We start from the raw sequence: 230,686 nt of genomic DNA on the forward strand, positions 1-230,686 counted from the left end.
GGCTACCGATATAAAAACGGAGGGAATTTCTTCTACGCTGAAATTGTTAAGCAATATGTTGATTTTGATGGGGGAACTAATCCTTCTGAAAATAAAGAACCATCAGAGTGGGCGAGAAGTGCATGGAAGTGGGGATTAGAAAAAGGAATTGTAGATGGGAATTCACATCCACATGGAACGGTAGTAGAAGAAATCTTGGTACACATGTTACAACGTGTATACAACAACAAAGTATTTTTAGGTACTGGAAGTGCAGTATCCTTCGCTATTGATACAAGTTACCGGAATGGAGAACCGTCAGAATGGGCGAGAGACGCATGGAAGTGGGGTCTAGAAAAAGGGATTGTAGATGGAAATTCACATCCACATGGAGAAGTGACAGAAGAAATTCTGGTACACATGTTGCAACGTGTATACAACAACAAAGTATTCTCAGGTACTGGAAGCTCAGGAGCATTTGTCACTAATGTAAGTTATCAAAATGGAGAGCCATCAGAATGGGCGAGAGATGCATGGAAATGGGGATTAGAAAAAGGAATTATAGATGGGAATTCACATCCACATGGAAAAGTAACAGAGGAAATTTTAGTACACATACTACAACGATGTACAAATAATGGGGTATTTAAGTAATTATAAGATTTTCATATTATAAAGATTCTTGTCAAATAAAAAAGTAAACGAAGGTACTCATTTAAGTACCTTGATTATACTGTGCAAAAAAGAAAGGAAGATTAGTATGGCAAAGTTTATTTATCCAACAGATACAACGAGAGTAACAAGTGGTTTTAGAGGCAGCAGACCAAATCACCATGGGATAGACCTTGCTGAAGCAGGGTATCATCCGATTTATGCAGCGGCTAATGGAAAAGTTAGTCGCTCGTATTTTTCATCTAGTTACGGTGAATGTATTATGATCGTGCATACTATTGATGGAGTTACATGGGAGACTGTATACGCTCATATGCGTAGTGGTTCTCGAACGGTGAACGTAGGAGATTATGTTACCCAAGGACAAACTATTGGAGTTATGGGGAACACTGGGGATTCTAGTGGCCAACACTTACATTTTGAACTGCATAAAGGCGGCTGGAATATTAATAAGAGTAATGCTGTGAACCCATTAGACCATTTAGGAAAAGGACCTGATCCTTCTGAAAATAAAGAGCCATCAGATTGGGCAAAAGATGCATGGAAATGGGGATTAGAAAAAGGAATTATAGATGGAAATTCTCATCCGCATGGAACAGTTTTAGAAGAAATTTTAGTACACATGTTACAGCGTGTATACAATAACAAAGTATTCTTAGGTACTGGAAGCGTAGTATCGGTTTCTATTGATACAAGTTATAGAAATGGGCAACCATCGGAATGGGCGAGAGATGCATGGAAATGGGGACTAGAAAAAGGAATTGTAGATGGAAATTCTCATCCACATGGAGAAGTGACGGAAGAAATCCTGGTACACATGCTGCAACGTATATACAATAACAAAGTATTCTCAGATACTAGAAGTACAGTGTCAATCGCCTCTAATGTGAGCTACCAAAATGGAGAGCCATTAGAATGGGCGAGAGATGCATGGAAATGGGGATTAGAAAGAGGAATTATTGATGAGAACTCACATCCACATGGAAAAGTGACAGAGGAAATTTTAGTGCACATTCTACAACGATGTGCGAATAATGGAGTATTTAATTAAATAAAAAGCCTGATTCTTATTCTGCTAATCCCTGTCTAATAGACAGGGATTAAAATTTATAATTAGAAGATTTAAATTCACAAATCGTTTGTTTTTAGTGTAGCTGAACTAAGTGTATACAATCTACGTTGTGTTTTAGAAATAGTATATGTTTACTAGAAACATATTTTTGATATTAGGTTACGACGTAAGTGATCCGAATTGGTAGTTTTTCTGTTAAATACTGCACTCATTAAATATCTGAATATTCTTTCGAGTCGGAGAGTAAATATTACTCCTTTAATTAAATTAAGATATTATTTTTCAAACTACATAGCAAAATTTACGTACTAAATGAGATTGTTAGAAAATCAATAAACAAAATTAAAACGGGAGAGGAAGATATGACAAATACACATCCAGAGGAAAATCAATTTCAGAACCAAATTCTAAATCAAATCATGCCAAGTGATGACAATCAATTTATGGAAATTGATGACGTTGTGGATAATTTAGTGAATGCTGGGATTATTACCGCTAGCAATTTTAACGTCAACGTGGAGCTGTTTAGAGGAAGTCCAATTACTGTTTCCATTGTAAAAACGGGAAACCCAGCAACAGAGGTTCCTACAAAAGTAGTTACCGAGGATAGTATTGAGGGACAAATTGAGGTGGACGTTAAACCAGAAGGGATTAAATAATGAGATAAAAAGACAAATATATGCATATTAAGATTTTTAATTTTTAATTAAATACGAAGTAGGAGAGAGGTGGAAATAATGGATGGTTTGCAAGAGATGAAAGGTGATGTTCAGGAAATAAGACAAGATATTAAAGATATACGATTAGAGATTAGAGGTCTAGAAATGAGGACAGCAGGTAATGAAAAAGACATTATTAATATTAATAAGCAATTAGATAAGATTAGTGCAAATACAACATGGATATTACGCCTTATTATTGGTGGAATAATTGGAGCAGCTCTGACCTTCCTCTTGAAAGGTGGCGGTATGTAATGATTGAAATTACGGCAATGATTGGGGCTGTTATAGGGTTATCGCAAATTGCTAAAACAAATGGATTGCAAACAAAATATATTCCGATATTTAATTTGACGCTTGGCATTATACTGGGTGTTTTATTTTTGTCTCAAGATATCAAAATGAATATATTTCAAGGAATGATTATCGGATTGTCAGCAAGTGGATTGTTTGACCATACGAAAATTATAAAAAAGGATGACAATAGGAAATGAAAAAGAAATCCAAATTAACCCATGGAATGATCGTATCATGGAAGAAGAACACAAGTGGTTATTAGAACCAAACGCGAAAATTTGGCCCGAAAAGGAATAGACGAAAATAAAAACGAGCACTCCTATTTATAGTGATGAAGTGACCCCTAAAAGTTAGACACGGTTATTTTATCAAGCTGCCTTAATCCGTTTTGTATTATAATAATCTATATATATTTCTAATTCTATTTTAAAATGCTCTACACTTTCAAATTCTTTTATGTAGAGGAACTCCGCCTTCATAATTCTGAAGAAATTCTCTATTACTGCGTTGTCGTAACAGTTACCTTTTCGAGACATGCTCTGTACAATAGCTCTTGATTCAAGTGTACGGACGTATTGTCTCATTTGATAATGTCATTCTTGATCAGAATCCATCAGTAGTTGGTGATTTTCAGGCAAATGTTCTAATGCATTCTCTAACATCTTTGAAACAAGTGAATACGTCGGTCTAGAACCAATTGTATAGGTAATAATTTCACCATTATACAAGTCTAATACAGGTGATACATACAGTTTCTCTCCAAACAATGTAAACTCTGTGATGTCCGTTACCTATTTTTGATTCGGTGCATCTGTATAAAAATTACGCTCTAAAATATTAGGTGCAATTCTACCGACTTTTCCTTTATAGGATTTATATTTCTTCATATGCACAACACACTTTAATCCAAGCTCTTTCATAATGCGTTGAACCTTTTTGTGATTCACTTTCTGACCACGATTCGTTAATTCATCACGAATGCGACGGTAACCATAACGACCTTCATTTTCCTCATAAATCGCTTTCATCTCAGCTTTCAAATCGGCATCTACATCTGGACGATTCATTTTCTTTACTAAATTATAATACGTGCTTCGTGGAATATTAGCTAGCTCCACGAGTGCCTTCACCGAATATTTATGCCTTAATTCATAGACTACTTGCGCTTTGTCTGGTCTCGTGATTTTTCCAAACAGAAATCGTTGAAGGGGCAGGAATGTTAAAAATAGCTGCCGTCTCAAATAAGGACATACCGTTTTCAATCATAAAGTTTAGTACGTCTAGTTTAAATTGTTGTGTGTAATTTGTACAACGTTTTAGAAAAGCTTCCACACCATTCTGTTTATACTGGTTTACCCAATTCAAAATAATTGTGTTACTTATACCGATCGCTCTACCCATTTTTCGATAACTTTCATTTCCGTTCAAATACCGTAGAACGATTTGTATTTTTTCATCAGCTGTAAATTTAGCCATAGAAAAACTGCACCTCCAATTGTTAGACTGTGTCTAACAATTGGAGGTGCAGTTCAGAATAAGATGCTCTTTTTGTATTAATCACATAGATTCATTTTCGGGTGAGGTAAAAAACTCGTTGATTTTGTTGGAAAGTAGAAATGGAATGGCTCCTTTTATAACAGAAATATCCCAATCCCACCATGCGAGATTTTCTAGCTTGTCAATCGTTTCTTGCGGGAAACGATATCGAACAAATTTTGCAGGATTACCAGCTACAATTGCATATGGAGGTACGTCTTTTGTAACAACACTCTTTGCCCCAATAATGGCTCCGTTACCAATTGTAACACCAGATAAAATGCAGGATTGATAACCAATCCATACATCGTTGCCGACTACGATGTCACCTTTTGAAGAAGGATGACCAGTAATATGTGCTCCTTCATTAAAAAATGCATTAAATGGGTATGTCGTTATCCAGTCTGCGCGATGTTCACCGCCAAGTATAAAAACGACTTCTTCTCCTAATGAACAAAACTTACCTATTTTTAATTTTGTTTCATCATTCCAAGAAAAAATGGTTGGACCTACTTTACTATAAGTATAATCACCAATATCATATTTATTATATTCAGGTTTTTGATTTAAAAATAACATAACAAATTTAGCATCCTCTCTAAAGCAAGTAATGGATATGGAACATTATATGCAACTTGGAATAAGTCGAACTGTGTTGTATGAATTGGTAATGCACAAAAATAGTAGTAGGCGTAATACATAAAAAAGGAGTGGAATGAATGATATACAAAATGGGATTATATAATAAACCTTTTCAATCAATTCAATTAGGAAAAAAAGTATATGAAGTACGTTTATACGATACAAAACGTCAACTTATAAAACAAGGCGATAATATTGTATTTACGAACCTTACGACAGCAGCAACGATGACTGTAAAAGTAACGGAAATAAAACGATACGCAAGCTTTAAAGCAATGTACGAACAAATTGATCACAAATTATTGGATTGTGAAAATGATAGTTTAGAGGAAATGCTAGAAAGTACATACAAAATATATACGAAAGAACAAGAAAAAAAGTGGGGAACAGTTGCGATTCGTATTGAGGTAATAAAATGATAAGAAATCGCGGCGGGGCTATCATTGTGCAGGAAGGGAAAATTGCTCTTATAAAACGTATTCGAGAAGGGGAAACATATTATGTTTTTCCAGGCGGAGGAATTGAAGAAGGAGAAACAGCTGAAGAAGCAACAAAGCGAGAAATTTATGAAGAATTAGGGGTACATATAAAAGTGGAGCATCTGATTGCAAAGGTGGAGTATAAAGGTACGGAGTATTATTTTAATGCCCATATTATAGATGGAGTTTTCGGAAGTGGTAAAGCTGAAGAATTCAAACTGAAAGATAGAGGGAGTTATATTCCGTTATGGTTACCGATACACGAGTTGGAAAAAGTGAGTATAAAACCGTATGAAGTGGTCGGAAGTATATGTAATCATTATAAAAAGTAAGGTCTGACAACATACAAAAAAACCCATTGACATAGTCTTCTGATTTAAGTATTGTATTCGAGTATGTTTATAATCAGGAGGTTTATATGAGCAATCAAACTACTACACATCATGTGAAAATGACAACAGCAGATCCATCTGGAATTGGTCTATTTGGATTAGCGATGGTAACACTTGTAGCATCATCTCAAAAGTTAGGCTTAACAGATGGCGTTTCACTTGTATTACCGTGGGCAATCTTTTTAGGAGGATTTGCACAAATCTTTGCGTGCATTCACGATGCAAAGCATAACAATACGTTCGGTACAACAGCATTCGGTGCCTACGGCCTATTTTGGTTAGGTGTTGGAATGACTTGGTTAATTCAACTTGGAGTATTTGGCGAAAAATTAGCACAAGCTGCAGATTCAAAACAGCTGGGTGTAGCCTTTATTGGATATTTGATTTTCACAATCTTTATGACAATTGGTGCAATGGAAACACATAAAGTATTATTTATGATTTTCGTCCTTATTGATTTCTTATTTATTGGTCTTTCATTAAGTACTTTAGGTGTTATGCCGCATGCAATGCATAATTTAGCAGCGTATTCTGAACTATGTATTTCATTATTATCTTTCTATGGTTCAGCAGCAGCAGTGTTAAATACACACTTCGGTAAAGTTGTATTACCAGTTGGAAAGCCGTTTGGTATTTTTAAAAAGTAATAAAAAAGCACAGGTGATTGTATAGTCATCTGTGCTTTTTTATATGGAATAAATAAAAATGAAAAATATAATTGAAATTGATTCTCATTATTAATATAATGAGAATGAGAATCATTTATTGTAAGAGGGGGATGCCGAAGTGGCAAAAATTTTAATAGCCTATGCAAGTATGTCAGGAAATACAGAGAGTATTGCTGATTTAATAAAAGTTAGTTTAGATGCTTTTGATCATGAAGTAGTATTGCAAGAAATGGAAGGCATGGATGTTGAAGAATTATTAGCCTATGATGGAATCATTTTAGGATCTTATACGTGGGGCGATGGTGAATTACCGTTTGAGGCGGAAGATTTCCATGAGGACTTAGAAAATATAGATTTATCAGGGAAGAAAGTAGCGGTATTCGGATCAGGTGATACGGCGTATGAACTATTTTGTGAAGCGGTAACGATATTTGAAGAAAGACTTGTAGAACGCGGTGCAGAGCTTGTACAAGAAGGATTGAAAATCGAACTAGCTCCAGAAGATGAAGAGGATGTTGAAAAATGCAGTAATTTTGCAATTGCATTTGCTGAGAAGTTCTAAGAATGGGAGTGTCAACGTGGAGACAATGTTAAGTGCGACCGCTATTACAAAGTTAAGAGATGGAAAACTTATGTTAGCTACTACATATAATGGCTTATTTATTGAACGAGACGGAGAATGGAAACAAATATTAAATGGTTTTCAAAAACGAATTAGGGATTTACATAGCGAAGATAATGTAGTGTATGGTGTAGGTGACGAAGGGATTTTTATTCGTAGTATGAATGGTGGGGAGAACTGGACGGTTCAGCGTTTTCCAACAAAAGCAACGAGTTGGAATGTGTGTAGTAATGTACAAGGAACAGTCATTGCTCATGGAGATAAAACGTTGTATCGTTCTAATGATTTTGGTTCGACATGGGAAACCATTCATCCATTTCTTGAGTATGGTGGCGGGGCACCATCTATTCGATCGTTATTTTTATATAAACATTACTTATTTATTGGTACGAAAATACATGCTAAATATGGTGGTGTTTGGCTCTTTAATTTGGAGACACGTAAATTAAAGAGGATTAAAATCGTGATGAATCAGATGATCTCAGCGTTGACTGTACACAATTCTTATATAGTAGCAGCGAGTGGATCGTGCAAGGGGATTAGCGGGAATATTTCTTTTTGTAAAATAGATGAAAGTATTGAGAGTGAAAAAACATATTGGCACACATGTCAAAGTGAGCAGAAAGCAAGTAGCTATTTAGCCTTGAGTGTAGATCAACATGTGCTATATACAACGTCAACGCAAAATAAGGCGGGGATTAGTACGGTTTGTCGTGTACTTCTAGAAGAAGGACTTGTTACAGTATGTGACTCAGTTAAAGGGCATGGCTGGCGCATTGTTAACCAAAAAGAGGGTTATGTTGTAGCTGGATCAGGTGAATCAAAAGCGATGCAATGGAAGAAAAAAATTATATAGCAAAAAAAACTTTACTTTTATTATATTGATATGATATAGTTACTTTAAACCATTTTACTTTTAATAATATAGAGATTTAAATGAGCTGTAACTTCCGAGGAGGATAGCAATGTTAAATCTCCTCTGGGGTTGCAGTTTTTTAATTTTTGAAGTATTATTGTAAAGTGGTTGAAAATGAATATGTACATATAGGTACATTGTAGGAGGATTTTTTAAATGCAAAACGGTAAAGTAAAATGGTTTAACGCAGAAAAAGGTTTCGGTTTCATCGAAGTTGAAGGCGGAGAAGACGTATTCGTTCATTTCTCAGCTATCCAAGGCGACGGCTTCAAATCATTAGAAGAAGGTCAAGAAGTTACTTTCGAAGTAGAACAAGGTAACCGTGGACCTCAAGCTACAAACGTTAACAAGAAGTAATTATGGAAAAAAGAAGGGCTTGCCCTTCTTTTTTTTGCATTTTTATTGAATAACCTCCTATGTACATATAATAATGAGATTAAATTTTCGTTTATTAGACGAAGTATTTCATGCATAAAGTGCATGAATAAATAAATACTGAAAATAGAGTATGTGTGTGAAAAGGAATTTAGAAAGAGGTAAATAAATTGGAAAACGCTACACATTTTATTGTGTTCGATATAGAGAGAAATTTCAGGCCGTATAAATCAGAAGATCCGTCAGAGATAGTTGATATCGGAGCTGTAAAAATAGAAGCAAGTACAATGAAGGTAATTGGAGAATTTTCGGAGTTAGTAAAGCCGAGTGCACGACTCACTCGTCATACGACAAAATTAACAGGAATTACAAAGAAAGATTTAATTGGTGTGGAGAAATTCCCGCAAATTATAGAGAAATTTATTCAATTTATCGGAGAAGACTCTGTATTTGTTTCATGGGGAAGAGAAGATTATCGTTTTCTATCTCATGATTGTACGTTACACGGTGTAGAATGCCCATGTATGGAAAAAGAGAGCAAATTTGATTTGCAGAAGTTTGTTTTCCAAGCGTATGAAGAGTTATTTGAGCATACACCAAGTTTACAATTTGCAGTAGAACAGCTCGGTTTAACGTGGGAAGGAAAGCAGCACCGAGCTTTAGCGGATGCTGAGAATACAGCGAATATACTTCTTAAAGTATATAGCGAGAGAGACATTCATAAACGGTACAAAAGACATGGTGAGCTTGAACTTGTAGAGAACGGAAAACTAACAGAAAAAGCGAAAAAAAAGATGCGAAAATGGGTATTTAAAGAAATGAGAAAAAATACAGAGCGTCCTTTCGTTTGGAGTGCATTTGAAAGTAGTGACACGTGGGAAAGTATAACAGAAAGATATTATATAAGTGAAGCTACAGTAGAACTTTTGAAAAAGCATTTTCGTACGGCGGTTAGAAAAGCGGAAAGACAGATTAGGTATTTGGCTGAGATGGAGGAGAATGTAGAGGTTAAATGACATTCTCCTCTATTTCTAGCTACATAAATTTAACGTCATTGTATTGATGGATGAATAAAGTATTCATATTAAATAGGAATTGATTTGTTGTGATTGGGCCATTATAATTGCTTTGAAAATTAAGGTGGGGTAAGAATTTTTAAATACATTCATAAAACTAGAGCCCATAGAAATGAAAGAGGGTAGAGTTAAATGGAAGCAATCTTTAACATTGTAACAGTTTTAGTTTTTGGGATAATATTTACCACGCTATTAGCAGTAATTACACTTCCTTTCATAGCAAAGAAGAAGAATTGGAAAAAGCTTAATATATCTTTAAAGCGTGGTGTATTAAAGATTAAAATCGAAGAGTAAATATGAGTTTTATACAAGGGAGGTGTGATAGTGATAGACTTGGATATTAAAGACGTCACCGTACAGATGGAATTAAACGGTGTCTTTTGGAATGAGGATGGGCTTGCTGAAATGACGGTGACTACAAAAGCTGAGCATTCTCTTATTCTTCGTCTAGTAGTTGACTTAGAAAGTAAAACTATTAGGGCGACGAGTGCCGAAATAGTGAATGGATTCTGCCCTCTGTGCAAACAGAAAAGGGACGAATGTAGTGAACTTAATGACTTGCAAAACAAAATGGATATTTTAGAAGAAGCCTATGATTGGGTAAGAGAGCATCCAGAATATCGTTTTCAATTATCTTTTTACGAGTACAATAAATTTGAGGTAGTGAAGTGAAATTTTCATTTTACCAACATACATAGTGACTACTCTAATGGAAATACGCTTGTACAACAAGGAAGGAATCTACTGGATTCTGCAACAATTGTTATCTTGGATTAAAAATAAACATATTTTGTTATAAAGCAGAAAAACCGATTCTACTAAGAATCGGTTTTTAATATAAAGGTCAACTAAGTTCAAAATAAAAGAGCGCTTATTAAAAGCGCTCAGTAAAAATAGATATATGGAAGGATTTATTCAATCCCGTTCGGATCATAAGAATACTGCTGCTTATTCTCAATCCGCTCAATCACATCTTGCAATTCATCTGGCTTCAGAAATTCAATCGGAGAGAAGCCTTTCTCAAACGTAAGTGTATCAGCTTCGATCATTAGTACGTATCGGTCATTTACTTTTGCGATATGTATTTGATCCCCGAAATCAGCAAGCAGGGCCTTCACAGAGATATGATCTGCTTTTAACTTTAATTCCACTTCAGGAGCATGCTCGACGATTTGAGCGGTAGCCTCCATTACTTCTTCAGTTGAAAATTGTTCCATAATTTCGCGTTTCGGACTGGCAGCCCATACTTCCATTGCTTGGTCGAATTGTTCGCGTTCTTCCGTACCTTCTTCAAATACATCTTCAATTTGGTCATATACCATGTCCATTACTTGTGTTTTCATAATTTCAGGCATAGAGCGTTCGTACTCGACGAATTTTAAGAAGTCTTCAAAGTAGCGGGCGTGTGATGCTTGGTGAATTTTTAGTTCGCCTACTTCGACCATACCTTCTTCAGGCATGTACGGATATTGGATAGATTTCATATTTTTTGTTGTGATGGCCATTTCAACGTTACGAATCAGTGTGGATTCATCTGAAATAGAAGCGACTTTCGGTTCGAAGTCACATTTCATAACGAAAACGAATGGATCATCAAAGTATTTGCGTAGTTTTGCTTGCGCAATTAAAAATACACCACCGCGTACAGCACTTGTGTCCAGATATGTATAAACGAGAGGTTCACTCATATCTTTGAAGTTTTCTTTTGTTTCCGCAAAGCGAATGCGATTAAAGAGGTTGTAATGAGGGTTTGAATCAAGTTCGTGCCCTTCTTCTACAATGAAGCGACCAATCTTTGTCGGAGCTTGTTCTGTTTTCGCATGACGTTCTACTTTTCGCTTTGAAATTTTTAATAATTCACCATTCAAAAATTCTTTTAAGGAGCTATCTTCATACTCTTCAGCGTCTAACGTTTGAAAATGTTTGTAGCGTTTATCAACAGCTTCACCTTTTCCTTCTACTTGTACAACATAAAAGGAAAGATAATTTATTTCAAAATCCATATTTATCACCTTGTTTCATTTCATTAACTCTTATCAGTATAGAGATGGAAAAAACTTTCGTCAATTTATATAAAGGAAGGGGGAGCCCCTTCCTTTATATATTTTTTACTTTCGAAATTAAAATCCGTCTTCTAATGCTGAAAATGGAATGTTTAGTCTGTTTTCTATTGTACGTAAACGCTGGTTTAAGCGGTTTAATCTACGTGTATGACGCTCAACCGTGTTTTCTAATTGACGTACTCTTTGTTCAAGCTCATTTACTCGTCTTTCTAGTTGACGGTTTCCAGTACCAGGAAAAGAGATTGGCAGTTGGAATTGTCGATTTTGATCATATGGATTAACTTGTTCTGTTGGATCTATATATTGTTGGTATTGTGCTTGTAAATCATATTGAGGTTGATAACCATTTTGGTTATATGGATCGTATGGATTGTAGGGGTACATAAAAATATCCTCCATTTCTTTAAAATAGGTTAATTCACCATAATGTATGTGTGAAAGCGGAGTGTGGCACGGCAAATACCTATTTATGTTCACAAGGTGTTTCTTTATAAATAAGAATATGGAGTTTTACATTTGTATTTCTTTCGTTTTATGGTATATACTGGATAAAAAGGTGAGGTTACATAAAGGTTACAATTCTATCGAACTCCAACTTTTATGTAAATATGTATAGACATTTAGAAAAGAAAAGAGTAATTTATATAGAGTGAAAAATAACTTGTAACATTTTATAAATATATTGTAAAATGATTGTAACAAAACATACATAAAAATGAAATAATACATAAAAGTAATATTGGGAAAAAGGGGAGAGTATATTGTTCCGTAAAGTAAAGGGTATATTAGTTGGGGTGTTATGTGTAGCTATAGTGAGTGGTTGTGGTGCAAAAGTAAGTGATGTTGCATTAGTAAGTGACATTGGTGGCCACACGGTAGAGGCTAAAGCAGAGGTGCAGGATTCTATTAGTTTAGTAGATGGTCGTACTGGTACGGAAGTGAAAAAACTAGATTTATCGAGTCTAGGTTATTTTGAAGATGAAGCAAAATTTAAAAAATCGGTAACGAAGGTTGCTAGTGAGGTTGGGAAAAGCGTTGATAAAAAGATGGTTCCTTCACGCGTAGCACCTGATGGAAGTTGGCAAGAAGGAAAACCTGCTTATGAGTTAATGGAAAAAGAATTAGTAGATAAATTATTAAACGTTGGTATGTGGGACTCTTCATATCAATTACCTATTGTTGAGAAAAAGCCTATCGCAACATTAAGTGATGCGCAAGGAAGTGGTACGGTAATTGGTAGATATGAAACGAATTTAGGTGGCTCAGCAGGTGGCCGTATTGAGAATATTCGCTTGTCAGCAGCGGGCATAAATGGAGTTGTATTAGCAAAAGGAGACAGTTTCTCTTTCAATGCATTAATTGGTGATACAACGCCAGATAAAGGATATCAACTAGGAAAAGAAATTGTAGATGGTAAATTAGTAGATGGATACGGCGGTGGTGTTTGTCAAACATCATCAACATTATACAATGCAGCAGATCAAGCTGGTTTGAAAATGGTAGAGAGAACGACACATTCTAAAACGGTAGGTTATGTTCCACAAGGAAGAGATGCTACAATTGCGTATCCATACTTAGACTTAGTGTTTGAAAACACGAATGATGCACCTGTGAAACTTTATATGGGCATTCAAGGTGGAAAGTTAGTTGCTGAAGTACATAAAATGAGATAAGAATAATAGTAGACTGTTTCGTAAAGTCACCTTTTCTGAAAGTTAGAAGAGGGGGCTTTTTTATTATGGAAATAAAAAAGATTATAAATTCTGACTTTTCTTATTTACATAGGGTGATTTTAGTTGTATCCTTCATAGTAACGGTTATATGTATTGGAAATATATAAGGATAAGGAGATGGAGTTATTCATGGTACAAATTCATCCGAAAACACGTATTGGTCATGTTGAATTTAAAGTGCAAAATTTAGAGCGCCAAATTGCTTTTTATGAGAATGTAGTAGGCTTAAAAGTAATTCAGCGTGAGGAGAATAAAGCATATTTATCAGGAAAAGGTGGAAAGAACACGTTACTTGTTCTTGAAAAATTAGAGGACGGGGTATTGCAAGAGCCGCGTACGACTGGTATATATCATGTAGCTTTTTTAGTTCCAACTCGTGAGGCTTTTGCTTCGGCATTATTTGGGGTGATTCGTAATAAGAATGTAATTGATAGTCCGGATGAGCAAGAAGGACGTTATACATATTCAAATGAAATTTTACCGATCTCAAGGTTTAATAGTGCAAGTGATCATACATATAGCGAAGCGTTTTATTTACAAGATTTAGAGGGGAATGGTATAGAAATTTATGCAGACCGCCCGCGTGATCAATGGGGAGAAGGACCAGGAGGAAGTACGCCGCTAGATTTAAAAGAACTGGCAACGCTCGTTGATTATGAGGTTGATGGATTGCCTGCTAATACTGTCGTTGGGCACGTACATTTACGAATAGCGGATGTAGAGAAGTCACACGAGTTTTATGTAGAGACAGTAGGATTTGAAGTGCAACAGCGTGAAGATGACTGCTTATTCATTTCTGCAGGAGGATATCATCACCATATAGGTGCAAATACGTGGAACGGAGTAAATAATCCACATCCACCAGCGTATGCAACTGGACTTAAGGTATATACAATTGTATTACCGCATAAAGAAGCGTTAGATGAAGTGAAAGAAAGATTAATAGAAAAACAACATAAAGTAAACGAAAGTACAAACGGATTTACAGTAGTAGATCCTAGTGGTATTACAGTGCAGTTTGAAATAGAGACAGCATAAAAGAAGTCGGAAGGTGTATAATCACTTTCCGACTTCTTTTTGATACGTAATCCAAGTAGCACAAGGATTGAAAGGAAAGGATTTTAATATCTCCATTGCATATATACTCGTTGAATCGAATTCACCTTGAATGAAAGAATAACCATGTTCACTTGCATACATAGATTGTTTGAAAACGAGAAGTTTCAGTAAGGATAAATTTTCTGTAGTGTGAGTCCCACACCATCCTAGTTCTACCGTATTATCTCTTTCTGATGTATGGAGGAAAGAGTACGCAATAATTTTATTTTCTTCATCTATCATTACAAAGCTCCCATCTAGTAACACATCATCAGTTAAGATCTGTTCTTTCCAAGTTTCGAGTGGGTATGAGGCAACGGGATTTGCTAAGTGAGTATCCTCATAATTCGTTTTTACTAAGTGAGCTAGATTTTCAAAGAAGCTATTATTAGACTCGATGTTTGATAAGGTTTGTACATGATAATTTGAATGACGCATTGTATCGATAGCTATGATTTTTCGTACGTCTAATATCGGCATATATGTTCTTCGGATTTCCGTAAAATTATGTTCTTCATAATAGGCTTTTAAATGAGCCGATGTTTCCCATATAGAGGTTTGTAATGGTAATTTGAAGTTTTCTCGTTTTAGAATCTCGGTTAAAAAAATTTGTTCTATGTGTAGCACTGAATAGAAAGGGTTCGTATATATTCGAAAGTATGTGCAGTATGGATGGAAGTTATTATTCCAGGTGAGAAAGGTGCCTACTACATCTTTTTTATAGTAGGCAACATATGCACATTTTGTTTTATTATCTCGTAATAAATTAAATAGATAAGAGTCTTCATTGTATAAATCAATAAGTTGTTTTACTTTTAGCTCATTACTTCTACTATATTTCTCTATAACAAGATTATTTTTATCGGATGACTTTTTCATAGCTTAATCCAAAATCTTCTTACTACATTTCCATCTTCCTCGATGAAATCATCATCACGAAGCCCGCCGTTATGTAAAATTGTTTTTTCTGATCCTGTATTCACTTCGTCACAAACGACAAGTACTTTCTCGATGTTTAATTCCTTCGTTTTTTCTAGCGATAATTCTAATAACTTCGTAGCATAACCTTTTCTTCTTTCAGAAGGGCGAATGCCATAACCGATATGACCTCCAGCGTTAAATAAATGCTCGGTTAAACTATGACGTATATTAACAGCTCCTACAATTTTATTTTCATCTGTAACGAGCCAATACGTAGAGTCTGGTACCCAAGATTCAGGGAGGTTTATTCCGTTATGCGCATCGTGAAGTTCTTGAATCATTGCCGTGAAATTAGAGGGGTCTTTTGAGATAACCCATGGAATCATTGTTTCACCGCTATCTTTCCATTCTTTATAAAAATCTAAGTATTCTTCTTGTAAATCGGTAGTAGGTGTAAGTAAAGAGACGTTCATTGTTAGTAAGCTCCTTTATTTATGTAGTATTTATAAAAAATTACGATACAAAATGAAAGCGTTTTCTAAACTTTCTCAACCTCATTTTATGCAATCCATATCCCGTTTTTAAATGGAAAGTAAAGTTTATGGTTTTTCGTATAAAAAGTGGGCTGAATTCTATTTATGTTAATATTGAAAATATTAACATAAATCACCTAGGATATTAAGTATATTTTAATAAAATGTTTTTATATCGATAAATGGATGTGTGTGATAATTTTTGTTTTATCTATCTATAATGAATGAAAGGGGGAAGGGCTCGTGAGTGTAAATTTTGATTTGATTATACGAATCGGTGTTGCGGGTTTGTTAGGAGCAATAATCGGTATTGAAAGGGAAATTCGATCAAAAGAGGCGGGATTAAAGACTCATTTCCTCGTAGCGGTAGGGAGTGCTTTAATAATGGTCGTTTCAAAATATGCCTTTTCAGATATTATGAATGAAGAACATACGGCTCTTGATCCGAGCCGTATTGCAGCGCAAGTGGTTAGTGGAGTAGGTTTTTTAGGTGCAGGTACAATTATTATTCAAAAACAGGCGGTGAAAGGGTTAACGACAGCGGCTGGTTTATGGGCTACAGCAGGAATTGGATTAGCAATTGGCGCTGGCATGTATGTAGTAGGCATTGGAGCGACGATTCTAGTTTTAATTGGTTTAGAGATTGTGAGCCGTATTTTTAAGGTGCAATTTTTATTTCCGCAAAATATAACAGTGCAAATGTGTATAAATAAACATGAGGCGGTACAGCAAATATTAGAAATACTTCATATGAAAGACATTCCAATACTTTCATATGAAGTGGAGACTTCACAGCAAGGCGCAGAAATAGTATATAAGGTAGGAATGCAGCTGAAAAATATATCGTCAGAAGAAAAGAATGAATTTATTCAGCATATGCAAACATTACCGGAAGTTACGTTTATAAAGTTAAAATCATAGCGTTGAAAACGAGGGTAGATATAGCAGACATTTCGCTATTATCTATCTTTTTTTGATATAAAATTCACATAAAGTCAAGTGTTAATTTTGCTAGGCATGGATACATGTGTGAACGTTCCCTTATTTTTTCTCAATACAGAATAAAAAGTAAGAATAGTAAAATAATGGTGCGGGACACTAAAAAATGTAAGGTAGGGGAGAGCATGAAAGGCTATTCAAAAAAAGTGTTAGTAGGGGTAAGTTTTGCTAGTTTAATGTTAGGGAGTTTTCAAGGGAGCACATTGGCAGAAAGTAAAAAGGGAGAGCAAGTTTCTTATCGGAATGTGCTAAAAATGGAACCAGTTGGTGTGCAACTGCCAGTGCAAGAATTAGCTCATTCATCAAAAGTGCTTGAAAATAAGTCTTTTGAGAAAAGGCTACAATTTGCTGATTTGTCGCAAAGACCACCTGAAGTAAAAAAAGAAAGTAAGCAATTAGCTGCAGCGAAAACTTATACAATTGCTGAACTAAATCAATTAAGCAATCAGCAGTTAGTAGATTTACTTGTAACAATTGATTGGGAGCAAATTACGGGTCTATTTCAATTTAATAAGGATAGTCTTGCATTCTATCAAAATGATAGTAGGATGCAGGCAATTATTGATAAATTGAAGCAGCAAGGACAAGTTTATACGAAAGATGACTCCAAAGGGATTGAGACTTTAGTAGAAGTATTACGTTCAGGGTTTTATTTAGGATTTTATCATACAGAATTAAGTAAACTAAATGAGCGGAGCTATCATGATAAATGCTTACCTGCATTAAAAACGATTGCGAATAACCCGAATTTCAAACTCGGTACGTTAGAACAAAATAGAGTTGTATCATCATACGGAAAATTAATAGGAAATGCTTCGAGTGATGTGGAAACGATAACATCAGCTGCAAAGATTTTTAAACAATATAACGATAATTTTTCTACATTGGTAGACAATCTTTCAGCTGGAAATGCGATTTACGATATTATGCAAGGTGTTGATTACGACATTCAATCGTATTTGTACGATACGAGAAAAGCACCGAAAGATACAGTATGGTACCAAAAAATTGATAGCTATATTAATGAATTAAGTCGTTTTGCTTTAATTGGAACGGTGACAGAGAAGAATGGTTGGTTAATTAATAATGGTATTTATTATACAGGTAGACTTGGTACGTTCCATAGTACAGGAACGAAAGGATTGCAAGTTGTAACAGACGCGATGAAAATGTATCCGTATTTAGGAGAGCAATATTTCGTAGCGGCTGAGCAAATCGCGACGAATTATGGCGGGAAAGATGCAAATGGAAATGTTGTTAATTTAGATCAAATACGAGAAGACGGGAAGAAAAAGTATTTGCCGAAAACGTATACGTTTGATGATGGGGCAATTGTTTTAAAGGCTGGAGATAAAGTGACAGAAGAAAAAGTAAAACGTCTATATTGGGCGGCAAAAGAAGTAAAGGCACAATTCCATCGTACAGTTGAAAGTGATCAACCTTTAGAAAAAGGAAATCCTGATGATGTATTAACGATGGTTATTTATAATAGTCCAGCTGAATATCAATTTAATCGTCAATTGTACGGATATGAAACGAATAACGGTGGCCTTTATATAGAAGGAACAGGTACGTTCTTTACTTATGAACGTACGCCAGAAGAAAGTATTTATAGTTTAGAAGAATTGTTCCGACATGAGTTTACTCATTACTTACAAGGTAGATATGAAGTACCAGGGCTTTGGGGACAAGGTAAGATGTATGAGAATGAGAGATTATCTTGGTTTGAAGAAGGGAATGCGGAGTTTTTTGCGGGGGCAACGAGAACGGATAATGTTGTACCGAGAAAGAGCATTATAGGAGGAATATCTTCAAATCCAGCAGAACGTTATACGGCAGAGCGAACGTTAAATGCAAAGTATGGAACGTGGGATTTCTATAATTATTCCTTCGCTTTACAATCGTATATGTACAATAAGAGATATGATATGTTTGACAAAGTTCATGATCTTATTAGAAAAAATGATGTAACAGCATATGATGCATACCGTTCTACTTTAAGTAAAGATGCGAATTTAAATAAAGAGTATCAAGATTATATGCAAATGTTAGTCGATAACCGTGAGAAATTTAATGTTCCATTAGTATCAGATGATTATTTAGCAACTCACGTACCAAAACCAGTTTCAGATATTGCGGCAGAAATTACAGCAGAAGCAAAATTAAGTAATGTATCAGTTAAGAAAAATAAATCACAGTTCTTTAATACATTTACACTGCAAGGAACGTATACAGGTACTACTGCAAAAGGGGAATATGAAGACTGGAAAACAATTACACAAAACGTAAATGATACGTTAAAACGTTTAAGTGCAAAAGAATGGACAGGCTACAAAACAGTAACAGCTTACTTTGTGAATTATCGTGTGAATGCATCAGGGCAATTTGAATATGATATTGTGTTCCATGGTATGAATACAGAAGAAGGTGCTGTGAATAAAGCACCAGTTGCGATTATAAATGGTCCATATAGCGGAAATGTAAATGCAGCAATATCGTTTAAAAGCGATGGATCAAAAGATGAAGATGGAAAAATTGTTGCTTATAAATGGGAGTTTGGTGATGGTACTGTAAGCAATGAACAAAATCCAACTCACGTGTATACAACAGAAGGAACGTACACGGCAAAATTGACAGTAACAGACGACAAAGGATTAACGAATACTGTTACAACGAATGTAACGGTTCAAAAGAAAGAAGATAACAGTGTAGAAAAAGAGCCGAATAATTCATTCCAAACAGCAAATAAACTGCAATTAAATCAAGTTTTACGTGCTAGTTTAGGAAATGGTGATACGAGTGATTACTTTGAAATTAATATCGAAACGGCGAAAAACCTACAAATTAATGTAACGAAGGAAAATAATATCGGAGTAAACTGGGTTCTTTATTCAGAAGCGGATTTAAATAATTATGTTACGTATGCCCAGCAAGAAGGAAATAAGTTAGTAGGAAGTTACTACACGTATCCAGGAAAATATTATTTACATGTGTATCAGTATGGCGGGGGAACAGGGAATTATACGGTAGAAGTGAAATAGTAAAAAGGTCGCCGTGAGTGGCGACCTTTTTGTTACGCATAATAAAAAAATTTAAATGAAATTTATAAAAGTTTGATAGGCAATACCAAGGGAAAGTATCGTAGCTACCATATGTGCAGTCCATTTAGGCATACTTAAATTCAGTACGACATTATACAAGATTCCATATAAGGGGTCCTGCCGCATCCCCATCAAGCTAACAGAACAGATTGCCCCCTAAACGAAAATTTTGTGGCTTTTTTAGCGCGGAAGTTCATTATTATCGTTTTTTATGTTTCTTAACTTGATAGAGGTGTGGTGGATCCCTTTTTTAGAAGTAAATACTTTTAAAACCTTGAAGTATTTGAAAATCAATTTTATCTGCTTTTGTCCTTTGAATTATAAAATCTAATCCATTTTGGGTATTGTCCGCATATTTAGGCATTGCTTCAAGAGTATCTGTCAATGGTTTGTTGAAATCGTCCCAATGTATTGGAATAACAAGCTTCGGTTGTACTTTTCGTACAGATTGCTCGTAATACGTATTTTGGAAAGTACTTTCCTGCTTTCCTAATACCCCTATTCCTAAAAACAAGACATCAGCTCGAATATCATCTAATGCTCCTTCTATATAGTTAGCACTTGGTTTAACAAGGAAAGTTTTATTATTATGTGTAATCAAGTAATCATAAGAAGAGTCTTCATGATAATCTAGTGCTTTAGCAGGTTGTTTAAGTGTCTTTTTTTATTTTTTCTCCTTCATCAAAGGTTGGTGAATGTTTCGATGGAAGGACAGTAACAGTAAAATCACCAAACTTCATAGTCTTATTTACTTCATATACAGACATCTGGTTCGTATTTATATTACCACCAATACCTATGTTAATTGCTGATTCTGAACCATATACATGTGTTCCAGTTCGTTTAGCTATATAAACTAAATCAAACGCATGATCATAATATGTATGTGCAATAAATAATCCCTTAAGTTTATTACTATCAACCCCTATTTGATTAAAAACTTTATCCACAGTATCTTCATCTGTTTTTATATTGATGAACAATATTTTTGGTAAGGATGGCCTAGAAATAAAACCATCAATCATTAATTGTGTATTTCAAAAAACATTCTCCTTTCTAAACAAAAGATATTATTGTTTGCCTGTGCTAAATCCTCCTACTTGAGGCTACCACAAAGTATCTATAAAATTTAAAAAACGCCATCCTTTCCTATGATTCTACAGAAAGAATAGCGTATTTTTTCATATTAAGGAAATTTAGTTTTGTTAGCTTGATAGTGATGAAGTAGTACCAACAAAATGCGAATTTTGTACTCTAAGAAAAATTTGAATCCAATAAAAACTTTCTGTAAGGTTCATTCCCTACAACTTCATTTAGAAACTTATAAATTTATTATTTTTATCTTTATTTACTCATAAAATATCCAATTGTATAGATAATCCATAAGTGGACCGGATAGAAAATATAAAACATATATTTTGTAAATGCATTATTCACACCACGTTCGCCGTTGTATAAAAAGAAGAATGGTAATGCGAATACCATCATCCATTGGTTGTTAAAACCAAATAAACCCATGTCTGTGAAAATCTCTCCCGCCATAAGTAACGTTGGGACTTCCATTAATGAAAGTAATACATATGTGATAATTAACCACATTTTCTTTTCTCTAAAGAAATAGAAGATTAATGTCATGATGACGCCCATGAAACTTGCTTCTGTAAACATTCCTAATGTACCCACAATAATTGCAGTTGGGATTCCGAGTAAATAGTTTTTTGTACGTTTCGTATAATCAATGGCACATAATAATACTATCCCAAGCCCAAGTGATAAGAAAATATTATTTAATAATCCAGCCTCTGTCGGGAAGATATATTGAATAATCGCTGAACCAGCAAACATAATCGCTGCCCACATAAATACACGTGTAGCATACTTTGTACGATTTCGTGTATAGAAAAATCCTTCCACTACAAAATAGAAGAAAATGGGTGCTACAATACGCCCTGGATGATGCATCCACATTGGCATACCTGGAATGTAAGTATATACATGATCAATGACCATAAGAATCATTGCAAAAATCTTTAATTGAAAAGCATTTAACTTCATAAAATATAAAACCTCCAATTTATATATTACTCAAATACTATTAGTCCTCTAGGAAAACTATATTGTTTCTTACATCAACGATATACTTATATAAAGTTTCTATAGTAAGAGCATCTCTTATTTATCCAAGGGGTTCTTTTTCATGAAAAGAACCCCTTGAAAAGTATAATTTCAGGTATAATTTCTATGTTATTTTTAGATCAAGCACCTATATTATTAAAAACATGCATTGTTAATTCATAAGTTTTTTCAAATAACTTCGTCGAATGATGAAAAAGCTTATAACAAATAGCAATAAAAATATTCCTACGCCTATTGCTGTGACTCCATAAAGTGCTGATGAAAAATGGTTACGCATTGCAAGCATTATTCCACATAGAAGAATAGATGCAAGTGTAAACGGTACAAAAATTAAAGTTGCCAACTCCTTAGTCACAACAGCAACTAATTCTTTCACAGAAAAGCCAAGTTTTCGGATTCCTGTATATTTTTCTTTTTCTTCTTCAAATGACGTTTGCAGATAGAAATAAAGAATACTCATTGCCGCGCTCAAGAAGATAAGGCTCAACATGAAACCGATAAAGAATAGAAGACTCACTGTAGTTTTTTCAATCTCGTAAAAATTAATTTTAGAAGAAATTAGGCGCTCATTTGGTATTGTTGAAATTTTGGAAAGAATCGTTTCGGATAAGTCGAGTTTTTCTGTCCAATTATCAATTTCATAAGTAAATACTTTAAATACAGGATAGTCAATAGTTTCATAAACAACATCTGGGACGATATAGTACATTTTTTGGAAACCTGAAGTTAAAATATTTCGTTTCTCAAGGCCCGCATATTTAAGTTTTCCAAACGGGTAGTCACGAATAAATTCTATATTTGGAAGAGCATAGTTATTTCCTGCTGCAACATAGTATTCATCATCCTTTAGTGAAATTGTCTTATGAAAACCAAGGGCATTATAATTTGAAACTGACATAAAGCCAATATTATGATTTTTATCTGTTTTAAATGCAGAATAATATGCATCGTATTCACCTTGTTTTGCTAATGCATTTTCAATAAATGAAATATCTTTCTTTTCAACTTCAGGTGTATTACCTGAGAGTGAGATATATTCAAAGCTGTACGGATCTATTGATTCTGCTCTCGTATTTATATTGTAATAGGAACTGTACAGTACATTTGTACATAAAAATACACCTAGCAACAAGACTGTTAATAAATAGATAAGTTGGGAATGTGAGCGACCTTTGGCCTTTATGTTCGAAACGTAAAGCATATTTGTTTTTTTGTAATACGACGGTCGTTTTTGTAATACATGAATTGATACAAACATTCCCTGCGTGATAATAAAATATATGGCTAATAGCGAACTAACAAATAGTAAAATGTAATGGATGGTTCCAGATGATTCAACCCAATTCATTTCTAATATGAGCGATAGTGCTAAGAATACGCTGGTAATTACTGATAGTAACAACTTCCATGGTGCAGGCACAATTAATTTTTCCTGTGTTACATCTGCTTTTAACAGATGTACAGCTTCTTCTTTGTTAATAAAACGTGTTATAAATTTAGAAACGATACAGAATAAAATTGCAAATAAAATAATAGTTAATGCGATAGCCTGTATTGGTATATACATACCAAAGCTATTCACTTGTAACACCCTTTTGGTGACCATTAAAAACAACGGGGCGATTACAAGCCCAAGCACAATCGCTTTTATAATTGCTACACTAGCAATAAGCATATTTTCTCTGAACACCATCCTACGCACTTGCTTCATAGATGCTCCAGTAATCATAAAAATGCCAAGACTTTTGGTTTTCTTTTTCAAAAATGAAAACATCGAATAAATGATGAAAACGAATGAAAAAATATACACAATAAAGCTCGTGAGTATCATTACAAGGCTAAGTGTGCTTCCTGTTTGAATGCTTGCTAACATAGGATGAAATGCTACAATCGAAAATAAGAAAAATATCAAAATGGAAAATACACTGCTTAAAAAATAAGAAATATATGTCCATTTATCGCGCAAAATGTTTTGAAGGACAATATGATTAAAACTCATGCTGTCCACCACCTAAAAATGTAAGTGTGTCCATAATTTCTTGATAAAACTTCTGTTTATTATTGCCTCGATGCACCTCATTATAAAGAATACCGTCTTTTATAAAGATTACGCGATGTGCAAAACTAGCAACATAGGCATCATGTGTCACCATTAAAATAGCTGTGTTAAAGGTCTTGTTAATTGACTCAAACAATGTCATAACATCATTTACCGCTTTAGAATCTAGGTTTCCAGTTGGTTCATCAGCTAATAATAACCCTGGTTCATGAATAACAGCTCGAGCAATTGCCACACGCTGTTTCTGTCCACCTGAAATTTCAAATGTACGTTTCTTTAAAATTTCTTTAATACCTAAAAAAATTGCAACTTTCTCTAAACGTTTGCTCATTTCCTTAGCTTCTACAGAATCAAGTACCAAAGGTAATAAAATATTTTCCTCTACTGTTAAGGTATGAACAAGGTTAAAGTCTTGAAAGACAAACCCTAATTCTTTGCGACGAAACTTCGCTAGTTCATTATCATTTAATTCATAAGGATTTTTTGAATTAATTGTTACTGAGCCATTAGTTGGGCTATCGATTGTTGAAATGCAGTTAAGAAAAGTTGTTTTTCCACTACCAGAAGGCCCCATTACCGCAACAAACTCATTCATGTTTAAATTAAAATCAATACCTTTCAATGCCTGATAGGAAATTTCTCCTGTATATACTTTTTGAAGCTCTTTTACATTTAAAATGGTGTTTGACATCAGTACCTCACTCCTTTGTATCTTTCAGTATTTGATTATAGATGGGCCTTTTACTTCTTAACATCTTTCAACATGACAGCAATATGACAAAATTGTCACATTCAAAACGGCTACCTTATTTGGTAGCCGTTTCTATACTTCTTGAGAGGTCTATTGTAAATATTGTTTCATTATCTTTAGAATATAGATGGTATGGATGATTTAATGTAGTAAGAATACTTTTTACTAAATAGAGACCGATACCAGTTGCTTCTCCTTTTGTACGTCCTTTCGTTCCCGTGTAAAATAATTCAAAAACACGTTTTATTTCACTTTCAGGTATCGTTTCTCCTTTATTTTTAATAAGTAACTGCCCATTTTCATAGTGGATTATAATGGATGAGTATTTTTCTCCATATTTAACAGCGTTACTTAATAACTGGTAAACCACAACCTTTAGCCATTTACGATCTGAATAGAGAAATATATGCTCCGGTATAGTGCTCTTAGGAAAGATTTCTTCCTCAATAAAATAATCCTTTAAATCATTAATAACTTCCTGCACAATATGTTTTAACGGAATTGGTTCTATTTTTAAATCTGCTAATAATTTAGTAGAGCGACTATACGTTAGTAACTGATTTAAAGAGAAGTTTAGTTTATCGCACTCAACTTTTACTTTTTGCCATTCTGCAAGGGAATTTGGTTCCTTAAACTGATTAGATTGTATAAGCAGTTGAATGACAGAAAGTGGCGTTTTCATTTGATGGACAGCATGAGAAATCATTAATTGCTGATTATGTAATGAACTCTTATATTCCTCTTCTTTTGATAGAAATAAGGATTGAATATATTGCAACTGAGCTGCGTATGCTTTTTCGTATGAAGCTATTGGCTGATAAATCATAAGACTGTCCGTATGGATGCTCTTGTTCTCAATATGTGCATACATTTTTTTACGGCGTAAATAACGACAAAAAAGTAGTATGATTAATAGAGAGAAGGCTAGAAATATAAAATAGGTATAATGATTTTCAAAACCATCTAATCGATGAATCATAATTGGTAAGCTAATAAATGTAATGATATACAAAATAATAAAGCTCATATGGTCTTTTAAAAATAACTTCATGTGAGTTTCTCCGTTAATTGATAGCCAATTCCTCGTATAGTTTTAATTTCTAAAGTAGAATGAATGGCTTCTAATTTCTTTCGTACTCTTGCAATATTTACTGTTAAGGTATTTTCCTCAACAAATTCTTCCTCATCCCAAATGGCTGTAAGTAGTTGCTGTCTTGTTACAACATTAGGATACGCTTCAAAGAACATTGTACATAGCTGGAGTTCTTTTATTGTTAATAGCTCCTCCTGATTAGGTGTGCATAATCGTACAGTGTCCAGGTTTAAAGCTGTATTTCCTATTTTTATAATTTTCCCCTGTACATTTCTTGCATATTCGCCATATATACGACGAATTTGTCCATTAATTTTTGCAAGTATCACTCCTAATAAAAATGGCTTAGTAATAAAATCATCAGCCCCATTTTCAATGCCATACACTTGATCTGCCTCACTCATACGAGCAGAGAGAATCACAATAGGACAATTTGATATTTGTCTTATTTTACGGGACCAATAATAACCATCAAAAGCAGGAAGGGTAACATCCATTATGACAAGGTGGGGTTGAAAGTCTTGAAAAATTTCTAATACCTTTTGAAAATCTTCTACAATGAGGCAATGATATCCATATTTTTTAAGATGTTTTTTTAGCGTATATGCTATATTCATTTCATCTTCAACAATCAATAATTTATACATTTCATCCTCCGATTTATTTATTAACTTTGTCTCATACCTTATTTTAAACCATTATTGCTTTTGCTCAAAATGAGGGCAGTCTTATACTATATGGGTTGGGACCAAATGTCCATCAAGCTTAAGATCTTGAAGGTACCCCATCGCCATCAAGCTAAAAAATTGTATCCATAAAAAGTAAAAAACGCTATTCTTTTTGTAGAAATATACAGAAAGGATGGCGTTTTTGTATGAATCTATCGATTCAAGATGAGTTTCATTTATTCGCTGAAGAACTACAGAGATTCCTATCTCCAAGTATCCTTCAACAGGTCGCACAGGAGACGGGTTTCGTAAAACGTAAAAGTAAGTATGGCGCACGAGATTTGGCCGCTTTATGTATTTGGATTAGTCAACACGTAGCAAGTGATTCTCTCACTCAATTATGTAGTCAGCTTTATGCAAATACAGCTACACTCATAAGTCCAGAAGGACTGAATCAACGCTTTAATCCAGCAGCTGTCGCATTTCTTCGAGAAGTTTTTACTTCTCTTCTCACACAAAAACTCTGTTCAAATCACTCACTTTCTGCACATATAATCTCTACTTTCAATCGTATCCGTATTCTAGATGCAACAGTGTTTCAACTGCCGGATCAATTCGCCACTGACTATCAAGGTTCAGGTGGGAGTAGTAATAAGGTAGGCGTGAAAATCCAATTGGAATATGATTTACTTAATGGTCAATTCCTTAACGTGCAGCTTGGACCAGGAAAAAATAATGATAAAACATATGGTACCATCTGTCTTAAAACCGTAGAAGCAGGCGATTTGTGTTTACGTGATCTTGGTTACTTCGATTTAGGAGACTTACAAGCCATTCATGATAAAGAGGCTTACTATATCTCGCGGTTGAAGTTGAATACACGCATTTATATCAAGAACCCTGAACCAGAATACTTCAACAATGGTACGTTAAAAAAGCAAACAGAATACATCCAGCTTGATATGACACAAATGCTGACTGGTCTAATCCCTGGTGAAACGATGGAAATCCCCAAGGCATACATTGGCCAAAATCAGAAACTTCCAGCACGTGTCATTATCCATCGTTTAACCGATGATCAAACACAAACACGTCTGAAAAACCAAGCGATACGTGAAAAGAAAAAAGGCATTGTCATGAAGGATAAAAGTAAACGTTTAATGGGTATGAATGTATATATCACGAACACGTCTCTAGAAGGAGTACCAACGAACTACGTGCACTCACTGTATTCACTTCGTTGGCAGATTGAAATTTTGTTTAAGACGTGGAAGTCATTCTTTGAAATTGATGAATGTCAAAATATAAAAAGAGAACGCCTAGAGTGCCATTTATATGGACAACTCATCGGCATTCTCCTCTGTTCTTCTACGATGTTTCAAATGCGTCAGTTTCTGTTTGAAAAGAAAAAGCAAGAGCTGAGTGAATATAAAGCAATTTATATGATTAAAGATTACTTTCCATTACTGTTTCAAGCGATAGCCGTTGGCACAGAAGAACTTTTAAAAATTCTGCATTCTCTTTATCAACTGCTCAAAAAGAACGGTCGTAAATGTCATCGGTATAAGAAGATGACCGTCTTTGATATTCTAGGGATTGTGTATAAAACGACAGTGAAGAATAGACAAGCTGCCTAGCGAAAAAATCGCGTTTTAATAGGCTTCTTTAGCATGCCTACTTTTTTATCACTTGCCAGTTTTGAAACAAGGATCAATTCGTACCTAGTAATTTATTTAGTTAGCTTGATGGGCATGGGGTCCTGCCGACAAAACGCGGAAATTATACGCTAAGCAACTTCTAGCAAAGAAAAAACCGATTTCCTGTACGCTAAGGAAATCGGTTTTTAGCTTAGTGATGAATTTATAGTTGTTTTCTTAACCTGGGGCCAAACAGCTACTTTGGTATAAATTGTGGTTTCAAAATATGGATGCCCTTATAGAGTATATAGCTAGTAGTAGAGCGAAATTATGCTATTATCTTTTTAGCCATTCGATAATTAGTTAATTTAATGCCCTTACGTTCTATAATTTGTGAACAGATTACTTGGTACCCTTTGTGTTTAAAGAATGGCTTGGCAGTAATACTGGCCTCTGTGATAATCTCTAAAAAGTTTAATCTTTTTGCCTCTAACTCAAGCATATCAACAAGAGCTGAAGCTATACCTTTCCCTTGATAATCTTTATGAACATAAAGCCTATCAGGGGTTCAGCCGAGATACGTGTAAAAACGGGTCATAAGATGTAATATATTTCCATTATTGGTTTTTTAGTTAAAAATATCTACCTCATGGTTAACAAAAAGCTGATTACCTATGCGCTATAAATGAACTGCCCCCAATTGTTAAACAAAACCTAGCAATTGGGGGCAGTTCATAGTTATCATTTGACTCTTCTAGTGACTTTCTCAAGTAAAGCACCCTTTGGCTGAATAAGATTTATGTATTCATTCCCATCTATCGCTTAATTGTTCTTATTTGTCCACGATGATTAATTTCGTCTTCCATAACGTGAAACCACAAGTATTAATTATTATAAGGCACACCATTATCCCACTTGTTTTCCTCGAATAACCAGCTATCTTGTTTTGATTTCAGATATGTTAGTGTATTTTCTCTAACTTGTGATAATTCATTCAAATAATAATCTAAAGATTGCTTTTTTATTCCTTCCCTTGCTTTGTCTCCAAGTTCTAAAGAAATTCGCCACTTTAGATATTCACTTTCAGTTAAATCTCTTTTTTCAAACGAGATAACTTGATGAACAAACTCCATCGCTGCAATATGTGATAAGAGAGAACCAATAGTGTTTGAACTACCGTTTGGTAAGAAATCTAAATCACTTTGGTTATTTCGCTCAATGTAACATCTCTTGTATGTTCAAGCATTGTTACAAGCTCTCCAATCTTATTTGAATAGTTTTCTCTTGAAAATATTCTATAATCTATCATATATATCCCTCCAATTTATGTAAAATAATGATATAATTTAATTGAATATAAAGAAAAAGGAAACCTGTTTTTATCAGTGTTACCTTATCCAAGACTAAATTTTACCCATACATCATTTTTTTGATGTAGCTCTTGAAGATAAAAACTATTTAATTTTCAAGGAACAGTTATTAACTTAAAACTTATTATACGAGGAGGGTGTATCATGAAAAAAATATGCTTTGTATTAATTGTCGACGCTGGTATAAATTATGGTTCAATATTTTCTCTACCATTTTTAAGGAAACAGGATGATTTGAAGGGATATTTTTCTGAGTATTATGATGTTTCAATTAATTACATTAGGGATAAAAACTCAGTTGACTATTTGGTAGTTCCCAAACCGTGTCCAGCTTTTGATAATGAAAATAATCTTCCAATAATTGAAGTACCAGCAATCTTATTTATGGAAAAGAATTTTGAAAAAATAAAGACTTATATAGACAATTATTTTTCTAATAACTCATAAAGGGGTCCCACCCCACACCCATCAAGCTAAGAAAAGCAAATATCCCAAAATAAAAAACGAACTGAATTCTCATAGACAACTAACTGTGGAGAGATAAAATTTTTGTTGTGGGGGTACTCAAAATATTAGCTTGATGGGCATGCGGCAGGACCCCTATAAGATAAAAATGATTAATATAAATGCAATGAATTGAAGAATTAGAAAAAAAGTGGTTGTTCTAAAGAATTAATATCATGTTGTTCCATTTATTCTCACTCCCTTTATTTATTATATTAATATAATAAATTTATAAGCGGAAGAGTCATTTCTATAAAGTACCAAAAATGTGATATGAAAGGGGTATTGGAAATTACAAGAACTAACGCGAACTATCATGTAACGTAACATATTATTATAAAATTAGTAAAAAAGGTTCGCCATGAATGGCGAACCTTTTTATGCGTTATAGCCGAATAATTTTAAATCTTCCCCTGAGTCTGAAATGATCTCTTCGAACTGCAATCCTACTTTTTCTAAAAGCTTTTCTGAATTGATGTTATCAATAGTAGTAATGGCTACAATTCGTTTCATACCTAGGTTCTGTACACCGTAGTCTATTACAGCAGAAGCGGATTCAAAACCATATCCCTTTGAACGGAATTTCTCTAAAAAGGCAAAGCCGATATCAACATCTTCTAATGAATCTCTTTTAATAAGTCCGCACATACCAAGTGGAGTGAAATCTTCTTTTCGCTCTACTAAGTAAAGACCAAAGCCCATTTTATTATACATATCAACTGGTCCGTTTAAGATGTATTTTTTTGCATCGTCTAAGTTTTTAATCCTTTTATCACCAATAAACTGAATCCATGCAGGATCGTTTACTAATTCTAGAATAAATGGGGCGTCTTTTATATCAAACCAGCGAAGAACGAGTCGTTCAGTTTCAAGAACTATCAATCCATTGCACCACCTTTAATAGTTATAACAATTAGTATGGGTTGCGAAATACAAAAGTGCAACATATTTTAATTATGCTCTACTTGTTCACATAAAGTTCGTTTGTTTTGTATAAAGGGATATTTTATAATTAGAATTGATTGTAAAGAGTGAGATACTTATACAATGACTCCTAGGTAACTAGGAGTTTTTACTATATAACTATCATTATTACTAAATATGACACACTACACATTCTACTCAAGGAGGTACATAATGAAGAAATTATATAATGCATCGTTTACGTATTTGATTATCGGTTTATTATCAGGGATTTTCGCTAGGGAGTATGGAAAGTATAAGGGGATTGTAGGCTCTACTTTGTTAAATCTTTTGCATACACATACACTTGTACTCGGCTTTTTCTTCTTTTTAATTGCTTTAGGATTAGCAAAAGTATTCGCGTTTCATGAAGCGAAAAGTTTTAATAAGTGGTTTGTTTTACATAATATTGCATTAATTTTAATGTTAGGTTCATTGGCAGCGAGAGGGCTGCTTCAGCTAAATGGAGCGGACTTTAAAGGGTTAACTTATATTGTAGGATTTTCCCATTCGTTAATGGCAGTTACTTTAGTTTGGTTTATGTTGTTAATAAAGAAGTCGTTTAAAATATAGTTTTATAGAAAAGAACTTGCAGCAATTGCTGCAAGTTCTTTTTGTTTATTCGAAAGTAAGAAATGAATTTTGTATATGTAAAACTTGAATTATTTAATTTTTCGGATTATTATGTATAAAACCCTTAACATATTTTGTAATTCTAATTTATAGAAAGTAGGAGTGTGTACGATGGAGATAACAGTAGAACGTTTAGTAAATGAACTAAAGGGTGTACTTCCCGAAGATCGAGTAGTTGTGAATACGACAGTAAGAGAGTTACATAGTAAAGATGAATCTTATCATACTAGTAGTTTACCTGATGTAGTTGTTTTTCCGAAAACGACCGAAGAGGTTAGTAGAATAATGAAAGTAGCGAGTGAGCATGGAAAACCTGTCGTTCCTTTTGGGGTAGGTTCTAGTTTAGAGGGACATGTTATTCCATATGAAAAAGGAATTACAATGGACTTTTCGCTTATGAATAAAATACTCGAAATAAGAGAGAAAGATTTCCTTGTAAGAGTACAGCCAGGAGTGACTCGCTCTCAGCTTAATAAAGAATTAAAAAAGTATGGATTGTTTTTTAGTGTAGACCCAGGTGCAGATGCAACGTTAGGTGGAATGGCTGCCACAAATGCGAGCGGAACGACAGCAGTTAAGTATGGGGTAATGCGTGATCAAGTTCGTGATTTAGAAGTCGTTCTTGCTGATGGGGAAGTAATACATACTGGAAATTTAGCAGCGAAGTCATCATCAGGTTATCATTTAAATGGTGTTTTCGTAGGATCAGAAGGTACGCTTGGATGCTTTACAGAGTTAACATTAAAAGTATACGGCATACCAGAACATGTTATGGCTGCGAGAGCATCGTTTCCAACTATAAATAATGCAGTAGAAGCTGTTATTAATATACTACAAGCGGGTATTCCAATTGCAAGAATTGAACTTGTAGATGAATTATCTATGAAACAAGTAAATCATTATAATGAAACAAGTTACAGAGAAGAGCCTACACTGTTTTTAGAGTTTCACGGTAATGAAGCAGGGCTAAAGCAAGATATTGAATTTACGAAGGAAATTGTTTTTGATCATACATGTAAAGAAGTTGCTTTTGAAACGGAAACTGCAGCGAGAAATAAATTATGGGATGCACGGCATAACCTAGCATACGCTTACGTTCATAGTTATCCTGGTAAAAAGCTTATGAGTACAGACGTATGTGTACCAATTTCAGAATTGGCTGGGGCAATTCAACATGCGAAAGAGACATTAGATAAGGTTGGCCTTGTTGGTGGTATTCTTGGTCATGTAGGAGATGGGAATTTCCACGTGCTCTTAATGGTTGATCCAAACGATAAAGAAGAAGTGGAAAAGGCGGACGAAATAAATGAAAGTATCGTTTTATATGCTCTTAAACGAGGGGGAACGTGTACGGGAGAACATGGCGTTGGAATCGGAAAACGGAAGTATCAAGAAGAAGAACATGGGGCGGCATTACTCGTAATGAAAAAAATAAAAAAAGCTCTCGATCCGCAAAATATTTTGAATCCGAATAAAGTTTTTCAGTTGAAGGATAGGGGATGATGGGGTGAAAGTACTAGAAGCGATAAGTAATATAGCTGGAAAGTATTTTGCATTTTGGGTTATTTGTATTGCAGCTATTGCATATTTCATTCCTGGACCATTTCTCGGGTTAACTAGTTACATAACGATTTTACTCGGAGTTGTCATGTTTGGGATGGGATTAACATTAAAGGCTGTTGATTTCAAAATCATAGCTACAAAACCATTGCCAGTTATTATCGGTGTATGTGCTCAGTTTATTATTATGCCACTTGTCGCATACGTACTAGCCTACGTTATGAATCTGCCAGCTGAATTAGCAGCTGGATTAGTGTTGCTCGGTTCAGTACCGGGTGGCACTGCATCAAATGTTATGGTTTATTTAGCAAAAGGGAACTTAGCGTTGTCTATTGCAATGACGTCATTATCAACGTTACTAGCACCAATTGCTACACCTCTTATTTTATTATTACTTGCGGGACAATGGATGCCAGTGAATGCTATTTCTATGTTTCTTTCTATCGTACAAGTCATTATCATACCTATTATTTTAGGATTAGTAGTGAAGAAGTTTTTCCCTACAACTGTTACGAAAGGAATGACTGTTATTCCTTTAATATCAGTTGTAGCAATTATCATTATAGTTTCAGCGGTGGTTTCAGCGAATGTAAGTAGCATTACTTCTTCAGGTCTTCTTATCTTTATCGCAGTTATGCTCCATAATGCATTTGGCTTTTTACTCGGATATATAACAGCGTTCGTACTTGGACTAGACGAAGGGACAAGAAGAGCTATTTCAATAGAAGTAGGAATGCAAAATTCAGGATTAGGTGTTGCGCTAGCAACAGCACATTTTGGACCAGCTGCCGCACTCCCAAGTGTATTAGCAGCAGTATGGCATAACATTGCAGGACCGATATTAGCAACCATCTGGTCAAAAAATGCAAAGAATACTTTCAGTGATGAAAATGTATCGGTAAATATAGAAAAATAGGAATGATAAAGAATGCAAAAACGTATTGTACATTTTGAAGGACTTGTTGTTTTCTTAGCTACGATTTATACGTATTCGATATATGAATTTAGTTGGATTATATTTTGGGTATTCCTTTTAGCACCGGATTTATCAATGTTAGCGTACGGTATAAATAATCGTGTTGGTGCTAACATTTATAATTTATGTCACACATATATTATATCTATATTAATAGCTATCATAGGTGTCTATTTTAAGATAGATACCGTTATAATGATTGGGTTAATATGGACAGCGCATATTGGAATGGATCGAATGTTTGGATATGGATTGAAATATGAGACGGATTTTAAGGATACTCATATTCAAAGGTTGTAAATTGTATTGGGAAGAGGGATATATTGAAACAGAGAATTACTATCGAAGAATATAACACCAAATGGGAAAGTGAATTTAATAAATTACAAACTATTATTAACGATGCAATGGAAGAACTTGTTTTATCCGTTGAACATGTGGGAAGTACAGCTGTTAAAGGACTTGTAGCAAAACCAATATTAGATATTGATATAGTAATAGAAGATTATGAAATTTTTCATGAAGTAGTAAAAGGGCTTGAAACTATAGGGTATTACCATCAAGCAGACTGGAGCTTCGAAGGAAGAGAGGTATTTGGCAGAAAGAACGCTTTCGTTCCATGGAACGGGGAAAGTACAGTTTGGATGGAACATCATTTGTATGTGTGTGACAAAAATAGCGAAGAGTTAAGAAGACATATAGCGTTTCGGGATTACCTTCGTGAACATGAAGATGTTGCTGCTGAATATGGACGCTTAAAGAAAGAGTTAGCAAGAGAATCGAAAAATAGAGCGAGCTATAGTGAAGGTAAGACGGCATTTATTACAAGTATACTGAAGGAAATAAACTAAGGTCGCATTGAGTACATGCGGCCTATTCTTTTTTTATTGAAAGCTGCCATTGTAAAACAAATACAAACTGGCCCTGTTGATTGCTGCAATTACTAAATATAATAGGAAATAAAATAGAAAATACCGGAAAAGAGGGAGCTTATGTACATACCAAAATATTTCGCAATAGAAGATGAAAAGATGAAGTATGAGATAATGGAACAAAATAGCTTTGCAACGTTATTTTCTCAACATAATGGAGAACCATATGCAACGCATTTGCCGTTGTTATTAAATAAGGAGACTCTAACTTTACATGGCCATTTCGCACGTCCAAATGAACAGTGGAAAGATAGTGGGAATCAACAAGTACTCGCTATATTCCAAGGGCCACACAGTTACATTTCGCCGTCATGGTATGAAACAAACAATGCAGTACCAACATGGAATTATGTTGCAGTGCATGTATATGGAGAATTGGAAATTGTTGAGGATGAACAGGAATTAATAGATTCTCTTCAAGATTTAGTACATACATATGAAAATCCAAAGAGTACCTATTCACTTGATGATGTAGATCCGAATTATATGGGAGGATTAAGTAAAGGGATAGTTGGTTTTAAAATTAAGATTAGTAAAATAGAAGGAAAAGCGAAGTTAAGTCAAAATCATTCTGTGGAGAGGCGGAAATTAGTTGTGGAGGAACTTGAGAAAGTGGGTAGTGAGGGGAGTAAAGGGATTGCGAAGTCGATGAGAAGTTTTTTATAATAAGTAAGAGGGGCGATGAAAGAATCTTTTAATTTTATCAAAAAAATATGGGTTTAATAATGAGGGAGTGAGTATATTAGTCAAAGCATTTAGAGTTGAATGATATTAAATGAATTCCCACTAAAAAGAAAGCTGTGTTTATATAAGCTTCTTTTTTAGTGGGAATTGCAAAAGTATTTCATAAAAGCTTATAAAAATCAACCACCACCGTCGCCTTCTGATAACATAACTCTTTTTATGTCAGAATTTTCAGATGAAGTGTCACTTACTACATTAGTTGTTAAAGTTAATAGAGTGATAATTCCCATCAGACTCAATAGTATTTTTTTCATTTTAAAGCTCCTTTCTCAAAAGATTTTTGTCTTGCTTGTAATGCTAAATAAAAATATTCACTTGCTTTAGAGTGTTGATTTTCTTCATGAAATTTAGTTGCTAGAGTTTCATAATACTCTTGAACATTATCATATAGCTCTTCGTTATTAAAATAAGAAATTCCTGCTAGAATTACTTTTTCTAACTCTTCAGCTGGTGAATTATTGTTCATTTCTCTTAAAATGAAATTACGATGTTGATATTCTTTTTGTTCTAATTTATTACAAATATTTATTCCTTTTTCAATTAGATCATGAGCGATATCAGGCTGATTTATTTTGTAATGTTCTTTTGCTTTAACATAGATAGCTTTATAGTGAGTTGGAGACTGTTCAACAACTTCCGAAAGATAACGAATAGCTAAAGCGGAGAGATTTTGTGTTGCATACATCCATCCTAAGTTGTGTCGAACCATTAAAATAAATCTTTTTTCGCTGATTTTTTGGAATTGATCCATTGCAGCTGTAAAGTGCTCTTCGGCTAGTTCCCATTCTTTTAAATATGTGCAGGCTAGGCCTAAAATGTTATCACAAAAAGCCGTATTCAGTTCATATCCAGATTGATTAGAAAACATATCTTTAGCTTTTGTTACTTCTTTGATAGCTTGAAGTGCTTGTTGATTATCGTAGTAAGAATACCCTAGTTTATAATAGAATTCCGCCTTTTCAAGTTCATCGGGAACATATTGAAGCGAAGCTTCGGCTTTATAATAATGCTCTTTTGCTAGTACATAGTTTCCGACTGCGTCAGAATGAATTGCTTTAAAGAAATGGTAGTAATATGATAAGAAATTATTTGTTGGGATTTCAAATGATTCAACTTGATTAAAACTAGCTTTAGATACACCTAAGTTATCAATTAAATAGTTATAACGAAAGTCTAATAAAGAATAATAAAGCAAAAGATTTTGATCTTGTCCAATCTCTTGAGAAGTAGTTTTTAATTCATTGATTTTAATATCTATTTGCTCTTTAAGGCGAGTTGCATTATTTATATGTCTAGATCGTATTTCTATGTACCATTCATTTAACAGTTGTGTGATTTGTTCACTTTTAGTGGATGTAAACATAAAAGTTCCTCCTTTTTTTGAATATTCTTATAAAATATAATAACAGAAATGATACTACTTAAAAGTGGAAATATTATTTCTCAACATTTGTTAAGTAAGTTTATTATTAGGGTAATCGGAATAATTGGTATTATGTTTTGTTTCATTTCATAAAGAAAAGAGGAAATAGTTATTCTAAAATAGAAAAAATATTTTGTTAGGGGTACAAATTATACGTTGGAGTATAATTCCTTCATTCGTGAATGGTGAATAAAATAAAAATGTGCCTTCAATAATTGAAAGCACATTAAAAGATATTACACAATCAAGTCCCACAAAAAGTACGATAAGGACGATTCGTCGGTACAGGTGGAACGCAGTATTCTTCTTGCTCCGTAGAATACGCGTAAGGATTTGATAGAGCTTCAAGAAGTTTCTCCATTACGCTATAGTCGCCATTTGTAACAGCAGCTTCTAGCGCTTCTTCTACACGGTGGTTCCTTGGGATAATTGATGGGTTATTATTTTTCATCATTTCATAGGCGTTTTCTTTCGATTCTTCTTGTCTTTCTAATCGAGATTGCCACAGTTTGTACCATTCTTTAAATTCTGGACTTTTAAATAGAGCTGTATTTTCGATCGTATCGAGAGTTAATGAACGGAATGTATTTGTGTAATCCGCTTTATATTTCTCCATCATTTTTAAAAGTTGCTCAATAAGAGAATGATCTTGTTCCTCGTTATTAAATAGTCCTAATTTCTTCTTCATTCCAATGAACCACTGGTTTTCATATTGTACGCTAAATTTTGAAATTTCGTCTTGAGCAATTTTTAATGCTTCTTCTTCAACTTCATGCAGAATTGGTATTAAAGATTCCGCTAATCGCGCCAGATCCCATGCGGCCATATATGGCTGATTTCCATATGCGTAGCGACCTTGTGTGTCAATAGAGCTAAATACGGTTCCTTGGTCGTAATTGTCCATAAATGCACAAGGGCCGTAATCAATCGTTTCACCACTAATTGTTATATTGTCAGTGTTCATTACGCCGTGAATAAATCCAACAAGTTGCCATTTTGCGATAAGACTTGCTTGTCCTTTAATGACTTCTTGTAGTAATGAAGTATATCTGTTTTCATGAGCTTCAATTTCTGGATAATGTCTTTTTATCGTATAGTCAGCTAGTGATTGAAGATCCTCGATAGAACCACGAGCTGCAGCATATTGGAATGTGCCAACACGTATATGACTGCTAGCGACTCTAGTTAAAATGGCTCCAGGTAACTTTGTTTCACGATATGTTGGCTCGCCTGTTGTGACAACTGCTAAACTGCGGGTAGTTGGAATATCAAGTGCATACATTGCTTCGCTAATAATATATTCACGTAGCATCGGACCGAGTGCAGCACGACCATCACCGCGGCGTGAATACGGAGTAGGGCCAGAACCTTTTAGCTGAATGTCAAAACGTTTACCTGAAGGAGTAATTTGTTCACCAATTAAAAGAGCACGACCGTCGCCTAACATATTAAAATGTCCGAATTGATGACCGGCATATGCTTGAGCTAATGGATGAGCGTCTTCTGGGAGAGCATTACCGGCGAAAATAGCGATTTCGGCTTCTTTCTTCAGTTCTTCAGGATTAAAGCCAAGAGATATTGCTAATGAATGGTTTAGTTTAACTAACTCCGGTGAACTTACGGGAGTAGGGGGGATGTCTGTATAAAATGATTGTGGTAAAGTAGCATAACTATTATCTAAATTCCAACCTACTTCATTATTTTTAGTCATTTTATCTCCTCCTTTTTGTATTTTAAATTATGTATTTGTACGTATGTATTCTTTGTAAAGTTAACTAAAAGTATAATATAATATTTCCCCTTGCAATCTATTGTAAGGACTTCATTGCACTATGTCTATTTAACAGCAAATATAAAAACTCCATTTTAAAAAAATGGAGTTTTTATTATTACTTAATCTTTACAATTATTTTTCCTTTTGCTCTTCCAGCCTCTGAATATTCCATTGCTTTTTGAGCATCTTCAAAAGGGAAAACTCGATCGATTACCGGTTTGATTTTTCCATCTTCAATATAATTTGCGATAGTACGTAATTGATCCCCACTTGGCTTCATAAATAAAAATGAATATTGTGCATTATGCTTTTTTTCAAGAGCAGTAATTTTTTTGCTTGCTAATGAAAATAAGAGTGTTTTAAAAAATCCTGAACCAAACTCTTTACCGAAACGAGCATTTGGCATTCCTGAAACGGAAACAATGTTGCCACCGCTTTTTATAATATTGAATGATTTTTCAAGTGTTGTACCGCCGATTGTATCAAATACTGCATCATAATCTTTTAGTATTTCTTCAAAATTCTCTGTTTTGTAATTAATAATTTCATCTGCGCCAAGAGACGTTACTAAATTCGCGCCAGCTTCACTAGCAGTCGTTGTAACAGTGGCACCCATTATTTTTGCTAACTGAATTGCGAAAGTACCAACACCACCAGATCCAGCGTGAATTAAAATCTTTTGTCCTTTTTGTAAGTGCATGATGTCATGTAGTGCTTGATATGACGTTAAGCCAACGAGAGGGATCGATGCTGCTTCTTCAAAACTTAAATTTTTAGGTTTTAAAGCTATATCATCCTCATGAATGGCTATATATTCCGCGAAAGTACCGATTTTATTTTTTCTTGGGCGTGCATATATTTCATCACCGACTTTAAAGTGAGTTACTTTTGATCCAACCTGCACGATGACACCGGAAAAGTCATTCCCAAGGATTAGGGGCATTTCATATTTAAGTAACATCTTCACTTTTCCATCGCGTATTTTAAAATCAATCGGGTTAATACTAGCTGCATGAATTTCTGCGAGCACTTCATACTCATTTATTTCAGGAGTAGGTACCTCTGCCATAAGCATTGGAAATTTCCCATATTTATCAATTATCATTGCTTTCATTTCTTATACCTCCAAATTTCAATAAAAGTTGTGCAATAGCTTTTCAATATCTAATACAAGATTTTTTAATACACCTAATTTTGTACGTATATCAATATAATAAAAGTTTTTTGTACCTTCTTTTCGCATTAAAATAATACCGGCTTCTCGTAAAATTCTAAGGTGATGTGATACTGCTGGTCGAGAAAGGTGTGTTTGTTTCGTAATTTCTCCTACACGTAATCCGGTTTGACATTCCGTTTCCATAAGAACTAACAAAATAGCTTGACGTGTTTCATCGCCAATTGCCAATAATACTTTTTGAGAATCAATAAAATCTTTTTTTATAACATTTAATTGTTCTTGTTTATTCATTTCAATCACTTTACCTCCTGGTAATTAGTCGAAAGGTTTAAGATGATGAACCATTACATCGATACGGTAATGCTACATGATTGTTGTATGAGCTGCAATATTGGGAAAGAAAATCGAGACGAATGAAATTTTATGTGTTGAAAATGGTAGGGGATAGAAAAGGATAGCATATTAAAATGGATGAAGTTTTAAAAATAAAAAATGATTTAATAATACGTTGTTTATAAATGATAGAGGGTAAGGATTTTTAAAAAATAAGCGGTCGTAACCCCTTATAACTTTACAGGGTTACGACCGCTTATAATGTTTTTATTATTTTGGTGTTTACTAAAGTGAGTTGTTTCGTTCCACTCTTTCATACATGCATAATGCAAGCAGATTATAGATATATGAAAAAGTAAAAGTAATTTGGGGCGTAATCTATCTATATGATAATTTAAAATGAAATATAAGTCTATATCTTTGTTGTTTTTTTGATTATATTTATGTCACTGAGCTCAGAACAATGATGTGGAGGGTAAATATATGAAATCGAATGATGTACCAGTTTTAATTGTTGGAGGAGGATTATCAGGATTAGCATCTGCGCTATTCCTTGCAAAACATAACATTAATTATTTACTGCTTGAAAGGCATCAGTCTACTGCAATTCACCCGAAAGCAGGTGGAATCACTTTTCGTACGATGGAGTTATTTCGAGAATTGGGTTTAGAACAAAGAATTAGATTGGCGGGTAAAGCGTTAGAAAATTGCCGAGGAAGAATAGCAGTTCATACAATAGCTGAGGCGAATAAGGAAGAATTGGCACAAATGAGGGCGAATCAGTATGGAAACGATGAAAAGTTACTTCAAAAAATAGAAGGGATTAGTCCATCAAAACAAACGGCTTGTTATCAAATTATTTTAGAAGAGATGATGTTACAAAAAGCGAGAACATTAGGCGGAGAATTATCTTTTTATCATGAATTAGTTTCTTATGAACAAAATGAGCACGGAGTAATAGCAACGATTCGGAATCGTGAAACGGAAGAAGAAAGTATTATTCATTGTGACTATGTAATTGCAGCAGATGGAGCGAATAGTAAAATACGTGAGCAACTAGGGATAAGTACTGAGGGACGAGGTACAATCGGTGGCTATTATATGAATATTTATTTTGAAGCGGATTTAAGTGTGTTTATACAAGGAGATGCATTTGGTTTTACTATGGTACTTCATCCGGAAGTACTTGGTGCGCTTATACCAGTTGATAACGAAAGAAAATGGATTTACCATGTATCCTACGATCCATTAAAAGGAGAGGGACCAGAGGATTTCACTATAGAACGCTGTAAACAAATTATTCAAACCGCAATTGGAAGCACAAATGTTGAGCCAGAAATAGTAAGTGTTTTACCGTGGGAAGCGACTGAAAGTACTGCTACAAAATTTCAAGATAATCGCATTTTTTTAGTTGGTGATTCTGCCCATATTATGCCGCCAACTGGAGGATTTGGTTCAAATATAGGCATACAAGATGCGCATAACTTAGCTTGGAAATTAGCGGCTGTTATAAAAGGGAAAGCAAATCCAAAATTGTTAGAAACATATCATAAAGAGAGATATCCTGTTGCAAAATTAACGACAGATTATGCGAGTAGTTTACTGTTTCATGCGGCGAATAGAGAAGAAGGTAGTTTAAATAATATGGACGGTTTAGCTGTTACAGTTGGATATCAGTATTGTTCAGAGGCGATTATAGATGACTCAGTCACTCCACATAGAATGGATAGCGTAGAGTTGAACGGGAGACCTGGAACGCGAGCGCCACACTTTTTTGGAACATATGATGGGAAAGAAATTTCAATACTTGATTTATTGGGTAACGATTTTGTATTACTTACTATAGCAGAAAATCGTACTTGGGCTGAGTGTGTACAGAATGTTTCATCTACATTAGGAATAAATATAAAATTTTATAGCGTTGGTTTAAGGGGAGACTTTATTGCTCAAGAAGATATTTTTAGTAAATTATATGGGATAGAGAATGGAGGAGCTGTATTAATTAGACCAGATGGCTTTATAGGATGGCGTTCGGAAAAAGAGGTAGTAAATCTAGATGTAGTGCTTGAAGAGGTAATGGTTAATTTATTATGTGATTTTTAAGTAACTAAGGAAGTATTGTCTTTTATAGGACGATACTTCTTTTTTTAGCTTAAAAAATAAAGATTGTGTAGTGAAGAGACATTATTATTATAAAAATATATGTAAATTAATTCTCTTTCTTTTTGTTGTTATTAGAATTTTTTTAGTTTTTAGATATAAGTGTTGGCAATTACTAGATTGAATCATTTTTTTATTGTATTATATTTCCTAGAGATTACATACTACATTACCTCTAGCCGAAGTAAAGCAAATAGACGATGTAAAAAGACATATTTTATCACCAAAAGAATTTCTTAAAGATTGATTAAAATTAAAAACAAGTGCTTTAGGCTATGCAGCAATTGGGGTTGGTACAACTGCTGTAAGTGCCTTTGCGGGAGCCAAAGCAGGTGCATTGGTTGGAACTTTTTTGGGAGGTCCAATCGGAACTGTTGCTGGAGCTTGTATTGGCTTTGGTGTTTCTATAGGAGCTAGTATAGTAACAGATGGAATTAAGTTTAACAAAGGTGATTGGAATCATGATGGTAAACAGGATTCGATAAAAGATAGAGTTAAATCTGGAATCGGAGCAGTTTTAGATAAAATTTTTTAGTTTTTGGGAGATTAATATGGAAAAATACCACGGAAAGAGCACGGAACAAATTATTCAGAAATTGATGCCTGGCAGTGTAAGATCGAGTGTCGTTATGGTATGGGTAGTTATTAATTTTATGATTTTAACCCCATTTTTATTTCCTCCAACCTTTACTATATACTTATATGTAATTTTACCTTTTCTTTTCATTGCTAATATATGGGGGGGATGGGTATTTTTTTGTAAACCAAATGAGCCAAGGTTGGTACACATTTTATATAATGGATTTATGGGAATAACTTTTTCTTTTGGAAGCTTTATAGTGATTCAAAAGATTGCATATACTTTTATTGAAATTGAAACACCTCTGTTTTTTATTGTTACTTTTGTGCTTTACATTTTTACAATTTATAAATTGATTTCTATTGGAGTGAAAAGTTTTTTAAAGCGATTAAACAATGAAGAAAATGACAATATAAAAATTTCTCCAATTGTTTATTTATCAGGATTGGGATATGTTATTGGACAAATATGTATAGGTACATTATCACAAAACGGTTTAGCGACGGTCTTAATTTTAGTCTTTTCTTTATTGGCTGTTGTGTGTAGTGTATATGGCGTATACATATGGGTATATGTTGATTTGAAGAGGAAGGAAATGGATGGGATGCATAATGGACAAATATAATGGCAACAACATAGTGAATTGTATACGAATATTAATACCATTTGATATAAGGAATGTAGTAGGGGCCTTTATGTGGGTTATCATGAATTTTATGCTACTTATCATTTTATTCATATTTCCACCGTTCAATATATACTCCTACGTAGCCTTACCATTTTATGTGATATGTAATCTATGGGGGATTTGGGTTTCCATTTATAAGCCCCGGCAGTCTCAGTTGCAACATTTACTATATTCTGGATTTGTTTCATTAAGTATTTCATTTTGTAGTTTTATAGCTGTGCAAAAGTTAGCTTACGAATTCGTAAAAATAGAGTCGCCTTTATTTTTTATTTTATCGCTTATTGCATATAGTTTAATTGTTTATAAATCTGAATTATTCTGGATTAAATATTTTACAGCCCGCTTAAGAGGGACAACGGATCAAGATGTAAAAATCCCTAAAATTGTATTTTTTTCAAGTTTAGGTTATATGATTGGTCAAATTAGTATTGGAATTTTGAGCCAAAAGGCTATGGCTATTTTATTAATCATTCTCTTCTCATTTTTTTCCGTTGTGTTCTTAGCTCTAAGTACACATGTATATTTTTACTTTGATTTTAGAAAACAAGGTATTACTTCGGGACATTTAAAAGAATTACATTCTCAAAAGAAACCTAAATTGTCAAGGAAGGAAAGGAGACAATCCGTGGCTGCTTCGGGACATGTAAATATACCACATTCTCAAAAGAAACCTAAACTTGCAAGAAAGGATATACGAAATTAAGAATTTGTAATTAAGTAAAACCTAGATTTACGTAAATATCACGTCAAATGACAATAGAATTTTATCTTGTATGAATGGAAATTAAAGAAGTTAGATAGGAATTAGGCTGTACAGAAAATTCGATGTGTTCAAATACTAATTAGTATAAGATAGATATATAACTTATACTGATTAAAGCTTTACCGTACTGAAAAAATAATATTCACAAATTTTAATAGGTTTGGTATGATTAATTTCGACAAGTTAATCGAGGCCGGAGATATTTGAGATAAGCCATAAATTTATTTAGGGGTACAGAAGTGTCCTCTAAATAAATTATGGCTTTTTTTATTGGATGAACCGTACACAATAGGGAAGTTACATGTGGAAAGGAGGGGTATAGAAAATAAATAGTTTTCTATATTAATAACATAAGGAAAGTATATTCGTAAGACTGAAATTTTAATATAAGCTTATAAAAATAATGAAAATATATCTTCTATTTCGTGTAAATCTCATTAACTTGTTGAAATTTACAACGTAGGAAGGGTTAGAAGGATGAGAAAAATTATTAGCGTGTTAGTTATTTTCTTTATGACGGGAAGTATCTTTGCTGGGGGAGCTGTTCATGCGAAAGCAGAAGGAAAGCATGAGTGGAATACGAATAAGTTTTTAAATATTGCACATCGCGGAGCAAGTGGACATGCACCTGAGCATACTTTTGCTTCTTATGATCTTGTGAAAAAAATGAAAGCGGATTATTTGGAGTTAGATATTCAATTAACTAAGGATGGCCAATTAATTGCAATGCATGATACAGCAGTTGATCGCACTACAAATGGAACAGGTGAAGTACGAGATAAAACATTAAGTGAAATAAAAAGCTTAGATGCAGGATCTTGGTTCAATAAAGCTTATCCAGAAAAGGCTAAGCAAGAGTACGTTGGTCAAAAGGTTCCGACTCTTGAAGAAATCTTCCAAAAGTACGGAAGAAGTATGAAGTATTACATTGAAACAAAATCACCAGATGTTTATCCAGGAATGGAAGAGAAATTGTTAGCGTTGTTAAATAAATATAATTTAGTAGGTCAAAACATGTCTTCTAGCCGTGTTATGATTCAATCATTTAGTAAAGACAGTTTAACAAAGATTCATAGTATGAATAAAAATATTCCGTTAGTTCAACTGCTTTGGTATTATCCAAATGAAAACAATGAGATTGTTGAATGGTCTGGTATTACACATGAACCGAAAAGTGTAACGAATGATGATTTTCAAGAAATTAAAAAATATGCAGTTGGTATTGGACCGAACTTACGTAATGATAACGGAGAACTAATTATTGATGAGTCATATATGAAAATGGCTAGGAAAAATGGACTGTTAATTCACCCGTATACAATTAACGAGAAACCAGATATGAGATTGTTAATTAAATGGGGTGCTACAGGAATGTTTACAAATTATCCTGATCGATTACATAGTGTGTTAAAAGAAAAATAAATAGGAGAAAAGGTATACCGATGTTTTGGTATACCTTTTTTTATTATGCTAGATTATAGTAGTAGGATACATATTCTTCTAAGCCTTGAACTTCTTTTTCAGGTGGCTCAATGCCGCCTTTTCTACCGTAGCAAATATTTCTCAAGTATTCTCCAAAAATCATAGAGCGACTCTTTTCATTTTCCATCCAATTATATCTATTAATTATAAACTAACCATCGAAACTTGTATCAAATGTAAATGGAATACAAGTAACAGTATTAGGTAGATGTTTTTTTAATACTCTATATTGTCGACCAGCTCCTAAACTTTTACATACAAAGAGTAATCGATTAATCTTTGTGAAATCAAAAATCTTTTTCGCTTCCATTACATTAGCGATAGAATGGAGGGAGTTTGTCTCGAATATAATAACGTCTTTTGGTACGCCATGTTCCATTAATTTATTTACAATTACTTCTGCTTCTGATAAATCCCCGTAATTCCAGATCGGATGTTTCATGCCATGCAAACTAGTACCGCCTGTAACGATAATTTGGTTTCCTAAGCCTTGTTGATAAGCTTTTAGAGGGGCTTGCCAATTGCCAGGATGAGAACCGCCGAAAACGAAAATGGCATCACATTTTTGTGGTGTGGTTTCTTTTAGAAAAGTGATTTCTGTAATTTGATCGATTTGTTTTTTCGTAAGAGTAGGGACATCAGGATATTTAGGGATTACCATTTGAAAACCTCCTATATAGTAAAATGATAAATTCATTATATAGCGATTTTATTAAGTAGAAAAAGAGAAGCTTTTTATTTGAAAGTTCCCCTTTTAAGATAACTCTCCAACAAACCAAATCTCTTTTTCATAGATTGCATCCTCATCATAAATGACTTCTTGAAAGTGTAACATTTGGACAGTAGGACAAATTGAAATTCTCCATGCTTCCCAAAAATCAGATTCATTTGAAAGAAGAATCCATTTTTGGAATTCACTATTTCTATTAAAGAAATTATGAAAGTAACCCTCATTTTTAAATACAATGATTTGTGAGTCCCATAAATTCTCTATAGAAATTAAAGTAACAACTCGATATGTATGTGTATCACTCGGCTTTATTTTTATTAAATGCTGTGCTTGATTTAATAAGGTTTGTATACATAATCGTTTTACTTTTCTAGGTGTTTTATGAGACTCGATAAAAGCTTGAGAAACTGGTAAGGGCATATACCAATATTCATCGTCACAGAAAGCAGAAGGGAACGTTTTTGTATTTTCTTCAATTCGCTTTATCATAGTGTTAATTTTACGCTTCATACCACGTATTTTCTTTTCACGCATTGTTAAATCATCTCCATAAATTTTTGTAATGCAGCTGAGTGATATATATCGTTTCTAGTAATAAAAGTAGTAGGAACTTTTTTGAATCTATTTGGTAAAGGATTGAATGATAGGTCATGTTCATGCTCCTTTAAAATTGATTTCATCATAATCGCTACGCCCATACCTGATTTTACACATGCAAGTATCGCTTCAATTGTTCCGAATTCTAATACTCGTTTAGGCGAGATGTCTTCTTCTTGAAGCCAGTCTTCTAATAAACTTCTATAATAGCACCCGTGACTAAAGGCAAGTAAATTCATGTCTCCTATGTCTTTAAAGGAGGATAAAGGTTTTTTACTAATGAGAACTAATTCTTCTTCCCGAAAGACACTTGTATGAAGTTCAGCGTGCTGAGTAGAGCCAGCTATAAACGCTCCGTCTAGTTTTCTTTCTAACACTAGCCTAATTAGTTGTTCGGTCGTATTTGTTTCTAAAATCAATTCGACTTTTGGGTGTTTCTCATAGTAGGCCGTTAATATAGAGGGAAGCCTTACCGCAGTTGTAGATTCTGTACATCCAATTTTCAACGTGCCCTTTGGCTCAGTTCCATTACTTTGAACCGCTTTTATAGATTGATCCATTAAGTGGATAATTTGTTTAGCGTATGTTAATAAAATCTCACCGTTAGAAGTTAAAGTTACACCTTTTCCGTTACGGTAAAATAAAGGCACATCTAATTCATTTTCTAGTTGTTTCATACGCATTGTTACGCCTGATTGTACATAGTTCAAATTTTTAGCTGCGTGAGAAATATTACTTTCCTTCGCAACTTCGTAAAATACAGTTAAATCTTTTATGTCCACGTATCATCCCTCCGAAAAGGTATCAATTTTTTTAATGGATTATATGATGAATCTTTATTTTATATGATATCAGAACTTTCATACAATGGAAGTGGATGGAGGGATTATTTTGTTAATCGAAGAAAGGGTGAATAGAAATTATAAGTGGATGATGTTAATTGCTGCGACGATTGCTCAAACAACAGCGACACTTATAACGTATGGTGTTGGAGTTTTGGCGTTATTTTGGAAAGAAGAATATGCGCTTACGAATACGGAGAGTGGATTGTTAGTAAGTGTTGTAAATGTTGGACCGCTATTTTGTATGCTGTTCGTCGGTCGGCTACTTGATCAATATAATGAAAAATTATTAATTTCTATCAGTTCATTTTTGCTAGGAGGTTCGCTTTTACTAACCAATATAGTAAGTGGATTTAATGGACTGTTATTTGTACTTTTATTAGTAGGAATGTTTTATAGTGTTTCCCAGCCAGGAGGAAGTAAAGTGATTTTAAAATGGTTCTCAAAAGAAAATCGTGGATTCGCGATGGGAATAAGGCAAGCTGGTATACCGATTGGTGGCGCGTTAGCGGGAGTTTTAATCCCGTTTCTTACAATACAATATAATGTGACTTACGCGATAAATAGTATGGCATGCATTTGTATAATTGGAGGTTTATTATTTTTTATGTTTTATAAAGAGCCATATGCTCAGGAGGAAGTAAGGAAAGAACATATTAAAATTTCTTTTTGGACGCAGCTAAAAGTAGTGATATGCAAAAAAGAGTTGTATCCAATTTATATAACGGGGATTTGCATGATTTCATTGCAAATGGTGTTAGTTGGGCACTTTATGAAATTTCTAGTAAGGGAACAATCCATTACATCTATTGTAGCCGGAACAGTATTTTCAGTTATGTTCTTTTCTGGAATGATTGGCCGTGTTGCATTAGCAGCTATTAGTGATTTGTTTTATAAGGGGAATCGGCACATACCTTTATTTATAGCTGTCTGCGCTTCTATCGGTTTGATTCTATTGTTAGTAATGTGCATACATACAGTAACGAGTGGAGTATTATATGGTATAAGTGCATTGTTAGGCTTCTTTTCAATTGGATGGTTTAGTCTTTTTATCATCGAAGTTGCTGAATTGGCAAGTGAAGAACGTGTTGGAATAACAGTTAGTTTGGCACTGACATTCAATCAAATTGCGATTATTGTTGCACCTGTTTTATTTGGTTATATTGTAGATGAAAAAGGCTATACGTATGCGTGGTTATGTATAGTGGTATTACTATGTATCTCGGCAGTGAGTTTATATAGTAAAAACCAAAAATAAAAGAAAGTTAGCAATGTAAATTTTTTATGAAGAAAGTCTAAAGAAATGCCGAATGAGCGACATTTCTTTTTTTATATGTTGTATAATCAAAATATAAATGATATTCGTTTTCAATGATGTTCATTGCCTCTTTTGAAATTTCCTGTCACTTTAGCCATAATGAGTTGTTTTTCTGTATGTTATGTGCATGATTTATTTTGTTTGAAAATTTTTCAGCATCATGTCCTTTTAATATTAAAATCTTTTTTACGTAATATTCAATTAAAACTATGTTGTTTTTTGTCACACGATAATGAAACATTATATCATCTAATCGATTGCGTCTATCAGCATTTTTCATGTTTACAACTCCGTTCTTTATGATATGTAACAAATGTTACATAAGATGTTGAAATTATAGTAGGGTGTATACGATTGTAAGGTGGAAATTTTGCAAGAAAGAAATACAATAGAGAGTAGCCAAAAATTGAATATGAGAAAAAGGAATCTAGTTTAATTAGGTGAATATAATAATATAAAGTATTTGAAAATTAACAGATATAGAATAGAATGGATGCGCGTTAAGTGAAACTAGATAAAAGAGGGTTCCTATTATGCTAAAGAAATGGTTAATTGTTTTCTTTATTTTTGCTATTTTTTGTGGGAGTGTCGTTGCACTAATACATGTAAATAAAGGTAAGAAATATGATATAAAGGCATTTTCTAATTTAAATAGTAAGCAAAAGGACGGTATGCAAGAAGTTGATGCAAATGAAAAAAAGCGCTATGAAGTTGTAGCTGGAAAACTAGATCAATATTTAAAAGAAAAAGGATTTAATGGGAGTGTTCTTGTAGCTAGTAAAGATCATGTGATTTTACGAAAAGGTTATGGGTATGCGAATGTGAAAGATAAAGTAGTCACGACGCCAAGAACGAAATATCGTATTGGTTCTATTACGAAAACAGTAGTTGCAATATCTATTATGCAACTAAAAGAAAAAGGGAAATTAAACATTGAAGACAATGTAAATAAGTATATTTCTTCATTTCCGGCAGATAAAAACATTACGTTACGAAATTTGTTAACACATACGTCTGGGTTGCCAGATCAGGGACAAGGTAGGGTTGATGCGGCGTCACGATTAAAGTTAGTAACGTGGATTGGTGCACAAAAATTGCAATTTCCTGCAGGGACTGGGTGGAAATATACAGATTATAATTATATGGTGCTTGCGTATATTGTAGAAAAGATATCGAATAAACCGCTCGCTGAATATGTGAAAGAAAATATTTTTACGCCTGTTGAAATGCATGAATCAGGAATGGGGGCTACCCTTCCTGAAGATATTTTCTTAGCAGAAGGTTATACGAAAAAAGATAATGAGTTAATAGCTGCACCCCGCTTAAAAATGAATTGGTTGTATGGGTGTGGTGAAATGTATACGACTGTTGAAGATATGAAAAGATTAGATGAGGCTATTATGGATGGAAAACTGCTGTCTAAACAAAGTGTATTAGATATGTTTACTGCATCACCTGTAAGAAAATATGGATTTAGTTTCTATACTAATCCAGATTATTATCATAATCATGGTGTATTAGCTGGTTGGAATACATTTAATAATTTTAACCGGGATAAACGAACGTTTGTAATATTATTCTCTAACGTACAAAATGATATGAATGATACGTTTAATCAGGAGTTTAGGAAAATGGCGAATGATTTAATAGAAGGAAAATAATAATTTGTAAATCGGTATTGATATGTAATTATCAATACCGATTTTTTATTTGGGAAATTTCAATGAAGAAGTAACTATGAAGAGGGATTATTAGAATAATTTTATATAGGAAGTTAAATGATATGTATGTTAAATATAGGAAAGTTGCTGCGTGAAGTTCATCTGTTCGTATTGAATTTATGCGTAAGATTAATTGTTAAATTTTACATCTACAAAAAAGCTTGAGCTTCACACTATGTGAAGCTTTACATTATTGGAGACAAGAACAGGAGGTTTACAAAATGAAAAAAATAGTAAAGTTTTGCTTAATGGCTACATTATCTACAACGATTATTAGTGGATGCTCTTTTGAGGGGAATAATGAAAATGCTAAAGGGAAAGAGAGTGAAAAAGTAGAGGTACAGAAAAATGCTGGGAAATATACGATGCCAGATGAAAAAGATAAACATGAAGGTACATGGCTACAATGGCCTCATGAATTTACATATGGTGAAGAGTATAAGCAGGAAGTGGAACCGATTTGGATTAAGATGGCAAGTGCATTAACTGAAGGTGAAAAAGTCCACATTGTTGCATACGATGAGGAGGAGAAAGAGCGCATTAATAAGCTTTTGATAGATAAAGGACTGAATATGGATAAAATTGATTTCTTTATCTCGCCTACTGATGATGTATGGGCAAGGGATAGTGGACCAATTTTTGTTTATGACAATAATAAAAATCTCAAAATATTAGATCCAGCATTTAATGGTTGGGGGAAGAAAACTCCTTATAAAAATGATGCTCGTATACGTGAGAATGTTAGTAAACAATCAGGGATTGAAAGAATTGATTGGGGAAAGTTTGTCCTTGAAGGTGGTGCAATTGAATTAGACAGTAATGGGACTGCTTTATTAACCCGGAGTGCTGTGACGAATAAAAATAGAAATCCTGATTTATCAGAAAAGGACATTGAAACATATATTAGTGATCTTGGGGTAACAAACTTTATTTGGTTAGACGGAGTGCCTAATTTAGATATTACTGACTTTCATATTGATGGATTTGCTAAATTCCATGGTAAATCTACGATTGTAACGATGAAAGAAGATGACCTAGCCGAATGGGGTTTGTCAAACAAGGATATGGATGCATTGTTAGATGCAAAAAATGCGTCAGGACAGAAATATAAGTATGAATACTTACCTCTTAGTAAAGATAAAGTTACTTTAGAAAATGGAAAAGTTCTCGATTATAAGGGGTCGTATATTAATTATTATATTGGGAATACAGTTGTATTGGTGCCTAATTATAATGATCCGAATGATAAAATCGCAAACGATACGATTCAGAAGTTATATCCAGATCGTAAAGTAGTTGGTATTGATGTGAGAGAGCTTTATAAAAATGGCGGCATGATTCATTGTGTTACACAGCAACAACCGATTCAATTGAAATAATCGATTGAAATTCAGCAACCTTCCGACAAAATAGGTACATTGTTACCTTTATCTATTTTGTCATGTTTTATTTTTTGTAAAAAGGAGCAAGGGCATTGAAAGGAATAATATTAACTAGTTTCCTAATGATAGGACTTATGATTCTATTATTAAATTTCATACTTTCATATAAATTTTTATTATTGTATTTTAAAAACCTGTCAAGAGTCAATTTTCCGCTCAACCACGGCTATATATTTTTATATAAATATATAATATTTCTCCGTGCTATAATCCATTCATGAAATGTGCACGTTTCGAAAATTGTTATGAAAAGGTAAATAGTTGACATAGTGAAATTAGTTATTCAACCATTATTAAAAAGCGAGGTAAATAGTATGGAACAAAAACATAATGGAATTATTTTTACTGCAATACCAGATAAATCAAATGCATATTATCGTCCATTTTATGAAGACCTGATTTATTTTAATGAATACTTAAATGAAAATAAAGCATTTACTGATCAACTTATATCTTTATCTGTTGAAGAGCAAGGCTTTCATACAAGCTCTTTTGAGTATGATGATATTTGGCTAAGAGATGTTGCGCCAGTTGTAACAAGTCATCTAGTTAAATTTAAATATCGCCCAAATTATTTACCGAAAGATCAAGGGCGATATTTAGATCAACAATTTAATAAATGGTTGAAAAAGAATGACTTTGAATATGTGAAATCTCCATTGATATTAGATGGTGGAAATCTGATTTGGAATAAAAAAGATACTGTTATATTAACGGAACGCATATTTGATGATAATTATGAGTGGACGGAAGAAGAAATTATAGAGCAACTGGAATGGGATTTAGATGTGAGTCGAGTTATTATTATTCCTGCTGAAGAAGGAGATGTACTTGCACACGCAGACGGAATGGTTAAATTTATTGATGAACATACAATGTTTATTAGTGATTTTTTAGGGGATCATGAATTTAGATATAATGTTCAAGAAATTATTCAAGAGCAAATGCCAGAAGCTGAATTTATAGTTGTTCCGTCATCATATACAGAAAAGGGGCAATATGATCAAGAAATAGCATCGGCAAAAGGTTTGTATATAAATATGTTAGAAACATGTGAAACGATTTACGTTCCTAAGTTTGGATTAGCTAAGGATAGGGAAGTTTTACGATATATTCAACAACATACGGAGAAACAAGCTATTCAAATTCATGTAGGAGAAATATCAACAATGGGAGGCGCAATAAATTGTTTAACGTGGTACTGTCCTCATCATTTGCTACCTTCAAAAATGAAGAGCTTGAAAAATCAGAATGGAGATTTTTCAGTAAGGAAGATTTTTGATTGGTTTTAAAATAAGCGTATAAGAAAATGTATTCAAGGGGTAAGTATATGTATACAATTACTGAGTTTTCACGGATTTGTAAAATGAGTACACGGATGCTAAGGCATTATGACAAAGAGGATATATTAAAACCAGCATATGTGAACCCGGAAAATGGGTATAGATATTATGAGCAAGGTCAGTTAGAAATAGCGTTGAAAATAAAAAAGTTAAGGGAGTATAAGTTCCCGCTACCAAAAATTAAAATCATTCTTCAGTCGTCAGATCAAGATTCGTTTGTGAAACATATGCAAGCACAAATTATAGAGTTATCTCATGAGGTGAAACAAAATTTACAGGTTATTTCAGAAATGAATGAAATGGTAAGTATGAATAATGGTTTAAATATCGCTCGCAATAGAAATTACGATATATTTATTGGAATGAGAAATGAAATAACAGTAATTGCTCAAAGACTGCAAATAAATATAGATGATATGGATGATTATTTTTATGACTTATATGAAAAAGTACAAAAGAGTAACTTTCAAATAGTCGGTTCGCCCTCTACAGTCTTTTATGATGAAGAGTATATTCCAAATCAGAGCGAAATTGAATTAAGAATTCCGGTCATGCATAGGAACAATAAAGATGTAGTACAAGAATATGAAATAAAAAAACTAAATCCGCATCAAATTGTTACTACTATGCATTATGGAAGTTATGACTATATAGGTTACGCATATATTGCGTTAGAAAAATGGATTGAAAGAAATGGTTATGTAATAGAGGATTCGCCATATGAGGTTTACGTAAAGGGTAACTAACTGTTACGATTTATTTAACCAATTATAAAGAAAGTTAATTAAATATATCAGTAAGCCCTGCTAGTCAAGTGATTGGCTAGTAGTGAGGGTTAACTGCGGGCAATCCCTAAAGCTGATTGAACTACAACGTGGCTAGAAATAGCGAGCGTGAATGTCGCGAAAGCAGAAAAAATCAATCAGATCGTGCAAGGTTAAATCCTAAACACTAGAACAATGGGTCTTCCGCCTCGAATCATCTAAGTCAAAATGGATAAGATGAACGTTCAACGACTATCTCGTATAACTGACGAGAGTACACCACAAGCCTATGGTGGTGGAAAAATCCTCTATCTCTAAAGAGATAAACATATAGTCTGCGCTCATGTGAAAACATGAGAAGTTCATAAGAGAACTGGCTAAGGAATTGCGCCCTTAGTTGAACGAGATACATTTAATTAAATCTATCAAACCTCATTGAATGTATCGAACGTATGTGCTACGTTAGGTTCAATGAGGTAAGAATAATAATGAAATTTTTACGAGTTAGTCAAGTATCAGAATTAACAGGTTTGCATCCGAGGGGTCTCAGGAGAATGCTGGTGGAACACGCTACGATTCAGAAGAACAAATCTTTCATTAAAGGAGTTACATTCTGATGATATTGGCGAAGAAAGTCAGACTAATTCCAACGCCTGAACAAGAAAAAGTGCTTAGAAACCATGCTGGTGCTGCAAGATTCGCTTATAACTATTGTAAAAGAATGAGTGATAGATATTATAAGCTATTTGGAAAATCTGTTTCACAGTTAGCTTTACAGAAACGATTTACAAAGATCAAGAAGCAAAAGAGATATGAGTGGTTAAATGACATCAACGCACAAGTTCCTAAACAGGCTTCAAAAGATTTTGATACGGCGAGGAAAAATTCGTTCAAAAAGTACAAAAATGGTTATCATACTTCTTATAAATCTAAAAAAGATTTAATCCAAGGATTTTATGCCAATTATGAAAGACTGATTATAGGAAAGAAAGTAGTTCATATTCAGTCTATTGGAGAAGTGAAAACAAGCCAACAACTACCAAGAAACAAAAAACCATCCAATCCAAGAGTTACATTTGACGGTCGTCACTGGTGGATGAGTGTAGGATTCCAAGAAGACTTTGAATTACAAGAACTAACCAATGAGTCGATCGGTGTGGATGTTGGTTTAAAAGAGCTGTTTGTAGCTTCTAATGGTATGAAAGAACGAAATATAAACAAAGATGCCAAGGTTAAAAAACTTTTGAAAAGGAAAAAGTCAACACAAAGAGATATGTCTAGGAGATTTAAAAAAGGTGTAAAAATTCAATCTGCCGGATATGAAAAAGCGAAAGCTGAGCACCTGCGGTTATCTAGGAAAATTACGAATATCCGAAATAACCATATCCATCAAGCAACAGCTAAATTGGTGAAAACCAAACCAATGAGGATTGTTGTGGAAGACTTATCTATCTCAAGCCTGTTAAAAAACAAAAAACTATCGAAAGCATTTTCCTTTCAAAAATTAAACTTCTTCTTTCAATGTTTATCATACAAGTGTGAGAAGTACGGCATTGAGTATGTAAAAGCTGATAAATGGTTCGCTTCAAGCAAGATTTGCTCATGTTGCGGAGGTAAATACGACCATTCAGTTCAACCAGAAGGACAGTGGAGTTTAAAGATTCGTGAATGGGACTGTGTTGGGTGCAATAGCCATCACGATAGGGATGTAAATGCTGCGATAAATTTATCAAGATGGGTAAAATAAATGCTTGATAATAGGAGGTAACGATACTGCCTCGTGTGGAGTGTTATACCCCTCGTCCCTTTGGGGCTGCGAGAACACGATGAAGCACTAACTTGTGTAAATTTGATTGAATTGTATAGATTTAGTTAAGTTTATCGTATCGGACCTGAATGTGATTGTTTAGTAGAGGAATATGTGACACAAATTTGTTTTTTAGTGATGAAAATAGACTGAAGATAAGGATTGACATTAACACTATGTCAATCCTTATTCTATTTATGTAAGCAATTCATCATAATAAAAAGGAGAAAAAATATGAAAAGAACAATTATGATTGTTTGTCTGATTCTAAGTGTGACATGGGTTTCAGCTTGTACTCCTGGAGTAGGAGAAGGTGAGAATGGTAGCTTTGTTCTACCTAATCAGTTGCCCAAAAATGTAGTGTTTAAAAATGGTACGATCTATACTTCAAATGGCAAGCAAGACATTGTAGAGGCTGTGGCCGTTAAAGAAGGGAAAATTACATTTGTTGGTTCAAACAAGGATGTAGAGGGATTTATAAATGAAGATACGAAAGTGGTGGATTTACAAGGGCGATTTATCCTCCCTGGTTTTGTGGACAATCATAATCACATATTTGAAGCGAAATCACCAGCAGCAGGGAATTGTAGTGTCTCATCAGATGCTTCCCTGCAAAAACAACGCTCGTATTTAAAGGCTTGTAAAAAAGATGTGAAAGATGGCGAATGGATCAGTGGAACGGGATTTAGTTTGGAAGAGCTATTAAAAGATATGGACGAAAAGTCAGAACAACAAACGCCATTACAAGTTCTTGATGAGTTATTTCCTAATAATCCCGTATTAATTATGGAAAGAACTTCTCATTCTGTATGGGTTAACTCAAAAGCATTGGAATTAGCGGGAATAAATAAAGATACGAAAGATCCGCAAGGCGGAAGAATTATTCGGGATCCAGAGACAGGAGAGCCGTTTGGAATTCTTTATGATACAGCTGGAGACATTGTGATGGAAAAAGCATGGAACTCCCAACCTAATCTGTTTGAAAAAAATTATGAAGGTTTGTTAGACGGTTTAGATGAGGTTGCGAAGAATGGTATTACTACAGTTGGCGATGGACGTCTCTATTGGAAACGAGGTTGGTTAGATGTTTGGAATAAAGTAAATGATGAGAAAAAGTTAACATCGCGAGTAGTACTTCGTCCGTGGGTATATCCGAACTTAAATGAAGCAGAACAAATGGAGTATTTCAAAAAAATTAAGCGCGATGATGTATCATCTCGAATGCTTATTAATCAAGTGAAAATGTATAGTGATGGAATTAGCATTAACAGCACAGCTAAAATACTAGAAAAATATAAATTTGAGTGGTTTAAAGGAACACCGTACGGTTTGAACTATATTCCAGAAGAAAAAATGAAGTGGTGGTTGAGTGAACTCAATAAAATTGGTTACGGTGCACTCATCCACACAATTGGAGATGGCGGGGTAAGAGAGAGTTTAAATGCAATTGAAGCAGCGAAAAAAGAAGGGGCGAATCAGCCTTATACACTTACGCATGTTGAGATGGTAGAAGATAGTGATATAAATCGTTTTGCTAAATTAGGTATTAGCGCTGATTTCCAAGTAGGTCATGATTTTGCGGAAGATCCAAAACAAAGCTGGGCAAGTACGTATTTCTCAGATCAACAGATGAAACGAATTATGCCGTTAGGACGCATTTGGAAAACAGGAGCAAACGTATCACTTAGTAGTGATTGGGATGTAAATGAACTAAATCCACTTGTGACGATTTCGAATGCACTAAGTATTGATGAAAAGGGCTTGTCTGATGTATACGCAGCTATTGATGCATATACAATTAAGCCCGCCAAAGCATTAGGTCTTGATACTATTACTGGTTCAATTGAAGTAGGTAAATCAGCCGATATGGTATTACTAAATGAAGATATTACTAAAATGAGTGCCGATAAGATTCCGAATGCGAAAGTTTTAGTGACGGTTTTACAAGGAGAAGTAGTGTATCACAAGGAGAAATAAAGAGACACCTTATAAAGTAGTTACAAGGAAATGAATATATTCCTGTTGACCTTAACACGATGTCAAAGTTTAGACTGAACTTACATTCGAAGAAGGGGTGAACATGTATGAGAAATATGGAAAATAGTTTGTTTTATATGCCAGCTGAGTGGGAAAAGCATGAGGGGACATGGCTCCAATGGCCTCATGATAAAGCTCATAGAGGTGAAGGTTACAGAGCTAAGCTAGATGATATTTGGGTAACGATGGCAAAGGAGCTTCATTACGGAGAAATTGTGCATATTGTTGTATATGATGAAGAAGAAAAAGTACATGTCCAATCGAAGTTAATGGAAGCGAAAGTGGATATGGATAAAATTGATTTCTTAGTTCAAGAGACGGATGATGTGTGGGTAAGAGATAATGGGCCGATTTTTGTAAAAGATAAGGAAGGCAATCTCTGCTTAACACACTGGATTTTTAATGGGTGGGGTGAGAAATATCCGTATGAAAATGATGCGGGTATTCCGGCGGAAATAAGTGAAATGTTTAGCATTCCAAAAGTTAAATCTAGTGTCTGTTTGGAGGGCGGGGGAATAGAGATAAACGGAAATGGCACCTTAATGGCGGCAAAAACTTCTATTATAAACGAAAATCGAAATCCTACACTAAGTCAGGAAGAGATTGAAATAGAGTTAACGAAGTATCTGGGAGTAACGAATTTTATATGGATAACTGGTATTCGCGGAGAGGATAATTATGATGAAGATACAGATTACCATATTGATGGGGCAGCGCGTTTTGTAAATGAAAATACAATTCTTTATGAATATGATCCTTTCGGGGAAAGTGAATCATACCTTTTGGAAGCATACGAAAAGCATTATCAAGAATTGCGACAAGCAAGAAATATAGATGGAAAACCATTTCAGCTCATACCAGTACCGGTGACAAGAAAAATGGTAAAAGAAGCAGACTGTAAGGGCTCATATTTGAATTTTTATATTGGAAATGAAGTTGTATTAGTTCCTATATATGGAGATGAGCATGACAAGTTAGGGCTTCAAATCATTGAAGGGCAGTTTCCGGGAAGAAGAATTGTCGGTATTTATGTAAATAAACTGTTTGCGTATGGTGGCATGATTCACTGTGTGACGCAGCAACATTTAGCATAAAGTAACCGAAATGAAAAAAGCATGCAGAGTATATACTCTGCATGCTTTTTTATAATGCTGAAAATTCTTCAACAAGTGAGCTAAAACGGTTTAATGCACTTTCAATCGGTTCTGGCGTAGTTAAATCAACACCAGCTTTTTTCAGTAAGTTTAATGGATAGTCAGAACTTCCGCCTTTAAGGAATTCAATATAATGTTTTTGAGCATTTGGGTCGCCGCTCAATAACTTATCAGCAATTTGGATTGCAGAAGCGAATCCAGTTGCATATTTGTACACGTAAAATGGACGATAGAAATGCGGTATTCTAGCCCAGCCGTATTTTACTTCTTCGTCAAATACGAGAGAGTCGCCATTATACTCTCTAAACAAGTTTTCATAAACTTCGCTAAAGACTTGGGCATTTAATGGTTTACCTTGCTGCACCATTTCATGTGTGATTTTTTCAAACTCAGCGAACATGATTTGTGTAAAGAAAGTGCCTTTAAATTTCTCGATGAAATGGTTTACTAAATGGTTACGTACATTAGCATCTTTGGCTTCTTTTAATAAATGATGAATTAATAGCACTTCATTTACTGTAGAAGCAACTTCTGCGACAAAAATAGTATAGTGTGCAGAAATTCTTGGTTGGTATCCGTGTGAGTAATGTGTATGCATGCCGTGTCCACATTCATGAGTAAGAGTGAAAAGGCTATTTAAATCATCGTGATGATTTAAAAGAATGAAAGGATGAACACCGTATACACCAAAGTTATAAGCGCCGGAACGTTTTCCAGGTGTTTCTCTTACGTCGATATAGCGTTTATCTTTAAAGCTTTTTAATGTTTCAATATATTCTTCACCTAATGGAGCTAGTGATTCGATCATCATGTCAAATGCTTTGTCATATGGAATGTCTTGTTTTACACCCGCTACTAAATCAACGCCCAAGTCGTATTGACGTAGTTCATCTACATTTAATTTTTCTTTTCGAAGTTCATTATAGGTATGTAGTGATTGAATATTTTTTTTCGTCGTCTCAATTAAATTTTCATATACTTCTTTCGGAACCATGTCGCCAAATAATGACTTTTCTAAAGCTGATGGATATTTTCTTAGCTTTGAAACAGTAACATTATTTTTAATAGCAGCAGATAAAGTAGAAGCGATAGAATTCTTTAATTGAACGTATGGCTTGTAATAAGCTTTATAGGCTTCTTTACGTTTCTCGCGATTCTCATCTTCTATTAACTTTGCATACATTCCGCGCGTTAAAGTAACTTTTTCTCCATCATCAGTAGTCACTTCACCAAATAGTATATCCGCATTATTTAACATGCCATATGTATGCTGCGGAGAGGAAAGTGCTTCACCCATTTGTGATAAAATCTCTTCTTGGTCTTTATTCAATACGTGTTTTTTATAACGGTATAATTCAAATAAATCTTCTTTATAATATTGTAAGCCTTCTGCTTCTTCTATGTAAGAATGTAATGTGTTTTCATCTACGCTAAGTAAGAATGGGGAAAAGAAAGATTTAGCCGCACTTACTTTCACGTGTAATTGTGATACTTTATCGACAAGAGATTGGGCGTCAGTATCGCGCGTATCAAGGTCAGATTGTAATCGCGCATAAGCGAACATTAAAGATATTATGCTAGAAATTTCTTCACTCTTTGTTAAATAAGCTAATAAGCTATTGCCGTCGTGAATAGTGCCATTAAACTCATGTAAGTCTTTCGTTAATACTTCAATTTTATGAAAATCGCTTTCCCAATCTTCAATGCTATGGTATATATCCGTTAAATCCCATTTCTCCTTATCAGCTACTTGTAGTCGATCTTTAAGTTCTGTCATAATCATTTCCTTTCTAAATATGTAGTTATATTCCTATATAACTATGAAATACAACAAATTGCAAAAAATCCCTGCTGAAAATTGAAAAGCCTTGCTAAAAATAGCAAGGCTTAAAAAATTATAATGTAATGCCGAATTTTGAATGTAAAAGCTTTTTATATTGCACATCTGTAACGTTTTCTTTCGTTTTTTTACCGTTTTTCGTTATTGTCAGACTATCCTTTGTTAAAGATGCATGCCCATCTTCAGTTAATTTTACAATAAGAGGTACTTTGTTGAATGGTGAGCCCTCATGTTCAACGATAATTTTTTGTGCTGCATTTGCTTTTTCTTCATCTACTTCTTCTATATAAAATGCATAGCCTAACGTCCAATCATCAGCAGAAGATTGATCCAAAAACTCATTATTTTTACGCATCTCTAACATGTAGTTTCCCTTTTCAGTCATTTCTTTACGAATACGATAATCTCCTGTAACGGAGTGAATGACTTCACTTGAGAAAGGGACAGGTGCAAGAGGTAAGTATGATCCGAATCCTACTTCAATTAAATAAAGTTCATTATGATGTGTTAAAACAGTTGCGATATGGCCAGAATCCACAGCCCATATAGAATTTGCAGCATTGTACACTGTTCCTGAAACGAGATGAACATCAAATCCAGCGTCTTTAAGGAAGTAATACATAGTAGGATTGAGTTCATAACAAAGACCGCCACGGTTGTTTACTAAAATTTTTTCTTTTAGATTTTCTTTTGATATTTGTGTAAAGCTGTTTTCGAGAATATTTAAGTTTTCAAAAGGGACAGTTTGTGCCATTGCGCACATAATGTTAGGTAAATCTTCAAATGAAACTTTGTGTTTTTCTTCTATATGTAATCTTGAAAAAAATTGTTTTTGAAAGTCCGTCATAGAAATCCCTCCGTTATGCGTTTATAGATAAATTGTAAACAATCTTGAATAATATGTGAAATAAAAACTACGGTGCAGTATTTGGTGAATATTTGATGTTAGATTAAAAAATAATGTGGGAGAGTGAGAGATTGCTACTTTACTAATTCTAGAACGAATATTATAATAATTCCGATAAACTATGCAAACGTTTTCTTAGAAGGGGATGTTGTAAATATGTTAAAAAAAATAACAGTAGTCGGCTTGTCGGTTGTTTTGTTTTTACCTAGTATACATGGGGGAAGTAAAGTGTATGCAGATACGGTTAACAATGGAACGTTAATGCAGTATTTTGAGTGGTATGCTCCGAATGATGGGAATCATTGGAATCGCTTGCATTCAGATGCTGAAAATTTAGCGCAAAAAGGAATTACATCTGTTTGGATACCACCTGCATATAAAGGAACTACGCAAAATGACGTAGGATATGGAGCATATGATCTATATGATTTAGGTGAATTCAATCAAAAGGGAACAGTGCGGACGAAATATGGGACGAAAGAACAATTGAAATCTGCAATTGACGCTTTACATAAGAAAAACATCGATGTATACGGTGATGTAGTTATGAATCATAAAGGTGGGGCTGATTATACGGAAACTGTCACAGCAGTTGAGGTAGATCCGAGCAATCGAAATGTTGAAGTATCAGGTGATTATGAAATTAGTGCGTGGACGGGATTTAACTTTCCGGGGCGCGGAGATTCTTATTCTAATTTCAAATGGAAATGGTATCATTTTGACGGAACGGATTGGGATGAAGGAAGGGAATTAAACCGAATTTATAAATTTAGGGGCATAGGTAAAGCGTGGGACTGGGAAGTGTCTAGCGAGAATGGAAATTATGATTATTTGATGTATGCGGATCTTGATTTTGATCATCCAGATGTTGCGAATGAAATGAAAAAATGGGGAACGTGGTATGCGAATGAATTAAATTTAGATGGATTTCGTTTAGATGCTGTTAAACATATTGATCATGAATATTTACGCGATTGGGTAAATCATGTTAGACAGCAAACGGGGAAAGAAATGTTTACAGTAGCTGAATATTGGCAAAATGATATCCAGACTTTAAATAATTATTTAGCGAAGGTCAATTATAATCAATCTGTGTTCGATGCACCACTTCATTATAATTTTCATTATGCTTCAAAAGGAAATGGGAATTATGATATGAGAAATATTTTAAAAGGAACAGTAGTTGCGAATCATCCTACACTTGCAGTTACGCTAGTTGAAAATCATGATTCACAGCCTGGTCAGTCATTGGAATCTGTAGTGAGCCCTTGGTTCAAACCGTTGGCATATGCATTTATTTTAACGCGTGCAGAGGGATATCCTTCTGTTTTCTATGGTGATTACTATGGTACAAAAGGAAATAGTAACTATGAAATTCCAGCGTTAAAGGACAAAATTGATCCGATTTTAACGGCACGAAAAAACTTTGCATATGGTACGCAGCGTGATTATTTGGATCATCCAGATGTGATTGGCTGGACAAGAGAAGGTGATAGTGTACATGCTAATTCTGGTTTAGCAACATTAATCTCTGATGGACCAGGAGGGGCAAAGTGGATGGATGTTGGAAAGAATAACGCAGGGGAAGTATGGTACGATATTACGGGTAATCAAACAAATACTGTAACAATTAATAAGGATGGATGGGGGCAATTCCATGTAAGTGGAGGCTCAGTTTCTATATATGTTCAGCAGTAAATTGGTGTTGAAAAAGAAGAGGTAGACTGAAATATAAGTTTCCTCTTCTTTTTATATTCTGTATAGTTATAAAAGTATGACACCTTTACTTCTCACAAAACATATAGTATGATGATTTCAGTAAATTAGATTTCAATGACTATAATATAAATTAATGAGAGGTGCTTTTTGTGAGTGCGGTAGGTACTAAATAGGAAAAATTTAATGAAATAAATCGGATAAGACCAGGGGATTTTTATGTATATCATACCCCTAATTTTGTCATGGATTTATTTCGATACCTATGAAGATACCTACAATACTTTATAAAGCGTGTAATAAGGGGATTGCCATCCGTTTTTATGGCTTATTTCCTCATATGTTATTACTCATGCCTTGTAAATGTAAAAGCTGCGGTATCCCCGCAGCTTTTTTGTATATATTTTAAATGTATAAAAATGGTAATTAAATAATGTAGGGCTCATTGGAATCTAATGAGTAGGTATCTTCATTTATGATAGAAATCAATCAAAGTGAGGAGAAACAAAATGAATACGATGACTTTTGAAAAGTTACAATATAACGAATTAAAGGATATAGTGAAATCTTATTGTGTAAGTGGATTAGGTAAAGAATTATTAAATAAATTAGAGCCGAGTACGAGTATAAAAGTAGTGAGGAATCGCTTGAATGAAACGACAGAAGCACGAGCTATAGTAGATGCAGAAGGGCATGTTCCTTTCTTCGGCATTTCAAATATTGCTAGTACAATTCAAAAATTAGAAAAAGGGATGATTTTAGATCCTGAAGAATTAGTAAGTGTTTCAGACTTTTTACGTGGTTGTAGAAAGATTAAAAATTTTATGTTAGATAAAGAATTTTTTGCGCCAGTATTAGCTTCTTATGCGAATTCAATGACTGAATATAAAAGTATTGAAGAGGAAATCAACTTTTCCATTAAAGGTAATAGTATTGATGCAGCTGCGAGTAAAGAGTTGAAACGAATTCGAAATAACATTGATTCTGTAGACGGAAAAATAAAAGAGCGCTTAACGAAGTTTTTAAATAGTAGTGCAAATAAGAAGTATATTCAAGAGTTCTTTATTAGTAAGAAGGATGATAGGTATACAATTCCAATTAAATCTTCTTATAAAAATCAAGTTGCGGGAAGTATAGTTGAAGCGTCCGCTAAAGGCTCTACTGTATTTATAGAACCACACACTGTTACAAAGTTAAATGCGGAACTCGCTAGTTTGAAAGCAGAAGAAGCGATGGAAGAGTATCAAATTTTAGCGACTTTATCAGGAATGGTAGTAGAAAATATTTATCATATAAAAATTAATATGGAATTAATTAGTCAGTATGATATGGTATTTGCAAAAGCGAAGTTTAGTAAATCGATCGATGGAATAGAGCCAAAGTTAAATGATCATGGCTACATTCATTTAGTAAATTGTAAGCATCCGCTTTTAAGCGGAAAAGTAGTACCGTTACACTTTGAAATCGGTCAAAACTATCGTAGTTTAATTATTACAGGACCAAATGCAGGCGGGAAAACAATTGTATTAAAAACAATCGGATTGTTAACTTTAGCGACAATGTCAGGATTGCATATCGCTGGAGATAAAGAAACAGAAATTGCTATTTTCGAAAATGTATTTGTAGATATTGGTGATAATCAAAGTATCGAAAATGCACTCAGTACATTTTCATCTCATATGAAAAATCTATCTGAAATTATGAGGATGTCAAATAATAATACGCTACTATTATTTGATGAAATAGGAAGCGGGACTGAACCGAATGAAGGGGCAGCACTTGCAATTTCTATTTTAGAGGAGTTTTATCTTGCGGGATGTATTACAGTTGCGAGTACGCATTATGGTGAAATTAAACGATTCTCAGAAATGCATGATGATTTTATGAATGCGGCGATGCAATTTAATAGTGAGACGCTAGAACCACTTTATAAATTAGTAATCGGTAAATCAGGTGAAAGTAATGCGCTTTGGATTGCGAATAAAATGAACGTAAGAGAGCGTGTACTGCAAAGAGCGAAAGAGTATATGGGAAATAAAGAGTACGCTCTAGAAAAAGTGAATGAAAGCAAAATTAGAAAACCGAAATTTGTGCAAGGAAAAAGAGAAAATCATTACGAGTACAAAATCGGCGATCGTGTAAATGTATTAGATTATGATGATTTTGGTATTATCTATAAGGAAATAGATAATTTCTATAACGTCGTTGTATATTATAACGGTGAATTTGTTGAAGTGAATGTAAAACGTATTACTTTAGAGGTAGCGGCGAAGGAATTATACCCAGAGGGATATGATTTAAATACACTATTTGTCGATTATAAAGAAAGAAAAATGCAACATGATATTGAGCGCGGATCGAAAAAAGCGCTTCGTAAAATCCAAAAAGAAATAAGGAAGAATAGAGGATAATATAGAATGGTAACGATTAGACAAGAACAAAAAAATGATTACAGAAAAACAGAAGAAGTTGTACAACAAGCATTTTTAAATGAAGAATTTAGTGATAAAAAGGAACATGAACTTGTAAAACGTATTAGAGAATGTGACGCATTTATTCCTGAATTATCAATCGTTGCAGTAGATGAGGAAATCGTTGGTCACATTATGTTATCGGAAATTACGATAGAACAGGATGGGATTTCTGAAGAATCATTAGCACTTGCACCAGTTTCAGTTGCTAGGGGCCATCAGAAAAAAGGAATTGGTGGAAAACTTATTGGAGCTGCGTTAGAAAAAGCGAAAGAACTTGGATACGGGTCAGTTGTAGTATTAGGACATCCAGAGTACTATCCGAAATTTGGCTTTAAGAAAGCAAGTAAGTGGAATATAAAAGCACCATTTGAAGTGCCTGAAGAGGTGTTTATGGTGATGGAATTAAGGGAGAATGCTCTTGAAGGTGTAGAAGGAGTTGTTCAGTATTCGAGTGCATTTGCTGAGTAGGAATATCAGTTAAGAAATGTAATCATAAAAGATGCTATCTTTTTGTAGAGATATACAGAAAGATAGCTTTTTTTATTAAGCAAATTCACTTACGTATATTTTGCTCAATGAATAATTAAGATGGTAAAATTGATATAGAAATGTAAAAGGAGAGAAAAGGATGAAGAATAGAGAAACAGATAGCAATGAGAATGTAGTTACGTTATATGTTACAAGACACGGAAAAACAATATTAAATACGAATCATCGCGCGCAAGGCTGGGCAGACTCCCCGTTAGTAGAAAAAGGTGTTGAAGTTGCCTCTAATTTAGGAACAGGATTAAAAGATGTTCATTTTACGAATGCGTATAGTAGTGATAGCGGCCGAGCGATTGAAACTGCTAATTTAGTATTAAAATATAGTGAGCAATCAAAGTTAAAACTTGAGAAAAGAAAAAAATTACGAGAATTAAATTTTGGTATTTTTGAAGGTGAAAAACTTGAAAATATGTGGGATGTGGTTGGAAAAGCTGCAGGCGTTGCATCACCAGAAGAACTTATGAAGTTTTCTATTCAAGAAGTGATTAATCTGATTAGAGCAGCAGACCCTACGAAACAGGCGGAAGATTGGGAATTATTTTCTACTCGTATAAAAGCAGAGATTGATAAAGTTAGTGAAGAAGCTGCTGCAAATGGAGGTGGCAACGTTTTAGTTGTCGTTCATGGGCTTTTGATTACTGCATTAATTGAAATGCTAGACAGTAGTAAAACAAAACTTGGAGTGGAAAATGCAAGTGTGACAAAGATTGTATATCAAGATGGAACATATACAGTCGAGTCTGTTGGGGATATGAGTTACGTTGCAAAAGGGAAAGAAAGTGTGGAAATATAAAAATAAGAAAAGGAAGATAGAGAAATCTAGCTTCCTTTTCATTTTGTGAATTACGGGATTAATAAAATCTTCCCTGTACTTTTTCTGCTCTCTAATAAATTATGTGCAAGAGCACCATCTTGTAAGGCGAATGTAGTAGGATTCGCAATGTTTAATTTTCCAGTAGTGATCCAATCAAATAATTGAGTAGAGCGCTGCTTACGTTCTTCAAAAGTAGTAAGCACATTCCAAAGGTCTCCGCCAGTTAAAGTTTTTGAAGTATCCATCAGCATACGCGGATCAACGGGCGCAGGATTACCGCCGGCCATTCCGTAAAATACGATAGTGCCACCAGTTTTAGTAGCGCTAAAACTTTCCTCTAATGTAGAACCTACTGATTCATATACAACATTTACTCCATTACTGTTTGTTATTTCAAGTACTTTCGCCGGCCATGCTTCCGTATATAAAAATACGTGGTCAGCACCAGCTAATGTAGCTATTTGTGCTTTTTCTTTTGATGACGTGAGGCCGATTACTGTTCCGCCTAGTAGTTTAATTATTTGGATAAGAAGTTGCCCAACACCACCAGCTGCGGCATGTACTAAAGCTATATCACCTTGTTTTATTTCATAGCTATCTTTCGTTAAATAATGTGCTGTTAATCCTTGTAATAAGACAGAAGCGGCTGTTTCAAAAGAAATAGAATTTGGAAGTGTAATTGCTTTTTCAGATGGAACGGCAACTAATTCTGCATTTGAGAATGGTACATCAGCAAATGCAATACGATCTCCAGGATTAATATTCGTAACGTCAGCTCCTACTTTTTCAACAATGCCAGCCCCTTCATAACCTAATATATACGGCGGGTTGCCAGCGAGATGATAATCACCGCGGCGTCTATAAATGTCGGCGAAATTTAAACCGATTGCTTTCGTACGGACAAGAACTTCATTTGGATTTATGATTGGATCATTTAGTTCTTTATATTGTAGTACATCCGGATTTCCGAACTGTTCGAAACAAAGTGCTTTCATATGGAATACCTCCATTTATATTGTTTGTCGATGCTCTTTATCATACAATACAAATATCGATAGACAAAGAGGATTATTTCGATGGAATCAATCGAAAATTACGATTGAAAAGAGGGATGAGAAATGGAGATAAAACAATTAGTTACATTTAAAATAGCCGCGGACACTTTGAATTTTACACAAACTGCGAAGAAATTAAACTTTGCTCAATCGAGCGTAACAGCGCAAATTAAAACGTTAGAAGCTGAGCTAGGTACGCCGTTATTTGAAAGATTAGGAAAACGCCTTTTCTTAACTGAAGCAGGTAGGAAGTTTCAACTATATGCCGACAAGATGATTGCACTCAGTAACGAAGCAAAAATGGCTGTGAAAGATGATGAGGGAATAGCAGGTACATTAATAATCGGTGCGCAGGAAAGTCAATGTACATATAGACTTCCTTCTATATTAAAGAGGTTTAAAGCACAATTCCCTCAAATAAAACTTATATTTAAACCAGCGCATTCCAATAAAGATGCGAAGGAACAATTGATGGAGGGAAAAGTCGATCTTGCCTTTATTTTGGACGAATGTAAAACAGAAGATGCTTTACATGTGGAGCCGCTTATGAAAGAAGAATTAAAAATAGTAGCTGCTTCAGGGCATCATTTACTCGAGAAAGCTTCCATTTCTACAAAAGATTTAGAAAGTGAGACGCTGTTGCTAACAGAGCTAGGGTGCTCGTACCGGACTTTATTTGAAGAGCTACTTCGTACAGAAGATGTGTATCCAGCAAATAAAATTGAGTTCGTTAGTGTAGAGGCAATTAAACAATGTGTTATTGCAGATTTAGGTATAGCCGTTTTACCCGCGATAGTAGTAGAAAAAGATATACGAGAGGGAACGATAAAAGAGTTACATGTAGAAAATGCAATTTCACCGATTTATACACAAATTGCTTGGCATAAAGATAAATGGATGACAGTGCCACTGCAGCAATTTATTGATGTAACGAGGGAGTTTCTTACAACGGATTAAGTGGAGAAATATTTATTTTATATAGTAGTAAAAATGGCAATTTTGTATAAAGAACCGATGCTTGCATGAAACGAGTATCGGTTCTTTTATGTTTTAAATAAAGGATGCTATAAAATGTGTATTTCTCAACTTTTTTTCTTAGATGGATACGTAAATTTCTTCGTATATTCCAATAATCATAAGGAAATTTACAACGTTTATTGGTTTCTGTAAGATGCCTCTAGGAAGTATGAAAGGAGGGGCGTACATAGGGGATAGATTGTCTTTATTATACGTACTTATTTTGAGGGGGAGATTTAAAATGTTTAAAAAGCTAATGAAAGTATGTGCGTTAAGTGTAGTGAGTGTCGGGGTATTATTTAGTTTTCAAGAAAGTACATTTGCAGCTACTGATTTAAGTAGTTATTATGACGGAAAAAATCCAGCAACAACAAAGGTATACGGGGGAAGTACAACGTGTGATGCTGATGGATTTAATGCAAAGTCTACAGCCGTGTACGAAGGTAGTAAAAAAGTAGGAACAGTGTATTTACGTTACAGTAATAAATGTCATGCAGCATGGTCTAAGCTTGTTTTAGATCAACCAGCACCAGCTGTTTCTGGAGGAGTGTATGCGTACGCTGTTGTGAATAAATACAAAAATGGTGTATTCCAAAAATCAGTCACTTCTAATCAGGGAAACGGCACAATAAAAACAGGTCAAACGAGCACTTATACAGGAATGGTATTTGATTTAACTGCTGATTTCGGATACACAGCAGATGCTGAAGCGGTTACGTTTAATAACGGTTATGGAAAAACAGGACGCTATTAAAAAGGAGTGGAATACTTTGAAACTTTTAAAAAAGCTAAGCGCATGTTTTTGTCTATCATTGCTCGTTTTAACTAGTGTGTTTAGTACGACGAATAGCGATAAAGCATATGCAGAAGATCATTCGTATGATGGGAAAAGTCCTTACTATAATAGCTGTGATCAATCCGCTGTAACGAAAGAAAAGAAATGGATTGATTCCAATTCTTATGTAGAATTAAAGTTTAGCACGACGTGTAAGACAGCATGGGCGAAAGTTACAGTAACTCGTGCAGCAGTATATAATAACGAAGCTGATGCAAGAATCGTAAGAAAAACAGATGGAAAGGCATATACTTGCGGGAGTGCTGGAGGAAATGGTGTTGTGAATAAAGGGCAAACATCATGCTATACGCCAATGGTATATGATTTAGATCCAAGAAAGGCACAAGCGCAAGGGAAACATGCTATTCCGAATAGTGATGCATATAATTATGCGGAGACAATTTGGTATTAATATAATACATGAGTTAAGAGTTGTTATTGGATATAAAAATGAAAGAGCCTTACTGCATTTTATTGTGGTAAGGTTCTTTCAAGTTGTTGATAGTTTAAGAACAGTTATTTACAATGATATATCTTTATAATCACTTTTAAGTATTGCCATAATAATTTCATCCGAGTATGTATCGTTATAAAATAAAGATTGACGTAAGGTTCCTTCTTTTACAAACCCAACTTTTTCATAAGCTCTAATTCCGCGTAAATTATGGCTAAACACTTCTAACTGTAAACGATTTAATGATAGTTGTTCAAAAACAAAACTTAAAACTATTTTAATAGCTTCAGTTCCATAGCCTTTTCCTGTTAATGACATAGAAAGCATCGATATTCGGAAGCCTGCTCTTTTGTTACCCTCATCGATATCTAAAATCGACAACTCTCCAATCATTTCGTCATTGCTTTGTAAACAAATAGCGAAATCGTAGCGACTCGAATCATTATTTATATGAGCTATATGTGTCTTTATTTGTTCCAATGAAAAAGTAGGTTTGGTTCCAGTCATATAACGTATCTCTGTATCCATCGTACTTTCTAATATAATTGGGGCATCTAGTTCGCAAAGAGGTCTTAAATAAATTCTTTCACTCTCTAATCTCATTATAAATTTCTCCTTAAGTTTGGTGATAGAGTATATAAATATTTTTGCTCTACATGGAAGAAGAGTTTTATTTTGTGTATTGTTTGAAAAGTATGTGTCTTACTTTGATGTTACATGAATTTTATAATGATATGGTATACCTAAAACAAATAATAAAAGTTTTATACATAACAAAATGCATCAACAAGTTTTTTAATAGTCGAATTAACTAAGATCTGTATCAGGAGGAGTATATCCAAGGTGACGAGTCATTGATACAATTTGTCCTTTATGGTGAAACTCATGAGTCTCTGTATGAGTTAAAAGCCATAGCGGAGTTGTGCTCCAAGGCTCTTTTTGCCATTTCACTTCATTTGCTATATTTTCGAGCCATCGGTCATTGTATTCATCTAAAAAACGTATTACAACCTCATCTACTAACTTAAATCTATCACGGACTTTCTCGATATCTGCATGCTCAATTTCATAATCACTAGCAAATGAAAAATCTGCCCGTTTTTGCTTGAATGCGAATGATCCAAGCCAGTATCGGTAGCAATCGGCTACATGAATATGCGTCTTTATAATGCTACCGCTTCCGAAATTTGGAACAGTGCTATGTAATTTTTCTAGTGGGATTTCTCCCAAAAATGTAAATAGAGTTTCTCTTGTAGAACTAATAAGATTATATTGTTGTTTTAAAATATGTAACATGTAATTGACACTCCTCTATTATTTACTAAACTAACTGTGTAGTAAGTAATTCTATATTTATTAGGGGTGAACCTTTTAAATATTATTACTAAGCATATTAGATGTTTTTCTTAATCGTTTCTGATAGATTAAACAAGGTGAAACTTTAATAAGTTGAACATTCTTAGTTCATAATAAATTGTGCATGAAGAAAGGGAACGATAAAATGAATAGAATAATTGGTTTAAAACAATTTGAAATAACGCGTGGGGCATTAGTTAAATTTATTGAAACGTTAGATGATAAAACTGCGGATACGCAGCCAGAGGGTTTTAACAATACAATTCGTTGGCATATCGGTCATGTGTTAACGGCAGCAGAAGTTTTCATGTTTGGAAAAGAATTCAAACAATTACCAACTGAATATCCAGGTATGTTTGGGTATGGATCAAGACCGTCTAAATGGAAAACAGAAGGACCATCGTTAGAAGTGTTAACGACTCAATTAAAAGAACAAGCAAAACGTATTAACGAAATTCCAGCAGAAGCATTTGAAAATAAACTGCCAGAGCCATTCCTAGGATTGGAAACAGTAGGGGAGCTTTACGGTATGATGCTTTATCATGAAGCTGATCATATTGGACAAATGAAGGCGATGGAACGTATTATTAAGGCTCTTTAGTTGTAATTGCATATAAAAAACGAAATTATATTGTGAAATATTATAATGACAAAAAGGATAGATAATTTATTATCTATCCTTTTTGTCGTTGAGCTTAAAGAATTATGAACGATTGCCATCGTGATACTGATAAAGTAGGTATAGTTATTATATTTGTTTTACATAATAGAAAAATATTGAAGGAAATACAGAATTAAGGTTGCAAAAGCCGTACGAAATATAAGTATAATAATAGAGAAGAACTAGAAATAGGGGTGAATACTATGATTACATTAGAACAAAAGTTGGAGCAATACACACATACGTATGGACAGTTAAAGGGAGAACTAAAATGGAAAACGAGTGATTCTCGAACAGGAATGATGATTGCTGCTATGTATGCAGGTAGTGATAAATTGTTTGATCTCGGACGTTTTTTAGAAATTAGTAGTTATATTAAGAATCAGGTAGGGATGTTTTCATACTTGAAGTCTTATCATCGCTTTGTGGTGGCCGCAACTTTAGATATTCACTTTACAGATTACAAGGAAGCTTTCCGGAAGTTTTTAGATTTATATGAACAATTGGTCGCTGGTGGTTTTAGCCGAAGTATATTTACTTATCTCGCAGCAGCTGTGCTTTTAACAGAAGAAAATGAACAGCATGGCACGCACATTCAGCGTTCGATGCAAGTATATAAACGTATGAAAGAGGATCATCTTTTTCTTACAGGTACAAATGATTATCCGCTCGCGGTTTTACTAGCAGGACAATCAGAGAATGTAGAAACACTTATGGACCGAGTAGAACGTCTGTATCAGAAACTAGCGAAAGCTGGTTTGCGTAAAGGGAATGATCTTCAATTTTTAAGTCATATCCTCTCACTAAAGAAGGATGTCCGTGAAGAAATGTTAGTTGCAACATGTACAAACATATGGAATTTGTTAAAACAAGAAAAGGTAAAAGTGAAACAGATGCATTATCCAGCTATCGGGCTACTAGCGTTACTTGAAGATGGAGAAAAAGAGATTCATTCTATTAAAGCATTGATTGAAAAATTGCAGGGGGAGAAATTGTTCCGTTGGCATACAGATACAAATATTCTTATTGCTATTCAGCTGTTCGTAAGTCAGAAAGGTGAGGAAAGTAAAGCTACCAACACAGGTTTACAAACTATGATAGAAGTCCTTATACAAGCACAACAAGCAGCTATGATGGCAACGATTGCCGCTTCATCTGCAGCAACATCTTCTGCTAGTAGTAGTTCATAATGTGCAACGAATGGCTTATGCTCTTGTAATTCATAACTCCTTTGATAAGGGCGGTTTAAAAAATATTATTAAAAAAGCCCATCACTCTCTAATGAGTGATGGGCTAACTGTTTTTACATAATCAGCATTATCTTTTCGATTCCTTCAAATATTTGAGTTGTGTAACAATCATAATGCTAATAACAACGAGTAAAAACCATGAGCTAATTTTGCTTAAGTGAACGAGATTCCATGCTTCCCGTTGATTTGGATATTGCCATGCTCCGAAAAATGTTGCGATGTTCTCTGCAATCCAAATGAAGAAACCGATAAGGAAGAAGGAGAGAACGAGTGGCATTTTATATGTAACGCCTTGTAATGAAAATTCTACAAATGTGCGAGAGAAAACAATGAATAGTAGTAAAGTTAATATCCATCTAAAGTCGTATGTAAAGTGGTGTGTGAAAAAATTGAAGTAAATCATTGCTCCTAGAGGTATTGCAAAAATAGCTTTCGGCCAATGATGCATTTGCAAATGCAATCTTCTCCACGCTTGGCATATGTAACTTGCAACACTTGCATACATAAAGCCGCTGTAAAATGGAACTCCAAAAACCTTTGAATATGCCTCTTCCGGATAACTCCATGAACCGAAATGTACTTTATATATTTCTAGTAAAAGGCCGATGAGGTGGAAGACGGTAATTACTTTTAATTCGTCTTTCGTCTCAAGTCCAGTTTTATACATAAACCACTGCATAAGAAGACATACGATGAGTATGAAATCGTAGCGGTATAACCCTGGGATAGAAATGATTTTTGAAAGGGCTAGTGTTAAGAAAATAACGACTGGGAATAAGCAAGATAATGCTTGCTCGTAAGTGAAGTATAGTAGTTGTTTTATATATAACATTGTGTCACCTTCAATATTTTTATTTGAAAACTCAAAATAATGACTAAGTATACTACAATTTTAAAAATAAGCTAGTAGTCTATTTGGCGTGTATTTGTAATTTTTGGAAGGAAGTTGTAATAGGTATTTTAATATTTAGCGAAGTGAAAAAATAGTTTGCTATTTAAAAAAAGTGGAGATATAATATCTAAATGAAATTGATAATTATTATCAATAATAATTACAAATAAAAAATATTTATAAAAAACAACTGAATATAAAGGATGAAATGAAACATGTTACATAAGCCTGCTGTATATGCTGGCAATAATCGCTGGCTACATATTAAGTTCATATGTTTCATGAGCTTAACAATTTTATGTTTAATCGGCTCTATATTTTTAGCTGTTGCATTTGGTGCAAAGGATATCCATTTGGAAACCGTATGGGCAGCGGTTTTTGATTATAATCCGAAATTAACGCAGCACCAAATTATTTATGAATTAAGACTCCCGAGGGTAATTGGTGCAGCAATTGTAGGAGCGGCTTTTGCGGTGGCTGGCGCTGTTATGCAGGGAGTAACACGAAATCCTTTAGCGGATGCAGGTGTGCTTGGCATAAATGCAGGTGCGATGTTTGTAGTAGCACTTAGTTTTGCCTTTTTCCCGCATATGCCGTATTCCTATTTAATGATTGTCTCCTTTATTGGAGCGGTTTTAAGTACAGTGCTCATTTTTATTATCGGATCAGCAACATCAGGCGGATTAACATCGATGAGATTAACGATTGCTGGAGCAGTTATGGCAGCGCTTTTGCATTCGTTAAGCTCAGGTGTTGCAATTTATTATGATTTAAGTCAAGATTTAGCATTTTGGTACGCTGGTGGTGTTGCAGGGGTTAAGTGGGAACACTTGAAATTTTTAGTTCCTATTATTCTCATAACGATTGTTTTTGCGACAGTGTTAGGGCGATCTATTTCACTCATATCAATGGGGGATGATGTTGCTACGAATTTAGGAGTAAAAACGAACCGAACGAGAATACTAGGGATGATTATAGTAGTCACCCTTGCAGGTGTATCTGTTTCAGCTGTTGGCTCTATTGGGTTTGTAGGACTTGTTATTCCGCATATTGCTAGAAAATTAGTCGGTGTTAATTATCGACTCATTATTCCTATGTCAGCGTTATTAGGAGCTATGTTAATAGTTTTAGCTGACTTAGGGGCAAGAACAGTAAACCCTCCTAAAGAACTTGCGATAGGAATTATGGTAGCTCTTGTTGGAGTTCCGTTCTTCCTCTATATAGCACGTAAAGTTGGGAGGGAGCTATAAGTGAAGGAGCTTATGAACACAGATAAAAAGAGAGCTATTACTGTAACTACAATTTTTGGTTGTATTAGTATCGCTGTCATTTTAATTAGTTTAAATACAGGGACACTGAGCATAGCGCCACTTAAAGTAATTCAAACACTTTTCGGTTATGGTGATTTTGAGAGTGCAACAGTGCTATACGATTATCGTATGCCAAGAATTATAATTACAATGTTAGCCGGTATTGGCCTTGGGATTTCCGGTGCGATTTTGCAAGGGCTATCACGTAATGCACTTGCAGACCCTGGTATTTTAGGATTACATTCAGGTGCATCTTTCGGGCTAATTATATTCGTTACTTTCTTTCATTCTATTAATGAGAATGCATCGATTTTAATACCGTTATTTACATTTGGCGGGGGAGTACTAGCTGCGTTTTTAATTATTATACTTGCGCATGATCGGTCAAAAGGTTTACTTCCTATTAGACTTATTCTCGTTGGTATTGCTGTTTCAGCTGGCTTTAGTGCGATTTCGTTATTTTTCTCCCTCAAGTTAAATGATGAGACATATACATTCGCTTCTAGATGGTTAGTTGGTAATGTGTGGGGAAGAGATTGGATTCATGTCCTAGCATTATTACCTTGGATTTTCATACTAACCCCGTATGCATGGCTAAAATCTAAAACGTTAAATGCATTGTCACTAGGTGATAGTGTGGCAGCAGGACTTGGTGTTTCTGTTCAAAAAGAACGCTTACTTCTTTTAGCTACAGCGGTTGGATTATCTTGCGCGAGTGTATCGATGGCAGGAGGGATTGGTTTTATCGGTTTAGTTGCTCCGCATATTGCAAGAAAGTTAGTAGGTAGTACCTATCAACATTTCCTTCCACTAGCTGGCATTATCGGAATGATTATTTTAGTACTAGCAGATACGATAGGTCGTTCTATATTCGAGCCAAATTCTATTCCAGCTGGTGTAGTAGTGGCAGCTTTAGGAGCACCGTATTTTCTTTATTTACTTACAAAAACAAAATAAATACTTCAAAGAGGAGAACATATGAAAAAGAAACTTACTATTTTATTTAGCATGATGTGTATTTTAGTATTAGCAGCATGTGGTCAAACGAAATCTAATGAAGAGGCAACGAAAAAAACTGAAAAAAGTAATAATCCGAAAATCGCTTCTATGTCCATTCACTTAACGAATAATTTACTGGCATTAGGAATTAAACCTGTAGGCTCTGTTATTGGTGGAGATTTAAAAGATTTCTTACCACATGCAAAAGAGCAGTTGAAAGATACGAAGAAACTTGGTGTTGTAACGGATCCGAATATGGAAGCATTACTTCAATTGAAGCCAACTGACATTTATGTGGATGAAAAATACGCGGGAAAAGATTTAGCGAAATACGAAAAAATTGCAAAAACACATTCTTTCAATTTAGATGAAGGTACGTGGAGAGATCAGTTAAAACAAGTTGGTAAACTTGTAAACCGTGAGAAAGAAGCTAATACATATATTCAAGATTACGAAGAGCAATCAAAACGAGTAAAAAGTTTAATAGATAAAGAATTAGGTAATAACGAAAAAGTAATGGCAATTCGTGTTACTGCAAAAGAATTACGAGTATTTAGTACGAAAAGACCGATGGGACCAATTTTATTCCAAGACTTAGGATTACAACCTGCAAATGGTGTAGAGAAAATTGATGGAAACCGTCCTTTCGAAGTCATTTCACAAGAAGTATTACCTGACTTTGATGCAGATGCTATTTTCGTTGTTGTAAATAGAGACGATAAGGCAAAAGCTGCATTTAAACAACTTCAAGATACACCAATTTGGAAAGACTTAAAAGCTGTTAAAGGAAAGCATGTATACATTATTAATGACCAGCCATGGCTTGACTATTCTGCTTTAGGTAACAAAATGGCAATGGATGAAGCAGAGAAAATGTTTACGAAATAATATCGATTCGTTGTTAGGAAGATCCTCTAAATTTTGAGGGTCTTTTTTTATTGTTAGAATAAATGAAAAATTATACAATGAATGTAATTTAATGTAGAGGAGATGTGCCAATGTCAGCGCTTATTGTAAGTATCCCGTTTAAGAAACAGTTTATGGAACAAGGGGATAAATAGGCTAAAATAAGTATCCCCGTTATTAAAAAAGGGGGAGTTTGAAATGATGATGAATCTTTTTCAAAATAAAACTGTTAAATTATCCGCTATTAGAGAATCAGATGCTGCAGTAATGGCTATGTGGCAAGAAGATAGTGAGTATTTAAGGAATGTCGATACAGATTTGGCATTCCCGCAATCGATACAAGAAATAGCAAGTGATGGGCTATTAAAAGGACGGAGATCCAACAGTGTTTCTTTCATGGTAAGGACAGTTCAAGAAGATCGCTTAATTGGTTTTGTAGCGATTCATGGCATAGAGTGGAATAACAGAACAGGTTTATTAGCTATTGGTATAGGAGATGCGAATGATAGAGGGAAGGGATATGGAAGAGAGGCAATTCATCTTATTTTAAAGTATGCATTTCATGAATTGAATTTGCACCGCATCGGTCTGGATGTGATTTCTTATAACAAAGCTGCTATTGAGTTGTATAAAAAGATGGGTTTTCAGATGGAAGGCTGTATGAGAGAAGCGGTTCAAAGAGATGGGAAGTGTTTTGATCGTATCATTATGGGGATATTGCGGGATGAATGGATAGAGATGCAAGATTAAAAATGCAGTCTTATATGTGTAATATGCAGGAGATAAAACGATAATTGGCGAATTTTTACAATGTACTGATTGAAATTATAAGGAGTTATGCAAAATGAATTTAGAAAAAGCAAAACCAGTAAATGAAGAGGTCGCTGAATTAAAGGAACTAATTAAAGAATTGCACGGAAGTGTACATCAACTTCAAAGCGAAGTGCAGCAACTAAGGCACGAAAGACCGGTTGTTGAAGTGCGAAAGGGTGTTCAACTATCACCAGCAATCATCGGACAAATTGGCGGTATGATTTTAGGTGGATTAGCAATTATCGGTATATTTTGGTGATGAAAAAGGTATGCAGTTTAACGCTGCATACCTCTTTTAGTGTCGTTATTTGTCGGTAAGTCGATATTTTCTGTCGAATCGTCGATATAATTAGAAAATCGTTGATATATTCGAAGAAACGATCGATATAATTTCACACACTACAACTTTTACATTAAATAACGTAAATAAATATAAGCGTGTGATAACAATAATGCAATAATAGTTAACGGTAACCCAATTTTTAAAAAGTCCATATATGAGAAAGCATGTCCTTCACGTTTTGCAATACCAGCAACGACTACGTTTGCTGATGCTCCGATTAACGTTCCGTTTCCTCCTAAGCAAGCTCCAAGTGATAATGCCCACCATAGTACTTCGATTTGCGGAGAATCGACAGATAGTCCGAGCCCTGTAGCTAAATCTTGAATAAGTGGGATCATCGTTGCGACAAATGGGATATTGTCAATTGTCGCAGATGCGATGCCTGATACCCATAAGATAAGTATAGCGGCAAAACCGATATCACCATTCGTTACGTCGAGTACTTCTTTTGCGAGTGAAGAAATAAGTCCGATATCAATTAACCCGCCAACGAGAACGAATAGTCCAGCGAAGAAGAAAATAGTTACCCATTCAACGTGGGCAAATACATCTTCAATATCATGTTCTTTCACGCCAATTAGCATAAGAAGTGTAGCGCCTGTCATCGCGATAACCGCAGCGTCTACATGAATAATCGAATGAAGTACAAAGCCTAAAATAGTTAGTCCTAAAATCGAAATGGATTTTAAAAGGAGGCTTTGATCTTTAATATAATCTTTTTCATTTAATGCCATTAATTTTTTGATTTGCTCAGGTGTTGTTTTTAGTTTGTTACGATACAGGAAGTAAATAATGCCAAGTGTCACGATAGAAATAATAATTACGATTGGAGCTAAGTTTAGTAAAAAGGCATTAAAATCTAAATGCTTATTTGCTGATCCAATCATAATGTTAGGTGGATCACCGATTAATGTTGCTGTTCCGCCTATATTTGAAAATAGTACTTCTGAAATTAAATAAGGAACAGGATTTACTTTTAAAATACGTGTAATAGATAGTGTAACAGGTACGATTAATAATACGGTTGTTACGTTGTCCAAAAATGCTGAACCGACAGCAGTTAATAGGGATAGCAATAATAAAATGCGGATTGGTTTTCCGCCAGCTGCCTTCGCTGCTTTAATGGCCACAAATTCAAAGACGCCTGATTGACTCGTAATATGTACGAGAATCATCATCCCAATTAAAAGGGTGATCGTTTCCCATTGAATATGTGATGTGAAAGCGGTATGTAAATCTACAATTCCAAAAATAATCATAATAGCAGCACCGAATAGTGCAATTACAGCACGATTCAATTTCTCAGAAATAATAAATCCGTACGTGACTAAAAATACGGCAATTGCAAAATAATATTGCCAATTTGCTACTTCATGTGCTGATTGTTCCAATCATGTCACCTTCTTTAAAGTATGTATTCAATTGTAAACATGCATCCTTCTGCATAATTTATATTGTAGCAAATTCAAAAAAGAAAGAAAACTATTTAACAAAGTGAAGGAAAAAATGTGTTTTTTACATATGATATAAAAAAATAAAGAAACACAGTGCAAATTATTAGGAAAAGTGGGCGTTGTCCTCTAATATAGAGATAGCAATTTACATTATTTTTGCGTAAAATGGTTTAAAGAGGTGAATTCCGATGGAAATAGTAAAAGATAGTTCTCTTATTCAAAATGAAATTGAACGTTTTGTAAATAAAGATGTATATATTCATTTAGAAACAACGAACGGAGCGTATGCGTCACACTTTAACGAAAAGATGATGACAGTTGGAGCATTCATTCGAAATGCAATTATTCGCTTTGAACGTGGGAAGATTACTGGAACAAATCCATACCGAGTTGGTTTAAAAATGGATCATGGCTGGGTATATGCAGAAGGTATTACGCACTGGGAAGTAGACGATAAAGAGCGTTTATTACTTGCAGGGCACGATAATCAAGGTCGCTTAGCAGTTGCACTTGAGTTAAGCTTAACGCCATTTAAGTAAGAAGGAGGGAAACTTATGGAGAGACATGTACTTGTTGTATTTCCGCATCCAGATGACGAAGCATTTGCGGCGGGAGGAACAATTCGCTTATTAACAGATCAAGGAGTACCTGTAACGTATGCATGTGGTACTTTAGGACAAATGGGACGTAATATGGGGAAAAACGTATTCGCTAACCGTGAAACGATTCCAAATATCCGTGAAAAAGAATTGAAAGATGCATGTGAAGCGATGGGAATTCAAGATTTAAGAATGCTTGGTTTCCATGATAAAACGTTAGAATTTGAAGATGTTGATTTCGTTGCAGATAAAATTGAAGCAATCATTCAAGAAGTAAATCCATCTCGAATTATTACATTTTATCCAGAGCACGGCGTACATCCAGATCATGATGCATTTGGCCGCGCTGTAGTTCGCGCTGTATCACGTATGTCAAAAGAAGAACGTCCAGTTATTCATGCGGTTGCGATTACGAAAAATCGTGAAGCAGTACTCGGTGAGCCGGATGTTGTAAATAATATTAGTGAAGTATTCGAGCATAAATTAGCTGCACTAGGTGCGCATCGTTCACAAACAGAAGCGATGTTAGAAGAAACACATGCAAAAATAAAAAATAAAGATGCAGCAACGTTAAAATGGCTGCAACTTGAACAATTTTGGACTTATAAATGGGAGTAGGCTAGAAGGGAACCTTCTAGTAGCTCTTACATAGAAAAAGCACCGTCATTTGTGACGGTGCTTTTTTAGTGAATAATTTTTATTCTCCGCTATTTGAGAGTAACCTTCACTTTATCGTGTACTCCATTCTTTTGTAAATTCATCATGATATGCTTCGCTCCAATGGTATGGCTGCAACTCTTTTAACGGTTTGAAAATGATATCTTGTTTAGAATTTGTAATGGCGCATAGTACTTCTGGTCCCCAATAAAATAACCGTTCTTGGCATACACCACAAGGTGATAATACTTTTAATTCAGAATGCTCATTTTCCCTTGCAAGACAAATAGAATGTGTAACTTTCTTATGAAATTTATGTGCTTCTAAAATTGCACCTGTTTCCATACAAAGTTCTGTTGAAGCGTTTATTACGTCAGGGGCCACACTTGTATAAATGGATCCATCTTCTACACGGATTGCTGCAGCTCCGCCCCAATTATGTGGATATCTTTGGTCAATTAAATTTTTCACTGCATCATATAATTGTTGTTCAATGCTCAATTGTATTTCCTCATTTCTGCTTAATTTTCGATTCAATGACTGTTATTTTTTTAGTAATACCGTTAAAAAAGAATAGACATTCAATTTCAAACTATAAATGCAAGAATTACTTTTCATCTGCATACTTTTCCTCTAAGGCAATTAATAGAGGAATTGATATAGTTACAAGAATGATTAAAGTGGTTATAAAGGATTTAGAAAGAGAAAAAGAACCTTCGATTAAAGGTGATAAAAACTTGAATGAAAGTATACTTGTTATTAAGGAAACTACTAAAAAGCTAAAAAGAGACACATTTTTATTTTTGATAGATGTTTCTATAAAATCTTTAAGACAGCTTATGACGACAAATATAGTTAATATAATAAGAGAAATAAAATAATGTGTTACATTTGTCATACTAATAGTAGGATCGTCTATTATGTAAGCAAGTAACTTAGATACTAACATACCTCCAAATAATAAAATAATAAAAGCAAGTAATCCTTCCGATGTATAAGTGCTGAAATTATCTTTCTTGTTAAAGAGTTTATAATTCAGAGTAGATTGGCTTATTTGAATTAGGAATAGGATAATAATCCACACATAATATACAATTGGTAATTCTCCTGAGAATAGAGCAACCAGGAAATTTATTACTGTCCTCAAAATTTCAATCATTACAAAAATCCTCCTGTGTGTAAGCTTTGCGACATTAAAATATGCTAGTCTATCGTGCAATAATTTGATCTATCAATTCAAACTATTCCTAATTATTCCATAAAAAGGTGGTGGCATCAAGTTATCTTTTTAACAAATACTCTAAGGCCTAGCACTAGAAAAAGAAACGCAATATGTAATATAATTGAAAAAGTATATATTAAAATCAATGTTAATATTACCCTCCTATAAGTATTAACATACGTAATTGAGGTGTTTTCTTTGTTGTTTTATGATCGAATTTCTATAATGGCCCCTCCTGTTCCGTAGCTTAGGAAAGTCTTTTTATTTCTGAGATTTTCAAAGTTATAGGAGGGTATGAAAAATGAAAAAAGTCTCAGTACCATCACTTTTGTTAATGATTATTCTTGTGGCATTTCCGCAAATTAGTGAAACGATTTATACACCGTCTTTACCTGACATTTCACAGGCGCTACATGTAAGTAATAATGAGGTACAGTTAACGCTTAGTGTGTATTTCGCTGGATTTGCTTTAGGTGTATTTTTTATTGGATGGTTATCAGATATAATTGGCCGTCGCCCGGCAATGTTATTTGGAATAGTCGTATATGGCGTTGGGAGTTTCTTATGCTTTATTGCAAATTCCATTGAAGTTTTATTGGTAAGTCGTTTTATTCAAGCGTTTGGAGCAAGTGCTGGCTCTGTTGTTACACAAACGATTCTTCGTGAAAGTGTAGAAGGGCATAAGAGGCATGTTATGTTTGCTCAAATCTCGGCAGTCATTGCTTTTACACCAGCGATAGGACCGTTAATTGGTGGCTTTCTTGATCAAATGTTTGGATTTAAAATCGTATTTTTAAGTTTAGTAGTTATGAGTGTCGGGATTTTTCTGTATACGTTTGTTTCTCTTCCGGAAACAAAAACGGACTCAATAACGAATAAAATAAATGTGCTTTCAGTCTTGAAGAGGTTAATTACAAATCCGAAAGTAGTAACATATGGGATATTAATTGGAGGAGCGAATGGTGTTTTATTTAGCTATTATGCAGAAGCGCCGTTTATCTTTATTGAATACTTTCAGTTATCGCCTAGTATGTATGGATTTTTAGGAATTGTTGTTGCTTCTGCTTCTATTATTGGAGCGAAAGTTTCAAAACGATTGCTTGCTACTTATAAACCAGAGAAAATTATATATATTGGTTGTCTTGTAATGACAGGGGGAGCAGTCGCTTTATCTATTATTACTTCGGTTGGATCAAATCCGAATATAATATATATGATTGTATTTTTAGTAGCGATGTTTATATTGCTATTAGGAATTGGGATAGCGCTACCTAACTGTTTAAGTTTAGCGTTAGTAGATTTTCAAGATGTCATTGGTACAGCCGGAGCTTTGTTTAGCTTAGGGTACTATGTCATTGTAACGATAACAATTTGGGGAATGAGTCAGCTGCATACGGGCTCTTTACTCGTGATGCCACTTTATTTTCTGGTTATTGTAGTTATCATGATGGTGTTTACTAAAGTGTTTATTTTAGGTAAAGAAACTTCAAAAATGAGTTAAATATGAAATGGTAAAAGGGTCTCATTTTTTAATGAGACTCTTTTATATTTTATCCCGCTGTTTTGAGGCAGCAAGATTCCTGCCTCAAAATTGGGCTGGATTAAAGAAGTTAGTAGTTTATTAATATATTAAATTTCTGGTTGGTATATAAATCGGACGTGTGGGAAATTGCGTTATCAACTATAAAGATTGAAGTACATGAGATGTGAAACCGAGGAAGAAATACTCTCCTCGGTTATTTATATTGTAATAATATTCATACCGGAATCATATTGAATAGATGTATTTTATTGTTAATTTAGTTAAAAATTAATCAGACTTATGTATAATAATTTATTGAAAAAATAATTGAACTTTTCAGATAAATGAATTAATATAAGGTAAGTAATTTTAAGATTTATAGAATATTGGAAGATGAAAGGTTTTGAGAATTTTGTAAGAGGCAAAAAACGATTTTAGGATAGCTTTAAAGCTAGTGTAAAATGACGTTTGCTTCACCATTTTCAGGGCCGAAAGGAATTAGGGGAAAGCATCTTGTTTTAAAATGCGGCTATGAATCATCTAAGAGGGGGAAATGAAGTGGCAAACAAGGAATTGAAAAGGGGCTTAGAAGCACGTCATATTCAAATGATTGCTTTAGGTGGAACGATTGGTGTTGGTTTGTTTATGGGGTCGGCCAGCACGATTAAATGGACAGGTCCGTCAGTCATGCTTGCTTATGCAATTGCAGGTATTTTTATCTTCTTCATCATGCGTGCGATGGGTGAAATGTTGTATATGGAGCCGAGTACAGGTTCATTTGCGACGTTCGGTCATAAGTATATTCATCCGTTAGCTGGTTATATGACAGCGTGGAGTAACTGGTTCCAGTGGGTTATCGTTGGGATGTCAGAAATTATTGCGGTTGGAGCATATATGCAATATTGGTTCCCGGACTTACCAGCTTGGATACCAGGTGTAATCGCAATGGTTATTCTTGGCGCAGCTAATTTAATTTCTGTTAAGTCATTTGGTGAATTTGAATTTTGGTTTGCGATGATTAAAATCGTTACAATTCTATTAATGATTATTGCGGGATTTGGACTTATTTTCTTTGGAATTGGTAACGGCGGAGAAGCGATTGGTATATCTAACCTTTGGTCAAATGGCGGTTTCTTTACAGGTGGTTTTTCAGGATTCTTCTTTGCTTTATCACTTGTAGTTGGTGCATACCAAGGTGTGGAATTAATCGGTATTACTGCTGGTGAAGCGAAAAATCCGAAGAAGACACTTACAAGAGCAATTCAAAGTACAATTTGGCGTATTTTAATTTTCTATATTGGTGCTATTTTCGTTATTGTAACTGTGTATCCGTGGGATCAATTAAGTACAATTGGTAGTCCGTTCGTAGCAACTTTTGCGAAGGTTGGTATTACGGCAGCAGCTGGACTGATTAACTTCGTTGTTATTACAGCAGCAATGTCGGGTTGTAATAGTGGTATTTATAGTGCGGGCCGTATGCTTTATACGTTAGGTGTAAATGGACAAGCACCGAAGTATTTCACGAAACTTTCTGGAAATGGTGTGCCTTTATTCGGTACAGTTGGTGTAATTATCGGTTTAGCAGTCGGTGTTGTATTAAGTTATATCGCACCGAAAAACTTATTCGTATATGTATATAGTGCGAGCGTACTTCCTGGTATGGTACCATGGTTCGTCATATTAATTAGTCAAATTAATTTTAGAAAAGCAAAAGGGGCAGAGATGAAAGATCATCCGTTCAAAATGCCATTTGCTCCTGTTACAAACTATTTAACAATTGCCTTTTTAATTATGGTATTAATTGGAATGTGGTTTAATGATGATACGCGTATTTCACTAGTTGTAGGTATTGTTTTCTTAGCTATCGTAACAATTAGTTTCTATGCTTTCGGAATAGGGAAACGAGCTCCGTTAGACGTTCAAAATGATCAAGAGATTTCAAGTAAATAAAGGTGAAAAAAGTCCGATTTCCAAATAAGAAATCGGACTTTTTGTTATTAAAATTTCTCTAAAACGATTTTCCCAATTGTACGCCCACTTTCCAGTAGTGCGTGTGCTTTCTTTACGTTTTCAGCGTTAATTGGTGTTAATGTTTCATTTAGAGTAGTCTTTAAAATGCCTTCATCTAATAGTTCGCTTACTTTATTTAATAGTTCGTGCTGCGTAATCATATCACCAGTTTCATACATCGCTTTTGTAAACATAAATTCCCAAACGAATGTAGCACTTTTACTTTTTAAAATACCCATCTCAAGAGGGTGTTCATTTTCTACGATAGAGCAAATTTTTCCTTGTGGTTTAATGAGGTCGCATATTGCTTGCCAATGTTGATCTGTATTGTTTAAGCAGAAAATATAATCTACATCTTTTATCCCGAATTCTAATATTTGATCTTGTAAAGGTTGGTGATGGTTAACGATATAATCGGCACCGAATTTTTCAACCCAGTGTATCGTTTCATTACGAGATGCAGTTGTGATTACATTCAGTCCAGCCCATTTCGCAAGTTGAATTGCAATTGAACCTACACCACCAGCCCCGCCGATAATTAAAATGTTTTTGAATGTATTCTCATCTTTCTTATTATAATCAATGCTTAAACGTTCAAATAAACCTTCCCAAGCCGTAATAGCTGTTAAAGGAAGTGCTGCAGATTCAGCATCACTTAACGTTTTAGGTTTCTTGCCAACGATTCGTTCATCAACTAGGTGGTATTCACTATATGTACCTTGTCTCGTAATACTTCCAGCGTAAAATACTTCGTCGCCTTCTTTAAATAACGTACAACCTTCGCCCGTTTGTACGACGACACCACTAGCATCCCAGCCAAGTATTTTCGCTACATCTTCTTTTTTATCTTTCGGAGAGCGAACTTTTGTATCAACTGGATTAACGGAAATAGCGTTAATTTTAACAAGTATATCTCTTCCTGTAGCAACAGGTCTTTCAACTTCAATATCAATTAAACTGTTTTCTTCTTCAATAGGTAAGTATTCATGTAAACCAATTGCTTTCATTTGTATTCCCTCCATTAAAGTAAGAGTTTTTCTCTTTTATTATAGTAGGTAAAGCGTCATTATGTAAAAAAGTTGAGTTCTTTCCATTTTGTAAAAGAGCTGTTTCAACTTCATTTAGAACTTTGTAACTGGCGAGCAACATCCATCACTCTGATTTTATAAGCGTCGGATGAGAGGTATACTTATTTTTCCAGTGTACCTTGCAATGAACAATACCAAGTGTTATATTATACTTGTAGTTATTAGTTATAAAATAGTACTAAATAATAAACAGTAGTGGATATCAATTAGAATAGGGTGAATGAATATTGAATGTACAATTTAAAAAAGGAGTTTTAGAACTTTGTGTTCTTGTCTTACTGGATAAGCAAGACCGTTATGGATATGAATTAGTTCGAAATATTTCCAATCGAATTGAAATATCAGAAGGGTCTGTTTATCCTCTTCTTCGAAGGCTAACTAAGGAAGAATATTTTACAACGTATTTACAGGAGTCTTCAGAAGGCCCTTCAAGAAAGTATTATACACTGACGGATAAAGGTAGAACGTATTTGTATCAACTTTTGGAGGAATGGAATGAGTTTTCACAAGGTGTCAATCAATTAATTAAAGAAGGTGTAGGTAATGACGAAAGATAAATTTTTACAACAATTAAATGTATCTCTAAAAAGGTTATCTGATAAAGAGCGTGCAGAAATTTTAAAAGATTATGAAGAACATTTTACTTTCGGATTAGAGGAAGGGAAAAGTGAAGAAGAAATTGCAACTTCATTAGGCTCTCCAGCTCAAATCGCCAAAGAGTTATTAGCAGATTATCATATTGAGAAAGTAACAGCAAGTGCAACAACAGGAAATGTTTTTCGGGCAATTTGGGCAGTAATTGGATTAGGTTTTTTTAATTTGTTAATCGTGCTTGGACCTGCAATTACATTAGCGGCATTAATTTTTTCAGGATGGGTTCTAGGTATCTCATTTTTAGGCGCACCATTACTTGTTTTAGTTGATACGATTATACATCCAAATACATTCTTGCTATTTAATCTTTTTGTTTCTTTAGCACTTTGTGGACTTGGATATTTCATTGTTATTGCTATGTTATTTTTAACGAAGCTAGCAAAGAATGGATTTGTTCGTTATTTAAAGTTCAATATAGCATTAGTAAAAGGTGGTTTGAAGCATGATAAATAAAAAGAGTCTTTCAATCATTGCAGGTATTATTTTCATTATTGGTATTATCGGAAGTTTATTCACTTATCGTTCAATTGCTGCAGTACCAATTTCAGAAGAAAAGGTCGTTAATAATAATAATGTGTCAAGCGTCATTATTGATACAAATAACGTTCGTGTTAATATCAATCCTACAAAAGATAGTAACGTGAAAGTAAAATTAGATGGCGAGGTTAATCCAAACGTAAAAAGAACATTAGCTACGGATGAGGAAGATTCAACGCTTCTCATTTCTTATAAAGAAAAACAACAGAGCTGGTTCAACTTTAATATTTCTGAAGTATTGGCTCCATTAACATTAAATGTGTATCTACCTGAAAAACAATATGATTCATTAAAAGTTTCCAATAATAATGGCTACGTTTCTGCTAAAAAACTAAACGCAACACATTTTAATATCAATACAAGCAATGGACATGTTGAATTAAGAGAAATCAATTCGCCAAAAATTATCGCAGAAGCAAACAATGGAATTATGGATTTCAAAGATGTATTGGCACAAAATATTCATGTGAAATCGAACAACGGACGAATAATGCTAGACCATGTTGAAGGTGAAATAGAGGGGCAAACTAAAAATGGAAGTCTTACTCTTAAAACGAATGAACTGGATCGAAATCTCAATTTTATGACTCATAATGGGAAAATTAATATTGAAACCGAAAAAGAACCAACTAATGTTCAATTTAATGTTTCTGTCGACAACGGCAGCGCGAATATCCTGAATAAATATAACGGGAATACGGTTATTGGAAAGGGAGAAAATATAATTAAATTAAACACACATAACGGAAATATTACAGTGAAAAACCAATAGCATATTACCTTTTATAATCTCAGCTCGTCGCACATAAAGAGCAATAATAAATAAAAAAGAACCGACTCCTTTTTTCAACATATAGGTAGTCGGTTTTTTTTTTATGTAACCTTCGTTTAAGTGTGTATCCTTTTCGTATTTCAAAATACAAACAGTTGATTTATTACCCTGGATTCTTAGAAAAATAACGAATAATAATTAATAGTGTAAGAAGAATTTGTGAATGACTCAAAAATAATAGCTGAAACAATGAAAAGTGAGAAGGAGTTTATTTCTAGCAAGAGGAATTCTTTACTGTATTGTTTTATTCAAAACTAAATTTAAAGGTGGATACATAATGACAGTAAAGAAGCTTTATTTCGTCCCAGCAGGTCGTTGTATGTTGGATCATTCGTCTGTTAATAGTACATTAACACCAGGAGAATTATTAGACTTACCGGTTTGGTGTTATCTTTTGGAGACTGAAGAAGGACCTATTTTAGTAGATACAGGTATGCCAGAAAGTGCAGTTAATAATGAAGGTCTTTTTAACGGTACATTTGTTGAAGGGCAGATTTTACCGAAAATGACTGAAGAAGATAGAATCGTGAATATTTTAAAACGGGTTGGTTATGAGCCGGAAGACCTTCTTTATATTATTAGTTCTCACTTGCATTTTGATCATGCAGGAGGAAATGGCGCTTTTATAAATACACCAATCATTGTACAGCGTGCTGAATATGAGGCGGCGCAGCATAGCGAAGAATATTTGAAAGAATGTATATTGCCGAATTTAAACTACAAAATCATTGAAGGTGATTATGAAGTCGTATCAGGAGTTCAATTATTGCATACACCAGGCCATACTCCAGGGCATCAATCGCTATTAATTGAGACGGAAAAATCCGGTTCTGTATTATTAACGATTGATGCATCTTATACGAAAGAGAATTTTGAAGAGGAAGTGCCGTTTGCTGGATTTGATCCAGAATTAGCTTTATCTTCAATTAAACGTTTAAAAGAAGTTGTGATAAAAGAGAAGCCGATTGTTTTCTTTGGGCATGATATAGAGCAGGAAAAGGGATGTAAAGTGTTCCCGGAATATATATAGTGCAAAAAGTCACGGGCGAATGAGCTCATGACTTTTTCGTTTAAATAATTTTTTTGAATAAGTTATAAACTTTTTTTGAACTATCTTCATTTAATTGATAGTACGTAAGGTTTACATCATCGGGAGTATCTTGCTGAGCAATCATCACTTCACTACTGTGATGATCAACTACCCATATGAAATATTTTTTATAAGTTCCATCCTCGAAAGTAATCCACATATCACAATCTATTAAATCTGATCCTTCTTCATCTAATGTTAATTTGCCTTTTTTGGCGGTATCCATACTGTTAATAAACGTTTTTAATTCATCTGTTTTTGTGAGAAAGATATCCTTTTTTGTTTTAATTGACTCGACATGAATATCTTTTATTTCCTGTTTTCCTAAAAAGACAGGGGGCTCATTTGGGTCTCTTTGAGTTGAAATGATAGTAGCTTTCTTCTTTGGCTTATTTGCTGTATAGAAGTCTTGAATAGATTTTTCTGAGTTGAAAAACCATACGATACCAAAAATAATCAATGTGCTACAAAGCAGTAAAATGATTTTTTTAATAGAATATTCTCCTCTCTATTACTTCGTATGAAGAGCGTTTCTATTAATATATGATAGGTAAGCGTAAAGTATTATAGTTGAACTTGGTTATGCTTCACAGTTTTTATCGGACGATCTACGAGTAAATTGTAAGTGAGCCCAATTAATACGAAAATGCCACCGACAACTTTGCCCATTGAGAGTTCGTGTGACAAAATGAAATCAATGATAGTCCCCGCAAATAACTGTCCAATAAAGATGAGTAACGTTAAATAAAATGCTGATATTTTAGGAGTGATATAGTTCGATAATGAGATGACGATAACGCCTACTAATCCGCCTAAGTAAACAGCGATAGGAATAGATTGTAATGTATGCATTGGAATATACAATGAATCTGAACTGAAAAGTAAAAATAACATAGAGAAAAATAATCCAGTAATATAATTAAAAAACGTGCCTTCCCAATTTCCAATCTTCGCTGCTAAATTCGCATTAATAATTCTAGCAACAACGATAGAAACACCAGCTAAAATAGCGATAGTAATATATAACATTTTTTTGCCCCCATTAATAAATTGTCATGATTATAATTCCAGAAGAGATGAAACATAATCCAATTAGTTTTTTCTTTTCAAACTTTGAAACTTTCATTCCTAATAAGCCAAAATGATCAATAACGATGGAAGCAATGGATTGACCGAATAAACTTAATGCGATTGTAATGGAGGCACCAAGGACGGAGAAACTTATATTATTAAAAAGAACAGTGAATACACCAATCGCGCCAGCGCTATATAAGAAAAGTGGAATCCCTTTATTAAAATGGATTTTATTTTTGTTTATGATTAAAACGAAAATAACTGCAATTAAACCGACAAGGTGAATGACAACGCTTGCGGTATACTTGCCAATTAACTCAGATAAAATCCCATTCAATGGGAGCATAATGGCAATAAGCACACCAATAAAGACAGAAAGAAAGTTATACAATGTAATATCCCCTTTATATTTCATATTTGTAATGACTGTATCATGCTGAAATTGTCTATTACTATGACATATGTCATAGTGGAAGAAGAAAATTTTGATTACAATGGGGAGTAGTTGTAAAGGTGGGGGACTATGAAGAAAGTATGTAATTCTATTAAATTAGCAGAGTATATGAAACAAAATAATATTGACGCATTTTTTACTAATGATATGAAGCCGTATATGGAATTAATATTTTTTAAAAAGAATGAGTTTATTTGTAGAGAAAATGAAGAGATAGATTATTTATTTTTCTTCGTTGAGGGAAAAGCGAAAGCGTTTAATACATTAAGTAACGGGAAATCTGTATTACTATGCTTTTATGATAGTTTGCAGCTGTTAGGAGATGTGGAGTTAATTCATTCTCAAAAGACTGCTTCAAACGTACAAGTAATGGCAGATTCATATTGTGTTGGTTTGCCTTTAGGGAAAGTGAGAAATCAACTATTTCATGATGCGAAATTTTTACGGTGTATTTGTGGATCGTTAGCACATAAATTAAACCGACTTTCAAAAAATAGTACAATTAATTTATTATATCCACTTGAAAATAGACTTGCGAGTTATATGTTAGCAGCAGGGGAACGAGCGGTGCAGCACGGAAATCGAATTGTATTTAGTGGGAATTTAACGGAAACAGCTGAATTGTTAGGAACTAGTTATCGGCACCTATTACGTACATTAAATATTTTTTGTGATAAAGAGATTATAAAGAAAAATAATGGTTGCTTTGAAGTAGTAAATGTGGATGTTTTGAGGGAACTGGCGGCAGATGTTTATAAATAGGAGGAGATTATAAATGATTACACCTATATTTAGAATTTTTGATATTGAAAAAGCAAAGCTATTTTACATAGATTTTTTAGGATTTAAACTGGATTGGGAACATCGGTATGAGGAGCATATGCCATTATATATGCAAATTTCGTTACATGATGCTGTAATACATTTATCAGAACATCATGGTGATGCTTCGCCAGGCGGTGCGATTCGGGTGAAAATAGAGGATTTAAAAAGTTATTATGCTATTTTATCAAGTAAAGATTATGCTTATTCAAAACCTGATATAGAGAGAACACCGTGGGATACAATGGAATTAACTGTGATTGATCCGTTTTCAAATAGAATTATATTTTATGAGGAAAAGGTTTAGTATTAGCATTACTAAACCTCTATTAGATTGAACTGGTGAGTGAATGGCTTGGCGAATAAAATAATGAACTACTCTTAGAGATATGGAGCAAAAAAATAGATCAGTAGCAGCAACTACTGATCATCCATATGTACATGAATTAGGAGAGGTCAAACATTTATTAACTTTATTATAATAGATTTTCATGAGAATAAAAACTGAAAATTCTAATTTTATGTTGAGAAAGTTTTTTGTATCGAAATATATAAAAGAATAGGGATTTTTAGTAAAAGGAAATATGATATTTATATTTTAATAAATTGTGATATAGTTTATAAAGAATAGATTACATAAAATGTTATTTTATTACATAGTAATCGTGTTTTGGATTAAGGAAGGGGGAAATGATTGTGAAGTTTGATGATCAACGCCTACTAGGAGTCCGATTAGGATCGGTACTTGTAACAGAGGAAAATCAATATTTAGTAATTAAGAAAAAAGATCATTATGCACTATTAAATATACATAATTTAGAATGCACACATGTTGAAGTGCAGCTAGAACATATTGAAGAATTGTTGCGGGAAGATTTCCAAGAAAGTATAACGGAGATTATCGCACCAGAACATATAAAAATTGTTGCGAAAAATGTAATATAAAGAAAGAAGCTGGAAGGAACAGCTTCTTTCTTTTCATTATAAGGATAACGTTTTAAAAACGTCACCAATAATCCCTTCCATTTGATGAACACCTAAGTCGGCGTTCGTCATTATAACGGCACCATTACCTCGGTATGGATAGCATACCATCATACATTGAAATCCCACGCCCCAGCCAAGTGAATACATTTGTAAGTCTTCGTTAGAATCATCTAGAAAAACACCTAGTCCAGTCCATTTTGAGCAACCTTGAGGAGAAATCATATCTTGTACTGTTATTTGAGAAAGTTTTAGTTTGCCCTTTCCTTGTAAGGAATGAATGATTTCAATTACTAAAGTTGATAAGTCAGTGGGTGTTGTCCAAATGCCTGAAGCAGCTGCGAATGGATAAAATGGATACTTCTCATTTGTAATGGTGCCATCTTTATTATGCCCGCAAGCAAAGGGCTCCATTTTATTTATATCTTCAGGAGAGAATACCGTACTATTCTTTAGCTGGAGTGGCTGAAAGATATATTCTTCAAGTAAAAGGGTGAATGGTTTTCCAGTTATATCTTCAAGTAGTAGTTCGATAATACAAAAGTTTGCATCAGAGTAGTGAAATTCGCTTTCTGGTTTATAAGCTATTTCTATCGGTACGGGACAATATGATGTTTTACCGGCAAGGAGTTCAGACATGTTTGGTTGCCCTTGTGCAAGTAGATAATGTTCAAAGCTATTAGGAGGATCAATGATTCCAGATTGGTGACATAACAAGTTTCGCAATGTGACCTTTTTTTGTGAAGTAAATAGATTGGTAGGGATGTTCCAAGATGTGAGTCTATCATTTACGTCTTCATCTAAATGTACGATTTCTTGATCTGATAATGTTAGTACAAGAATTGTGGTGATGAATTTGCTAATAGAACAAGAATTGAATATGGAATCTGTAGTAACAGTTCTATTAGTTCCAGATTCAAGTGTTCCGCAGGCAGTTGCTTCATCTAGTTTACCATCACGTATAACGGCAAGGCTTAAACCTGCAACGGAATATTGGTTCATTTTCTCGTATATAGTGTTGCTTTTTAAGTTCATAGTGACTCCTTCCTTATAAAAGACAGAATATTAGTTCTATTATACGGTAGTTAATAGAGAGGATGAGAGAAAAAGAAAAAACTTCATCTTTTATCGATGAAGTTCTTTTAGTTAATTCGAAGTGAATGCTTTAAAAAATTTATCTCGGTACATGTACATAAGCCATGAGGTTGTTAGTAAAGAGATAATGATTTCTTTGTTTTGAATTGGCGCATTGAAAACAAGCCAGCCAACGATATCAAATAATAAATGTAGTGCCATTGAAAGAACTACAAATTGTAGTAGCGTATTTAAAAATCTTTTCATGAAGTGCCCCCCTAAAATAAAAGGTTTTATCAACAGTGTTGTATATTACTATTATACATTAAATGTGTCTTGTGGTAAAATTTACATAAGTTAGTGAAATAAAACAAATGAAAGCTAATGAGGAGGAATAGTCATGGAATTTTGGATGATCATACCGATAGCGGTCTTTGGATTTATTTATATTGCTGAAAAATTAAATAGAATCGAAAAGAAAACGGATGCCCGTTTAAAGAGGATGGAAGATAGATTACAGCTAATTTCGAAAGAAATGGGAATTGTAGATAGAGAACCTGAAATTAATAAAGAGTTGCGTCAGCTTATGGAAGAAGGTAAAACAGTTACAGCAGTTAAGAGAGTAAGAGAGGCTTTTGGGTTTTCTTTACTAGAAGCGAAGCAATATGTCGATAAATTATAAAAAAGATCATCCGATTGGATGGTCTTTTTTCATTGTACCATACGTGTATTTACATAAGCAGCGATTATAACGTGGCCAATTATAATGATAGGAAATAAGATTTTGACATTAGGAGTAGTGAAGACACTACCAATTGTGGCGATAATACCAGCAGTTAAATTATAAAGACCAACTATTTTTGATAACTTACCTTTATCTGGCACACGGCGTTCATTGAATCCTGATAAGAGCCAAGTGTATTGTTTAACTCCGATGAAATAGGCTAGTGCAAATGAAATGATTGCTAGTATGAATAATGATGGGGAAGCGAAGATAGTCATTGAAAACACCTCCGTTAAAGGGCTATAAATAAATTATAGTATGAATGTTATAATTTAACAAAATAGATTTTAAGTGTAATAGAAAAACGGAGTATTTATCATGAAGGGAGATTAAGTATGAATATTGTGGAATTCCAGAGATATGTATCAAATTTCAGTAAAGAAAAAGGATTTAAAGATACAACCATTGAAGAGCGTACGATGTATACGATGGCGGAATTGGGTGAATTAGCGGAAGTGATATTAAAGCGTGATAAAATACAAGATTCGAAAAGAGAGATTGGCTTAGAAATGTTTGATGTAATTTGGAATGTATGTGATTTAGCAAATAAGTTAGAAATTGATTTAGATAAGGCATTTGAAGAAAAAATGATGATTAATAAAAAACGTGAATGGTAAGTGGAATATTAATGTGTAAAGATGGGGGATACGAATGAAAAAGAAGCTTATTATAGGAGGAGTCTTTACCTTAATTAGTGTAATGAGTGTTTTCGCCTACTTAGTATTTCAAGGCATATTTATTCCGAATCAAATAAGTTCGGATAAGTATGAAATAAAAGGTGTAGATGTTGCATCATATCAAGGGGATATAGATTGGAGAGAGTTGGAAAAGCAAAATATGAAGTTTGCGTTTATAAAGGCTACTGAAGGAAGCGCGTTTGTGGATAAGTACTTTTCGAAAAATTGGACGAATGCGAATAAGACAGGTATGCGCGTCGGAGCGTATCATTTTTTTAGTTTTGATAGTAAGGGTGAAACACAAGCAGAGCAATATATACGAACTGTTCCAAAATATAAACAAGCATTGCCACCCGTAATTGATGTTGAGTTTTACGCTAATAAAAAAGATAATCCGCCTAAGCGTGAAGATGTTGCGAAAGAGTTGTCGGTCATGATTGAAATGCTAGAAAAACATTACGGTAAGAAAGTAATATTGTATGCAACTCAAGAGGCATATGATCTGTATATAAAGGATGCGTATCCCCAATGTGATATATGGATTCGTAGTGTCTTTACAAAACCGAGTTTATCTGATGAGAGAAAATGGACGTTTTGGCAATACACGAATCGCGGGAGATTAAATGGTTATAATGGAAAAGAGAAGTATATTGATTTGAATGTATTTTATGGGAATGAGGAAGAGTTTGAGAATTATGGAATAAAAGGTTAAGTTTTAAAGCGCACAAAATTTTGTGCGCTTTTTATTAATGGTATGAAAAATATGTAAAAAAGATGGAACAAACATTTGAGATGAATTGTCTAATATAGGTAATAACTATTTCGTTTGAAAGAAAGGGTGGAGAAAATGAAAAAGAATACATTATTAAAATTAGGGGTATGTGTTAGTTTGCTAGGAACAACTCAATTTGTTAGTACAGTTTCTTCTGTGAAAGCGGAACAAAAGCTAGAGCAAAAAGTAATAAAAAATGAGACAGGAACTATTTCAATTTCTCAGTTAAACAAAAATGTATGGGTTCATACGGAGTTAGGTTATTTTAACGGAGAAGCAGTTCCTTCGAACGGTCTAGTTCTTACTACTTCAAAAGGCTTAGTACTTATCGATTCTTCTTGGGATGATAAGTTAACGAAGGAATTAATAGAGATGGTAGAAAAGAAATTTAAGCAGCGCGTAACGGATGTCATTATTACACATGCGCATGCTGATCGAATTGGCGGAATAAAAACGTTGAAAGAAAGAGGCATTAAAGCGCATAGTACGGCATTAACTGCGGAATTAGCAAAGAAAAATGGATATGAAGAGCCACTTGGAGATTTACAAACAATTACGAAATTAAAGTTTGAAAATATGAAAGTAGAAACGTTTTATCCAGGGAAAGGACATACAGAAGATAATATCGTTGTATGGTTACCGCAATATAACATTTTAGCTGGAGGTTGTTTAGTGAAATCTGCGGAAGCTAAAAATTTAGGGAATGTCGCTGATGCCTATGTAAATGAATGGTCTACATCGATTGAAAATGTGCTGAAGCGATATGGGAACATAAATGCAGTAGTGCCTGGTCATGGAGAAGTAGGGGACAGAGGGTTACTTTTACATACATTGGATTTGTTGAAATAAGAAATTATGGGAATATAAAAGCGAGGAGAAACAATTTTCTCCTCGCTTTCTTCTAGCTATATTTAAATGCGAAGCTATCAATTATGCCTGCATACGTTACTGAGATTTTAATTCCAAGTATACAAATACCAGTACCGTCATAATTGCTATAACAACGTAAGTAATATCGAGCATTATAAGTGTTTTTAAAGTTTCAGTCATCCTAATTCACCCCTGGTATGAAAATATAACATAATCTCTTATCAATCAGATCAGAGATTATAAAGATAACAATGTACATGAAATTTCTTAAGTAGATTCTATATAAATATATCATATAAAAAATGTAAACATTGTAAAGATAGTGTAAATATATTGTAAAAAAAGTGATTTTTCATAAAATCCTTAATCAAAAAATTGATAGTTCTTCAAAACGAAAAAACGCTATTCTTTCTGTTGAATGATAAAAAGAAAGAATAGCGTTTTTGTATGTCTATTTCTGTTTGCTTAAGAGATTTATAGTACGAAATTTTCATTTCGTACTATGAACTAGAAAGTTAAATATGTAATTCAGTAATAGTCTAGCTATTTGAAAACTTTAACAACAGGATTATGTAATGGTTTTTTTGGGGGGTGCCAATAAAAATATTATGTAAACAATATAAATTGTCACAAATTTATACATATTATTGTGATTGATATCACATCCTTTTTTCCTAATGGGTATTATGCTTGATTTGTAAGGAATGATTGGGAGAGGGTGGGATGATAATGTTTTGTTATCAATGTGAACAAACGCCAACAGGTGGATGTAAAGTGATGGGTGTTTGCGGTAAAAATGAAACAATTGCAAGTTTACAAGATACGATTGTGTTTGGGCTAAAAGGAATTGCAGCTTATCGTACGCATGCTGCTCAGCTAGGGTATACTGATGCATTTGTAGATGCTACAACGCAAGAAGCACTGTATATGACATTAACCAATTCTAACTTTAATGAACAAGAACATATTGATATGGCTATGAAAGTAGGGAGATCGGCTTTACGAGTAATGGAGTTGTTAGATGAGGCACATACGAATCACTTTGGTGTTCCAGAGCCTGTTCAAATTACACAAAACCATGTAGAAGGTAAAGCAATTGTAGTTACTGGTCATAATTTATTTGCGTTAGAAGAGTTATTAAAGCAAACAGAAGGAAAAGAAATTAATATTTATACGCATTCTGAAATGTTACCAGCACACGGTTATCCGCAGCTGAAAAAATATAAACATTTAAAAGGAAACATTGGTAAGGCATGGTATGATCAACGACGTCTTTTTGAAAAATTTACAGGTGCTATATTAGCGACAACGAACTGTGTTATGCCAATTAAAGGATCATACTCTGATCGATTTTTTTCATATGATATTGCAGGTTTAGAGGGTGTACAAAAAATTGAAAATGATGATTTTGCACCGTTGATTCAAAAGGCGCTAGAACTTCCAGAAGTACATATGGAGTCGGATGAACAGTTAGTAACAGGGTTTCATCATAATACAGTATTATCATTAGCTCCGGAAATTATTAATGCAGTAAAGGAAGGAAAGATTAAGCGTTTCTTTGTCATCGCAGGTTGTGATGCTCCGGGAAAAGGCGGAGAATATTATCGTGAATTAGCAACGTCGCTTCCGCCAGAAACAGTTATTTTAACAACTTCTTGCGGGAAATTCCGTTTTAATGATGTGAGTTATGGTGTTGTGCCTGGTACAGAGATTCCGCGTTACATTGATTTAGGACAATGCAATAATTCAATTTCTACAGTGAAAATAGCGGCTGCTTTAGCAGATGCTTTCCAATGTGAAGTGAACGAATTACCAGTTAGTATTGTTCTATCATGGTTTGAACAAAAAGCGGTTGCCATTTTACTTGGGCTATTTAGTCTTGGTATTCAAGATATTCGCATCGGTCCAAAGGCGCCTGAATTTATTTCACCTGGCGTGCTTGATGTATTACAAGAAACATTCGGTTTAAAACTAATTACAACTGCAGCGGAAGATATGGAAATGATGTTATCGTAACAAAAGGATGATTTGTCTTATTAAGAAGAAGAGCTAACCTATAGCACCCCAAAACAAAAATGTAGAATATTTGTTTTGGGGTATTTTCTTTTCTTGGCCGGATAGGTATAGGTATGTGGCGAAATTTCTTTAAAAAGAAAATGGGCTGTAACTGATAGGTAATAGTTGATTTTAGAAAAATATAAAAATCGTGTTGACATTTACAACTACTCAGTCATACAATGTAGAAGTAATAGGTGATACTGAGTAGTGTTGTTTTTCAAAATGTTTTCAGTAAACAAGAGGTAATAGCGGATTTTAGAAAAAATTTAAAAATCAGTTGACATCAATAGCTACTTAGTCATACAATGTAGTTGTAATAAGTAATACTGAATAGTGTGGTTTTACTCAAAAGCTATTCAGTAAAAATTCGCCTTAGTACTCTGTGATACTGAATATAAGTCAGACAGAATAGGGGGTAAAGGAGGATCAGGACATGGAAAATTTAACTGAAATGCTAAAAGGTTCACTGGAAGGGTGTGTGCTGGAAATCATTAGTCGCCGTGAAACGTATGGCTATGAGATTACCCGCCACCTGAATGATCTTGGGTTTACCGAAGTTGTGGAAGGGACGGTTTATACTATCCTCGTACGATTAGAAAAGAAAAAGCTTGTAAATATTGAAAAGAAGCCATCAGATATGGGGCCGCCTCGTAAGTTTTATTCATTAAATGAGGATGGTCGTCAGGAGCTTGAACTGTTTTGGAAAAAATGGGATTTTGTATCTTCAAAAATTAACGTCTTGAAGTCAAACTAGCCTCATAATATAAAATGTTCCGGCTCATATTTGGAGAGTTTTTTGTTCTGCTTTATAAAAAAGGAGGAAAATAAGATGTTGGAAATGTTTAAAAAATTAATCGGTGATAAAAAAGAGTACAAAATGATGATGGCACGTGTTGGAGCACTGCCAGAGGATTATCAGTTTGTGTTTAAGAAAATTCAAAACTACATGTGGAATTTCTCAGCGGGTAATGGGATGGATATGCTGCACATACAGTATGAATTAATCGATTTGTTTGAAGCTGGTGCAGCGGAAGGCAGACAAGTGCTTGACATTACTGGGGAAGACGTAGCATCCTTTGCTGATGAACTAGTGGCAAACGCTAAAACGTATGTCTCTAAGTATCGTGAAGATTTGAATGAAAGTATTATGAAGAAATTGAGAAAAAAATAAATGCAATACGTAATACCGACTGATTAGCTGGTTACAAATGTGAATTGCCGCCATCGCTATTCAGTTATATTTTTAAACCAGTACTAAGTAATACAGATTATCAGTGATACTAAATAGAGGTTATAGGTAACCTATTTTAATAAGGGGGAAAAAGTATGAGCAATGCAGCGATTTCTATAAAAGGGTTAAAAAAATCTTTTAAAGATAAAGAAGTCTTAAAGGGAGTGGATTTTGATGTGCAGCGTGGCGAAATTTTCGCGCTGCTAGGCTCAAATGGAGCGGGAAAGACGACAACGGTCAACATCCTTTCAACGCTAATGAATCAAGATGATGGTGAAGTAAGTATTTGCGGTTTTGACGTCCAGCGACAACCAGATCATGTTCGTCAAAGCATCAGTTTGACAGGACAATTCGCAGCTTTAGACGGCATGCTTACTGGAAGGGAAAACTTGATAATGATTGCTAAGTTACGTGGTGTTTCCAATCCCACTCAAGTTGCTGATAATCTACTTGCAAGATTTAGCCTGACTGATGCGGCCAACCAGAGGGCAGACCAGTATTCAGGCGGGATGAAGCGCCGACTTGATATCGCGATGAGTTTGATCGGGGCGCCAGCAGTTATTTTTCTAGACGAACCAACGACTGGACTTGATCCGGAAGCGCGGATCGAAGTGTGGGATACTGTCAAGGAACTTGCCGGCAGCGGCACAACGATCTTGCTCACGACTCAGTACTTGGAGGAAGCAGAACAACTGGCGGACCGTATCGCTATTTTGCATGGCGGAAAAATCATTACGACAGGTACTCTTACAGAACTGAAAGAGATGTTCCCGCCAGCAAAAGTAGAGTATATCGAGAAGCAGCCGACGTTGGAAGAAATTTTTCTTGCGATTATCGGTAAAAAGGAGGAGATGTAAATGAAAAACAAAACAGGGGTATTACTAGGGCGTTTAATGCGTAATATTATGCGTAGTCCGGATACAATTATTACAGTAGCAATTACACCGATTATGATGATGTTATTGTTTGTTTACGTATTTGGCGGGGCTATAAAGACTGGAACGGATAACTACGTTAATTATTTATTGCCGGGAATTTTGTTAATGGCTATCGCATCCGGTGTAGCTTATACTTCTGTACGATTATTTACGGATGTAAAGAGTGGGCTGATGGCACGTTTCATTACGATGCCTATTAAGCGCTCATCAATATTGTGGGCTCACGTTTTAACTTCTCTTGTTGCTAATGTACTTACTATCGTGGTGGTTATTCTTGTTGCGCTCTTAATGGGCTTTCGTTCTAGTGCAAATATGCTAGATTGGCTTGCGGTAGCGGGAATACTGGGGATGTTTACGTTAGCGCTCACATGGCTAGCTATCATTCCAGGGCTGAAAGCGAAGTCTATGGAAGGGGCGACAGCTTACTCGTACCCGCTAATTTTTCTTCCATTTATTAGTTCGGCCTTCGTACCTACTGAAACGATGCCTAAAATTGTTCGTGCGTTCGCTGAGAATCAGCCTGTAACTTCAATCGTGAATGCGATTCGCGCCCTATTATATGAAGGGACTGTTGGCAACGACATTTGGACTGCACTCGCTTGGTGCGTGGGTATCATGATCATCTCTTACTTTTTCGCTAGCAAAGCATTTAAACGTCAGTTAGGGTAAGTGAATTAAGTCATCCGAAATTATATATTTTTTTGAAAAAGCACGGGGAGATTTTCCGTGCTTTTATTATTTATTGTGCTCTCATGGTAAAAAATATAGGAAACTGGTAACGAATAAACCTCAATATGTTGAGGTTTAACCGATCACTGCTTATGGAGAATATAAACATAACCGCTCTTGTAAATCGTTTAATATTTCTTCAGGCATTTCCTTGATTGTAATATCTTTCCCTAGGAAAAGTAGCCAATTTGTTATATCTGTCACTTTATCGGAATTGTTAACATCGATAAATGTTTTTAAAATGGCTGTGGATTGGTAAGGGTTTGTATAAGAAATTGAAATTTTTAAAGGATGGTATTTTTTGTACTGGGCAATCGCTTTTGGACCAAGTTCAAGTACAAGGTTAATTTCTTCGTCCTTCTTATTGAGTTTTTCTAAAATCTGTTTCTTATTTAACCTCTTTTTCGTCGTGTACGGTTCGATATGGACGAGGTCATCGACAGGAAATAGCAGTTTCTTTTCTTCTTTTAAGTCAAACCCTTCAATGATCCAATGGCTTTTTTCTTGATAAAGGTGTAATAGATAAATTGGGTAAGACTCTATTTTCTCTTCTTCTTTGACGGTAATCAATAAATGTCTATCCAAAAGAAGGATTTGGATGAGTTTTTCTAACATAGGGTGGGGGAGGTCAGAAAGCTCAAGTAGATCGGGATTATGAGGGTTAGTCCCTTCAAAAAGCAAGAGTTGATTTAAAAGAACGAGGTCATCTTGCTGGGTTTCTGAGATGAGTCCTAGTAATTTTTCGGCTAAAGACTGGCGACTCTTTAGATAGGGAAGTTGTTGATTTCTTGTAGCCATAAAGGCGATAAAAAGAGCTTTGACTTCATTATCAGTAAAGCGAACAACGGGCAGGATAGAGTTATGCATAACAAAATATCCACCAGCTCTTCCAACTTCAGCGACAAGTGGCATCCCCATAGCTTCGATTTCTCTAATGTCTCTAATAGCTGTCGATCGTGATACGTTAAATTCTCGTATGATTTCAGTAATTGTAAAGTGGGAGCGATTGTTGATATACCGCATAATTGTATTAATCCGTTCAACTTTTTTCATTGGAGTCTCCTAAACACTATCATTTTTTGACATGATTTAAAGATATTATAAACTCATCAGATGAAAAGATAAATCATTTGATCCATTTTAAAAAAGGAAGGTTTTGAATATGAAAAATTATACGATTGAAGAAAAAGCTAGCTTTATTGTGTTAGGTATTGGAACTGAAATTAAGAGTGCCTATACAGACTTTGCTGGAATAAATAAAGAAAAGGAAGACTTTTGGTCGGCTGTTAAAGAAGATGGAAGGCTAGATACTTTAAAAGCTCTAGCTACAAACGAATACATTTTTTCTGTGAGCGAAGCGGTGAATAATAAGATGATGTATTATGCTGGTGTCATGACAGAAGCACAAATAGAAGAAGCATCTAGAATGATTCAGTTTCCGAAGGGAGAATACTTAGTAGTGAAAGGGGAAGACAAAACGGCTGAAGAGTTAAGTAATAAGCTTACTGGCATCGCCTTCGGTCAAGCTTTACCAGATGCAAAAGATGTTGCCTATGTTGGTGGGCCGAATACAACGGTTGAGATGGGACAGAGAGACGGCTTAGTATTTGGTGAAATGTGGATTCCAGTTGTTAGGAAGTAAAGTGATAAAAGGTACGAATATGGAAAGTAGAGGCTAACAATATTAAATTGTTAGCCTTTTTGACATAAATAAATTATTCATAAGCTGCTACACATTATGTTCTGGTAAAATGGAATAAAAGGGAATTTTTGTTAGGGGTGGCAGGGTGAATAAAAAAAGGATATTTGAGCTATTCATAGTAGCGTTTGTTTTTCTATTCCTTCATGTAAGCACATATACCAATGAAAAATTTAACGATAAATTGGGTTCCCTTACTTTCGTTGTTCTATTTCTTATCGTTTATATTAACGCTATATTTATAGAAAGGTATTTTGATGATATACAAAAGTGGGTTCGAAATATCACAATTTGTTTTGCTTTGTTAGTAGTTGCTTTAGTATCGCTATGGATAGGTTATTTTTAAATCTCTCTTTAAGAGAAGGACAAGTATGTGATTACCATACATTCCATCCGATCATATTCCTTAGCTGCATCGGCTTATATTAATCTTTTCTCTCCTTAATCATGATAAAATGTACAATAGGAAATTTTATGTAACATAAAGGGGGAAGGGTTATGGTTAGCTTTAGTACTTTGTTAGCTTTTGCAATTGTTTCGCTTAGCATGGTTTGTTCACCAGGGCCTAATATGATTTATCTCATTTCTCGTTCCATTACGCAAGGGCGTATGGCAGGATTTATTTCTCTCTTGGGCATTATGCTCGGATTTGTAATTTATATAATCGCAACAATGTTCGGACTTACAGTTTTATTCCTTGCAGTACCCGCTGTCTACGAAGCAGTCAAGTGGGCAGGTGCTGCTTACTTGCTTTGGCTCGCCTGGAATTCGATAAAACCTGGTGCTACATCTATTATGGAACCTCGTACTATGTCTAATGAGCCACCACGAAAATTATTTCTGATGGGACTTATGACTAATCTTCTAAATCCAAAGATTGCTATTTTGTATGTGTCACTTTTACCTCAATTTGAAAATCCTGAAAAGGGATCGTTGCTTCTACAAGGTGCAATTTTAGGCCTTACGCAAATCACTGTTAGTTTTATAGTCAACCTTCTAATTGTGTTTACAGCAAGTAAAATTGCTACATGGTTTGGCGCACGCCCAACGTGGTTACGAGTGCAACGTTGGCTTATGGCAAGTGTCTTAACGGGTCTTGCTATACGTCTTGCTTTTGAACGTCGACAGTAATGTTATCTAAAAAATTAAAATTTTTTATTTTAGGGGTAGGATGAAAAGGGGGGAGTTCATTGCACAAAGTTATTTATGGAATATTAATTTTAATTTATACTTTGTATTCATTTTTTGTAAGTGATGGAAGTGAAGTAAGGTTTATTATGCTGTTAACTATAGTACTTATCTTTTCTGTGGTTTTAGAAAAAGGAAATGCAAACAAAACGACTGATTAAAGGTCGTTTTGTTTGCATTTTTTTAATTAGATATTAAAGTCCAGATGTTTAAGGGATAGCACCGAATCGCCATCAAGCTTAAAGAACGATCTATCCCCAAACAATAAATACGAACAACATGCATAAAATTTTCGTTCTGGAGGTGGTATGAGATTTTGATTTGATGGAGATTTGACGCTACCCCTATAAAGGTATAGTTTTCGTACTTTCATATCACTTAAGTAATGTGAGCGTCGCTGCTATTACATTGTCGACAAATGAACGTTGGGGACGAGATTTCATCATAACCGTTAGACCGATTAACGCTACAATCAGTGCCTGTGCCAAAGACTTTGCATCTGTGTTGACTTCCAGCTCACCTGATTGGATACCTCGTTCGATCGTCTCCTGAAAAATGACGGCGAGGTACATTTGATGTTCTCTGGTCAAAATTTCAAATCTCTCATCATGAGGTGCTAATTCAACCATTGTATTGATACAAAAACAACCTTTACTAAGATCCCCTGCGTATTCTTCATTGACGACATCGGCAAAGAAAATAGAAAATGCCTCTTTTACAGAGGAGTGACTTTGAAGTCTATTTCGTATATCAGAGGCCCGAGACATTGTATACCTGCGAAGTGCGGCTTCAAACAATTCTTTCTTATCTCCAAAAGTCGAATAAATACTAGGGCGTTGAATGCCCATTCTAGAAGTAAGATCACTTAATGAGGTAGCCTCATATCCCTTCTCCCAAAATAACTGCATTGCTGCATCTAAAACTTGATCCTCATCAAATTCACGGGTTCTTGCCATTAAGAATTCTCCTCCTCAAACTTTGATTTTATTAATTGTTTTAGGATAGGTGTGTAGGTAATTACAATTGTTGTTTTTATTACCAAACAGTATGTAATTATTATATAATTAGCCATTCTTCCTGTCAAATCAAGCTCCATTCATTTAATGCAATATTAACTTTAGTGCAAAAAAATCGTTGACATCATGAATGAGGCTAAGTTATATTTACCAATAACATATCGTACTGAACGGTATGTTATTATTAAAAATCTAATGTGATTGGAGGTTAAGGTATGTGCAATACAGAGACAAATATAGAAGATGAGCCATTCTACACTAAGATAAGTCATAAATCTTCCATAACAAAACCTAGTTTGAATCAACAGCCATCCATGTCTCACGCTTTGGTATTATTGTTTGCGACTGCCTGTGGAATGTCTGTTGCCAATATTTATTTTGCACAGCCGTTGCTTGATCAACTATCTAATGAGTTTAGTATTAACCATTCCATTATTGGTGTTGTTATTACCATTACACAAATTTTTTATGGATTGGGCTTACTGCTACTCGTACCGCTTGGAGATTTGTTAAACCAGCGACGTCTAATTGTCGGCCAGATGCTATTATCTACAACAGCTCTGGTTATAGTTGGTACTGCTTCCTCTAGCATGGTACTTTTCGCAGGTATGGCTTTGGTGGGTCTGCTTGCAGTTGTGACACAGACTCTCGTGGCGTTTGCAGCGACCATCGCTTCCCCTACAGAAAGAGGACGTGTCGTTGGCATTGTAACAAGTGGGATAGTTATTGGCATACTTCTCGCACGTACTTTTGCTGGTATATTAACAGATGTTACGGGATGGCGTTCTGTATATCTATTTTCTGCAGCGCTCATGCTTTTGATGGTTTTTATGTTTATAAAGATGTTGCCCAATGTTGAACGCGAGGTAAAATCGCTATCCTACCCTCAGTTGATTAGATCGGTGCTTGCTTTGTTTATTCAAGAACGAACGTTACGCGTTCGCTCCGTTCTAGCCATGCTGATTTTTGCTGATTTCAGCATTTTGTGGACTTCACTAGTACTGCCACTTAGTACACCGCCAATTGCTCTATCTCATAGTGCAATTGGTGCATTCGGTCTTGTAGGTGTGGCTGGAGCCTTAGCTGCGGCACGGGCAGGGAAATTGGCCGATCAAGGTTACGGACAACGAACGACAGGCATTGCTTTAGCTCTATTATTGATTTCATGGTTGTTCATCAGCTATATGGAGCAGTCATTAATCGCATTAGTGATAGGGATAATTCTACTTGATTTGGCCGTACAAGCAATACATGTCACGAATCAAACCATGATTCTTCCATTGCATACAGAAGCACGGAGTCGACTTACTGCTGGATATATGGTTTTTTATTCTATCGGCAGTGCTGGTGGTTCAATTGCTTCGACTCAAATATACGCACACTTTGGTTGGGGAGGGGTTTCCTTACTCGGATCCTCTGTCAGTGCTTTCGCTCTTCTTTTTTGGGCTATGACCAGACGAGTTAAGATTTTATGAAATAAACGTGTGTTAGCCAATATGAGAAACATGTTACTTCCATAAAGGAAATGATTAATTTTTTTGACTTAAAATCTAATTAGACTAGGAGAGATGACAAATGGAAATAGGTATTACGTCTTTTGTAGAAACGAAACCAGATGTTCATAGTGGTGAAGTGATAAGTCACGCACAGCGATTGCGTGAGGTTGTTGAAGAAATCGTTCTTGCTGATCAAGTAGGACTTGATGTGTTTGGTGTTGGTGAGCACCATAGGGAGGATTATGCAGCATCCTCTCCAGCGATGGTTCTATCAGCGGCGGCACCACAAACGAAAAAGATACGGCTTGCGAGTGCAGTAACCGTGCTTTCTTCAGCTGATCCTGTGCGTGTTTTTCAGGATTTCTCTACACTGGATGGCATTTCAAATGGACGTGCAGAGATTATGGCGGGGCGTGGTTCCTTTATCGAATCTTTTCCACTGTTTGGTTATGAATTGAAGGACTATAATGAACTGTTTGAAGAACATTTGGACCTACTGCTCAAAATACGTCAGTCCGAAAAAGTGACTTGGGAAGGCAGACATCGACCGGCAATCAATAATTTAGGTGTGTATCCAAGACCTGTTCAACATCCTTTACCGATATGGGTTGGTAGCGGTGGGAATCAGGAATCTGCTATCCGTGCCGGTTTTCTGGGATTACCACTTATGCTGGCGATTATTGGTGGTAGCCCAATGCACTTTGCACGAATTGTACAACTATATAAGAAAGCGGCGGCTCACGCTGGTCATGATGTATCAAAACTTCAGGTGGGGTCTCATTCGATTGGATTTGTTGGAGAGAATACGGAATTGGCAGCAGATACATTTTTCCCTTCCACTCAGGCAGGCATGAATAAACTTGGTAAAGAGCGGGGGTGGCCTTATTATGATCGTTCCAGCTTTGATACTGCACGAAGTTTTGAAGGGGCGTTGTATGTTGGTGATCCAGATACAGTCGCCGAAAAAATCATCCATCTTCGTAAGCATGTAGGGATTACACGCTTTATGATGTATGTACCATTAAGTACCATGCCACATGATCAAGTCATGCGTGCCATAGAATTGCTTGGAACAGAAGTTGCCCCTCGTGTAAGAGAGGAAATTGCCAAATGGGAAGCTGAAGGAGAACAGGAGACACATCTATTCCGCTAATTATTCGATAAGGATTGCATCAAGTCTCATTATTTAACTGGAGGAATTTATATGAAAATTGACAGTCGAGTATTACCAGAATTAAAACAGGCTTTCTCACAATTTCCAGGCTTTCAATTAGAGGGGGATTTAGAGGCGAGTCGAAGTCTCTTGTCGAATCCACATTTGGAAAAATCAGAGCTTGTAAACATGACCAAGCGAATGATTCCTGGCGCAGCCGGCGAGATGTTAGTTAAAATTTACGAACCCGTTGAGAAGAATCTTGATAACCTTCCAGCTATGCTGTGGATTCACGGTGGTGGATACGTAATGGGCCACCCTGATATGGACGATGTTTTGTGTGAACGCTTTGTTCAGACTGCTGAATGCGTTGTTGTGTCTGTCGATTATCGACTTGCGCCCGAACATCCTTATCCAGCGGCTATTGAAGATTGTTATGCAGGCTTGGTTTGGATGACAAATGAGGCAGACTCGCTTGGAATTGATGTGAATCGAGTTGCGATTGCCGGTGCAAGTGGAGGCGGTGGACTAACAGCAGCGCTTGCATTAATGACTCGTGATAAAGGAGGTCCATCTATTATTTTTCAGATGCCGCTGTATCCGATGCTTGATAGCCACAACATAACACCATCAAGCTATGAGATTATAGAAGACAATGCAACATGGAATAGATCAAACAATTTAACGGCTTGGAATATGTACTTGGGAAAGAAGAACGATACTAACGAACCATCTCCCTATGCCGTACCTTCGAGAGCAGACAACTTAGCAGGACTACCGCCAACTTATACATGTGTAGGTCAACTCGATTTATTCCGAGATGAAATTATTGAATATGTAACACGACTTGCACAAGCAGGAGTAGATGTTGAATTTCATCTCTACCCCGGCTGCTTCCATTGCTTTGAAGTACTTGTGCCTGAAGCCGAAGTGAGTCAGCGTGCCAGTCAGAATTATTTTGATGCGATGGCACGGGCGCTTCATCCATAACTTATCTTAGTTCATTCATTGGGGTGTTCAACTGAAGGCATGAGTGATAGCTCTAAATTTATTCGATGAGTAGAGATTACAGAAAGAAGTACAAATAGTGCCACCATATACTTTAAATTTTGCCCCTTACTCATTGATTAAAAACAGGAAATATTTCAAAGGTGGAATAGTTAACCAAGGTTTCAAAATAGTGTGCTAGCAATTCAACTTTTTTACTGCAGTTACGATGATAAGCACAATCAACACTTTGGAGCGTTTTTTTTTCATAAGTCGAGTTACTTTTTTAATCGCATTCATACTAAACAGCAGCAGGAAAGGGCGCCAATTGAACATTGGCACCGTTTATAAGAAGCGATAGACTGCATCCTTAGCTGGATCTTCATTTCAAGCTCGGAAAAAATAGAATTAAGTTCTTTTGGTAGTTGATGATATTGGTTATTTTGAGCTATTGTAGTTAAGGCACCTCTTCTGTGGTAGTGATTTCTAGGTAATCTCACTATACCAAGGATCGAGGTGTTTTTCATTTTACTCAAGTTGTACAGTACACAATTGATAGACTCTAAATTCAATATAGCTAAATCTCCCTGCTTATTTTATAGGTGCGAAAGTTGAGTTATTTAATTCCCATCTTAATGAAGAATTATTGAAATATATTTCTCCATTAGAATGGGAACACATTAATATTCTAGGAAAATACCGATTTAGTATAAAAGAAATTGCATCATTAGACTCCCTAAAATCACTACAAACAACTTAACAGTAAAAAGCTAATTATCCTCTTAGAGTACCGGAAATCGGCTTGTTCTTATGAAATTTTGCTTAGCGTACGAAATTCGCATTTTGATGGTGCTACCCCATTATGCTGAAAAGGAAAAGAACATCTGTGGAACTAGTGGTGACAATAGAGTTGTTCCACAAATGAGACAGAAGAATAGTGTGCCTTATCTAAGGGGATTTTAATATTGCGATTGTATAAACTGTATCTATTGAAAATAGAACAAATAAAAGCTAAATAACAATAATATAATCTCTTTTCTAGATATGCCTTTATCAAGAATCAAAGAACTTAATACCACTTGGTACAAAAGCATCAGAACTTGGGCTATAACCAACTAACTTTCTTGTTCCTTCAATATCAATTCGTTTAAACCTGTTGTTAGATACACCATGTAAAATTGAAAATGGAGGTAAGTTCTTTGCCGTCATCGACTTTAAGAGAAGGTCCATAAAATCTTCTGGGCTTAAGTATGCACTCATATCTCTAGCTGTTAGTGGTTTACCATATGGATTATAATCATCATATGCACCTATACGAATAGCAAGACTTTGTAACCCTTCTTCATAAGCAAAATAAGAAGCAACAGCCTCTGCAAAACACTTACTTACCCCGTACATATTTTTAGGTCTCGTGGGTGAATAAGCATGTGGTTGGTAATCCAAAGGATAGCTTTCAATTGTTTGAGCACTGGAAGCAACAATTACTTTGGATACATTATTATCATTAGCAGCTCTAAAAATATTATAGGTTCCCTTTATATGATTTTCTAATAAGGAGCCATAAAAATCAGCATTTGGCGAAGGATTACCTGCCAAGTGTATAACTATATCTATACCTTTCGTAAATTCTTGACAAGCAGCTAAATCAGAAACATCTAAATATATGATTTCATGATTTATATCTTTAAAAGTTTCTAAAGCAGATAAGTTAATATCTGCTAGCCGTAACTGGTAATTCCCTTGCTTATCTAGGAACCTTGTAACGTCTTGGCCAATCTTACCTGCAGCACCTGTAACTAAAATTTTTTGCATTTCACTTCATCCTTCCATAAAAAATACATCCCTTGTCAAAGGTCATATAATAGAGCATGCACTTATTGTATGTTGGTAATGGCATTAAATAAAACGAAGAAATATAATGGAGACATGAATAAAATTCATGAGGAGGACCATAGTGACTTTAACAAAATATGAAATATTTAACAAAGTGGCAGAACTCAATAGTTTTACAAAAGCTGCAGAAGTGTTAGGTTTCACCCAATCTGCTGTAAGTCATGCAATTAGCAGTTTGGAAAAAGAGTTTTCCTTTCCTTTATTTATTCGTAATCACTCTACTTTAACATTGACCAAAAATGCAGAGGAGCTTTTAATTACCGTTCGGAAAATTTTATACTATAACAACATGATGAAGCAGGAAGTAGCCGCTATCAATGGGTTCCAAAAAGGAACAGTAAGAGTGGGGGTTTTTTCGAGTATTTCTAAAAATTAGATTCCTGGTATTCTTAAAAAAATGGAGGAAAAGTTTCCAAATATTGAAATCGAATTACTGGAAGGAAACTATGCTGAAGTTGAGAATTGGTTACAAAACGGGAGATTAGATTGTGGATTTATTAATAATGATACTTACTTTGAATCATTTGAAAAATCCTTTGAAATCGTACAATTGAAGAGGGATCGACTTTTATGTGTTGTATCTAACCAATCCCCATTATGTAAGGAAAACCAAGTATCAATGCAACAAATAGAAAATATACCTTTTATTATGCCAACATATCAGTGTTATGGTGATATTCAAAAAATATTTAGGGAGAATAAAGTTAGCCCCAATATTCGATTCGAAAATATGAATGAATACTCAGTGATCTCCATGGTGGAGAATAATCTAGGAATTAGTATATTGCCAGAAATGATTATACCGACATCAAAAATTTCTTTTGCAGCCATTCCACTTGAAAGTGATAGCTATCGAACTATTGGATTAGCTATAAGAAAACCAACCTCATTCGCGACTAAGAAATTTTCTGAGATTACTAAAAGGTGGGTATCATTTGAATTGATTTAATTTTTCCGAAATCTGAGTTATTTAAACTGATAGGGTTCTTCTTGAACGGAGCAGATTAGTTCAAGAAGCAATGAGAAAAAGTTATATATTATGTGTTAATGTAGAACTATAATATAAAAAAATCAAGAGGTAATTATATAGTAATATATAAATTACACGACGGAACACCCTAATAACTTTGACTAATTACTAAACCTATATGAATCTTTATGGTGGAATTCACTTAAATTAACAAGTAATGATTTGGAACGAATGTGCAATCAAAATTGATACGCCATTTACGCATTTGATGAAAAATAATTAGTGGATATGGGACGTGTTATTTTAGATGCTGTAATTACTGGAGTAGTTTGGGGAATATGTGTTCTACCAATCTATCTGTCCGAAGGAATCGCCGCCATGTACAAATAGCGCTGGGCAATTGAATCATTTTTCCGCTGGATTTAGCTGAATTTGAACGTTTCCGTATTGTTTGGCACAACATCCAATGCGTTGTTCAATCAGTTATTCACAGCTATAATTGCCTATGCTTTGCTGAAATTTCTTCGTGCACAAGGCCAAAAGACAAAATAAATGCTTGTCATTTGCAGGTTTCACACGCCTGTTTCTTTGTGAAGCCTTGTCAATTGAGTGGCAAATTAGTTTGAAAGAAACACTTGAATTCTACAGGTCGATAAATCAAGAAACTGTATTACTTTGGCTAATCAACATACGTGTTAATTTATAGTATAATGATTGCTTGAAATAATGCGGTGGAAAACAGGGAAAAGAGGGAACCGATGCCTACTATACTAGTTGCTGACGACGATGCGAACATTCGCGAACTCGTCTGTTTATTTCTACGCAACGACGGATTCGCAACAGCTGAAGCAGCGGATGGCAAGGAAGCACTGGCCGTCTACATCTCAACGAATGTCGATCTTGTCGTACTTGACATTATGATGCCGATTATGGATGGTTGGACGTTAAGCAAGGAGCTCCGAAGAGCCAATCCTGATCTACCTTTACTTATGCTGACTGCGAGAGGAGAAACATGGGAGAAAGTGAAAGGTTTCGAACTTGGGACGGACGATTATTTAACCAAACCATTCGATCCGTTAGAGTTGACGGTTCGTGTTAGGGCACTACTCAAACGATACAAGATTGGCTCCACGCAGACGATTCATTTAGGGAACGTCATCCTTGATCGACAGACCTATAAGGTGATGAAAGGGACGGAGTCGCTTACGTTGCCGCTAAAGGAGTTCGAATTGCTGTATAAGCTCGCTGGAACACCCGGACAAGTCTATACGCGCGTGCAGTTGATCGATCAGATTTGGGGTATCGATTACGCCGGAGATGATCGAACGGTAGACGTACATATTAAACGGCTGCGTGAACGGTTCGCGACAACACCCGATTTTCGGATCGAAACGGTGCGCGGGCTTGGGTATCGGCTTGAGGTTTATGAATGATCAGATCCTTATATATACGTGTTGTCCTGACATTTTTAGTCTCCATCATCGGGGGCACGACCATTTCTTTTTTTGTGTCAACTTGGATATTCGAAGATAAATTGAACGAAAACGCTCAAATCAACTCACGTAACTTTGGCCAAGACATCGTCCGGATTTACAAGACCTTTCCGTTACGTGAAGCGGACTTGTTCGTAAGTGAAATGAAGCAGCTCGATTCTTATTATATTCGAATTTACGAAGCAACGGGTCAGTTCAAGTCTTACGGTAAACTTCACGGACACAAACCTGCGCCTGTGACGATGGAGCAACTAAAGAAAGTATTAGATGGAGGTGTTGTTCAGGACACTCCTAATGGTATTGCCACGGTCCTCTTAGGGTTGCCGTTGAAAACGGAGATGGGAACGAAAGCGATATTTTTGGAAGCGCTCGCCCCTCCTTCAGCCTCTTTTGTCACAAAGTGGGCATTGGTCTTTGCAACATGTTCGTTGATTGCAGGAAGCTTATTGATTCTAGTTGCCTCTGTATTCCTGGTAAGACCGATAAAAAAGCTGACAAAAGCGACCAGGCGGATAGCATCTGGAGATTTCAACGTCAAGTTGAATATTAAGCAAACGAGTGAGCTGGGTACTTTGGCTCGCAGCTTCGAAGAAATGATGCACGATCTGCAGCAACTTGAGCAGATGCGCAGGGAATTCGTAACGAACGTGTCGCACGAGGTTCAGTCTCCGCTCACTTCGATATCCGGTTATGCTCTAGTGCTTAAGCAAGTTGACCTCTCAGAATACGAACGAAGCCGTTATCTTGATATTATCATCGCTGAAGCGAAAAGGATGTCCAAAATGAGCGATAACCTGCTAAAGCTGAGTTTTCTTGAATCGCAGTCAAAGCAACTGCGGCTCGTCACGCTCAGCCTCGATGAACAAATCCGACGGATAATTGTGGCGCTCCAGCCACAATGGTCTGCTCGCGATATACATTTCGAGCTTGATTTACAGACAGTTAAAGTAACGGCTGATCATGATCTGTTAAATCAGGTATGGACGAATATCCTCAGAAATAGCATCAAATTTTCCGAGGATGCCGGCGTGATTAACGTAAGCATCAAACAAGATATCAAAAACGTGACAATCCTAATATCCGACACTGGTATTGGTATTCACCTTGACGACCAGAAGCGTATATTCGAGCGTTTTTTTAAGGCCGATCGTTCCCACAGTCGTAAGTATGACGGAAGTGGTATGGGACTCGCTATCGTTAAACAAATCGTGTCGCTTCATCAAGGTGACATCCGAGTGAAAAGTGAACTTGGTCAAGGAACGACCTTCATTGTCACCTTGCCAATCACTACACCAACAGATTAGTTAGATTCATTCTCTATGCTACGATTCATATGCAAGCTTACTTGCATATGAATCGTAGCATTTTTTTTGCAGTTCATATTCAGTTCATATTGTCGTCATGGTGAGTACATCTTCATTGGTTAAGTTTTCATTACAGGCACATGAAGGAAGGCAAACAGATCAGGACAGGAGAAGATGACAGTGACACAACAAGAGGAAAAGAAAAGGCTGAGTGGAATGAAAATAAAGAAAGTGCGAAACATCTTACTTAAAATCATAGGAGCAATCGTTCTAGCCATTGTACTTTTTTTAGGTATTGTTTATATCGTAAATGTGATGAGTAGTCATTCGGAGCAAAAACGAATAGTGCCCTACGGGCAGCACGTATCTGTAGACGGGAAAAACATGAATGTGTTAATTCAAGGCGAGGGCGAGGAAACGATCGTGCTCCTGCCTGGTTATGGAACAGCTACTCCAGGGCTTGATTTTAAGCTTCTTATCGATGAATTATCTCCATTTTACAAAGTTGTTGCGGTAGAGCCTTTCGGTTATGGATTAAGTGATGAAACTGTAAAAGAGCGAACCACGGAGAATATGGTAAGTGAAGTTCATGAAGCTCTACAGCAGCTTAATATTAACAAATACATGCTCATGGGCCACTCCATTACAGGTATTTATGGAATTGATTATGTGAACAAATATCCAAACGAGGTGACTGCATTTGTCGGAATCGATAGCAGTGTTGCAACACAACCGGGTATGGATATCAATTTCCCATTAAAAACGTTTGCATATCTCAAAAAATCAGGCCTCTTAAGATTGGCTATGAAAATCAGTGCTGACCCCTATGCTGGACTGGCATTTGATGAAAAAACCGTAGAGCAAATGAAAATGATTTCGAATAAAAACATGTATAATGACACAACCTTGAATGAGATGGACCACATTTCGTCTAATTTTAAAGGGGCTCAAGGTTTAATCTTCCCTAAATATCTTCCACTTCTTCTCTTTGTACAAGCGAATAATGAAGATGTAGCAGGATGGATACCTCTGCATGAAGGGCAGATCAAAGACTCGTTACATGGAAAAGTAGTAACCATGGATGGATCACATTATTTACACCATACCAAATTCAAAGAAATCGCTGAAAACGTTAGACTATTTATGAAAGAAGTAAAGTAAGTGTTCAGCGAAAGGTTCATTCGTTATTTTATGCATTTGTCTACAGTCTGCAAGACCATCATTTCGATGGTCTTTTTTATGTCCAAACAGTTGTATATTTCCAAACCAAGATTATACTTTCGCCTGAAAGCCATTGGGTTTCATTTTCATATGTATTTTATTTTTGCACCAGAACCACTTGTTTTACCGGACAAATCTGTACAAAGCGAGAAAGAATTTATTCATAAATTGTTTGGCTTAGCTTCATAAAATAGAAATGAAAAGGAAATTGCTACTCTATGTTTCTAACTAACATTTTTGCACCAGAACCATATAAAAAGAGGACGAATAGTTACGTCTTCTTTTTATATGGTTATATTAGCTACAAAATAATATCATTTAAATAAATCTTCTACTATATTAGCAGGGGATAGTGATAGAAAAGTGTGTTCCTTTTCCTAGTTCACTTTCTATCTCTATATCTCCGTTTAATTCTTTAATAATACTGTACGCAATCATAGTACCAAGCCCAGTACCTTTTTCTTTTGTTGAATAAAATGGCAAGGCAATACGTTTTATTTGTTGGGAAGACATTCCTATTCCTGTATCAATAATATCAATTACAATATTATCTTTTATTTTTTGTATATTTATTTGTAATACGCCACCATTTTTCATAGCCTCAATTCCATTTTGTATGATGTTGGTTAGACATATTTTTAATTTTTCAGGATTAGCATTTATGTAAAGGGAATCTGTTGTAATATGCTGTTTTATTTCAACATTATATGAAAGAGCGAGTGGTGAAATATTATCTTTCACTTGATTTAATATGTAATTAATATCTAGTTCTTCTTTTATAATGTTTTGTGGTTTGGTTAAAGATAAATAGTTATTAATAGTAGATTGTATTTGCTGCATTTCAAGTAACATAATTTCTAAGTACTTATCTTGAGACATCTTAGCACTCTCATCTTCATTTAGTAATTGAGTGAATCCATGTACCGTGGTCAGTGGATTATGAATTTCATGCGCGATCGATGCAGCTAGTTCGCTAGCTATATAAAATTTTTCTGCTCTTTGCATTCTTTCTTTTATTTTATATTTCTCGATCATTCCTTCTATTAAATAAACTGATAATAATACTGTTAAAACATTTATGATTATATAATTGAATAAAAATTCGATGAGAGTAGAGTCAATTTTACCACCTGTATTTATTTGTGTTACAATACCGCAGATAGAAAGGGAAGTTGTACATATCAAAATAAGTAGAATACTTAATAATATCTTCTTTTCCTTGAAATAAGTAGGTGACAAGTAACGAAACATGATTGTAATAACAGAAATAATAGTAAAGATAATAAATGATGGGAAGACTCCGCTTCCACCTAAGTAAAATCTATAAGAAAGATATAAAACTCCAATACAAATAATGCTCTTTGTATTTCCATATAGAAAAACTAATATAATGGGAATAAAACGTAAATCATAAATGAACCCAGCGTGTAAATGAAAAGGAAAAGTCATACAAAAAATAATTGCAATGGAGGAAAGTACAGAAATTAATATATTATTACATGCCATTTTTTCTTTATGTTCTAGCCAAAATACTTGGTAACTAAGGATACAAATAATAATAATAAATGTATTTAATAATAGTGTAGGAATTCCCATAGTTTATGCCTCTCTGCGAGTTTGTAAGTAGGATTATGTATGTGTTTAATCTAGGTGTTTGGTTTTATTAGATTTTCTATCTTTAAAAAAGAAAAGGAAGGGCACTTGAAAAAGTGCTTTTTTACCATTTATATTAAAATCGATGAGGAAGATAGAAATAAAAAGTTACTTTTACTTATGAATAAAAAAATTGAAAGTAGCCCTTGTATAGGTAAAAGATGAAGCAAATTACAGAAATAGTTACGTTTCTCTGGAGTGAATATTCCGAAAAAACATTGTGTATGGCGAAATTCATTTTATAACCTTCGCCATATTAACATGTAACTTATTAAATTACAAAGAAAAAATTAAAAATTATTATTTTTTTGTTATTTTAATTTATTTAAAAACGTAAAAGTATTCCAGAGGTTATCATTGAGATGCTAGGGTACTTAGACCAATATTCGAACTTCGTAATAACGTTGTTACTTTTTTACTAATATTTTAAATACTAATTTTAGTATAACTAATTAATTAATTTAAAATTCAAATAATTATCTACGTATCTTTTTTTATCATTTTATATTAAATACAATGATATTTATTGTCACATAATAATGCAAATTTCCAGTAAACTAATAGAAAAAATCCTATAAAAACATAATTTACTATCTTTTATATAAACATTGCAGGTGTAAATGCAATAAAAATTCATTATTAATACATATATTCAATCTGAAAATATCTGTTTACATATTAAAATGTCTTTGTAGTGGTCCTTCATGCCAAGAATCGTTTCCGTACTCCAACTACCGTTATTCTAGTATTTTACCAAGTTGCTTATTTTGTTAAGGTATCCTAATATTGTTACTTTTGTGAAATTAAATATTTAAATATTATAATTTATAGTGGATGTTGAGAAAATAAATAATTTGTAAAAATAATATAATATTTGTAACTTTATGTCTTATAATATGAAATATCTTCGTTGTGATTATTTTAAATATTTGAATAATACATCAGATTCATTTTATCTAGGGAGGTTTTAAAATTGGGGAGAAGAGTTGTTAAAAGAGTTTTTGCATTATTATCAGTACTAGCATTATTCTTTAATGTGTTTCTACCGAAGGCAAATGCGGAGGTTATGACGCATGAAAAGTATTCAATGAACTGGAGTTATAGCAACAGTTTAGGAAAGAATATCCGAACTGAAATTATCAAAAATTCAAGCGGTCAAATTGCTTATTGTTTAACTCTAGGTTTAAAATCACCAAATGGTGAAGATCTTCCTGAAATGGGGAAAACAGATAATGTAGTATATAGGGTTCTATTAAATGGTTTCCCACAAAAAAGTATAGAACAACTGGGAGTAGCTAATAAGAATGAAGCACATTATGCAACTCAGCTTGCGGTTTGGAATGCATTAGGTCAACTTGATGTAAATGAATTAAAGCATGAAAATAAAAATGTTGAAAAAGCGGCTAAGACAATTATTAATGCTGCAAATACAAGTGAAGATACTCAAGATATTTTTATGAATGTGATTCCTGCTGAAAAGCAAAAGGCAGAATTAAAGGGTGAGTTTTTTGAAACAAACCTATACACAGTACAAACAAATGCTAAGAGTGGTTCTTATAAAGTAGTAGCGAAAAATGCACCTAATGGAGTTAAAATTGTTAGTGAAAATGGAGAAGTGAAAGATCAGCTTTTACTTGGGGAAAAATTCCGTATCCAAATTCCTAAAGATACAAAAACAGGTGAATTTAATCTAAGTGTTGCTGCAAATTTAACTAAAGTTCAAGCAATTACTTATCGCGGTACTGATACTGTTCAGAATGCTACAGTGCTACTAGAAAGAAATGAGGAAAAGCTTAGTAGTGACCTTGCAGTAAATTGGGAAGCTGCTGGTTCTTTAAAAATTAAAAAGGTTGGGGAAGATGGAGAAATATTAGCTGGTGCAGTATTTGAAGTCTTTAATGCAAATAATGAATCAGTTGGAAAAATCACGACGGGTGCTGATGGTACTGCAGAATTAAATAACCTACCAATTGGTACCTACACAGTAAAAGAAATTAAAGCACCAACAGGTTATGTTTCAGGTGATAAACCACAAACTATTGAAGTTAAGACAGGGGAAATAGGAGCTGTTCAAGTAGTAAACAACAAAGTAAAAGGTAACATCGAAATAAAAAAACTTAGTGATTCAGGTAAGATGTTACCTAATGTTGCATTCACGGTCTTTACTGAAGATGGAAAAGAAGTGAAAAAAGTAGTAACAAAAGAAAATGGAATTGCAAATGTTGATGGTCTTACGTATGGTAAATATTATTTCTTAGAGACAAAAACACCTAATGGATATATTGGAAATAAAACAAAGTATCCTTTTGAAATTAAAGAGCACAATAAAACACTTACTTTTACAGTGGAAAATACAGAAGTGAAAGGTAGTGTGAAATTACTAAAAGTAGATAATGAAGATATCAGTAAAAAATTAGAAGGTGCAGTATTCGAGCTAAAAGATGCAAGCGGGAAAGTAATTGGGGAATATAAGACAGATAAAAATGGTGAAGTTAACGTCAAAGATTTAGCGTATGGTAAATATTCATTTGTAGAAAAGGCTTCTCCAAATGGTTACGTTCTTATTACAGAACCAATTGTGTTCGAAATAAAGGAACACGGAAAAATTATTGAGCTATTAGCAGTTAATCATCTTATCAAAGGTGATCTGGAAATTACAAAAGTTGATGTAGCTGATGGAAACAATAAGCTTCCGAATGCAGAGTTTACTATTTATAATGAAGCAGGAAAAGAAGTAGTTAAAGGGAAAACAGACGATAAAGGTATCGCGAAGTTTGAAAAGTTACCATTTGGAAAATACACATATAAAGAAACTGTTGCACCAAAAGGTTATGTATTGAATGAAGAAATATTCTCTTTTGAGATCAAAGAGAATGGTCAAATCATTAAACATATTGTCAAAGATGAAAAGATTCCATCAGTAAAAACAACAGCTACTGATAAAACCGATGGTACAAAAGAAATGCACACTTCTAAGTCTGTAACAATCCAAGATAAAGTGGAATACAAAGACCTACAAGTAGGTAAAGAGTACACTTTAAAAGGTAAATTAATGGATAAAGAGACTGATAAACTATTAGTTGTAAATGGTAAAGAAGTAACTGCTGAAACTAAGTTTACACCAAAAGAAGCAAATGGTTCTATTACACTAGATTTCACTTTTGATGCAACTGGTTTAGAAGAAAAAGAAATAGTAGTATTCGAAGAGTTACTGAAAGACGGAAAAGTTGTTACTACACATGCTGATATCAATGATAAAGGTCAAACAGTTAAGTTCATTAAGCCATCAGTAAAAACAACAGCTACAAACAAAGCTGATGGTGGAAAAGAGATTCATTCAAAGGATTCTATCACTATTCAAGATAAAGTAGAGTATACTAACTTAGTTGTTGGTAAAGAGTACACTGTAAAAGGTAAATTAATGAACAAAGCTATTAACAAACCATTATTAATTGATGGTAAAGAAATAACAGCAGAGACTAAGTTCATTGCAAAAGAAAAGAATGGTTTTGTAATATTAGACTTTACTTTCGTTGGTGCTGAACAGCAAGGAAGAGAAGTAGTTGTGTTTGAAGACTTATTGCATGAAGGTCAAGTAATTGCAACTCACGCTGATATTAACGATGTAGGTCAAACAGTTCGATTTGTAGAGCCTTCTATTAAAACAACAGCTACAAACAAAGCTGATGGTTCTAAAGTGTTAGATGCTTCTAAATCTGTAACAATCCAAGATAAAGTGGAATACAAAGACTTAATCGTGGGTAAAGAGTACGTTGTAAAAGGTAAACTAATGGATAAAGCAACAAACAAACCATTATTAGTTGATGGTAAAGAAGTAACAGCAGAATCTAAGTTTACTGCAAAAGAAAAAAATGGTTTTATCACACTCGATTTCACATTCAATGCTTCTGCATTACAAGGTAAGGAAGTGGTAGTATTTGAAGAATTGTACCAAGATAATGTTTTGGTAGCTATTCACGTGGACATGGAAGATAAGGGCCAAACAGTGAAATTTAAAGAAGTAAAACCGGAACAACCTAAACCAGAACAACCTAAACCAGAACAGCCGAATCCAGATAAAAATACTCCAACATCAGAGCAACCTAAAGAGCAACCACAACCTAAGAAAGAAATTCAATCTAAAATTGGATGGTTACCGCAAACAGGCGCTGACCTTACAAGTTGGATCTCTATGGCTGCAGGTGCATTATTGTTAATTGTTGGTGGAGTGATTTTCCTAAAACGTAAAAATGCATAAAAATTAAAAAATAAGCACATCTGTTTTTTTTACAAGATGTGCTTATTTTTATGTTAATAATTTAGTCCTATTTACAGTATTTGTGGGTTTGAAATAAAGTCACGATGTTTTGAAAAAAGACGCGAGGTTTTGAAAAAAGTGGCGATATTGCATTACTTCAAAAAAACAATTATCAGGGAGAAGTAGGTTTTAATTTAAACTCAACAAAACCTGAGGACAAATCTGGGGGACATATTTTTGTTTGCATTATTGTGTTCTAACGAGGATTACATTGTAAATAGAAGGTCTTTTAATTACCTTATCAAGTTATTTTTTGTTAGTTAGAAGCAGGCATAAGAAAATTACATAGATATATTGCAAAAATGTAGTATGTAAGATTGCATCAATAAAATGGTTGCAATGCCGGCTGACCTGTAACTATAATAGTTACGGATTGACCGATACCAATCAAACAAATACAATTATCATGAATGGAGATGTTATAGAATGGGTATGAAAAAATTAATTTTAGCAGGTGCTTTAGGATTCGCAGCATTATCAGGAACAAATCTACCAGGATTAGAAGCAACAAAAGCGAGTGCAGCTTCTATTGAAACGAATTTCTCGACGTTAGAAGGACGCGCAGTAGAAGTGGACCATGGTGTGATTGTTGTGAAATCTAAACAATATGAAGAACCAGTTAGTGTGTATATAGAAAATCTTTCAAATGTGAAAGTAGGAGACGAAGTAAAAGCAACTGGATCTATGATGCGTAACTTCACGGAATATATGGTTGCAACAGAAGTTGAGAATACGACAAACAAATTAGGTATGCATTTAAAAGAAAATGGCTCACCTGATTATGTGATTGGTGAAGTATCAGAAGTAGGTACGATGGAAGACAGTGCGACTACATATGTCGTAGTTGAGTATCCATCACAAAATGGGGAGAAAGATGTTATTGACGTGTTCTTAACAAAGGGACAAGTATTTAAAACAGGTGAGAAAGTGAAAATTGATATGAAGTATGTAGGTTGGGGCGGCATTTCTATTAATTACAACACAGTTGATCATATCGAAAAAGTGCATGAGATAAACAATAGCACTCAAAATAATGATGATGTGTGGATTTGGTCTTAATAAGATTAGTAATATTAGAATCGAAACAGTAAGACGTACTTATGTTGTCAAATCTATACTGAAGTGAGTATGGATTATAAAATTTATTTCAAATAAAGCAAAAAAGAGGAGTCTATTCTATGACTTCTCTCTTTTGCTTTATTCGAACTTTGTTTGAGTCTATTTATATGACCATATTTAAGCAAGAATAGCTTTTAAAATTGACACTTTGTTTGTAGTAAATAATACATAATTTTGTTTTACAGTTCTAATTAATATACGATCAGTTGTCCCATATGCTGTTCCGATACGGATTGCACTTGGTTCTTCAACACCCGCATAGGTAGCATCTTCGGTAACCTCAATCATATCACGTAATGGAATCGTGACCTCCGCAAATTGCCATGAAATAATTAACTCTTCTTTTGTTTTTTTGACATCAATACCTAGCATTATACCAAGACCTTTCTATAATAGAATGCTACACTTCTTATCTTATTGTACAAATTTTTAGATTGTTTTTCTACATGTATGCATAGAGCTGATATTTTAAGGGTGCCAAAAGAAAGGGAAGATATACTATCAATCTATTAAGGAATACGTTATGAAGAAAAGTTCACAGGGAATTAATATGGATTTGATATGGTTGAAGTATGATGAATGAGTAACAGTAGGAGTTGCAGGAAGGAAATGAATGATGAGACTTAAATTAGTAGGAACCTTAACTTGTATAGTAGTAACGTTAGGTATCTTTATCATTTACACCAATATATCTATTGGTAAAGAACCATATAAGACAAACCATGAAACTAGTGAAAACTCCATAAATACAGAAAAAAATAGTAAGCAAAATGGGACCTCAAATAAGATAGCAAGTTCCTTTGCTAGTATACAGGCTGTAGTAAATAAGGAATATGGTTTACCCGAAGACTATATGCCAGAGGATTTAGTTGTACCAAATGTACCGTTCTCATTTAGTGAAACGGTAGAAAAGAGTCATCTTCGTAAAGAAGCAGCGGAAGCATTAGAAAAACTATTCCTTTTAGCTAAGCAAGATGGGATCCAGTTGAATGCTGTTTCAGGATTTCGTTCCTATGAGTATCAAAAAGGTCTGTATGCCAATAATGTTAAAAAGAAAGGGCAAGAGCATACGGATCGCTTCTCTGCAAAGCCAGGGCATAGCGAACATCAAACAGGGTTAACGATGGATATTTCTTCTAAAAGTGCGAACAATGAACTAGAGCTATCCTTTGCGAATACGAAGGAAGGAAAATGGCTGAAAGAAAACGCGCATCGTGCAGGGTTTATCATTCGTTATCTTAAGGGGAAGGAAAGTATTACGGGTTATGCATATGAACCTTGGCATATTCGCTATGTAGGAGATATTGCTGAAAATATATATAAGGAAAAACTGACTTTAGAAGAATATATGAATCTGTGAAAATAGAATTGAAGAGTTAAACTGTATTCATTGTTTATGAATGCTACTTTTTCTATTAAAAAGCCTAATTTCTCAATGTTTTGTAGAGAAATTAGGTTTTTTTCATCACTTCATTAGAGTTTTTTAGGCTTCGTTCGTTGGTATACTTCACACAATATTATAAAGGAAATAGAACTTACTGAAGATAACATATGAATGTTTTATAAATGTATCAAAAAAGTGAACAAAATCGTTATTTTGCACAACAAGGTAGTCAGCTTAATGAAATAACTGCTTGTAAAAAAAGAAGCCCTACAGGAAATATTACAGAGCTTCACCAAGTTGAGTTATGTCGTATTCACAAGGGATTTTAACATGATATTTGTGTTGAATAAACTGGTAAATGTGTCCAAGTAATTTGGAGCTATTTTATAAAAAAAGAGAAGCGCTTAATCAGGACGCTCCTCTTAATGCCAATACACAATAACTATCCCATTATACTGTATAAGCGTAAAATATTTAACAACTACCTTCATGGTAAATATTTCATTTTGTCTTAGTACCTTTAAATCACAAAAAAAGGTCCTGTTGTTTCCAACAGAACCTTTCCTAAAATGGCAAAGAGTAACTCTTACCTTACTCTTTGTTTATATACTACAGGAGTTTTAATGAAAATCCAAGGCTCCTTATATTGAGAAATAAAGAAGAAACATTATAAAAAATTTTATCTTTTTTCATAAATAAAAGAGCAGCTAGCAAAAACTAACTGCTCAATACAAGGAGATACAGAGAAAACTAAATGGATTTTGGCATACAGCCTATCAACATTATGGACATAATATTGATTTTTATTCGAAGGAATTCATGTTTTACAAATCAGATTATGATAGTCGATATTCTCCATATTGACCAGAAAAGAACCAAGAATTCTAGTGAAATTCCAAGTGTTCTTTTCCTAGTTTTTTGAAATTCTTTTACTAAATAGCCAATAGCGCTAATTGCTAGAAGAATGAAAAGAATAAGTTCTAGTGTAACTGGCATTTGATCTACTCCTAATCCATTATTTTAATTTATTATATAACGATTATAAGATATTTTTTGTGGTTAGTGGTGAGAAATTAAACAAAACCATCTCTTTACGAAAAAGGTCCTGTTGTTTCCAACAGAACCTTTCCTAAAATGGCAAAGAGTAACTCTTACCTTACTCTTTGTTTATATACTACAGGAGTTTTAATAAAAATCCAAGGCTTCTTATATTGAGAAATAAAGAAGAAACATTCTAAAGAATCTTATCTTTGTTATAAATATAAGAGCAGTTAGCAAAAACTAACTGCTCATCTCCAAGGGGGAACAAGGAGAAAAATCTAATGTCATCTATATTATTGACGGAATATTGAGTTTTACTCATAAAAAACTACGTTTAACTTAATGCATAACCCACAATCAAAGTTAGTGTTAAAAACACTGATAATAACAATGTTAGTAAGACTGTTGCTACACTCCTAAGCATCGCAATCCAATTATTCATCTTAGAAAATCCTATAATGCCAGCAAAAAAAGTTCCTATTGTTAAAACTAGTATTATAAATAAAGGGTGAATGTGTAATGAATCCGTGAAAAATTTGAATAATTCAAGTGGAATTTCAAAATATAAACGGAATAGTCCAACGCAAATCAAAGAGCATATAAAGGACCATAGATTGAGGTTATGCTTCATAGCTTTCTCCTATGTTTTCAAAATAGTTTTACTCAATTTTAATGGGAAATAAAAGAAAAAGATAGAGGTTATAAAGAATAATCAATTTTTTAACAAAATAATCCTTTTAATAGAAAGCGAGGAATAACAATGGGACATGGATGCTTTTTTCTTTGTTATATAGAAATTATACATTAAACATATATTTATAAGCGCTGTTACGACACGCTAAGGAATAGTAATAAAAAGATGAGGCCAATGAAACCGTATAAAAACCAAAAGAATCCTAAGATGGGGAATGTTTTATGAAAATTAAGCATGGTAAACCTTCTTGGGTATATAGAGGATTATAATATATCGTTGGTCTATTTAGAAGAAAAAACATAAATTAGTACACATTAAACGTGAATTGGAACAAAATGGACATTTTGAAGTAGCGAATGCGCTGCTTTTTTATTTTATCAAATAAATTGTTCTTGAGTAGAAATGAAAATAGGGGCTTGCCTTAAACATTTATTATTAATCAAGAATATGAGTATAGAAACAGGTCTAAATTCTGTAATGGTGGAGGGGATTGTTATGGACATAACTCAAAGTGTGGTAAGAATAGTGGTTAATGGGAAAGACCTTCCGTTCACTTCGGTTCAAACCTCTGCATGGAATCATGGACCTGTAAATGATTTAATCGTTTCGACGAATCAGAGAGTGAATGAGCTTTATCAATTCATGTGGTCACAAGTACCAGTTACGATCTCGGTGTATTTTCTTCAAGGGGCGGATTTAATGAGATTCGCTAGGATCGCTGGAATTAATGAACGTGTAACGGGAGAATATATATATCATTTCATTTGGGGATAAGAAGAATTCAAAGTAGCTTAACAGCTGTTTTTTTATTTTGCATAGAAAAAGGAACCATAATAGGCTCCTTAATTTGATTCAGAAGTTGTGTAGTTTTTCTTGATGATATCTTTTATGTTGATAATTAAGGATATAAGGAATCCAGCAGCTAGGATACCGTTTACCCAGTAATATGTATTCCCGGATGTAAATTTATTATAAAAGGAATCGATATTATAATACACTAAGCCTGCTGAAATGACGGTAGAGATTACTAACGTACCAAAACTTTTCATGACGCCGTCCTCCAATTCTGAAATTTTAGACTTTTAATACGATTATACATTTAAATAAAAAGGTTTACAAAGGAATTACCATAAGGAGGAGTTATAACAAGTTTCTTCCAATTGATGGTTTTTATTTTTGAAAAAATAACTATTGTATAAAAAAATTTTTTTGACCCCCATAAAATCATTTGTTCTTTCGAATATATATAAGTAGAAGAAAACAAATGAAAGAAAAAGCTAAAATTACCAAAAATATAGCGAAGAGTTATTCAAAGATTGCAGCTAAAATAGAAAAGAGCAAGTGGCATTGCAAAAGAAAATAAGAAAGCAGTACAAAATACAGACGTCAATTTAGTACAAGTGGAAAAAATAGTCATATAAAAAAATCGGCCTCGAAAAATATGAGCAACAGCAAGAGGACAAACCAAAAGAAAAGTACTAACAAAATGTGGTTGAATGGTCACTTGTTTAGTGGCCTTTTTGCTATTTGAAGGAGGCTGGGAGATTACTAGTGTTGAGTTTAGTAATGAAGATCCTAAGAAAACCGAAAATAGAAGATATCGTATGTGACATACAAAACAATGGAGGAGATAAGGGAGCATTTATCATACAGTATCAGCCTTTTATTAAAAAATCAATATCGTCTGTCTGTCGCCGATATATTACAGAACAGGATGATGAATATAGTATTGGACTGTTTGCGTTTAACGAAGCAATTGAACAGTATTCATATAAAAAAGGGAAATCTTTTCTAGCGTTTGCTGACCTTCTTATAAAAAGAGATGTAATTGACTATATACGCAAGGAGTCTAAGCATAACTTTGTCTTTTTAAAAGAAGATGAGCAAGAGGAAATGTTAGAAATGCAAGTGTCGCTTACGGAGTATATGAAAGAGATGGAAAATAGTAACCGCAAGGAGGAAATTCTTCATTTTCAAAGTGTGTTAGCTGAGTTTAAAATCACATTTTCAGAGCTTGCTAAAGAATCTCCTAAGCATCGTGATACGCGTGAACATCTAATAGAAATTGTGAAGATTATTATAAGAGAAGAGGAAATGATGGAAGAGTTGTTCCGAAAGAAAAAATTACCCCTAAAACATATTGAACCACTTGTTAGGGTAAGTCGTAAAACGTTGGAACGACATAGAAAATACATTATTGCAATGTGTATTATTTTTGCAAACAACTATACATACATTCTTGATTATATAAGAGGGGAAAAGCATGATGAATAAAGGAATTGTGATGGATATAAAAAAGCATAACGTAGTTGTTTTAACTCCAAATGGAGAGTTTATTACATTTAAAAGAAAAGCGCACCCATACATGATAGGAGAGGAAATCTCGTTTAACAAACAAGAACAAAGAGCGCCGCGTTTTTCCATACCACCTTTCTTAAAGCCTACAACAGTAATTGTTGCTGGTTTTCTATGCGTATTGCTGTTTTTCTATAATCAACCAGAAGAAAAAGTATTTGCTTATGTCTCAGTTGATATAAATCCAAGTATAGAGGCGAGCGTAACGGAGGATCTTCGTGTTATAGATTTGCGGGCTTGTAATGATGATGGAAGGCGTATTTTACAAGAAATGAACAGGTGGGAAAATAAACATCTGCAAGACGTAATACGTATTATTATAAAGCAGAGTCAAGAGGATAAGTACTTAACCAATGATAAGCAAGTCATGCTAACGGCTATTGCAAAGGACAAGTCGCTAGAACCACAGTTGGAAAAGGCTATGCAGGAATTAAAGAAAGAATATGAGATAAAACATGTTACAGTCGAATATCAAAGCAGTACGATGCAAATACGGGAAGATGCCGAGAAAGCAGGAGTTGGAACGGGCGTTTATATAAAACAAGAGAATGAGAAGAAAAAATCGCTTGCTCCATCTGAAACGCCGTCTAATCAAGAACAACAAAAGTCGTCTTCTGATGCATCATCGGACGCATCTCCTGTAAAAGAAGAGAGCAACGAGAAGAAAGAGTATATAGAACAAAAGCAATCTAAGGAACAACAACCGAAGCAAATAAAAGAAAATAATGTGAATCAGCAAGAGAACAGCGGAAGAGGATCACAAGGGAATAGTGGAAATCAGCAAGGGAACAACGGAAGAGGCTCGCAAGGAAATAATGGGCACCAGCAAGAGAACAGCGGAAGAGGCTCGCAAGGGAATAATGGGAATGGGCAAGGAAACAACGGCAGAGGGTCCCAAGGAAATAATGGGAATGGGCAAGAGAATAACGGAAGAGGCTCGCAAGGGAATAATGGGAATGGGCAAGGAAACAACGGCAGAGGATCACAAGGAAATAATGGGAATGGGCAAGAGAATAACGGAAGAGGCTCGCAAGGAAATAATGGGAATGGGCAAGAGAATAACGGAAGAGGCTCGCAAGGGAATAATGGTAGAGAATCACAAGGGAATAATGGAAATGGGCAAGGAAACAATGGTAGAGAATCACAAGGAAATAATGGGAATGGACAAGGGAACAATGGAAGAGGCTCGCAAGGAAATAATGGACACCAGCAAGAGAACAACGGAAGAGGCTCGCAAGGAAATAATGGGCACCAACAAGAGAACAATGGTAGAGGGTCTCAGTAAGGAAAGTTCCTATCACATAATATAGAGTGAAAGAAAAATCTATAGAATAGGGAGGATTCCTTCCATCTGAAGATATTTTTTAACATTTTTTTAAAATGACGGACATAAAATCGTATATCCTTTCGAATTATATATATGGATATCATTAATGTTTATATAAAAGGGGAGAAAAAATATGAAAGAAATGTATGAAGAAATCACTGAAGTATTGAAGGTATTAGCACATCCTGTCCGTTTATCATTAGTAAAAATAATGCTTGCAAAAGGCCCTATTAACGTAACGACAATGTATGAAACATTACAAATGCCTCAAAGTACAATTAGTCAACATTTATCTAAACTAAAAGCTACTAAAGTCGTTACAGGCACTCGGAAAGGGTTAGAAATTTATTATGAAGTAACGGATAATCGTACAAAAGCGATATTATTAAGCTTGGCTTAATGGGTGATTGTTTAGACTTCAAAATGAAGTAAGAAATTCAGCGACTGAAATTTTCTTATTAACATTAGTCGTATGCGTTGTTGTTTTTAATTTGTTTAATATATTTCTTTATTTGGGTCTTGCCGTATCACTATCAAGCTAAATTTTAAATGGACTATAAAAATGAAAGTTTCCTTATTAAGGTCTTTTTGTTAGCTTGATAGTGATGTGCCGTTCCCACTAGTATGTAAAGAAATGGGTAGGTTTTTTTAGTCATGTAATCTTTTGATTTGATGATCTTTTCCCCATTCACATAGTTCATCCATAATTTGCATTAAAGATTTCCCGTATTCGCTTATTGTGTATTCAACCTTTGGTGGTACTTCTTGATATACAGTACGATGGATAATCCCGTCAGCTTCAAGTTGCCGAAGTTGTTGTGTCAGAACTTTTTGCGTAATGTTTGGGATTTCTCGCCGGATTTCATTTGTTCGCATTTTTCCATCCATCAAAACACATAAAATATGAACTTTCCATTTTCCACCGATAACATCGAGTGTCGTTGCAATTGGGCAGTCTTCATTTTGATTCATATAACACCTCCACAGGTACTTTAAGGTTCCTATAGCACTTTAAAGTACGTACTTTTCAATTATATGTGACTCACTCATACTAATACGTAAAGGATTGAATAATTTAAAAAGGGGATGGGAAATGATGAGAACACTTGTAATTGTAGCACACCCTCATATTGAAAAATCAAAAATTAATAAAAGATGGATTGAAGAACTTGAAAAACATTCGGATGAAATAACGGTGCATGAATTATATAAAGTGGCACCGAATTGGGAGTTTAATATTGAGGAAGAGCAAAAACTATTAGTAGAACATGACCGATATATATTTCAATTCCCGCTTTATTGGTACAGCACACCACCATTATTGAAAAAATGGTTTGACGATGTATTAACATATGGATTTGCGTACGGATCAAAAGGAGATAAAGTGAAAGGGAAAGAATTTGGTTTAGCTATTTCTATAGGTGGATTAGAAAAAGACTATGAAAATAGCGGAATTACGATGGATGAGTTGACGAAACCATTTCAAGCTACGTGCTTATATACAGACATGAAATTTATACCTTCATTTTATTTATATGGTGCCGAATATAAATTAAGTGATGAAGAGGTTGATAAAAGTGCACCTGAGTATGTACGATATGTGATGAATAAGCAGTATTCTAATATATAAGGAGAAACAGTCATTTACTTGTGAAGTAAATGGCTGTTTTTTTATTAGTTTTATATTCACTAAGTGTAATCTTTAGTAAATTAATAGTTAATCTGGTAAAATAAAAAACCTAACATATATAAAGGGGAGTTTTACTTGAGAACGATGCAAAAATTATTACAAAAAAGAGCAATGCAATCACCAAATTTGGAAGCGCTTGTAGGGGGAGAGAAAAGGTATTCGTTTCAGCAGTATAATGAACGAGTAAATCAGCTTGCACACTATTTGCTACATAACGGTGTACAAAGAGGGGATCGTATTGGAATACTATGCAAAAATAATCATCCGTTTCCAAGCGTTATGATGGCAAGTTTAAAAATTGGAGCTGTATGTATTCCGCTAAATCATCAGCTTACTGCTTTTGAATTAGAAACGATTGTAAAAGAAGCAAAATTAAAAGTGTTAGTTATTGATGAAGAATTTAAAGAAGTTTTATTAAAGATTGATGCTGTTAAAGAAATCTCTTATGTAATTAAAACGACAGAAGAAGGTTTTGGTTCATTTGAATTAACATTACAAGAACAGCCAATGACAGAACCGAACGTAGAAGTTCATGAAGAGGATGATGCGATTTACTTATTTACTTCAGGAACGACTGGACAGGCGAAAGCATGTGTTATTGGACATAAAAACTTACATCATTATTTTGCTGAGATTGCAGGACAAAGAGAAATTCCAGCAGGTGAGCGCTTTTTATCCGTGCATCCATTGTTTCATATGAGTGGCGTGCTTTCTATTTTAAATTGTATTTATCATGGCGTTACGATGATATTCTTAGCTGATCCGAATCCTACTCTTATTTGGGATAAGATTGAAGAAGAGAAAATTACGACAATGCTTGCATTCCCGGCTGTTTATAGCTACATGCTTGATGAGCTAAATAAAAAAGAACGTAACATTTCGACTTTTAAAGTAGCGCAAAGTGGTGGTACAAAAGTGCCAGAAACACTCATTCAAAAATATATGGAAAAAGGAATATATATGGTGCAAGGCTATGGTAGTACGGAAGGTTGGGTTGTAACTTCTTGGCATCCAATGATGGGGAAAGAAAAGATGTCTTCTGTAGGAAAAACGCTTAAACATGTAGAGCTGAAAATTGTTCATCCAGAAACAGGTGATGAACTAACAACAAATGAAGTTGGCGAAATTCATGTAAGAAGTCCATACATGTTTAAAGGATATTGGAATAATGAAAAGGCGACAAAGAAGGTAGTAAAAGATAATTGGTTTAACATGGGCGATGCTGGCATGATAGATGACGACGGATTCCTGCATATTATGGGAAGATATAAAGACGTTATCATACGCGGTGGTGACAACGTATATCCAGATCAAGTAGAAGATGTCATTCATGAAATACATGGTGTTTTAGAAGTTGCAGTAGTTGGGGTTCCAAATGACTTTTGGGGAGAGATTCCGACAGCGTACATTGTAAAAGACATGCAAACGTCTTTAACAGAAGAAGAAATTATGCAGCACTGTAAAGAAAAACTAGCAAGTTATAAAATACCCGAAGTTGTATTTATGGACAAATTACCGAAAAATGCTTTAGGAAAAGTGTTGAAGAGGGAATTAAGGGAAGATGTACTTGTAAAATAAAAAGTGATTAGATGATAAGGAATCCAGTTATGCAGTGAGAGCATGACTGGATTTTTGTTTGTAAGGAACATAATAATTTACTAGATTTTGTATTTTGTGTAAGATAATAAAGAATATTCAATTAATAATTCGAGGATGAGAGGTAAATGAAGCTACCATTATTAGAAGTAGAAACAGAGAGACTTATGATCCGTCCGTTCCAAAAAGATGATTATGAAAGTTGGTTAGATGGATTTAATAAGAGGCTGCCATCTCAATATAAATACGATGATGGTTATCATGACATGTCGTCTTCAACAAAAGAATGGTTCGCGGAATGGATAAAAGGTTTTGATGAAGCAGCACATCGAGATGAGATGTATGTATTAGGTATTTTTCGTAAAGAAGACGGGGCTAATATTGGAAAGCTAGAGCTAATAAAAATTTTACGTATAGATTATCAATGGGCGATGATGGGGTATTCCATACATAATCAATACTGGAAAAATGGATATGGTGTTGAAAGTGTGAAAAACGCGTTATCGTTATTTTTTAATAGTCTTCATTTTCATAGAATTGAATTACATATACGTGTTGATAATGAGCCATCCGTTCATCTCGCGGAAAGAGCAGGCTTTTCTTTTGAATGTAAGAGAGAGGCTTTTTCTTTAGAGAAGGATAAGTGGATGGATTTTCTTATTTATTTTAAAAATAAGGAGATGGATATATGAGAGTTCTAATTACAGGTGGAAATCGCGGTTTAGGGTTACAGTTAGTCAAAGTATTTCATGAAAATGGGCATATCGTTTATCCGTTAGTTAGAACTGAAGTTGCGGTAACGCAATTGAAGCAAATATTTAGTTGTAGATGTTTTCCTATATTGGCAGACTTATCGATTGATGAGAGTACGGAGCAAATTAAGAACCAGCTTAAGGAATATACGGAGCATATTGATCTAGTTATAAATAACGCTGGAATTACTGGAAAGGAGACTGAGATTTTACATACAAATTCAGAAGAGTTAACCGACTTATTTAATATTCACTGCTTAGGCGTAATTCGAGCTGTAAAAGGTACATATGTGGCTTTAGCTAAATCGGATCATCCGAGAATAATAAATGTGTCCTCTCGGTTAGGATCACTACATAAAATGGCGAACAAAGAGTTTCCGCAAGGACAGTTCTCATATTCCTATCGAATTGCTAAAGCTGCACAAAATATGTTAACACTCTGCTTACAACAAGAGTTTGAGGATAAAGGAATTCGTGTAACTGCTATTCACCCTGGAAAATTAAAGACTGACATTGGTGCTTTTGATGCGAATATGACTCCGGCTGAAGGAGCGCAAAATATATATGATTGGGTAATAGATTCAAATGAGGGTACTTCAGGGAAGTTTATTGAGCCGGGTGTGGGGGAAATAAAGTGGTGAAGTACGATCTTACAGTAGTTCAAAATTTATTTGGTCCTTCGAAAAAAATATTAAATGGTTTACCAAATGCAGTAACGATTGAAGAGATAGAAGAAGATGTTTTTTATAACGTACAAACATATAAAGAAAAGATAAGTAGATTTGAAGAGGTTTGTTTTAATTGGGAGCTAAAAAGAGCGAGTATTGTATTAAACAAGAGGTTTAGTAGTTATAACTCAAGTGCAAAAGTGTTACTTGATGCCGGTTTTTCTTTGTATGCCGCAAAGATAGAAGTATGTAGAGAATTGAACAATATAGAAGAGCTTGAAAGACAATATACATATCGATCAATAGCAGAAGGAACGTTATCGGAAAAAGAATTTAAATATATTTGGGAACGATGTATGTCGGGTTCAGGGAATCAAACTTCAATTTTAACTATCGATGAGCATTTTTATTCAGTGCAAACAGAGTTAGGTAAGGGCTGGGAAAAGTCATGTATTGTTTTTTATGATAAAAATGAGCCGATTGGTATGTCCATACCGCATATAGAAACTGGAACAGAAGGGGAAGGACGGTTATTTTATTTTGGGGTAATGCCTTATTGTCGCGGGAAAGGAATTGCTTCCCAGCTGCATCTTCAATCGTTGCATATGTTAAAGGAAATGGGGGCCACCTATTACATCGGAGGCACACATACTTCAAATGAAAAGATGCAGAGGATATTTTGGAGAAATAATTGTTCGTTGAAAACGGAGATAGAGCTTTATTATAAAATTTTTAAAGAAGGTTAGAGGAAAAGAGAATGAAGACTATAAACGTATTTCATTACGATGCATTTACAAATAAACCAAGTATGGGGAATCCAGCAGGTATTGTATTAAATGCAGATGGATTAATGGAAGAAGAAATGCAACGTATTGCTGAAAAAGTTGGATTTAATGAAACGTCTTTCGTTCTTTCTTCAGAAGTAGCAGATATAAGAATGCGCTTTTTTACACCTCGTTTTGAAATGGATTTATGTGGTCATGGGACAGTTGGGACAATATTTGCCTTGCGTGAAAGAGGTTTATTAGAAGAGAAAACAAATTTTACGATTGAAACGAAGGCAGGAATTTTACCAATACAAATAGATGTAAATGATAAGGGAGAAGCCTTTATTAAAATGAGGCAGGCAGCACCTCAGTTTAAAGATTTTGCAGGTTCAAAAGATGAATTAGCTCATAGCATTGGTTTGGGCGTAAATGATTTAGATGTAAGTTTACCGATTGTATATGGAAGTACGGGGAACTGGACTGTAATTGTACCGGTCAAAAATCTAAATGTATGTGAGAGAATGAAACCTAATAATGAGGTGTTTCCATCGATATTAAAAGAAATACCTAACGCTTCTATTCATCCAGTTTGTTTAGAAACTTATGATGAGCAGGCACAAATGCATGGGCGACATTTCTCATCGGCTTATGCTGGAACGATTGAAGATCCAGTGACAGGAACAGCTTCAGGTGTAATGGGAGCGTACTATACGATGTATGTCGAGAAAGATTTTGACCATGAAATGGAGTTAATCGTTGAACAAGGACAGGAAATGAATAAAGATGGTCGTGTAACGGTATATGTAACGAAAGAAGGAGAAAATGAGAGATTACAAATAGATATTGCTGGAACAGCTGTGTATGTGAATGAGTTTAAAATTTCAATTTAAAAGAAGAAAGCCCGGCATATAGCCAGGGCTTTACGTTATCTGTTCAATACTTCAATATACGAAGCATCTCCAGTTGTTCTTAGAGCAGAGCGGAAATTGTTGTTTTCTAACGTTTTAGCGACTTGTTGTAACTGCTGTGCATCATCATGATGGATAAGTAAGCTGTCAGCACCGCTTTCTTCTATATGAATGTGTTCGACATTTCCAATGGCATCATGTACAGCTTTTAAAAATTCAGGTTTCATAATGTCCTCCTATATGTATGTAAAGTTGTTGTTAGTATTTCCTTATTTTTGAAATATAAAAGTAAATGAATTTTTGTTATATTAAGATTTCGGAAGGGGTTTCCTCTTCGTTTGTCAAATAATAGTAAAGTTGTCTTTTAAATTGAGGGAATCTTCGGAATTGAAGGGTGAGGGAATGGACATTTCAATAATTACTGCACAACTATTTAAGGAGAAAGTTACTTCACATGATCCAAGTAGCGTAAAAGCGTTGAACGGGGGAACGACAAGTACTGTATATTTGTTGGACGAAAAATATGTAGTAAAGCTGAATGAAGCGGAAGTAATACGTGAAGAAGCTAATTTTCTCTCATTTTATGAGGGGAATAATTTATTTTCAAAGCTTTTGTATAAGGAAGCTTTACATACATATATTGTGTATTCTTTCCTTGAAGGTAATACTTCGTGCGAACAAGGATATAAACGAAGTACGCTTAGAACACTTGTAAAAGAAGTTATCAATAAGTATAAAATTGTTCCAGAGGCAGAAGGCTGGGGATGGAAAGAAAGTCCGGTTCAATGTTGGAATGAATTTTTAACGGCAAATGTGATGGAAGCTTATGAAAATGTAAGACGTTACATAAGTGAGGAAGATTATAGAATTGTTCTTAAACTAGCAAATAGGGACGCCGGAGTAAATCAGCCATTTTTATTACATGGTGATTTCGGATTTCATAATTTTATATTCCAAGAGAATGAGCTGTATGGAGTAATTGATCCATTACCAGTGCTAGGAGATCCTATATATGATTTAATTTATGCATTCTGTTCAACTCCTGAAGATATAACAAAAGAAACGATTGATTATGTGATGAAACAATGTGTATTTCATAAAACAGAACGAGATTTATACGAGGAAATAGTAATAGGATTATATTTGCGTATAGATACATGTTTGAGACACCACCCGAAAGATTTAGAAGATTACTTAGTAGCTTGGCGTTATTGGATGGGCGAAATTGAGCCGGCTTTATAGTACAAATAGTTTGGGGGAGATAGTGAAATGAACATAGCAGAGGCAAAACGAGATTTAGCACAAAGAACGAAAAAAGGATTTCCAGTTATAATAGCTGGTATTTTATTTTGGGTTGTAGCGAGTATAACGGGTGTTCTTCTTTCAGAAAAGCAAGTTGTGTGGGTGTATTTAATTGGTATGGGTTGTGTGTTTCCTTGCGGCCTAATGATAGCTGCCATATTAAAAATTGATATGTTTGCGAAAGGAAATCCGCTCGGGACTTTAGCTGGAGTAATTGGCGGGATAAATGTATTAAATATTCCGTTTGTGTTACTTGCCTATTTTCAATTTCCAGAGTGGTTACCTTTTGTAGTAGCGATGTTAATAGGTGTTCATTTTGTACCGTACGTATGGATTTATGAAAGTAAAAGTTATGGTTTACTGTCAGTAGGGACCGTATTCGTAACGTCAGTTTGCGGGATTCTTTTTGCCGACAATGGATTTACTGTAATTCCATTGTCAGTTACAGCTGTCTACTTACTAACCCTAGTAGGTTTATTAATTGAAAATAAAAAAATAGATCATTATCAACAAAAATCAGCTTAATAAAAATATAGGGATAGGGGGAATTAGTATGAAAAATTTCGTTTGTACAACGTGCGGCGTACAGTATGCAGCGAGTGTGGAAGAACCGGTAAGTTGTGTTATTTGTGATGAGGAGAGACAATATGTGAATCCGAAAGGGCAGTCTTGGACGACTCTAGAAAAATTGCGAACGAGTGATACATATAAAAATGAAGTGATAGAAGAAGAGTATGGACTTTATAGCATTACGACAAAACCGAAATTTGCGATCGGTCAAACGGCATTTGTCATAAAAACGGATGCCTATCGTTTATTATGGGATTGTATTACTTATTTAGATGAAACGACAATTGAGCAGATAAAAGAGTGGGGCGGGTTAGATGCGATTGCACTGTCTCATCCTCATTATTATTCAACGCAAGTCGAATGGGCAGAAACGTTGGATGTACCAATTTATATACATGAAGACGATAAAGAATGGGTAGTACGCGCGAGTAGTCGTATTATTTACTGGTCTGGCGAGTCTTTACAATTAGCGGATGGAATTACTATTCATCGTCTTGGAGGACATTTTAGCGGCGGTTCTGTATTACATTGGGAAGAAGGAAATGATGGGAAAGGTATTTTATTAACAGGTGATATTATTCAAGTCGTAGCGGATCAGCAGTGGGTGAGCTTCATGTACAGCTATCCGAACTTAATTCCATTATCAGCAAGAAAAGTGGAGGAAATGGCGAATCGAGTGAAGCCGTTACAGTTTAATCGTTTATATAATGCTTTTCACCGAGTAGTGAAAGAGAATGCAAATGAGGCAGTGGAACGTTCTGCTGAAAGATATATTAAGGCGGTAGAAGGAAAGTTGTTTCGTACGTAAAAGGAGAGTTAGCTCTATGAAAACGTTAGTATGCTTCGGTGATAGTATTACAGCTGATGAAACCTTTTTTGATGGAACACCGAGGTTAACACCGTGTTTGCAGGAGATGTTTCCAAATTGGAAGGTGGTAAATGCGGGGGTTCCGGGTGATAATACGTTCGATGCATTACATAGGGTTGAAGATGATGTACTATCCCATAAACCAGACTTTGTAACCGTTTTTCTTGGTACAAATGATTCGGTATTATTTGATCCAGTACCATTACAAGTATACAAAGACAATTTAGAGAAGATTGTAAGTAAGATTTCACCAGAAAAAGTATTACTTATTAGTCCTGCACCAGTTGATGAAAAACGCCAGCATAATAGAACCAATAAAGTAATTGGTCAGTATGCAGACGTAGTAGAGGAAGTGGCGAAGGAAACAGGAAGTTATTTTCTGAATTTATATGCTGAGATGATTCAAGAACAGAGTTATAAAAGATTTGTAGAAGATGATGAAAAAGACGGTTTACATTTTGGCCGACAAGGTTATGAATATGTAGCGGAGTTAATTGGTAAAAAGTTAAAAGGGATTTTGTAAGAAGCAAAGTGTGCGCGCTTTGCTTTTTTGTTCGCGTATTTCCTCCTACAATGTTGCTGTGTTCAATGCAGTAGCTTTTATTATGCTAAACATGTAGGAAAGAAATGAATAAAGTGGAATATAATTTGTTTCGCTAATGGAATGCATCCAAGACTTAACAGTTGATTATTAGAACTGTAAAGTTTAAAATTACAGTATAGTTTTTAGAAGTGAGTTGCCATCGTTTGTAAAAAACAGATAAATTAATTATATTTTGAATAAATAATATAACGTGTATTTCATTCTAAACTGTAATTTTTTTTAATACATTTCAATAATCTATATAATAATTTAAAAAGTAAAGGAGTGTGTAAAATATGGTGATTTTATATACGACAGCAAGCTGTAGTTCATGCCGAAAAGCAAAAACATGGCTTGAAGAACATCAAATTGATTATACCGAAAAAAATATCGTATCAAATTCTCTTACAGTCGATGAGCTTAAATCCATTCTCCGTTTAACTGAAGATGGTGCTACTGAAATTATTTCAACTAGATCTAAAACTTTTCAGGAATTAAATATAAATATTGAGGCGCTTTCGCTTAATGAGTTTTATAAATTAATAATTGAGTATCCTCAAATGTTACGTCGTCCAATTATGCTGGATGAAAAAAGATTACAGGTTGGTTTTAATGAGGAAGAAATTCGTAAATTTTTACCGCGTAGCGTTCGAACATTTTTGAATATTGAATTGCAAAAAATGGCTAATTAATAAGTAATATTTTGAAAGGAGGAAACAGAAGTGATTGAAGTATGTGTTACAGTTAATTATAAAGATAGAAACTATCACACAAATGTTATTGTAAGTAAAGATACGATTTGGACAAAAATTAAACAATTGGCAGAAGAACAAGTTAAGAAACAGTGGACTGTTTAAATTTATTTGCAACTTAAAAAGCTAAATGAAGTTAGGAGATATAGGGGAGTTCTGATAGAATATAAAGGAATTTATTTTTTCATGCTAAGCACGCTTCTTATATATTTTAACGTTTGACTAACCTATCTGTAATATTTATGGCTACAGTATGTTACTAAACGAGAAATCATATTTTTTATCGTAGGAGGACAACAATGAACAGCGACTTTACCTTGGCCATTCACAGTTTAACTTATTTAGCTTTACAGCCAGATCGGATGTCAACAAGTAATGCTATTTCAGAAAGTGCAGGTGTTCATCCAGTACGCATTCGCAAAGTGCTAAGTTTGTTAAAAAAACATAAGTTTATACAATCAAAAGAGGGAACGGGTGGAGGTTTTATTTTTGCCCGAGATTTAAGTGAAATTAATCTTTGGAATATGTATCAAATAACCTCTGAAGGTGCATTGCAGCCGAAGTGTCCAGAATCAAATGATCAGTGTATTGTAGGTTCGAACATGCGGAAAGTTCTTTTTGCTATTTTCTTAGGTGCGGAAGAACATCTAGGTGAATATTTAAAGAATTATACAATGAAAGAAGTTGTTGACCTTATTAATCAAGAACGTTAAGCGGCCTAATTATTATGTAGCCGTGAGTTCTTAAAAAAAAACTGTAATGAAAAATATTGCAGTTTAAGTTAGTTTTTATATCTTTTTTATCGTTACAAAAAATATTTATAAGAGGGTGAAAAAGTATGATGTCAAATAATAATCATGTTTTAAAAGTGGGAGATTGGGTTCGTGGAATATCAAATGAGGGTGAATTTATAGTTGGTTACATTGTATCACTTGATGAAGTGGAAGATATAGTTACAGTTAGCATTGTGAAACGTGACGACAAGTACACAATAAACGAAGCGATTTTACTCTTTGGTAAACACGTTAACAAACTCCCTGAATCAAAGGTAATAAATAAGGAGCAAATCCTTTATCTTATAGACCTTGCATTATTAACAGGGGATGAAGAATGGTTTATTGAGCTCTCTGCAAAATTAAACTTGATAAAAGAGCTAGTTAATGAGGGATTTTAATAGAACCAATAAGCAAAGAAGTTGAAAAATATTATAAGGAACCGAAGCTTTGGTACCGAGGTTCTGAAAAAATTGTTGAAATAACAAAAGACGAAGCAAATTATATTTTCTATGTAACTGTGCAAATTCAAACTTTTGAAGGGGCACACAATCCGCCTTATGGAGAGGAAACAATTATTTTTCGTATAAAAGGAAATGAAATAAAACCCATTCAATACAAACATAGAAATATCCCTGAAGAAGAGTTAGAAAAACTAAAATTAAGATGACATTGAAGTGATACGTTTGCCTACTCCTAACAATGATAATGATGTAAATAAGCTGTCCATATGGGCAGCTTATTTTATTTTTTCGTTTAGCGAAGATTTTGTGAAATGTTAGCGGTTCTCTTATTGTCATCAAGTTAAAATATGTATTTTCCTAAAAATGTATATGAATGCAATATTGATAATATATAACCTAAAAATTGGTTTATGCATTTAAAAAGAAATTTCTTTTTAACCACGTTAATTATTTATTAGAATATCTTTTTTAAATCAAAATAAAATTTTTAGATAAAGAAGAATATAAATATTTTTAAAATGAGTAGCTTGAATAAACAATATTTTACTGTGTTTTTTGCTAATTAATGCCGTTATAAGCGATAGGAACAAGGGTTGCATGCTAACTGTAAATTATTATCCATATAAAATTATATCCGTTAAATATTTCTGAAAATATAAAAATATTAATTTTATAAATATACACGTTATAATGAGGGCGTCGAGAGAAATTTTATGATCTCTGGAGAAAATATAAAAAATGCGATTAATAGAAAGAAAGGCGTGTGATTAGAGGCGAAATGTATGTAAGGCGCTTCAGTGGCTTGTGTAATCAATACCATAAATGCTGCCGAAGTTATGAAAGTGATGTATAGAATTGAGAAAGAAATGCCTCATAAATGAAGAGAGGCCGGTTTATCTAAAATTACTGTTACAAGTAAGTAAGAGAAACCATTAAAGTAACACACTGTTATTAAAAATGTTGCAACGTATTTATGAAGTCTATTCAATATTGTTCTCTTAAGCGGTCTTTATATAAAGAGCGGATAGTACGAGTAAACTTTTTTGTGAACGCTAACATTTATGTTAGGACGCTAACTAGCGAATGTTTCAATTTGGATTCATTATGATGAAGGACATACAATGTGGGGCAACTTGTAAGGAATTTATTTTCCGAAAAAAGGAAATGTTCGTTAGCTATAAAGAGATACGCAAGAATAGGATACAAGGGGGAGTTATTATATGAACGGGAATACTGCAAAGAAAATAGAAGTTCAAGCTGAAAATATCGCACTAGAAAATGAGCAATATGCAGATCCGAAAAAGTGGCATAAGCAGGATACTACATGGGCATTGAGCCTATTTGGAACTGCAATTGGAGCAGGGGTGCTCTTTTTACCGATTAATGCAGGTTCAGGTGGTTTATTATCATTACTACTAATTACATTGCTTGCATATCCAGTTATGTATTACTCACATAGGGCACTTGCTAAAATGATATACGCTTCTAATTCTGCTGATGAGGGGATCACAGGTACAATTAGAGAGTATTTCGGAAATAAAGCAAGTATCATTTTTAACATCGTATATTTCGGTTCAATTTATACAATCGTGCTAATGTATTCGGTTGCGCTTACAAATACTGCAAGTAGTTTTATCGTGCATCAATTGCACATGCCAGAACCTCCAAGGGCTATTTTATCACTTGTATTAGTTCTTGGTCTTATCGCTATACTGAATTTTGGTCAAGATATTACTGTAAAGATCATGAGTATGTTAGTGTATCCTTTCATAGCTTCTCTACTGTTTATCGCAATATCTTTAATTCCACAGTGGAATACGTCAATGCTTAGCTTTTCAGCTGTTTCTACTGCTTCAACAGGAACAGGATATTTTGGAACGATACTGTTGATTCTACCAATCATCGTATTCTCATTTAATCATTCACCTATGATTTCATCATTTGTTGTGAAACAGAGAGCTACGTATGGAATAGAAGCTACTGATGCTAAATGTGCGCAAATACAAAAAGTTTGTTATATCATGACATTCGCTGTAGTTATGTTCTTCGTTTGGAGTAGTACATTAAGCTTGACTCCAGAGGATTTAAAAATGGCAAAAGAGCAAAACTTATCAATTCTTTCATATCTTGCTAATGAGCTTAATTCACCTGTAATCACGATTGCAGCTCCAATCATTGCTTTTGTGGCTATTACAAAATCTTTCCTTGGCCATTATATCGGAGCATTTGAAGTAATGCGTGACATGATTATTAAGTTCGGTAAATCACGTGGAAAAGTTATTGAAGAAAAAACAATTAAGACAATCGTTCTTACTTTTGTTGTATTATCATGCTGGTTTGTTGCTTATACAAATCCAAGTATTCTTGGACTTATTGATTCTCTAAGCGGTCCATTAGTTGCTGCTATCTTATGTCTATTACCGATGTATGCAATCAATAAAGTACCAGTACTAGCTAAATACAAAGGGAAAATGAGTAACGTATTTGTTATTATTGTAGGTGTACTTACTGTTTTAGCAAGTATTAAGTCATTATTCTAATTCACGATTGTTAGTTTTAATGTAAAATAAAATAGAACGATTTTGGGACAGACTTCTCCGTTTGGAGAGTCTGTCCCTTTTTAATGCGTTACAGTTTGATCTTATTGATTTTATGAGGGATTCACGCATAATTGTAACTAAGGGAGATGATTTTAGATTGATTAAACTGAATATTAGTACAATGGTTTCCGGAGATATAATTGTTACTCGTCTTATAGGTAAGATTAAAACAGATGATGTTTATGAATGGTTTAATGGCTTCGAGCAAGTTTGTCAGCAATTCATTTCCGAGGGACGGAAATACAAATTGCTGGTAGATAGAAAAGGGTACACGCCAGATCATTTTTCAGTTCAAAAAGCATGGAAAGATAAGTTCTTCAACGAAACGATTTTGAAGCACAGTAAGGCAATTGCTTTTCTCCTTGAAGAAGGGGAGATACTGAATTATTTACAACAATCCAATACAAAAGAATCTATAAAATTTTTCGATGATTATGAACTAGCATTCATTTGGTTGAATGAATATCCTATATGAAAATTTTAGCGAACCGGTTGCCCAATCAACTGGTTTTTTTATGATTGTAAGAAGTATCCGGAAGAAAACTTCTATACGAAATGTTTAGTACGAAAGGACATACATTTTTAAGGCGTTAAATATAATTCATAATAGCACCAAGAAGAAAAGAATACGCTTTACGTTATTAGGTTATATGGAAAGTCAGTACGGTAGGGGCGCATAATTTTAAAAATAGCAATGTGGCATAAAGTGAGTAAGGGGGATAAACATATGAGTACTTCAAATTTGAATGAAATTAGTAAACAAATTTTAATAGAGGAGGAAAAACTTCAATTTGCCTCTTTTACAAATGAAGATGCTTTGCAAATAGGTTTATTTATCGTTGAAACAGCGAGGAAAGAAGGGAAATTGATTGCTGTTGATATAGCGAAAAATGGTGTGCAACTATTTCATTTCAAGATGACAGGGACGACTGCGGAAAATACGCAATGGATTGAGCGTAAAAAACGAGTTGTTTCTTTGCACAATCATAGCTCGTATTATATGCAAATACAAAGTGAAATAACGGGCATTCCATATAATGAAAAATATCTTTTAGATAGGTCGGATTATGCTGCGTTTGGTGGTTGCGTTCCTGTGCAAATAAAAGATGTAGGAGTTATTGGAATGATAACAGTTTCAGGGTTACCACCAGAAGAAGATCATGAATTAGTTATAAGGGCAGTTAAAAATCATTTGAAACAATAATAAAAAGTCAAAACCGAACAAGAATATGTTCGGTTTTGACTTTTTATTATTCAGTTCATGAACATATTTCTAATAAGATGTTACGGAATAAAAATCTTTAATTCGAGACACTTTTCTTGACGATTATAATCTATGTAGTTAATATTGTAGATATAAAGTAACTAAATAACTAAAAGTAATTAAGTTATTTTATATAAGTGAAGGTGGGTAAGTAGCATGTGGTAAAAATGCTTTGAATTGCCACTATTAATATTGGGGACAATTAGAAAGCGACAACTATAAAAAATTAGAAGTTAAGAAGTAAGATTGGATCAACAATAATAGTAGCTTCTGTACAATGCATTCTTACTATAGTGGCAATGACTATACATCACGAGGAGGACTGAAATTGGAATCGATGACCTTTGTTTTATTTGGAGCGACAGGGGATTTAGCGAAAAGAAAAATTTACCCCGCGCTATATAACTTATATAGAGATCAAAAGCTTCCAAAGCCAATATCCGTTATTGGGCTTGGAAGACGTGAAGTATCTCATTTAGATTTTCAAAAAAGAATAAAAGAGTCCATAGAAACTTTTTCTCGTCGCAGAGAAGAAGGTACTCCGAAAATAGAAGATTTTTTAGAGTATTTTCGTTATTGTCCGTTAGATGTGAATAAGCCAGAAGATTATAAAAGGTTATTACAAGTAGTTCGTGAAAGGGAAGAAGAACAAAATATACAAGGGAATAGAATGTTCTACCTTTCAGTTACTCCTGACTTCTTTGAGACCATTGCTTTAAATATTAAAGAAAGTGGACTCGATGGAACGGATGGATGGAAGCGCCTGATGATTGAGAAACCGTTTGGTCATGATCTTACATCTGCCCGAGAGCTGAATGATAGGCTTAGTCGAACGTTTGAAGAAGACGAAATATACCGTATTGATCATTATTTAGGTAAACCGATGATTCAAAACATTGAAGCACTTGAATTTGCAAATCCTGTTCTTCAATCGATTTGGAATAAAGAACATATTGCGAATGTACAAATAACAGCTAGTGAAACGGTTGGGGTAGAAGAAAGGGCAGCATATTATGATCATGCAGGAGCCATTCGCGATATGGTTCAAAATCATATGTTGCAAATATTAATGATGACTGCTATGAATCTGCCGGAAAAGATAAATGCATGTGAAATTCGTGAGGAAAAACGAAAGGTAATGGAAACTCTTCGTAAAGTGAAAAAAGAAGACGTTCAGAACCATATTATTCGCGGACAATATGCTTCAGGGGAGATAAAAGGACAAGAAGTTGTAGCGTATAGAGAGGAGCCAGGAGTAAATCCTTCTTCTCAAACAGATACATATGTTGCGGCTCGCTTATGGATTGATAACCCATTTTGGACTGATGTTCCTTTTTATATACGAACAGGAAAAAGAATGAAAGAAAAGTCTACTCGTATTGTAATTGAATTTAAAAATACATTAAAGCAGCAATATCAAGATAGTAATCCAAATGCAGAGCCTAATTTGTTAATCATTGAAATTAGCCCAAATGAAAATGTTTCACTCCAATTAAATAGTAAAAATCCATTGAACAATGGAGAGCTTGAACCGATCCGTATTCATTTTACTTGTGAGCAAACAGGAGTGGGAATACCTGAAGCTTATGAAAGACTCATTTATGATGCTGTATGTGGAGATGCTACATTCTTTGCACACTGGAGAGAAGTTGAATTGTCATGGGAATGGGTGCAGCCAATACTTGAAGCATTCGAAGAAAACTTGTTACCTCTTCATGAATATGAGTCTGGCTCGTATGGTCCGGATGCTGCTCAAGCTCTATTACAAGAAAGTGAATTTAAATGGTGGTTAGATGAGGGATTGAAAAAATAAGTACATTCTTATAAGTAAAGCAATACGCAAAAAAGATATTCATCATTTTATTAACATGTATTTATGATGAAAGGTAATTCAAGGAGGAATTATATTATGAGAGTAGGATTAATTGGTTTAGGTAAAATGGGATTAAATTTAGGGAAGAATTTAATGGATCATAAACATGAAGTAGCGGCATTCGATTTAAATACGAGTGCGGTGGAAGAAATGAAAGAGTATGGTGCTACAGGTGTATCTAGTTTAAGCGAACTCGTTCAATCATTGGAATCACCAAGAATTCTTTGGGTAATGGTTCCGCACGCTGTTGTTGATTCTGTTATTAATGAGATTACTCCGCTGTTATCAAAAGGAGATATTTTAATTGAAGCTGGTAATTCACATTATAAAGAGTCTATTCGCCGATATGAGCAATTAAAGAAAGATGGTATTCACTTTATGGATGCAGGAACTTCTGGCGGAATGGAAGGTGCTCGTAATGGTGCTTGTTACATGATCGGAGGAGATCAAGAAGCTTGGGACATCGTTGAACCTATCTTCCGTGATACAGCTGTAGAAAATGGATACTTATATGCTGGAAAAGCTGGTAGTGGTCACTTCTTAAAAATGGTTCACAACGGAATTGAATACGGTATGATGGCTGCTATTGGTGAAGGATTTGAGATCCTAGAGAAAAGTGAATTTGACTACGATTATGAAAAAGTATCAAGAGTATGGAACAACGGTTCAGTCATTCGCTCTTGGTTAATGGAATTAACAGAAAATGCATTTTCTAAAGATGCAAAACTGGATGAAATTAAGGGCGTTATGCATTCTTCTGGTGAAGGAAAATGGACAGTAGAAACAGCATTAGACCTTCAAACAGCAACTCCTGTTATCGCAATGTCGTTATTAATGCGCTACCGCTCATTAGACAATGATACATTTACAGGGAAAGTTGTAGCAGCTCTGCGCAATGAATTTGGCGGACATGCAGTAGAAAAGAAATAAACATTTTAAAAGTATAACTCGTTAACGTTTAAAAAATGGAGGGAATAAATCATGAAGTTTTTTATTGATACTGCAAATCTTGAGGACATAAAAAAAGCATATAAACTAGGTGTTTTAGCTGGTGTTACAACGAATCCGTCTTTAGTAGCGAAAGAAGGCATTAAGTTTGAAGACCGTATTGCAGAAATTTGTCAGGCAGTACCTAACGTTGAATCTGTTTCGGCAGAAGTAACTCCAGATGTTGTAGCAGCTGAAGAAATGATCTCCCAAGCAGAAGAACTGATTAAAATTAATGGTGGCGATAAAAACATCACGATAAAACTTCCGATGACACTAGCAGGATTAGAAGCTTGCCGCTACCTTACTGAAAAAGGTGTGAAAACGAACGTTACACTTATTTTCACTGTGAACCAAGCTCTTTTAGCTGCTCGAGCAGGTGCAACGTACGTTTCTCCATTTTTAGGTCGCTTAGATGATATTTCTGAAGATGGCGTACTATTAGTTGCTAAAATTGCTGAATTATTCGATGTGCATCAATTAGATACACAAATTATTGCGGCTTCTGTCAGACACCCAGACCATGTCACTCGTGTAGCGATGGCAGGTGCACATATTGCTACAATTCCTTATAAAGTCATTGAACAACTTGCTATGCATCCACTAACAGATCAAGGTATTGAAAAGTTTGCTGCGGATTGGGCGAAAGCGCCTAAGTTATAAGGAAGTAAAGTTTTCACAAATTGCTTTTTCACGAGAGGACCAATCTCTATGTAACTTCATCCTGTAAAATAAATCCCGAGTTTGGCACCTTATTACGTGAAAGCAGCGATATGAAAAGACACCATGCATTTTCAAAACAGCACAATGGTTATAAAAAGGAGCCCCTTATGAGAGTGAAGTTTATGAAAACGTAGCTCTCATAAGGGAGCGTCTTTTTGTATACATCATGGTGCTCTTTTGTTATAGGAATAATTTGAAAGGGGTTACATAGTGAACTCGAAATATATGATTGGTGTAGATATTGGGACAACTAGTACAAAATCAGTTTTGTTTTCGGTGGATGGATCAGTTATTACAAGTCATGGGATTGAATACCCTTTATATTCTCCCGAACCAGAAACAGCAGAACAAGATCCAGAAGAGATTTTTCAAGCGGTCATACATACGATTAAAGAAACGATACAATCAAGTAATGTGCAGCCAGTTGATATTCTTTGTGTTTCTTTTAGTTCGGCAATGCATAGTGTCATTGCTGTAGACGAAGCAGGGAAGCCGTTAACGAGATGTATTACTTGGGCAGATAATAGAAGTGCAAGCTGGGCAGAAAAAATAAAAAATGATATGAATGGTCATGAAATTTACCTTCGTACTGGAACACCAATCCATCCTATGTCACCACTTTCAAAATTAGTTTGGCTTAAAAATGAACATGCTGAGTTATTTGCAAAAAGCTATAAATTCATCTCAATTAAAGAGTATGTTTTTTATAAGTTATTTAAGGAGTATGTAATTGATTATTCTATTGCATCAGCAACAGGAATGTTCAATTTGAAAACTTTAAAATGGGATGAAGAAGTTCTTCGTGTTGCAGGAATTACAAATGAAAAGCTATCTACAGTTGTTCCAACGACGCATAGTTTAATCGGGATAAATGAAGAACTTGCAAGAGAGATGAATGTACTTGTTACTACTCCTTTTATAGTCGGTGCGAGTGATGGAGTACTATCGAATTTAGGTGTGAATGCAATAGAACCTGGGGTTGTTGCTATTACAATTGGTACGAGCGGTGCAGTACGAGTTGTCACAAATCAGCCTGTAACGGATCCGAAAGGTAGGACTTTTTGTTACGCGTTAACTGAGGACCTTTGGGTAATTGGTGGACCGGTTAATAATGGTGGCATGATTTTTAGGTGGGTTCGCGACCAATTATGTACGTTAGAAGTTGAGGATGGGAAGCGCTTAGGAAAAGATCCTTATGAATTGCTTACTGAAATAGCAGCGAAAGTGAATCCTGGATCGGATGGTTTATTATTTCATCCGTATTTAGCAGGAGAAAGAGCTCCTTTATGGAATGCGAATGCGCGTGGATCTTTCTTTGGGCTTGGGCTACATCATAAGAAAGAGCATCTTATCCGTGCTGTTTTAGAGGGAATCATTTATAACTTGTATACAGTTCTTCTTGCTTTAAAAGAGCTAATTGGTGAACCGAAAAAAATTCAAGCGACAGGTGGCTTTGCAAAATCGGAACTTTGGAGACAGATGATGGCGGATATTTTTCATCAAGACGTATATGTTCCTGAAAGTTTCGAAAGCTCTTGCTTAGGAGCGGCAATCCTCGGGTTATATAGTTTAGGTGAAATAGATACATTACATGTAGTTTCTCATATGGTAGGTGCCAATTTTTATCATGAGCCAAACATGGAAAGTGTGGAGAAATATAAAGAATTAATACCGATCTATATTCGTCTGGCCCGTCATCTGGAAGAAGAATATGAGAGTATAGCGGCTTTTCAGAAAAAGTGGGTTTAGAGGCTATTTGGCAGGGAAATATGGTAACTTATAAAGAGGTACTCCGATTTTTTAGGATACTCTTTCAACATAAAATATTTTAAGAAGTATGGTGAATGAAAAATATAGGGAGAGGGTTATGAAAATGACGGATAACAAAGAGTTTATTGGATATGTTGGAACGTACACGAAAGAAAATAGTGAAGGGATATATACTTTTACATTAAATACAGAAGCACAAAAAGTTAGTAATGTAACGCTTGCGGCTAAGCTAGATAACCCTACATATGTAACGGTTAGCAAAAATAATCAATATCTTTATTCTGTTGTTAAGGAAGGCGAATCTGGTGGTATAGCTGCTTATTCGATTAGTCATACTGGAGAGCTAACGGAACAAAACAGACAAGTAGTAGAAGGGGCTTCTCCTTGTCATATTAGTGTGGATAGTGAAAATGGTACGGTAGTTACAGCGAATTACCATAAAGGAACGATAGAGTCTTTCGTAGTTAATCAAGAAGCTGGAACTGTAAATGCTGCCACATCTATTATTACACATGAAGGTTCAGGTCCGAATAAAGAAAGACAAGAAAAACCACATGCACATTACGCGGGATATACTCCTGATGAAAAATATGTAGTGGGCGTTGATTTAGGGATAGATAAAATTATTACGTATGAAATAAAAGATAGTAAGTTAAAAGAAGTAAATAGCTTGTCTGTAAAACCAGGAAGTGGTCCGAGACATATTACTTTTCACCCGAACGGAAGGCACGCTTATGTGATGACTGAACTGAGTTCGGAAGTCATTACGTTATCATATAATCCAGAAGAAGGGTCCTTTACAGAATTACAGTACATTGCTACAGTGCCGAAAGAATTTGATGACAATAGTCAAGGAAGTGCGATTCATATTTCTTCTGACGGCCGTTTTGTATATGCGGGTAATCGTGGTCATAATAGTATTGCTGTTTTCAGTGTGGATCAAAATGCAGGCCAGCTTACATTTGTTGCACATACATCTACAGAAGGAAATTGGCCGAGGGACTTTGTGTTAGACCCGACTGAAAAGTTTCTTGTTGCTACAAATGAAAAATCACATAATCTTGTGTTATTTTCAAGAAGTGAATCTACAGGTAAGTTAACGCTTATCCAATCTGACGTTGTTGTGCCAGAGCCTGTTTGTGTTAAATTTTTAAATATTTAAGTTGTGTTCGATATATTTGAAAAATCGTTGATATAATTTCATAAGTCTAAAAAAAGCAAAGCGATATCGCTTTGCTTTTTATTGTTTCTTTTTCGGTCTACGTACTAACTCGCCGCCGCAGTTTGGGCAAACGTTTTGTCTTTCTTCTGTACATGGTGCACAAAATGTACATTCATACACGCAAATGTAAGCTTCAGAATCTTGCTCCAGCGATTGATCGCAAATTTGACAGTTTGTTTTCATTTGTAGTGCCATAGTAAGTCTCCTTTTAGTTTGAAAATTTATAATTTAATTATAATTCATTAGATAGAATTAGTCTTTTTCAATTGAAAGGAAATCGAATGATAAAGTTGTGATTTGAAATGAAAGATGCCAATTTATTTTAAAATTGATTATTTTGTGCAGTTGGAATATTATGAAATAGTCAAAAGACAACAGGGGGTATACATTTTGACTAATCATAACGATCATTTAAAAGCAAACTGCGAAAAATGCTTCGGTTTATGTTGCGTGGCGTTACCGTTCGCAGCATCGGTAGATTTTGCGGTGAATAAAGATGGTGGGAAGCCATGTTCTAATTTACAGTCAGATTATAAATGTAGCATACATAAAGATCTTAGAGGAAAAGGTTATAAAGGTTGTACAGTATTTGAATGTTTCGGCGCTGGACAGAAGATTTCTCAAGTTACATTTAACGGGATTGATTGGCGGAAAGATGCTAAGCATGCAAGAGAAATGTATGATGCTTTTCCAGTTATGCATCAGCTTCATGAAATGCTTTGGTATTTGAATGAGGCTATTCTATTAAAGGCGACGCAGCCAATTCATAAAGAACTAAATAAAGCAATTGAAGAGACTGAGCGCCTTTCGAATTTAACTGCGGACGAGTTAATGAAAGTAAATATCCCGTTACACCGTGCAGAAGTAAATGTTTTACTTTTAGAAACGAGTGAGCTAGTTTGGAAGGAAATGAATGCTGCGCGTAAGAAGCGAATCATTCACCGCGGAGCAGACCTTATGGGAGCAAATCTGAAAAAGAAAAATTTGCAAGGGGCGAATTTAAGAGGAGCATACTTAATTGCTGCTAACTTAAATGGCGCAGACTTACGTGGAGCAGATCTCATCGGAGCAGATTTGCGGGATGCAGATATTCGTGGGGCCGATTTTACAAATAGTATTTTTCTGACGCAAGTTCAAGTTAATGCGGCGAGAGGGGACAAATATACGAAATTACCGAAATTATTGTCCCGTCCATCGCATTGGAGTGCGTAAAGAGTGTATAAAAACAGGCAGAGATTAAGAATCTCTGCCTGTTTTTCATTTCTTTTCAAAAGTAGTAATGAAAACACTACATATAATAAGGATACCACCAATAAAAAAGTTACTATTTAATGTCTCATTTAATAAGAGCCAACCAAGCAACGATCCAACGATAGGTTGGAAGAAGAAAAATAAAGAGCCGATGCTAGCGTCCATTAATTCTAATCCTTTATTCCAAAGGAAAAAGGCACCTGCCGTTGAGACGACACCTAAGTAAATTACGCCTAATATTACGTACGTATTTACTGTTTCGATAGAGGTTGATTGTAGTTCCCATATCATAAAAGGTGTAATGAAAAAGAGTGAAAAGAATATGGCGTACGTTGTAATCACTAAAGATGAAAATCGAACTGAAGCAATCTTTACATAAATGGATAGTAAAGCCCACGTAATAGCGGCCCCGACTAATATGATCGTACCGATAAAATAGGAGCCAATTTCAATATCCCATCCAATGACGATAATGACGCCAATTGTCGCTATGATAGTAGATAGCAGTCTACGAGCGGTTAGCTTTTCTTTTAAAATGATCGCTGCAAAGATAACCATAAATGCAGGGGTGGCTGATGTTACTAACGAGCCTGTATGAGCATCAGATAATTTTGTTCCGATAAATTGACATGTGATCGAAATGAAGTATCCGATAAATCCAATCCAAGCGAATAATAGCCAATCTTTTTTGCGTATGGTTATTTTTTTCTTTTGCTTTTTCTCAGCTATTTTCAAAATTGCATATAAAACAACAAAAGCAACGATAAAGCGTAGCCAAACGAGTGTCAGTGGTGGGATAAAGTCGAGTACGTATTTGCTAACAACATACATACCGCCCCATATACTAGCTGCTAGTGATAAACATATAGCTCCTAAAATTGTTTGTTTCATGTTAAAGTACCTCCGTCTATTTTTAGGGTATTATGAGTTCCCTAAGACGAGGCATAATGCACGTGTTATATGAATGCCCGTCTTAGTTTATAGACGGCCTACAGGTTGATCGTTTTCGAATGAAGTGTTGTAGTACATGCGTGCATTCCTCCTTCATATTTTATAATGATATTATAACTTAATTTTCAGTTTATTGGGATGTTTCTTTAGAAGATGGAAATGGTGGTTGTCTAAGCAAGCATACTATATGGTAGAAAAACATATTTTTTAAATAAAAGAAACCAATTACATAATTGATAAGTATAGTAAGAGTAGGATGAAAAAGTAGATTAATAGAGAACAAGGAGGAGATTGTTATAACTACAACCGTTATTTCTCATTTTTATAATGAAGAATATTTATTACCGTGGTGGCTTGCTCATCATACGAAACTTTTTGATCATGGCATTTTAATTAATAAAGGCTCAACAGATCGTTCGGTTGAGATTTGTAAAAAATTCGCACCACACTGGGAAGTACGAGATTCTGCAAATCCAGAGTTTGATGCATTTGCGACAGATCATGAAGTGATGATGGTAGAACAAGAAGTAGAAGGGTGGAAAATGATTTTAAATACGACTGAGTTTCTTTGTGTGCAAGATAAAAATCAGTTTTGGAAATCACTTAATGAATTGGAGGGGAGGATGTATTGGCTAGAAGGGCTTATTATGGTTGATGATCCTAACTACAATTATCCGGACCTTAACTTTGGAATACCTTTAATGAAACAGCGATTTCACGGTTATTTACCAGAAGATTGGCCATTATGGAGAAGAGGTAGATTTATTCATAATCATGAACACGGAAGTTATACGGTTGGAAGACATTTATCTGCGCATGAATCTATGGTTTATCCGCCTCTTGCTTGTATATTATGGTTTGGGTTTAGCCCGTGGAACGATGCGATGAGAAAGAGAAAGTTACAAATTGGTCCGACTCTTTCTGAAGCTAGTAAGCATGGGGGAATGGGTACGCATCATATTATTACGCCGGAAAAACTAGAAGAATGGTATAAGGAATTAGCGAGAGGAACGAAGGATTTACGTTTTAGTAATGCATATCGTTATGCTTTTGTATAAATGATTCCCACCATAAAATTGTTTCTTCGATTCCAGTATTTAGATCGTATGTTGGTTTCCAGTTTACTTCAGTTTTTAAACGTTCTACATTAACCCCGACGAATAAAGGTTCATCTTTAGAGAAAGGGATTGCACCTAGTTTAATTAAATGTTCTTTTCCTATCTTTTTAGCAATGATAGAAGCTAATTCTTTAATTTGTATAGATTGACCAGAAGCGATATTGACTGTGCCTGTAACGTTGCGGTTTAATACTGTTACGAGAGCATTAGCGACGTCGCCCACATGGAGGAAATCTCTTGATTGTTTTCCATGTGTACATAGTGCTTCCTCATTTTTTAATAAGGAAGTGATAATGTTAGAAACGAGCCGATTCCCTTGTTCGTGAGGGCCATACATATGAAAAATGCGGCCCCAACACATGCTGAGACCGGTTTGCTCGGCGTACGTTTGTAGCCAGGAGTGCAGTGCGTTTTTACATAATGAATACGGGGTTTTATAGGAAAGAAGCGGTGAATCTTCAAATAATACGCCGTTAAACCATTCATATTCTGCGCCAGTACCTGCAACGACGACTCGCTTTCCACCGCATGTTGTGAAGTGTTGGATCAATGAGATACTGGATGTAAGCCAATAGTAATTATTAATAGATACATAACACGCTGGTGGTACTGCTTCCCAAGCTAAATGGATGAGATGACTAGGTTTCATGTCGTAAATGAGTTTTTTTATTTCTTCATCGTAAAGTAAGTTTACTTTATGCCAATGGCAAGAAAGGTGAGAAGGCTTATTTGTATTGTAAGTGGCGTGCACTTCATAGCCCTTTTGAATAAGAGAATGTACAACATATTTACCAATCCATCCACTACCGCCTGTTACAAGGATTTTTTTCATGGCTCAATTACCTCAACTTCTGGTATTGTTACTAAAAATTTGCCGCCCCATTCACGAATGAAAGAGCATTCTTTCATAATTTCATCTTTCAAATTCCAAGGAAGTATGAGAATGTAATCAGGTTTTGTACGTTTAATTTCTTCTGGAGATTGTATTGGAATGCGGGTTCCTGGTAGAAGGAGGTTTTGTTTGTGAGGGTTTTTATCTACTGTATAAGCTAGAAACTCTTTTCCTATCCCGCAATAATTTAAAAGGGTGTTTCCTTTAGCAGGAGCACCGTAACCGATAATTTGTTTGTTTAAAGCTTTTGCTTCGATAAAAAACTTTAAAATATTTATTTTCAATTGTTCTATGCGTTTAGAAAAAAGGAGATAGCAATCTAATGTATCTAGCCCGTGAACTACTTCTTTTTGGATTGATTTTGTAACATTGGAATGGATAGTAAATGAGTCACTATGATGGTTTATAAAAATCCGCAATGAACCACCATGCGTTGAAAGTTCTTCAACATCGACAATTTGTAAATGATGATGAGCTAAAATTTTTTGAAGACTTATAAGTGAAAAATAGGAGAAGTGCTCATGGTAAATCGTATCAAACTGATTAAAGGATATGAGGTTTAATAAGTGCGGGAATTCAATTGTTATTGTGCCATCTTGTTTTAATAACGTTTTTAAACCGGCGACAAAATCATGCAAGTTCGGGACATGTGCTAATACGTTATTTGCGACGATTAAATCTGCTTGCGGTAATTTTTTTGCTAAGTCGTTGCTGAAAAAATCTACTTGAGTAGGAATTCCTTTTTGGATAGCGCTTTCTGCTACATTTTTTGCTGGTTCAATTCCTAACGTTTCGATATTTTCTTTTTGAAAGTATTGTAATAAGTACCCGTCGTTACTCGCAATTTCAATCACCCTTGAATGTTTCGTTAAGTGGAAGCGTTTAATCGCCATTTCTACATATTGCTTAGCGTGCAGTAGCCAGCTTGATGAGTAAGAACTGAAGTATAAATAGTCATGGAAAATATTGTGCGGAGATTCAAATTCATCTAATTGTACAAGTAAACAAGAGTTACAAACAAACGTGTGCAATGGATAAAATGGTTCCATTTTATATGAATGTTCTGGAGCTACAAATGAGTTAGCGAGAGGAGAAACACCTAAATCTAAAAAAGTATTTGTAAGTAATGAGTGGCAAAAACGGCATTTTTTCTGTTCCATTTTTAAGCCCCCTTATAAATTTTTGAATGCATCGATTTGTTGTCGCGTGACAGATTCCATATTTTCACCGGATGCATATTTTTTGTACCAATCAACAGTCCAAGCGATAGAATGGTCTGTTGATAACTTAGGAGTCCAACCGAGTTTATTTACTGCTTTAGTACTATCGAGTGTTAAAATAGGTGATTCATAAGGGGTATTTGTATGAGGAGAAATGATTGTTAGTGGTTTATTCCATAATTTTATTATAGATTGGATGACATCATGAACGGTTCTGTTCGCTTCATTTATCGGGCCGAAATTCCACGCTGCTGCAAATTTGGCGTCTTTCCATAGCTTCTCAGCTAAAAGAATATAGCCATGTAAAGGGTCTAATACGTGTTGCCACGGACGAATAGCGCTTTTGTTTCTAATATTTAATGTATTATCTTGTAAATATGCACGAATGATATCCGGGAATAATCGGTCTTTTGCCCAATCACCACCGCCGATGACGTTACCTGCTCTTACTGAGGCAAGTTTAAGTGTGTTAGTGCGGAAGAATGATTTTTGATAGGATGTTGCAACTAGTTCAGCACAAGCCTTACTAGCACTATAAGGGTCGAAACCTCCTAGCCGGTCGCTTTCCACGAATGCCCGGTTACCGCTCCCGTCATTTTCATAACATTTATCACTTGTAACATTAATGATGCCACGTATACTTTCTATATGTTTAGCCGCTTCTAATACGTGAACAGTGCCTAAAACATTCGTTTTAAATGTTTCGATAGGATTTTTATATGAAGTGGTGACGATTGGCTGGGCTGCTAAATGAAATAGTATGTCAGGGTTATGTTGTTTCAGGGCCTGGAATAAAGAATCGTAATCTGTAATGTCGCCATTAATTGTCATACACTCTTTTGCTACGTTACCTTGTTCAAAAAGGTTAGGAATGGATGGAGGATGAGAAGAATAGCCGAATACCTCTGCACCTAAAGAAGTTAAGAAAAGGGTGAGCCATGAGCCCTTAAAGCCAGTATGTCCCGTAATAAATACTTTTTTCTTATTCCAAAAAGATGATGAAGCCATATTACCAAACCTTCCACGGAGCGTTATTACTTTCCCATAGCTCGACTAATTTATTTTTATCGCGCAATGTATCCATTGGATGCCAAAAGCCAGTATGTTGATATGCTGCTAGTTCATTTTTGTTTACTAACTGAACTAAAGTGTCTGTTTCAAAAACAGACTTATCTCCACTAATGTAATTGAAAACATCAGGATTTAAAACGAAAAATCCACCGTTAACCCATCCGCCATCACCTAATGGCTTCTCTTGAAAGGATGTTACAGACTGTTTATCTAATACGAGAGAACCAAATCTACCAGGAGGTTGTACGGCTGTAACAGTTGCCATTTTGCCGTGTTTTTTATGAAATGCAATGAGTTCGTTTATATTTACATTGCTTAATCCATCGCCGTAAGTGAGGCAGAAAGGTTCGTCTCCAACATAATTTTGAATCTTTTTTACTCGTCCACCCGTTTCGGTAGTTACACCAGTATCGATTAGTGTAACTTTCCACGGTTCTACACGATGAGAATGGCTAGTAATTGTATTATCGCTTAAATGTATTGTGAAATCGGACATGTGTAAGTTGTAATTTAGAAAGAATTCTTTAATTGCATATCCTTTATAGCCTAAGCAAATAATAAACTCAGTAATCCCGTAATGGCTATACAAACTAATAATGTGCCATAGAATAGGTTTTGTTCCAATTTCAATCATAGGTTTTGGTTTTAAATGCGTTTCTTCACCAATCCTTGTTCCGTATCCACCTGCAAGAATAACAGCTTTCATTTTTTCCTCCCAATTAAAAAGAATTTGATATCGATGTTATTATGATATGTACTTAAATTAGAAAGGAACGGGCAATTTCATAGTTATATTTTGTTCGTTTTGGTTTTTTGAATTTGAGTATTTTGCTATATAGTTAAATTAATAGGTTAGGTCATATAAGATAAGGCGATAAATTTTGTATAAATTATGAATAATAAACCGTCACGTTTGACTGTACAGTTTATGTATTGTATGATGTTAGTAATATAAACAAGGGGGGAAGATCGTTGGGAAGGTGTATCGAATCGGACAGTTGGCTCTCATGGCTCACGTGTCGAAACGCACGATTGATTATTATACGAATCTAGGAATCTTAAAAGCGGAGCGATCTCAATCTAATTATCGCTATTACGATGAAACAGCATTTGAGACATTACAATTTATTGAGAAGTGCAAAGAAATGCATATGCCGCTTTGTGAGATTAAAGAGAAAATCGAGGAGAAGAAGAAGCTGCTCGGTATCAATGAACACGTTTCGAAACAAGTGAATGAAGTGACAGACCATATTCATCAATTAGAAGCAGAGTTAACGGAGTTAAAGCCGCTTTTAGATGGATTGACTGATTCACAACGTGAAAAAATATCGAAATCTTTATCTGGTCAAACGACAGCTTTAATACAGACACTTGCTCTATTATTATAGAAAAAGTGAAATCCGACCTCTTTAATTTTTGTATCGGGCTATGTTTTCTAATAAACAAATAAGAAAACATTATAGTATACGGGAGGTGGACACCTTAGTTTTTTAAACTAAGGGGATTCATTGGAAATATTTAATTTAGTCATGGTTGCGATTTTAATCGCATTTACTGGATTTTTCGTAGCAGCAGAGTTTGCGATTGTAAAGGTACGTTCAAGTCGTATTGATCAGCTTGTTGCGGAAGGGAAACGCGGTGCTTTAGCAGCGAAAAAAGTAACAACAAATTTAGATGAATATTTATCTGCTTGTCAATTAGGTATTACAGTTACAGCTATGGGATTAGGTTGGTTAGGTGAACCGACAATTGAAAAGTTATTACACCCGTTATTTGAGAAATGGAACATAAATCCTTCTATTTCATCAGTATTAACATTTGGTCTTGCTTTTATGCTAATGACGTATCTACACGTTGTAGTAGGGGAATTAGCTCCGAAAACGATGGCAATTCAAAAGGCTGAACAAGTAACATTGTTATTGGCAGGTCCGTTAATGATGTTCTATAAAGTCATGTATCCATTTATTTGGGTATTAAACGGTTCAGCTCGTGTTGTAACTGGCTTATTCGGTTTAAAACCAGCTTCAGAACATGAAGTAGCTCATACAGAGGAAGAATTACGTCTTATCCTTTCAGATAGCTATGAAAGTGGCGAAATTAATCAGGCTGAATACAAGTATGTAAATAACATTTTTGAATTTGATAATCGTATTGCAAAAGAGATTATGGTACCGCGAACAGAAATCATTGGTTTCTACCTGGAAGATTCAGTAGAAGAACACATGAAAGTAATCCAAAATGAACGATACACACGTTATCCGATTTTTGGAGAAGATAAAGATGATATTATCGGTATGGTCAATGTAAAAGATTTCTTTATTCGATATATGAACAACGATAAAGAAGATTTATCATCGATTCGCACGTATATGCGTCCGATTATTGAAGTGATGGAAACAACTCCAATTCACGATTTATTACTTCAAATGCAGAAGAAGCGAATTCCGATGGCTGTTTTATATGATGAGTACGGAGGAACAGCCGGAATTGTAACGCTTGAAGATATCTTGGAGGAAATCGTCGGCGAAATTCGTGACGAATATGATGAAGATGAAGCACCACCAATTCAGCATGTGAATGAGCACCATAAAATCGTTGATGGAAAAGTGCTTATCTCCGAAGTGAAAGATTTATTTGGATTACACATTGAAGAAGATGATGTGGATACAATCGGTGGCTGGATTATGATGCAAAATCATGAAATTGAAGAAGGACAACATGTTGAGGCGGAAGGGTATGCATTTAAAGTGTTAGAAAAAGACGCTTACCAAATTAAACGTGTTGAAATTCGTAAGATGGAGCAAGAACAAGAAGAAGAGAAAGCAGCAACTGTGTAAGTTGCTGCTTTTCTTCTAAAGTATAAAAAATGCGAAATTAGGAGCGGATATTTTGATTCAAGCAGCCTTACGTGTATATCGATTACAATTGTATGTGATCTTTAGTGGTTTACTACTTATGTGGACGATTACTCCGTTTGGAAAACAAGTAACAGGGTTTGGTATCGGATTAGCTGTAAGTGCATATTGCCTTTGGTTATTAGCTCGCAGAGTGGAGAAACTTGGGAAAAGTATCGTCATGAAAGAAAAGGCTCCTGGATTAGGAGTTCTAAACCGATTTGCAGCAGCCATTTTAGGGGCTATTATCATGTATGAAATTGAGCATGAAATGGAAATGTGGGCATTCGGTACAGGCATTTTAGGTGGTCACTTTTTAATGATTGCGAATTTAGCTTATGCAAATATGCAGTTAGTGAAGGAAGAAGAGAAGCAAAGGGAACATGCTTCGAAAAACATAGAGCTATGATGAAAGGGACCTAGTGGGGTTCCTTTTTTGGGTTTAAGCGAGTTAATGAAAGGAATCAAATTTACGACAAATATAATACGCTTCTTTTTTACGTTTTTCAATAGTATGAAAAATAATGTAAAAAAATTAAAAAACCCATCGATTTCTAAAGGTTATGTATGTTATTATGACAAAAGACTTTTTGAAAGAGGTGGATACCAATGTTACAAGCGTTACTTATTTTTGTGCTTCAAATTATTTACGTTCCAATTTTAACAATCCGTACGATTTTGCTTGTAAAGAATCAAACAAGATCCGCTGCTGGTGTTGGATTGTTAGAAGGAGCTATTTACATTGTCAGTTTAGGTATTGTGTTTCAAGATTTATCAAATTGGATGAACATCATTGCCTATGTCATTGGCTTTAGTACGGGACTATTATTAGGCGGTTATATAGAGAATAAATTAGCAATTGGATATATTACGTATCAAGTTAGTTTGCTAGACCGTTGTAATGAATTAGTAGATGAACTACGTCACTCTGGATTTGGTGTTACAGTATTTGAAGGCGAAGGAATTAATTCAATACGTTATCGCTTAGATATCGTTGCAAAGCGTTCTAGAGAAAAAGAACTGTTAGAAATTATTAATGAAATTGCACCAAAAGCGTTTATGTCTTCTTATGAAATCCGTTCATTTAAAGGCGGATATTTAACGAAGGCGATGAAGAAAAGAGCATTAATGAAGAAGAAAGATGAACATGTATCGTAAAGAAAAGGGAGTTGTGCAGCTGTAAAAGCATGTCATAATCCCTATATAAAAAAGAGAGGAATCTACATTAAAATAGATTCCTCTCTTTTTTATGTATTATTTTTTTCTACTCTTTCTCAGATTAACAATTAACCATACAACTTGAATAATTAGTGGTAATATAAATGCAATTAATAAAACGATAAAGGCAATTAATTTCAGCTCAAGTGTTTGAGTAACACCGGTCCCATCAACCTCTCTTAGCCAAATGATAGCTGTCAATATCCCGAACGTTATAATCCAAAATATGTTACCAATCCACCAATAAATCCATCTTCTTTTCATGCTAGCACTCCTTAAATTTACCCTCTGTTAAAAGTAAATTTTCGTTCGTTACATTTATAATGAAATACCTATAAAATTAATTTTTTTTAACTGTATATCTAACTTGTTTAAAGGTTACCATGTCTCCATCTTGAGTATCATCTTTCGTTTGCAAAAGTTGGACTTTTGGTTTGTAATCTGTCCTATGAGCGTGCTCGATATCTTTAATGTTAACTTTGTAGGATTCACCATTCTTTATTTTTTGTGCCAATACTTTTTTATTGGCAACATAAATAAAAGTTACTTTATTTTCATCAATACCTTCAGTCTTAATTTCTAATTCATTATCTTTTGTTGTAATCGTTGGTGTTAATAATTCCATACTGCCTTTCCCCGTTTCTAAAGAATTTTCTGCTATAGTTGAACATCCGGATAATATAATTCCAGTGAATAGAAGAAAAGCTAATTTCTTTTTCATAACATCCCCCGATTTCAAGTGATTTTTGATTTTGGTATTGCTAGGCTTGTAGTGTTTTATGTAAATGTTTAGCTAGCACTCTTTTTAATTGTACCATAATATGTAAAGTGAAACAGGTTATATATCCAATTTGTGGATAATAGGAAAGCTTACTTATGACCGAGAATCAGTACTTTTACAGTAAGTATATATTTTCGTTAGAAAGCGGTGTTGCTAAAGGCATTATAAATTGGATGTCCAAATGTAGGATAATGAATTTATTTTTTATGGAAATTACAATTTTTACATTTTACAATAATGATAGGGAATAGAGGAATTCATTTACTTCGGAGGTAGTTACTTGAACATTAACGAGAAGGCAATTGAAATGTTTGAACAAAATAAATATGAGGAAGCGATGGAACTGTTTCAACGAGCAGTACACGAATCTAGAGGTGTACAATCCCTCAATAATCTTGCTTGGATGTATTTTTATGAGGAAGAGGATGATGATAAAGCTCTTGAATTAATAAAAGAAGTTGTTAAGTTGAATCCTTCCTCATACTTCCCTTATAACATTTTAGGGGACATTTACATAAAACAAGAAAAGTGGACAGAAGCGAAAGAAGTATTACAAAAGTCTATTTCGATTCAACCATCCAATGAAGCATATCACAATGTAGCTGTAGCGCATTATAACCTTGGAGAGCTGGAAAAAGCTTCGAAATTTTTCTTGCGAGTTGCAGGGGATTCGGACTATATCATGTATTGCTATGTAAAATGTTTAATTGATTTAGAGCGAACGACAGAAGCGAAAGAGAAGTTAGATGCTTTTAACAGGAAATCTGATAATTTTTTAGGAGAAATTAATGTAGCAGATTTATATGTTGAGTTGCATTGCTATAAAGAAGCAATTGAATGGTTCGAAAAGGGATACAAAGAATGCTGGAAAAGTCCCAATTGGATTAGTAGATTTGTGTATGCTCTATATAAAGCTAATAATTACTCCCGTATGAATGAAGTTATACGGGAATCTATTGAAGCGAAAACAGAAGAAATAGAAGACGTTCAGAATGAAGAGGTAGAAGAAAACTGGACAGAAAAAGATAAGAAAGAGTTAATTGAGGAATATACAGAAGAGAATAATTGTTATAAAACAATGATAGAACGTATCAAATCTGGATACGTTCCAGGGTTAGAATTTGAAACGGATTATATAGGGGGATGCTATTTATTTGGCTGTAAAAGACATAATCATCTTGAATATGAAGAATAAAAAAATCGGCTGTCAAATATGACGGTCGAATTTTTTTATGATAGGCCGGTTGTCTAAAGGTACCATCTCAATTGTAATGTGATTACATAGGTATATATCTTCTTTAGGGAATCCTTTTTTAATATTTAAAATATGTAGTGAAATAAAACCAATAAGTCCTATTCCACCGAAAATAAGCCATGGTGTATACATTCCGCCTAAGTTGGATGTAAAAGATGTACCGGTATAATTACCGATGATAAAACCAAATGCGAGTGATAGTTGATAAAATCCGAAGTAAGTAGCTGTATATGATTCGTTACTGTAATTTGCAATAGCAATATCAGCGTTAGGTAATACGAGTGTTTCGCCAATTGTAAATAAAATTACACAAATAAATAGCCAATACGGGTGTTGAAATAAAGGAATGAGTAAAAAGGAAATACTCATTAATAAAACACCGTATTTAATAATCGAAAGTGTATTGTATTTATGAAATAGTTTTCGAAATAATACCATAAATATGACGCCTGTTATTGCATTTATCGTAATAACTAGTGTAGCAAGCTGGTTGCTATTACTAATGTTTTTCATATGAAGTGGAAGTGCGACAGTAAGCTGAGTAAACATAATATAGAAGAAAATCATAATAAATGAAAACAAAAGGAAAGATTTGTTTTGTAAGATAGCCTGTAGCCCTAATGTAATAGACGTATTTTCAGTAGTGACTTGGAAGTGATTTTTAAGTAAGTAAAAGATAAAAGCAAATAACAGCATAAGAGATCCTGTTAGAGAAAAAGCATAGATTGGATCGAGTAAGAGTAAGAACCCTCCTGCAATTGGTCCAATTATTGCACCGCAATTAAAACTAAGGTTTAAATATGTAAATAAATTTTTTCTCATATGAGCTGGTTGTGAGCCGAATATGGCGCGCGCAGCAGGTTCGTAAAATGCGGTTCCGAAGCCAATAAGTGCAGAAGAAATAGAAGTTGTATAGAAATCAGAGCATATTCCTAAAGCGATAAATCCGATTCCTCTTAAAAATAATCCGGCTATCATCATAATGATATAGCCTATTTTGTCAGCAATTAAACCTGAGAATAATGGGACAACTCGTGATGTGATTGTCATAACCGTCAACACTGTTCCTACTTGAACAGCAGAAAAATGAAGAAAGCTTAATAGATAAATAGCTAAAAATGCGTATACTGCAAAATACCCAAAAGACATAAAAAATGAAGAAATAAGCATGAAACGTATCGGTATTGAGAAACTTTTCATAGAACTCCTCCTAATATTGTAACCAGTAAAATTATTTAATGGTTAACTATTTTATATTATAATTATACATAAAGTCAGAAAAAAGTAAATTTTAAGAAGAAGGTGGATGGAATTGAATCAAAATGCACCAAATGAATTAGAATATATTCGGGAATTTTTAAATACATGGAAAATACCAAACGATACGAGAGAGCCAATTGATATGCTGCAAACAGAAGAGGATATAAAGCTCTTTATGAAAAAATATTTTCATGAAGAGGTTCCATTTCATACGATAGAGGAATTAAAAAGTTTTCGAGAAGATATTCGGTTAACCGTTGAAGGCGAAGGATCATTGCAAAAGTGGTTAGAGAAATACCCATTTCATGTACATGTAAAAGAAGATATGAAAGGTATTACATATGAGCCTGTGCACGAAGAGAATGTATATACAAAAGTATTAAGCGTTGTTTTAATGGCGATTCAAGAAAATTTGTGGGGAAGGTTAAAAGCATGCCCAGATTGTCGCTGGGTATTTTATGATCATTCGCGAAATGGAAGTAAAAGATGGTGCGGTATGTATGCTGGAGAAGCCGGAGGAAGAGCGTGCGGTACGATTGCGAAAGTGAAAAATTACCGGGCGAAGAGAAAAGGGAGATCGGGTTATAATGTGTAATTTATATTAGGGGAAGAAAATTGGATGGGGGAATGTAGAATATGAAAGGTACACAAATGTTAGCTTTAAATAAAAAGTGTTGGGATACAGTTGCACCATATTTCTTTCAAGTGGATTGTTTACCGAAATATGGTCCGTATACAGCGTCTGAAGATGAGATTCATTTGTTCGATTCAATTAGAAATAAAAAGGTTCTTGATATTGGATGTGGAAGTGGGCATTCGTTGCAATATATGGCAGAACACGGGGCAGAGGAAGTATGGGGGCTTGATCTTTCAAGTGAACAAATTAAAACAGCGAGTGAAACGTTAAAGTGTTGGAATCCAAAATTAATATGCGGAGCAATGGAAGAGGAAGGGGATATTCCGAAAGGGTATTTTGATATTGTATATTCCATTTATGCATTAGGTTGGACTTCGAATTTAAGAAAAACGTTGGAACTAATTTATTCGTATGTAAAGCCAGGCGGAAGTTTTATTTTTAGCTGGGAGCATCCAGTGTATTCAAACTTAATGTATGGAACAGAGGAGATTGCTTTAAGCTCGTCTTATCATGAGGAAACTCCTATTACGTTTGAAACATTTAAAGGGGAAAATGTACAAGCAACGTTATATAAAAGAAAAATGAGTACATACATAAATGAGTTAAATAGAGTTGGTTTTACAATTGAGAGGATTGAAGAGCCTGAACCAGCTAGCTCATTTGCTGAAGAATTAGCGGAACCTTCTACGAAATATTATTCTTTATATAAAGCTAGAATGGTGCCAACTACTTTTATTATTAAGGCGAGAAAGTAATATATTATAAAAGGAGCCCATTGTAAAATCTATATAGTCAACCCGTCTTGTTTGATGGGTTGATTTTTTTGTGTGTATTATAATAAGAGATGATTAATAGTTAGATGGGAAGTGTTTGTTTGATAGTACACACAGTTAAACCTCTTCATATATATAGAAAAATGCGAGAAGACGGTTTTTATAGCGGTAATGAAAAATATGTTTGGCCAGAATTTAAATCTTCATATGCTTGGATGATGGAGCAAATGAAAGAAAGGCTTCCTAATTATGATGGTTCAACTTATCCTGTATGGCTTTGGCATAAAAGACCAGATCAGAACCGACCAGGGATGGTACCTAAAGGTCAAAAAGGTGTTATCATTACATTAGACATACCAGATGAGGATATTCTTTGGTCATGTTTTGACTCTTGGCATTGTGTTTTAAACAAGTGGCTATTAACTCAGACAGAAGAAGAATATAATCAATTAGAAGAAGACGGATTTTCTGAAGAAGAAATGATATCTTCATGGTCCAATATTTTTGATTTTAATTGGTTAAAAAGCTCAGAAGAAGATTGGCTTGGATTTGACCTAGATTGGGTTCAGGGTGTAACACCACGTATTGAAATGAAAAACGTAATTAAAGTAAATCGGTTTATTGCTAAGTAGAGGGGAGAGTTAACACTGCAGTGACTCCTATCAAGTAAACCATAATTAAAAAACATAACGAAGCAATCTGAGTTCTAAATTTATATGGACTCAGGTTATTTAATTTTTTCTTTTGAAATCTTGTATGATTATAAGAATGTATATATTTGCTTATAGCAAGCTTAAACGTAGTGAGAATAGTATAAGAAATATAAAAAACACAAGGAATGTCTGTATAGACACACCTTGTGTTTTTTTCTTTATCTTTTCGGTTGAAAAATATGCTGAAAGAAGTATTTGTGATGTAAGTTATCTACAACTTTATTTGCTTGATATGTGCGATGTTGTTCGAGTCGAAGTCTTTGCTCCATCATTTTTATTGCGTGATCAGATAAACGTAACATTATACATGTCTCCTTTTCTATAAATATAGGTGTCTATTGGTATCGATCCCATATTTATAATTAAGGAGGTACACTGTGTAACATAGGCAAAAAGCACCTTCCTCTCCCATTACGCTTACGAGGTTAGCTGTCGGACTCGGGAAGTGAGAGTTTCCCTACTTAAAAAAGATTCGCCCCAAGTAGCATGGCTACAAAAATGGTTCCCCCGCTCCAAATTTTGGACTCAGCAAAAGGTTTTATAAAGTAAAAGATAACACAAATAAATCGACGAGTCAAACTATTTGATGTTTTCTGATTTTTTTTAGTGAGGTTAAAACCACTCCATCGGATAATATAATATCATTTATTTTAATAAATCCATGTTTTTTATATAAAGACAGAGCAGGTGTATTTTCTTTCCCTGTTTGTACAATATATGTTTGTGAAGGGGAGAACATGTCAAATACATAAAGTAGTAGTTTTGTAGCAATTCCTTTATGAAAATGATCGGGGGATACTACTAAACGATGAATATCAACTTCCTCTTCATCCATTTTAAAAGAAATAAACCCGGCAAGTGTATCTTCATAAAAATAGCCGTAGAAAATTTCATCACATGATCGAATATCGGCTACAGTATCATAAAGGCGAGGGATAGCTGTACTATTTATATATTGTGCCTCGATTTCATAAGCTGGTATTTGAATGCTTAAAATAGAAGTAGCGGTTTTGTGAGAAGTTGTTATTAATTTTTGAATCACTCGGTAAAAACCTCCTTGTAAGCTTTATTTTCATAGATTTGACAAGATTTTTCTTTATTGGATATAATAATTATAATAGTTACATAATAATTTAGTATCAAAAAGAAATACACCATAATAGAAATGGAGGACTAAAGATGGGATGGATTATCACATTAATAGTTGGTGCTATTATAGGTGCAATTGCAGGTTCTATAACGGGTAAAAATTTCCCGGGTGGTATGTTTGGAAATATTATCGCAGGTTTATTAGGTGCTTCGTTAGGTGGTAGATTATTTGGATCTTTTGGGCCATCATTTGGTGGGATTCATGTCGTGCCAGCATTATTAGGAGCAATCGTATTAATTCTTATTGTATCATTTGTAGTGAAAGCTGCAAGAAAATAAAGATATAGATTATGATGAAGAGCCCTGAATAAGGGCTTTTCATCATTCGAAGAGGTGGTTTCATTGGAAAAAGTAAATATAAGAAAAAGAGATAAGTTGAAAAAGTTTTTTAGAGAACAAAATTATTTAGCGGTGTTACTTGGATTTGCGTTATTGTTTATTAACATATTATTGCTAACAAAAATTTCTTTTGTGTTTACTCCGTTTATTGTCTTTTTAAAAACAATTTTCTTCCCTGTATTATTAGCGGGTGTACTATTTTATATTTTACATCCATTCGTTTCGCTTTTAGAAAAGAAAGGCGTTTCAAGAATCGTATCAATCGCTTCTATATATATAATAGTACTAGGATTATTTGTGTTTTTAGTTGTAACAGTAATCCCGATTATTAAAGATCAAATTGATGCATTAATAGATAACTTACCGTATTTCGGTCATGAAATTGAGCGAGCGGCACGTAGATTTGGGGAAAGTAATTTACTAGGGAAAATTCAAGAGAATTTAAATGTTGATGTAGCGAGTATGGTAAAAGACTACACAGTTGATTTTACGAAGTCGTTATCATCAGTAACTGGAAATGTAACTGGATTTTTAAGTACTGTTACAGAGGTCGTTTTAACGTTTGTAATGGTTCCATTTATATTGTTCTATCTTTTAAAAGATGGTGAACAATTACCGAACCACTTTTTAAAGTTTATTTCAGAACAAAGACACCCAGCAGCGATGAGAATACTAGATGATATGCATTATGCGATTAGCTCGTATATTAGAGGGCAAATTATCGTTAGCTTGTTTATCGGTATTATGCTATTAATCGGTTACCTTATTATTGGTATTAAATATGCGGTACTACTTGCTATTTTAGCAATGATTGTAAATATCGTTCCATACGTAGGACCAATCATTGCAATTACACCAGCATTAATTATCGCATTTATTGACTCGCCATCAATGGTGTTAAAAGTAATTATTGTAATGATGGTCGTACAATTAGCAGAAGGTAAATTTATTTCTCCGCAAGTTATGGGAAAAAAGCTAGACATTCACCCAATTACTATCATTTTTATTATTTTAACTGCCGGAAATTTATTTGGAATTATGGGGATTATTTTAGCAATTCCAGGATATGCGATATTAAAAGTGTTAGTAACGCATAGTTATAGATTTGTTAAGTTAAATACGTAGGAAAAAGAGCTAAAACAGATAAAACTGTTTTAGCTCTTTTTTATTAAGAATTGATTTGCGTATTGGCGTGCCCATTGATCAGCTTCTAATATAGCATCGAGTGAAGGATCTTTTACATTATGATGAGCCTCAACTGTATTGTAAATTGTTTTTTCGATATCGAAAAATGCAATTTCATTTTTAAGAAATAGTGCATTTGCAATTTCATTCGCTGCATTTAATACAGCTGGAGTTGTACCGCCAATTTTGCCACATTCAAATGCGTATTGTAGACAGGGGAACTTCTCTAAATTTGGTTTTTCAAAATGCAAACTACCAATTTCTAATAAATTTAATTTTTCATAGGATGAAGGTAGTCGAGTAGGGTAGTGAAATGCATATTGAATCGGCATTCTCATATCAGGGGCACCGAGCTGTGCCATGACTGATCCATCAATAAACTCTACTAAAGAGTGAATGATACTTTCTTTATGAATCATAACATCAATTTTTTCATAAGGAATATCGAATAGCCACTTAGCTTCCATCACTTCAAACCCTTTATTCATTAAGGTGGCAGAATCTATCGTTAGTTTTGCCCCCATTAACCAGTTTGGGTGTTTTAAAGCATCCTTCGCTTGTAATGTTTTCATTTCTTCACGTGTTTTATCACGAAAAGCGCCGCCAGAAGCTGTAACAATTAATTTTTCGATTTCCTTATTATTTTCCCCATTTAAACATTGGAAAATAGCTGAATGTTCACTATCGACTGGAATTAGGCGGCATCCGTTTTGTTTCGCTAGTTCGGTTACGATATGTCCAGCTGCAACTAAAGTTTCTTTGTTAGCGATGGCGATATCTTTCTTCGCCTTTAATGCTTCAATTGTTGGGAGTAAACCTGAAACACCGACAACTGAACTTAATACAAGATTTGTATCAGGATGGGTAGATACTTCAATTAAACCATCAGTTCCATATGTAATTTTTGTATTTGTTGAAATACGAGAACGCAATGTGTCCGCTAATTCTCTTGTCGCTACGCTTACAATACGAGGCTGAAACGATTCGATTTGCTTTTCGAGAAGATCGATATTATAATTTGCGGTTAAACCGACGATTTTAAAATGTTCAGGATGAGCGGAAACGACATCTAATGCAGATGTGCCAATGGATCCCGTTGAACCTAAAATGGATATATATTTTACCATGAAAAAACCTCCAAAGTTGTTTCGAGTATTTCTGCAAACCTATATATTATTAGACAATCAAGGTGAAAATTCCTGCTATATAAAACAGAAAATTAGGGTTTAATTGGAAAGGGAATGTGATAAACTGTAAAAAATAACGAAAAAGCAATGAAAGAGAAGAGTACATATTCAAAACTTTTCAGAGAGCTGGTATGTGGTGGAAATCAGTAAGGGATGAATATGGAATGGGCTCTGGAGCTTCTAGCTGAAATGAGTAGGTAAAGACGGTTACTTCACGTTAAGAAGTTGAAGTGAGCTATTAATGATAGCTAATTAAGGTGGTACCGCGGGAGTCTCTCGTCCTTTTTAAGGATGAGGGGCTCTTTTTATTTTAAGGAAGGAGGAGTTAGAGTGAGTGAAAAAATAATGTTAACAGGAATTAAGCCGACAGGTTATCCTCATTTAGGAAATTATATTGGTGCGATTAAACCTGCATTACAAATGTCAAAGAAGAATGAAGGAAAAGCATTGTATTTTATAGCGGATTATCATGCGTTAAATGCTGTACATGATCCAAGTCAGTTTAGTAATTATACGAAAGAGGTAGCAGCCACTTGGTTATCACTTGGACTTGGAGAAGATGTTATTTTTTACCGACAAACAGAAGTGCCGGAGATTCTAGAATTAGCTTGGATATTAGCTTGCCTAACTCCGAAAGGGATTATGAACCGTGCCCATGCATATAAGGCGAAGGTGGAGCAAAATAAAGAAGCGGGTTTAGAGGTAGATGCAGGCGTGAATATGGGATTATATACGTATCCGATTTTAATGGCAGCTGACATATTACTATTTCAAGCTACTCATGTACCTGTCGGAAAAGACCAAATTCAGCATATTGAAATCGCGCGTGATATTGCGACGTATTTTAATCATACATTTGGTATGACATTTACGCTTCCGGAGTATGTCATACAAGAAGAAGGTGCCATTTTACCTGGTCTTGATGGAAGGAAGATGAGTAAAAGTTACGGGAATGTAATCCCATTATTTGCAGAACAAGAAAAACTACGAAAATTAATATTTAAAATCAAAACAGATTCTTCACTTCCAAATGAACCGAAAGAACTAGAAACATTATTTATGATATATAAAGAATTTGCGAAGGAAGATGAAATACAGTCGATGCGCGAAAAGTATGAAACTGGAATCGGATGGGGCGATATGAAAAAAGAGTTGTTTCGCGTTGTAGACCGCGAATTAGCAGGACCTCGGGAGAAATACGCAATGTATATGCAGGAGCCCAATTTATTATATGACGCGTTAGAAAAAGGTGCTGAGAAGGCACGGGCTATTGCGAAGGTAAATTTAGCGGAAATTAAAAAACGGATTGGATTTGAGAGGGGATGCTGAGCGTTCCCTTATTTTTTTATAAAAAAATCGAACGAAATTTCAATTTGTTACCAATATAGATTGAGGGAGGGAGGGATAAAAATGGCTACAATTCTCGAATTAAAAATGTTGCTCGTTCAAATAGGAACAGAAATTGTACCACCTAGTAATCTAAAAGAAAAAATTCTAATTCAGGTTAATTTGGTGGAAGGAATAAAAATAAATAATGTTGAGGTGAATAATGATGAGTGAAGTTGTGTTAGCAGTTCAAGGTTTAAGTAAGACATATGAGAGTGTAGATACAAATGTTAGAGCCTTACAAAATGTATCTTTGGAGTTAAATAAAGGAGAACTCATTGCCATAATGGGAACGAGTGGATCTGGAAAGAGTACATTACTAAACATTCTTGGTGCTCTAGATAAGCCTGATGAGGGGGTTATCTATGTAAATGGTGAAGTACCTGAAAATATGTTCATTGAACCGTATGCGACAGAGTACAGAAGGGATAACATAGGATTTATATTCCAGTCATTTCATTTATTAAAGGATTTATCTGTAGAAGAAAATATTGCGTTACCCCTCATATTATCAGCTGATTCAGAAGAGGAGATACGAGAAAAAACAAATAAAATATTAGATGTTCTAGGTTTAGTAAATTGGAAAAATCATCGACCAGTGCAGCTTTCTGGGGGACAACAACAACGTGTTGCAATTGGTAGGGCGTTAATAACATCTCCTCCAATCGTCCTTGCAGATGAACCAACTGGAAATTTAGATTTCAATACGTCTAATGATATTTTACGGGTACTAGTCGATATGAAACAAAGATTCAATCAAAGTATGATTCTTGTTACTCATGATCCTCACATTGCTACGTATGCAGATCGGGTTCTCTTCTTTCATGACGGAGAAATTGTTGATGATTATACATGTTCTCATGGAGTAAATGATATGAATATCATTTTAGATAAATTTAAAAAATTAATGGAGAAATCAAAATGATAAAATCAGTACGAGGATTAAGTTTACGTTTTTTTAAGACGAATAAATTTACTGCTATTTCTTCTATCGTTAGCGTTATGTTGGCCGTTTCTCTAATTGTTACGATGATTGTATTTTCGAGTCATGCGAAGCAGTCTGTTATAAATGAAGTTAAAAGTTTATATGGAGATATGGATTTATCTGTTGGATATAACCCTGATCAAAATAAAGTGATCGATAAATCTTTATTTCGGAATATTAAGAACCAAGAAAATGTTGAATATATGTCAAAAGTATTCGTAAATCATTTGCAAGTGAATAAATTGAATACAGCTATTTATACAGTAGGTGTTCAAAATGATTCGTTATCTAAAAGTCGATATCACTTTTCTAAAAATTTATCAAATGAGGAAGTAACATTAAATGATGGATTAGCGGAAACTTTACAAGTAAAAGTTGGGGAAAAGGTTGAAATAGAAAATAAATCATATGTAGTAAAAGAAGTGTTACCTGATATAGAAGCTGGAGGTTCAGCTCCAGACATACTCATTTTATCGGAAGGTGCGGTGAAACAGCACGTATATGAAAAAACGGGCAAACACAGTGAAGCTACTTATGTGTTAATAAAAGCAAAAGATAATGCTGATGTACTAGCATTATCTAATCAAATTCATAAAATAGACAAAGAATTAAGAATCGATATTGCGGAGGAAGACGAGTTTTTAAAAAGTAACTTAGCGTCATTACATATTTTTATAGTTATTTTATCTATATTAATACTTATTATTACTGCGTTATTATTAATGTCTAATTTTGAAGTGTTTTTATATAAATATAAAAGTCAATTTGCTATTATGCGTTCAATGGGAGCAACAACGAAACAACTGTTTAAAGTTATATTTATTCAATGTAGTGTAATTAATTTCTTTGGTGGAATATTTGGTTTGTTACTAGCTGTAATAAGTAACCGTTTTTTACAAAGTTGGCTAGAGCATGTATTTGCTTTTCAAATTAATTCAATAAGTTTTGACTATGAAATAGCAATTGTAACAGTGATTTGTAGTATCTTTTTCATTGAATTGTTTATGATATATCCTTCATACAGAAGTTCGAAAATATTGCCAGTAAAGCTTATGCGCGAAAATGAAGAATCCGACTTTTCTAATAAAAAAACACGCAGTATTATGGGGAAATTCCTTTTAATGAGTAGCATCTTTTTAACTGTTTTAGGTGGATTTGTAGCAAATACGGGAGATACGCGGGCAATAGTGATATTAATAGGAACTATATTTCTTGTTTTAGGAGTGTATATTTTATTTCCTATTTATCTTTCTTCGATATTAATAGTATATCTACCTATGATGAAAAAAATATTTGGAAGGAATACATTTGTTGCTATTAAAAATGTAATTCCGCAAGTAAGGAAAAATACATTTGTTATCTTAATGATAAGTACAATGATGGTGATAGTTGTCTTCGGTTCCACTATATTTAAAACGATGCAAAAAAATAATGAAAGATATTTGAAACGAGAATTTCCGACACATATTGTTATCGAAAATCGTTTGAATAATGATTCAACCATTATCTCACCTCATATACAAAATATATTTAAAGAAATAAGTAGTGTAAAAGGAGCTAGTACAATTAGTACGAACTCACTGGCAGAATTAAAGCAAGGTGAAAAATATATTACTTTTGACTATAATTTAGGTGATTTGAAGGAAATGGAAAAGCAAGGGTTACTGCCCGAAGTACCTGCAAATTTGGAGAGTAGTATAGTTGTTACAGAAGAGTTAGCGGGGCGATATAAACTTCATGTAGGCGATATCGTTCAATTGGGTCTATTTTCAGAACAGGAACAAAAAGTTAGACCGACTAGTAAGGTAGAAATCGGGTTAATTGTTAATGAGCTACCGAATTCTCCTGAGGTGCTCATGGATTGGAGTAATGTAACATATAAACAAGATTATACAATTTTTGAGCGTGCATTTATTAGTTCAAATAATGAGAAAGAGACGTTGGAGCAATTAAAGGAATTGAAAGGTCAATATCCACAATTAAAAATAAGTAGTTATACTCAATCGTTAAAACAATCTAATTTAATGTTCCAGCAAAGGTGGTCCATTTTCATCGTTGTTATTGTAGTAATTTTGTTTAGTGTAACATTAGGGGTATGTAATACACTTATAAATAATATTCAATCTAAAAGAAAAGAGTTTGCTATTTTAAGAGCGATAACAATTAAGAAAAAGGGGATTGTACAAGTTATTTTGACGCAAGTTAATTTATATGTACTTATTGGATTAGTACTTGGGGTTGTTATAGGAATATTATTAACCTATATGGTTAGTATAATAGATCGTACACCTTTATTTTTTGATTTCAAACTTATTGTAACGGTAGTAGCGGGGATGTTCGGAATGGTCCTTATTATTTTTATCCCTTTTGCTAATAGAATAGGAAAAAGGGATATTGTACAAGAGTTAAATAGGGATAATAAATAAAAGAGGTTAACCCAAGTAGCTATTCAGCTACTTTTGGGTCAATCTCTTTTTTATTAACAATTGATTTGCATATTGGTGTGCTCATTAATAAATGTATAGTATAGCCCCTAAAGGAGAGAATTTGAGTCTCAACGGTTTTAATGAAAAACAAAGTATAGTGCATTATATTAGTTAAATGCCACCAAGTAATATCATTAGGTGAAGTAAGGAGTTCGCATTTCTTTTTCAAACTTATTAGTTGCATATATGAAAAAGTATGCTAATATAGGGTTACTTATTAAACGTGTTTAATAAGTGTAATTAAAACCACTTATTAAAGTCGTTTAATAAGTGGACCCCATATAATAAAAAGGAGATGATTGTATGAAAACGGAGAAGGAAAAGATGTTGGCAGGAGAAATGTATATTGCGGATGATGAAGAATTAGTGGCTGATAGGGTGGAGGCAAAACGTTTAACACGCCTTTATAACGAGGCGATGGAGACAGGAGATGAACAACGTTTTACGTTATTAAATCAGCTTTTAGGTTCTTCAGCTGATGGGAAAACCCACATTAACCCTGATTTTCGTTGTGATTACGGCTACAATATCCATGTTGGAAAGAGCTTTTTCGCAAATTTTAATTGTGTTATTTTAGACGTTTGTGAAGTTCGAATCGGTGATAATTGTATGTTTGCACCTGGTGTCCATATTTATACGGCCACTCATCCTTTACATCCGGTGGAACGGAATTCTGGTAAAGAATATGGAAAGCCTGTAAAGATTGGTAACAATGTTTGGGTTGGCGGGGGAGCTATAATTAACCCTGGTATTTCAATTGGAGACAACGCTGTAATTGCTTCAGGGGCAGTTGTGACAAAAGATGTACCTAATAATGTAGTTGTTGGTGGTAACCCAGCCAAAGTTATTAAAACGATAGACTTATAGAAATCGTTTTTTACGGGTACATGAATAAACAGGTGTCTTATCGTATAGACAATGTGGAAGGCGTTTCATATGGAGAAATATAGTGCGGACAATCATAAAAAGACATTACATGCCTCTCGAAATGCTCTTTTTCTCTTATTTGCTTTGCCAGGCGTCGCGTTTGCTACATGGATTTCAAGAACAGCAGCTACTCGAGATATGTTAGCAGTGTCAAATGCAGAAATAGGCTGGATTTTGTTCGGACTATCTGTTGGTTCAATAATTGGTTTACTGAGTGCAAGTTGCTTTATTGACTGTAAGGGAGCTAGAGACGTTATTATAGGTAGTATGTTTTTTATGATTGTTGGATTGATTTGTTTAGGTTTAAATATTTATTTTGTTTCTAGCATTGGGGCTTTTAGTAGCTTACTAGTATTTGGAGTAGGGTACGGATTGGCGGAAGTCGCATTGAATGTAGAAGGTTCTTCCATTGAGCAGAAATTAGGAACAACTCTTCTTCCGAAATTCCATGGCTTTTTTAGTGTAGGAACTTTAGTAGGCGCGCTCAGTGGTACTGCCGCAGCGTCGCTTCACATCCCAATTCTGTATCAGTTTCTTACGATTTCGGTCGTGTTTGTATTACTTGTATGTATGTTGTATCGTTTTCTTCCGCATGGAACAGGAAAGAAGGAGAAATCGGGGAACAAAAAGCGAGCGAAGCACACTGCCTTACGTATGGAAAAAAAGGTGCTTTTAATTGGTCTTTTTGTACTCGGGATGGCATTTGCAGAAGGAAGTGCAAATGATTGGCTACCTATCGTAATGGTAGACGGACATGAACAAAGTGTAGTGACAGGTTCTATTATGTATACAATTTTTGTATTGGCAATGACGTTAGCTCGTATGTGTAGTAGTTATTTCCTTGATCGATTCGGTCGTGTCAATGTTTTGCGTGCTACTATTATGATGGCTATTATAGGAATGACAATCGTCATATTTGGGAGTAACTCATATTTTCTAGCATTTGGTGTAGTACTGTGGGGGATTGGTGCAGCGCTAGGTTTCCCGATTGGACTTTCAGCTGCTGGAGATGACCACGAAAATGCGACTTCTAATGTTGCTACAGTTTCTATAATCGGTTTTACAGCGTTTTTAGTCGGTCCACCATTTTTAGGCATACTTGGAGAAGCATTCGGAATAGGTAATGCCTTGCTAGCTGTTTTATTATTTGTTATCTTGTCTGGAATTGTATCGTCTGTTACGAGAGAGAATACATCGAGTTAAATACGGAGTGCCGCTAGTAGAAATATATCATCTCTATTGCTTTAGAAAATGATGTATGATATATTGTCAACGCAACTTATTAAAAGTGTTTAATAAGTATGTTGATTAAGGTGGTGAGCGATTTGAGTGAACAATTTGTTACTCAAAAATCGATTAAAGAGACGATTCTTCGCGGCATTCGTACAGCTCTTCTAGAGCGAGGTAGTGCAACGAAAGTTGAACTTAGTAATACATTAGAAATTAGTTTTCCAACGATAAGTAAATTTATAGAAAATATGAAACAAGACGGTGAAGTCACTTTAGTCGGTCTAGATGATTCAAGTGGTGGAAGAAGAGCGAAACGATATGCTTATAATCCGGAATATATGTTAGGTTTAGCGATATTTTTAGAAAAAAATGAGACAAACTATACAATTTTTAACTGTTTAGGGGACGTAAAAGAGCAAGGAAGTACTTCAAGTGTATTAGTTGACACTGGCGTGAATCTATTATCTAAACATATTGAAAGTCTTATAGCTACATTCCCGAAAATAAGCTCTATATCAATTGGTGTGCCCGGTTCGGTTGATAATGGCCGTATTTTTTATATACCTGGTTATGAAAAGTTCCAAAATTTTAATTTGAAAAGTCATTTGGAGGATCTGTTTTCTATACCTGTAGTAATAGAAAACGATATGAATGCCGCAGTGCTCGGTTATTATAAAGGAACTGGAAATAACGACAATTCCTCTCTTGTATATTTATATTCAGGTCAAAATGGCCCAGGTGCGGGGATTATGGTAAATGGAGATGTCGTACGCGGAAGTACATTTTTCTCAGGAGAGATATCTTTCGTCCCGCAGTACGATAATAAAAATTTCTTGCAAGCTTTGAGAAGTGGAGACGAAGTTGAAAATTCCAATAATCCAGAGGAATATAATATAGATGCTATTACCCGTTTAATAGCTACATGTATAGCTATTATTAACCCTCATGGATTCATCTTCTGTGATGATGAAGTGAACCAATTTGTAATAGATCAAATTGTAAAAAGTTGTCCGCAGTACATTCCGGCGGAACATATTCCGAAAATAACAGTGAGTAATTGGAAAGAAGATTATTTGTATGGGTTAAAAAGCCTTGGACTGGATCTTATGATTACGAAAACAAATAAAGAAAATTAAATGTGCTGGCAATGAAACATCCAATTGTCAGTTGAATAACATAAAAGAAAAGATGGCGATTATGAAAATTGAACATGTAGCAATTTGGGTGAATGATTTAGAAGGAATGCGTGATTTCTATAAACAGTACTTTAATGGTGAAGAAAATAGCTTATATCACAATCAGAAAAAGCAGTTTGAATCTTATTTCATAACTTTTGAAGGTGGTGCGCGTCTAGAATTTATGAGACAGGTAGGGATAGACGAGAAAGTACAAACGCAAACAATAGGATATGCGCATATTGCTTTTTCTGTAGGTAGTAAAGAAAAAGTGAACGAATTAACTAATACATTAAGAGAAGCAGGATACCCTGTGTTAAACGGCCCGCGTACCACAGGGGATGGTTACTATGAAAGTGTAGTAAGTGATCCTGAAGGAAATCAGATTGAGATAACGATCTAACGTTTTATTTACTAATAACGAATAAAACTATAAAACTTTGTTGTTCCCCAAAATGTTTACGAGAAACTTATTATTTCTTCAGAAAGGGGGACATAACATTGAGTGAGTCAATTTTGATTTTCTGTATATATCCATTGCTTATTTGTATTTTTTCAATAGCTGGGACTTATAAAATAGGTACATTTTACGTGATACCAATGGTAACATTTCTTATTTTTCTTATATTAAATGTTACATTGTACGATCCACCATTTTTCTTTTGGGTGGGCATGTATACTATTTTTTCATTTATTGTTTCTTATATAACTATCCTTTTTATAAAGGAATATAAAGTTGTAGAAAGAGAACGTTAATATCATTTTGGGGAAATAGGGATTTGCGGTGAACGATAATAACCTCATTTCACGTTGTCATGACGGGAAATGAGGTTTTTTTATTTCTATTTTTAATTGGAGTGATGAAAATCGCGAAGAATCCTCTCAATGATTGGATGAAGCGTAATAGGCAATTCATCAAGTGGAAAGAAGCGTAATTCTTTTGACTCAGTTTGATCACGTATAAGTTCACCGTTAAATTCGCGGCAAATATAAACGACTAGTACACCGTGTACTTGATCGCCGTTTGGGTAGATTTGAAAGAAATCAGGTCCTGAGTATGTACGGAATAGTTCTGGATTTTTAATGATAAGTCCCGTTTCTTCATATACTTCTCGCTTTAAAGTCTCTTCTAACGTTTCGTTATATTCTAAGGCACCACCAATAATACCCCAGCGGTTAAAATCTGTACGGAGCTGCAGTAATATTTCATTTTTCTCATTTAATATAATGGCGTGTGAACCGATTAAAATAAGTGGTTGATTACCTACTAGATTTCTCATGTCTTCAATATATCCCATAGTTGTTCTCCTTATATTTTAATAATAGTTAGGAAGTTCTTTTAACATTCTTTCTGTTTTACGTGCTGTAAATGCTAAGTTATGATCATCTTTTGTTCTGAAAAATAATGTGCGTAAAAAGGTTTTAATGTTGGCACATAAAATACAATACTCATTAAGCGAAAGGCGTTTTCTAATTTGAGGAAGCCTTTTTATTTTTTTATGAATAATAGAGACTAACTCGTCTTGTGGAAAGTCATGATACAGCATTGCTAGTAACGGCGTAATAATGCGTTCGTCTTCGTTATTGTGAAAAAGATCAGATGGGATAAAAATTTTATTTAATAAGCAATGAATTAATTCTTCATACCATTCAAAGGTCGTATAGGAATTGTGAACAATTTCAGTAAAGGCATCTGATACGTGGGCAAGACAATGAGCCCATCCTTTATTTTCAATATAGCCTCGAAAATCCGTTTCTAAGTTTGTATATGAAATGAGTTTGTTTTTTATTTCTTCAATATCTTCCTCTGTGAAAAAGTAGTGCGAGTTAGCGAATTGGAGTATTAGCGCGATTAACGAAACAGTGTAAGAACGTGTGAAAACCCCATCTGTATGTGGGGAGTGAATATCACAATATAAATACTCATCGCTTAAACAAGTTTGCAGAAGTAATTTCAGCTGATCATCCATAAGGAATTCATGATGAATGAAATAGGAAAAGCATTTATATATAAGTTGGTAACGAACGTAACTATCAGTCGTTCCGACATACTGAAGCATATTGAGCGTTAACTCATTTATATCTATATGTTGCAGTTGCGTATAGTCATTTTGTTGTATAAGCTCTAACTGTTGTTGTAACGTTGTAATATCCAATGGAGAACCTCCTCCGCACTTTAAAGATGCGATGTTTTCTAGTATTCTATATATTCAAGGACAATCCTGCTCATGCAAGGAGAACAAGTAGAAAATCGAGTATGACATAGATGAGGGAAGTATATGATGACTATAGAACAGTTAGAAAAACATTTTAAAATAAGAAGAAATGCTTCTTCTATCATGATAAAAGAAAATAATGCAGAGTCTTTTACAGAAGAGCAATTAAAGGAAATGATGCAATATTGCGTTGCTGAGGCTGAAAAAGAGGGAATAGAAAACTTACATTTTGAGATTTCTTCAAAAAGCCCAAATTACGATGTGTATAAGAAATGTTTTGAAACGTATTTATTTGAATATGTTACTGAAAACATGATTGTGTTTAAGGATATATATGAAGTAGAAGATGTAGAAAGTGAAATTGATTTTAAGCTTATTGAAGAAGTAGGAGAAGATACTTTTTATTCTCTTTGGAATGAAATGACGGAAGAACAAGTCACTTATGATCAATTTGTAAATATGATGTTGCAAGAAATTGGTGAGCAATGGAAAGAGCATTGTTTAACAGCGAGTGTAGGTGAAGAGCCGGTAGGAATTGTAATCCCGCATATTGAAAAGGGGACGTTAGAAGAAGGAAAACTAATGTATTTCGCAGTTGCTCCAAATATGCGAAATAAAGGATATGAAACGGTATTCTTTACAGGAGCAATGTTTGTCTTAAAAGAAATAGGCGCATCATATTATATTGGCGAGACAAATGTACAAAATGAGTGGATGAAGGATGTTTTTGAAAAGAATGGATGTCAGTTATTAAGTTCTACTGAGCGATATGTGAGGAAGGTTTAGGAGGGTGAAAAAGGTTCTTGAACTTGTTTAACGGGAATCCGTGTACAAATTTTGAACAAGTAAAAGAACTTCTTGCCTGTTTGTAAGATAAAAAGAAAAATGAGAACGACAAAATAGATATTTCTATAATACAATAAAGAAAGATTCGATTATACGAGAAAGTGTTGGTGAAAGAATGGAGCAGCAAAGAAATTGGTTACAAGCGACTGTAGAAAGAAATGAAGACAATACGCTATATATAAAGTGGGAAAATAATATAGAAGAAGTTCGTATTTATTGGAGTACTTCACCAGATCATATTGAAGAAACTGGAGAATTACTTGCAACGGTAAATGGAGAATCATCATGTACAATTGAAAACCCGAGTGAAAATGAGCGTCCATATTTTAGAATAGTAGGAAGTAATGGACAAGCAGTGACAGTAGCTGAGCGTAGATTGCCATTACAAGGCGCGTTTAACTTCCGTGATATGGGAGGCTATGAAACGACTGAAGGCCGTAAAGTAAAATGGGGCAAGTTGTACCGTTCTGAAGAATTAGCAGGACTAACAGAGTGGGATATCGACTATTTAAAAAAGTCTGGGTTAAAGTTAATTTGTGACTACCGTACAGATTTTGAAGTGAAGCATAAGCCGAATCCTGAGATTACAGGTGCTCGTCAAGTGTGCTTACCAGTTATGCAAGATTTAGCGAAAGACTTGAATATTAATGAATTTTTCCAAGTTGGTGACCTTTCTATGTTAGGGAAACCAGGCGAGTATCTTGTGAAAATGAATCAAGATTTCGTAAGTGGTAATGAAGCATTCGTAAGTTTCTTAAACTTAGCACAAAATCCAGAAAACTTACCGTTAGTAAACCACTGTACAGCTGGAAAAGACCGTACTGGATTTGGATCGGCACTGTTATTACTTTTACTAGGTGTACCGGAAAAAACAGTAATGGAAGACTACTTACTAAGTAACGGTTTCCGTGAAAAGTTAAATGAAAAAATGATGGCCTTTTTAGGTGCAAAATTACAAAACGACGAAAGCAGAGCAATATTAGGTGCAATGTTTGAAGCGCGCGCTGAATATTTACAAGCTGCAATTGATGAAGTGAAAAAGCAATACGGTTCAGTTGAAGCATATGCTGAAAAAGCACTTGGCTTTACGAAAGAGTCGTTAGAGGAAATGAAAGTGTTATTGCTAGAGGATAAATAATGAGGGGGGAGGCTAATTGGATTAGCCTCCTGTTTCTATTATGAAATTTTTCGTTGCCTTATTATCCCTATGACAATTGGAATAACTGTCCCAATTAACAATATCGGTAAAAATAATTTTCCGAAACCGCCGCTCCATTTTAAAGCTATTGAAATGGTTTCAAATTGGATGAAAGCAAAAATAAGTAAACAGACATTTTTTAATTGATTTAGCATTTTTCTGCTGTTTAAATAAAACTGTTTAGCGTTTAATTCATTCAGTCTTTGTGGGTAGTTATGAACTTCTGGAAACTTTTCTAAAGCCTGCATTAAAAGGAGTATGAATAGCCCTATTCCTGGCAAAAGCAAAAGTTCCCACTTTGATCCCCAGCGATCTACAGCTCCATATGCGTTATAATGTGCGGGCACTTCCTCGGGCAATCTTCCCCAAATGATGATCAAAAAAATGATTGATCCAAAGAACAATGAATATCCAATGATATCTCCAGCCCATTCACTTTTTGTTTTTGGGATGTGTATTTTTGGTCTTTCCCACGAATTTACTATGTCTTTCCGCCCCTTTCTATTCCTGTATTACCTTTTTAAAATCGGGTCATTATCCAAATTATCTCAAATTTATAGTGTTTTCACAATTAATTATTTTTGAATAACATAACTCGTATGCCTTAAAGCAACTTTAAATTCTCTGTACAGTTACTATTTATAAAGGGAAAAAGTTCGACTTAAGAGCCAATTAATGAGAAAATACAAGTTGTAAATAACGTACTAGTTGAGGAGAGCATAATGAAATATAAAGTTATATTATTCGACGTAGACGATACATTATTAGATTTTCCTGAAACGGAGAGAAACGCATTGCATAAAGCGTTTGTACAGTTCGGGATGCCTACAGGGTATAATGATTATCTTGCAAGTTATAAAGAGATTAGTAATGGATTATGGAGAGATTTAGAAAATAAAATGATTACGCTAAGTGAATTAGCGGTAGATCGATTTAGACAATTATTTGCCATTCATAATATAGAAGTAGATGCACAGCAATTTAGTGATGTATACCTTGAAAACTTAGGGAAAGAAGTACACCTTATAGAAGGTGCAGTGCAATTATGTGAGAAACTACAAGATTGCAAGTTAGGTATTATTACGAATGGATATACGAAGGTACAACAATCGAGAATTGGAAATTCGCCTTTATGTAATTTCTTTGATCATATTATTATTTCAGAAGAGGTTGGTCATCAAAAACCAGCACGTGAGATTTTTGATTATGCATTTGAGAAGTTTGGGATTACTGATAAATCAAGTGTACTAATGGTCGGAGATTCGCTAACTTCTGATATGAAAGGCGGAGAAGATTACGGCATTGATACGTGTTGGTATAATCCAAGTTTGAAAGAAAATAAGACAGATGTTAAGCCGACTTATGAAGTGGAGAGCCTGCTACAAATTTTAGAAATTGTGGAAGTGGCGGAAGAAAAGGTAGTTTCATTTTAATCGTGTCGATATAATTTGAGTTGCGTTCAATTTATAGGTACGATCGGTGTAATAACTAGAGGTGAGTGAAAGATGTTAACGTTTTTATTTGAGTTAGACAAGGCTATTCCGCAGGAGGATGAGCCAAAGTATGATGCTTATACAAAGGGCTTTATTGAAGGGGATTTAACGATTCGCGCGAGTGACAGCGTACTTTTTCAGAAGTCATGTATGAAGGTCGCAGAGCTCGGCATTTATTTAGGACAGTGGATGGAACAAGTACAATACGGTCAAAACGTACATATGAATTATGAAACGAGTGACCGTGAGGAAGTAATTCTCGGATTCTTCTATGAAGAGGAAGATCAGTGGAGAATTTCTTCTAGTTGGCAACAATTTGAACTTCAAGAGCGTATATCCACGACAGCATTAGTAGAGAGCGTTCAACGTTATTTATATGAGCTAAATAAGGAACTGCGCGCGATAGAATATCCTGTTACGTTTGATCAGTATTTAAGAGGAGAGCGAGTGATACAGCTTTCTTACAAACGACTGTGCGATAGTAAAGCGGATACGACGTCGATAGAGGTTTACAATGAAAGCAAGCAAGTAGGCGCAGTACGGGGCTATTATAAAAATACGTTGATGAGAGTGCTAGACTTTATTCCGAAAGTCGGTAGTAATATCATTTATGAAATAAAGGATAGTAAGGACAATATTCGCGTCATTGCAAAGGATGTAAGTAGGCAGCGTCAAAGAAGGATTTTAGTAACGTACATCGATAATAATGATGCAGAGCATGAAATACTTGTATGTGATGGAAAGTTATTAGATGCAAATTTCTTATTTACCTTTACATATAAGGGAGAAGAATATGTTGTTCACAAAACTTCAATTGGACTGGGAAAGTTATTGCGAAACGGCTATGTAATCGCAGATTGGAATATTCGTCTTGAGGAAGATATGTATGATATCAAAATGGATGTATATGATGAAGATTATATAGAGGATCAATACTTACTGTTAGGCGTATTTCATGCTGTTTTGTATGGGTGATAAATGAGTAGTACCGGTATTCTTCATGGAAAGAATGCCGGTATTTTTATATGATTTTTTGTCTTCAATTAATCCTCGAAAATAAAAACCTCATCAATTGTACTATGAAGTGCCTTCGCAATATGGTGAGCAAGTTGCAAGGAAGGGTTGTATTTTCCTTTTTCGAGATGGCTTATCGTTTCACGACGTACACCAACAGTTTTCGCTAAATCTTCTTGTGTCATATTCAATTTGGCGCGGTATTCTTTTATTTTCGTTACGAACGCCATGGTGCATCTTCCAATTCATCCACTGGTTTATCGTAAAAGAACATAGAGAAGCCGAACGTAAGAATGAGTGTGCCGAAAAGAAGAGCGATATCAATCTCTTGTAGCGCCGGGTTTGGAAATAACATTTCAATAAACATAATGATAGCGGTCGTTAGTAATGTAACGATAAATGCATTGCGGCACGATTTATTGACGATTTGTTCAAACAGTTCATCGTGTTGAACTGTTCTATACGATGTGAAAAAGGAGAAGAAACAGAACATAGTAAACAATCCTTTTTCATAAAAAAAGCCGAGGAATCCAAAGAAACCGAGAAATCCTAAATATTTAATCCAAGTTGTTTTCACGATAGATTCTCCTTTCAATGTTAGAAATAAATCACGTTATGTTATAAATATATCACATATGAAAATGTATAGTAATAATAGTTTTCCAATTCTTTTCATAATAATAGTAAAAAGAGGAAATATAATGCGAAATAAAGAGGATAATATTGTAAAATGGTTGTAAGGAGGGGGAGGAAGGAATGCTAACTTGGATTATGATCGTTGTATTACTTGTAGTGATTACTGTAGTGGCAACGGTATTAATTGGGCGGAATGGTGATGCGGATTATAGTAAAGCGACAAAAGGGAATATTAAACGGCTGACGATGATTTATATTATACTAGCTGTCGTTTTAATCGTTGGATTAGGCGTGTATATTTATTTTAAAGGTTGAAAAAACTGAAAAAATATAAAAATCTAAAAATATAAGTATGCTATAATGTTAATATAGTTATTTGGTAATTAAGGAAAGGATTGGATGGAATGATTGAAATTACGAATGTGTCAAAAAGTTATAATGGGTCTACTTATGCAGTAAAAGATTTAAGTTTATCTGTGCCTAGCGGAGAAATCTTTGGGTTTTTAGGACCGAATGGTGCGGGTAAATCAACGACAATTAAGATGATTACTGGTATTCATGGAGTGGACAAAGGGACGATTACGATTAACGGTAAAGATATTATGAAAAATCCGATGGAAGCGAAGAAGACGTTTGGTTATGTTCCAGATAGTCCGGATATGTTTTTACGATTAAAGGGAATTGAATATTTAAACTTTATGGCAGATATGTATGAAGTGCCGAAAGAAGTACGCCAAGAACGAATCGAGTCTTTAGCAAAGAAGTTTGATCTTTATAATGCGTTATCTGATCAAATTCAAAGTTATTCACACGGTATGAGACAAAAAATTGTTATTATTGGTGTGCTCGTGCACGAGCCAGATGTATGGATTTTAGATGAACCGTTAACAGGGCTTGATCCGAAATCTGCATATATTTTAAAAGAAATGATGAGAGAGCATGCGGATAAAGGAAAGATAGTATTTTTCTCAACGCACGTATTAGAAGTGGCAGAAAAAATATGTGACCGCGTCGCGATTATTAATAAGGGAAATCTTCAGTTTAAAGGAAATTTAAATGAAATGAGAGATCATTTTAAATCCAATGAATCACTTGAAAAAATGTTCTTGGAGATGACGGGCAATGAGTAAAATTTGGACGTTAACGAAAGTATTATTGAAATTAAATTATGCAGATTTCATAACAGATAAGAAGAAGCGCTGGGCGTATGTATTTTCATTTGCAGCCATTTTATTTGTTGGTTTTTTAATATTCGGTTCGATGACGCACGGAATGTATGAAGGTATGAAACATTTGGGGCAAGATCCAGGAATGATTATCGCAATGGGACTTGCGATTGCGAGTATATGGGTATTTTTAATGAGTATAACGAACATTTTAACTGTATTTTACTATAGTAATGACATTGAAATGTTATTGCCGTTACCATTGAAACCAGCGCAGATTATTTCGGCAAAGTTTCTAACGGTATTAATTACACAATACGTAATGAGTTCATTTATTTTATTACCAATCTTTATTACGTACGGGTTAAAAAGTGGCGCATTTATTACATATTACATATACATGATTTTTATTTACTTACTCTTCCCGATTGTGCCGTTAGTATTAGCTTCATTACTGATGACAGTTATTATGAGGTATACAAATATAGCGAAAAATAAAGATCGAGGCAATATATTTATTGGAATCGTAAGTATACTATTTATTGTAGGAATTAATGTATTTTTACAGTGGAAAAATAAAAGTTCATTTTCTGAAGATGCACTTACGAATTATCTTGCGAGCAACGAATCTTCACTTTTAGTACAAATGACAAATTATTTTCCAACTACATATTTTGGAGCAGTGGCATTAGTAGAAAATGCAAATTGGAAGGGTCCTTTATACGTAATAATCTTTGCACTTATTTCATTTGTATTTTTTGTGTTGTTTTATTACATTGCAGAGCGTACATATTTAAAAGGGGTTATTGGACTTTCAACGAGTACAGCAAAAAAAGAGGTCATTTCAGCAGAAGGTTTACAGAAATCAACGGTACAAAGTTCACATTTGAAAGCGTATGTGAAAAAAGAGTTTAAAACGTTATTCCGTACACCGCAATTTTTCTTAAATTGTATCGTACAAACTTTCGTTATGCCGATTATGTTATTCTTTGTTTTATTCGTGCAAGATGGAAATTTAAAGTGGATAACAGGGTATATTGATAATCCAGAATCAGCAGGTCTTGCAATTGGCGTTGGTCTTTGTGCATCGTTATTTTTAATGGGAAGTAATGTTATCGCAACAACATCATTCTCACGAGATGGAAGTTCATGGTTTGTGAATCGTTATTTACCTGTAAAAGCTTCGGATATCTTTTTTGCGAAAGCGATCACTGCTTGGTTAATTAATGTAATTATTTTAGCATTATTCGGTATTACGATGGCAGTTGTAGCGGGGATATCTCCAGTATTTATGGTACTTTGGTTCTTACTAAGTGCGAACGGTTTATTGCTAATCAATTTAATCGGTACACGCTGGGATGCACAAACTGCAGATATACATTGGGATACAGAGCAGAAATTATTTAAGAGCCGATATACAACTTTGTGGAACTTTTTAGCTAATATTTTTATAGCTTTAGTTATTGTAGCGGGAGTAAGTCTATTATACTTCTTCCTTCAAGTAGGACTGTGGGTTATGTTTATCGTTTTATTTGTAATGTTTACGATTGTAAATTATATCTTCATTAAAATTTTAAAATTAGGTGCAGAACGTATATTGTCAAATATTGAATAAAAAGATAAATCCTCTGTATTCGTGCAGGGGATTTATCCATAGATGGAGGAGAAAAGGTGAAGAAAATAGCAATTGTAACAGGGGCAACTCGTCTGAATGGAATTGGTGCAGCTGTATGCAAGGTGCTTGCTCAAAAAGGGATAGACATTTTTTTCACGTACTGGTCTCAGTATGATAAAGCGATGCCGTGGGGAATGCATGATAAAGAGCCCTTTTTGTTGAAAGAGGAGATTGAAAGTTTAGGTGTTCGATGTGAAATGGCAGAAATCAATTTATCGCAGTCGTATTCGCCAAATCGTTTGTTTTATATGGTCTCAGAACGTTTAGGTGATCCATCTATTTTAATTAATAATGCAGCGTATTCTACTCATACGAGAATTGAAGAATTAAATGTAGAACAGTTAGATAAACATTATACAGTGAATGTTCGCGCTACTATGTTATTAAGTTCATTATTTATAAAACATTATGCACTGAAAACGAGTGGCAGTATTATTAATCTTACTTCAGGACAGTCATTAGGGCCAATGCCTGATGAACTAGCATACGTAGCGACGAAAGGAGCAATTGAAGCATTTACAAAATCAGTAGCACCAGTTGCGATGGAGAAGGGAATTACAGTGAATGCTGTTGATCCAGGACCGACGAATACAGGATGGATTACAGAGGAGCTGAAGCATCATTTAGTGTGGAAGTTCCCGCAAGGTAAAGTAGGAGAACCGTCAGATGCAGCACGCTTAATTTCTTTTTTAGTAAGTGAAGAAGCAAAATGGATTACGGGGCAAGTCATTCATTCGAACGGTGGTTACTCATAAATATATTATGTTAACAAATGTTGAGAAACAAAAAAATAAAAGAAAATATTATTTTTTTGTATAAATAAAATGTCAAGAAAGATAAAAATTTGATAGGAGAGTATATCGTCAAATGAAGATAGTAATTCCTTATGTGACAATATACTCTTTTTCTTTTACTACAGAGAAGAAAAATGAAGTAGAAGAAACTCGAATATTCAAATGGGTTTATCAGTTTTTGTACGTATTATTATGAAGATTACTGTCGGAAAGATGGTAATTCATGTGAAAAGGGATTTTTTAAGGGGAAATCGAATCGTAAAGGGGAGGATAAATAAAGTAAACATAGGGGGATTTATATGAAAATGAAAAAGGTCGCTATCGCATCGATAACAATTGGTACAATGCTTACTATGGCAGCTTGTAGTCCTTCAGCAGATAAAGAGACAGAAAAGAAAGAGCAAGTAACAGCTCAAAATGAAGGAGAATCAAAAACGACAAGTGCAGATGAGACGTCAAAAACAACGAAAGATACTGAAAAAGATACAAATACTTCTTCAAATGAAAAAACAGATAAAGATGCAAAAAATACGAAAGAATCATCAGGAACAGAGAGTAACGGCAAAACATCAACTCAAAATGAGAATGTGAAAACAAAAGAAAAAGAAACGACAGGAAAAACGAATGACGAAACGACTAGCGGAAAAACAACAGATCAAAGTACAAGTACAAACTCAAACGGAAAAACAACGAAAGATCCGAAGAAAAGCGTAGCTGTGAAAACGAGTGTTAAAGAAGTTGCGGCATTAATTGAAAGCTTAGACAAGCAATTAGCTGCAAACCCTAAGTTAGAAACAGTAAATAAACTTGGAAAACAAATTAATGAAAAGTGGGATGTAATCGAGAAAGAATTAGAAGCATCTCATCCAGCTGAATATAAAACAATCGGACAAAGTATGTATCCGTTAATTGTAGGAGCGGAGAAAGAAAAGATTGATGTTACTAAAATGAAGTCGTTAACGACGAAAACGAAAAAAGATTTAAATCAGTTATTAACGAAACTTTCGTAGTTTCAAAAGCCTACTTGTGTGAGTAGGCTTTTTTATGTTGAGAGTGTAAGTAAAGTTTATGGGAATCCTAACGAAAAAGGAGGGTCACAAAAATGACAATCGATCGAATTTGTACAATTGGACCAGCAAGCAATAATAAAGAAACATTAGCACAGTTAATAAAGAACGGTATGAAAATTGTTCGGCTAAATTTATCACATGGCACGCATGAAAGTCATAAAGACATCATTCGTTTAGTGAAATCTTTAGATGACTCTATTAAATTTTTGGGTGATGTACAAGGTCCTAAAATAAGATTAGGTGAAATGAACGGAGAACAAATTACACTTCAGGCGGAAGAGTCTTTTATTTTACATACACAACCAGTTACAGGGAGCAATACGGAAGCAAGTGTTGATTATGAAGGAATCGCGAATGATGTGAAAGTAGACAGTAGAATTTTGATTAATGATGGAGAAGTTGAATTAATTGTTGAAAAGGTAAGTAAGGAAAAAATAGAAACAAAGGTTAAAACAGGTGGTAATATCTCATCACATAAAGGGGTGAACTTACCAGGGGCAATCGTTAGTTTACCGGCTCTTACAGAGAAAGATAAAAAAGATATTCAGTTTCTTTTAGAAGAGGATGTTGATTTTATCGCATGTTCTTTTGTAAGAAAACCTAATCATATAAAAGAAATACGAGATTTTATAAAACAGTATACAGAAACGTCACCTAATTTAATTGCCAAAATAGAAACGATGGAAGCGATCGAGAATTTTCAAGATATATGTAAAGAAGCAGACGGAATTATGATTGCAAGGGGCGATTTAGGAGTAGAGTTGCCGTATCAATTTATTCCGCTCTTGCAGAAAATGATGATTCAGGAATGTAATCGAACGAATACATATGTCATTACAGCAACACAAATGCTTCAATCTATGGTAGATCATGCTATTCCAACAAGAGCGGAGGTAACGGATGTGTTTCAAGCTGTACTGGACGGAACGAACGCAGTTATGCTTTCTGCTGAAAGTGCATCAGGCGAGCATCCAATTGAAAGTGTAAGAACATTACGTCTCGTTTCTGAATTCGCTGAGCATGTGAAAAAAGACGGGCCTTTTGTGATGAAAGATGTACTGGAATTGTTGCATAAGTCTTTGGGTGAGTGATAAAGTGAAACTTTAATCAGTGGGGGTTTTGTCCATCCCACACTGATTATCAGCCCTCACCAATTGGGCTTTTACGGGCAGTTGATCTCCCACCTAACTCCTCGCATTTGCCGAATTTTGAGGTGGGAGTCTTACTGCCCGGCGAATAGCGGGATAAATAAAAAGAGGGCGGATATGCATCCACCCTCGTGTTTTTCATTCTTATTATTCTTGCTCTTGTTCGTCCAAAATTTTATCAAAAGCAGCAGATACTTTATCAAACTCTTCATCATTTTCAATGTATGAAAACTCATTATCTTCTTCTACTTTTAAAAAGAAAATATCAATGTCTTCCTCAGATTCTGTTTGAATGTCTTCTACGAAGGCAACTGCAATATATTCTGCGCCTTCGACATCCATCGCTCCAAGTACTTCTACTTCCTGATCCTCATTATTCTCATCACTGAGAGTAAATACTTCGCCAACTTCAATATCAGACATATCCATTCTCCTCCTGTTCGACTCTAAAAAATAGAGCGCTCAAACTGTATACATACTAACATATCTTTCCATGAAAAATCAATTTCATACATTAGAAAAACAACTGATTCTTCAATAGAATAAGTATTTAGCTAGAAGGAGTTTTATTTGTGAGTGCTATATTACTTAATCCATTCAACAATTGTATCCATAGTTTGTCTTGTTTTATCACGCTTTGGCTCTTCTTTACGGTAACCAAAGGCAACCATAACAGATACTTCAAGATTATCATCTTTTATAATACCTTCTTGACGAAGTAAAGAATCTACTTTCTCTTTATCAAATCCTTCTATTGGACAAGAATCAATGCCGATTTGAGCTGCACTCGTCATCATATTACCTAAAGCAATATAAGATTGCTTAGATGCCCAATCAAATACAGCACGATCCGATTGTAACAAGTTAAAATCGGATTCCTGGAACTTTTTGAAGAATTCATATCTAATTTTTTGAGTGTCTTCAGGTAATCCAATAATATCGTTCATCATATATTTAATATACTCTGCATCATAATGCATATCTTTAATGTTTCTTGAAAGAACAATGACAAAGTGACTAGCTGTTGCAAGTTGCCCGCTAGCGCCCCATGAATACGGTTGTAGTTTTTCTCTTAATTCTTTATTTTGTACGACAATAAATTTCCAAGGTTCATAACCAAAAGAAGAAGGAGATAATCTGCCTGTTTCTAAAATGAAATGAAAATCCTCTTCTGAAATTTTGTGCATAGGATCGAACTCTTTACATGCATGTCTGAAATGGAAAGCCTCCATAATTTTCTCTTTTGTAATTTGTTTTGTATTTGTCATAAAAGTTCCTCTTTTCATTAATTTATTTTTGTAAGTAAATTATATTTTTAAAGTAACATAGATACAAGTACGCACATTTATGTGTTATAGTATCAAAAAAGATACTATTGGTAAGGGAAGAGACTTATGATGGATTGTTCAAACGAAAATAATATAAATTACCCATTTTTAAACAAGTATTCTTGTCCAGTGGAAGCTATGGTTGAGGTTATTGGCGGAAAATGGAAAGGGGTTATTTTGTATCATTTATTAGATGGTACAAAGAGATTTAATGAATTAAAAAGATTAAAACCTAATATCACACAAAGAATGTTAACACTGCAGCTGAGAGAACTTGAAGCAGATGGCATTATACATCGTGAAGTATACCGTGAAGTGCCGCCAAAAGTAGAATATTCGTTAACGGAGCTTGGTGAATCACTACGTCCAATGATTCTATTAATGATGGAATGGGCAACTCATAATATGGAGAAAGTTTTGGAAAGTAGAAATACGAAAAATAATAGTTAAGAGTTGTAGAAATAAAAGGTGTTTTCCATATGTAAAGACACCTTTTATTTCTATGTTTTTTACTTTTTAACTTCAACTGCTGAAATTGCAAATTCATTCAAGTTTACAGTTTTTCCATACCAATCAGCGTGTTTGAAAAAAATACCTTTTCCATATCCTTCAGTTGAAGTACGTTCCCATAACGTTGTTGAATAGCTAGCGGTAGGGGATGCGGTACTTACAGAAGAAATTCTATTTTGCCAACTAGGAGGCAAATTTTTAAAACCGCTACTAAGAGAAAAATACTCGCCACCTTTATTTGCATGTTCATAGAAGTCTGTACTATTAGGTCCGCTTCCCCCAACACCAAGGGGAGTGATTGTATAATTCAACCGTTGTTTATCTTTTTCAATAAAAGACTCTAAACTTTCTTTGCTCGAAAATCCATAAGATAACCAGTCTCCATTTTGATTTTGTTTCGGTAGAACTAACGTTATTTTTACGTCTTCCTTTGATGGAGCACCAAACTTATTAAACGCATCTACAGTCTTTTCATCTACAGTTACATATTCAAAAGAGGTAATCGAATAATCCTTTTCGGTACTAGCTGATACTGATCCCAGTCCTCCAGTTAACGACGAAACAGTTAACAATACACCTGCTACCAACTTTTTAAGCATAGATGCATCTCCTTTAAACTTAGATTTTTTACATAACTAAAATGTATGTTAATTTGAATGTATTATAAATATTTAGAAATTTATAAAAATAAAACAGAATATTCTTTTATTAATTTGAAGTAAGGGATACAAATTTAAATAAAAAAAGATTTACTTAAAAAGTAAATCTTTTTTAGGTGTTAGCAATAAGTTTAGTTTGTAAGATTGATTTTGTAATTTGCTAACCTACTTCAAAACTCTACTGATTAAAGTTTTATTTTATCCAGCTATGAATCATACACTTCTTTTGCATTCATAGAAGCAGCATCTAATAAAAGGAAAACAGCTGCTATTATATGTAGAACGATTGCTATATAAGGAAAGAAGGCAACTAGAGTAACGATAATACCGATATAATGAGGGTACGTATTCATGCCACCTTTTTTAGCTAATAAAATAGTAGTGATATGTAAAGCAATCAATAGTAGCAAAGGTATCCCATATAGGTTAACAAGACTTGGAAATAAATAATAACAAGGAAGTAATAAAAGGTGATAGATACCTGTAGTCCACTTTAGTGCTTGTATGTAAGTTTTCAAAGTTAATCCTCCTAAAATCATTCATATCTACATATTACCAAAAATGATAGGGGATTGGATATTAAATACTTGTGATTTTTAGTAGAATATAATTATTTTATGTTAACTAAAATGTTTCGTTATCTATGAAATAGAAAAACCACCCAAACGAGGGTGGTTCGTATTATAAATAACTACTTAAAGAAGAAAGGGGAACCTTAACCTCACTACCTTCCTTCATATTCCGCAGCATAACGGTTTCTGTACTAAGTTCTTCTTCACCAATAATAAGCACATAAGGGATATTCTCTTTGTTTGCATAATTAAGGGCACGTTTTAGTTTGCGCCCTGCTAGTTCGAGTTCGATTTTTAAGGAAGTGGTAGAACGTAATTGCTGGGCAATTTGTAAGCATTGTAACTCTGTCCCGAGTGGGATGATAAATAAATCCGCCGTAGATGATACTGTTTCTTTCTGTGATAGTGCTGTATAAATAACGTCTAAACCGAATGAAATACCGACTGTTGGATAGCTCATATTATCACCACGGAATGCCCCGATAATATTATCGTAACGGCCACCGCTACCGATGCTAGATGTAATCGAGCCATCTTTTAAAAAGATTTCATATACGGTACCTGTGTACATTGTCAGTCCTCGTGCTAAAAACGGATTGAATATAGCATTTTCATTTATTCCAAGAGTGATTAAATATCGCTGTAATTGTTGTAGTTCGTTTACTCCATCGGCAACGAATGGAGTATTGAAAGCGTCTTTAAAGTCATCAATTGAAAGCTTTAGACAAGATAAAACGGTATTACATATCGTATCAGCCATTTCTTCAGAAATTCCGCGCTCTAGTACATCTTTTCGTAAACCATTAATCCCAATCTTTTCGATTTTGTCTAATGATAAAATGACGTCACTCGTTAATTCAGTAGGGATGTTAATGGACTGGAGAATACCGTTTAACAATTTTCGGTTATTATATTGGATCGTTACTTCTAAGTTTAACGTTCGGAACAGTTCGAACGCCATACTCATGAGTTCAGCTTCTGCCATGACAGAATTAACACCGACTATATCAACGTCGCATTGAATGAATTCACGGAATCTCCCTTGTTTAATAGGGCCATCTCGAAATACTTTCCCAATTTCATACCGTTTAAAGGGAAGGCGAATATTCGGATTCATCGCCACGACTTTTGCGAATGGGATTGTTAAATCATAGCGTAAGGCAAGGTCACGTTTTCCTTGATCTTGAAGCGTATATATTTCTTTTAAAATTTCATCGCCACCGCCGTACTTGTAAGACATAAGCTCATACATATTTAACATTGGTGTCTCTAACGGTTTACAACCATAACGTTCAAACGTATCTTCACACGTTCTTTTAATTTTATTTCGTAGCACTTGCTCTTCTGGTAAATAGTCTTTCGTTCCTTTTACATTTTTCATTTCCATCATAATCACTCCTTTTTAAATTAAAAAAAGCTATGCAGGTATAAAAATACCCACATAGCTTTATGAACACTTCGTGGGTCAACAGGAAAAGCCCTGTACCCACGAAGAAAAATTTTTCTTCGGATACACGGCGTTACGTATGATGATGAAGTTGGAAAGACGTATTAAAATTTTGCATTAGAAATCTCTCCTTAACAATAAGTTTTTTCAAAGTATATCAGATGATTTTTGAATTATCAATATTTTTAGTTTTGAAGCGGAATGTATTCATTTCACATTGCCTACAAGATGTTTTCTGTTCGTGCCTTTTTTATCGCTTCTTCACGATTGTTAACACCTAGCTTTGAATAGAGATTTGAGCAGTAATTACGGATTGTTCCTTCAGATAAAAATAGCTTAGCAGCAATGGATTTATAGCGTAATCCGTTTGATAGATGTTCTAAAATTTCCATTTCCCGTTTTGTAAGTCCATATGGAGAAGTTTGTTTAGTTGATTTGATTTTCGCTAATTGCTCACGTTGAAGTTTCATTTCTTCAAAAATACGTGTAGCAACCGATTGGTCAATCCAAGTTCCACCGTTATAAATAAGTTTCAAGGCTTCCTTCATTTCTTGTGGATGAATAGACTTCAACATGTAACCTTCAGCTCCATGTTCGAGTGCAGTTGCTGCTTGTAAGGAATCTTCAAATGTTGTCATAAGAACAATCTTCATATTAGGCCAATGTCGCTTCATTTCTAATAAAGCCTCAATACCATTCATTTTTGGCATTTGAATGTCCATTAGTACAATGTCAGGTTGTAATTGTTCACATAGTTTTAATGCCTCGGATCCATCGTGTGCCTTACCAACAACAATAAAATCAGTTTGGTGCTCTAAAATTTGCTCTAAACTATTTGTAACAAGAGCTTGATCATCAACGACCAATAAGCGAATTATGTCATGTGCGGGTTTTATTTGTAATGGAATATTACAAACGATAAATGTTCCTTGTTCAGAGCTAGAATGAACTGACAATGTCCCGTGAACTTGTTCAAGTCGTTCCTTCATTCCACTAAGTCCAAAGCCAAATTGAATTTCTTCCATTCCAATACCATTATCTTCAATTTGCAATCGAAGTTGTTGTTCGTCGAAATACAGTTGAACGGATATGTTGCTCGCTTTACCGTGTCGAACAGCGTTTGTTAACGACTCTTGAAGACAGCGATATAGGCAAAAATTCACTTTTTGCATCAAAAGAGTCTCGGTGCCAATCACCCGAAATGTAACGGTTGTACCTGTAGATTTCATAAATTCTTCTGTTAATTGTTGTAGTGATTCACTTAATGAGTTACTAAGTGAATTATGAGATAACTCGTGTAGATGTCTTCGGATGTCATCTAAACTATGCTGAGCAATACTGATAAGTGAATCAATTCTTTCAAACTGTGAATTCGGTACTGATGACCTTAGTGATGTGACACCAGCGATGAGAGAAGTAAGTGTATGACCAATTGTGTCATGTAGTTCATGTGACAGTCGATTACGCTCTTCTATTAGAGTAAGCTTTTCAATCTTTCTAATATGTTGTTCTAATAGTAGTTTTTGCTCTTCAATAATTCGAGATTGCTTATGATACTGAATTAATATATTAAAAGAAATGCCAATGGCAAAACCGAGACTACAACTAACGATTAGTTCATATGGCGGTTGGTTGGCAATCCAAGCACTCAATAGTGGAAAAACAAACCCACAAAAAATACCGCTCCATATATAATTTTTTTGATTACTACATAGTCCAATAATGATTACGAGTAAAATGAAAGACCAAAGTAAATCAGGAGCTACGGATGCTAAGTAAAGATAAAAACAACCTGCAGTGAGAATATCGAATGCAGGGTACCATTCTGTCTTCTTATATCGAACAATTAATGGTATAAGGTAAACAACAAGAGCAAGGGGAAGTACAACTAGACCGGACGTATGAATGAATGAGGGAAACATAAAATTGGCACCAAGGATAACGATTAGCCAAAATGTTCGTATGATCACAAATATCCAATCATACCAAATCCATTTTTTTGTGAATGATAACATGAAATAAGCACCTACTTGTATTTTAAGATTAATTATCTAATGATTTAGATTTATCATGTAACATATCTTTGAAATCGTCAATAGAAAGACAGTCAATAAAGTATGTCATATGAAGCAGTTGACAGTTTGTCACATGTTTTATATGACATAGTTGCATAAAGCGTCATAAATAAATTAAAGCGTTTTGTCACTACGTTATTTAACAATATTGAAGTTAAGGTGAGGGAGTGAGGCAACAGAAAAATTCAAAATAATAGGAGCGATGCATAATGAAGTCATTTATCTTAAAAAAAGGAACAGCCCTTACTTTAACAGGGGCAATATTAGTTGGGGCGTTAGCGATACCTTCTTACGAAAACGTACATGCGATAAACAAAAGGATATCAATTGAACAAGTTGTCGATAAAGCTGCCGATGAAAAGAATATTCCAGGAGTTATTGTTACTGTGAAAAATGGAGAGACAAGTTGGGCGTATGCTTCTGGCGAAGGTAATATTGAGCGAAATCATAAAGTAGATGTTGATTCTGCTTTTAGAATCGGGAGCACAACGAAGACCTTTGTGGCTACAGTAGTATTGCAGCTTGCAGGAGAGAAGAAGCTAAATCTTGATGATACAGTAGAGAAATGGTTGCCAGGACTTGTAAAGGGAAACGGATATGATGGGAATAAAATCACAATTCGCCAACTATTAAATCATACAAGCGGAATTGCTGATTACCTGACTCCAGATCTTAAAGAGAAATTAATAGAGAATCCAAGTGAGAATTATACAGCGGAACAATTAATTTCTCGTGCTTTACAATTAGAACCAGTAAAAGGCTGGTCATACTCGAATACGAATATGGTTATCATAGGATTAATTATTCAGAAGGTAACAGGGGAATCATATGCCGAGCAGATAAAGAAACGAATTATAGAACCTCTTAGTTTAAAAGAAACAGTCCTTCCAGGAAGTTCAATGGATATTCCGAAGAAAAATGCACGTGGCTATTTAAATATGGGGGATAAATTAGTAGATATTACTTTGTTTAATCCATCATTTGCTAATGCTAGTGGTGAAATGATTTCAACAGGGGAAGATATGACAACGTTCTTCCGTGCCTTATTAGGTGGTAAATTACTGTCACCAGAAATGCGGAAGGAGATGGTGACTAACACAGTTGATACCCCAATAGGAAAGTATGGGCTTGGTATTCATACAACAAAATTGCCAGATGGTACTGAAGTATGGGGACATGGTGGTGGTATTCCTGGCTTTACTAACTTTGCTGGTGGAACGGAAGATGGTCAACATGTTATCTCGATAAATATTAATGTATTAGGAGCTGAAAAACAGATTAACAATATTTTAGCTTCAGAATTTGCGGCAAAATCAAAAAAGGAACCCACTGATAAGGAAAAGAAAAGTAAACATCGAGAAGAAGTACAAAATGTAATGGATCAAGTAGTAACGAATAAAAAAATTCCAAGTGTTATAGCTGGCGGATTAAAGGATGGAAAAAGCTGGTCCTATGCTACCGGAACAGCTAGTTACGAGATGCCACGCCCTGTAGAACCGAATTTTTCGTTCCGTATCGGAAGCATAACGAAGACATTCACTGCTTCTGTTGTACTGCAATTGGCTGAAGAAAAACAATTAAACCTTGATGATACAGTTGAAAAATGGTTGCCGGGAGTTGTGCAGGGTAACGGATATGATGGGAGTAAAATTACAATTCGTCAGTTATTAAACCATACAAGTGGGATTGCAGCATATACAGATTTAGATATGAGAGATATTACATTGCCTCAAAACCCATTTCGTTATTATAGTACCGATGAGCTTATAAGTTTAGCACTTGCAAAACCGCCTGTATTTGTACCAGGGGAGGGCTGGGACTATTCGAACACAAATACTGTTATAGCCGGGGAAATTATTCGGAAGGTAACAGGAGATACGTATGCGGAGCAAATTAGAAAAAGATTCATTGAACCGCTTGGGTTAAAAGAGACATTCGTAATGGAAGCAAGTTCGCATATACCGGGTAAGCATGCTAATGGATATAATATGGATAGATCAGGTCGTTTATATGATTTGACAGAAATTAATCAGTCATGGGCAAATGCAGCTGGAGATATGGTTTCAACAGTGAAAGATTTGACTACATTCTTCAGTGCACTGTTGGGTGGAAAGCTCTTAAATCAAGAGCTAATGGATCAGATGTTCACAACAGTAGATTCACCTATAGGTAAGGTTGGACTAGGAGTTTATGAAGAGAAAACACCAGACGGGCAATCGTATTGGGGGCATGCTGGTGGGACTTTCGGATTTGAAACGAGGGTCGGTGGACCTATTGGAGGAGAACATATTTTAGTAACAGCTATTAATGCAGTAGGTCCAGAAGTCATTACAGGTAGGGATAAAATATTTAATAAAGAGTTTGGACGTTAAATGTAAAACAGATATGGTGCCTTTCATTTGAAGGCTCCATATCTGTTTTCTTTATGTGAGTTTGAATTTAATGAGAAATAAAATCTTAGTAGGATGATGCATACATATATCTACAAAAATGTGAAGTTATACAGGAGAAACAGAAAAAGGTGTATAATAAAAGAAAACTTAATGTTATGAAATAACCTTTTAAGGAGAAGCTCATGAAAAAAGATAAAACAAATGCGATGCGAATATTGGATAAAGAAAAAATTGAATATTCGATGATGTCATATGATCCAGATGATGGGAAAATTGATGGGGTATCAGTGGCCGAGAAAATTGGACGAGAAGTAAGAGAAGTATATAAAACGTTAATCGCTCAAGGGAATAGTAAAAATTATCATGTGTTTATTATCCCGGTAGATGAGGAACTAAATTTAAAAGCTGCGGCAAAATCAGTTGGTGAAAAGAAAATTGAAATGATTCCTGTAAAAGATATTACGAAAGTGTCAGGATACATTCGCGGCGGTTGTTCACCAGTCGGAATGAAGAAGTTATTTTCTACATGTATTGATGAGAGTGCTCAATCGCTTGAAACGATCATTGTAAGCGGCGGGAAAATCGGTATCCAAATTGAGCTGAAAGTGGATGACTTAGCGAAAGTAACGAGAGCGCAGTTTGGTGAGGTAACGAAGTAATGATACATAGGGAAAGAAGTTCTAGTTTTATTAAACTTAGATAAAGATTTATAGGATAATTAGTCCATTATGATGGCGGATTATCCTGTTTTATTTACATAATGAATGAAATGAAAAAAGATTGCATTTGTAGTTTGATCAAAAAAATATGGATGTGTAATTTGAATCATTTGTTTGGCTATAGGAGGAGTACAATGCTTCGTTGCAAGAACTGTAAATAAACAAGCTGAGTTACTCTTAAAGATAGACAAAGGATGGGAGGGGGGAATGAGGGTTCAAGAAATACCCATAAGAAAGCACATATTGGGGGGGCCAGTATTTTTGAAAAAACCCATACTAAGAGTATGCAAGATTTTATACAGTTTTTCGGCTAATCCAGTAACAAACAAGAACCATGAAACTCACGCCAGGATAGGAATGTATAAGAAATGAATAGAGTCATAGAATAAGAAAAAGGCGGATTCCTTGTAAAAGTAGAAATCAGCCTTTTTTTCTACCAATAATAAGATGTTATGTTAACCAAACGTGAATACGGTATACAATCTTTCTACAATAAAAAAGAGCTAATAAAGTAGCTCTTTTACTAGAATGTTGAGAAACAGGATCTAGAAGACTATTGTTTTTTGTTATTTTTTCTTCTTCCAATGTAATGATAATAAAGTTGTTTAATTTACAATAAAGTCATTAAACAAATAATATAGTTGTTAAAAAATCCTTCTTCTACTAACGAGGCAGGTTAGTGGAAGAAATAGCAAATGGGTTTAACTAGGATATCGATAAATTAAGATTTACTTACTTAACATTATACTTATTTTCGGACCGAGGCATCTAATCGGTGAGTATATACAAACCAAGTAATGCTTGCTGTTAATAATGTTGACGAAATTAAAGCTGTAAGAACACTATATGTTTGCCAAATAAGTATCGTTGACCAATCGAAGGCAAAAAACATTATACACTGGGCAATCGTAGCGATTAGGAAAATAATTGTTACGATTGTTCTCTTTTTTGTCATTGGCTGCTGCTCATTCGTTTTTCTTTTTCTTAATCCTAAGAAAAATAACAGAACGGCTAATAGGCAAAGAATAATTGTGGTAGACGACAAAATGATGTCCAAAAGCTGTGTGCCGCTTATCTCATATGACTGAGTTAGATTGCCGTTTAATATATTTTTAACTTTTAGTACCAGGTTTATATTGGTATTTGCGCCGTTGCTCAGTAAGCAGATGGCTGTTCTTTCATTTGGCAGTATGGCTACTTTGGTACTAAAATTTGGATTACCCCCAGTGTGTGCTATAAACGTTTGTTCGGCGTTTACCGACCAACCTGCCGCATAATACATATCATTGACAGCCGAAACAGACATATCACCCCTATGTGATTTTTCGATGGCCCTGTGAAATATTTCGGGTATGTCCTGCACGATACCCATCTGTATGCCCATCCAACGCGCCATATCTTTTGTATTAGAAATGATATAGCCGGCAGGTTTATTCCCAGCATAATCCGGAGCGTTAAATGGAGTTGTTATAAAAAAGGAAGAACGGTAGCCCTGCGCTAACTGTCCAGTGGCTTGAGCATCTTCTTTATAAACATACGTCTGGTGAAGACCTAAGGGTAGAAATACCTGTTCCTTCATAAAATTTTCATAGCTTTGTCGTGATACAATCTCAATAACCAAACCCAATACGTCATAATTAACGGTTCCATAGTTATATTGTTCACCGGGAGAGAACGCCAGTTCTACATCTACCAGCGTTTCCACAGTCTTTAGCAACATATCAGGCGTATTACCTTGTGGAATATTTTGAAGATGTCTAATATTTGTTAGGCCGCTGGTATGGTGAAGAAAGTTATTTAGTGTAAGGTTTTGCATATCAACAGGTTTACCTTGATACTTTAACGTAAACCAAGGTAAATATTTTTGGATAGGGTCAGTCATTGATAGCAGCCCTTGCTCTTCCAATAGCAAAATCCCCATACCAGTAAAAGCTTTACTCACCGAGGCCAACTCATAGAGTGTATTTTCACTTGCAGACAGTCCCTTTTCAAGATCTGCATACCCAGAAGAAAAGTAGAACACTTCACCATCAGCAAGTATTGAGAGTGACATTCCAGGCACACCTGACGTACGACAGGCATCATCTAGCAATGCTTGTATTGCCACAGATTTCGAATCTGACAACGCATAACTTTGTGTTGCAAATCCTGAGAATAATATAAATATCGTTAATACAAAAACAATAGTTTTTTTCATACACTCTCCTTTTTGAAGAATTATAAGGGTGTAAATAACTTATTTTTATAACTATAAACTAAATTCCAATTTATCTTTCTATTTATCTATATAATATCAAATAATTGTGAAGAGTTACACTTAAACTAACGTGGGCGTTAGTTCAATAAGAAGTAAACAACTTTATTATCCATTTTTTAAGCATTACATAAGCAGATGGATATAATTTGAAACAACTTTAAAGAGCCTTGCTGCATATAGAATGTAGTAAGGCTCTTATCTTTTTTAATCAAAATTCAATAACTTTATTATCACTATACATACAAAACGATAAATTAAATTCTGAAATCTTTGGTCATGATACGCTAGTTTTAATTGTAAGTACAAACCATCCATTAGCTAAAATAAGTAATTTTATTGATTTTCATGAATTAAAAAAACATCGATTCATTATCCGAGAAGAAGGGTCTAACACAAGAAATCATTTTGAAAAATGGTGTGAAACATACAATTTTCAACCTAAATATATCATTGAAATGGATCAATCAGAAGCAATTAAAATTGCAGTATCAAACAATTTAGGCGTTGCAGTTATGTTTAAATTCATCATTGATAACGACCCTAAATCCGAAAAATTTAAAATATTGAATGTAAAAGGGATGCCAATACACCGACCGATTCGAGTTTTTATGTTGGCTAATCAAAAAGATAATCTACTAAAGTAATCATTTATTAGTTTTTTGAAAAAACAAATGGCTACTTAGAGACTCACACCTACTAATTTATCTTTGAGATATCGCCACCTGCCTATCAAGTTAAGAATTTTATAGCACCCCTAGGTTGAAAATTCCGTGTGTTTATGACAGAAAACAGCTTGTTTTTTCGTTTTGGGGGTATTTGCTTTTCTTAGCTTGATAGCGATGTGGTGCTACCCCTGTTAGTAGTAATTTTAATATCACTATGGATAAATTGCTTTTAAAACTTTACTTCTGAGAACGAGAATTATGTAAATAAACTGTTCACTGGATTCCCATAGAAAACTGTGGTGAGATTACATTTTTGATTTTGAAGTACTTCAAAATCCTAGCTAGATGGCTATGTATCGGTACCCCACAATAAAAAGGCAGGAACATATCAAATATGTTCCTGCCTTTCATTTTAGAGAGATGTTTCCTAACAGTTGATTTTGTTAACGAAAGTTGACTTCAAATCCATATTTTGTGTGAAATAAAAGCATATAATAAAAGTATGAGGTGATGATGTGAAGGAGATAAATATTCATAAAATAATTGCGGATAAGAGAAAAGAAAAGGGGATTACGCAGGAAGAGTTAGCGGCGTATATAGGTATTACAAAGGCATCTGTTTCCAAATGGGAGACGGGGCAGAGTTATCCGGATATTACATTTTTACCACTGTTAGCATCGTACTTTAATATAAGTATAGATGAACTAATCTGTTATACACCGCAAATGGAACAGGAAGATATTAAAAATTTATATCATAGACTAGCGGAAGCTTTTAGTGAAGAACCGTTTGATGAAGTAATGATGGAGTGCAGAGGAATAATCAAAAAATATTATTCTTGTTTTCCGTTATTACTTCAAATGGGACTACTTTTTATTAATCACCATATGTTAACAGAGGATACGGATAAAAGAATTGAAATTTTAGAAGAGGCAATGTATCTCTTTAGCAGAGTGCAGGAAGAAAGTGACGATGTTTCTCTTGTGAAAGAGGCGGTATCGTTTCAAGCAACTTGTTATCTTATACTCAATAAACCGAATGAAGTATTACAATTGCTTGGCGGAACGATACGTCCTAATGTTCCAGAAGAGGATTTAATTGCCCAAGCATATCAAATGCTTGGAAATGCTGAAAAGGCAAATGAAATAATGCAAATTAGTATGTATCAACATTTAATACAACTCGTTGCGACAATACCGAATTATGTAGTAGTAAATGCTTCAAACGCTGAAAAGGTAGAGGTAATTTTAAATAGAGCTTTCATGTTAATAAATATATATGAAATAGAAACATTACATCCCAATATGACTTTAAAAGTATACTATGCTGCTGCACAAGTATATTGTATGCAAGGGAATTTTGAAAAGGCATTAGAAATGTTACGTAAATATGTAACGGTTTGTGCGGCAAGCTTCACAGTAAATTGTCTGCATTTACACGGTGATTCCTATTTTGATGCGATTGATGGATGGTTTGCAGAATTTCCACTCGGGGCTAAAACGGTTAGAAATGAAGAGATTATAAAGCGAAGTATGCTACAAAGTATTGCAGAGAATCCAGTTTTCGCTCCGATGAAAGATGTAAGAGAGTACAAAAATATAATAGCGAGTTTGAAGTTCAAATTAGATATAACTGAATAGAAGGAGGGTTCATATAATGACCTTTGACGAGTATGAAGTAGCGATAAAGAGTGAATTAACTTTGCTAGGTACGATTACTAAACCGAAAGCCGACGGGAAGTATGCAGCGGTTGTCATTATCGCAGGATCTGGAGAGATTGATCGTGATGGAACGATAGTACCGCTAAAGCTTGAGTCGAACATATATAAAGATTTAGCGCATGTATTGGCGAAGCTTGGAGTAGTAACGCTCCGTTTTGATAAGCGCGGAGTAGGAAAGAGTGACGGAGATATCATGAAGACTGGAATGTGGGATTTAGTTAGTGATATAGAGGCTACGATTATGTATTTAAAAGAACAGCCATTTGTTGATCCGGAAAATATCATTTTAGCTGGTCATAGTGAAGGATGTATGTTAGCAACTGTAGTAAACGCAAGAACACCAGTTAATGGACTCATCCTTCTTACAGGAGCTGCGGAATCTTTAGAAGAAGCTACTAAAGGACAAAGAGAGATTATTTATAAAGAGTTAAAAGAGCAAAAAGGACTAAAAGGCAAGCTAATGCGTCTTCTCAATATTGAGAAACGAGGAGAAAAGCAGGCTCAAAAGGCAACAGAGAAAATGATAAACTCCAAAAAAGATATTGTTAAAATTGGATTTAAGCCAATGAATGCAAAATGGTTTAGAGAGCATTTTCAGCATGATATTTATAAAGACTTACAACAAGTAACATGTCCAGTACTAGCTATTGCTGGTGATAAAGACTTTCAGGCGAATCCTGAAAAAGCGAAGAGAATTGGTAATTATGTGAAAGGTGATTCTGAAGTACATGTAATAAAAAATATGGATCATACTTTGAAATATTTTGAAGGTGATTTTAAAGCGTTGGAATTTAAAAAGATTTATGTGGAAAGTGCGGATAAGCCACTTCATCCAGAGTTGGAAGAAATAATTGTGAATTGGATGGATGCGCGTTTTATCTCGCAATATGCAGGAAGTAAGACTCTCTAAGCAAAATTTGATGAATAAGAGGAATGTAGTAGGGAGAGCGATTGATCGTTGTGGGTTAATAATAGGCGTGGAAATGTATTAACATGAATAACATATACAACCGAAATTACGCAACATATGACTTTTTTTGATGGTATAATAAGGAAAAAGGAGTTCTGAATAATGTCTTTAGGAACCAGTATTTATTATGCCATTACTGCATTGATTATCGGTGTATTGATTGGCGGGATAATACGCATAATTCGGCATACTAGTAATCGTAAAAAGCAAGATCCAGTTGAGCAAAAGTTAGATAGGATTATTCAATTGTTAGAAGAACAAAATAAAGATTGACCCTCTCTTCAAACGGGAGGGGCTTGTTGTTTTTATTGGAAGAGGCGGGAAATATAGGATACTTAATTCACTTTACTTCAATCCAACTAAAGTTTTATTTTCTCTATAATGCAGGTTTTATATAATATGAAAGTCAACGGCTATAACTACTTATAATATAATCGTTTCTTTGTTTCGCATAGAAAGGAATTGAGATTATGGAAAAATCAATAAAAAGTGAATTAATTGGAATGTTTATCTTTAATGAAACTTTTCATACATATGAGCAAAACGAGGGAAAAGTACATTGGGAATTGGATATTAGAAATGAACGTGTACACGTACATGAAATGATGAAAAGAGCAGAAAAGCTTTATGTATGTTTAGAAGAATTTGATAAAAAATCTAAGGTCGCTATAGCGAAAGAATTAATAGAGTATAAAAATGATTTTTGGCCTGAATATGATGAGAATGATGAACATTTAGATTGGGATGCTGTAGATGCAGGAGAATATGATATGACGAAAGAAACATTTGAGCAATCTATTACTCTTGTGGACATTGTAATTAGAGAAAATGATATATATTGCGAATATAATGATGGAGATGTATTTGGTGGACATAGAATCCATGCTTCTTTTGACAATGAGTACAATTTATTAGATGCAGAGATTTAGTTTTGAGAGATGAAAATGAAAAGGATTGATTACTATAATCAATCCTTTTGTCATTATTATAAGATAACGGTGAGATACTAGGTAGAGAGTTGCATAGTTTTAACGTATTATCCGAAAGGAGTCTCCTTCCTGGGGCGTGTGAAAGGCGATAGTCTAGCGGTAGGTGGATTTAGTTTAGTATTTGGATTGTAAGTTTTTTGTGATATTTTCCGTTTTAAAATGGAGGATACGATTAATTAACCTGTTAAAAACGAACATTAAAAATTTTTTTAATAAAAACGTTCACTTTTAGATTGCATGCACACTAAAAGTTTGATATATTACCAATATAATAATTTTACACATCATCACTCGTATATACTCGGTAATATGGTCCGAGCGTTTCTACCTAGTTCCCAATGAAAGAACTGGACTACGGGTTAAAGTATTCGGCCGTGCTATGTAATGTACGCTACCGATTTATAATTTTGCATGTGCTTAATTAACTTTGACTACCGTAGTTCTAGAAAGTAGAAATTCTTCTACAATTTCTAGAACTTTTTTGTTTGGACCAAAAGTATCGAGTATAGAAAACAACAAGAGAAAGAGGAGATTGTTTATGAAGAAGAATACGTTGAAAAAATGTGCTGCCCTAGTAACTACTGTTGCATTGTCATTCTCAATACTTGCGGGATGTAATGCGGGTCCAAAACAAGTTGAGGCAAAAAGTAATCAACAACCTATTTTAATTCAAGGGCCAATGCCGATAGAGGCTGAGAAGTTTGCAAAAAGATTAAAAAATGTGAAAGAAGAAAAGTCTGGAACTTTCGTATTTTATAAAGGCACTGTCGACAATTATCCTGTAATTGTAGCGAAAACAGGTAAAGGAATGGAAAATACAGCAGCCGCTACAGCAGTGGCTATTGAAAAATATAAGCCTATAGCGATTATTAACCAAGGAACATCAGGTGGACATGATCCTAATTTAAATGTATTTGATATTGTTTTGGGGAAAAAAGTTGCGAATATAGGTTCATTAAAAACAACAAATATGGATGAGAATCAAGGGATTGAACCGACAAAATGGATTTCAATGGACTTAATGGCTTCTGAAGGAAGTGCAGGAGAAGATCCAAATGCTGAGAAAATCCGATACTACGAGGGAGATAAGAATTTACTTGCAGCAGCTAATGCGGTAAAAGATAAATATACAAAAGGTAAAGTAGTGGAAGGTACGATTGGTTCAGCAGATGTTTGGAATAATGAAGTTGATAGAATTAAATGGTTCCATACAAAATACGGTACATCTGTTGAGGAAATGGAAGGCGCTGCAGCAGCGCAAATCGCAAAAGCGTATGACGTACCATTTTTAGGAATTCGAGTGTTATCTAACAATAAAACAAACGGCGGAAAATATAATCCAAATACAGCGGCGGCAAATCAAGAATATGTATATGAAGTAGTTAAAAAATATATAGATTCAATGCAAAGTAAATAGTAGTAGTTCTGTCCCAGTATAAACGTCAAGTAACTGTAAATGTTTTCGAGACGGATAAACTTGTCTTAGGAATGGTAGTTGAAAAAGAAAAGCTTGTTTCTTATAAAAAATATAAGAAACAAGCTTTTTTATTTAAAATAAATTGGGTAATTAAACTATAACGTCAATGTTTATCGTTGAATATCATAATAATATAATGGAGGTGATGTTATATGGCTCTTACTACAGGACCAATTGAAAATGTAGGAAATCAACCTGCTAATGCAAATAGAGTTAGGGTGAAGATCCTTAACCGTACTGCGGGCCCACTTACTGGAGTAGCTAGAGTTTTTAGACTTGACGGTTCATTAGCATTAATTGAACAGGTAAACTTCAATGTGAATTCTAATGCTTCTACTTTTGCAACTCTAAGTTTAGTTCATCCTGCTTTTGGACAAGCATTTGAATATGAAGTTCAAATTGTTCCTAATCAACCTGGTGGCCTATATAGTGTTTATGGACTAACAGCTGAAAGTGTTATCATTACTGCACAACGTGTTGTGAACTCAGAATTGACACAGTTTCTTTAATTAAAATAGATTGGTGCCTACATGGTATCCAATCTATTTTTGTACTTATTCTTGAGAGGAAGAAGGGTTTTACAAAAAAAATAAAGACAGTTATAGAAAAAGGAAAAGTCGATTTATCAAATATGCATAATTGCATAAAAAAATTGAAATTTATAGGTTAACATTAAACTACTTTTTAATTGTAAAGAATATTTTAATAATCTGTACTAGAGAAGGATATTCCTTGTGAAAAGTAGATAAACAAAAAGTGTGGAAATAATACAGACTCAATAGAGTTTTGTATTAAATAAAAAGAAAAGGATGGGTATGGCTTTCTAAAAGTTTTTAGGGGTTAGAAAGCATTTTTTAGTTAATAGCTTCAAATTATATGTTAAAGGGGAAATGGGTATATGAAGTTTCGAAATACAAAGCTTGCTATGGTTACACTATCTTCATTTTTTATTTTAAGTACTGCATCTCTATCATTCACAGATATTATACACGGTGAAGTAGCTTCTGCATCACCACAAGAGATTACTGTAAAAAGCTATGATGATACATATTATAATAATGCAATAGGAAAAACGGGTTTAGAATTAAAGAAGGAACTTCATAATATTATTGATGATCATACAAAGTTATCATACAGTGCGGTTTGGGAAGCACTAAGAAATACTGATGAAGATCCAAATAATAAAAACAATGTGATACTCTTATATACTGGGCGTTCGCAAGGGAAACTTACGAATGGTTCAGGAGTTGATAATTGGAACCGAGAGCATGTTTGGGCAAAATCTCACGGTGATTTTGGAACGACTGCAGGAGCTGGAACGGATTTGCATCATTTAAGAGCGACGGATGTATCTGTAAATAGCTCACGTGGAAATCTGGATTTTGATAATGGTGGTGTAAATCATTCGGAAGCGACAGAATGTAAATATGACAGTGATTCTTGGGAACCTCGTGATAGTGTAAAAGGAGATATCGCTAGAATGCTATTTTACATGGCTGTTCGTTATGAAGGAGACAACGGCGAAATAGACTTAGAATTAAATGAAAAGGTGAATAACAATAAAGATCCATACATGGGCAAACTATCCGTTTTACTAAAATGGAATGAACAAGATCCTGTAGATGATTTAGAGCGAAAGCGTAATGAAGTGATTTTTACGAAATATCAACATAATCGTAATCCTTTTATTGATCATCCGGAATGGGTAAATAAAATTTGGAACTAAAATACTTAAAGGTATTTTACTTTGAAAGAAGGGATTGATCACTATGATCAATCCCTATTTATATCTATACTAGAATAAGTGATTTTTATAGGATTGGAGAATAGAATCGATATTTTATCAAGTAAAGTATAATATGAGTCTTTTAATACGGCCCCCACTCAATATTCACGCCAACAATAAGAAAAATAAGTCCGATGATAAACCAGATGAATGCAAGAGGAGCCATAAACCGAATCCATTTTCCGTAAGAAATGCCGCTCGCTGCGAGTACGCCCATTAAAACACCGGAAGTTGGATTGAGGCAGTTTACCACACCTTCGCCGAGCATAACAGCTTGTACTGTAACTTGGCGTGTAATGTGCATGAAATCAGCTAATGGAGCTAATATCGGAATGAAAATAACAGATTCTCCTGTCCCGGATGAAATGAGGAAATGTAATGCGGCACTACTTACATACATACCGATAACGCCAAATACAGGGCTTTGTCCTTCGAGAGACTGTGCTAGCTGATTCACAATTGTATCAAGCAATTTGCCTTGTTCTAAAATGACTGAAATACAACGAGCCATTCCGACGATCAAAGCACCGTATATGAGATTTTGGCAGCCTGCTAGAAAAGTAGAAGCGATATCGTTTGCTTTCATACCACCTATTATTCCCGCTGTAATTGCTATGAAAATAAAAGTAGCGGTCATTTCTGCATCTGTCCAATGTAGACGGAAAGCGCCTATTAAAAATACAATTAATGATAAAGCTGAAACGAGTAAAATTAATTTATGACGTATTGTCCAAGGAACTTCTGTTTTCACTATTTCTTTCTCGCTTGAAAGAGCATTACTTGGAAACCAGTTGTCGCCGAGAATGCTTCCTTTATTCGATTTCTTTAAACGTTTTACGTACCAATTAATATAAAGAATGGTAGCAATTAAAAAAGAGATATAAATTGCCGTACGTAAACCAATCCCTGAAAACATCGGGAGTTCTGCGATTTTTTGTGAAATGCCTAAAGGTGAGGGAGATAATATAGTAGCGTTAAAACCAGCATAAGTGCCTAAGTAAATAATTGCTACGCCGACGATAGCGTCCCATTTTAATGCGCGTGCAACGATGATGCCGATGGGGATAAAGCCGATAACTGAGTTAACGATAATGCCAGTCGTTCCGAGAATAGAAAAGAGTGCGGCGACAATGCAAATGAAAAGTAATTGCTGATTACGAAATTTATTAATTACATGATAGATTAAACCGTCAAGAGCACCTGTCTTTTCAAGAATGGCAATGGCTCCACCTGTAAATAAAATTAAGAAGATGATAGGAGCAGCAAGTGTCATTCCTTTTTCAATAGCAGTAAAAAAAGAAACAAATCCTACCGGCGATTGTGGAACAGAATGATAACTTCCTGGTATTGTCGTCGTAACAGTGCCGTTTGTAACTCTTTTAAATTCTCCAGCAGGAACGAAATATGTAGCTATTGCACAAAGTAAGGCGATAAAAAATAGTAGTACGTACGCGTCAGGCATTTTAAAATTTCGTTTACTAGGATGTTTTTTTGCCTCAGTTTGTAATTGCATAAAACCCCTCCTTTTTCACTTGGTTAATTTTTAATATTCTGAAATTTATCTGTGAAATAGATTATAATAAAGGTTGCTTCCTAAGGCAATAGTTTTTCTGTCCTTTTCCCGCGCATACAAATTATTGCAACATTAGACAGGGAAACGAAAATAATCCAAGAATATGTTATATAGAAAGAATAAGGAAAAGAGGGGAATAAGATGTGGAAAACTACGGATCTATGTGATGAGTTTGAAAAAGAATTACAAATATGTCGCCAGTCTTTTCGGTCATTTGGGAAGAAAGAACAATTTTACGGGAAAATTGCAACGGTAAAAGTGAAGGATGATAATGTACTAGTGAAGGAAGGATTGCAAACACTACCAGAAGGAACGGTATTAGTTGTTGATGGCGGAGCATCTACGAATTGTGCGTTACTTGGTGATAATTTGGCAGCTATTGCGGAGGAAAGAAAGCTTACAGGAATTATTGTATATGGTTATGTTCGTGATTCTAGTGAACTAAAGAATATGAATATAGGTATTTTAGCGTTAGGGACATTACCAAATAGAAGTGTAAAAGAAGGGAAAGGAGAACGAAATATTTCATTGCAATTTGGACAAGTAGAATGGAAGCCGAATGAATATGTGTATGCGGATGAAGATGGCGTCATTATTAGTGAAAAGAGTTTGCATCGTTAAAGGCTAGTAAGTTACTATTCTTAGAAAATAAATCCGATAAAGCATGGACAAAATTCTTTGTCAATAGTAAAATAATACAGAAATTTATAATTTACAGAATGTATAGGTTTATCGTTTTACGATAACTGAAATGGAAGTAAGAAGTGCCTAGAAAAGTGAATGTTATCGCAATGATACGTTCATAAACAAAATTATTTTTTCTATACAAATATAGCCGCGCATGATGCGGGTAGGAGGTGTTGCACAGTTTGTTCGACACTTACAAAAAAAGAGTGTCAATTGCACGCCCTTGAAGGGCCTTTTTTTGTGTGAATAGTAGTAAGGGAGGAAATTTTGGGATGGCAATGTTAAAAAAATGGCTGCTTACGTCGTTAATGGCAGTTACACTTGTATTTGTTTCTTTTGCGAATACAGTACATATTACGTTTGCTGAAGGAAATACAGCAAAACTTGCAATTATTGGTGAATCACAAAAGGGCATTATGTTATGTCCGAAAGAAGAGCAAATTACAGATGGGGAAACAGCTTTAAGTTTGCTGCAAAAAGTCATGGGGGACAAAGTAACAGCAGAGACGATGTCGTTTGGAACGTATGTTAAAGGCATTGACGGCTTAATGGCTGGGGACACAAGCGGCTGGTTGTATGATGTAAATGATAAATCTGTAGAAGTTGGAGCAGATAGTTATAAATTAAAGTCTGGAGATGTTGTTGTCTTTCGTTTTGTTGCAGACTGGAGCAATATGAGCCAGGAAACATTACAGCAAACATTAGATAAATTTGGTACTTGTAAAACTGTAGAAGAACCAAAGACAGATGATCCAAAACAAGAAAAACCAGATGATCCAAAACAAGAAAAACCAGAAGAACCAAAAACGGATGATCCAAAACAAGAAAAACCAGAAGAACCAAAAACAGATGATCCAAAACAAGAAAAACCAGAAGAACCAAAAATAGATGATTCAAAACAAGAAAAACCAGAACAACCAAAGCAAGAGAACATTCAAGTTCCAGCAGCGAAAGTAAATGACGCGATCTCTAAGACATCTGAAAAGATGTTACAAGATGGAATTGAAAGTGATTGGGTAGCTTTAGGCCTTTCTCTTTCTGGAAAGAATGTTCCAATTGAGGCGAAATTAAATTATGTTAAGTCAGTAACTGAAAAAGTAGAAAAGCGCATTAACCGTTTTTCAGCGACAGATTTAGCTAGAACGATTATTATGATGAATGCAATGCAAGCAGACCCTACAAAGGTTGGCGAACATAATTTAGTTCAAAAATTGTATGAATCAGATAAAGTAAATTCTGTTACAGGTTATACATTTGCTTTACTTGCATTTGATACGAAGAAATATGAAGTTCCAGTGAATTCAAAATGGAATCGAGTTGCTTTAGTAGATGCGCTTTTAAACTCACAGCATACAGATGGCGGCTGGACTTACGATAGCGCAAGCAGTAAAGACAGTGCTAGTAGCGTTGATGTAACAGGTATGGTTTTATCAGCATTAGCTCCATATCAAGATCGACCAGATGTGAAGACAGCTGTAGAAAAAGCTGTTGCCTATTTATATAAAGAGCAACTAGAAAATGGTGGTTTTTCTGCTGATGGACAAGAAAACTCTAATAGTGTTGCGCAAGCAATTATTGGACTATCACTTGTGAAAGATGTAGATCAAAACCGTCTACATAAGGCAGTGCAAAATCTACTGTCATATCAACTTCCAAATGGTGAATTCAAATGGTTACCAAGTGATCAAAACGGTAGCGGAATGGCTACAGAGCAAGCGTTATTAGCACTACTTCAGTTTAAAGATCTTGAAAAATCGATTTATGACTGGTCAAATGTATCTGTTCCTGAAATCGATAAGAAACCAAATGTGGATTCAGAAAATGTTGTAGTAGAAAAAGAAGTTACTGAACAACCAGAAGAACAAAAACAAGTACAACAAGAAACAAAAGATGATAATTTAAAAGTTGTTGTTGATAACGAACCGGTTAAAAGCAAAAAGTCAGGAAACGGTAGCACACTACCAAAAACAGGAGCATCTTCTCATAGTGCAGCTACAGAAGTAGGTATGGGTGTATTATGTATTGCTTCTGCATATGTATTATGGAGACGTAAAGCAGCTTAACAAAAATTAGGAGCAATCATTTGCTCCTAATTTTTAATATGAAAGGTGAGAGACAACATGAGTAAGATGAAGTGGTTTATTTCTTTAATGCTTTCACTTGGGCTACTTGCCGGATGTGAAGAGGCAGCTGTAAAGCCTGAGAAAAAAGTAGAACCAAAGCAAGAAGAAGTAGCAAAACAAGAAGAGAAAAAAGATGAAGCGAAACCGGAAGAAAAACCGGAGGAGAAACAAGCTGAACAAGAGCAAAATAAGCAAGACGACGAGAAAGAGAAACAAGAACAAAAAGTAGAAGAGAAGCCGAAAGAAGAAAAAACACAGGCACAACCGGAAGTAAAGCAAGAAGAGAAACCTAAAGAACAGCCTGCTGCTAAGCAACCAGAACAGCAAAAAGCACAAGAAGAGAAACAACAACAACCGAAAACACCAGAAGTAAAAGAAGAAGCGAAGGTTGTGAATCAGCCGAAAGAAACACCGAAGCAGGAGCAAAAGAAAAATCCAGAAGAGAACAATAGTGTACCAACTCCGCCAACACCGGTACCACCACCACCACCAGAACCACCTAAACCACAAGCAAAACAAGTTACGATCTCAGTAAAAGGTAATGAAGGCTACTTATTAGGTGCGAAAAAAATGGATGTACAAGAAGGCGATACAGTGTATAAAGTATTGCAACGTACAGGTTTAGATGTGGATGCGAGTGGATCTAAAGGCGATGTTTATGTAAAAGGGATTAATGATTTATATGAAAAAGATATTACAGCTACTAGTGGATGGAAATATCGTGTGAACGGTGCGTTTCCAAACCATAGTGCAGGTGTAGTAACAGTTAAACCAGGAGATACAATCGAGTGGGTGTATGTATTAAAATAAGAAAGGCATTCGGTAAAGGACTATGAAAATAAGTTTTTCTTCTTTACATCCTTTTGTGAATTTTTTCTATTATATCGGGGTGATGATACTATGTATGATGTGTCTTCATCCTCTTTTTTTAATTGGGGCAATTCTATTAATCGTTATAATCAATGTGATGCAAGGGAATAGCGAAAAGATAAGAAAGATGTTACCGAGCACAATCGTTTTCTTTTTTATGGTCATTTTATTTAATTCGTTATTAACGCATAGAGGCCGAACTACATTATTTTGGTTAGGTGATAGCCGTATTAAGCTTGAGGCGATTATGTTCGGACTAGTAATGGGGTTATTATTAGTTGCGATTATGTTTACGTTTGCTTCGTATAATGATATTATTTCAAGTCATAAATTTTTATATTTGTTTTCTAGAATTTCACCGAAAGTAGCATTGTTAACGATGATTACGGTGAGGTTTGTTCCATTGTTTATGAGGCGATTACAGAAAATAACACTCGTCCAAAAGACAAAAGGTATACAAGTAGATGCAGGTTCCATTGTGGAACGGGTGAAAAATGGTATGCAATTGCTACAAGTATTATTAATTTGTTCATTAGAAGATGCGCTGCAAACAGCAGATTCTATGCAAGCCCGTGGATTTGGTGTAACGAAGCGTACGACATATATTCGGTATAGAATGGAAAGACGAGATTGGTGTACGCTCAGTTATTTAAGTATTCTACTTATCATTGCTATTATATGTAATACGTATGGCGGGGGAAAGCTAATCATTTATCCGAAAGTCGAATCTATTCTATTTCAGCAATACGATGGAGTGATGTTCGGAGTATTTATGATGTTTATTAGTCTACCAATTATAATGGAAGGAAAGGAATGGATATGGTGGCGCATGCAGAAATAAACAATTTATCATTTGTATATGCTGATGAGAACGAATATGCGTTACAGCATATTTCTCTTTCTATTCAAAAAGGAGAGTTTATTGCACTTGCTGGAGGGTCAGGCTCTGGAAAGACGACTTTATTGAAACATTTTAAAAAGGAATTACTTCCAATCGGTACACGTTCAGGAGAAATTTTTTATGAGGACGTTTTATTAGAGGAAGTACCTGATTTATTATCTGCACAAGAAATTGGTATGGTATTTCAAAATCCAGAAAATCAGCTCGTAATGGATACGGTCATTCAAGAATTAGCATTTTCTTTAGAAAATATCGGGTTACCATCACAGATTATTCAAAAACGAATAGCAGAGCTTATTAGCTTCTTAGGATTTCAAGATTTATTGCACCAATCTGTTCATACGTTATCTGGCGGGCAAAAGCAGCTCGTCAATTTAGCTGCGGTATTAGTTATGCAGCCAAAACTATTATTATTAGATGAACCGACGGCGCAGTTAGATCCAATTGCAGCGAAAGAGTTTTTAGGATTGTTAAAACGTATTAACGAAGAACTTGGCATTACGATTGTTTTAAGTGAACATCGTTTAGATGAAGTGATACCACTTGCAACACGCGTTATTTGTATGAATAATGGTCAAATCGTGTATGATGGCAGCCCTAAAACGGTTATAGCGAATATGTGGGAAGTTGAAAAGTTCCGTCCATTTATTCCGCAAATTCCAAGATTGTTTTTAGAATGGAATGTAGAAGATATTCCGTTTACAGTGCGAGAAGCGCAAATGAAACTGAATAACTTTTCAGAGATATCATATGTGAATGAGCCAGTAGCAAAAAGTGAAAAACACGAAGTTATTTTAAGTGCAGAGCATATTTCGTTTCAATATGAAAAAAATAGTCCACTTATTTTACGAGACTTAACCGTATCGATTGAAAAAGAAAAATGGGTAGCTCTCGTTGGAAAAAACGGTACCGGGAAGTCCACGCTTTTGACGATTTTAGCGGGATTGCAAAAAGCGAGAAGAGGGAAAGTAAAGTGGAATGGGAAAGTGATACATAAAATTGATTCGAAAGAACGATTTAAAAGTATCGGGTATGTATCACAGCATCCGTATTATCATTTTACATTTGATACAGTGTGGGAAGAAGTGTATGAACGTGCACGCGAGTTATACGGAGAACAAGGAAAAGAAATAGCAGAAGATATGTTGAAGAAGTTTTGGTTGTGCTCGCTTAAAGAACGCCATCCGCATGATTGTAGCGGGGGAGAGCAACAACTACTTGCGTTATGTACAACGTTATTATCAAAGCCGACTTTATTATTACTTGATGAACCGACAAAGGGATTAGATCCGTGGAAAAAAGAAAGAGTAGGAGAGATATTTAGAAAGCTACAAAAAGAAGGTACAACAATTGTAATGGCAACGCATGATATTGAGTTTGCAGCGAAATACGTTGATCAATGTATGATGTTATTTGACGGAGCAGTCATTATGAATGATACACCGAAAGAATTTTTTAGTGGCAACTTCTTTTATACAACCTCTATTAATCGATTTATTCGAAAAGAGTTACCATATGCATTAACGTGGGAGGATGTGTACGAAGCGTGTCCAAACGATATGTTGCATTCATAATATGTATTTTTGCAGTAATAATAGGCACATTACTCTTTACTACACTTATCATGGACGGTTATTACATGTTAAGTAGTTTGTTTTTATTAGTTGTTATTATGTTACCGTTTTATATCCGCTTTGAAAGAAAGGCTTTTGTTTCACGTGAAATTGTACTCGTTGCTGTGTTAGCGGCAATTGCAGCAGTTAGCCGCGTACCATTTTCGATATTGCCAAGTGTACAACCGACTTCATTTGTCATTATCGTTTCTGCAATTGTGTTTGGGAGTGAAACTGGTTTTATGATTGGTGCAACAGCGGCTATCGTATCTAACATTTTTTTAGGACAAGGTCCGTGGACGCCGTGGCAAATGTTTTCGTGGGGTATGATTGGTTTTATAGCTGGATTATTACGTAATACATTTTTAATGCGAAAGCTATGGGGAAGACTTCTATACGGATTGTTTGTTGGATTTTTATTTGGCTGGATTATGAACTTCTGGGGGCTTCTCGGTTTCATACGTGAGGCAACGTGGGAAGCTGTCATTTCGTATTATATCGCAAGTTTTTATTTCGATTTGAGCCATGCGATTTCGAATGTTGTTTTCTTACTATTATTTAGTACGTCTTGGATTACGATTCTTACAAGATTTAAAAAGAAATATGGCATATTAGAAAAGCATAACATGGCATAGAAAAGCATACTCATATAAGGTAGGGTCGCGACTTACATATTCGTTTGCCTCTTTCATGCTTCTTACATATTGTAAGGAGCATTTTTTATTGTCAAAAAATCGATTCAATATATATCCGTTATTATATAAAATTATTTGTATAATAGTAGGTGAGAGTTATTTTCAAAAGGGAGGTGTATAGTTAATGAAGTTAGTTATTCCGGAGCAACACGGTGCATGGGCTATGCTCGTTATACCATTTCTATTAAGTGTTATTCTTGGGAAACCTACTATGTATCATATTCCATTGTTTTTAGCTTGGTTCTTTATCTATTTAGCTACGTATCCATTTCTTATGTACATAAAGCAAAGACGAAAAAAAGAGTTGTTACATGCTGCAATTGTATATTTTATCATCGCGTTCGTATTTGGAATGATTTCTCTATTATATGAATGGCGCATCCTTTTATTCGTAGCAGTAATGATTCCATTATTTATTGTAAATATGTATTACGCTCGTCAAAAGAATGAAAGAGCGTTACTAAATGACATTAGTGCGATTATTGTTTTCTGTATTGGCGGTTTAGTTAGTTATTATTTTTCAATGAAACTTATAGATAAAACAGCACTATTTATTGCACTTATATCATTTTTATATTTTTTAGGAAGTACGTTTTATGTGAAAACGATGATACGTGAGAAAAATAACCCGAAGTATCGTTTTATATCTTGGGGTTATCATATTGTATTAACAATCATTGTATTTGCTATGAATCCGTGGTGTTCTCTTATTTTTATACCAAGTGTCATGCGAGCAATTATGTTGTACGGTAAAAAAATTTCTATTATAAAAGTAGGTATTTTAGAAATTGCTAATTCTGTATATTTTTTAATCATAACGGTAATAATTATGAAGTATGCCATTTGAAAAAACTTCCCACCTTATGATGGGAAGTTTTTTCAATCTTGTTCTAAAATATGAACTGTGTAATCACAGCGTTGAATAGCTTGTTCGATCGCATAAAGTGATTGTTCAATACGAGCGCGATTAAAATCTTTTTCAACAGTCTGTAGCGCTGCTTCTAAACAATGTTTTGCTTCTTGTAATGATTGAAAAGAATCTTGTACATATCCGCGAGCATTTTCGTGCATTTCATACTCCTCCTTGCATATTCATATATGTATAGTATGAACAGGAAGAAAGAAAATATAATTTGTTGTATTTGTTTGACAATTGAAATGAAATTACGTATAGTAAGAATTAAGTGAATATTTTCTTATCCAGAGAGGTGGAGGGACTGGCCCGATGAAACCCAGCAACCGCGATGCAGGTGCTAATTCCAGCAGAACATATTTGTTCTGGGAGATAAGACGAAGATATATACGTAACTTCTTCTTATCGGAGAGGTTTTTTTGTTGCAAAAAAACCGATTACGAAAATTTATATTAAGAAGAAAGGGGTTGCGAAGTACTGTGACACTCGAAAAATACGTAAAACTGCGTAGTACAGTTTATGAATATATGATAGAGCAAGGTAAGCCAATATCATTGTTAGATATTCAAGAACATATCGTTTCGCATCATGAAGGAAAATTCACGAAAAAGATGTTACATCAATTTTATTTATCAAGACTATTAGATGAACTGAAACTGGATGGGAAAATTACATTAGCTGATGAATATCTCTATACTGAAAAAGGGGTATTTTATAAGGCGGGAAAAGGGAGCTAAGCTCTCTTTTTTTTGAAGTATGTAGAGTAAAAGACTGCTTGAGCAGCCTGATACAAGGGAATGGTGTTGAGTGTGTAGTGTCAAAGATTGAATGTGCCTGAAAGAGGCACTTCATATCGGCTGCAAATGAAAAGAGACACCTCCGCCGAATAGGTGTCAGTCGTTTTGTCATATAGACTTGCTATTTGACAGTTATTAGAATAACATGCAGGGGTTATGGAAGTCAAAAGGGAATTAAAGGAAGAGGTGTTGTTATGTACGCTTACTTATTACATGATATAACGAAATGGATTCCTAAGTACATTATGGATAAAGGGTATGAATATTATGAAGAGGGACATGTAGAAGATGTTGAAATACAAGACAAGAAAATATTTGCTTTCGTTACTGGAAATGCAGGAAACTATGAAGTGATTATTGATCTTGAAGATTTTACAGAAAGTAGCTGCGAGTGTCCTTATGAAAACTATTGTAAACATATGGCGGCAGTTGTTTATGATATTCAAGGCACTGGTGAAAGTACGGTGAAAGAGAAACTGAAAGATTTAGACAAGGAAGAGTTACTTACCGTATTAAACCGTTTATTACAAAGCTCAAAAAACGTGCAAATTGTAGAGAAGATGTTAAAGAAGGGGAAACTTTAACTTATAGAGGGAGTTGTTTTGTAGTGAATGTACTAATTGTATACGCTCATCCCAGTCCTTCCAGTTTTAATGCGGCGATTTTAAAGCATGTGCAAAAAGGATTACAAGAAACAGATCATTCGGTTACGGTACTTGATTTATATAAAGAACAATTTGATCCAGTCCTTGTATTTAATGAGGATAAGAAAAGACGTGATTTAGTAAATGAAGAAGAAACAGCCCGGTACAGAACGTTAGTGGAAAAAGCAGATACGCTTCTCTTTATATATCCGATATGGTGGTGGGGGATGCCTGCTATTTTAAAAGGGTTTATTGATCGCATTTTCGTTGCTGGCTTTGCTTATAAATATGAAGGTGCCCTGCCGAAAGGATTATTGAAGGGGAAGAAGGCGTGGGTGATTAATACGTTAGACTCACCGTTATGGTACGTCGCCTTATTATATCGATCAGCAGATTGGATTATGATGAAAAGAGGGGTTTTACGTTTTTGCGGCATTCGCGATATAAAACGATCTGTTTTTCAATCTGTGAAAACGAGTAAACGAGAGAAGCGGGAAAAGTGGTTATTACAAATAGAAGAAAAGGCTCGTACATTATGAATGAAATGGAACGTATAATAAAGTGTTGCAATTATGATAACGAACTTTTTCGTACATATATTAATTGTTTAATCCAATTGAAGAAATGTAGTGAAATGTTTCAACAAATACAGATTCAATTAAGAAATGATTATTTAATAAGAGGAATCTGTGAAAGAGAAGTGGATGAGGTAGTAAGAGGAAGTAAAGAGTATGAAACGTATTTTCTTCCTAAAGCGTTACAGTGGAATTTCCTTAAGAAAAATCCACATCTAATTGAAAAAGTATGTGAAGACTTTTTTGCATTTGAGGCGTTATATCTTACGGAGATAGAGTGGGAAAGGGTTATAAATTGCGTGGGAAATAAGTGATTTATTATGTAAAAAAGCTAGTATAAAACTAGCTTTTCGTTTAAATAAATAAGAAGCATAGACTAATGATGAATCCTGCATATAGTAAGTTAACAACGCAAAATCCCATAATATCACGGGCACCTAAACCAGCTATCGCTAATGCCGGTAATGCCCAGAATGGTTGAATTAAATTCGTCCAAGCATCGCCCCACGCAATTGCCATTGCTGTTTTTGCAGCAGGGACACCAAGTTCAGCACCAGCTGGAATCATAATGGGTGCTTGCACAGCCCATTGACCGCCGCCAGACGGAACGAAAATATTAACGATGCCAGCACTTAAAAAAGTAAAGAGCGGGAAAGTCGTTTCGTTTGAAATGCTAATAAAGAAATTCGAAATAGCTCCTCCAAGTGAAAGTCCTTCACTATTTGCTCCAATCATCATTCCCATAATTCCTGCGTAAAACGGAAATTGAAGTAAAATACCAGAAGCACTTTTCGTAGAGTCCGAAAAAGCGCGAATATATTGAATCGGAGTACGGTGGAAAATAAGTCCAGCAATTAATAACATAAAAATCACGATATCGAGAGTAAGGTTAAAGCCTTTCGTATAAAAGTAATTGAAAATATAAATGAGACCTAACAATCCAACACAAAGTGTAATAATGATGCTATTTTCCATTTTTTCAGCGAACGTATTGTTCCCTACTTCTTGAGTGGCAGCTTCTTCATGAAATACGCTAGGATCTACTGTTATCGTATGTTTTTCATCTGGATGCATCGCTTTATTAATGAGAGGCATCGTAACGAGAAAAATAATAACTGGAACGAGTGCGTATGGTGAAAATAATGTTTCTGTTATTGGAATCGCTTCTTTTATACTTCCCGCTGTCGTTTTAATTAACGTTTCGCCGCCAGTTGCTAACGTAAGAGGAATAGAAGCAGAAAGCCCCGCATGCCAAATGAGAAATCCAGAGTAAGAAGAAGCAATTGCTAGTCTATAATCTAATCCTTCAAGCTGCCTGGCCACTTCTTTTGCATATAAAACAGATACAACAATACCAAATCCCCAGTTTATGTATGCTCCTAGTAAACTTACGATTGAAATGGCAATAATACCTTGTCCATTCGTTTTCGGTAGTCTTGCAGCTTTCGTTAATCCTTTTTTAATAAGAGGAGCATTTGCTAAAGCAGATCCTGTTACGAGTACAAGTGCCATTTGCATAGAAAAGGCGAGTAGTCCCCAAATGCCATTACCCCAGTGATTAATCATTTCCACAGGTGTTTGGTGCGTTGCAAACATGCCGAAGAAGATAACAAAAACAGTTAATAAACATGATAAAATAAACGGTTCTGGCAAGAAACGTTGCACTAAGGCGACGCAACCATTAGTAAAAGAACGAAACAAAATAGATCAACCTCCTTATGTATGTTTATTACAATTATTCGAGGTTGATTTGGGAATAACCTTCGATATACTGAAAATTCTGATATTTACACAGGTAGAAAAAATAAGAGCAAGATTATTGCGAATTTCTAATATAGTATATAAATGTCTAGCATTTACACCAAAAAATACAAAGGGAATTCAAAATAACTATTGATTTGAAATAACATAGGTTGTAAAATAGCGGTGAATATTCTTAATTTTGGAAAAAGAATGGTGTTGTAATGAACAAAACGAAATTGTTTATTGGATCTTCTTTAATGATTGCTATGTTAAGCACATCAGCTTTTCCAGCTTCCGCGGATTCCCTAGTTACAAATGATATTACACAACAACAAAAACCAATTAATTTATTATCAAACGAGGAAATTCCTGGAGTTAAAATTATTGATATTACTAGAGAACAATATGTTAAAAACGTAGCAAAGAATGAAAATATCTCATATAAAGAAGCTGATAAACTTGTTTCTGCTAGAACTGTTCAAAGTTTAAGTAAAATAAATCCTACTGCAGCAGCTAGTAGTAATGTTATTTGGAGACAAGCTTCTTGGACACAAACTTATTCTGGAAATTCTATTTTTAAAGCTGATTTAGAAGGTAGTATTGAAATTTATTCTTCTGGATCTTTTAGACAAATTAATAGCTCTACTGTTGGTTCTTCTCTTTCTGCGGGTAAATATTCTGCTACATGGGCACAAAGTAATTCTTGGAAGACAACGGCATATCCAACGATTAGTGTGACATTGGGAGTAACGGGTAAATTTTTTACAACAGTTAGTAATTCAGGTGGAGTAAGTGGTGGGATTGCAGGATTTTCAGTTAGTAGTACTAGTACTACTAGTGTTACGTACGTTTCAAATGGTATGACAATTCAAAGAGAATATAGTGTTTACTAATAGGTGGTAATAAATCGATGAAAAAAAATGTGGAATAATCATATTGGTTTTGTTTTTTATTTTGAGTGCTTGTTCTAGTGAAAATAATAATACTTTTAAACAAGCAGATATTGAAAAGGGAATAGTGTATGAATTACTTTCTAAAAATACAAATACGAACACTGAAATATCTTATAAAATAAAAATGACGAATAATACCGATTATGTTATTGCGCAAAATAATGTTATGTTTTCATTTCCTAAATCCCCAACAAAATCTGGTCAAACAACTAATCCATTTAAAGTGTTAGCTAAAGGTAATAAATTAAATGTTAAACCTGGGGATAGTGTTGTTTTGGAAGTATCATTTTCTCCTGATTTTTATTCTGAATTTAAGAATACAGAAGTGACTAAAGCGAATTTGTATATAACGGGTTATATCGATAAATTAGCTGATGAAAATCATTTTGATTTTATTAAAAGTATTAATTTAGATTGAAAAAGTGAGCTATTTAACATGTTAGTGTTAAATAGCTCACTTTTATTTAGAAGAATGCACTAAGTTAAGTTAGACAGGCAAAATGGGGGTATGTAGTTTACGTTTCTGGAATAATTGTAATAGCGATGGTCTGAATTGAAGCCTCAATTTCGTCGTTTTTACTTTGGCTATTGTAGTATTTAATCATTAATTCGTTAAGTTCATTTTGAAACTTTCCAAAGTGTTCTTCATCTAGCTTTAATTCTACTACAGAAAAAGTAGCCTTATCTTCTTGACTGTTTTGTTCCTCTAATTTCTTAAGGTAACTTTGATATTGTGTCATAAGTGATAGCTGGTAGTAGGAAATGTAGTTTAACTTTTGATCATCAGATAAGCCTTTCCATTCACTTCCTTCAATTTTTGCATCTTCTTCATTGATTGCGTAATATTTTTCAGAAACAGATTTTACCTTTTTTTC

The 230,686-nt window shown here is 34.6% G+C and carries 239 protein-coding genes, 11 pseudogenes, 3 riboswitches and 1 other annotated feature (2 of these 254 cut by a window edge); of the genes and pseudogenes, 172 read left to right on the forward strand and 78 right to left on the reverse strand.

Annotated elements, in window-relative coordinates:
* The 6 genes and pseudogenes from QEP67_RS09830 to QEP67_RS09855 form a co-directional block, all read left to right on the forward strand.
* Nucleotides 1-633 carry the 3' portion of a lysozyme family protein gene (locus QEP67_RS09830; RefSeq protein WP_000025241.1) on the forward strand. The gene continues 486 nt to the left of window position 1, outside the view, so only the last 633 of its 1,119 coding nucleotides appear in the window; the start codon falls outside the window, past its left edge; the stop codon is at nt 631-633.
* Between the two features lie 106 nt (nt 634-739).
* Nucleotides 740-1,702 carry a M23 family metallopeptidase gene (locus tag QEP67_RS09835; protein WP_001051383.1) on the forward strand — a complete coding sequence of 321 codons (963 nt, stop codon included), beginning with the start codon at nt 740-742 and terminating at the stop codon, nt 1,700-1,702.
* Between the two features lie 383 nt (nt 1,703-2,085).
* Nucleotides 2,086-2,382: a hypothetical protein gene (locus tag QEP67_RS09840; RefSeq protein ID WP_000185567.1), complete on the forward strand. Its 297-nt coding sequence runs from the start codon at nt 2,086-2,088 to the stop codon at nt 2,380-2,382.
* Nucleotides 2,383-2,460: 78 nt separating this feature from the next.
* Complete coding sequence (locus QEP67_RS09845; RefSeq protein ID WP_000348873.1) at nt 2,461-2,697, forward strand: hemolysin XhlA family protein; 237 nt, start codon at nt 2,461-2,463, stop codon at nt 2,695-2,697.
* Complete coding sequence (locus QEP67_RS09850; RefSeq protein WP_000570181.1) at nt 2,697-2,936, forward strand: hypothetical protein; 240 nt, start codon at nt 2,697-2,699, stop codon at nt 2,934-2,936. The genes QEP67_RS09845 and QEP67_RS09850 overlap by 1 nt, the downstream gene beginning before the upstream one ends.
* A 10-nt stretch (nt 2,937-2,946) precedes the next feature.
* Nucleotides 2,947-3,036, forward strand: a pseudogene (locus QEP67_RS09855) (5-deoxyglucuronate isomerase); the annotation flags it as partial.
* A gap of 71 nt (nt 3,037-3,107) precedes the next feature.
* On the opposite strand, the pseudogene QEP67_RS09860 reads toward QEP67_RS09855, so the two are convergent.
* Together QEP67_RS09860 and QEP67_RS09865 are read right to left on the reverse strand one after the other, a co-directional pair.
* Nucleotides 3,108-4,215, reverse strand: a pseudogene (locus QEP67_RS09860) (IS3 family transposase).
* A gap of 81 nt (nt 4,216-4,296) precedes the next feature.
* Nucleotides 4,297-4,854, reverse strand: coding sequence for a CatB-related O-acetyltransferase (locus QEP67_RS09865; RefSeq protein WP_000898179.1), 558 nt, complete (start codon nt 4,852-4,854; stop codon nt 4,297-4,299).
* Between the two features lie 140 nt (nt 4,855-4,994).
* On the opposite strand from QEP67_RS09865, the gene QEP67_RS09870 reads away from it, so the two are divergent.
* The 9 genes from QEP67_RS09870 to QEP67_RS09910 all read left to right on the forward strand — a co-directional run bounded on the left by QEP67_RS09870 (nt 4,995) and on the right by QEP67_RS09910 (nt 10,117).
* Complete coding sequence (locus QEP67_RS09870) at nt 4,995-5,336, forward strand: ASCH domain-containing protein (RefSeq protein ID WP_000639514.1); 342 nt, start codon at nt 4,995-4,997, stop codon at nt 5,334-5,336.
* Nucleotides 5,333-5,728: an NUDIX domain-containing protein gene (locus tag QEP67_RS09875; RefSeq protein ID WP_000620841.1), complete on the forward strand. Its 396-nt coding sequence runs from the start codon at nt 5,333-5,335 to the stop codon at nt 5,726-5,728. Before QEP67_RS09870 ends, QEP67_RS09875 begins: the two co-directional genes overlap by 4 nt.
* Before the next feature lie 86 nt (nt 5,729-5,814).
* On the forward strand, nt 5,815-6,435 hold the full coding sequence (locus QEP67_RS09880; protein WP_000070936.1) for a GPR1/FUN34/YaaH family transporter: 621 nt from the start codon (nt 5,815-5,817) through the stop codon (nt 6,433-6,435).
* A gap of 139 nt (nt 6,436-6,574) precedes the next feature.
* Nucleotides 6,575-7,018: a flavodoxin gene (locus QEP67_RS09885; protein ID WP_001062770.1), complete on the forward strand. Its 444-nt coding sequence runs from the start codon at nt 6,575-6,577 to the stop codon at nt 7,016-7,018.
* A gap of 16 nt (nt 7,019-7,034) precedes the next feature.
* Complete coding sequence (locus QEP67_RS09890) at nt 7,035-7,934, forward strand: hypothetical protein (RefSeq protein WP_000449522.1); 900 nt, start codon at nt 7,035-7,037, stop codon at nt 7,932-7,934.
* A gap of 216 nt (nt 7,935-8,150) precedes the next feature.
* A complete protein-coding gene (gene cspB / locus QEP67_RS09895) occupies nt 8,151-8,351 on the forward strand; it encodes a cold shock-like protein CspB (protein WP_001179147.1) in 201 nt (66 codons plus the stop codon).
* A 188-nt stretch (nt 8,352-8,539) separates the two neighbouring features.
* Nucleotides 8,540-9,385 carry an exonuclease gene (locus QEP67_RS09900; protein WP_000426515.1) on the forward strand — a complete coding sequence of 282 codons (846 nt, stop codon included), beginning with the start codon at nt 8,540-8,542 and terminating at the stop codon, nt 9,383-9,385.
* 192 nt (nt 9,386-9,577) lie between these two features.
* Nucleotides 9,578-9,739, forward strand: coding sequence for a hypothetical protein (locus QEP67_RS09905; RefSeq protein WP_000387289.1), 162 nt, complete (start codon nt 9,578-9,580; stop codon nt 9,737-9,739).
* A gap of 30 nt (nt 9,740-9,769) precedes the next feature.
* Nucleotides 9,770-10,117, forward strand: a complete 348-nt coding sequence (locus tag QEP67_RS09910; protein WP_000566109.1) for a hypothetical protein — start codon at nt 9,770-9,772, stop codon at nt 10,115-10,117.
* Between the two features lie 239 nt (nt 10,118-10,356).
* Here QEP67_RS09910 and QEP67_RS09915 read toward each other — a convergent pair whose 3' ends face one another.
* Together QEP67_RS09915 and QEP67_RS09920 are read right to left on the reverse strand one after the other, a co-directional pair.
* Complete coding sequence (locus QEP67_RS09915; protein ID WP_000345047.1) at nt 10,357-11,448, reverse strand: DUF3900 domain-containing protein; 1,092 nt, start codon at nt 11,446-11,448, stop codon at nt 10,357-10,359.
* A gap of 117 nt (nt 11,449-11,565) precedes the next feature.
* Nucleotides 11,566-11,907, reverse strand: a complete 342-nt coding sequence (locus QEP67_RS09920) for a hypothetical protein (RefSeq protein WP_306426526.1) — start codon at nt 11,905-11,907, stop codon at nt 11,566-11,568.
* 362 nt (nt 11,908-12,269) lie between these two features.
* Between QEP67_RS09920 and QEP67_RS09925 the strand changes: the two genes are divergently transcribed.
* Together QEP67_RS09925 and QEP67_RS09930 are read left to right on the forward strand one after the other, a co-directional pair.
* The gene (locus QEP67_RS09925; protein ID WP_000488975.1) at nt 12,270-13,181 is read left to right on the forward strand and encodes a VanW family protein; all 912 of its coding nucleotides are present in this window, start codon (nt 12,270-12,272) and stop codon (nt 13,179-13,181) included.
* 189 nt (nt 13,182-13,370) lie between these two features.
* The gene (locus QEP67_RS09930) at nt 13,371-14,279 is read left to right on the forward strand and encodes a VOC family protein (protein WP_000249892.1); all 909 of its coding nucleotides are present in this window, start codon (nt 13,371-13,373) and stop codon (nt 14,277-14,279) included.
* A 21-nt stretch (nt 14,280-14,300) separates the two neighbouring features.
* Here the strand turns inward: QEP67_RS09930 and QEP67_RS09935 are convergent, their stop codons facing one another.
* Nucleotides 14,301-15,218: a hypothetical protein gene (locus tag QEP67_RS09935; protein ID WP_000749722.1), complete on the reverse strand. Its 918-nt coding sequence runs from the start codon at nt 15,216-15,218 to the stop codon at nt 14,301-14,303.
* Nucleotides 15,215-15,733, reverse strand: a complete 519-nt coding sequence (locus QEP67_RS09940) for a GNAT family N-acetyltransferase (protein ID WP_001103112.1) — start codon at nt 15,731-15,733, stop codon at nt 15,215-15,217. The genes QEP67_RS09935 and QEP67_RS09940 overlap by 4 nt, the downstream gene beginning before the upstream one ends.
* Nucleotides 15,734-16,036: 303 nt before the next feature.
* Between QEP67_RS09940 and QEP67_RS09945 the strand changes: the two genes are divergently transcribed.
* Both QEP67_RS09945 and colA read left to right on the forward strand, forming a co-directional pair.
* The gene (locus QEP67_RS09945) at nt 16,037-16,714 is read left to right on the forward strand and encodes an MgtC/SapB family protein (RefSeq protein ID WP_000115593.1); all 678 of its coding nucleotides are present in this window, start codon (nt 16,037-16,039) and stop codon (nt 16,712-16,714) included.
* Nucleotides 16,715-16,917: 203 nt separating this feature from the next.
* Nucleotides 16,918-19,833, forward strand: a complete 2,916-nt coding sequence (gene colA, locus QEP67_RS09950; RefSeq protein WP_000679574.1) for a collagenase ColA — start codon at nt 16,918-16,920, stop codon at nt 19,831-19,833.
* 310 nt (nt 19,834-20,143) lie between these two features.
* On the opposite strand, the pseudogene QEP67_RS09955 reads toward colA, so the two are convergent.
* The 6 genes and pseudogenes from QEP67_RS09955 to QEP67_RS09980 form a co-directional block, all read right to left on the reverse strand.
* A pseudogene (locus QEP67_RS09955) lies at nt 20,144-20,930 on the reverse strand (MBL fold metallo-hydrolase); the annotation flags it as partial.
* Nucleotides 20,931-21,237: 307 nt separating this feature from the next.
* Nucleotides 21,238-21,948 (reverse strand): TraX family protein, encoded by a 711-nt coding sequence (locus QEP67_RS09960; RefSeq protein WP_048565930.1) that lies wholly within the window; start codon nt 21,946-21,948, stop codon nt 21,238-21,240.
* A 232-nt stretch (nt 21,949-22,180) separates the two neighbouring features.
* Entirely contained in the window at nt 22,181-24,028 is a 1,848-nt protein-coding gene (locus QEP67_RS09965) for an FtsX-like permease family protein (protein WP_000009437.1), read from the reverse strand.
* Nucleotides 24,018-24,779 carry an ABC transporter ATP-binding protein gene (locus QEP67_RS09970; protein WP_000072383.1) on the reverse strand — a complete coding sequence of 254 codons (762 nt, stop codon included), beginning with the start codon at nt 24,777-24,779 and terminating at the stop codon, nt 24,018-24,020. The genes QEP67_RS09965 and QEP67_RS09970 overlap by 11 nt, the downstream gene beginning before the upstream one ends.
* Nucleotides 24,780-24,894: 115 nt before the next feature.
* Nucleotides 24,895-25,890, reverse strand: a complete 996-nt coding sequence (locus tag QEP67_RS09975; RefSeq protein ID WP_000765295.1) for a HAMP domain-containing sensor histidine kinase — start codon at nt 25,888-25,890, stop codon at nt 24,895-24,897.
* Nucleotides 25,887-26,579, reverse strand: a complete 693-nt coding sequence (locus tag QEP67_RS09980; RefSeq protein ID WP_000277460.1) for a response regulator transcription factor — start codon at nt 26,577-26,579, stop codon at nt 25,887-25,889. The genes QEP67_RS09975 and QEP67_RS09980 overlap by 4 nt, the downstream gene beginning before the upstream one ends.
* Before the next feature lie 227 nt (nt 26,580-26,806).
* Between QEP67_RS09980 and QEP67_RS09985 the strand changes: the two genes are divergently transcribed.
* Nucleotides 26,807-28,237: an IS4 family transposase gene (locus tag QEP67_RS09985; protein ID WP_001053936.1), complete on the forward strand. Its 1,431-nt coding sequence runs from the start codon at nt 26,807-26,809 to the stop codon at nt 28,235-28,237.
* A gap of 328 nt (nt 28,238-28,565) precedes the next feature.
* Here QEP67_RS09985 and QEP67_RS09990 read toward each other — a convergent pair.
* A pseudogene (locus QEP67_RS09990) lies at nt 28,566-28,799 on the reverse strand (GNAT family N-acetyltransferase); the annotation flags it as partial.
* 253 nt (nt 28,800-29,052) lie between these two features.
* A pseudogene (locus QEP67_RS09995) lies at nt 29,053-29,546 on the reverse strand (DinB family protein).
* Between the two features lie 205 nt (nt 29,547-29,751).
* Here QEP67_RS09995 and QEP67_RS10000 point away from each other — a divergent pair.
* Nucleotides 29,752-30,054 (forward strand): hypothetical protein, encoded by a 303-nt coding sequence (locus QEP67_RS10000; protein WP_000717601.1) that lies wholly within the window; start codon nt 29,752-29,754, stop codon nt 30,052-30,054.
* Between the two features lie 435 nt (nt 30,055-30,489).
* On the opposite strand, the gene QEP67_RS10005 is transcribed toward QEP67_RS10000, so the two are convergent.
* Complete coding sequence (locus tag QEP67_RS10005) at nt 30,490-30,993, reverse strand: GNAT family N-acetyltransferase (protein ID WP_048565932.1); 504 nt, start codon at nt 30,991-30,993, stop codon at nt 30,490-30,492.
* A gap of 255 nt (nt 30,994-31,248) precedes the next feature.
* Here QEP67_RS10005 and QEP67_RS10010 point away from each other — a divergent pair, with 255 nt between their 5' ends.
* From QEP67_RS10010 to QEP67_RS10035, 6 genes are all read left to right on the forward strand, one after another.
* Nucleotides 31,249-31,647, forward strand: coding sequence for a DUF2871 family protein (locus QEP67_RS10010; RefSeq protein ID WP_000737899.1), 399 nt, complete (start codon nt 31,249-31,251; stop codon nt 31,645-31,647).
* Between the two features lie 171 nt (nt 31,648-31,818).
* Nucleotides 31,819-33,210: an FAD-linked oxidase C-terminal domain-containing protein gene (locus QEP67_RS10015; protein WP_000406953.1), complete on the forward strand. Its 1,392-nt coding sequence runs from the start codon at nt 31,819-31,821 to the stop codon at nt 33,208-33,210.
* 4 nt (nt 33,211-33,214) lie between these two features.
* Nucleotides 33,215-34,183: a bile acid:sodium symporter family protein gene (locus QEP67_RS10020; RefSeq protein ID WP_000865830.1), complete on the forward strand. Its 969-nt coding sequence runs from the start codon at nt 33,215-33,217 to the stop codon at nt 34,181-34,183.
* 12 nt (nt 34,184-34,195) lie between these two features.
* Nucleotides 34,196-34,543: a DUF4260 domain-containing protein gene (locus QEP67_RS10025; protein ID WP_001172043.1), complete on the forward strand. Its 348-nt coding sequence runs from the start codon at nt 34,196-34,198 to the stop codon at nt 34,541-34,543.
* 23 nt (nt 34,544-34,566) lie between these two features.
* Entirely contained in the window at nt 34,567-35,094 is a 528-nt protein-coding gene (locus QEP67_RS10030) for a GrpB family protein (RefSeq protein ID WP_000813618.1), read from the forward strand.
* A gap of 141 nt (nt 35,095-35,235) precedes the next feature.
* Nucleotides 35,236-35,841, forward strand: a complete 606-nt coding sequence (locus tag QEP67_RS10035; RefSeq protein ID WP_000275779.1) for an FMN-binding negative transcriptional regulator — start codon at nt 35,236-35,238, stop codon at nt 35,839-35,841.
* Nucleotides 35,842-36,038: 197 nt separating this feature from the next.
* Here the strand turns inward: QEP67_RS10035 and QEP67_RS10040 are convergent, their stop codons facing one another.
* The 5 genes from QEP67_RS10040 to QEP67_RS10060 form a co-directional block, all read right to left on the reverse strand.
* Nucleotides 36,039-36,173: a hypothetical protein gene (locus QEP67_RS10040; RefSeq protein WP_000722387.1), complete on the reverse strand. Its 135-nt coding sequence runs from the start codon at nt 36,171-36,173 to the stop codon at nt 36,039-36,041.
* On the reverse strand, nt 36,170-37,282 hold the full coding sequence (locus tag QEP67_RS10045; RefSeq protein WP_000495320.1) for a Rap family tetratricopeptide repeat protein: 1,113 nt from the start codon (nt 37,280-37,282) through the stop codon (nt 36,170-36,172). Before QEP67_RS10045 ends, QEP67_RS10040 begins: the two co-directional genes overlap by 4 nt.
* 304 nt (nt 37,283-37,586) lie before the next feature.
* Nucleotides 37,587-39,053: a protein adenylyltransferase SelO gene (locus tag QEP67_RS10050; protein WP_000164934.1), complete on the reverse strand. Its 1,467-nt coding sequence runs from the start codon at nt 39,051-39,053 to the stop codon at nt 37,587-37,589.
* Nucleotides 39,054-39,231: 178 nt separating this feature from the next.
* A complete protein-coding gene (locus QEP67_RS10055) occupies nt 39,232-40,230 on the reverse strand; it encodes an NADP-dependent oxidoreductase (RefSeq protein WP_000646394.1) in 999 nt (332 codons plus the stop codon).
* 18 nt (nt 40,231-40,248) lie between these two features.
* Nucleotides 40,249-40,593, reverse strand: a complete 345-nt coding sequence (locus QEP67_RS10060; RefSeq protein WP_000571880.1) for a metalloregulator ArsR/SmtB family transcription factor — start codon at nt 40,591-40,593, stop codon at nt 40,249-40,251.
* Between the two features lie 516 nt (nt 40,594-41,109).
* On the opposite strand from QEP67_RS10060, the gene QEP67_RS10065 reads away from it, so the two are divergent.
* The 5 genes and pseudogenes from QEP67_RS10065 (at nt 41,110) to QEP67_RS10085 (ending at nt 46,239) form a co-directional block, all read left to right on the forward strand.
* The gene (locus tag QEP67_RS10065) at nt 41,110-42,729 is read left to right on the forward strand and encodes an FAD-dependent monooxygenase (RefSeq protein ID WP_000839988.1); all 1,620 of its coding nucleotides are present in this window, start codon (nt 41,110-41,112) and stop codon (nt 42,727-42,729) included.
* Between the two features lie 220 nt (nt 42,730-42,949).
* Nucleotides 42,950-43,321 (forward strand): annotated as a pseudogene (locus QEP67_RS10070) (type VII secretion protein); the annotation flags it as partial.
* A gap of 16 nt (nt 43,322-43,337) precedes the next feature.
* Complete coding sequence (locus QEP67_RS10075) at nt 43,338-43,991, forward strand: hypothetical protein (protein ID WP_000417242.1); 654 nt, start codon at nt 43,338-43,340, stop codon at nt 43,989-43,991.
* Nucleotides 43,966-44,757 carry a hypothetical protein gene (locus tag QEP67_RS10080; RefSeq protein WP_000501776.1) on the forward strand — a complete coding sequence of 264 codons (792 nt, stop codon included), beginning with the start codon at nt 43,966-43,968 and terminating at the stop codon, nt 44,755-44,757. The genes QEP67_RS10075 and QEP67_RS10080 overlap by 26 nt, the downstream gene beginning before the upstream one ends.
* A gap of 537 nt (nt 44,758-45,294) precedes the next feature.
* Complete coding sequence (locus QEP67_RS10085; RefSeq protein ID WP_001226338.1) at nt 45,295-46,239, forward strand: glycerophosphodiester phosphodiesterase; 945 nt, start codon at nt 45,295-45,297, stop codon at nt 46,237-46,239.
* Nucleotides 46,240-46,282: 43 nt separating this feature from the next.
* Here QEP67_RS10085 and QEP67_RS10090 read toward each other — a convergent pair.
* The 3 genes and pseudogenes from QEP67_RS10090 to QEP67_RS10100 form a co-directional block, all read right to left on the reverse strand.
* Nucleotides 46,283-46,960: pseudogene (locus tag QEP67_RS10090) on the reverse strand (YdcF family protein).
* A gap of 93 nt (nt 46,961-47,053) precedes the next feature.
* Nucleotides 47,054-47,563 (reverse strand): DUF3916 domain-containing protein, encoded by a 510-nt coding sequence (locus QEP67_RS10095; RefSeq protein WP_001208321.1) that lies wholly within the window; start codon nt 47,561-47,563, stop codon nt 47,054-47,056.
* Nucleotides 47,564-47,565: 2 nt separating this feature from the next.
* Nucleotides 47,566-48,408: a LysR family transcriptional regulator gene (locus QEP67_RS10100; RefSeq protein ID WP_000351722.1), complete on the reverse strand. Its 843-nt coding sequence runs from the start codon at nt 48,406-48,408 to the stop codon at nt 47,566-47,568.
* 85 nt (nt 48,409-48,493) lie between these two features.
* Between QEP67_RS10100 and QEP67_RS10105 the strand changes: the two genes are divergently transcribed.
* The gene (locus QEP67_RS10105) at nt 48,494-49,726 is read left to right on the forward strand and encodes an MFS transporter (RefSeq protein WP_353706569.1); all 1,233 of its coding nucleotides are present in this window, start codon (nt 48,494-48,496) and stop codon (nt 49,724-49,726) included.
* A gap of 110 nt (nt 49,727-49,836) precedes the next feature.
* On the opposite strand, the pseudogene QEP67_RS10110 reads toward QEP67_RS10105, so the two are convergent.
* Nucleotides 49,837-50,066: pseudogene (locus QEP67_RS10110) on the reverse strand (hypothetical protein).
* A gap of 253 nt (nt 50,067-50,319) precedes the next feature.
* On the opposite strand from QEP67_RS10110, the gene QEP67_RS10115 reads away from it, so the two are divergent.
* The 8 genes and pseudogenes from QEP67_RS10115 (at nt 50,320) to QEP67_RS10150 (ending at nt 59,994) form a co-directional block, all read left to right on the forward strand.
* A complete protein-coding gene (locus QEP67_RS10115) occupies nt 50,320-51,447 on the forward strand; it encodes a serine hydrolase domain-containing protein (protein WP_000915182.1) in 1,128 nt (375 codons plus the stop codon).
* A 281-nt stretch (nt 51,448-51,728) separates the two neighbouring features.
* Nucleotides 51,729-52,886: an agmatine deiminase family protein gene (locus QEP67_RS10120; RefSeq protein ID WP_000724910.1), complete on the forward strand. Its 1,158-nt coding sequence runs from the start codon at nt 51,729-51,731 to the stop codon at nt 52,884-52,886.
* A 377-nt stretch (nt 52,887-53,263) separates the two neighbouring features.
* Nucleotides 53,264-54,241 carry an agmatine deiminase family protein gene (locus tag QEP67_RS10125; protein ID WP_000435527.1) on the forward strand — a complete coding sequence of 326 codons (978 nt, stop codon included), beginning with the start codon at nt 53,264-53,266 and terminating at the stop codon, nt 54,239-54,241.
* A 38-nt stretch (nt 54,242-54,279) separates the two neighbouring features.
* Nucleotides 54,280-55,038 carry a MerR family transcriptional regulator gene (locus QEP67_RS10130; protein ID WP_000288085.1) on the forward strand — a complete coding sequence of 253 codons (759 nt, stop codon included), beginning with the start codon at nt 54,280-54,282 and terminating at the stop codon, nt 55,036-55,038.
* 634 nt (nt 55,039-55,672) lie between these two features.
* Nucleotides 55,673-56,803 carry an RNA-guided endonuclease TnpB family protein gene (locus QEP67_RS10135; protein ID WP_000599316.1) on the forward strand — a complete coding sequence of 377 codons (1,131 nt, stop codon included), beginning with the start codon at nt 55,673-55,675 and terminating at the stop codon, nt 56,801-56,803.
* Between the two features lie 129 nt (nt 56,804-56,932).
* Nucleotides 56,933-57,016 (forward strand): annotated as a pseudogene (locus QEP67_RS10140) (MerR family transcriptional regulator); the annotation flags it as partial.
* 81 nt (nt 57,017-57,097) lie between these two features.
* A complete protein-coding gene (locus QEP67_RS10145) occupies nt 57,098-58,840 on the forward strand; it encodes an amidohydrolase (RefSeq protein ID WP_000831433.1) in 1,743 nt (580 codons plus the stop codon).
* 107 nt (nt 58,841-58,947) lie between these two features.
* Nucleotides 58,948-59,994, forward strand: a complete 1,047-nt coding sequence (locus QEP67_RS10150; RefSeq protein ID WP_001245335.1) for an agmatine deiminase family protein — start codon at nt 58,948-58,950, stop codon at nt 59,992-59,994.
* Between the two features lie 49 nt (nt 59,995-60,043).
* Here QEP67_RS10150 and pepF read toward each other — a convergent pair whose 3' ends face one another.
* Both pepF and QEP67_RS10160 read right to left on the reverse strand, forming a co-directional pair.
* A complete protein-coding gene (gene pepF / locus QEP67_RS10155) occupies nt 60,044-61,831 on the reverse strand; it encodes an oligoendopeptidase F (RefSeq protein ID WP_000137561.1) in 1,788 nt (595 codons plus the stop codon).
* A gap of 118 nt (nt 61,832-61,949) precedes the next feature.
* Nucleotides 61,950-62,741 (reverse strand): arylamine N-acetyltransferase, encoded by a 792-nt coding sequence (locus QEP67_RS10160; RefSeq protein WP_000129223.1) that lies wholly within the window; start codon nt 62,739-62,741, stop codon nt 61,950-61,952.
* Between the two features lie 216 nt (nt 62,742-62,957).
* Here QEP67_RS10160 and amyS point away from each other — a divergent pair, with 216 nt between their 5' ends.
* The 4 genes from amyS (at nt 62,958) to QEP67_RS10180 (ending at nt 68,330) form a co-directional block, all read left to right on the forward strand.
* A complete protein-coding gene (gene amyS, locus QEP67_RS10165; RefSeq protein WP_000913989.1) occupies nt 62,958-64,499 on the forward strand; it encodes an alpha-amylase in 1,542 nt (513 codons plus the stop codon).
* 527 nt (nt 64,500-65,026) lie between these two features.
* Nucleotides 65,027-66,928, forward strand: coding sequence for a mannonate oxidoreductase (locus QEP67_RS10170; RefSeq protein ID WP_001095198.1), 1,902 nt, complete (start codon nt 65,027-65,029; stop codon nt 66,926-66,928).
* A gap of 6 nt (nt 66,929-66,934) precedes the next feature.
* Entirely contained in the window at nt 66,935-67,459 is a 525-nt protein-coding gene (locus tag QEP67_RS10175) for an N-acetyltransferase (RefSeq protein ID WP_000256484.1), read from the forward strand.
* A 160-nt stretch (nt 67,460-67,619) separates the two neighbouring features.
* Entirely contained in the window at nt 67,620-68,330 is a 711-nt protein-coding gene (locus tag QEP67_RS10180; RefSeq protein ID WP_000797119.1) for a histidine phosphatase family protein, read from the forward strand.
* Nucleotides 68,331-68,380: 50 nt separating this feature from the next.
* On the opposite strand, the gene QEP67_RS10185 is transcribed toward QEP67_RS10180, so the two are convergent.
* Entirely contained in the window at nt 68,381-69,346 is a 966-nt protein-coding gene (locus QEP67_RS10185; protein WP_000645246.1) for a quinone oxidoreductase, read from the reverse strand.
* A gap of 123 nt (nt 69,347-69,469) precedes the next feature.
* Between QEP67_RS10185 and QEP67_RS10190 the strand changes: the two genes are divergently transcribed.
* The 3 genes from QEP67_RS10190 to QEP67_RS10200 all read left to right on the forward strand — a co-directional run bounded on the left by QEP67_RS10190 (nt 69,470) and on the right by QEP67_RS10200 (nt 71,670).
* Nucleotides 69,470-70,363, forward strand: coding sequence for a LysR family transcriptional regulator (locus QEP67_RS10190; RefSeq protein ID WP_000403925.1), 894 nt, complete (start codon nt 69,470-69,472; stop codon nt 70,361-70,363).
* Nucleotides 70,364-70,664: 301 nt separating this feature from the next.
* The gene (locus tag QEP67_RS10195) at nt 70,665-71,177 is read left to right on the forward strand and encodes a DUF2690 domain-containing protein (protein ID WP_000473729.1); all 513 of its coding nucleotides are present in this window, start codon (nt 70,665-70,667) and stop codon (nt 71,175-71,177) included.
* A 16-nt stretch (nt 71,178-71,193) separates the two neighbouring features.
* Nucleotides 71,194-71,670 carry a DUF2690 domain-containing protein gene (locus QEP67_RS10200; RefSeq protein ID WP_000771045.1) on the forward strand — a complete coding sequence of 159 codons (477 nt, stop codon included), beginning with the start codon at nt 71,194-71,196 and terminating at the stop codon, nt 71,668-71,670.
* 108 nt (nt 71,671-71,778) lie between these two features.
* Here the strand turns inward: QEP67_RS10200 and QEP67_RS10205 are convergent, their stop codons facing one another.
* Both QEP67_RS10205 and QEP67_RS10210 read right to left on the reverse strand, forming a co-directional pair.
* Nucleotides 71,779-72,315 carry a GNAT family protein gene (locus QEP67_RS10205; protein ID WP_001235426.1) on the reverse strand — a complete coding sequence of 179 codons (537 nt, stop codon included), beginning with the start codon at nt 72,313-72,315 and terminating at the stop codon, nt 71,779-71,781.
* A gap of 204 nt (nt 72,316-72,519) precedes the next feature.
* Nucleotides 72,520-73,008, reverse strand: coding sequence for a DinB family protein (locus QEP67_RS10210; RefSeq protein ID WP_000902419.1), 489 nt, complete (start codon nt 73,006-73,008; stop codon nt 72,520-72,522).
* A gap of 184 nt (nt 73,009-73,192) precedes the next feature.
* Here QEP67_RS10210 and QEP67_RS10215 point away from each other — a divergent pair, with 184 nt between their 5' ends.
* Together QEP67_RS10215 and QEP67_RS10220 are read left to right on the forward strand one after the other, a co-directional pair.
* Entirely contained in the window at nt 73,193-73,669 is a 477-nt protein-coding gene (locus QEP67_RS10215; RefSeq protein ID WP_116891135.1) for a DinB family protein, read from the forward strand.
* A gap of 263 nt (nt 73,670-73,932) precedes the next feature.
* A complete protein-coding gene (locus tag QEP67_RS10220; protein ID WP_000631194.1) occupies nt 73,933-74,919 on the forward strand; it encodes a DUF4003 domain-containing protein in 987 nt (328 codons plus the stop codon).
* A gap of 127 nt (nt 74,920-75,046) precedes the next feature.
* Here the strand turns inward: QEP67_RS10220 and QEP67_RS10225 are convergent, their stop codons facing one another.
* Nucleotides 75,047-75,811, reverse strand: a complete 765-nt coding sequence (locus tag QEP67_RS10225) for a DUF817 domain-containing protein (RefSeq protein WP_000965754.1) — start codon at nt 75,809-75,811, stop codon at nt 75,047-75,049.
* Nucleotides 75,812-76,086: 275 nt separating this feature from the next.
* Here QEP67_RS10225 and QEP67_RS10230 point away from each other — a divergent pair, with 275 nt between their 5' ends.
* From QEP67_RS10230 to QEP67_RS10250, 5 genes are all read left to right on the forward strand, one after another.
* Nucleotides 76,087-77,121 (forward strand): iron ABC transporter permease, encoded by a 1,035-nt coding sequence (locus tag QEP67_RS10230; protein ID WP_000902670.1) that lies wholly within the window; start codon nt 76,087-76,089, stop codon nt 77,119-77,121.
* Nucleotides 77,122-78,138, forward strand: a complete 1,017-nt coding sequence (locus QEP67_RS10235) for an iron ABC transporter permease (RefSeq protein ID WP_000661398.1) — start codon at nt 77,122-77,124, stop codon at nt 78,136-78,138. It begins immediately after the preceding gene.
* 21 nt (nt 78,139-78,159) lie between these two features.
* On the forward strand, nt 78,160-79,068 hold the full coding sequence (locus QEP67_RS10240) for an iron-hydroxamate ABC transporter substrate-binding protein (RefSeq protein WP_000728228.1): 909 nt from the start codon (nt 78,160-78,162) through the stop codon (nt 79,066-79,068).
* A gap of 216 nt (nt 79,069-79,284) precedes the next feature.
* Nucleotides 79,285-79,836, forward strand: coding sequence for a GNAT family protein (locus QEP67_RS10245; RefSeq protein WP_000980147.1), 552 nt, complete (start codon nt 79,285-79,287; stop codon nt 79,834-79,836).
* A gap of 94 nt (nt 79,837-79,930) precedes the next feature.
* A complete protein-coding gene (locus tag QEP67_RS10250) occupies nt 79,931-80,158 on the forward strand; it encodes a hypothetical protein (protein ID WP_001047301.1) in 228 nt (75 codons plus the stop codon).
* Between the two features lie 149 nt (nt 80,159-80,307).
* On the opposite strand, the gene QEP67_RS10255 is transcribed toward QEP67_RS10250, so the two are convergent.
* Nucleotides 80,308-81,633, reverse strand: a complete 1,326-nt coding sequence (locus QEP67_RS10255) for an ArsB/NhaD family transporter (RefSeq protein ID WP_000438012.1) — start codon at nt 81,631-81,633, stop codon at nt 80,308-80,310.
* A gap of 251 nt (nt 81,634-81,884) precedes the next feature.
* On the opposite strand from QEP67_RS10255, the gene QEP67_RS10260 reads away from it, so the two are divergent.
* Nucleotides 81,885-82,235, forward strand: a complete 351-nt coding sequence (locus QEP67_RS10260; protein ID WP_000407039.1) for a YojF family protein — start codon at nt 81,885-81,887, stop codon at nt 82,233-82,235.
* 15 nt (nt 82,236-82,250) lie between these two features.
* Entirely contained in the window at nt 82,251-82,913 is a 663-nt protein-coding gene (gene bshB2 / locus QEP67_RS10265) for a bacillithiol biosynthesis deacetylase BshB2 (RefSeq protein ID WP_000439469.1), read from the forward strand.
* Between the two features lie 111 nt (nt 82,914-83,024).
* On the opposite strand, the gene QEP67_RS10270 is transcribed toward bshB2, so the two are convergent.
* Both QEP67_RS10270 and QEP67_RS10275 read right to left on the reverse strand, forming a co-directional pair.
* Nucleotides 83,025-83,453, reverse strand: coding sequence for a cytidine deaminase (locus QEP67_RS10270; RefSeq protein ID WP_000021272.1), 429 nt, complete (start codon nt 83,451-83,453; stop codon nt 83,025-83,027).
* A 106-nt stretch (nt 83,454-83,559) separates the two neighbouring features.
* Nucleotides 83,560-84,111: a DUF5823 family protein gene (locus QEP67_RS10275; protein ID WP_000570028.1), complete on the reverse strand. Its 552-nt coding sequence runs from the start codon at nt 84,109-84,111 to the stop codon at nt 83,560-83,562.
* A 364-nt stretch (nt 84,112-84,475) separates the two neighbouring features.
* Between QEP67_RS10275 and QEP67_RS10280 the strand changes: the two genes are divergently transcribed.
* Both QEP67_RS10280 and QEP67_RS10285 read left to right on the forward strand, forming a co-directional pair.
* Nucleotides 84,476-85,675 (forward strand): multidrug effflux MFS transporter, encoded by a 1,200-nt coding sequence (locus QEP67_RS10280; protein ID WP_000758002.1) that lies wholly within the window; start codon nt 84,476-84,478, stop codon nt 85,673-85,675.
* 579 nt (nt 85,676-86,254) lie between these two features.
* Nucleotides 86,255-87,646, forward strand: a complete 1,392-nt coding sequence (locus tag QEP67_RS10285) for an amino acid permease (protein ID WP_001284429.1) — start codon at nt 86,255-86,257, stop codon at nt 87,644-87,646.
* Nucleotides 87,647-87,693: 47 nt separating this feature from the next.
* On the opposite strand, the gene QEP67_RS10290 is transcribed toward QEP67_RS10285, so the two are convergent.
* Nucleotides 87,694-88,713 (reverse strand): zinc-binding alcohol dehydrogenase family protein, encoded by a 1,020-nt coding sequence (locus QEP67_RS10290; RefSeq protein ID WP_000643746.1) that lies wholly within the window; start codon nt 88,711-88,713, stop codon nt 87,694-87,696.
* 308 nt (nt 88,714-89,021) lie between these two features.
* Between QEP67_RS10290 and QEP67_RS10295 the strand changes: the two genes are divergently transcribed.
* The 4 genes from QEP67_RS10295 to aiiA all read left to right on the forward strand — a co-directional run bounded on the left by QEP67_RS10295 (nt 89,022) and on the right by aiiA (nt 91,847).
* Nucleotides 89,022-89,351, forward strand: coding sequence for a PadR family transcriptional regulator (locus tag QEP67_RS10295; RefSeq protein ID WP_001102638.1), 330 nt, complete (start codon nt 89,022-89,024; stop codon nt 89,349-89,351).
* On the forward strand, nt 89,338-89,901 hold the full coding sequence (locus QEP67_RS10300) for a DUF1700 domain-containing protein (protein ID WP_000159076.1): 564 nt from the start codon (nt 89,338-89,340) through the stop codon (nt 89,899-89,901). The genes QEP67_RS10295 and QEP67_RS10300 overlap by 14 nt, the downstream gene beginning before the upstream one ends.
* Nucleotides 89,891-90,757, forward strand: coding sequence for a DUF4097 family beta strand repeat-containing protein (locus QEP67_RS10305; protein WP_000608748.1), 867 nt, complete (start codon nt 89,891-89,893; stop codon nt 90,755-90,757). The genes QEP67_RS10300 and QEP67_RS10305 overlap by 11 nt, the downstream gene beginning before the upstream one ends.
* Nucleotides 90,758-91,094: 337 nt before the next feature.
* Complete coding sequence (gene aiiA, locus QEP67_RS10310) at nt 91,095-91,847, forward strand: N-acyl homoserine lactonase AiiA (RefSeq protein ID WP_000216610.1); 753 nt, start codon at nt 91,095-91,097, stop codon at nt 91,845-91,847.
* Nucleotides 91,848-91,887: 40 nt separating this feature from the next.
* Here the strand turns inward: aiiA and QEP67_RS10315 are convergent, their stop codons facing one another.
* From QEP67_RS10315 to QEP67_RS10325, 3 genes are all read right to left on the reverse strand, one after another.
* On the reverse strand, nt 91,888-92,382 hold the full coding sequence (locus QEP67_RS10315; RefSeq protein WP_074650912.1) for a hypothetical protein: 495 nt from the start codon (nt 92,380-92,382) through the stop codon (nt 91,888-91,890).
* An 89-nt stretch (nt 92,383-92,471) separates the two neighbouring features.
* Entirely contained in the window at nt 92,472-92,936 is a 465-nt protein-coding gene (locus QEP67_RS10320; protein WP_000965808.1) for a DMT family transporter, read from the reverse strand.
* 13 nt (nt 92,937-92,949) lie between these two features.
* A complete protein-coding gene (locus QEP67_RS10325; RefSeq protein WP_002107980.1) occupies nt 92,950-93,396 on the reverse strand; it encodes a DMT family transporter in 447 nt (148 codons plus the stop codon).
* Between the two features lie 108 nt (nt 93,397-93,504).
* Here QEP67_RS10325 and QEP67_RS10330 point away from each other — a divergent pair, with 108 nt between their 5' ends.
* The 3 genes from QEP67_RS10330 to QEP67_RS10340 all read left to right on the forward strand — a co-directional run bounded on the left by QEP67_RS10330 (nt 93,505) and on the right by QEP67_RS10340 (nt 95,202).
* Entirely contained in the window at nt 93,505-94,197 is a 693-nt protein-coding gene (locus QEP67_RS10330; RefSeq protein WP_000754838.1) for a cyclic nucleotide-binding domain-containing protein, read from the forward strand.
* A gap of 13 nt (nt 94,198-94,210) precedes the next feature.
* Nucleotides 94,211-94,564: a glyoxalase superfamily protein gene (locus QEP67_RS10335; protein ID WP_000632387.1), complete on the forward strand. Its 354-nt coding sequence runs from the start codon at nt 94,211-94,213 to the stop codon at nt 94,562-94,564.
* A 389-nt stretch (nt 94,565-94,953) separates the two neighbouring features.
* Nucleotides 94,954-95,202, forward strand: a complete 249-nt coding sequence (locus tag QEP67_RS10340; protein WP_000666944.1) for a hypothetical protein — start codon at nt 94,954-94,956, stop codon at nt 95,200-95,202.
* Nucleotides 95,203-95,238: 36 nt separating this feature from the next.
* Here QEP67_RS10340 and QEP67_RS10345 read toward each other — a convergent pair whose 3' ends face one another.
* A complete protein-coding gene (locus QEP67_RS10345) occupies nt 95,239-96,276 on the reverse strand; it encodes a serine hydrolase domain-containing protein (RefSeq protein ID WP_001050180.1) in 1,038 nt (345 codons plus the stop codon).
* A 111-nt stretch (nt 96,277-96,387) separates the two neighbouring features.
* Nucleotides 96,388-96,582: a hypothetical protein gene (locus QEP67_RS10350; RefSeq protein ID WP_000819667.1), complete on the reverse strand. Its 195-nt coding sequence runs from the start codon at nt 96,580-96,582 to the stop codon at nt 96,388-96,390.
* A 133-nt stretch (nt 96,583-96,715) separates the two neighbouring features.
* Between QEP67_RS10350 and QEP67_RS10355 the strand changes: the two genes are divergently transcribed.
* A complete protein-coding gene (locus tag QEP67_RS10355) occupies nt 96,716-96,997 on the forward strand; it encodes a hypothetical protein (RefSeq protein ID WP_000397706.1) in 282 nt (93 codons plus the stop codon).
* Between the two features lie 29 nt (nt 96,998-97,026).
* Here QEP67_RS10355 and QEP67_RS10360 read toward each other — a convergent pair whose 3' ends face one another.
* Entirely contained in the window at nt 97,027-97,317 is a 291-nt protein-coding gene (locus tag QEP67_RS10360; protein ID WP_000151619.1) for a DUF3784 domain-containing protein, read from the reverse strand.
* Nucleotides 97,318-97,434: 117 nt separating this feature from the next.
* Here QEP67_RS10360 and QEP67_RS10365 point away from each other — a divergent pair, with 117 nt between their 5' ends.
* From QEP67_RS10365 to QEP67_RS10400, 8 genes are all read left to right on the forward strand, one after another.
* Nucleotides 97,435-97,716 carry a MazG nucleotide pyrophosphohydrolase domain-containing protein gene (locus tag QEP67_RS10365; RefSeq protein ID WP_001028127.1) on the forward strand — a complete coding sequence of 94 codons (282 nt, stop codon included), beginning with the start codon at nt 97,435-97,437 and terminating at the stop codon, nt 97,714-97,716.
* A 34-nt stretch (nt 97,717-97,750) separates the two neighbouring features.
* Nucleotides 97,751-98,488 (forward strand): GH25 family lysozyme, encoded by a 738-nt coding sequence (locus QEP67_RS10370; RefSeq protein ID WP_000727828.1) that lies wholly within the window; start codon nt 97,751-97,753, stop codon nt 98,486-98,488.
* A gap of 135 nt (nt 98,489-98,623) precedes the next feature.
* Entirely contained in the window at nt 98,624-99,397 is a 774-nt protein-coding gene (gene bla2 / locus QEP67_RS10375; RefSeq protein ID WP_000742464.1) for a BcII family subclass B1 metallo-beta-lactamase, read from the forward strand.
* 750 nt (nt 99,398-100,147) lie between these two features.
* Entirely contained in the window at nt 100,148-101,434 is a 1,287-nt protein-coding gene (hcp, locus tag QEP67_RS10380; RefSeq protein WP_000458881.1) for a hydroxylamine reductase, read from the forward strand.
* A 475-nt stretch (nt 101,435-101,909) separates the two neighbouring features.
* On the forward strand, nt 101,910-102,230 hold the full coding sequence (locus QEP67_RS10385) for a PadR family transcriptional regulator (RefSeq protein WP_000429486.1): 321 nt from the start codon (nt 101,910-101,912) through the stop codon (nt 102,228-102,230).
* Nucleotides 102,231-102,305: 75 nt separating this feature from the next.
* Nucleotides 102,306-102,647, forward strand: coding sequence for a DUF1048 domain-containing protein (locus QEP67_RS10390; protein WP_000891990.1), 342 nt, complete (start codon nt 102,306-102,308; stop codon nt 102,645-102,647).
* A gap of 155 nt (nt 102,648-102,802) precedes the next feature.
* Nucleotides 102,803-103,564 carry an ABC transporter ATP-binding protein gene (locus QEP67_RS10395; protein ID WP_000063310.1) on the forward strand — a complete coding sequence of 254 codons (762 nt, stop codon included), beginning with the start codon at nt 102,803-102,805 and terminating at the stop codon, nt 103,562-103,564.
* Entirely contained in the window at nt 103,565-104,314 is a 750-nt protein-coding gene (locus QEP67_RS10400) for an ABC transporter permease (protein WP_000792378.1), read from the forward strand.
* Nucleotides 104,315-104,464: 150 nt separating this feature from the next.
* On the opposite strand, the gene QEP67_RS10405 is transcribed toward QEP67_RS10400, so the two are convergent.
* A complete protein-coding gene (locus tag QEP67_RS10405; RefSeq protein ID WP_000755071.1) occupies nt 104,465-105,427 on the reverse strand; it encodes an HTH domain-containing protein in 963 nt (320 codons plus the stop codon).
* A 109-nt stretch (nt 105,428-105,536) separates the two neighbouring features.
* On the opposite strand from QEP67_RS10405, the gene QEP67_RS10410 reads away from it, so the two are divergent.
* The 4 genes from QEP67_RS10410 (at nt 105,537) to QEP67_RS10425 (ending at nt 107,422) form a co-directional block, all read left to right on the forward strand.
* Nucleotides 105,537-106,016, forward strand: coding sequence for a GyrI-like domain-containing protein (locus tag QEP67_RS10410; protein WP_000801020.1), 480 nt, complete (start codon nt 105,537-105,539; stop codon nt 106,014-106,016).
* Between the two features lie 145 nt (nt 106,017-106,161).
* Nucleotides 106,162-106,419 carry a DUF3963 domain-containing protein gene (locus QEP67_RS10415; RefSeq protein ID WP_001036172.1) on the forward strand — a complete coding sequence of 86 codons (258 nt, stop codon included), beginning with the start codon at nt 106,162-106,164 and terminating at the stop codon, nt 106,417-106,419.
* Between the two features lie 152 nt (nt 106,420-106,571).
* Nucleotides 106,572-107,204 carry a LysE family translocator gene (locus QEP67_RS10420; RefSeq protein WP_064057410.1) on the forward strand — a complete coding sequence of 211 codons (633 nt, stop codon included), beginning with the start codon at nt 106,572-106,574 and terminating at the stop codon, nt 107,202-107,204.
* Between the two features lie 59 nt (nt 107,205-107,263).
* Nucleotides 107,264-107,422, forward strand: a complete 159-nt coding sequence (locus QEP67_RS10425; protein WP_000549711.1) for a hypothetical protein — start codon at nt 107,264-107,266, stop codon at nt 107,420-107,422.
* Between the two features lie 213 nt (nt 107,423-107,635).
* Here the strand turns inward: QEP67_RS10425 and QEP67_RS10430 are convergent, their stop codons facing one another.
* Nucleotides 107,636-108,217 (reverse strand): TetR/AcrR family transcriptional regulator, encoded by a 582-nt coding sequence (locus tag QEP67_RS10430; RefSeq protein ID WP_000124675.1) that lies wholly within the window; start codon nt 108,215-108,217, stop codon nt 107,636-107,638.
* Between the two features lie 275 nt (nt 108,218-108,492).
* On the opposite strand from QEP67_RS10430, the gene QEP67_RS10435 reads away from it, so the two are divergent.
* The 3 genes from QEP67_RS10435 (at nt 108,493) to QEP67_RS10445 (ending at nt 111,916) form a co-directional block, all read left to right on the forward strand.
* A complete protein-coding gene (locus QEP67_RS10435) occupies nt 108,493-109,752 on the forward strand; it encodes an MFS transporter (RefSeq protein WP_000336204.1) in 1,260 nt (419 codons plus the stop codon).
* Nucleotides 109,753-109,852: 100 nt separating this feature from the next.
* Nucleotides 109,853-110,926, forward strand: a complete 1,074-nt coding sequence (locus tag QEP67_RS10440; protein WP_353706570.1) for an LLM class flavin-dependent oxidoreductase — start codon at nt 109,853-109,855, stop codon at nt 110,924-110,926.
* 51 nt (nt 110,927-110,977) lie between these two features.
* Complete coding sequence (locus QEP67_RS10445; protein ID WP_000687289.1) at nt 110,978-111,916, forward strand: alpha/beta hydrolase; 939 nt, start codon at nt 110,978-110,980, stop codon at nt 111,914-111,916.
* A gap of 1,050 nt (nt 111,917-112,966) precedes the next feature.
* On the opposite strand, the gene QEP67_RS10450 is transcribed toward QEP67_RS10445, so the two are convergent.
* A complete protein-coding gene (locus QEP67_RS10450) occupies nt 112,967-113,725 on the reverse strand; it encodes an NAD(P)-dependent oxidoreductase (RefSeq protein ID WP_001169545.1) in 759 nt (252 codons plus the stop codon).
* A gap of 142 nt (nt 113,726-113,867) precedes the next feature.
* On the opposite strand from QEP67_RS10450, the pseudogene QEP67_RS10455 reads away from it, so the two are divergent.
* The 5 genes and pseudogenes from QEP67_RS10455 (at nt 113,868) to QEP67_RS10475 (ending at nt 118,734) form a co-directional block, all read left to right on the forward strand.
* Nucleotides 113,868-114,755, forward strand: a pseudogene (locus QEP67_RS10455) (LysR family transcriptional regulator).
* A gap of 147 nt (nt 114,756-114,902) precedes the next feature.
* Nucleotides 114,903-115,148: pseudogene (locus QEP67_RS10460) on the forward strand (GNAT family N-acetyltransferase); the annotation flags it as partial.
* A 386-nt stretch (nt 115,149-115,534) separates the two neighbouring features.
* Entirely contained in the window at nt 115,535-116,209 is a 675-nt protein-coding gene (locus QEP67_RS10465) for a response regulator transcription factor (protein WP_001142154.1), read from the forward strand.
* Nucleotides 116,206-117,573, forward strand: coding sequence for a HAMP domain-containing sensor histidine kinase (locus QEP67_RS10470; RefSeq protein ID WP_000621315.1), 1,368 nt, complete (start codon nt 116,206-116,208; stop codon nt 117,571-117,573). The genes QEP67_RS10465 and QEP67_RS10470 overlap by 4 nt, the downstream gene beginning before the upstream one ends.
* Nucleotides 117,574-117,753: 180 nt before the next feature.
* Nucleotides 117,754-118,734 (forward strand): alpha/beta hydrolase, encoded by a 981-nt coding sequence (locus QEP67_RS10475; protein ID WP_000193667.1) that lies wholly within the window; start codon nt 117,754-117,756, stop codon nt 118,732-118,734.
* A gap of 399 nt (nt 118,735-119,133) precedes the next feature.
* Here the strand turns inward: QEP67_RS10475 and QEP67_RS10480 are convergent, their stop codons facing one another.
* Entirely contained in the window at nt 119,134-120,390 is a 1,257-nt protein-coding gene (locus QEP67_RS10480) for an ATP-binding protein (RefSeq protein WP_000512663.1), read from the reverse strand.
* Between the two features lie 1,030 nt (nt 120,391-121,420).
* Between QEP67_RS10480 and QEP67_RS10485 the strand changes: the two genes are divergently transcribed.
* Nucleotides 121,421-124,705, forward strand: coding sequence for a VaFE repeat-containing surface-anchored protein (locus tag QEP67_RS10485; protein ID WP_000533698.1), 3,285 nt, complete (start codon nt 121,421-121,423; stop codon nt 124,703-124,705).
* 486 nt (nt 124,706-125,191) lie between these two features.
* Nucleotides 125,192-125,824 (forward strand): F0F1 ATP synthase subunit alpha, encoded by a 633-nt coding sequence (locus tag QEP67_RS10490; RefSeq protein ID WP_000525508.1) that lies wholly within the window; start codon nt 125,192-125,194, stop codon nt 125,822-125,824.
* Nucleotides 125,825-126,001: 177 nt separating this feature from the next.
* On the opposite strand, the gene QEP67_RS10495 is transcribed toward QEP67_RS10490, so the two are convergent.
* The gene (locus QEP67_RS10495) at nt 126,002-126,256 is read right to left on the reverse strand and encodes a hypothetical protein (RefSeq protein ID WP_000900583.1); all 255 of its coding nucleotides are present in this window, start codon (nt 126,254-126,256) and stop codon (nt 126,002-126,004) included.
* 244 nt (nt 126,257-126,500) lie between these two features.
* Here QEP67_RS10495 and QEP67_RS10500 point away from each other — a divergent pair, with 244 nt between their 5' ends.
* Nucleotides 126,501-127,244, forward strand: coding sequence for a M15 family metallopeptidase (locus QEP67_RS10500; RefSeq protein ID WP_033658826.1), 744 nt, complete (start codon nt 126,501-126,503; stop codon nt 127,242-127,244).
* A 1,399-nt stretch (nt 127,245-128,643) separates the two neighbouring features.
* On the opposite strand, the gene QEP67_RS10505 is transcribed toward QEP67_RS10500, so the two are convergent.
* Nucleotides 128,644-128,940 carry a hypothetical protein gene (locus tag QEP67_RS10505; protein WP_000682247.1) on the reverse strand — a complete coding sequence of 99 codons (297 nt, stop codon included), beginning with the start codon at nt 128,938-128,940 and terminating at the stop codon, nt 128,644-128,646.
* Nucleotides 128,941-129,498: 558 nt separating this feature from the next.
* On the opposite strand from QEP67_RS10505, the gene QEP67_RS10510 reads away from it, so the two are divergent.
* A complete protein-coding gene (locus QEP67_RS10510; RefSeq protein WP_033709650.1) occupies nt 129,499-129,777 on the forward strand; it encodes a hypothetical protein in 279 nt (92 codons plus the stop codon).
* Between the two features lie 68 nt (nt 129,778-129,845).
* Here the strand turns inward: QEP67_RS10510 and QEP67_RS10515 are convergent, their stop codons facing one another.
* The gene (locus tag QEP67_RS10515; RefSeq protein ID WP_000834521.1) at nt 129,846-130,052 is read right to left on the reverse strand and encodes a hypothetical protein; all 207 of its coding nucleotides are present in this window, start codon (nt 130,050-130,052) and stop codon (nt 129,846-129,848) included.
* Between the two features lie 502 nt (nt 130,053-130,554).
* Between QEP67_RS10515 and sigI the strand changes: the two genes are divergently transcribed.
* The 3 genes from sigI (at nt 130,555) to QEP67_RS10530 (ending at nt 133,085) form a co-directional block, all read left to right on the forward strand.
* A complete protein-coding gene (sigI, locus tag QEP67_RS10520; protein ID WP_002107989.1) occupies nt 130,555-131,277 on the forward strand; it encodes an RNA polymerase sigma factor SigI in 723 nt (240 codons plus the stop codon).
* On the forward strand, nt 131,270-132,643 hold the full coding sequence (locus QEP67_RS10525) for an anti-sigma factor domain-containing protein (RefSeq protein WP_353706571.1): 1,374 nt from the start codon (nt 131,270-131,272) through the stop codon (nt 132,641-132,643). The genes sigI and QEP67_RS10525 overlap by 8 nt, the downstream gene beginning before the upstream one ends.
* 175 nt (nt 132,644-132,818) lie before the next feature.
* Nucleotides 132,819-133,085 carry a metalloregulator ArsR/SmtB family transcription factor gene (locus tag QEP67_RS10530; protein WP_000661861.1) on the forward strand — a complete coding sequence of 89 codons (267 nt, stop codon included), beginning with the start codon at nt 132,819-132,821 and terminating at the stop codon, nt 133,083-133,085.
* A gap of 248 nt (nt 133,086-133,333) precedes the next feature.
* On the opposite strand, the gene QEP67_RS10535 is transcribed toward QEP67_RS10530, so the two are convergent.
* On the reverse strand, nt 133,334-133,657 hold the full coding sequence (locus tag QEP67_RS10535; RefSeq protein WP_001072996.1) for a helix-turn-helix domain-containing protein: 324 nt from the start codon (nt 133,655-133,657) through the stop codon (nt 133,334-133,336).
* A 124-nt stretch (nt 133,658-133,781) separates the two neighbouring features.
* Here QEP67_RS10535 and QEP67_RS10540 point away from each other — a divergent pair, with 124 nt between their 5' ends.
* The 6 genes from QEP67_RS10540 to QEP67_RS10565 all read left to right on the forward strand — a co-directional run bounded on the left by QEP67_RS10540 (nt 133,782) and on the right by QEP67_RS10565 (nt 139,048).
* Nucleotides 133,782-134,315, forward strand: coding sequence for an NAD(P)H-dependent oxidoreductase (locus QEP67_RS10540; RefSeq protein WP_001259767.1), 534 nt, complete (start codon nt 133,782-133,784; stop codon nt 134,313-134,315).
* Between the two features lie 135 nt (nt 134,316-134,450).
* Nucleotides 134,451-135,953 (forward strand): class I adenylate-forming enzyme family protein, encoded by a 1,503-nt coding sequence (locus QEP67_RS10545; RefSeq protein WP_001259940.1) that lies wholly within the window; start codon nt 134,451-134,453, stop codon nt 135,951-135,953.
* 146 nt (nt 135,954-136,099) lie between these two features.
* The gene (locus tag QEP67_RS10550) at nt 136,100-136,663 is read left to right on the forward strand and encodes a GNAT family protein (protein ID WP_353706572.1); all 564 of its coding nucleotides are present in this window, start codon (nt 136,100-136,102) and stop codon (nt 136,661-136,663) included.
* Nucleotides 136,660-137,364, forward strand: coding sequence for an SDR family NAD(P)-dependent oxidoreductase (locus QEP67_RS10555; protein WP_001264500.1), 705 nt, complete (start codon nt 136,660-136,662; stop codon nt 137,362-137,364). Before QEP67_RS10550 ends, QEP67_RS10555 begins: the two co-directional genes overlap by 4 nt.
* A complete protein-coding gene (locus tag QEP67_RS10560) occupies nt 137,361-138,137 on the forward strand; it encodes a GNAT family N-acetyltransferase (protein WP_002107996.1) in 777 nt (258 codons plus the stop codon). The genes QEP67_RS10555 and QEP67_RS10560 overlap by 4 nt, the downstream gene beginning before the upstream one ends.
* A gap of 11 nt (nt 138,138-138,148) precedes the next feature.
* Complete coding sequence (locus tag QEP67_RS10565) at nt 138,149-139,048, forward strand: PhzF family phenazine biosynthesis isomerase (RefSeq protein WP_000849364.1); 900 nt, start codon at nt 138,149-138,151, stop codon at nt 139,046-139,048.
* 35 nt (nt 139,049-139,083) lie between these two features.
* Here QEP67_RS10565 and QEP67_RS10570 read toward each other — a convergent pair whose 3' ends face one another.
* Complete coding sequence (locus QEP67_RS10570; protein ID WP_000801653.1) at nt 139,084-139,293, reverse strand: hypothetical protein; 210 nt, start codon at nt 139,291-139,293, stop codon at nt 139,084-139,086.
* Between the two features lie 175 nt (nt 139,294-139,468).
* Between QEP67_RS10570 and QEP67_RS10575 the strand changes: the two genes are divergently transcribed.
* The 17 genes from QEP67_RS10575 to QEP67_RS10655 all read left to right on the forward strand — a co-directional run bounded on the left by QEP67_RS10575 (nt 139,469) and on the right by QEP67_RS10655 (nt 154,757).
* Nucleotides 139,469-140,308, forward strand: a complete 840-nt coding sequence (locus QEP67_RS10575; RefSeq protein WP_064057417.1) for a phosphotransferase — start codon at nt 139,469-139,471, stop codon at nt 140,306-140,308.
* A 27-nt stretch (nt 140,309-140,335) separates the two neighbouring features.
* Nucleotides 140,336-140,893 (forward strand): hypothetical protein, encoded by a 558-nt coding sequence (locus tag QEP67_RS10580; RefSeq protein WP_001017283.1) that lies wholly within the window; start codon nt 140,336-140,338, stop codon nt 140,891-140,893.
* A 28-nt stretch (nt 140,894-140,921) separates the two neighbouring features.
* Nucleotides 140,922-141,746, forward strand: coding sequence for a hypothetical protein (locus QEP67_RS10585; protein ID WP_000788182.1), 825 nt, complete (start codon nt 140,922-140,924; stop codon nt 141,744-141,746).
* A gap of 16 nt (nt 141,747-141,762) precedes the next feature.
* Nucleotides 141,763-142,329 carry an SGNH/GDSL hydrolase family protein gene (locus tag QEP67_RS10590; RefSeq protein WP_064449740.1) on the forward strand — a complete coding sequence of 189 codons (567 nt, stop codon included), beginning with the start codon at nt 141,763-141,765 and terminating at the stop codon, nt 142,327-142,329.
* 356 nt (nt 142,330-142,685) lie between these two features.
* A complete protein-coding gene (gene spxA, locus QEP67_RS10595; RefSeq protein WP_353706573.1) occupies nt 142,686-143,081 on the forward strand; it encodes a transcriptional regulator SpxA in 396 nt (131 codons plus the stop codon).
* A 30-nt stretch (nt 143,082-143,111) separates the two neighbouring features.
* Nucleotides 143,112-143,246 carry a BA3454 family stress response protein gene (locus QEP67_RS10600; protein ID WP_000573513.1) on the forward strand — a complete coding sequence of 45 codons (135 nt, stop codon included), beginning with the start codon at nt 143,112-143,114 and terminating at the stop codon, nt 143,244-143,246.
* 194 nt (nt 143,247-143,440) lie between these two features.
* Nucleotides 143,441-143,854, forward strand: coding sequence for an Rrf2-family transcriptional regulator SaiR (gene saiR / locus QEP67_RS10605; protein ID WP_001083471.1), 414 nt, complete (start codon nt 143,441-143,443; stop codon nt 143,852-143,854).
* Nucleotides 143,855-143,979: 125 nt separating this feature from the next.
* Nucleotides 143,980-144,315 carry an IDEAL domain-containing protein gene (locus QEP67_RS10610; RefSeq protein ID WP_000987458.1) on the forward strand — a complete coding sequence of 112 codons (336 nt, stop codon included), beginning with the start codon at nt 143,980-143,982 and terminating at the stop codon, nt 144,313-144,315.
* Between the two features lie 8 nt (nt 144,316-144,323).
* On the forward strand, nt 144,324-144,584 hold the full coding sequence (locus QEP67_RS10615; RefSeq protein WP_241033909.1) for a DUF3888 domain-containing protein: 261 nt from the start codon (nt 144,324-144,326) through the stop codon (nt 144,582-144,584).
* 1,014 nt (nt 144,585-145,598) lie between these two features.
* Nucleotides 145,599-146,918 carry an aromatic amino acid transport family protein gene (locus tag QEP67_RS10620; protein ID WP_001014152.1) on the forward strand — a complete coding sequence of 440 codons (1,320 nt, stop codon included), beginning with the start codon at nt 145,599-145,601 and terminating at the stop codon, nt 146,916-146,918.
* A 112-nt stretch (nt 146,919-147,030) separates the two neighbouring features.
* Nucleotides 147,031-147,453, forward strand: coding sequence for an STAS/SEC14 domain-containing protein (locus QEP67_RS10625; protein WP_353706624.1), 423 nt, complete (start codon nt 147,031-147,033; stop codon nt 147,451-147,453).
* Between the two features lie 252 nt (nt 147,454-147,705).
* A complete protein-coding gene (locus tag QEP67_RS10630; RefSeq protein WP_064470931.1) occupies nt 147,706-148,182 on the forward strand; it encodes a heme-degrading domain-containing protein in 477 nt (158 codons plus the stop codon).
* 388 nt (nt 148,183-148,570) lie between these two features.
* Nucleotides 148,571-150,055: a glucose-6-phosphate dehydrogenase gene (gene zwf, locus QEP67_RS10635; RefSeq protein ID WP_000445323.1), complete on the forward strand. Its 1,485-nt coding sequence runs from the start codon at nt 148,571-148,573 to the stop codon at nt 150,053-150,055.
* 96 nt (nt 150,056-150,151) lie between these two features.
* On the forward strand, nt 150,152-151,045 hold the full coding sequence (gnd, locus tag QEP67_RS10640) for a phosphogluconate dehydrogenase (NAD(+)-dependent, decarboxylating) (protein ID WP_001263673.1): 894 nt from the start codon (nt 150,152-150,154) through the stop codon (nt 151,043-151,045).
* 51 nt (nt 151,046-151,096) lie between these two features.
* Entirely contained in the window at nt 151,097-151,765 is a 669-nt protein-coding gene (fsa, locus tag QEP67_RS10645) for a fructose-6-phosphate aldolase (protein WP_000667685.1), read from the forward strand.
* Between the two features lie 267 nt (nt 151,766-152,032).
* Nucleotides 152,033-153,574 carry a gluconokinase gene (gene gntK, locus QEP67_RS10650; protein WP_353706625.1) on the forward strand — a complete coding sequence of 514 codons (1,542 nt, stop codon included), beginning with the start codon at nt 152,033-152,035 and terminating at the stop codon, nt 153,572-153,574.
* A 124-nt stretch (nt 153,575-153,698) separates the two neighbouring features.
* Nucleotides 153,699-154,757 carry a lactonase family protein gene (locus QEP67_RS10655; protein ID WP_048566297.1) on the forward strand — a complete coding sequence of 353 codons (1,059 nt, stop codon included), beginning with the start codon at nt 153,699-153,701 and terminating at the stop codon, nt 154,755-154,757.
* Between the two features lie 78 nt (nt 154,758-154,835).
* Here the strand turns inward: QEP67_RS10655 and QEP67_RS10660 are convergent, their stop codons facing one another.
* The gene (locus QEP67_RS10660) at nt 154,836-155,012 is read right to left on the reverse strand and encodes a DUF1272 domain-containing protein (RefSeq protein WP_001207875.1); all 177 of its coding nucleotides are present in this window, start codon (nt 155,010-155,012) and stop codon (nt 154,836-154,838) included.
* Between the two features lie 195 nt (nt 155,013-155,207).
* Between QEP67_RS10660 and QEP67_RS10665 the strand changes: the two genes are divergently transcribed.
* Nucleotides 155,208-156,029: a pentapeptide repeat-containing protein gene (locus QEP67_RS10665; RefSeq protein ID WP_000181447.1), complete on the forward strand. Its 822-nt coding sequence runs from the start codon at nt 155,208-155,210 to the stop codon at nt 156,027-156,029.
* Between the two features lie 45 nt (nt 156,030-156,074).
* Here QEP67_RS10665 and QEP67_RS10670 read toward each other — a convergent pair whose 3' ends face one another.
* Nucleotides 156,075-156,959: a DMT family transporter gene (locus QEP67_RS10670; RefSeq protein ID WP_000814750.1), complete on the reverse strand. Its 885-nt coding sequence runs from the start codon at nt 156,957-156,959 to the stop codon at nt 156,075-156,077.
* Nucleotides 156,960-157,291: 332 nt separating this feature from the next.
* On the opposite strand from QEP67_RS10670, the gene QEP67_RS10675 reads away from it, so the two are divergent.
* Nucleotides 157,292-158,077: a glycosyltransferase family 2 protein gene (locus tag QEP67_RS10675; RefSeq protein ID WP_033658726.1), complete on the forward strand. Its 786-nt coding sequence runs from the start codon at nt 157,292-157,294 to the stop codon at nt 158,075-158,077.
* On the opposite strand, the gene QEP67_RS10680 is transcribed toward QEP67_RS10675, so the two are convergent.
* From QEP67_RS10680 to rfbF, 4 genes are read right to left on the reverse strand one after another with little or no spacing between them, the layout of a single operon-like run.
* Nucleotides 158,046-158,969, reverse strand: coding sequence for an NAD-dependent epimerase/dehydratase family protein (locus QEP67_RS10680; protein ID WP_000723111.1), 924 nt, complete (start codon nt 158,967-158,969; stop codon nt 158,046-158,048). The two genes, QEP67_RS10675 and QEP67_RS10680, sit on opposite strands and share 32 nt — an antisense overlap.
* Nucleotides 158,966-160,189 carry a class I SAM-dependent methyltransferase gene (locus QEP67_RS10685; protein ID WP_000435762.1) on the reverse strand — a complete coding sequence of 408 codons (1,224 nt, stop codon included), beginning with the start codon at nt 160,187-160,189 and terminating at the stop codon, nt 158,966-158,968. Before QEP67_RS10685 ends, QEP67_RS10680 begins: the two co-directional genes overlap by 4 nt.
* A 12-nt stretch (nt 160,190-160,201) precedes the next feature.
* The gene (gene rfbG / locus QEP67_RS10690) at nt 160,202-161,257 is read right to left on the reverse strand and encodes a CDP-glucose 4,6-dehydratase (RefSeq protein WP_000168670.1); all 1,056 of its coding nucleotides are present in this window, start codon (nt 161,255-161,257) and stop codon (nt 160,202-160,204) included.
* Nucleotide 161,258: 1 nt separating this feature from the next.
* Nucleotides 161,259-162,026, reverse strand: coding sequence for a glucose-1-phosphate cytidylyltransferase (gene rfbF / locus QEP67_RS10695; RefSeq protein WP_000648786.1), 768 nt, complete (start codon nt 162,024-162,026; stop codon nt 161,259-161,261).
* A gap of 274 nt (nt 162,027-162,300) precedes the next feature.
* On the opposite strand from rfbF, the gene QEP67_RS10700 reads away from it, so the two are divergent.
* The 4 genes from QEP67_RS10700 to QEP67_RS10715 all read left to right on the forward strand — a co-directional run bounded on the left by QEP67_RS10700 (nt 162,301) and on the right by QEP67_RS10715 (nt 165,372).
* Nucleotides 162,301-162,708, forward strand: coding sequence for a MerR family transcriptional regulator (locus QEP67_RS10700; protein ID WP_000285633.1), 408 nt, complete (start codon nt 162,301-162,303; stop codon nt 162,706-162,708).
* Between the two features lie 120 nt (nt 162,709-162,828).
* Nucleotides 162,829-164,157, forward strand: coding sequence for a hemolysin family protein (locus tag QEP67_RS10705; RefSeq protein WP_000402265.1), 1,329 nt, complete (start codon nt 162,829-162,831; stop codon nt 164,155-164,157).
* Between the two features lie 52 nt (nt 164,158-164,209).
* The gene (locus QEP67_RS10710; protein WP_000613585.1) at nt 164,210-164,623 is read left to right on the forward strand and encodes an ATP synthase subunit I; all 414 of its coding nucleotides are present in this window, start codon (nt 164,210-164,212) and stop codon (nt 164,621-164,623) included.
* A 200-nt stretch (nt 164,624-164,823) separates the two neighbouring features.
* Entirely contained in the window at nt 164,824-165,372 is a 549-nt protein-coding gene (locus tag QEP67_RS10715) for a DUF2179 domain-containing protein (RefSeq protein WP_000938437.1), read from the forward strand.
* A 96-nt stretch (nt 165,373-165,468) separates the two neighbouring features.
* Here QEP67_RS10715 and QEP67_RS10720 read toward each other — a convergent pair whose 3' ends face one another.
* Nucleotides 165,469-165,696, reverse strand: a complete 228-nt coding sequence (locus tag QEP67_RS10720; protein ID WP_000830333.1) for a DUF3923 family protein — start codon at nt 165,694-165,696, stop codon at nt 165,469-165,471.
* 76 nt (nt 165,697-165,772) lie between these two features.
* The gene (locus QEP67_RS10725) at nt 165,773-166,153 is read right to left on the reverse strand and encodes a hypothetical protein (protein ID WP_000727606.1); all 381 of its coding nucleotides are present in this window, start codon (nt 166,151-166,153) and stop codon (nt 165,773-165,775) included.
* Nucleotides 166,154-166,493: 340 nt separating this feature from the next.
* Here QEP67_RS10725 and QEP67_RS10730 point away from each other — a divergent pair, with 340 nt between their 5' ends.
* Entirely contained in the window at nt 166,494-167,408 is a 915-nt protein-coding gene (locus QEP67_RS10730; RefSeq protein ID WP_001024474.1) for a tetratricopeptide repeat protein, read from the forward strand.
* A gap of 12 nt (nt 167,409-167,420) precedes the next feature.
* On the opposite strand, the gene QEP67_RS10735 is transcribed toward QEP67_RS10730, so the two are convergent.
* The gene (locus QEP67_RS10735) at nt 167,421-168,668 is read right to left on the reverse strand and encodes an MFS transporter (protein ID WP_000834831.1); all 1,248 of its coding nucleotides are present in this window, start codon (nt 168,666-168,668) and stop codon (nt 167,421-167,423) included.
* A gap of 112 nt (nt 168,669-168,780) precedes the next feature.
* Between QEP67_RS10735 and QEP67_RS10740 the strand changes: the two genes are divergently transcribed.
* The 3 genes from QEP67_RS10740 (at nt 168,781) to QEP67_RS10750 (ending at nt 170,770) form a co-directional block, all read left to right on the forward strand.
* A complete protein-coding gene (locus tag QEP67_RS10740; protein ID WP_002108006.1) occupies nt 168,781-169,323 on the forward strand; it encodes a CGNR zinc finger domain-containing protein in 543 nt (180 codons plus the stop codon).
* A gap of 41 nt (nt 169,324-169,364) precedes the next feature.
* Nucleotides 169,365-170,120 carry a class I SAM-dependent methyltransferase gene (locus QEP67_RS10745; protein ID WP_000679194.1) on the forward strand — a complete coding sequence of 252 codons (756 nt, stop codon included), beginning with the start codon at nt 169,365-169,367 and terminating at the stop codon, nt 170,118-170,120.
* A gap of 119 nt (nt 170,121-170,239) precedes the next feature.
* Entirely contained in the window at nt 170,240-170,770 is a 531-nt protein-coding gene (locus QEP67_RS10750; protein WP_000635300.1) for a DUF3841 domain-containing protein, read from the forward strand.
* Here the strand turns inward: QEP67_RS10750 and QEP67_RS10755 are convergent.
* From QEP67_RS10755 to QEP67_RS10765, 3 genes are all read right to left on the reverse strand, one after another.
* Nucleotides 170,763-171,062 carry an IS3 family transposase gene (locus QEP67_RS10755; RefSeq protein WP_353706626.1) on the reverse strand — a complete coding sequence of 100 codons (300 nt, stop codon included), beginning with the start codon at nt 171,060-171,062 and terminating at the stop codon, nt 170,763-170,765. The genes QEP67_RS10750 and QEP67_RS10755 overlap by 8 nt on opposite strands.
* A complete protein-coding gene (locus tag QEP67_RS10760; protein ID WP_000945246.1) occupies nt 171,010-171,153 on the reverse strand; it encodes a hypothetical protein in 144 nt (47 codons plus the stop codon). Before QEP67_RS10760 ends, QEP67_RS10755 begins: the two co-directional genes overlap by 53 nt.
* Before the next feature lie 96 nt (nt 171,154-171,249).
* Nucleotides 171,250-171,392: riboswitch (cyclic di-AMP (ydaO/yuaA leader) on the reverse strand.
* Between the two features lie 33 nt (nt 171,393-171,425).
* Nucleotides 171,426-171,893, reverse strand: a complete 468-nt coding sequence (locus QEP67_RS10765; RefSeq protein ID WP_199713152.1) for a GNAT family N-acetyltransferase — start codon at nt 171,891-171,893, stop codon at nt 171,426-171,428.
* A gap of 137 nt (nt 171,894-172,030) precedes the next feature.
* Here QEP67_RS10765 and QEP67_RS10770 point away from each other — a divergent pair, with 137 nt between their 5' ends.
* Both QEP67_RS10770 and QEP67_RS10775 read left to right on the forward strand, forming a co-directional pair.
* Nucleotides 172,031-172,279 carry a GlsB/YeaQ/YmgE family stress response membrane protein gene (locus tag QEP67_RS10770; protein WP_000539721.1) on the forward strand — a complete coding sequence of 83 codons (249 nt, stop codon included), beginning with the start codon at nt 172,031-172,033 and terminating at the stop codon, nt 172,277-172,279.
* Between the two features lie 63 nt (nt 172,280-172,342).
* Nucleotides 172,343-173,464: an AI-2E family transporter gene (locus QEP67_RS10775; RefSeq protein ID WP_000416920.1), complete on the forward strand. Its 1,122-nt coding sequence runs from the start codon at nt 172,343-172,345 to the stop codon at nt 173,462-173,464.
* 29 nt (nt 173,465-173,493) lie between these two features.
* Here the strand turns inward: QEP67_RS10775 and QEP67_RS10780 are convergent, their stop codons facing one another.
* Entirely contained in the window at nt 173,494-174,651 is a 1,158-nt protein-coding gene (locus tag QEP67_RS10780) for a 1-deoxy-D-xylulose-5-phosphate reductoisomerase (RefSeq protein ID WP_000241781.1), read from the reverse strand.
* Between the two features lie 138 nt (nt 174,652-174,789).
* Nucleotides 174,790-174,998, forward strand: a binding site (T-box leader).
* Nucleotides 174,999-175,002: 4 nt separating this feature from the next.
* On the opposite strand from QEP67_RS10780, the gene QEP67_RS10785 reads away from it, so the two are divergent.
* The 9 genes from QEP67_RS10785 (at nt 175,003) to QEP67_RS10825 (ending at nt 183,656) form a co-directional block, all read left to right on the forward strand.
* The gene (locus QEP67_RS10785) at nt 175,003-176,040 is read left to right on the forward strand and encodes a tryptophan--tRNA ligase (protein WP_074650886.1); all 1,038 of its coding nucleotides are present in this window, start codon (nt 175,003-175,005) and stop codon (nt 176,038-176,040) included.
* Nucleotides 176,041-176,121: 81 nt separating this feature from the next.
* The gene (locus tag QEP67_RS10790; RefSeq protein ID WP_000201172.1) at nt 176,122-176,271 is read left to right on the forward strand and encodes a hypothetical protein; all 150 of its coding nucleotides are present in this window, start codon (nt 176,122-176,124) and stop codon (nt 176,269-176,271) included.
* Entirely contained in the window at nt 176,264-177,022 is a 759-nt protein-coding gene (locus tag QEP67_RS10795; RefSeq protein WP_000005821.1) for an ABC transporter ATP-binding protein, read from the forward strand. Before QEP67_RS10790 ends, QEP67_RS10795 begins: the two co-directional genes overlap by 8 nt.
* Nucleotides 177,019-179,508: an FtsX-like permease family protein gene (locus QEP67_RS10800; RefSeq protein ID WP_353706574.1), complete on the forward strand. Its 2,490-nt coding sequence runs from the start codon at nt 177,019-177,021 to the stop codon at nt 179,506-179,508. Before QEP67_RS10795 ends, QEP67_RS10800 begins: the two co-directional genes overlap by 4 nt.
* A 363-nt stretch (nt 179,509-179,871) precedes the next feature.
* Complete coding sequence (locus QEP67_RS10805) at nt 179,872-180,435, forward strand: maltose O-acetyltransferase (RefSeq protein ID WP_000845606.1); 564 nt, start codon at nt 179,872-179,874, stop codon at nt 180,433-180,435.
* Between the two features lie 69 nt (nt 180,436-180,504).
* Nucleotides 180,505-181,698, forward strand: a complete 1,194-nt coding sequence (locus QEP67_RS10810; protein ID WP_353706575.1) for an MFS transporter — start codon at nt 180,505-180,507, stop codon at nt 181,696-181,698.
* A 122-nt stretch (nt 181,699-181,820) separates the two neighbouring features.
* On the forward strand, nt 181,821-182,861 hold the full coding sequence (locus tag QEP67_RS10815) for an ROK family protein (RefSeq protein WP_000003041.1): 1,041 nt from the start codon (nt 181,821-181,823) through the stop codon (nt 182,859-182,861).
* A 61-nt stretch (nt 182,862-182,922) separates the two neighbouring features.
* Nucleotides 182,923-183,303, forward strand: a complete 381-nt coding sequence (locus tag QEP67_RS10820; protein ID WP_064470924.1) for a VOC family protein — start codon at nt 182,923-182,925, stop codon at nt 183,301-183,303.
* 98 nt (nt 183,304-183,401) lie between these two features.
* Nucleotides 183,402-183,656 carry a YbeF family protein gene (locus QEP67_RS10825; RefSeq protein WP_000004305.1) on the forward strand — a complete coding sequence of 85 codons (255 nt, stop codon included), beginning with the start codon at nt 183,402-183,404 and terminating at the stop codon, nt 183,654-183,656.
* 92 nt (nt 183,657-183,748) lie between these two features.
* Here the strand turns inward: QEP67_RS10825 and QEP67_RS10830 are convergent, their stop codons facing one another.
* Together QEP67_RS10830 and QEP67_RS10835 are read right to left on the reverse strand one after the other, a co-directional pair.
* Nucleotides 183,749-184,198 carry an NUDIX hydrolase gene (locus QEP67_RS10830; RefSeq protein WP_000540481.1) on the reverse strand — a complete coding sequence of 150 codons (450 nt, stop codon included), beginning with the start codon at nt 184,196-184,198 and terminating at the stop codon, nt 183,749-183,751.
* An 18-nt stretch (nt 184,199-184,216) separates the two neighbouring features.
* A complete protein-coding gene (locus QEP67_RS10835) occupies nt 184,217-185,056 on the reverse strand; it encodes a DUF2785 domain-containing protein (RefSeq protein WP_000355707.1) in 840 nt (279 codons plus the stop codon).
* Between the two features lie 123 nt (nt 185,057-185,179).
* Here QEP67_RS10835 and QEP67_RS10840 point away from each other — a divergent pair, with 123 nt between their 5' ends.
* Nucleotides 185,180-185,902, forward strand: coding sequence for a GNAT family N-acetyltransferase (locus tag QEP67_RS10840; protein WP_000988270.1), 723 nt, complete (start codon nt 185,180-185,182; stop codon nt 185,900-185,902).
* 175 nt (nt 185,903-186,077) lie between these two features.
* Nucleotides 186,078-187,100 carry a tyrosine-protein phosphatase gene (locus tag QEP67_RS10845; RefSeq protein WP_000437825.1) on the forward strand — a complete coding sequence of 341 codons (1,023 nt, stop codon included), beginning with the start codon at nt 186,078-186,080 and terminating at the stop codon, nt 187,098-187,100.
* 38 nt (nt 187,101-187,138) lie between these two features.
* Here the strand turns inward: QEP67_RS10845 and QEP67_RS10850 are convergent, their stop codons facing one another.
* Nucleotides 187,139-187,564, reverse strand: a complete 426-nt coding sequence (locus tag QEP67_RS10850; protein ID WP_002108012.1) for a DUF1648 domain-containing protein — start codon at nt 187,562-187,564, stop codon at nt 187,139-187,141.
* A gap of 318 nt (nt 187,565-187,882) precedes the next feature.
* Here QEP67_RS10850 and QEP67_RS10855 point away from each other — a divergent pair, with 318 nt between their 5' ends.
* Together QEP67_RS10855 and QEP67_RS10860 are read left to right on the forward strand one after the other, a co-directional pair.
* Complete coding sequence (locus QEP67_RS10855; RefSeq protein WP_000875923.1) at nt 187,883-188,593, forward strand: YjjG family noncanonical pyrimidine nucleotidase; 711 nt, start codon at nt 187,883-187,885, stop codon at nt 188,591-188,593.
* A 72-nt stretch (nt 188,594-188,665) separates the two neighbouring features.
* Nucleotides 188,666-189,628, forward strand: coding sequence for a hypothetical protein (locus QEP67_RS10860; protein ID WP_000955090.1), 963 nt, complete (start codon nt 188,666-188,668; stop codon nt 189,626-189,628).
* Nucleotides 189,629-189,696: 68 nt separating this feature from the next.
* Here QEP67_RS10860 and QEP67_RS10865 read toward each other — a convergent pair whose 3' ends face one another.
* Together QEP67_RS10865 and QEP67_RS10870 are read right to left on the reverse strand one after the other, a co-directional pair.
* A complete protein-coding gene (locus tag QEP67_RS10865; protein ID WP_000896310.1) occupies nt 189,697-189,897 on the reverse strand; it encodes a helix-turn-helix transcriptional regulator in 201 nt (66 codons plus the stop codon).
* On the reverse strand, nt 189,885-190,244 hold the full coding sequence (locus QEP67_RS10870; RefSeq protein ID WP_000859215.1) for a DUF3796 domain-containing protein: 360 nt from the start codon (nt 190,242-190,244) through the stop codon (nt 189,885-189,887). The genes QEP67_RS10865 and QEP67_RS10870 overlap by 13 nt, the downstream gene beginning before the upstream one ends.
* 179 nt (nt 190,245-190,423) lie before the next feature.
* On the opposite strand from QEP67_RS10870, the gene QEP67_RS10875 reads away from it, so the two are divergent.
* The 6 genes from QEP67_RS10875 to QEP67_RS10900 all read left to right on the forward strand — a co-directional run bounded on the left by QEP67_RS10875 (nt 190,424) and on the right by QEP67_RS10900 (nt 196,099).
* On the forward strand, nt 190,424-190,618 hold the full coding sequence (locus QEP67_RS10875) for a hypothetical protein (RefSeq protein WP_000958864.1): 195 nt from the start codon (nt 190,424-190,426) through the stop codon (nt 190,616-190,618).
* Nucleotides 190,619-190,707: 89 nt separating this feature from the next.
* Nucleotides 190,708-191,433 carry an ABC transporter ATP-binding protein gene (locus QEP67_RS10880; protein WP_000570200.1) on the forward strand — a complete coding sequence of 242 codons (726 nt, stop codon included), beginning with the start codon at nt 190,708-190,710 and terminating at the stop codon, nt 191,431-191,433.
* Entirely contained in the window at nt 191,426-193,084 is a 1,659-nt protein-coding gene (locus tag QEP67_RS10885; RefSeq protein ID WP_000036859.1) for an ABC transporter permease, read from the forward strand. Before QEP67_RS10880 ends, QEP67_RS10885 begins: the two co-directional genes overlap by 8 nt.
* A 56-nt stretch (nt 193,085-193,140) precedes the next feature.
* Complete coding sequence (locus tag QEP67_RS10890) at nt 193,141-193,899, forward strand: SDR family oxidoreductase (RefSeq protein WP_000716969.1); 759 nt, start codon at nt 193,141-193,143, stop codon at nt 193,897-193,899.
* Between the two features lie 338 nt (nt 193,900-194,237).
* Nucleotides 194,238-194,948 carry a hypothetical protein gene (locus QEP67_RS10895; protein WP_000782551.1) on the forward strand — a complete coding sequence of 237 codons (711 nt, stop codon included), beginning with the start codon at nt 194,238-194,240 and terminating at the stop codon, nt 194,946-194,948.
* Between the two features lie 92 nt (nt 194,949-195,040).
* Complete coding sequence (locus tag QEP67_RS10900) at nt 195,041-196,099, forward strand: pyruvate kinase (RefSeq protein ID WP_000151071.1); 1,059 nt, start codon at nt 195,041-195,043, stop codon at nt 196,097-196,099.
* Nucleotides 196,100-196,303: 204 nt separating this feature from the next.
* On the opposite strand, the gene QEP67_RS10905 is transcribed toward QEP67_RS10900, so the two are convergent.
* Together QEP67_RS10905 and QEP67_RS10910 are read right to left on the reverse strand one after the other, a co-directional pair.
* The gene (locus QEP67_RS10905) at nt 196,304-196,585 is read right to left on the reverse strand and encodes a DUF1292 domain-containing protein (RefSeq protein WP_002008111.1); all 282 of its coding nucleotides are present in this window, start codon (nt 196,583-196,585) and stop codon (nt 196,304-196,306) included.
* Between the two features lie 155 nt (nt 196,586-196,740).
* On the reverse strand, nt 196,741-197,424 hold the full coding sequence (locus QEP67_RS10910) for an NAD(P)H-dependent oxidoreductase (RefSeq protein ID WP_000185618.1): 684 nt from the start codon (nt 197,422-197,424) through the stop codon (nt 196,741-196,743).
* Between the two features lie 129 nt (nt 197,425-197,553).
* Here QEP67_RS10910 and QEP67_RS10915 point away from each other — a divergent pair, with 129 nt between their 5' ends.
* The gene (locus tag QEP67_RS10915; protein ID WP_000340656.1) at nt 197,554-197,934 is read left to right on the forward strand and encodes a winged helix-turn-helix transcriptional regulator; all 381 of its coding nucleotides are present in this window, start codon (nt 197,554-197,556) and stop codon (nt 197,932-197,934) included.
* Nucleotides 197,935-197,993: 59 nt separating this feature from the next.
* On the opposite strand, the gene QEP67_RS10920 is transcribed toward QEP67_RS10915, so the two are convergent.
* The 4 genes from QEP67_RS10920 to QEP67_RS10935 all read right to left on the reverse strand — a co-directional run bounded on the left by QEP67_RS10920 (nt 197,994) and on the right by QEP67_RS10935 (nt 202,687).
* The gene (locus tag QEP67_RS10920) at nt 197,994-198,593 is read right to left on the reverse strand and encodes a hypothetical protein (RefSeq protein ID WP_000914468.1); all 600 of its coding nucleotides are present in this window, start codon (nt 198,591-198,593) and stop codon (nt 197,994-197,996) included.
* Nucleotides 198,594-198,859: 266 nt separating this feature from the next.
* Nucleotides 198,860-199,171 carry a hypothetical protein gene (locus QEP67_RS10925; protein WP_000860713.1) on the reverse strand — a complete coding sequence of 104 codons (312 nt, stop codon included), beginning with the start codon at nt 199,169-199,171 and terminating at the stop codon, nt 198,860-198,862.
* Nucleotides 199,172-199,334: 163 nt separating this feature from the next.
* Complete coding sequence (locus QEP67_RS10930; protein WP_353706576.1) at nt 199,335-200,612, reverse strand: histidine--tRNA ligase; 1,278 nt, start codon at nt 200,610-200,612, stop codon at nt 199,335-199,337.
* Nucleotides 200,613-200,893: 281 nt separating this feature from the next.
* A complete protein-coding gene (locus tag QEP67_RS10935) occupies nt 200,894-202,687 on the reverse strand; it encodes a hybrid sensor histidine kinase/response regulator transcription factor (RefSeq protein WP_000948361.1) in 1,794 nt (597 codons plus the stop codon).
* A gap of 269 nt (nt 202,688-202,956) precedes the next feature.
* Between QEP67_RS10935 and QEP67_RS10940 the strand changes: the two genes are divergently transcribed.
* Both QEP67_RS10940 and ybaK read left to right on the forward strand, forming a co-directional pair.
* Complete coding sequence (locus QEP67_RS10940) at nt 202,957-205,119, forward strand: serine hydrolase domain-containing protein (RefSeq protein ID WP_064459702.1); 2,163 nt, start codon at nt 202,957-202,959, stop codon at nt 205,117-205,119.
* A 203-nt stretch (nt 205,120-205,322) separates the two neighbouring features.
* Nucleotides 205,323-205,799: a Cys-tRNA(Pro) deacylase gene (gene ybaK, locus QEP67_RS10945; RefSeq protein ID WP_000710865.1), complete on the forward strand. Its 477-nt coding sequence runs from the start codon at nt 205,323-205,325 to the stop codon at nt 205,797-205,799.
* An 808-nt stretch (nt 205,800-206,607) separates the two neighbouring features.
* Here ybaK and QEP67_RS10950 read toward each other — a convergent pair.
* Complete coding sequence (locus tag QEP67_RS10950; RefSeq protein ID WP_000751388.1) at nt 206,608-208,056, reverse strand: serine hydrolase domain-containing protein; 1,449 nt, start codon at nt 208,054-208,056, stop codon at nt 206,608-206,610.
* A gap of 227 nt (nt 208,057-208,283) precedes the next feature.
* Here QEP67_RS10950 and QEP67_RS10955 point away from each other — a divergent pair, with 227 nt between their 5' ends.
* From QEP67_RS10955 to QEP67_RS10990, 8 genes are all read left to right on the forward strand, one after another.
* Nucleotides 208,284-208,760 carry a LysR substrate-binding domain-containing protein gene (locus QEP67_RS10955; RefSeq protein WP_000902355.1) on the forward strand — a complete coding sequence of 159 codons (477 nt, stop codon included), beginning with the start codon at nt 208,284-208,286 and terminating at the stop codon, nt 208,758-208,760.
* 536 nt (nt 208,761-209,296) lie between these two features.
* Complete coding sequence (locus QEP67_RS10960; RefSeq protein WP_000659020.1) at nt 209,297-210,421, forward strand: helix-turn-helix transcriptional regulator; 1,125 nt, start codon at nt 209,297-209,299, stop codon at nt 210,419-210,421.
* 16 nt (nt 210,422-210,437) lie between these two features.
* Nucleotides 210,438-211,412: an alpha/beta hydrolase gene (locus tag QEP67_RS10965; protein ID WP_000141795.1), complete on the forward strand. Its 975-nt coding sequence runs from the start codon at nt 210,438-210,440 to the stop codon at nt 211,410-211,412.
* A gap of 162 nt (nt 211,413-211,574) precedes the next feature.
* Nucleotides 211,575-211,745: a DUF4083 family protein gene (locus QEP67_RS10970; RefSeq protein ID WP_000052060.1), complete on the forward strand. Its 171-nt coding sequence runs from the start codon at nt 211,575-211,577 to the stop codon at nt 211,743-211,745.
* A gap of 197 nt (nt 211,746-211,942) precedes the next feature.
* On the forward strand, nt 211,943-212,401 hold the full coding sequence (locus QEP67_RS10975; protein ID WP_000415681.1) for a DUF2262 domain-containing protein: 459 nt from the start codon (nt 211,943-211,945) through the stop codon (nt 212,399-212,401).
* Nucleotides 212,402-212,732: 331 nt separating this feature from the next.
* Nucleotides 212,733-212,836, forward strand: a riboswitch (purine riboswitch).
* A gap of 163 nt (nt 212,837-212,999) precedes the next feature.
* Nucleotides 213,000-213,878, forward strand: a complete 879-nt coding sequence (locus QEP67_RS10980; RefSeq protein ID WP_064459703.1) for a 5'-methylthioadenosine/S-adenosylhomocysteine nucleosidase — start codon at nt 213,000-213,002, stop codon at nt 213,876-213,878.
* 212 nt (nt 213,879-214,090) lie between these two features.
* On the forward strand, nt 214,091-214,447 hold the full coding sequence (locus QEP67_RS10985) for a hypothetical protein (protein WP_001229419.1): 357 nt from the start codon (nt 214,091-214,093) through the stop codon (nt 214,445-214,447).
* Nucleotides 214,448-214,836: 389 nt separating this feature from the next.
* Nucleotides 214,837-215,664, forward strand: coding sequence for an endonuclease (locus QEP67_RS10990; protein ID WP_074650874.1), 828 nt, complete (start codon nt 214,837-214,839; stop codon nt 215,662-215,664).
* Nucleotides 215,665-215,806: 142 nt separating this feature from the next.
* On the opposite strand, the gene QEP67_RS10995 is transcribed toward QEP67_RS10990, so the two are convergent.
* Nucleotides 215,807-217,237, reverse strand: coding sequence for an SLC13 family permease (locus QEP67_RS10995; protein ID WP_353706577.1), 1,431 nt, complete (start codon nt 217,235-217,237; stop codon nt 215,807-215,809).
* Between the two features lie 201 nt (nt 217,238-217,438).
* Between QEP67_RS10995 and rraA the strand changes: the two genes are divergently transcribed.
* From rraA to QEP67_RS11030, 7 genes are all read left to right on the forward strand, one after another.
* Nucleotides 217,439-217,918: a ribonuclease E activity regulator RraA gene (rraA, locus tag QEP67_RS11000; RefSeq protein ID WP_353706578.1), complete on the forward strand. Its 480-nt coding sequence runs from the start codon at nt 217,439-217,441 to the stop codon at nt 217,916-217,918.
* 338 nt (nt 217,919-218,256) lie between these two features.
* A complete protein-coding gene (locus QEP67_RS11005) occupies nt 218,257-220,047 on the forward strand; it encodes a DUF4430 domain-containing protein (RefSeq protein ID WP_353706579.1) in 1,791 nt (596 codons plus the stop codon).
* Nucleotides 220,048-220,104: 57 nt separating this feature from the next.
* The gene (locus tag QEP67_RS11010; RefSeq protein WP_064459705.1) at nt 220,105-220,917 is read left to right on the forward strand and encodes a DUF4430 domain-containing protein; all 813 of its coding nucleotides are present in this window, start codon (nt 220,105-220,107) and stop codon (nt 220,915-220,917) included.
* A 22-nt stretch (nt 220,918-220,939) separates the two neighbouring features.
* Nucleotides 220,940-221,818, forward strand: a complete 879-nt coding sequence (locus QEP67_RS11015; RefSeq protein WP_002108021.1) for an energy-coupling factor transporter transmembrane component T — start codon at nt 220,940-220,942, stop codon at nt 221,816-221,818.
* Nucleotides 221,791-223,452 (forward strand): energy-coupling factor ABC transporter ATP-binding protein, encoded by a 1,662-nt coding sequence (locus QEP67_RS11020; RefSeq protein WP_353706580.1) that lies wholly within the window; start codon nt 221,791-221,793, stop codon nt 223,450-223,452. Before QEP67_RS11015 ends, QEP67_RS11020 begins: the two co-directional genes overlap by 28 nt.
* Nucleotides 223,425-224,126 (forward strand): ECF transporter S component, encoded by a 702-nt coding sequence (locus QEP67_RS11025; protein WP_002108030.1) that lies wholly within the window; start codon nt 223,425-223,427, stop codon nt 224,124-224,126. The genes QEP67_RS11020 and QEP67_RS11025 overlap by 28 nt, the downstream gene beginning before the upstream one ends.
* A 184-nt stretch (nt 224,127-224,310) precedes the next feature.
* Complete coding sequence (locus QEP67_RS11030) at nt 224,311-225,033, forward strand: YwiC-like family protein (RefSeq protein WP_000779944.1); 723 nt, start codon at nt 224,311-224,313, stop codon at nt 225,031-225,033.
* A 32-nt stretch (nt 225,034-225,065) separates the two neighbouring features.
* Here QEP67_RS11030 and QEP67_RS11035 read toward each other — a convergent pair whose 3' ends face one another.
* Nucleotides 225,066-225,257, reverse strand: a complete 192-nt coding sequence (locus tag QEP67_RS11035) for a hypothetical protein (protein ID WP_000544998.1) — start codon at nt 225,255-225,257, stop codon at nt 225,066-225,068.
* A gap of 122 nt (nt 225,258-225,379) precedes the next feature.
* Nucleotides 225,380-225,478: riboswitch (SAM riboswitch) on the forward strand.
* 40 nt (nt 225,479-225,518) lie between these two features.
* Here QEP67_RS11035 and QEP67_RS11040 point away from each other — a divergent pair.
* From QEP67_RS11040 to QEP67_RS11055, 4 genes are all read left to right on the forward strand, one after another.
* Complete coding sequence (locus QEP67_RS11040) at nt 225,519-225,836, forward strand: hypothetical protein (RefSeq protein WP_002108033.1); 318 nt, start codon at nt 225,519-225,521, stop codon at nt 225,834-225,836.
* Nucleotides 225,837-226,090: 254 nt separating this feature from the next.
* Nucleotides 226,091-226,480 carry an SWIM zinc finger family protein gene (locus QEP67_RS11045; protein ID WP_000271508.1) on the forward strand — a complete coding sequence of 130 codons (390 nt, stop codon included), beginning with the start codon at nt 226,091-226,093 and terminating at the stop codon, nt 226,478-226,480.
* Between the two features lie 23 nt (nt 226,481-226,503).
* Nucleotides 226,504-227,079 carry an NAD(P)H-dependent oxidoreductase gene (locus QEP67_RS11050; protein WP_001101662.1) on the forward strand — a complete coding sequence of 192 codons (576 nt, stop codon included), beginning with the start codon at nt 226,504-226,506 and terminating at the stop codon, nt 227,077-227,079.
* Nucleotides 227,076-227,429, forward strand: coding sequence for a hypothetical protein (locus QEP67_RS11055; RefSeq protein WP_001004513.1), 354 nt, complete (start codon nt 227,076-227,078; stop codon nt 227,427-227,429). Before QEP67_RS11050 ends, QEP67_RS11055 begins: the two co-directional genes overlap by 4 nt.
* 40 nt (nt 227,430-227,469) lie before the next feature.
* Here QEP67_RS11055 and QEP67_RS11060 read toward each other — a convergent pair whose 3' ends face one another.
* Nucleotides 227,470-228,816: a short-chain fatty acid transporter gene (locus QEP67_RS11060; RefSeq protein ID WP_000490019.1), complete on the reverse strand. Its 1,347-nt coding sequence runs from the start codon at nt 228,814-228,816 to the stop codon at nt 227,470-227,472.
* A 263-nt stretch (nt 228,817-229,079) separates the two neighbouring features.
* On the opposite strand from QEP67_RS11060, the gene QEP67_RS11065 reads away from it, so the two are divergent.
* Both QEP67_RS11065 and QEP67_RS11070 read left to right on the forward strand, forming a co-directional pair.
* A complete protein-coding gene (locus QEP67_RS11065; RefSeq protein ID WP_001044242.1) occupies nt 229,080-229,751 on the forward strand; it encodes a hypothetical protein in 672 nt (223 codons plus the stop codon).
* 43 nt (nt 229,752-229,794) lie between these two features.
* Nucleotides 229,795-230,229: a hypothetical protein gene (locus QEP67_RS11070; protein ID WP_000242419.1), complete on the forward strand. Its 435-nt coding sequence runs from the start codon at nt 229,795-229,797 to the stop codon at nt 230,227-230,229.
* Nucleotides 230,230-230,326: 97 nt separating this feature from the next.
* Here QEP67_RS11070 and QEP67_RS11075 read toward each other — a convergent pair whose 3' ends face one another.
* Nucleotides 230,327-230,686 carry the 3' portion of a transcriptional regulator gene (locus QEP67_RS11075; RefSeq protein ID WP_000066856.1) on the reverse strand. The gene runs 186 nt beyond the window's last position, so 360 of the gene's 546 nt are visible here — the last part of the coding sequence; the start codon falls outside the window, past its right edge; the stop codon is at nt 230,327-230,329.

Source organism: Bacillus cereus group sp. MS39, assembly GCF_040448665.1.
GTDB lineage: Bacteria > Bacillota > Bacilli > Bacillales > Bacillaceae_G > Bacillus_A > Bacillus_A wiedmannii.

Bases quoted from the DNA above. Each gene is read 5' to 3' on its own strand.
- QEP67_RS09875 (WP_000620841.1), top strand. From the start codon at position 5,333: ATGATAAGAAATCGCGGCGGGGCTATCATTGTGCAGGAAGGGAAAATT.
- QEP67_RS10195 (WP_000473729.1), top strand. From the start codon at position 70,665: ATGTTTAAAAAGCTAATGAAAGTATGTGCGTTAAGTGTAGTGAGTGTC.
- amyS (WP_000913989.1), top strand. From the start codon at position 62,958: ATGTTAAAAAAAATAACAGTAGTCGGCTTGTCGGTTGTTTTGTTTTTA.
- QEP67_RS10715 (WP_000938437.1), top strand. From the start codon at position 164,824: ATGTTACAAGCGTTACTTATTTTTGTGCTTCAAATTATTTACGTTCCA.
- QEP67_RS10820 (WP_064470924.1), top strand. From the start codon at position 182,923: ATGAAAATTGAACATGTAGCAATTTGGGTGAATGATTTAGAAGGAATG.
- QEP67_RS10370 (WP_000727828.1), top strand. From the start codon at position 97,751: ATGAAAAAGAAGCTTATTATAGGAGGAGTCTTTACCTTAATTAGTGTA.
- QEP67_RS10190 (WP_000403925.1), top strand. From the start codon at position 69,470: ATGGAGATAAAACAATTAGTTACATTTAAAATAGCCGCGGACACTTTG.
- QEP67_RS09985 (WP_001053936.1), top strand. From the start codon at position 26,807: ATGAATCTATCGATTCAAGATGAGTTTCATTTATTCGCTGAAGAACTA.
- QEP67_RS10885 (WP_000036859.1), top strand. From the start codon at position 191,426: ATGAGTAAAATTTGGACGTTAACGAAAGTATTATTGAAATTAAATTAT.
- QEP67_RS10575 (WP_064057417.1), top strand. From the start codon at position 139,469: ATGGACATTTCAATAATTACTGCACAACTATTTAAGGAGAAAGTTACT.
- QEP67_RS10570 (WP_000801653.1), bottom strand. From the start codon at position 139,293: ATGAAACCTGAATTTTTAAAAGCTGTACATGATGCCATTGGAAATGTC.
- QEP67_RS10735 (WP_000834831.1), bottom strand. From the start codon at position 168,668: ATGAAAAGTTTCTCAATACCGATACGTTTCATGCTTATTTCTTCATTT.
- QEP67_RS10420 (WP_064057410.1), top strand. From the start codon at position 106,572: ATGGTTAGCTTTAGTACTTTGTTAGCTTTTGCAATTGTTTCGCTTAGC.
- QEP67_RS10535 (WP_001072996.1), bottom strand. From the start codon at position 133,657: ATGAATCAAAATGAAGACTGCCCAATTGCAACGACACTCGATGTTATC.
- QEP67_RS10680 (WP_000723111.1), bottom strand. From the start codon at position 158,969: ATGAAAAAAATCCTTGTAACAGGCGGTAGTGGATGGATTGGTAAATAT.
- QEP67_RS10770 (WP_000539721.1), top strand. From the start codon at position 172,031: ATGGGATGGATTATCACATTAATAGTTGGTGCTATTATAGGTGCAATT.
- QEP67_RS10435 (WP_000336204.1), top strand. From the start codon at position 108,493: ATGTGCAATACAGAGACAAATATAGAAGATGAGCCATTCTACACTAAG.
- QEP67_RS10515 (WP_000834521.1), bottom strand. From the start codon at position 130,052: ATGAAAAGTTTTGGTACGTTAGTAATCTCTACCGTCATTTCAGCAGGC.
- QEP67_RS10145 (WP_000831433.1), top strand. From the start codon at position 57,098: ATGAAAAGAACAATTATGATTGTTTGTCTGATTCTAAGTGTGACATGG.
- QEP67_RS10280 (WP_000758002.1), top strand. From the start codon at position 84,476: ATGAAAAAAGTCTCAGTACCATCACTTTTGTTAATGATTATTCTTGTG.
- QEP67_RS10045 (WP_000495320.1), bottom strand. From the start codon at position 37,282: ATGTTTACATCCACTAAAAGTGAACAAATCACACAACTGTTAAATGAA.
- QEP67_RS10655 (WP_048566297.1), top strand. From the start codon at position 153,699: ATGACGGATAACAAAGAGTTTATTGGATATGTTGGAACGTACACGAAA.
- QEP67_RS10180 (WP_000797119.1), top strand. From the start codon at position 67,620: ATGAAGAATAGAGAAACAGATAGCAATGAGAATGTAGTTACGTTATAT.
- QEP67_RS10555 (WP_001264500.1), top strand. From the start codon at position 136,660: ATGAGAGTTCTAATTACAGGTGGAAATCGCGGTTTAGGGTTACAGTTA.
- QEP67_RS09935 (WP_000749722.1), bottom strand. From the start codon at position 15,218: ATGAAAAAGTCATCCGATAAAAATAATCTTGTTATAGAGAAATATAGT.
- QEP67_RS10225 (WP_000965754.1), bottom strand. From the start codon at position 75,811: ATGTTATATATAAAACAACTACTATACTTCACTTACGAGCAAGCATTA.
- QEP67_RS10860 (WP_000955090.1), top strand. From the start codon at position 188,666: ATGTTAACGTTTTTATTTGAGTTAGACAAGGCTATTCCGCAGGAGGAT.
- QEP67_RS10395 (WP_000063310.1), top strand. From the start codon at position 102,803: ATGAGCAATGCAGCGATTTCTATAAAAGGGTTAAAAAAATCTTTTAAA.
- QEP67_RS10000 (WP_000717601.1), top strand. From the start codon at position 29,752: ATGAAAAAAATATGCTTTGTATTAATTGTCGACGCTGGTATAAATTAT.
- QEP67_RS10465 (WP_001142154.1), top strand. From the start codon at position 115,535: ATGCCTACTATACTAGTTGCTGACGACGATGCGAACATTCGCGAACTC.
- QEP67_RS10205 (WP_001235426.1), bottom strand. From the start codon at position 72,315: ATGAGATTAGAGAGTGAAAGAATTTATTTAAGACCTCTTTGCGAACTA.
- QEP67_RS10450 (WP_001169545.1), bottom strand. From the start codon at position 113,725: ATGCAAAAAATTTTAGTTACAGGTGCTGCAGGTAAGATTGGCCAAGAC.
- QEP67_RS10015 (WP_000406953.1), top strand. From the start codon at position 31,819: ATGGAGATAACAGTAGAACGTTTAGTAAATGAACTAAAGGGTGTACTT.
- QEP67_RS10150 (WP_001245335.1), top strand. From the start codon at position 58,948: ATGAGAAATATGGAAAATAGTTTGTTTTATATGCCAGCTGAGTGGGAA.
- QEP67_RS10865 (WP_000896310.1), bottom strand. From the start codon at position 189,897: ATGGCGTTCGTAACGAAAATAAAAGAATACCGCGCCAAATTGAATATG.
- QEP67_RS09845 (WP_000348873.1), top strand. From the start codon at position 2,461: ATGGATGGTTTGCAAGAGATGAAAGGTGATGTTCAGGAAATAAGACAA.
- QEP67_RS10085 (WP_001226338.1), top strand. From the start codon at position 45,295: ATGAGAAAAATTATTAGCGTGTTAGTTATTTTCTTTATGACGGGAAGT.
- QEP67_RS10355 (WP_000397706.1), top strand. From the start codon at position 96,716: ATGGAATTTTGGATGATCATACCGATAGCGGTCTTTGGATTTATTTAT.
- QEP67_RS09840 (WP_000185567.1), top strand. From the start codon at position 2,086: ATGACAAATACACATCCAGAGGAAAATCAATTTCAGAACCAAATTCTA.
- QEP67_RS09850 (WP_000570181.1), top strand. From the start codon at position 2,697: ATGATTGAAATTACGGCAATGATTGGGGCTGTTATAGGGTTATCGCAA.
- QEP67_RS10990 (WP_074650874.1), top strand. From the start codon at position 214,837: ATGAAGTTTCGAAATACAAAGCTTGCTATGGTTACACTATCTTCATTT.
- QEP67_RS10175 (WP_000256484.1), top strand. From the start codon at position 66,935: ATGGTAACGATTAGACAAGAACAAAAAAATGATTACAGAAAAACAGAA.
- QEP67_RS09930 (WP_000249892.1), top strand. From the start codon at position 13,371: ATGGTACAAATTCATCCGAAAACACGTATTGGTCATGTTGAATTTAAA.
- QEP67_RS10510 (WP_033709650.1), top strand. From the start codon at position 129,499: ATGGACATAACTCAAAGTGTGGTAAGAATAGTGGTTAATGGGAAAGAC.
- QEP67_RS10905 (WP_002008111.1), bottom strand. From the start codon at position 196,585: ATGGATATGTCTGATATTGAAGTTGGCGAAGTATTTACTCTCAGTGAT.
- QEP67_RS10245 (WP_000980147.1), top strand. From the start codon at position 79,285: ATGATGATGAATCTTTTTCAAAATAAAACTGTTAAATTATCCGCTATT.
- QEP67_RS09975 (WP_000765295.1), bottom strand. From the start codon at position 25,890: ATGAAGTTATTTTTAAAAGACCATATGAGCTTTATTATTTTGTATATC.
- QEP67_RS10540 (WP_001259767.1), top strand. From the start codon at position 133,782: ATGAGAACACTTGTAATTGTAGCACACCCTCATATTGAAAAATCAAAA.
- QEP67_RS10840 (WP_000988270.1), top strand. From the start codon at position 185,180: ATGATGACTATAGAACAGTTAGAAAAACATTTTAAAATAAGAAGAAAT.
- QEP67_RS10385 (WP_000429486.1), top strand. From the start codon at position 101,910: ATGGAAAATTTAACTGAAATGCTAAAAGGTTCACTGGAAGGGTGTGTG.
- QEP67_RS10075 (WP_000417242.1), top strand. From the start codon at position 43,338: ATGGAAAAATACCACGGAAAGAGCACGGAACAAATTATTCAGAAATTG.
- QEP67_RS11055 (WP_001004513.1), top strand. From the start codon at position 227,076: ATGAATGAAATGGAACGTATAATAAAGTGTTGCAATTATGATAACGAA.
- QEP67_RS10365 (WP_001028127.1), top strand. From the start codon at position 97,435: ATGAATATTGTGGAATTCCAGAGATATGTATCAAATTTCAGTAAAGAA.
- QEP67_RS11010 (WP_064459705.1), top strand. From the start codon at position 220,105: ATGAGTAAGATGAAGTGGTTTATTTCTTTAATGCTTTCACTTGGGCTA.
- QEP67_RS10790 (WP_000201172.1), top strand. From the start codon at position 176,122: ATGGCTACAATTCTCGAATTAAAAATGTTGCTCGTTCAAATAGGAACA.
- QEP67_RS09870 (WP_000639514.1), top strand. From the start codon at position 4,995: ATGATATACAAAATGGGATTATATAATAAACCTTTTCAATCAATTCAA.
- QEP67_RS11030 (WP_000779944.1), top strand. From the start codon at position 224,311: ATGAAGTTAGTTATTCCGGAGCAACACGGTGCATGGGCTATGCTCGTT.
- QEP67_RS10325 (WP_002107980.1), bottom strand. From the start codon at position 93,396: ATGAAATATAAAGGGGATATTACATTGTATAACTTTCTTTCTGTCTTT.
- QEP67_RS10915 (WP_000340656.1), top strand. From the start codon at position 197,554: ATGGATTGTTCAAACGAAAATAATATAAATTACCCATTTTTAAACAAG.
- QEP67_RS10550 (WP_353706572.1), top strand. From the start codon at position 136,100: ATGAAGCTACCATTATTAGAAGTAGAAACAGAGAGACTTATGATCCGT.
- QEP67_RS10170 (WP_001095198.1), top strand. From the start codon at position 65,027: ATGAATACGATGACTTTTGAAAAGTTACAATATAACGAATTAAAGGAT.
- QEP67_RS09865 (WP_000898179.1), bottom strand. From the start codon at position 4,854: ATGTTATTTTTAAATCAAAAACCTGAATATAATAAATATGATATTGGT.
- QEP67_RS10130 (WP_000288085.1), top strand. From the start codon at position 54,280: ATGTATACAATTACTGAGTTTTCACGGATTTGTAAAATGAGTACACGG.
- QEP67_RS09970 (WP_000072383.1), bottom strand. From the start codon at position 24,779: ATGTCAAACACCATTTTAAATGTAAAAGAGCTTCAAAAAGTATATACA.
- QEP67_RS10920 (WP_000914468.1), bottom strand. From the start codon at position 198,593: ATGCTTAAAAAGTTGGTAGCAGGTGTATTGTTAACTGTTTCGTCGTTA.
- fsa (WP_000667685.1), top strand. From the start codon at position 151,097: ATGAAGTTTTTTATTGATACTGCAAATCTTGAGGACATAAAAAAAGCA.
- QEP67_RS11035 (WP_000544998.1), bottom strand. From the start codon at position 225,257: ATGCACGAAAATGCTCGCGGATATGTACAAGATTCTTTTCAATCATTA.
- QEP67_RS10500 (WP_033658826.1), top strand. From the start codon at position 126,501: ATGAGACTTAAATTAGTAGGAACCTTAACTTGTATAGTAGTAACGTTA.
- QEP67_RS11065 (WP_001044242.1), top strand. From the start codon at position 229,080: ATGAACAAAACGAAATTGTTTATTGGATCTTCTTTAATGATTGCTATG.
- QEP67_RS10390 (WP_000891990.1), top strand. From the start codon at position 102,306: ATGTTGGAAATGTTTAAAAAATTAATCGGTGATAAAAAAGAGTACAAA.
- QEP67_RS10300 (WP_000159076.1), top strand. From the start codon at position 89,338: ATGACGAAAGATAAATTTTTACAACAATTAAATGTATCTCTAAAAAGG.
- QEP67_RS10965 (WP_000141795.1), top strand. From the start codon at position 210,438: ATGACCTTTGACGAGTATGAAGTAGCGATAAAGAGTGAATTAACTTTG.
- QEP67_RS10335 (WP_000632387.1), top strand. From the start codon at position 94,211: ATGATTACACCTATATTTAGAATTTTTGATATTGAAAAAGCAAAGCTA.
- QEP67_RS10430 (WP_000124675.1), bottom strand. From the start codon at position 108,217: ATGGCAAGAACCCGTGAATTTGATGAGGATCAAGTTTTAGATGCAGCA.
- QEP67_RS10065 (WP_000839988.1), top strand. From the start codon at position 41,110: ATGAAATCGAATGATGTACCAGTTTTAATTGTTGGAGGAGGATTATCA.
- QEP67_RS10480 (WP_000512663.1), bottom strand. From the start codon at position 120,390: ATGGGAATTCCTACACTATTATTAAATACATTTATTATTATTATTTGT.
- QEP67_RS11005 (WP_353706579.1), top strand. From the start codon at position 218,257: ATGGCAATGTTAAAAAAATGGCTGCTTACGTCGTTAATGGCAGTTACA.
- QEP67_RS10400 (WP_000792378.1), top strand. From the start codon at position 103,565: ATGAAAAACAAAACAGGGGTATTACTAGGGCGTTTAATGCGTAATATT.
- QEP67_RS10975 (WP_000415681.1), top strand. From the start codon at position 211,943: ATGGAAAAATCAATAAAAAGTGAATTAATTGGAATGTTTATCTTTAAT.
- QEP67_RS09920 (WP_306426526.1), bottom strand. From the start codon at position 11,907: ATGGAGGATATTTTTATGTACCCCTACAATCCATACGATCCATATAAC.
- QEP67_RS10620 (WP_001014152.1), top strand. From the start codon at position 145,599: ATGAACGGGAATACTGCAAAGAAAATAGAAGTTCAAGCTGAAAATATC.
- QEP67_RS10660 (WP_001207875.1), bottom strand. From the start codon at position 155,012: ATGGCACTACAAATGAAAACAAACTGTCAAATTTGCGATCAATCGCTG.
- QEP67_RS10095 (WP_001208321.1), bottom strand. From the start codon at position 47,563: ATGCGTGAAAAGAAAATACGTGGTATGAAGCGTAAAATTAACACTATG.
- rraA (WP_353706578.1), top strand. From the start codon at position 217,439: ATGTGGAAAACTACGGATCTATGTGATGAGTTTGAAAAAGAATTACAA.
- QEP67_RS10780 (WP_000241781.1), bottom strand. From the start codon at position 174,651: ATGGTAAAATATATATCCATTTTAGGTTCAACGGGATCCATTGGCACA.
- QEP67_RS10830 (WP_000540481.1), bottom strand. From the start codon at position 184,198: ATGGGATATATTGAAGACATGAGAAATCTAGTAGGTAATCAACCACTT.
- QEP67_RS10855 (WP_000875923.1), top strand. From the start codon at position 187,883: ATGAAATATAAAGTTATATTATTCGACGTAGACGATACATTATTAGAT.
- QEP67_RS10995 (WP_353706577.1), bottom strand. From the start codon at position 217,237: ATGCAATTACAAACTGAGGCAAAAAAACATCCTAGTAAACGAAATTTT.
- QEP67_RS10320 (WP_000965808.1), bottom strand. From the start codon at position 92,936: ATGTTATATATTACTATCGCTATTTTAGCTGGTGTTTCTATCGTTGTT.
- aiiA (WP_000216610.1), top strand. From the start codon at position 91,095: ATGACAGTAAAGAAGCTTTATTTCGTCCCAGCAGGTCGTTGTATGTTG.
- QEP67_RS10080 (WP_000501776.1), top strand. From the start codon at position 43,966: ATGGGATGCATAATGGACAAATATAATGGCAACAACATAGTGAATTGT.
- QEP67_RS10330 (WP_000754838.1), top strand. From the start codon at position 93,505: ATGAAGAAAGTATGTAATTCTATTAAATTAGCAGAGTATATGAAACAA.
- QEP67_RS10805 (WP_000845606.1), top strand. From the start codon at position 179,872: ATGAAAACGGAGAAGGAAAAGATGTTGGCAGGAGAAATGTATATTGCG.
- QEP67_RS10490 (WP_000525508.1), top strand. From the start codon at position 125,192: ATGGGTATGAAAAAATTAATTTTAGCAGGTGCTTTAGGATTCGCAGCA.
- QEP67_RS11045 (WP_000271508.1), top strand. From the start codon at position 226,091: ATGTACGCTTACTTATTACATGATATAACGAAATGGATTCCTAAGTAC.
- cspB (WP_001179147.1), top strand. From the start codon at position 8,151: ATGCAAAACGGTAAAGTAAAATGGTTTAACGCAGAAAAAGGTTTCGGT.
- QEP67_RS10210 (WP_000902419.1), bottom strand. From the start codon at position 73,008: ATGTTACATATTTTAAAACAACAATATAATCTTATTAGTTCTACAAGA.
- QEP67_RS10935 (WP_000948361.1), bottom strand. From the start codon at position 202,687: ATGTTATCATTCACAAAAAAATGGATTTGGTATGATTGGATATTTGTG.
- QEP67_RS10185 (WP_000645246.1), bottom strand. From the start codon at position 69,346: ATGAAAGCACTTTGTTTCGAACAGTTCGGAAATCCGGATGTACTACAA.
- QEP67_RS10880 (WP_000570200.1), top strand. From the start codon at position 190,708: ATGATTGAAATTACGAATGTGTCAAAAAGTTATAATGGGTCTACTTAT.
- QEP67_RS10980 (WP_064459703.1), top strand. From the start codon at position 213,000: ATGAAGAAGAATACGTTGAAAAAATGTGCTGCCCTAGTAACTACTGTT.
- QEP67_RS09980 (WP_000277460.1), bottom strand. From the start codon at position 26,579: ATGTATAAATTATTGATTGTTGAAGATGAAATGAATATAGCATATACG.
- QEP67_RS10910 (WP_000185618.1), bottom strand. From the start codon at position 197,424: ATGACAAATACAAAACAAATTACAAAAGAGAAAATTATGGAGGCTTTC.
- QEP67_RS10845 (WP_000437825.1), top strand. From the start codon at position 186,078: ATGGAGCAGCAAAGAAATTGGTTACAAGCGACTGTAGAAAGAAATGAA.
- QEP67_RS10630 (WP_064470931.1), top strand. From the start codon at position 147,706: ATGAGTACTTCAAATTTGAATGAAATTAGTAAACAAATTTTAATAGAG.
- QEP67_RS10405 (WP_000755071.1), bottom strand. From the start codon at position 105,427: ATGAAAAAAGTTGAACGGATTAATACAATTATGCGGTATATCAACAAT.
- QEP67_RS09880 (WP_000070936.1), top strand. From the start codon at position 5,815: ATGAGCAATCAAACTACTACACATCATGTGAAAATGACAACAGCAGAT.
- QEP67_RS10670 (WP_000814750.1), bottom strand. From the start codon at position 156,959: ATGAAACAAACAATTTTAGGAGCTATATGTTTATCACTAGCAGCTAGT.
- QEP67_RS10345 (WP_001050180.1), bottom strand. From the start codon at position 96,276: ATGAACTTAAAAAGCAACACTATATACGAGAAAATGAACCAATATTCC.
- QEP67_RS10610 (WP_000987458.1), top strand. From the start codon at position 143,980: ATGATGTCAAATAATAATCATGTTTTAAAAGTGGGAGATTGGGTTCGT.
- QEP67_RS10875 (WP_000958864.1), top strand. From the start codon at position 190,424: ATGCTAACTTGGATTATGATCGTTGTATTACTTGTAGTGATTACTGTA.
- QEP67_RS10760 (WP_000945246.1), bottom strand. From the start codon at position 171,153: ATGTTACGTTTATCTGATCACGCAATAAAAATGATGGAGCAAAGACTT.
- QEP67_RS10970 (WP_000052060.1), top strand. From the start codon at position 211,575: ATGTCTTTAGGAACCAGTATTTATTATGCCATTACTGCATTGATTATC.
- bla2 (WP_000742464.1), top strand. From the start codon at position 98,624: ATGAAAAAGAATACATTATTAAAATTAGGGGTATGTGTTAGTTTGCTA.
- gnd (WP_001263673.1), top strand. From the start codon at position 150,152: ATGAGAGTAGGATTAATTGGTTTAGGTAAAATGGGATTAAATTTAGGG.
- QEP67_RS10590 (WP_064449740.1), top strand. From the start codon at position 141,763: ATGAAAACGTTAGTATGCTTCGGTGATAGTATTACAGCTGATGAAACC.
- QEP67_RS10040 (WP_000722387.1), bottom strand. From the start codon at position 36,173: ATGAAAAAAATACTATTGAGTCTGATGGGAATTATCACTCTATTAACT.
- QEP67_RS10055 (WP_000646394.1), bottom strand. From the start codon at position 40,230: ATGAAAGCAATGATAATTGATAAATATGGGAAATTTCCAATGCTTATG.
- QEP67_RS10360 (WP_000151619.1), bottom strand. From the start codon at position 97,317: ATGACTATCTTCGCTTCCCCATCATTATTCATACTAGCAATCATTTCA.
- hcp (WP_000458881.1), top strand. From the start codon at position 100,148: ATGTTTTGTTATCAATGTGAACAAACGCCAACAGGTGGATGTAAAGTG.
- QEP67_RS10800 (WP_353706574.1), top strand. From the start codon at position 177,019: ATGATAAAATCAGTACGAGGATTAAGTTTACGTTTTTTTAAGACGAAT.
- QEP67_RS10580 (WP_001017283.1), top strand. From the start codon at position 140,336: ATGAACATAGCAGAGGCAAAACGAGATTTAGCACAAAGAACGAAAAAA.
- QEP67_RS10240 (WP_000728228.1), top strand. From the start codon at position 78,160: ATGAAAAAGAAACTTACTATTTTATTTAGCATGATGTGTATTTTAGTA.
- QEP67_RS10290 (WP_000643746.1), bottom strand. From the start codon at position 88,713: ATGAAAGCAATTGGTTTACATGAATACTTACCTATTGAAGAAGAAAAC.
- QEP67_RS09940 (WP_001103112.1), bottom strand. From the start codon at position 15,733: ATGAACGTCTCTTTACTTACACCTACTACCGATTTACAAGAAGAATAC.
- QEP67_RS10900 (WP_000151071.1), top strand. From the start codon at position 195,041: ATGACAATCGATCGAATTTGTACAATTGGACCAGCAAGCAATAATAAA.
- QEP67_RS10930 (WP_353706576.1), bottom strand. From the start codon at position 200,612: ATGGAAATGAAAAATGTAAAAGGAACGAAAGACTATTTACCAGAAGAG.
- QEP67_RS10035 (WP_000275779.1), top strand. From the start codon at position 35,236: ATGTACATACCAAAATATTTCGCAATAGAAGATGAAAAGATGAAGTAT.
- QEP67_RS10440 (WP_353706570.1), top strand. From the start codon at position 109,853: ATGGAAATAGGTATTACGTCTTTTGTAGAAACGAAACCAGATGTTCAT.
- QEP67_RS10250 (WP_001047301.1), top strand. From the start codon at position 79,931: ATGAATTTAGAAAAAGCAAAACCAGTAAATGAAGAGGTCGCTGAATTA.
- pepF (WP_000137561.1), bottom strand. From the start codon at position 61,831: ATGACAGAACTTAAAGATCGACTACAAGTAGCTGATAAGGAGAAATGG.
- rfbF (WP_000648786.1), bottom strand. From the start codon at position 162,026: ATGAAAGCTGTTATTCTTGCAGGTGGATACGGAACAAGGATTGGTGAA.
- QEP67_RS11015 (WP_002108021.1), top strand. From the start codon at position 220,940: ATGAAAATAAGTTTTTCTTCTTTACATCCTTTTGTGAATTTTTTCTAT.
- ybaK (WP_000710865.1), top strand. From the start codon at position 205,323: ATGAAAAAAGATAAAACAAATGCGATGCGAATATTGGATAAAGAAAAA.
- rfbG (WP_000168670.1), bottom strand. From the start codon at position 161,257: ATGGCTTCATCATCTTTTTGGAATAAGAAAAAAGTATTTATTACGGGA.
- QEP67_RS10305 (WP_000608748.1), top strand. From the start codon at position 89,891: ATGATAAATAAAAAGAGTCTTTCAATCATTGCAGGTATTATTTTCATT.
- QEP67_RS10745 (WP_000679194.1), top strand. From the start codon at position 169,365: ATGAAAGGTACACAAATGTTAGCTTTAAATAAAAAGTGTTGGGATACA.
- QEP67_RS10625 (WP_353706624.1), top strand. From the start codon at position 147,031: ATGAGGGATTCACGCATAATTGTAACTAAGGGAGATGATTTTAGATTG.
- QEP67_RS10895 (WP_000782551.1), top strand. From the start codon at position 194,238: ATGAAAATGAAAAAGGTCGCTATCGCATCGATAACAATTGGTACAATG.
- QEP67_RS10785 (WP_074650886.1), top strand. From the start codon at position 175,003: ATGAGGGGCTCTTTTTATTTTAAGGAAGGAGGAGTTAGAGTGAGTGAA.
- QEP67_RS10985 (WP_001229419.1), top strand. From the start codon at position 214,091: ATGGCTCTTACTACAGGACCAATTGAAAATGTAGGAAATCAACCTGCT.
- QEP67_RS10215 (WP_116891135.1), top strand. From the start codon at position 73,193: ATGAAGAAAGGGAACGATAAAATGAATAGAATAATTGGTTTAAAACAA.
- QEP67_RS10940 (WP_064459702.1), top strand. From the start codon at position 202,957: ATGAAGTCATTTATCTTAAAAAAAGGAACAGCCCTTACTTTAACAGGG.
- QEP67_RS10810 (WP_353706575.1), top strand. From the start codon at position 180,505: ATGGAGAAATATAGTGCGGACAATCATAAAAAGACATTACATGCCTCT.
- QEP67_RS10725 (WP_000727606.1), bottom strand. From the start codon at position 166,153: ATGAAAAAGAAATTAGCTTTTCTTCTATTCACTGGAATTATATTATCC.
- QEP67_RS10050 (WP_000164934.1), bottom strand. From the start codon at position 39,053: ATGACTAAAAATAATGAAGTAGGTTGGAATTTAGATAATAGTTATGCT.
- QEP67_RS10950 (WP_000751388.1), bottom strand. From the start codon at position 208,056: ATGAAAAAAACTATTGTTTTTGTATTAACGATATTTATATTATTCTCA.
- QEP67_RS10445 (WP_000687289.1), top strand. From the start codon at position 110,978: ATGAAAATTGACAGTCGAGTATTACCAGAATTAAAACAGGCTTTCTCA.
- QEP67_RS10115 (WP_000915182.1), top strand. From the start codon at position 50,320: ATGCTAAAGAAATGGTTAATTGTTTTCTTTATTTTTGCTATTTTTTGT.
- QEP67_RS10135 (WP_000599316.1), top strand. From the start codon at position 55,673: ATGATATTGGCGAAGAAAGTCAGACTAATTCCAACGCCTGAACAAGAA.
- QEP67_RS10025 (WP_001172043.1), top strand. From the start codon at position 34,196: ATGCAAAAACGTATTGTACATTTTGAAGGACTTGTTGTTTTCTTAGCT.
- QEP67_RS10470 (WP_000621315.1), top strand. From the start codon at position 116,206: ATGATCAGATCCTTATATATACGTGTTGTCCTGACATTTTTAGTCTCC.
- QEP67_RS10275 (WP_000570028.1), bottom strand. From the start codon at position 84,111: ATGATTGAAATTTTGAGGACAGTAATAAATTTCCTGGTTGCTCTATTC.
- QEP67_RS10125 (WP_000435527.1), top strand. From the start codon at position 53,264: ATGGAACAAAAACATAATGGAATTATTTTTACTGCAATACCAGATAAA.
- QEP67_RS10685 (WP_000435762.1), bottom strand. From the start codon at position 160,189: ATGGAACAGAAAAAATGCCGTTTTTGCCACTCATTACTTACAAATACT.
- QEP67_RS11020 (WP_353706580.1), top strand. From the start codon at position 221,791: ATGGATATGGTGGCGCATGCAGAAATAAACAATTTATCATTTGTATAT.
- QEP67_RS10530 (WP_000661861.1), top strand. From the start codon at position 132,819: ATGAAAGAAATGTATGAAGAAATCACTGAAGTATTGAAGGTATTAGCA.
- QEP67_RS09905 (WP_000387289.1), top strand. From the start codon at position 9,578: ATGGAAGCAATCTTTAACATTGTAACAGTTTTAGTTTTTGGGATAATA.
- QEP67_RS10495 (WP_000900583.1), bottom strand. From the start codon at position 126,256: ATGCTAGGTATTGATGTCAAAAAAACAAAAGAAGAGTTAATTATTTCA.
- QEP67_RS09835 (WP_001051383.1), top strand. From the start codon at position 740: ATGGCAAAGTTTATTTATCCAACAGATACAACGAGAGTAACAAGTGGT.
- QEP67_RS10010 (WP_000737899.1), top strand. From the start codon at position 31,249: ATGAAGAAATTATATAATGCATCGTTTACGTATTTGATTATCGGTTTA.
- QEP67_RS10720 (WP_000830333.1), bottom strand. From the start codon at position 165,696: ATGAAAAGAAGATGGATTTATTGGTGGATTGGTAACATATTTTGGATT.
- spxA (WP_353706573.1), top strand. From the start codon at position 142,686: ATGGTGATTTTATATACGACAGCAAGCTGTAGTTCATGCCGAAAAGCA.
- QEP67_RS10120 (WP_000724910.1), top strand. From the start codon at position 51,729: ATGAAAAAAATAGTAAAGTTTTGCTTAATGGCTACATTATCTACAACG.
- QEP67_RS10795 (WP_000005821.1), top strand. From the start codon at position 176,264: ATGAGTGAAGTTGTGTTAGCAGTTCAAGGTTTAAGTAAGACATATGAG.
- QEP67_RS10585 (WP_000788182.1), top strand. From the start codon at position 140,922: ATGAAAAATTTCGTTTGTACAACGTGCGGCGTACAGTATGCAGCGAGT.
- QEP67_RS10260 (WP_000407039.1), top strand. From the start codon at position 81,885: ATGGAAATAGTAAAAGATAGTTCTCTTATTCAAAATGAAATTGAACGT.
- QEP67_RS09915 (WP_000345047.1), bottom strand. From the start codon at position 11,448: ATGGATTTTGAAATAAATTATCTTTCCTTTTATGTTGTACAAGTAGAA.
- QEP67_RS10105 (WP_353706569.1), top strand. From the start codon at position 48,494: ATGGAAGTGGATGGAGGGATTATTTTGTTAATCGAAGAAAGGGTGAAT.
- QEP67_RS10350 (WP_000819667.1), bottom strand. From the start codon at position 96,582: ATGAAAAGATTTTTAAATACGCTACTACAATTTGTAGTTCTTTCAATG.
- QEP67_RS10565 (WP_000849364.1), top strand. From the start codon at position 138,149: ATGAAGACTATAAACGTATTTCATTACGATGCATTTACAAATAAACCA.
- QEP67_RS10220 (WP_000631194.1), top strand. From the start codon at position 73,933: ATGATTACATTAGAACAAAAGTTGGAGCAATACACACATACGTATGGA.
- QEP67_RS10160 (WP_000129223.1), bottom strand. From the start codon at position 62,741: ATGACGGACTTTCAAAAACAATTTTTTTCAAGATTACATATAGAAGAA.
- colA (WP_000679574.1), top strand. From the start codon at position 16,918: ATGAAAGGCTATTCAAAAAAAGTGTTAGTAGGGGTAAGTTTTGCTAGT.
- QEP67_RS10230 (WP_000902670.1), top strand. From the start codon at position 76,087: ATGTTACATAAGCCTGCTGTATATGCTGGCAATAATCGCTGGCTACAT.
- bshB2 (WP_000439469.1), top strand. From the start codon at position 82,251: ATGGAGAGACATGTACTTGTTGTATTTCCGCATCCAGATGACGAAGCA.
- QEP67_RS10525 (WP_353706571.1), top strand. From the start codon at position 131,270: ATGAATAAAGGAATTGTGATGGATATAAAAAAGCATAACGTAGTTGTT.
- QEP67_RS10505 (WP_000682247.1), bottom strand. From the start codon at position 128,940: ATGAAGCATAACCTCAATCTATGGTCCTTTATATGCTCTTTGATTTGC.
- saiR (WP_001083471.1), top strand. From the start codon at position 143,441: ATGAACAGCGACTTTACCTTGGCCATTCACAGTTTAACTTATTTAGCT.
- QEP67_RS10410 (WP_000801020.1), top strand. From the start codon at position 105,537: ATGAAAAATTATACGATTGAAGAAAAAGCTAGCTTTATTGTGTTAGGT.
- QEP67_RS09965 (WP_000009437.1), bottom strand. From the start codon at position 24,028: ATGAGTTTTAATCATATTGTCCTTCAAAACATTTTGCGCGATAAATGG.
- QEP67_RS09960 (WP_048565930.1), bottom strand. From the start codon at position 21,948: ATGAAGTTAAATGCTTTTCAATTAAAGATTTTTGCAATGATTCTTATG.